208 protein-coding genes (1 of these 208 only partly in view) are annotated in these 224,828 nt (G+C 69.8%); 117 read left to right on the forward strand and 91 right to left on the reverse strand.

Going from position 1 to position 224,828, the window contains the following annotated elements:
• The 5 genes from ACFPZ3_RS22575 to ACFPZ3_RS22595 form a co-directional block, all read right to left on the reverse strand.
• Positions 1-379: NUDIX hydrolase (locus tag ACFPZ3_RS22575; RefSeq protein ID WP_379516180.1), on the reverse strand; the 379-nt coding region annotated here is incomplete at its 3' end.
• Complete coding sequence (locus tag ACFPZ3_RS22580; protein WP_379516181.1) at positions 376-879, reverse strand: GNAT family N-acetyltransferase; 504 nt, start codon at positions 877-879, stop codon at positions 376-378. The genes ACFPZ3_RS22575 and ACFPZ3_RS22580, both read right to left, overlap by 4 nt.
• Positions 880-902: 23 nt before the next feature.
• Entirely contained in the window at positions 903-1,505 is a 603-nt protein-coding gene (locus ACFPZ3_RS22585; protein ID WP_379516182.1) for a histidine phosphatase family protein, read from the reverse strand.
• A gap of 10 nt (positions 1,506-1,515) precedes the next feature.
• Positions 1,516-2,145 carry a tyrosine-type recombinase/integrase gene (locus tag ACFPZ3_RS22590; RefSeq protein ID WP_379516183.1) on the reverse strand — a complete coding sequence of 210 codons (630 nt, stop codon included), beginning with the start codon at positions 2,143-2,145 and terminating at the stop codon, positions 1,516-1,518.
• Between the two features lie 140 nt (positions 2,146-2,285).
• Complete coding sequence (locus ACFPZ3_RS22595) at positions 2,286-2,624, reverse strand: ArsR/SmtB family transcription factor (RefSeq protein ID WP_379516184.1); 339 nt, start codon at positions 2,622-2,624, stop codon at positions 2,286-2,288.
• Between the two features lie 55 nt (positions 2,625-2,679).
• Between ACFPZ3_RS22595 and ACFPZ3_RS22600 the strand changes: the two genes are divergently transcribed.
• Positions 2,680-3,438, forward strand: a complete 759-nt coding sequence (locus tag ACFPZ3_RS22600; RefSeq protein WP_379516185.1) for an SDR family NAD(P)-dependent oxidoreductase — start codon at positions 2,680-2,682, stop codon at positions 3,436-3,438.
• A gap of 105 nt (positions 3,439-3,543) precedes the next feature.
• Here ACFPZ3_RS22600 and ACFPZ3_RS22605 read toward each other — a convergent pair whose 3' ends face one another.
• A complete protein-coding gene (locus ACFPZ3_RS22605) occupies positions 3,544-4,056 on the reverse strand; it encodes a P-loop nucleotide/nucleoside kinase family protein (protein ID WP_379516186.1) in 513 nt (170 codons plus the stop codon).
• A 227-nt stretch (positions 4,057-4,283) separates the two neighbouring features.
• On the opposite strand from ACFPZ3_RS22605, the gene ACFPZ3_RS22610 reads away from it, so the two are divergent.
• Both ACFPZ3_RS22610 and ACFPZ3_RS22615 read left to right on the forward strand, forming a co-directional pair.
• Positions 4,284-4,742 (forward strand): hypothetical protein, encoded by a 459-nt coding sequence (locus tag ACFPZ3_RS22610; RefSeq protein WP_379516187.1) that lies wholly within the window; start codon positions 4,284-4,286, stop codon positions 4,740-4,742.
• Between the two features lie 2 nt (positions 4,743-4,744).
• Entirely contained in the window at positions 4,745-5,473 is a 729-nt protein-coding gene (locus ACFPZ3_RS22615) for an AAA family ATPase (protein ID WP_379516188.1), read from the forward strand.
• Positions 5,474-5,597: 124 nt separating this feature from the next.
• Here the strand turns inward: ACFPZ3_RS22615 and ACFPZ3_RS22620 are convergent, their stop codons facing one another.
• The 3 genes from ACFPZ3_RS22620 to ACFPZ3_RS22630 form a co-directional block, all read right to left on the reverse strand.
• Positions 5,598-6,974, reverse strand: a complete 1,377-nt coding sequence (locus ACFPZ3_RS22620; protein ID WP_379516189.1) for a hypothetical protein — start codon at positions 6,972-6,974, stop codon at positions 5,598-5,600.
• Positions 6,975-7,090: 116 nt separating this feature from the next.
• Positions 7,091-8,836 carry an acetyl/propionyl/methylcrotonyl-CoA carboxylase subunit alpha gene (locus tag ACFPZ3_RS22625; protein ID WP_379516190.1) on the reverse strand — a complete coding sequence of 582 codons (1,746 nt, stop codon included), beginning with the start codon at positions 8,834-8,836 and terminating at the stop codon, positions 7,091-7,093.
• Between the two features lie 25 nt (positions 8,837-8,861).
• Complete coding sequence (locus tag ACFPZ3_RS22630) at positions 8,862-9,581, reverse strand: SDR family NAD(P)-dependent oxidoreductase (RefSeq protein WP_379516191.1); 720 nt, start codon at positions 9,579-9,581, stop codon at positions 8,862-8,864.
• Between the two features lie 125 nt (positions 9,582-9,706).
• On the opposite strand from ACFPZ3_RS22630, the gene ACFPZ3_RS22635 reads away from it, so the two are divergent.
• From ACFPZ3_RS22635 to ACFPZ3_RS22645, 3 genes are all read left to right on the forward strand, one after another.
• Positions 9,707-9,979 carry a WXG100 family type VII secretion target gene (locus tag ACFPZ3_RS22635; RefSeq protein ID WP_379516192.1) on the forward strand — a complete coding sequence of 91 codons (273 nt, stop codon included), beginning with the start codon at positions 9,707-9,709 and terminating at the stop codon, positions 9,977-9,979.
• Positions 9,980-10,071: 92 nt separating this feature from the next.
• Positions 10,072-11,208, forward strand: a complete 1,137-nt coding sequence (locus tag ACFPZ3_RS22640; protein ID WP_379516193.1) for a S8 family serine peptidase — start codon at positions 10,072-10,074, stop codon at positions 11,206-11,208.
• Positions 11,209-11,332: 124 nt separating this feature from the next.
• Positions 11,333-13,429: a serine/threonine protein kinase gene (locus tag ACFPZ3_RS22645; RefSeq protein WP_379516194.1), complete on the forward strand. Its 2,097-nt coding sequence runs from the start codon at positions 11,333-11,335 to the stop codon at positions 13,427-13,429.
• Positions 13,430-13,483: 54 nt separating this feature from the next.
• Here the strand turns inward: ACFPZ3_RS22645 and ACFPZ3_RS22650 are convergent, their stop codons facing one another.
• The 3 genes from ACFPZ3_RS22650 to eccCa are packed head-to-tail and all read right to left on the reverse strand — an operon-like array spanning position 13,484 to position 18,880.
• Positions 13,484-14,572 (reverse strand): transglycosylase SLT domain-containing protein, encoded by a 1,089-nt coding sequence (locus ACFPZ3_RS22650; protein ID WP_379516195.1) that lies wholly within the window; start codon positions 14,570-14,572, stop codon positions 13,484-13,486.
• A complete protein-coding gene (locus tag ACFPZ3_RS22655) occupies positions 14,569-14,901 on the reverse strand; it encodes a hypothetical protein (RefSeq protein ID WP_379516196.1) in 333 nt (110 codons plus the stop codon). The genes ACFPZ3_RS22650 and ACFPZ3_RS22655 overlap by 4 nt, the downstream gene beginning before the upstream one ends.
• Positions 14,888-18,880 (reverse strand): type VII secretion protein EccCa, encoded by a 3,993-nt coding sequence (gene eccCa, locus ACFPZ3_RS22660; protein ID WP_379516197.1) that lies wholly within the window; start codon positions 18,878-18,880, stop codon positions 14,888-14,890. Before eccCa ends, ACFPZ3_RS22655 begins: the two co-directional genes overlap by 14 nt.
• 101 nt (positions 18,881-18,981) lie before the next feature.
• Here eccCa and eccD point away from each other — a divergent pair, with 101 nt between their 5' ends.
• Positions 18,982-20,442 carry a type VII secretion integral membrane protein EccD gene (gene eccD / locus ACFPZ3_RS22665; protein ID WP_379516198.1) on the forward strand — a complete coding sequence of 487 codons (1,461 nt, stop codon included), beginning with the start codon at positions 18,982-18,984 and terminating at the stop codon, positions 20,440-20,442.
• 15 nt (positions 20,443-20,457) lie between these two features.
• Here the strand turns inward: eccD and ACFPZ3_RS22670 are convergent, their stop codons facing one another.
• Positions 20,458-20,892, reverse strand: coding sequence for a YbaB/EbfC family nucleoid-associated protein (locus ACFPZ3_RS22670; RefSeq protein WP_379516199.1), 435 nt, complete (start codon positions 20,890-20,892; stop codon positions 20,458-20,460).
• A gap of 111 nt (positions 20,893-21,003) precedes the next feature.
• Here ACFPZ3_RS22670 and ACFPZ3_RS22675 point away from each other — a divergent pair, with 111 nt between their 5' ends.
• From ACFPZ3_RS22675 to ACFPZ3_RS22685, 3 genes are read left to right on the forward strand one after another with little or no spacing between them, the layout of a single operon-like run.
• The gene (locus tag ACFPZ3_RS22675) at positions 21,004-21,312 is read left to right on the forward strand and encodes a hypothetical protein (RefSeq protein WP_379516200.1); all 309 of its coding nucleotides are present in this window, start codon (positions 21,004-21,006) and stop codon (positions 21,310-21,312) included.
• A complete protein-coding gene (locus ACFPZ3_RS22680) occupies positions 21,312-22,277 on the forward strand; it encodes a hypothetical protein (RefSeq protein ID WP_379516201.1) in 966 nt (321 codons plus the stop codon). The genes ACFPZ3_RS22675 and ACFPZ3_RS22680 overlap by 1 nt, the downstream gene beginning before the upstream one ends.
• 42 nt (positions 22,278-22,319) lie before the next feature.
• Entirely contained in the window at positions 22,320-22,757 is a 438-nt protein-coding gene (locus ACFPZ3_RS22685) for a YbaB/EbfC family nucleoid-associated protein (RefSeq protein WP_379516202.1), read from the forward strand.
• Between the two features lie 13 nt (positions 22,758-22,770).
• Here ACFPZ3_RS22685 and ACFPZ3_RS22690 read toward each other — a convergent pair whose 3' ends face one another.
• Genes ACFPZ3_RS22690 through ACFPZ3_RS22715 form a run of 6 tightly spaced genes read right to left on the reverse strand, consistent with a single transcriptional unit; the run spans position 22,771 to position 27,016 of the window.
• Complete coding sequence (locus ACFPZ3_RS22690; protein ID WP_379516203.1) at positions 22,771-24,111, reverse strand: WXG100 family type VII secretion target; 1,341 nt, start codon at positions 24,109-24,111, stop codon at positions 22,771-22,773.
• Positions 24,112-24,130: 19 nt separating this feature from the next.
• Complete coding sequence (locus tag ACFPZ3_RS22695; protein ID WP_379516204.1) at positions 24,131-24,550, reverse strand: hypothetical protein; 420 nt, start codon at positions 24,548-24,550, stop codon at positions 24,131-24,133.
• A complete protein-coding gene (locus ACFPZ3_RS22700) occupies positions 24,547-25,935 on the reverse strand; it encodes a hypothetical protein (RefSeq protein ID WP_379516205.1) in 1,389 nt (462 codons plus the stop codon). Before ACFPZ3_RS22700 ends, ACFPZ3_RS22695 begins: the two co-directional genes overlap by 4 nt.
• Positions 25,935-26,297, reverse strand: coding sequence for a hypothetical protein (locus ACFPZ3_RS22705; protein ID WP_379516206.1), 363 nt, complete (start codon positions 26,295-26,297; stop codon positions 25,935-25,937). The genes ACFPZ3_RS22700 and ACFPZ3_RS22705 overlap by 1 nt, the downstream gene beginning before the upstream one ends.
• A gap of 47 nt (positions 26,298-26,344) precedes the next feature.
• Positions 26,345-26,656: a WXG100 family type VII secretion target gene (locus ACFPZ3_RS22710; protein WP_379516207.1), complete on the reverse strand. Its 312-nt coding sequence runs from the start codon at positions 26,654-26,656 to the stop codon at positions 26,345-26,347.
• A 21-nt stretch (positions 26,657-26,677) separates the two neighbouring features.
• On the reverse strand, positions 26,678-27,016 hold the full coding sequence (locus ACFPZ3_RS22715) for a WXG100 family type VII secretion target (RefSeq protein ID WP_379516208.1): 339 nt from the start codon (positions 27,014-27,016) through the stop codon (positions 26,678-26,680).
• Positions 27,017-27,241: 225 nt separating this feature from the next.
• Here ACFPZ3_RS22715 and ACFPZ3_RS22720 point away from each other — a divergent pair, with 225 nt between their 5' ends.
• Complete coding sequence (locus ACFPZ3_RS22720; RefSeq protein WP_379516209.1) at positions 27,242-28,297, forward strand: hypothetical protein; 1,056 nt, start codon at positions 27,242-27,244, stop codon at positions 28,295-28,297.
• Between the two features lie 3 nt (positions 28,298-28,300).
• Positions 28,301-29,110 carry a hypothetical protein gene (locus tag ACFPZ3_RS22725; protein ID WP_379516210.1) on the forward strand — a complete coding sequence of 270 codons (810 nt, stop codon included), beginning with the start codon at positions 28,301-28,303 and terminating at the stop codon, positions 29,108-29,110.
• A gap of 6 nt (positions 29,111-29,116) precedes the next feature.
• On the opposite strand, the gene eccB is transcribed toward ACFPZ3_RS22725, so the two are convergent.
• Positions 29,117-30,526, reverse strand: a complete 1,410-nt coding sequence (gene eccB / locus ACFPZ3_RS22730; RefSeq protein WP_379516211.1) for a type VII secretion protein EccB — start codon at positions 30,524-30,526, stop codon at positions 29,117-29,119.
• Between the two features lie 62 nt (positions 30,527-30,588).
• Positions 30,589-31,986, reverse strand: a complete 1,398-nt coding sequence (locus ACFPZ3_RS22735; RefSeq protein WP_379516212.1) for a prolyl oligopeptidase family serine peptidase — start codon at positions 31,984-31,986, stop codon at positions 30,589-30,591.
• Positions 31,987-32,048: 62 nt separating this feature from the next.
• On the opposite strand from ACFPZ3_RS22735, the gene ACFPZ3_RS22740 reads away from it, so the two are divergent.
• Positions 32,049-32,606, forward strand: a complete 558-nt coding sequence (locus tag ACFPZ3_RS22740; protein WP_379516213.1) for an ArsR/SmtB family transcription factor — start codon at positions 32,049-32,051, stop codon at positions 32,604-32,606.
• A 68-nt stretch (positions 32,607-32,674) separates the two neighbouring features.
• Here ACFPZ3_RS22740 and ACFPZ3_RS22745 read toward each other — a convergent pair whose 3' ends face one another.
• Complete coding sequence (locus ACFPZ3_RS22745) at positions 32,675-37,249, reverse strand: FtsK/SpoIIIE domain-containing protein (RefSeq protein ID WP_379516214.1); 4,575 nt, start codon at positions 37,247-37,249, stop codon at positions 32,675-32,677.
• A 345-nt stretch (positions 37,250-37,594) separates the two neighbouring features.
• On the opposite strand from ACFPZ3_RS22745, the gene ACFPZ3_RS22750 reads away from it, so the two are divergent.
• From ACFPZ3_RS22750 to ACFPZ3_RS22805, 12 genes are all read left to right on the forward strand, one after another.
• Positions 37,595-38,263 carry a hypothetical protein gene (locus tag ACFPZ3_RS22750; RefSeq protein WP_379516215.1) on the forward strand — a complete coding sequence of 223 codons (669 nt, stop codon included), beginning with the start codon at positions 37,595-37,597 and terminating at the stop codon, positions 38,261-38,263.
• 1 nt (position 38,264) lies between these two features.
• Positions 38,265-38,981, forward strand: a complete 717-nt coding sequence (locus tag ACFPZ3_RS22755; RefSeq protein ID WP_379516216.1) for a hypothetical protein — start codon at positions 38,265-38,267, stop codon at positions 38,979-38,981.
• Positions 38,978-40,273, forward strand: a complete 1,296-nt coding sequence (locus ACFPZ3_RS22760; protein ID WP_379516217.1) for a CpaF family protein — start codon at positions 38,978-38,980, stop codon at positions 40,271-40,273. Before ACFPZ3_RS22755 ends, ACFPZ3_RS22760 begins: the two co-directional genes overlap by 4 nt.
• A 2-nt stretch (positions 40,274-40,275) precedes the next feature.
• Complete coding sequence (locus tag ACFPZ3_RS22765) at positions 40,276-41,127, forward strand: type II secretion system F family protein (RefSeq protein WP_379516707.1); 852 nt, start codon at positions 40,276-40,278, stop codon at positions 41,125-41,127.
• Positions 41,120-42,040 carry a type II secretion system F family protein gene (locus ACFPZ3_RS22770; protein ID WP_379516218.1) on the forward strand — a complete coding sequence of 307 codons (921 nt, stop codon included), beginning with the start codon at positions 41,120-41,122 and terminating at the stop codon, positions 42,038-42,040. Before ACFPZ3_RS22765 ends, ACFPZ3_RS22770 begins: the two co-directional genes overlap by 8 nt.
• Complete coding sequence (locus tag ACFPZ3_RS22775) at positions 42,040-42,285, forward strand: hypothetical protein (RefSeq protein ID WP_379516219.1); 246 nt, start codon at positions 42,040-42,042, stop codon at positions 42,283-42,285. The genes ACFPZ3_RS22770 and ACFPZ3_RS22775 overlap by 1 nt, the downstream gene beginning before the upstream one ends.
• Positions 42,286-42,395: 110 nt before the next feature.
• Positions 42,396-42,788: a TadE/TadG family type IV pilus assembly protein gene (locus tag ACFPZ3_RS22780; protein WP_379516220.1), complete on the forward strand. Its 393-nt coding sequence runs from the start codon at positions 42,396-42,398 to the stop codon at positions 42,786-42,788.
• Entirely contained in the window at positions 42,785-43,171 is a 387-nt protein-coding gene (locus ACFPZ3_RS22785; RefSeq protein WP_379516221.1) for a TadE/TadG family type IV pilus assembly protein, read from the forward strand. Before ACFPZ3_RS22780 ends, ACFPZ3_RS22785 begins: the two co-directional genes overlap by 4 nt.
• Positions 43,172-43,191: 20 nt before the next feature.
• Positions 43,192-43,584, forward strand: a complete 393-nt coding sequence (locus ACFPZ3_RS22790; RefSeq protein ID WP_379516222.1) for a Tad domain-containing protein — start codon at positions 43,192-43,194, stop codon at positions 43,582-43,584.
• 70 nt (positions 43,585-43,654) lie between these two features.
• Positions 43,655-46,375, forward strand: a complete 2,721-nt coding sequence (locus ACFPZ3_RS22795) for a BTAD domain-containing putative transcriptional regulator (protein ID WP_379516223.1) — start codon at positions 43,655-43,657, stop codon at positions 46,373-46,375.
• A complete protein-coding gene (locus ACFPZ3_RS22800; protein ID WP_379516224.1) occupies positions 46,372-46,977 on the forward strand; it encodes a hypothetical protein in 606 nt (201 codons plus the stop codon). Before ACFPZ3_RS22795 ends, ACFPZ3_RS22800 begins: the two co-directional genes overlap by 4 nt.
• Before the next feature lie 221 nt (positions 46,978-47,198).
• A complete protein-coding gene (locus ACFPZ3_RS22805; protein ID WP_379516225.1) occupies positions 47,199-47,915 on the forward strand; it encodes a hypothetical protein in 717 nt (238 codons plus the stop codon).
• On the opposite strand, the gene ACFPZ3_RS22810 is transcribed toward ACFPZ3_RS22805, so the two are convergent.
• The gene (locus tag ACFPZ3_RS22810; protein ID WP_379516226.1) at positions 47,908-48,339 is read right to left on the reverse strand and encodes a MarR family winged helix-turn-helix transcriptional regulator; all 432 of its coding nucleotides are present in this window, start codon (positions 48,337-48,339) and stop codon (positions 47,908-47,910) included. The genes ACFPZ3_RS22805 and ACFPZ3_RS22810 overlap by 8 nt on opposite strands.
• Positions 48,340-48,429: 90 nt before the next feature.
• Here ACFPZ3_RS22810 and ACFPZ3_RS22815 point away from each other — a divergent pair, with 90 nt between their 5' ends.
• Positions 48,430-49,584: an MFS transporter gene (locus tag ACFPZ3_RS22815; protein WP_379516227.1), complete on the forward strand. Its 1,155-nt coding sequence runs from the start codon at positions 48,430-48,432 to the stop codon at positions 49,582-49,584.
• Between the two features lie 52 nt (positions 49,585-49,636).
• Here ACFPZ3_RS22815 and ACFPZ3_RS22820 read toward each other — a convergent pair whose 3' ends face one another.
• From ACFPZ3_RS22820 to ACFPZ3_RS22835, 4 genes are all read right to left on the reverse strand, one after another.
• A complete protein-coding gene (locus ACFPZ3_RS22820; RefSeq protein ID WP_379516228.1) occupies positions 49,637-50,599 on the reverse strand; it encodes a hypothetical protein in 963 nt (320 codons plus the stop codon).
• Positions 50,562-51,074: a methylated-DNA--[protein]-cysteine S-methyltransferase gene (locus ACFPZ3_RS22825; RefSeq protein ID WP_379516229.1), complete on the reverse strand. Its 513-nt coding sequence runs from the start codon at positions 51,072-51,074 to the stop codon at positions 50,562-50,564. Before ACFPZ3_RS22825 ends, ACFPZ3_RS22820 begins: the two co-directional genes overlap by 38 nt.
• The gene (locus ACFPZ3_RS22830; protein WP_379516230.1) at positions 51,071-52,471 is read right to left on the reverse strand and encodes an AlkA N-terminal domain-containing protein; all 1,401 of its coding nucleotides are present in this window, start codon (positions 52,469-52,471) and stop codon (positions 51,071-51,073) included. The genes ACFPZ3_RS22825 and ACFPZ3_RS22830 overlap by 4 nt, the downstream gene beginning before the upstream one ends.
• A 101-nt stretch (positions 52,472-52,572) precedes the next feature.
• Positions 52,573-53,856: an MFS transporter gene (locus ACFPZ3_RS22835; RefSeq protein WP_379516231.1), complete on the reverse strand. Its 1,284-nt coding sequence runs from the start codon at positions 53,854-53,856 to the stop codon at positions 52,573-52,575.
• 61 nt (positions 53,857-53,917) lie between these two features.
• Between ACFPZ3_RS22835 and ACFPZ3_RS22840 the strand changes: the two genes are divergently transcribed.
• Positions 53,918-54,922: an ArsR/SmtB family transcription factor gene (locus ACFPZ3_RS22840; RefSeq protein WP_379516232.1), complete on the forward strand. Its 1,005-nt coding sequence runs from the start codon at positions 53,918-53,920 to the stop codon at positions 54,920-54,922.
• On the opposite strand, the gene ACFPZ3_RS22845 is transcribed toward ACFPZ3_RS22840, so the two are convergent.
• The 3 genes from ACFPZ3_RS22845 to ACFPZ3_RS22855 all read right to left on the reverse strand — a co-directional run bounded on the left by ACFPZ3_RS22845 (position 54,880) and on the right by ACFPZ3_RS22855 (position 57,712).
• A complete protein-coding gene (locus tag ACFPZ3_RS22845; protein ID WP_379516233.1) occupies positions 54,880-55,821 on the reverse strand; it encodes an NYN domain-containing protein in 942 nt (313 codons plus the stop codon). The two genes, ACFPZ3_RS22840 and ACFPZ3_RS22845, sit on opposite strands and share 43 nt — an antisense overlap.
• A gap of 107 nt (positions 55,822-55,928) precedes the next feature.
• Positions 55,929-56,129, reverse strand: a complete 201-nt coding sequence (locus ACFPZ3_RS22850) for an acyl-CoA carboxylase subunit epsilon (RefSeq protein ID WP_379516234.1) — start codon at positions 56,127-56,129, stop codon at positions 55,929-55,931.
• Complete coding sequence (locus tag ACFPZ3_RS22855; RefSeq protein WP_379516235.1) at positions 56,126-57,712, reverse strand: acyl-CoA carboxylase subunit beta; 1,587 nt, start codon at positions 57,710-57,712, stop codon at positions 56,126-56,128. Before ACFPZ3_RS22855 ends, ACFPZ3_RS22850 begins: the two co-directional genes overlap by 4 nt.
• 36 nt (positions 57,713-57,748) lie before the next feature.
• Between ACFPZ3_RS22855 and ACFPZ3_RS22860 the strand changes: the two genes are divergently transcribed.
• From ACFPZ3_RS22860 to ACFPZ3_RS22870, 3 genes are all read left to right on the forward strand, one after another.
• Positions 57,749-58,519 (forward strand): ABC transporter ATP-binding protein, encoded by a 771-nt coding sequence (locus tag ACFPZ3_RS22860; RefSeq protein WP_379516236.1) that lies wholly within the window; start codon positions 57,749-57,751, stop codon positions 58,517-58,519.
• Complete coding sequence (locus ACFPZ3_RS22865) at positions 58,516-60,072, forward strand: hypothetical protein (RefSeq protein ID WP_379516237.1); 1,557 nt, start codon at positions 58,516-58,518, stop codon at positions 60,070-60,072. The genes ACFPZ3_RS22860 and ACFPZ3_RS22865 overlap by 4 nt, the downstream gene beginning before the upstream one ends.
• A 68-nt stretch (positions 60,073-60,140) precedes the next feature.
• A complete protein-coding gene (locus ACFPZ3_RS22870; RefSeq protein ID WP_379516238.1) occupies positions 60,141-62,762 on the forward strand; it encodes a phosphoenolpyruvate carboxylase in 2,622 nt (873 codons plus the stop codon).
• 1 nt (position 62,763) lies between these two features.
• Here ACFPZ3_RS22870 and ACFPZ3_RS22875 read toward each other — a convergent pair whose 3' ends face one another.
• Positions 62,764-63,834, reverse strand: coding sequence for an epoxide hydrolase family protein (locus ACFPZ3_RS22875; RefSeq protein WP_379516239.1), 1,071 nt, complete (start codon positions 63,832-63,834; stop codon positions 62,764-62,766).
• Positions 63,835-63,911: 77 nt separating this feature from the next.
• Positions 63,912-64,763, reverse strand: coding sequence for a formate dehydrogenase accessory sulfurtransferase FdhD (gene fdhD / locus ACFPZ3_RS22880; protein ID WP_379516240.1), 852 nt, complete (start codon positions 64,761-64,763; stop codon positions 63,912-63,914).
• A gap of 41 nt (positions 64,764-64,804) precedes the next feature.
• Here fdhD and ACFPZ3_RS22885 point away from each other — a divergent pair, with 41 nt between their 5' ends.
• From ACFPZ3_RS22885 to ACFPZ3_RS22925, 9 genes are all read left to right on the forward strand, one after another.
• Entirely contained in the window at positions 64,805-65,626 is an 822-nt protein-coding gene (locus ACFPZ3_RS22885) for a biotin--[acetyl-CoA-carboxylase] ligase (RefSeq protein WP_379516241.1), read from the forward strand.
• A 94-nt stretch (positions 65,627-65,720) separates the two neighbouring features.
• Positions 65,721-66,233 (forward strand): PH domain-containing protein, encoded by a 513-nt coding sequence (locus ACFPZ3_RS22890; RefSeq protein WP_379516242.1) that lies wholly within the window; start codon positions 65,721-65,723, stop codon positions 66,231-66,233.
• Between the two features lie 15 nt (positions 66,234-66,248).
• Entirely contained in the window at positions 66,249-67,214 is a 966-nt protein-coding gene (locus tag ACFPZ3_RS22895) for an adenylate/guanylate cyclase domain-containing protein (RefSeq protein ID WP_379516243.1), read from the forward strand.
• A 15-nt stretch (positions 67,215-67,229) separates the two neighbouring features.
• A complete protein-coding gene (locus tag ACFPZ3_RS22900) occupies positions 67,230-68,315 on the forward strand; it encodes an S-(hydroxymethyl)mycothiol dehydrogenase (protein WP_379516244.1) in 1,086 nt (361 codons plus the stop codon).
• A complete protein-coding gene (locus tag ACFPZ3_RS22905; protein ID WP_379516245.1) occupies positions 68,315-68,935 on the forward strand; it encodes an MBL fold metallo-hydrolase in 621 nt (206 codons plus the stop codon). Before ACFPZ3_RS22900 ends, ACFPZ3_RS22905 begins: the two co-directional genes overlap by 1 nt.
• Before the next feature lie 116 nt (positions 68,936-69,051).
• On the forward strand, positions 69,052-69,228 hold the full coding sequence (locus tag ACFPZ3_RS22910) for a (2Fe-2S)-binding protein (protein ID WP_379516708.1): 177 nt from the start codon (positions 69,052-69,054) through the stop codon (positions 69,226-69,228).
• Between the two features lie 28 nt (positions 69,229-69,256).
• The gene (gene bfr / locus ACFPZ3_RS22915; RefSeq protein WP_379516246.1) at positions 69,257-69,739 is read left to right on the forward strand and encodes a bacterioferritin; all 483 of its coding nucleotides are present in this window, start codon (positions 69,257-69,259) and stop codon (positions 69,737-69,739) included.
• A gap of 611 nt (positions 69,740-70,350) precedes the next feature.
• Positions 70,351-71,019, forward strand: coding sequence for a response regulator transcription factor (locus ACFPZ3_RS22920; RefSeq protein WP_043620820.1), 669 nt, complete (start codon positions 70,351-70,353; stop codon positions 71,017-71,019).
• A 3-nt stretch (positions 71,020-71,022) separates the two neighbouring features.
• Positions 71,023-72,303 carry an ATP-binding protein gene (locus tag ACFPZ3_RS22925; protein WP_379516247.1) on the forward strand — a complete coding sequence of 427 codons (1,281 nt, stop codon included), beginning with the start codon at positions 71,023-71,025 and terminating at the stop codon, positions 72,301-72,303.
• On the opposite strand, the gene ACFPZ3_RS22930 is transcribed toward ACFPZ3_RS22925, so the two are convergent.
• Complete coding sequence (locus ACFPZ3_RS22930) at positions 72,287-72,769, reverse strand: GtrA family protein (RefSeq protein ID WP_379516248.1); 483 nt, start codon at positions 72,767-72,769, stop codon at positions 72,287-72,289. The genes ACFPZ3_RS22925 and ACFPZ3_RS22930 overlap by 17 nt on opposite strands.
• Positions 72,770-73,096: 327 nt before the next feature.
• Here ACFPZ3_RS22930 and ACFPZ3_RS22935 point away from each other — a divergent pair, with 327 nt between their 5' ends.
• The 3 genes from ACFPZ3_RS22935 to ACFPZ3_RS22945 all read left to right on the forward strand — a co-directional run bounded on the left by ACFPZ3_RS22935 (position 73,097) and on the right by ACFPZ3_RS22945 (position 76,038).
• Positions 73,097-74,251 (forward strand): 5-(carboxyamino)imidazole ribonucleotide synthase, encoded by a 1,155-nt coding sequence (locus ACFPZ3_RS22935; protein ID WP_379516249.1) that lies wholly within the window; start codon positions 73,097-73,099, stop codon positions 74,249-74,251.
• Positions 74,248-74,757, forward strand: coding sequence for a 5-(carboxyamino)imidazole ribonucleotide mutase (gene purE, locus ACFPZ3_RS22940; protein ID WP_379516250.1), 510 nt, complete (start codon positions 74,248-74,250; stop codon positions 74,755-74,757). The genes ACFPZ3_RS22935 and purE overlap by 4 nt, the downstream gene beginning before the upstream one ends.
• A gap of 393 nt (positions 74,758-75,150) precedes the next feature.
• Complete coding sequence (locus tag ACFPZ3_RS22945; protein WP_379516251.1) at positions 75,151-76,038, forward strand: GNAT family N-acetyltransferase; 888 nt, start codon at positions 75,151-75,153, stop codon at positions 76,036-76,038.
• A gap of 180 nt (positions 76,039-76,218) precedes the next feature.
• Here the strand turns inward: ACFPZ3_RS22945 and ACFPZ3_RS22950 are convergent, their stop codons facing one another.
• A complete protein-coding gene (locus ACFPZ3_RS22950; RefSeq protein ID WP_379516252.1) occupies positions 76,219-77,532 on the reverse strand; it encodes a UDP-glucose dehydrogenase family protein in 1,314 nt (437 codons plus the stop codon).
• Between the two features lie 125 nt (positions 77,533-77,657).
• Here ACFPZ3_RS22950 and ACFPZ3_RS22955 point away from each other — a divergent pair, with 125 nt between their 5' ends.
• Positions 77,658-78,821: an acyl-CoA dehydrogenase family protein gene (locus ACFPZ3_RS22955; protein WP_379516253.1), complete on the forward strand. Its 1,164-nt coding sequence runs from the start codon at positions 77,658-77,660 to the stop codon at positions 78,819-78,821.
• A gap of 265 nt (positions 78,822-79,086) precedes the next feature.
• On the opposite strand, the gene ACFPZ3_RS22960 is transcribed toward ACFPZ3_RS22955, so the two are convergent.
• The 5 genes from ACFPZ3_RS22960 to ACFPZ3_RS22980 all read right to left on the reverse strand — a co-directional run bounded on the left by ACFPZ3_RS22960 (position 79,087) and on the right by ACFPZ3_RS22980 (position 84,642).
• Positions 79,087-79,314, reverse strand: coding sequence for a hypothetical protein (locus ACFPZ3_RS22960; protein WP_379516254.1), 228 nt, complete (start codon positions 79,312-79,314; stop codon positions 79,087-79,089).
• A 57-nt stretch (positions 79,315-79,371) separates the two neighbouring features.
• Positions 79,372-79,701 (reverse strand): helix-turn-helix domain-containing protein, encoded by a 330-nt coding sequence (locus ACFPZ3_RS22965; RefSeq protein ID WP_379516255.1) that lies wholly within the window; start codon positions 79,699-79,701, stop codon positions 79,372-79,374.
• Positions 79,702-79,928: 227 nt separating this feature from the next.
• The gene (locus tag ACFPZ3_RS22970) at positions 79,929-81,008 is read right to left on the reverse strand and encodes a serine hydrolase domain-containing protein (protein ID WP_379516256.1); all 1,080 of its coding nucleotides are present in this window, start codon (positions 81,006-81,008) and stop codon (positions 79,929-79,931) included.
• A 439-nt stretch (positions 81,009-81,447) separates the two neighbouring features.
• A complete protein-coding gene (locus ACFPZ3_RS22975; protein ID WP_379516257.1) occupies positions 81,448-83,187 on the reverse strand; it encodes an FG-GAP-like repeat-containing protein in 1,740 nt (579 codons plus the stop codon).
• 999 nt (positions 83,188-84,186) lie between these two features.
• The gene (locus ACFPZ3_RS22980; RefSeq protein ID WP_379516258.1) at positions 84,187-84,642 is read right to left on the reverse strand and encodes a hypothetical protein; all 456 of its coding nucleotides are present in this window, start codon (positions 84,640-84,642) and stop codon (positions 84,187-84,189) included.
• A 212-nt stretch (positions 84,643-84,854) separates the two neighbouring features.
• Between ACFPZ3_RS22980 and ACFPZ3_RS22985 the strand changes: the two genes are divergently transcribed.
• From ACFPZ3_RS22985 to ACFPZ3_RS23000, 4 genes are read left to right on the forward strand one after another with little or no spacing between them, the layout of a single operon-like run.
• Positions 84,855-85,556 carry a vWA domain-containing protein gene (locus tag ACFPZ3_RS22985; RefSeq protein WP_379516259.1) on the forward strand — a complete coding sequence of 234 codons (702 nt, stop codon included), beginning with the start codon at positions 84,855-84,857 and terminating at the stop codon, positions 85,554-85,556.
• Positions 85,557-85,570: 14 nt separating this feature from the next.
• Positions 85,571-86,623 carry a protein phosphatase 2C domain-containing protein gene (locus ACFPZ3_RS22990; protein ID WP_379516260.1) on the forward strand — a complete coding sequence of 351 codons (1,053 nt, stop codon included), beginning with the start codon at positions 85,571-85,573 and terminating at the stop codon, positions 86,621-86,623.
• Between the two features lie 21 nt (positions 86,624-86,644).
• Entirely contained in the window at positions 86,645-87,682 is a 1,038-nt protein-coding gene (locus ACFPZ3_RS22995) for a protein kinase family protein (protein ID WP_379516261.1), read from the forward strand.
• The gene (locus tag ACFPZ3_RS23000; RefSeq protein WP_379516262.1) at positions 87,683-88,879 is read left to right on the forward strand and encodes an FHA domain-containing serine/threonine-protein kinase; all 1,197 of its coding nucleotides are present in this window, start codon (positions 87,683-87,685) and stop codon (positions 88,877-88,879) included.
• Between the two features lie 21 nt (positions 88,880-88,900).
• Here ACFPZ3_RS23000 and ACFPZ3_RS23005 read toward each other — a convergent pair whose 3' ends face one another.
• The 3 genes from ACFPZ3_RS23005 to ACFPZ3_RS23015 all read right to left on the reverse strand — a co-directional run bounded on the left by ACFPZ3_RS23005 (position 88,901) and on the right by ACFPZ3_RS23015 (position 91,969).
• Positions 88,901-90,445 carry a type 1 periplasmic-binding domain-containing protein gene (locus ACFPZ3_RS23005; RefSeq protein ID WP_379516263.1) on the reverse strand — a complete coding sequence of 515 codons (1,545 nt, stop codon included), beginning with the start codon at positions 90,443-90,445 and terminating at the stop codon, positions 88,901-88,903.
• Positions 90,446-90,585: 140 nt separating this feature from the next.
• Complete coding sequence (locus ACFPZ3_RS23010) at positions 90,586-91,308, reverse strand: HAD family hydrolase (protein WP_379516264.1); 723 nt, start codon at positions 91,306-91,308, stop codon at positions 90,586-90,588.
• 28 nt (positions 91,309-91,336) lie between these two features.
• Positions 91,337-91,969, reverse strand: coding sequence for a TetR/AcrR family transcriptional regulator (locus ACFPZ3_RS23015; RefSeq protein WP_379516265.1), 633 nt, complete (start codon positions 91,967-91,969; stop codon positions 91,337-91,339).
• Positions 91,970-92,092: 123 nt separating this feature from the next.
• Here ACFPZ3_RS23015 and ACFPZ3_RS23020 point away from each other — a divergent pair, with 123 nt between their 5' ends.
• From ACFPZ3_RS23020 to ACFPZ3_RS23030, 3 genes are all read left to right on the forward strand, one after another.
• A complete protein-coding gene (locus ACFPZ3_RS23020) occupies positions 92,093-93,706 on the forward strand; it encodes an FAD-dependent oxidoreductase (RefSeq protein WP_379516266.1) in 1,614 nt (537 codons plus the stop codon).
• A 17-nt stretch (positions 93,707-93,723) separates the two neighbouring features.
• On the forward strand, positions 93,724-94,122 hold the full coding sequence (locus ACFPZ3_RS23025) for a VOC family protein (RefSeq protein WP_379516267.1): 399 nt from the start codon (positions 93,724-93,726) through the stop codon (positions 94,120-94,122).
• A 125-nt stretch (positions 94,123-94,247) separates the two neighbouring features.
• Entirely contained in the window at positions 94,248-95,378 is a 1,131-nt protein-coding gene (locus ACFPZ3_RS23030) for a hypothetical protein (RefSeq protein ID WP_379516268.1), read from the forward strand.
• Here ACFPZ3_RS23030 and ACFPZ3_RS23035 read toward each other — a convergent pair.
• A complete protein-coding gene (locus ACFPZ3_RS23035) occupies positions 95,375-95,542 on the reverse strand; it encodes a hypothetical protein (RefSeq protein WP_379516269.1) in 168 nt (55 codons plus the stop codon). The two genes, ACFPZ3_RS23030 and ACFPZ3_RS23035, sit on opposite strands and share 4 nt — an antisense overlap.
• Before the next feature lie 207 nt (positions 95,543-95,749).
• On the opposite strand from ACFPZ3_RS23035, the gene ACFPZ3_RS23040 reads away from it, so the two are divergent.
• The gene (locus ACFPZ3_RS23040) at positions 95,750-96,571 is read left to right on the forward strand and encodes a hypothetical protein (RefSeq protein WP_379516270.1); all 822 of its coding nucleotides are present in this window, start codon (positions 95,750-95,752) and stop codon (positions 96,569-96,571) included.
• A 92-nt stretch (positions 96,572-96,663) separates the two neighbouring features.
• Here ACFPZ3_RS23040 and ACFPZ3_RS23045 read toward each other — a convergent pair whose 3' ends face one another.
• The 5 genes from ACFPZ3_RS23045 to ACFPZ3_RS23065 all read right to left on the reverse strand — a co-directional run bounded on the left by ACFPZ3_RS23045 (position 96,664) and on the right by ACFPZ3_RS23065 (position 101,080).
• Complete coding sequence (locus tag ACFPZ3_RS23045) at positions 96,664-97,389, reverse strand: DUF4097 family beta strand repeat-containing protein (RefSeq protein WP_379516271.1); 726 nt, start codon at positions 97,387-97,389, stop codon at positions 96,664-96,666.
• Positions 97,390-97,472: 83 nt separating this feature from the next.
• Positions 97,473-98,315, reverse strand: a complete 843-nt coding sequence (locus ACFPZ3_RS23050; protein ID WP_379516272.1) for an LLM class flavin-dependent oxidoreductase — start codon at positions 98,313-98,315, stop codon at positions 97,473-97,475.
• Entirely contained in the window at positions 98,312-99,142 is an 831-nt protein-coding gene (locus tag ACFPZ3_RS23055) for a GNAT family N-acetyltransferase (RefSeq protein ID WP_379516273.1), read from the reverse strand. The genes ACFPZ3_RS23050 and ACFPZ3_RS23055 overlap by 4 nt, the downstream gene beginning before the upstream one ends.
• A gap of 116 nt (positions 99,143-99,258) precedes the next feature.
• Positions 99,259-99,606, reverse strand: coding sequence for an STAS domain-containing protein (locus ACFPZ3_RS23060; protein WP_379516274.1), 348 nt, complete (start codon positions 99,604-99,606; stop codon positions 99,259-99,261).
• A 34-nt stretch (positions 99,607-99,640) separates the two neighbouring features.
• Positions 99,641-101,080 (reverse strand): LCP family protein, encoded by a 1,440-nt coding sequence (locus tag ACFPZ3_RS23065; protein WP_379516275.1) that lies wholly within the window; start codon positions 101,078-101,080, stop codon positions 99,641-99,643.
• A gap of 80 nt (positions 101,081-101,160) precedes the next feature.
• On the opposite strand from ACFPZ3_RS23065, the gene ACFPZ3_RS23070 reads away from it, so the two are divergent.
• Positions 101,161-102,177 carry a glycosyltransferase family 2 protein gene (locus ACFPZ3_RS23070; protein WP_379516276.1) on the forward strand — a complete coding sequence of 339 codons (1,017 nt, stop codon included), beginning with the start codon at positions 101,161-101,163 and terminating at the stop codon, positions 102,175-102,177.
• 42 nt (positions 102,178-102,219) lie between these two features.
• Here ACFPZ3_RS23070 and ACFPZ3_RS23075 read toward each other — a convergent pair whose 3' ends face one another.
• Positions 102,220-103,953: a CDP-glycerol glycerophosphotransferase family protein gene (locus ACFPZ3_RS23075; protein WP_379516277.1), complete on the reverse strand. Its 1,734-nt coding sequence runs from the start codon at positions 103,951-103,953 to the stop codon at positions 102,220-102,222.
• Positions 103,954-103,979: 26 nt separating this feature from the next.
• Entirely contained in the window at positions 103,980-105,248 is a 1,269-nt protein-coding gene (locus ACFPZ3_RS23080) for an SDR family NAD(P)-dependent oxidoreductase (RefSeq protein ID WP_379516278.1), read from the reverse strand.
• Positions 105,249-105,359: 111 nt separating this feature from the next.
• On the opposite strand from ACFPZ3_RS23080, the gene ACFPZ3_RS23085 reads away from it, so the two are divergent.
• The 6 genes from ACFPZ3_RS23085 to ACFPZ3_RS23110 all read left to right on the forward strand — a co-directional run bounded on the left by ACFPZ3_RS23085 (position 105,360) and on the right by ACFPZ3_RS23110 (position 111,093).
• Positions 105,360-106,778 carry a CDP-alcohol phosphatidyltransferase family protein gene (locus ACFPZ3_RS23085; protein ID WP_379516279.1) on the forward strand — a complete coding sequence of 473 codons (1,419 nt, stop codon included), beginning with the start codon at positions 105,360-105,362 and terminating at the stop codon, positions 106,776-106,778.
• A gap of 11 nt (positions 106,779-106,789) precedes the next feature.
• The gene (locus tag ACFPZ3_RS23090) at positions 106,790-107,398 is read left to right on the forward strand and encodes a DUF5941 domain-containing protein (protein ID WP_379516280.1); all 609 of its coding nucleotides are present in this window, start codon (positions 106,790-106,792) and stop codon (positions 107,396-107,398) included.
• A gap of 77 nt (positions 107,399-107,475) precedes the next feature.
• Positions 107,476-108,210: a phosphocholine cytidylyltransferase family protein gene (locus tag ACFPZ3_RS23095; protein WP_379516281.1), complete on the forward strand. Its 735-nt coding sequence runs from the start codon at positions 107,476-107,478 to the stop codon at positions 108,208-108,210.
• A gap of 28 nt (positions 108,211-108,238) precedes the next feature.
• Entirely contained in the window at positions 108,239-109,279 is a 1,041-nt protein-coding gene (locus ACFPZ3_RS23100) for an iron-containing alcohol dehydrogenase family protein (protein ID WP_379516709.1), read from the forward strand.
• Entirely contained in the window at positions 109,257-110,024 is a 768-nt protein-coding gene (locus ACFPZ3_RS23105) for a CDP-alcohol phosphatidyltransferase family protein (protein ID WP_379516282.1), read from the forward strand. The genes ACFPZ3_RS23100 and ACFPZ3_RS23105 overlap by 23 nt, the downstream gene beginning before the upstream one ends.
• Before the next feature lie 184 nt (positions 110,025-110,208).
• Complete coding sequence (locus ACFPZ3_RS23110; RefSeq protein WP_379516283.1) at positions 110,209-111,093, forward strand: glycosyltransferase family 2 protein; 885 nt, start codon at positions 110,209-110,211, stop codon at positions 111,091-111,093.
• On the opposite strand, the gene ACFPZ3_RS23115 is transcribed toward ACFPZ3_RS23110, so the two are convergent.
• From ACFPZ3_RS23115 to ACFPZ3_RS23135, 5 genes are all read right to left on the reverse strand, one after another.
• Positions 111,090-111,803, reverse strand: a complete 714-nt coding sequence (locus tag ACFPZ3_RS23115; RefSeq protein ID WP_379516284.1) for an acetoacetate decarboxylase family protein — start codon at positions 111,801-111,803, stop codon at positions 111,090-111,092. The genes ACFPZ3_RS23110 and ACFPZ3_RS23115 overlap by 4 nt on opposite strands.
• Before the next feature lie 106 nt (positions 111,804-111,909).
• Positions 111,910-112,872, reverse strand: coding sequence for a glycosyltransferase (locus ACFPZ3_RS23120; RefSeq protein WP_379516285.1), 963 nt, complete (start codon positions 112,870-112,872; stop codon positions 111,910-111,912).
• Positions 112,873-112,928: 56 nt separating this feature from the next.
• On the reverse strand, positions 112,929-114,161 hold the full coding sequence (locus tag ACFPZ3_RS23125; protein ID WP_379516286.1) for an acyltransferase family protein: 1,233 nt from the start codon (positions 114,159-114,161) through the stop codon (positions 112,929-112,931).
• 157 nt (positions 114,162-114,318) lie between these two features.
• Positions 114,319-115,932, reverse strand: a complete 1,614-nt coding sequence (locus ACFPZ3_RS23130; RefSeq protein ID WP_379516287.1) for an LCP family protein — start codon at positions 115,930-115,932, stop codon at positions 114,319-114,321.
• A gap of 174 nt (positions 115,933-116,106) precedes the next feature.
• Positions 116,107-117,612, reverse strand: a complete 1,506-nt coding sequence (locus tag ACFPZ3_RS23135) for a hypothetical protein (protein WP_379516288.1) — start codon at positions 117,610-117,612, stop codon at positions 116,107-116,109.
• Between the two features lie 173 nt (positions 117,613-117,785).
• Here ACFPZ3_RS23135 and ACFPZ3_RS23140 point away from each other — a divergent pair, with 173 nt between their 5' ends.
• The 3 genes from ACFPZ3_RS23140 to ACFPZ3_RS23150 all read left to right on the forward strand — a co-directional run bounded on the left by ACFPZ3_RS23140 (position 117,786) and on the right by ACFPZ3_RS23150 (position 121,966).
• Complete coding sequence (locus ACFPZ3_RS23140; protein WP_379516289.1) at positions 117,786-119,852, forward strand: glycosyltransferase family 39 protein; 2,067 nt, start codon at positions 117,786-117,788, stop codon at positions 119,850-119,852.
• 120 nt (positions 119,853-119,972) lie between these two features.
• A complete protein-coding gene (locus tag ACFPZ3_RS23145; RefSeq protein WP_379516290.1) occupies positions 119,973-120,902 on the forward strand; it encodes a glycosyltransferase family 2 protein in 930 nt (309 codons plus the stop codon).
• Between the two features lie 2 nt (positions 120,903-120,904).
• The gene (locus ACFPZ3_RS23150) at positions 120,905-121,966 is read left to right on the forward strand and encodes a glycosyltransferase family 4 protein (protein WP_379516291.1); all 1,062 of its coding nucleotides are present in this window, start codon (positions 120,905-120,907) and stop codon (positions 121,964-121,966) included.
• Here the strand turns inward: ACFPZ3_RS23150 and ACFPZ3_RS23155 are convergent.
• The 3 genes from ACFPZ3_RS23155 to ACFPZ3_RS23165 are packed head-to-tail and all read right to left on the reverse strand — an operon-like array spanning position 121,867 to position 125,124.
• Positions 121,867-122,826: a lysylphosphatidylglycerol synthase transmembrane domain-containing protein gene (locus ACFPZ3_RS23155; protein ID WP_379516292.1), complete on the reverse strand. Its 960-nt coding sequence runs from the start codon at positions 122,824-122,826 to the stop codon at positions 121,867-121,869. The two genes, ACFPZ3_RS23150 and ACFPZ3_RS23155, sit on opposite strands and share 100 nt — an antisense overlap.
• Before the next feature lie 9 nt (positions 122,827-122,835).
• The gene (locus tag ACFPZ3_RS23160) at positions 122,836-123,915 is read right to left on the reverse strand and encodes a TFIIB-type zinc ribbon-containing protein (protein WP_379516293.1); all 1,080 of its coding nucleotides are present in this window, start codon (positions 123,913-123,915) and stop codon (positions 122,836-122,838) included.
• A gap of 36 nt (positions 123,916-123,951) precedes the next feature.
• Positions 123,952-125,124 (reverse strand): SPFH domain-containing protein, encoded by a 1,173-nt coding sequence (locus tag ACFPZ3_RS23165; RefSeq protein WP_379516294.1) that lies wholly within the window; start codon positions 125,122-125,124, stop codon positions 123,952-123,954.
• 94 nt (positions 125,125-125,218) lie between these two features.
• Here ACFPZ3_RS23165 and ACFPZ3_RS23170 point away from each other — a divergent pair, with 94 nt between their 5' ends.
• From ACFPZ3_RS23170 to manB, 4 genes are all read left to right on the forward strand, one after another.
• Positions 125,219-126,046 (forward strand): class I SAM-dependent methyltransferase, encoded by an 828-nt coding sequence (locus ACFPZ3_RS23170; RefSeq protein ID WP_379516295.1) that lies wholly within the window; start codon positions 125,219-125,221, stop codon positions 126,044-126,046.
• A complete protein-coding gene (locus ACFPZ3_RS23175; protein ID WP_379516296.1) occupies positions 126,043-127,101 on the forward strand; it encodes a lysylphosphatidylglycerol synthase transmembrane domain-containing protein in 1,059 nt (352 codons plus the stop codon). The genes ACFPZ3_RS23170 and ACFPZ3_RS23175 overlap by 4 nt, the downstream gene beginning before the upstream one ends.
• A 94-nt stretch (positions 127,102-127,195) precedes the next feature.
• Complete coding sequence (locus ACFPZ3_RS23180) at positions 127,196-128,311, forward strand: glycosyltransferase family 4 protein (protein ID WP_379516297.1); 1,116 nt, start codon at positions 127,196-127,198, stop codon at positions 128,309-128,311.
• A 32-nt stretch (positions 128,312-128,343) separates the two neighbouring features.
• The gene (gene manB, locus ACFPZ3_RS23185) at positions 128,344-129,423 is read left to right on the forward strand and encodes a mannose-1-phosphate guanylyltransferase (protein WP_465263565.1); all 1,080 of its coding nucleotides are present in this window, start codon (positions 128,344-128,346) and stop codon (positions 129,421-129,423) included.
• A 107-nt stretch (positions 129,424-129,530) separates the two neighbouring features.
• Here manB and ACFPZ3_RS23190 read toward each other — a convergent pair whose 3' ends face one another.
• Complete coding sequence (locus ACFPZ3_RS23190) at positions 129,531-130,304, reverse strand: glucose 1-dehydrogenase (RefSeq protein WP_379516299.1); 774 nt, start codon at positions 130,302-130,304, stop codon at positions 129,531-129,533.
• 337 nt (positions 130,305-130,641) lie between these two features.
• On the opposite strand from ACFPZ3_RS23190, the gene ACFPZ3_RS23195 reads away from it, so the two are divergent.
• From ACFPZ3_RS23195 to ACFPZ3_RS23230, 8 genes are all read left to right on the forward strand, one after another.
• The gene (locus ACFPZ3_RS23195) at positions 130,642-131,952 is read left to right on the forward strand and encodes an ATP-binding protein (protein ID WP_379516300.1); all 1,311 of its coding nucleotides are present in this window, start codon (positions 130,642-130,644) and stop codon (positions 131,950-131,952) included.
• A complete protein-coding gene (locus ACFPZ3_RS23200) occupies positions 131,949-132,365 on the forward strand; it encodes a roadblock/LC7 domain-containing protein (protein ID WP_379516301.1) in 417 nt (138 codons plus the stop codon). Before ACFPZ3_RS23195 ends, ACFPZ3_RS23200 begins: the two co-directional genes overlap by 4 nt.
• Positions 132,365-132,721 (forward strand): DUF742 domain-containing protein, encoded by a 357-nt coding sequence (locus ACFPZ3_RS23205; RefSeq protein WP_379516302.1) that lies wholly within the window; start codon positions 132,365-132,367, stop codon positions 132,719-132,721. Before ACFPZ3_RS23200 ends, ACFPZ3_RS23205 begins: the two co-directional genes overlap by 1 nt.
• Complete coding sequence (locus ACFPZ3_RS23210) at positions 132,702-133,310, forward strand: GTP-binding protein (protein ID WP_379516303.1); 609 nt, start codon at positions 132,702-132,704, stop codon at positions 133,308-133,310. The genes ACFPZ3_RS23205 and ACFPZ3_RS23210 overlap by 20 nt, the downstream gene beginning before the upstream one ends.
• Positions 133,307-134,581, forward strand: coding sequence for a cytochrome P450 (locus tag ACFPZ3_RS23215; RefSeq protein WP_379516304.1), 1,275 nt, complete (start codon positions 133,307-133,309; stop codon positions 134,579-134,581). The genes ACFPZ3_RS23210 and ACFPZ3_RS23215 overlap by 4 nt, the downstream gene beginning before the upstream one ends.
• Before the next feature lie 57 nt (positions 134,582-134,638).
• On the forward strand, positions 134,639-135,532 hold the full coding sequence (locus ACFPZ3_RS23220; protein WP_379516710.1) for a DNA-3-methyladenine glycosylase family protein: 894 nt from the start codon (positions 134,639-134,641) through the stop codon (positions 135,530-135,532).
• 49 nt (positions 135,533-135,581) lie between these two features.
• Complete coding sequence (locus ACFPZ3_RS23225) at positions 135,582-138,128, forward strand: bifunctional FO biosynthesis protein CofGH (RefSeq protein ID WP_379516305.1); 2,547 nt, start codon at positions 135,582-135,584, stop codon at positions 138,126-138,128.
• Positions 138,129-138,210: 82 nt separating this feature from the next.
• A complete protein-coding gene (locus ACFPZ3_RS23230) occupies positions 138,211-139,959 on the forward strand; it encodes a substrate-binding and VWA domain-containing protein (protein WP_379516306.1) in 1,749 nt (582 codons plus the stop codon).
• A gap of 151 nt (positions 139,960-140,110) precedes the next feature.
• Here ACFPZ3_RS23230 and ACFPZ3_RS23235 read toward each other — a convergent pair whose 3' ends face one another.
• The 3 genes from ACFPZ3_RS23235 to cofD form a co-directional block, all read right to left on the reverse strand.
• Positions 140,111-140,848, reverse strand: coding sequence for a lytic polysaccharide monooxygenase (locus tag ACFPZ3_RS23235; RefSeq protein ID WP_379516307.1), 738 nt, complete (start codon positions 140,846-140,848; stop codon positions 140,111-140,113).
• A 91-nt stretch (positions 140,849-140,939) separates the two neighbouring features.
• Positions 140,940-142,247 (reverse strand): coenzyme F420-0:L-glutamate ligase, encoded by a 1,308-nt coding sequence (locus ACFPZ3_RS23240; protein ID WP_379516308.1) that lies wholly within the window; start codon positions 142,245-142,247, stop codon positions 140,940-140,942.
• Entirely contained in the window at positions 142,244-143,182 is a 939-nt protein-coding gene (gene cofD, locus ACFPZ3_RS23245) for a 2-phospho-L-lactate transferase (RefSeq protein ID WP_379516309.1), read from the reverse strand. The genes ACFPZ3_RS23240 and cofD overlap by 4 nt, the downstream gene beginning before the upstream one ends.
• Positions 143,183-143,352: 170 nt before the next feature.
• Between cofD and ACFPZ3_RS23250 the strand changes: the two genes are divergently transcribed.
• From ACFPZ3_RS23250 to ACFPZ3_RS23270, 5 genes are all read left to right on the forward strand, one after another.
• The gene (locus ACFPZ3_RS23250) at positions 143,353-145,287 is read left to right on the forward strand and encodes a hypothetical protein (protein ID WP_379516310.1); all 1,935 of its coding nucleotides are present in this window, start codon (positions 143,353-143,355) and stop codon (positions 145,285-145,287) included.
• Between the two features lie 318 nt (positions 145,288-145,605).
• Positions 145,606-145,866: a WhiB family transcriptional regulator gene (locus ACFPZ3_RS23255; protein WP_020546325.1), complete on the forward strand. Its 261-nt coding sequence runs from the start codon at positions 145,606-145,608 to the stop codon at positions 145,864-145,866.
• Positions 145,867-145,989: 123 nt separating this feature from the next.
• A complete protein-coding gene (locus ACFPZ3_RS23260) occupies positions 145,990-149,274 on the forward strand; it encodes a glycosyltransferase (RefSeq protein WP_379516311.1) in 3,285 nt (1,094 codons plus the stop codon).
• A complete protein-coding gene (locus tag ACFPZ3_RS23265) occupies positions 149,271-150,563 on the forward strand; it encodes a DUF5719 family protein (RefSeq protein ID WP_379516312.1) in 1,293 nt (430 codons plus the stop codon). Before ACFPZ3_RS23260 ends, ACFPZ3_RS23265 begins: the two co-directional genes overlap by 4 nt.
• 124 nt (positions 150,564-150,687) lie before the next feature.
• Positions 150,688-151,287 carry a dihydrofolate reductase family protein gene (locus ACFPZ3_RS23270; protein WP_379516313.1) on the forward strand — a complete coding sequence of 200 codons (600 nt, stop codon included), beginning with the start codon at positions 150,688-150,690 and terminating at the stop codon, positions 151,285-151,287.
• Between the two features lie 916 nt (positions 151,288-152,203).
• Here the strand turns inward: ACFPZ3_RS23270 and ACFPZ3_RS23275 are convergent.
• Together ACFPZ3_RS23275 and ACFPZ3_RS23280 are read right to left on the reverse strand one after the other, a co-directional pair.
• The gene (locus ACFPZ3_RS23275; RefSeq protein WP_379516314.1) at positions 152,204-152,536 is read right to left on the reverse strand and encodes a hypothetical protein; all 333 of its coding nucleotides are present in this window, start codon (positions 152,534-152,536) and stop codon (positions 152,204-152,206) included.
• A 450-nt stretch (positions 152,537-152,986) separates the two neighbouring features.
• On the reverse strand, positions 152,987-153,427 hold the full coding sequence (locus tag ACFPZ3_RS23280; protein WP_379516315.1) for a metallopeptidase family protein: 441 nt from the start codon (positions 153,425-153,427) through the stop codon (positions 152,987-152,989).
• Positions 153,428-153,745: 318 nt separating this feature from the next.
• On the opposite strand from ACFPZ3_RS23280, the gene ACFPZ3_RS23285 reads away from it, so the two are divergent.
• Genes ACFPZ3_RS23285 through ACFPZ3_RS23305 form a run of 5 tightly spaced genes read left to right on the forward strand, consistent with a single transcriptional unit; the run spans position 153,746 to position 157,754 of the window.
• The gene (locus ACFPZ3_RS23285) at positions 153,746-154,114 is read left to right on the forward strand and encodes a DUF3499 domain-containing protein (protein ID WP_127939882.1); all 369 of its coding nucleotides are present in this window, start codon (positions 153,746-153,748) and stop codon (positions 154,112-154,114) included.
• Positions 154,115-154,155: 41 nt separating this feature from the next.
• Complete coding sequence (locus tag ACFPZ3_RS23290; RefSeq protein ID WP_379516316.1) at positions 154,156-155,505, forward strand: phosphomannomutase/phosphoglucomutase; 1,350 nt, start codon at positions 154,156-154,158, stop codon at positions 155,503-155,505.
• On the forward strand, positions 155,502-155,669 hold the full coding sequence (locus ACFPZ3_RS23295; RefSeq protein WP_379516317.1) for a Trm112 family protein: 168 nt from the start codon (positions 155,502-155,504) through the stop codon (positions 155,667-155,669). Before ACFPZ3_RS23290 ends, ACFPZ3_RS23295 begins: the two co-directional genes overlap by 4 nt.
• On the forward strand, positions 155,666-156,772 hold the full coding sequence (locus ACFPZ3_RS23300; RefSeq protein WP_379516318.1) for an SIS domain-containing protein: 1,107 nt from the start codon (positions 155,666-155,668) through the stop codon (positions 156,770-156,772). Before ACFPZ3_RS23295 ends, ACFPZ3_RS23300 begins: the two co-directional genes overlap by 4 nt.
• Positions 156,773-156,821: 49 nt before the next feature.
• The gene (locus ACFPZ3_RS23305) at positions 156,822-157,754 is read left to right on the forward strand and encodes a cation diffusion facilitator family transporter (RefSeq protein WP_379516319.1); all 933 of its coding nucleotides are present in this window, start codon (positions 156,822-156,824) and stop codon (positions 157,752-157,754) included.
• 8 nt (positions 157,755-157,762) lie between these two features.
• Here ACFPZ3_RS23305 and ACFPZ3_RS23310 read toward each other — a convergent pair whose 3' ends face one another.
• Positions 157,763-158,098: a MerR family DNA-binding transcriptional regulator gene (locus ACFPZ3_RS23310; protein WP_379516320.1), complete on the reverse strand. Its 336-nt coding sequence runs from the start codon at positions 158,096-158,098 to the stop codon at positions 157,763-157,765.
• 103 nt (positions 158,099-158,201) lie between these two features.
• On the opposite strand from ACFPZ3_RS23310, the gene ahcY reads away from it, so the two are divergent.
• Both ahcY and ACFPZ3_RS23320 read left to right on the forward strand, forming a co-directional pair.
• Positions 158,202-159,629 (forward strand): adenosylhomocysteinase, encoded by a 1,428-nt coding sequence (ahcY, locus tag ACFPZ3_RS23315; protein WP_379516321.1) that lies wholly within the window; start codon positions 158,202-158,204, stop codon positions 159,627-159,629.
• Positions 159,630-159,948: 319 nt separating this feature from the next.
• Complete coding sequence (locus tag ACFPZ3_RS23320; protein WP_379516322.1) at positions 159,949-161,184, forward strand: adenosylhomocysteinase; 1,236 nt, start codon at positions 159,949-159,951, stop codon at positions 161,182-161,184.
• Between the two features lie 57 nt (positions 161,185-161,241).
• On the opposite strand, the gene ACFPZ3_RS23325 is transcribed toward ACFPZ3_RS23320, so the two are convergent.
• Positions 161,242-161,877, reverse strand: a complete 636-nt coding sequence (locus ACFPZ3_RS23325; protein ID WP_379516323.1) for a DUF305 domain-containing protein — start codon at positions 161,875-161,877, stop codon at positions 161,242-161,244.
• 165 nt (positions 161,878-162,042) lie between these two features.
• On the opposite strand from ACFPZ3_RS23325, the gene ACFPZ3_RS23330 reads away from it, so the two are divergent.
• Together ACFPZ3_RS23330 and ACFPZ3_RS23335 are read left to right on the forward strand one after the other, a co-directional pair.
• Positions 162,043-163,443: an LVIVD repeat-containing protein gene (locus tag ACFPZ3_RS23330; protein ID WP_379516324.1), complete on the forward strand. Its 1,401-nt coding sequence runs from the start codon at positions 162,043-162,045 to the stop codon at positions 163,441-163,443.
• Positions 163,444-163,525: 82 nt separating this feature from the next.
• On the forward strand, positions 163,526-164,911 hold the full coding sequence (locus tag ACFPZ3_RS23335) for an LVIVD repeat-containing protein (protein WP_379516325.1): 1,386 nt from the start codon (positions 163,526-163,528) through the stop codon (positions 164,909-164,911).
• Positions 164,912-164,941: 30 nt separating this feature from the next.
• On the opposite strand, the gene ACFPZ3_RS23340 is transcribed toward ACFPZ3_RS23335, so the two are convergent.
• On the reverse strand, positions 164,942-165,886 hold the full coding sequence (locus ACFPZ3_RS23340) for an RDD family protein (protein WP_379516326.1): 945 nt from the start codon (positions 165,884-165,886) through the stop codon (positions 164,942-164,944).
• A gap of 51 nt (positions 165,887-165,937) precedes the next feature.
• On the opposite strand from ACFPZ3_RS23340, the gene ACFPZ3_RS23345 reads away from it, so the two are divergent.
• Positions 165,938-166,930, forward strand: a complete 993-nt coding sequence (locus ACFPZ3_RS23345) for a stage II sporulation protein M (RefSeq protein WP_379516327.1) — start codon at positions 165,938-165,940, stop codon at positions 166,928-166,930.
• An 8-nt stretch (positions 166,931-166,938) separates the two neighbouring features.
• Here the strand turns inward: ACFPZ3_RS23345 and ACFPZ3_RS23350 are convergent, their stop codons facing one another.
• The 5 genes from ACFPZ3_RS23350 to ACFPZ3_RS23370 form a co-directional block, all read right to left on the reverse strand.
• Positions 166,939-168,312, reverse strand: a complete 1,374-nt coding sequence (locus ACFPZ3_RS23350; RefSeq protein ID WP_379516328.1) for a DUF58 domain-containing protein — start codon at positions 168,310-168,312, stop codon at positions 166,939-166,941.
• Positions 168,313-168,457: 145 nt separating this feature from the next.
• Positions 168,458-169,438 (reverse strand): AAA family ATPase, encoded by a 981-nt coding sequence (locus tag ACFPZ3_RS23355; protein WP_379516329.1) that lies wholly within the window; start codon positions 169,436-169,438, stop codon positions 168,458-168,460.
• Positions 169,428-170,612 (reverse strand): DUF4350 domain-containing protein, encoded by a 1,185-nt coding sequence (locus ACFPZ3_RS23360; protein WP_379516330.1) that lies wholly within the window; start codon positions 170,610-170,612, stop codon positions 169,428-169,430. Before ACFPZ3_RS23360 ends, ACFPZ3_RS23355 begins: the two co-directional genes overlap by 11 nt.
• The gene (locus ACFPZ3_RS23365; protein ID WP_379516331.1) at positions 170,609-171,439 is read right to left on the reverse strand and encodes a DUF4129 domain-containing protein; all 831 of its coding nucleotides are present in this window, start codon (positions 171,437-171,439) and stop codon (positions 170,609-170,611) included. Before ACFPZ3_RS23365 ends, ACFPZ3_RS23360 begins: the two co-directional genes overlap by 4 nt.
• Positions 171,409-172,677, reverse strand: a complete 1,269-nt coding sequence (locus ACFPZ3_RS23370; protein WP_379516332.1) for a DUF7847 domain-containing protein — start codon at positions 172,675-172,677, stop codon at positions 171,409-171,411. Before ACFPZ3_RS23370 ends, ACFPZ3_RS23365 begins: the two co-directional genes overlap by 31 nt.
• Before the next feature lie 268 nt (positions 172,678-172,945).
• Here ACFPZ3_RS23370 and mtrA point away from each other — a divergent pair, with 268 nt between their 5' ends.
• The 6 genes from mtrA to ACFPZ3_RS23400 all read left to right on the forward strand — a co-directional run bounded on the left by mtrA (position 172,946) and on the right by ACFPZ3_RS23400 (position 180,494).
• Positions 172,946-173,623 carry an MtrAB system response regulator MtrA gene (gene mtrA, locus ACFPZ3_RS23375; RefSeq protein WP_043620615.1) on the forward strand — a complete coding sequence of 226 codons (678 nt, stop codon included), beginning with the start codon at positions 172,946-172,948 and terminating at the stop codon, positions 173,621-173,623.
• Between the two features lie 18 nt (positions 173,624-173,641).
• Entirely contained in the window at positions 173,642-175,384 is a 1,743-nt protein-coding gene (mtrB, locus tag ACFPZ3_RS23380) for an MtrAB system histidine kinase MtrB (RefSeq protein ID WP_379516333.1), read from the forward strand.
• Positions 175,371-177,092, forward strand: a complete 1,722-nt coding sequence (locus ACFPZ3_RS23385) for an LpqB family beta-propeller domain-containing protein (RefSeq protein WP_379516334.1) — start codon at positions 175,371-175,373, stop codon at positions 177,090-177,092. Before mtrB ends, ACFPZ3_RS23385 begins: the two co-directional genes overlap by 14 nt.
• A 361-nt stretch (positions 177,093-177,453) precedes the next feature.
• Positions 177,454-178,329 carry a ComF family protein gene (locus tag ACFPZ3_RS23390; protein ID WP_379516335.1) on the forward strand — a complete coding sequence of 292 codons (876 nt, stop codon included), beginning with the start codon at positions 177,454-177,456 and terminating at the stop codon, positions 178,327-178,329.
• A gap of 626 nt (positions 178,330-178,955) precedes the next feature.
• Positions 178,956-179,624 carry a ribosome hibernation-promoting factor, HPF/YfiA family gene (gene hpf / locus ACFPZ3_RS23395; RefSeq protein WP_379516336.1) on the forward strand — a complete coding sequence of 223 codons (669 nt, stop codon included), beginning with the start codon at positions 178,956-178,958 and terminating at the stop codon, positions 179,622-179,624.
• Between the two features lie 171 nt (positions 179,625-179,795).
• Complete coding sequence (locus tag ACFPZ3_RS23400; protein WP_379516337.1) at positions 179,796-180,494, forward strand: response regulator; 699 nt, start codon at positions 179,796-179,798, stop codon at positions 180,492-180,494.
• Positions 180,495-180,500: 6 nt separating this feature from the next.
• Here ACFPZ3_RS23400 and ACFPZ3_RS23405 read toward each other — a convergent pair whose 3' ends face one another.
• The 3 genes from ACFPZ3_RS23405 to ACFPZ3_RS23415 form a co-directional block, all read right to left on the reverse strand.
• Positions 180,501-181,109, reverse strand: coding sequence for a Uma2 family endonuclease (locus ACFPZ3_RS23405; protein ID WP_379516338.1), 609 nt, complete (start codon positions 181,107-181,109; stop codon positions 180,501-180,503).
• Positions 181,110-181,138: 29 nt separating this feature from the next.
• Positions 181,139-182,335: a winged helix-turn-helix domain-containing protein gene (locus tag ACFPZ3_RS23410; RefSeq protein ID WP_379516339.1), complete on the reverse strand. Its 1,197-nt coding sequence runs from the start codon at positions 182,333-182,335 to the stop codon at positions 181,139-181,141.
• 530 nt (positions 182,336-182,865) lie between these two features.
• Positions 182,866-183,126, reverse strand: coding sequence for an HGxxPAAW family protein (locus ACFPZ3_RS23415; protein ID WP_379516340.1), 261 nt, complete (start codon positions 183,124-183,126; stop codon positions 182,866-182,868).
• 225 nt (positions 183,127-183,351) lie between these two features.
• Between ACFPZ3_RS23415 and secA the strand changes: the two genes are divergently transcribed.
• Entirely contained in the window at positions 183,352-186,135 is a 2,784-nt protein-coding gene (gene secA / locus ACFPZ3_RS23420) for a preprotein translocase subunit SecA (RefSeq protein ID WP_379516341.1), read from the forward strand.
• Between the two features lie 66 nt (positions 186,136-186,201).
• On the opposite strand, the gene ACFPZ3_RS23425 is transcribed toward secA, so the two are convergent.
• The 4 genes from ACFPZ3_RS23425 to ACFPZ3_RS23440 all read right to left on the reverse strand — a co-directional run bounded on the left by ACFPZ3_RS23425 (position 186,202) and on the right by ACFPZ3_RS23440 (position 190,299).
• Positions 186,202-186,594, reverse strand: a complete 393-nt coding sequence (locus ACFPZ3_RS23425) for an Rv3235 family protein (RefSeq protein WP_379516342.1) — start codon at positions 186,592-186,594, stop codon at positions 186,202-186,204.
• A 231-nt stretch (positions 186,595-186,825) separates the two neighbouring features.
• Positions 186,826-188,094, reverse strand: a complete 1,269-nt coding sequence (locus tag ACFPZ3_RS23430) for a PTS transporter subunit EIIC (protein WP_379516343.1) — start codon at positions 188,092-188,094, stop codon at positions 186,826-186,828.
• Positions 188,095-188,154: 60 nt separating this feature from the next.
• Positions 188,155-189,468 carry a PTS transporter subunit EIIC gene (locus ACFPZ3_RS23435; RefSeq protein ID WP_379516344.1) on the reverse strand — a complete coding sequence of 438 codons (1,314 nt, stop codon included), beginning with the start codon at positions 189,466-189,468 and terminating at the stop codon, positions 188,155-188,157.
• A gap of 90 nt (positions 189,469-189,558) precedes the next feature.
• The gene (locus ACFPZ3_RS23440; protein WP_379516345.1) at positions 189,559-190,299 is read right to left on the reverse strand and encodes a GntR family transcriptional regulator; all 741 of its coding nucleotides are present in this window, start codon (positions 190,297-190,299) and stop codon (positions 189,559-189,561) included.
• Positions 190,300-190,423: 124 nt separating this feature from the next.
• On the opposite strand from ACFPZ3_RS23440, the gene ACFPZ3_RS23445 reads away from it, so the two are divergent.
• The 10 genes from ACFPZ3_RS23445 to ACFPZ3_RS23490 all read left to right on the forward strand — a co-directional run bounded on the left by ACFPZ3_RS23445 (position 190,424) and on the right by ACFPZ3_RS23490 (position 198,402).
• Positions 190,424-191,458, forward strand: a complete 1,035-nt coding sequence (locus ACFPZ3_RS23445) for an SIS domain-containing protein (RefSeq protein WP_379516346.1) — start codon at positions 190,424-190,426, stop codon at positions 191,456-191,458.
• A 38-nt stretch (positions 191,459-191,496) separates the two neighbouring features.
• Positions 191,497-191,733 (forward strand): PTS sugar transporter subunit IIB, encoded by a 237-nt coding sequence (locus ACFPZ3_RS23450; protein WP_379516347.1) that lies wholly within the window; start codon positions 191,497-191,499, stop codon positions 191,731-191,733.
• A 10-nt stretch (positions 191,734-191,743) separates the two neighbouring features.
• Complete coding sequence (locus ACFPZ3_RS23455) at positions 191,744-192,190, forward strand: PTS sugar transporter subunit IIA (RefSeq protein WP_379516348.1); 447 nt, start codon at positions 191,744-191,746, stop codon at positions 192,188-192,190.
• Between the two features lie 156 nt (positions 192,191-192,346).
• Positions 192,347-192,607: an HPr family phosphocarrier protein gene (locus ACFPZ3_RS23460; protein WP_379516349.1), complete on the forward strand. Its 261-nt coding sequence runs from the start codon at positions 192,347-192,349 to the stop codon at positions 192,605-192,607.
• Positions 192,604-194,271, forward strand: coding sequence for a phosphoenolpyruvate--protein phosphotransferase (gene ptsP, locus ACFPZ3_RS23465; protein ID WP_379516350.1), 1,668 nt, complete (start codon positions 192,604-192,606; stop codon positions 194,269-194,271). Before ACFPZ3_RS23460 ends, ptsP begins: the two co-directional genes overlap by 4 nt.
• 50 nt (positions 194,272-194,321) lie before the next feature.
• Complete coding sequence (gene nagZ / locus ACFPZ3_RS23470) at positions 194,322-195,599, forward strand: beta-N-acetylhexosaminidase (protein ID WP_379516351.1); 1,278 nt, start codon at positions 194,322-194,324, stop codon at positions 195,597-195,599.
• 125 nt (positions 195,600-195,724) lie between these two features.
• Positions 195,725-196,402 (forward strand): HAD family hydrolase, encoded by a 678-nt coding sequence (locus ACFPZ3_RS23475; protein ID WP_379516352.1) that lies wholly within the window; start codon positions 195,725-195,727, stop codon positions 196,400-196,402.
• A 42-nt stretch (positions 196,403-196,444) separates the two neighbouring features.
• Positions 196,445-196,945 carry a DUF6912 family protein gene (locus tag ACFPZ3_RS23480; RefSeq protein WP_379516353.1) on the forward strand — a complete coding sequence of 167 codons (501 nt, stop codon included), beginning with the start codon at positions 196,445-196,447 and terminating at the stop codon, positions 196,943-196,945.
• A 51-nt stretch (positions 196,946-196,996) separates the two neighbouring features.
• Positions 196,997-197,623 (forward strand): HAD family hydrolase, encoded by a 627-nt coding sequence (locus tag ACFPZ3_RS23485; protein ID WP_379516354.1) that lies wholly within the window; start codon positions 196,997-196,999, stop codon positions 197,621-197,623.
• Positions 197,624-197,694: 71 nt separating this feature from the next.
• Positions 197,695-198,402, forward strand: coding sequence for an HAD family hydrolase (locus ACFPZ3_RS23490; RefSeq protein ID WP_379516355.1), 708 nt, complete (start codon positions 197,695-197,697; stop codon positions 198,400-198,402).
• A gap of 86 nt (positions 198,403-198,488) precedes the next feature.
• On the opposite strand, the gene ACFPZ3_RS23495 is transcribed toward ACFPZ3_RS23490, so the two are convergent.
• Positions 198,489-200,075 (reverse strand): penicillin-binding transpeptidase domain-containing protein, encoded by a 1,587-nt coding sequence (locus ACFPZ3_RS23495; protein WP_379516356.1) that lies wholly within the window; start codon positions 200,073-200,075, stop codon positions 198,489-198,491.
• Between the two features lie 87 nt (positions 200,076-200,162).
• Here ACFPZ3_RS23495 and ACFPZ3_RS23500 point away from each other — a divergent pair, with 87 nt between their 5' ends.
• The 3 genes from ACFPZ3_RS23500 to ACFPZ3_RS23510 are packed head-to-tail and all read left to right on the forward strand — an operon-like array spanning position 200,163 to position 203,951.
• Positions 200,163-201,080: a LysR family transcriptional regulator gene (locus ACFPZ3_RS23500; protein WP_379516357.1), complete on the forward strand. Its 918-nt coding sequence runs from the start codon at positions 200,163-200,165 to the stop codon at positions 201,078-201,080.
• Positions 201,077-201,934 carry a serine hydrolase gene (locus ACFPZ3_RS23505; protein WP_379516358.1) on the forward strand — a complete coding sequence of 286 codons (858 nt, stop codon included), beginning with the start codon at positions 201,077-201,079 and terminating at the stop codon, positions 201,932-201,934. The genes ACFPZ3_RS23500 and ACFPZ3_RS23505 overlap by 4 nt, the downstream gene beginning before the upstream one ends.
• A 58-nt stretch (positions 201,935-201,992) precedes the next feature.
• Positions 201,993-203,951: an acetoacetate--CoA ligase gene (locus tag ACFPZ3_RS23510; protein ID WP_379516359.1), complete on the forward strand. Its 1,959-nt coding sequence runs from the start codon at positions 201,993-201,995 to the stop codon at positions 203,949-203,951.
• A gap of 34 nt (positions 203,952-203,985) precedes the next feature.
• Here ACFPZ3_RS23510 and ACFPZ3_RS23515 read toward each other — a convergent pair whose 3' ends face one another.
• Both ACFPZ3_RS23515 and ACFPZ3_RS23520 read right to left on the reverse strand, forming a co-directional pair.
• On the reverse strand, positions 203,986-204,339 hold the full coding sequence (locus ACFPZ3_RS23515) for a response regulator transcription factor (protein WP_379516360.1): 354 nt from the start codon (positions 204,337-204,339) through the stop codon (positions 203,986-203,988).
• A gap of 92 nt (positions 204,340-204,431) precedes the next feature.
• A complete protein-coding gene (locus tag ACFPZ3_RS23520; protein WP_379516361.1) occupies positions 204,432-205,067 on the reverse strand; it encodes a GNAT family N-acetyltransferase in 636 nt (211 codons plus the stop codon).
• Positions 205,068-205,219: 152 nt separating this feature from the next.
• Here ACFPZ3_RS23520 and ACFPZ3_RS23525 point away from each other — a divergent pair, with 152 nt between their 5' ends.
• Positions 205,220-205,951 carry a L,D-transpeptidase family protein gene (locus ACFPZ3_RS23525; protein WP_379516362.1) on the forward strand — a complete coding sequence of 244 codons (732 nt, stop codon included), beginning with the start codon at positions 205,220-205,222 and terminating at the stop codon, positions 205,949-205,951.
• Position 205,952: 1 nt separating this feature from the next.
• Here ACFPZ3_RS23525 and ACFPZ3_RS23530 read toward each other — a convergent pair whose 3' ends face one another.
• The 5 genes from ACFPZ3_RS23530 to ACFPZ3_RS23550 all read right to left on the reverse strand — a co-directional run bounded on the left by ACFPZ3_RS23530 (position 205,953) and on the right by ACFPZ3_RS23550 (position 212,215).
• A complete protein-coding gene (locus ACFPZ3_RS23530; protein ID WP_379516363.1) occupies positions 205,953-207,368 on the reverse strand; it encodes an FAD-binding oxidoreductase in 1,416 nt (471 codons plus the stop codon).
• Positions 207,369-207,449: 81 nt separating this feature from the next.
• Entirely contained in the window at positions 207,450-209,039 is a 1,590-nt protein-coding gene (locus ACFPZ3_RS23535) for an NADH-ubiquinone oxidoreductase-F iron-sulfur binding region domain-containing protein (protein WP_379516364.1), read from the reverse strand.
• Between the two features lie 178 nt (positions 209,040-209,217).
• Positions 209,218-210,039, reverse strand: coding sequence for a hypothetical protein (locus ACFPZ3_RS23540; RefSeq protein ID WP_379516365.1), 822 nt, complete (start codon positions 210,037-210,039; stop codon positions 209,218-209,220).
• 56 nt (positions 210,040-210,095) lie between these two features.
• The gene (locus ACFPZ3_RS23545; protein WP_379516366.1) at positions 210,096-211,574 is read right to left on the reverse strand and encodes a DUF1996 domain-containing protein; all 1,479 of its coding nucleotides are present in this window, start codon (positions 211,572-211,574) and stop codon (positions 210,096-210,098) included.
• The gene (locus tag ACFPZ3_RS23550) at positions 211,571-212,215 is read right to left on the reverse strand and encodes a DUF4142 domain-containing protein (RefSeq protein ID WP_379516367.1); all 645 of its coding nucleotides are present in this window, start codon (positions 212,213-212,215) and stop codon (positions 211,571-211,573) included. Before ACFPZ3_RS23550 ends, ACFPZ3_RS23545 begins: the two co-directional genes overlap by 4 nt.
• A gap of 108 nt (positions 212,216-212,323) precedes the next feature.
• Here ACFPZ3_RS23550 and ACFPZ3_RS23555 point away from each other — a divergent pair, with 108 nt between their 5' ends.
• From ACFPZ3_RS23555 to ACFPZ3_RS23565, 3 genes are all read left to right on the forward strand, one after another.
• On the forward strand, positions 212,324-212,878 hold the full coding sequence (locus ACFPZ3_RS23555) for a sigma-70 family RNA polymerase sigma factor (protein ID WP_379516368.1): 555 nt from the start codon (positions 212,324-212,326) through the stop codon (positions 212,876-212,878).
• Positions 212,878-213,078, forward strand: a complete 201-nt coding sequence (locus ACFPZ3_RS23560; RefSeq protein WP_379516369.1) for an anti-sigma factor family protein — start codon at positions 212,878-212,880, stop codon at positions 213,076-213,078. Before ACFPZ3_RS23555 ends, ACFPZ3_RS23560 begins: the two co-directional genes overlap by 1 nt.
• A 441-nt stretch (positions 213,079-213,519) precedes the next feature.
• Positions 213,520-218,394: an NAD-glutamate dehydrogenase gene (locus ACFPZ3_RS23565; protein WP_379516370.1), complete on the forward strand. Its 4,875-nt coding sequence runs from the start codon at positions 213,520-213,522 to the stop codon at positions 218,392-218,394.
• A 191-nt stretch (positions 218,395-218,585) separates the two neighbouring features.
• Here ACFPZ3_RS23565 and ACFPZ3_RS23570 read toward each other — a convergent pair whose 3' ends face one another.
• From ACFPZ3_RS23570 to ACFPZ3_RS23580, 3 genes are read right to left on the reverse strand one after another with little or no spacing between them, the layout of a single operon-like run.
• Positions 218,586-219,068: a Clp protease N-terminal domain-containing protein gene (locus ACFPZ3_RS23570; protein ID WP_379516371.1), complete on the reverse strand. Its 483-nt coding sequence runs from the start codon at positions 219,066-219,068 to the stop codon at positions 218,586-218,588.
• Positions 219,065-219,313: a hypothetical protein gene (locus tag ACFPZ3_RS23575; RefSeq protein WP_379516372.1), complete on the reverse strand. Its 249-nt coding sequence runs from the start codon at positions 219,311-219,313 to the stop codon at positions 219,065-219,067. Before ACFPZ3_RS23575 ends, ACFPZ3_RS23570 begins: the two co-directional genes overlap by 4 nt.
• Before the next feature lie 40 nt (positions 219,314-219,353).
• Complete coding sequence (locus tag ACFPZ3_RS23580) at positions 219,354-220,370, reverse strand: DUF8094 domain-containing protein (protein WP_379516373.1); 1,017 nt, start codon at positions 220,368-220,370, stop codon at positions 219,354-219,356.
• Between the two features lie 47 nt (positions 220,371-220,417).
• Between ACFPZ3_RS23580 and prfB the strand changes: the two genes are divergently transcribed.
• Complete coding sequence (prfB, locus tag ACFPZ3_RS23585; protein ID WP_379516374.1) at positions 220,418-221,533, forward strand: peptide chain release factor 2; 1,116 nt, start codon at positions 220,418-220,420, stop codon at positions 221,531-221,533.
• Here prfB and ACFPZ3_RS23590 read toward each other — a convergent pair.
• Positions 221,519-221,710 carry a hypothetical protein gene (locus ACFPZ3_RS23590; protein ID WP_379516375.1) on the reverse strand — a complete coding sequence of 64 codons (192 nt, stop codon included), beginning with the start codon at positions 221,708-221,710 and terminating at the stop codon, positions 221,519-221,521. The genes prfB and ACFPZ3_RS23590 overlap by 15 nt on opposite strands.
• Positions 221,711-221,912: 202 nt before the next feature.
• On the opposite strand from ACFPZ3_RS23590, the gene ftsE reads away from it, so the two are divergent.
• The 4 genes in view from ftsE to ACFPZ3_RS23610 are tightly spaced (at most 47 nt apart) and all read left to right on the forward strand, a layout consistent with a single transcriptional unit that may run on beyond the window.
• Complete coding sequence (gene ftsE / locus ACFPZ3_RS23595; protein WP_379516376.1) at positions 221,913-222,602, forward strand: cell division ATP-binding protein FtsE; 690 nt, start codon at positions 221,913-221,915, stop codon at positions 222,600-222,602.
• A 20-nt stretch (positions 222,603-222,622) separates the two neighbouring features.
• Positions 222,623-223,531, forward strand: a complete 909-nt coding sequence (gene ftsX / locus ACFPZ3_RS23600) for a permease-like cell division protein FtsX (protein ID WP_379516377.1) — start codon at positions 222,623-222,625, stop codon at positions 223,529-223,531.
• 47 nt (positions 223,532-223,578) lie between these two features.
• The gene (gene smpB, locus ACFPZ3_RS23605; protein WP_379516378.1) at positions 223,579-224,046 is read left to right on the forward strand and encodes an SsrA-binding protein SmpB; all 468 of its coding nucleotides are present in this window, start codon (positions 223,579-223,581) and stop codon (positions 224,044-224,046) included.
• 19 nt (positions 224,047-224,065) lie between these two features.
• Positions 224,066-224,828 carry the start of a penicillin-binding transpeptidase domain-containing protein gene (locus ACFPZ3_RS23610; RefSeq protein ID WP_379516379.1) on the forward strand. 1,094 nt of this gene lie beyond the right edge of the window, so the window shows 763 of its 1,857 coding nt (coding positions 1-763); the start codon lies at positions 224,066-224,068; the stop codon falls past the right edge of the window.

The raw sequence follows: 224,828 nt of genomic DNA on the forward strand, positions 1-224,828 counted from the left end.
TCCACCACTCGAAGCGGTCGGTCACCTCGCGCTCCTCCGCGTCCATGCCGGACATGTCCACCTCCAGCCCATCCTCCACCCGCAACAGAAAGTAGGAGTCGCGGGAGAAGTACCGCCGCCCGCCCAGAGCCCACCCGCCCTCACTGGTCGCGACCACGGGGCCGAGCGCGTCGGGGCTGACGGCGTGCCCGAGCTCCTCCCGCAGTTCCCTGGCGGCGGCCTGCTGGGCGCTCTCGCCGGGATCGACGCCGCCACCAGGGGTGAACCAGGCGTACGGCGGGTTCTCGACCTGCAGCAGCCGCCCTCGATAGAGCAGGATCCGGTCGGCGCGGTCGATCAGCAGCACCCGGGCCGTCGCCCGCGAGATCACCCCGCTCACGTCATCTCCACGGTGATGGCCCAGCGCTCGTGGTCCCGCCAAGCGCCGGCGATGAACTGGAAGTTGGGCGAGAACCCTTCGCGCTGGAAACCGACGCGCTTGATCAGGCTCAGGGAGGCGCTGTTGGACGGCTGGATGTTGGCCTCCAGCCGGTGCAGCCGCATGTCGCCGAACGCGTGCCCGACCAGCAGTTCCAGCCCTTCGGTCAGGTATCCGCGGCCGGTGGTGGAGGCGTAGGCGGAGTAGCCGATGGTCGCGCTCTGGTGGGTGCCCCTGATGATGTTGTTGACGTTGACCCGGCCCACGATCGCGTCGGTGTCACGCAGGCAGATGACGAACCCTTCGTTCGCGGGCCCGTCGAACCTGGTCAGGTAGCTCTCGAAGTGCTCGTACGTGAGGATCGGGGCGCCGGGCAACCACTGGGCGAGCATCTCGGCGCTCTGCTCGTTGAGGGCCGACAGCTCCTCGAAGTCCTGGAGGCAGATGTAGCGGATGGCCACTCGCGCCCCTCGGGCAAGATACATCACACCGGACATTCTCCCGGCCAAGCCGCACAATGCCATGATCGTCCATCCCACTCGACGAGGAACGGCACCGCGTACGGCAGCGGCGCCCCCCAGACACGCCCGCCGAGCCCGCACAACGAGCTGAGTCCGGTGGTCAGGCTCGCGACGTGCCCGACCACGGCGACCGTCCGCCCAGGGTTGGCCACGGCGATCGCGCTGAGGGAGCCGGCGACGCGACCGGTGACGGCATGCCCGTCCTCACCGTCGCCCACCGCCTGGCCCAGCTCGCCGTCCACGACCCACGAACGCAGGACTTCAGCCGTACGCGTCCGCACCGACGCGTCCTTCGCCCCCTCGAACCGCCCGATGCCCACCTCGACCAGCCCGGAAAGGACCGCGACGTCGCCGAGTCCGAGCGCACGCGCGATGATCTCGCCGGTCTGCCGGGCCCGGACCGCGCTGCTGGCGTACACGCGGCTGATTCCCCGCAGCCCAGGCGCCGCCGACGCCGCCTGCGCCCGCCCCCGCTCGGTCAGCTCCGCGCTCGGCAACGCGCCGGAGGCCCCGGCCACCACGTTCTCGGACTCGCCGTGGCGCAGGCAAAGCAGACGAACGCTCATGATCCCGACCCTACGAGAGGCCGGCGCAGATGGCCGTCGTGACCGGGAAACGGTGCCCGACCTGTTGCTGTACGAACGACAGGTCGGCGCCGTCCGTCAGCAGATGTGCCACGTACGCGCTGCGCAGGGAGTGCGGCGTCAGCCGCCGGTCCAGGCCGAGGGCGTCGCGGTAGGTCGCGAAGCGGTTCTCGATCTCCCTGCGCCGCACCCGGCCGGCCCGCTCGGTGGGCCACAACGCCGGCTGGAGACTGGAACCGTAGCGAGGGCGCACCTCGGCCAGATAGTCCCGAAGCGCCCGCACGGCCCACGGCACCACGCTGACGACCGTCCGCTGTTGTGGCGGGAGTCCGCCGATCCGTCTGCCCGCCCTCACGTACAGGGAGCCGAACCTCCCCAGGCCGGGAGCATCCGGGTGAGAACGGAAGTCGGTGACGTCCAGCGCGGACACCTCCGAGCCGCGCAACCCCCAGCCGTAGATCGCCTTGAACAGGGCGGCGTCCCGGTCGCGGGCCAGGGCGCCCTTGTGGCCCTGCCGCAGGGCCTTCGCCGCCTGCTCGTCGGCGTGGTCGAGGAAGAGCCGGACCTCCTCGCGCGTCATCGGCCGCCGCCCGGCGTCCCCAGTAGTGACCTCGCCGTACACGATCCGTCCCCTCGGTGCTCAGCTCGGGCTGTACGCGGCTCCCAGCGGCGCACCGGCCGCTGGCTACGGTGACCGAGCCTGCCACGGATGAACAGCCACAATCATGACCGTTTCCTGCCCTCTCGTTGTCCACCCGGGACTCATTCGACGACGCTGACCTCGCTGCCCACCTGGTCGGCCTCCGCCACGGACAACACGGCGGCCAGCAGGCCGGGGAAGCGGGCGTCCAGGTCGGCCCGCCTCAGCCGTACATAACAACGGGTGCCCTCCTGCCGGGTTTGGGTCAGCCCGGCATCGCGCAGGACCTTGAGGTGGTGGCTGAGGGTGGACTTGGCGACGGGTGCGCGCAGGTCACCCCACCCGCGTTCGCGATCGTCGGCCAGCAGCCGGACCACTCCGAGCCGGATGGGGTCGCTGACGGCGCTCAGCACGCGGGGGAGGGTCATCTCGGCCGGGGCGGGGTGGTGCGGCTGCTTCACACTGCCATGCTAACGTCATTCGTTGTTCGTAGAACTTCGAACAAAGGAGTCCGTAATGTCTATGAGCAGCGACTTCACCGATCAGGTGGTGATCGTGACCGGAGCAGGATCCGGCATCGGTCAGGCGACGGCGATCGCGTTCGCCCAGGCCGGAGCCCGGGTGCTGGGGGTGGGGCGGCGAGCCGAGGCCCTCGCTCTCACCGAGGCACGCCACGCGGAGATCACCTGCCTGTCCATCGACGTCCGGGCGGACGACGCCGCCCAGCGGATCGTCCAGACGGCGATCGACCGCTGGGGCCGCCTGGACGTGATCGTCAACAACGCCGGCGTCACCGCGATGATGCCGCTCGCGGACGTCACCGCCGAGCGCGTCAACGACATGCTGGCGACCAACGTCACGGCCCCCAGCCTGCTGGCCGCGGCCGCGCTCGACCACCTCCGCCGATCACGCGGGGCGATCGTCAACGTCTCCAGCACCTTCGGCCACCGCCCCCTGGCGGGCGCCGCACATTACGCCGCCTCCAAGGCCGCCGTGGAGCAGCTCACCCGCAGCTGGGCACTCGAACTGGCCCCCGACGGCATCCGGGTCAACGCCGTCGCGCCAGGCCCCACGGAGAGCGAGGCCCTGGCGGCGGCCGGCCTGCCGGAGGCCGCGATAGCCGAGATCAAGGACGCGGAGGCGGCCCGCATCCCGCTCGGCCGCCGCGGCGACCCGTCCGAGGTGGCCACCTGGATCCTCCGCCTGGCCGACGCCCACACGGCCTGGCTCACGGGCCAGATCCTGACGGTCGACGGGGGCTACGAACTCACCTGACCCAGGCTCCCCTCCGTCCGGCCGGGTCGGCACCGGCGAGCCGCGTCAGCCCTCGTCCGGCACCGGCGAGCCGCGTCAGCCCTCGTCCGGCACCGGCGAGCCGCGTCAGCCCTCGTCCGGCCGTACCGCGACCCGACCAAGCTCTTCGAGGCACTCCTCCGGCGACCGCCCCGCAGTGTCGACGACGACGTGATCACGATCCCAAGGCTCGTACTCCCGCTCGACGACCTCCTGCCAGTCAGGCGGCCGCAGATCCGGGATGTCAAGGGAGCGCGTGGTCACCCGACGCCGGTGCTCATCCGGATCAGAGCAGACCACCTCCACCTCGACGACCGGCACGCCCACCTTCACCCCCACCTCCCGCCAGGCATCACGCGTGATCCGCAAGGGATTCACCGACTCCGCGATCACCGTGAGCCCTTGGCGAAGATGGTCCTCGGTCAACGCGTAACCGACCATGTAACCGGCGGGCCCCAGAGGCTGGCGGGCCAGGCCGGAACGGACGATCGCCTGTTCGATGGTGTCGATCCGTACGTGAACCGCACCCAGCCGGCCGGCCAGCAGACGGGAGAGCGTCGTCTTCCCCGAGGCGGGCAGACCGCCGATGACGATGAGCATGCCCCTCATCCTGCCCGGTACGGGGTTGCGATCCGCCGTGGCAGCCTTGAAGAGACACGCTGGCATCCAGAGGAGAGGCGTCATAGGCTTGTTCATGCATATTCCACGCACCAAAACGCAGATGAGCCTCCCGTATCCATATACGTGGAACTGCTGACCTACGTACCCGCTACGCCTTGTGCCACCTCTCCTGAACTGACCGAACCCTTGGCATTGACCTCTTCCTGGTGGCAGCACCTGCGCTCCGCAGTGATGTGCTTGCCGAGCATTCCACTTCCCGAGGCGAGCATGATCCGTGGGCGCTGGTCCGGCGCGTCGAAGCGTTCTACGGCCGACCGCTCGATTTGCCCGAGGCCCCGACCCTGCGTACCGAACACACCGATCTACACTGGTCCAACTTGACCTATCCGCGCCTGTGGCTGCTGGATTGGGAACACTGGGGCAAGGCCCCAACCGGATACGGTGCGGCTGTCCTCTACCTGCACAGCTTCATGGTCCCCGATACGGCTGCCCATGTACACGAGGTGTTCGCTGATGTGCTCGACACCCCTACCGGCCGTCTTGCGCAACTCTCTGCTGCGGCACATATCCTCGACCGCGCCACCCGGAGCGATGACTACACGACCCTTGCCGATCCAGTACGCGCCCACGCCACCCGGCTGATCCAGCCCGCAGGAAGACACTAGCCATGCTGCTCACCCATCTGACCGCCCGCCGGCTTCCGACAGGCTGGCCCGCCGCTCTGGCGCCCATAAGCCAGCTGGCAGAGCAACGCCTTGAGCTGACTGCCCCCGTCGTCTTCTTCGTCGGAGAGAACGGCTCGGGCAAGTCCACCATTATGGAAGCGATTGCGGACGTGGCCGGTATCAACTCCGCTGGCGGCAAGGCCGGTACCAAGTATTCCAGCGCCGGACCCATGACCTCGCTGGGGGAGGTTCTTGATGTCGAACTCACCGCGACAGGGCTGCGTCTGCTGCACGGCCCTCGCCTCAAGCGGCGCGCCTTCTTCTTCCGCGCCGAAACACTGTTCAACCTTGGGCAGAACGTGTCAGGCAGGCACGGATTCTGGGAAGATGATCTAACTGAGCAGTCCCATGGTGAGGGATTCTTCACGGTTCTTGAGCGCATGGTGCACGGGCCGGGGCTCTACCTGATGGACGAGCCCGAAGCCGCGCTGTCGTTCCTGTCGTGCGTGCGCCTCGTCGGCTTGATGAATCGCGTTGCAGGCGAAGGCGGGCAGATCATTTGCGCCACCCATTCACCGATCCTTGCTAGTCTGCCGGGCGCGCAGATCATCGAACTCGGCGAACACGGCATGCGTACGACCGATTGGGAAGACCTCCAGTTGGTTGATCATTGGAGGCGGTTCCTGTCCAAGCCTGATTTCTACCTGCGATACGCGTTGGATGGCGGCTGAGGCGAAGAAGACCGTCATCAAGTGCCATGGGCCGAACAGCGAAAAGCCCCAGACCGTGGTTTCGATCTGGGGCTTCGCTTCGTCTATCGCGGAACCCGGTCAAGGCCAGGGGCCCGGGGGCCCCTTACCAGTCGCCGCCGCCGAAGTCGCCGCCGCCGAAGTCGCCTCCGCCTCCGAAGTCGCCCCAGCCGCCGCCGTCTCCGCCGCCGCCACCGAAGTCGCCACCGCCGCCGAAGTCGCCGCCCGCGCCGGCGTCACCGTAGCCGCCGCCGTAGCCGCCGAAGCCGCCGCCCAGCATGCTGCCCATCATGGTGCCGATGAACATGCCGGTCATGACGTCGCCGAAGCCGCCGTAGTAGCCGTAGGCGTAGGGCTGGTAGGCCGGGCCCGCGTCGTAGTAGGGACGGCGCTGGCCGTCGACCATGACCTCGCGCATCTGCGGGTCGAAGCCGCGCTCCACGGCCTCCGCGTCCATCTTGCAGGCGGGCACGTCGCGCACCGCGCCACCGGGCGGGGCCCAGCGGACGTCACGAATGGACGGGCCGTGCTGCGGGTTGAAGAAGCAGGGGGCGCGCCGCTCGGGCACCGGCTCCTTGTTGACCTTGGCCTTCACCACGGCCAGCGCGTAACGACCGTCCTCGAGGGTCTGCGTGACCTCGCGCACCTGGTCGGCCCGCTGCACGTTGGCGAGTTGCGTCTTGGCCTTCTCGTAGGAGTCGAGAGCCGTCTGCCATTCGTCGATGTGGCCGCCGCCCTCGCCGGTCAGCGTGACGTCGGTGTCGAGCGTGGTGATCTCCTCGCCCAGCTTGGTGACGTCCTCCTCCACGGTCTGCTTGACCGCGGCCAGGTCCTTGGCGTCCTGGATGGCCCGCTTCTTCTTCCTGTTGCTGGAGTAGAGGAAGTAGCCACCGCCGCCGACCACGACCAGCGCGCCCAGGGCGATCAGCGCGGCCGTGCCGCCGGCGCCGGGGTTGGCCTGGCTGCCGGAGTCGAGCGCCGAACGGTCGCCCTTCGCGGCCATGTCGATGCGGTTGGCGAAGTCCTTCATGCCGGCCACGATGTCACCGGAGTTGGCGTTGACCGCACGCTCGGACAGGTCGCCGGCCAGGCCCTTCTGGCGCAGCTCGCTCGAAGCGGCGAAGAGTGTCCCGCCGTCGATGACGGCGACCGTCGCCTTGGGGCGGCCCGCCGCGGTCAGCTCCGTGCCGAGCTGGTTGATGTAGGGCCCGACGGTGGTCTGGTCCAGGGTGCCGTCGGGGAGCGCCACAGCGTAGATCTTGGTGGTGGCGCCCTTCAGCGCGTCATTGATCTCACTCTGCTGGTCCGACGACAACGACGTGCCGGACACCGCGTAGAGCGGGTCCTTCTTCCAATTGGCCACCACCGACTTGGCATCTGGTGGAGCCGCCGCGTTGGCGGCAGGGGACAGCGCAAGAACGACGAATAGACCGGCGATCAGAGCCGCGATCGCGGCCCCTGCTCGGCGCAGCGAATGAGTCATGGCAGCAAGCCTCCTTCGCCCTTCAGGACGAACGGGCGGTTGGCAAAGTTCCTCACTGGGCACGCTACCTGTCCGCAGGCGATCAGGCGCACATCGTGGCCGAGGATCCGTGAGACTCAGGTGTCCTTGATCTCGCAGATCGTGGCGCCCGAGGTGACCGTCTGCCCGACCGCCGCCGTCAGCCCCGTGATGGTGCCCGACTTGTGCGCGGTCAGCGGCTGCTCCATCTTCATGGCCTCCAGGACGACGACGGTGTCGCCCTCGGTCACCGTGTCTCCGTCGGAGGCCACGATCTTGACGATCGTCCCCTGCATCGGGCTGATGAGCGAGTCTCCGCCGGCCATGGACTTCCTGGCGCCGCCGCCCCCGCGCCTGGGGGCCTTGTTCGCGGCGGGCGCGGGGGCGGCGGCGCCCAGGCCCGCGGGCAGGACGACCTCCATGCGCTTGCCGCCGACCTCGACCGTGACCGTCTCCCGTGCGCCCGCCGCGCCCGTCTCCACGTCCCCGTCGTACGGCTCCACCGGGTTGTCCCACTCCGTCTCGATCCACCGCGTGTGCACCGAGAACGGCGACGACGTGAACGCGGGATCGGACACGACGGCCCGGTGGAACGGCAGCACGGTCGGCATGCCCGTGATCTCGAACTCCGCCAGCGCCCGCCGCGAGCGCTCCAGCGCCTCCTGCCGCGTGCGCCCGGTCACGACGAGCTTGGCCACCAGCGAGTCGAACGTCCCCGGCACCGTCATCCCGGCCTCGTAGCCGGCGTCGAGCCGGACCCCGGGCCCGGCGGGCGGGCGCATGGTGCTCAGCGTGCCGGGGGCGGGCAGGAAGTTGCGCCCGGCGTCCTCGGCGTTGATCCGGAACTCGATGGAGTGCCCGCGCAGCTCGGGGTCGCCGTAGCCGAGGGTCTCGCCGTCGGCGATCCTGAACATCTCGCGTACGAGGTCGATCCCCGAGACCTCCTCGGTGACCGGGTGCTCGACCTGCAGCCGGGTGTTGACCTCCAGGAAGGAGATCGTCCCGTCCTGCCCGACGAGGAACTCGCACGTCCCGGCCCCGACGTAGCCGGCCTCCTTCAGGATGGCCTTGGAGCTGGTGTAGAGGACCGCGATCTGCTCCTCGTTCATGAACGGCGCCGGCGCCTCCTCCACGAGCTTCTGGTGGCGGCGCTGGAGCGAGCAGTCGCGGGTGCTGACCACGACCACGTTGCCCTCGTGGTCGGCCAGGCACTGCGTCTCGACGTGGCGGGGCCGGTCGAGGTAGCGCTCGACGAAGCACTCGCCCCGCCCGAACGCGGCCACGGCCTCGCGCACGGCGGATTCGTACAGCTCGGGGACCTCTTCCAGGGTGCGGGCGACCTTGATGCCGCGCCCGCCCCCGCCGTACGCGGCCTTGATCGCGATGGGCAGCCCGTGCTCCTCCGCGAACGCCACGACCTCGGAGACGCCGCTCACCGGGTCCTTGGTGCCCGCGACCAGCGGCGCGCCGACCTTCTGTGCGATGTGCCTGGCCTTGACCTTGTCGCCGAGCGCGGCGATCGCGGCGGGCGGCGGACCGATCCAGACGAGGCCCGCGTCGATGACGGCCTCGGCGAAGGAGGCGTTCTCGGCCAGGAAGCCGTAGCCGGGGTGCACGGCGTCCGCGCCGGAGCGGCGGGCGACGTCGAGCAGCTTGCCGATGTCGAGGTAGGTCTCGGCAGGGGATTGGCCGCCCAGCGCGTACGCCTCGTCGGCGACCCTGGCGTGCAGGGCGTCGAGGTCCTGGTCGGCGTAGACCGCCACGCTGCCGATCCCGGCGTCCTGGCACGCCCGGGCCACCCGAACCGCGATCTCGCCGCGGTTGGCGATCAGAACCTTCCGCACTGGCCTTCGTCCTTCCTCTGACAGTTCAGCGACCCAGGTACGCGCCGCCGTTCACGTGAAGCACCTGCCCCGTGACATGCCTGGCTCCCTCGGAGGCCAGGAAGAGAACGGTATCGGCCACGTCGGCGGGGGTGCCAGGGCGGCCGTTGCGCGTGTTCTCGACGCGGGCTCTGATGCCCTGCTCGGTCAGGCGGCCACGGAAGAACTCCGTGTCCAGGACGAGGCCAGGGGAGACGATGTTCGCGGTGATGCCCCGGGGGCCGAGTTCGGCGGCCAGGTCGGCGGTCCAGGACTCCAGGGCCGCCTTGGCGGCGCCGTAGGAGCCGGAGCCCGTGCCCCTGGCGGCGATCGAGCCGATCGAGACGATCCGGCCGCCCTCGCTCATGCGCGGCGCCAGCGCGGTCGTGACGAGCACGGCGGACATGAGGTTGGCGTTGAGGTTGGCCTGCCACGCCGCGGCCACGTCCGTCAGCTCGACGGACTGCCTGCGGTCCAGGTTGGTGTTGCCGCCGGCGTTGTTGACCAGGACGTCCACCCGCTCGGGCAGGCTGCGGAGCGCCTCGCGCACGGCGGTGGGGCTGCCGGCGTCGAACGCCGCGTACGCCGCCCCGAGGCTCGTCGCGGCCTGCTTCAGCACCTGCTCGCGGCGGCCCGTGATGGTGACGCGGTCGCCGAGAGAGACGAACGCGGCGGCGATCGCGTGGCCGATGCCGGTCCCGCCACCGGTCACCACTATCTCCCGCATGAACCGACATCTCCCGATATCCGAACAATCCTCGGGTAGACCATAGCCGCTCGGCATAACTCCGGCGACGGCCTGTAGCCCTTCCTTAGGGTGAGGGCGCTTTCACAGGATCCCAGGAGGTATGCATGGGCCAGTCAATGCTCGGCGGCGACCCCGCGGAAATGCAGCAGATGTCCACGCAGTTCACGCAGCAGGCGGAGGCGGTCCGCACCACGATGACCGCGCTCGACCGCGAGGCCGCCAAGATCGGCACCGCGTGGACGGGTCCGGGGGCGCAACGCTTCCAACAGTCGTGGCAGAACTACCGCACGGCATTTCAGCGCATGACGGAAGAACTCGCGGAGGCCTCGCGAATGATCGGCACCTACCGGCAGAACATCGAGTCCGCCACGAAATGAGCAACGAAGGGGGCCCTGGCGACGAAGCTGGGGCTTCTTTCCGTCGGACCTGAAGGTCCGTGGATCCGGCGGGCGGGATACGCTCGTTCGCCATGATTGGTCGCGCCCTCATGGCCAGCGCGCTCGCCCTGCACCTGCCGCTGGTGCCGGCGGTCGCCCGCGCGGCCTGTGATCCGCCCAGAGGCACCATGCAGGTCGGCGAGTCGTGGGCGCAGAAACGGCTCGACCCCAAGCGCGTCTGGCCGTTGTCCACCGGCGCCGGCGTCCGGGTGGCGATCGTCGACAGCGGCGTCGATCTGCAACATCCGCAGATCCGCCTGGCCGGCAAGGCCGACCTCACCGGCACCGGCTACCAGGACTGTGTGGGGCACGGGACCGCGGTGGCGGGCATCATCGGCGCCCAGTACACGCAGGGGGTGCTCTTCTACGGGATGGCGCCGGGGGCGCTGCTGCTGTCGTACAAGCAGACGGAATCCGAGACGAACGGTGACCCGAAGCTGCTGGTCAGCGCCATCAAGGCGGCCGCGGATCAGGGCGCGAAGGTCATCAACGTGTCGATCTCGACGACCGACCAGCCCGCGCTGCGGGCGGCCGTGGAGTACGCGCTCGCCAAGGACGCGGTCGTGGTCGCGGCGGCGGGCAACGTCAAGAAGGAGGACGGCACCCCCGTCCCCGCCTATCCCGCGGCCTACGACGGTGTGGTCGCGGTGGGCGCCGCGGGGCCGAACGGGGCCCTGGCGGAGTTCTCCAACAACAAGACGCCGGTCGCCGTGCTCGGGCCCGGCCAGGACATCACCTCCACGTGGCCGGGGCGGGCCTACTTCAAGGAGCTCGACGGCACGAGCTACGCGGCTCCGTACGTGGCGGGGGTGGCGGCGCTCATCCGGGCCCGTTTCCCCAAGCTCGACCAGGCCCAGGTACGCCAGCGCATCATCGCCACCGCCGACGGCGCCTCGACCGGCAAGGGGGCCGGGATGGTCAACCCGCTGCTCGCGGTCAGCGCGATCCTCCCGTACGAGCCGGCCGACGCCCCCGTGGTCGCGCCCCCGCCGCCCAGCCCGCTGCCCGCGGGCGCCGTGGCCAAGGCCCCGCCCGTGGACCAGAACGCGATCGACCTGGCGCTGATCATCGCCGGGTCCGCGCTCGGCCTCGCGCTGCTGGTCGCGGTCTCCCGCGTCGTGGTCCCGATGGGGCGGCGCAGGGGCTGGCGGCCGGGCCGTACCGAATGATCTCACTGAGGCTGCAAGGAAAAGGGACAGTGAATTGTTCGATCCGGTCCGAAACTACTGATGCGTAAGTGACAGATCTGGTTGAATGTCCTCCGATCATGCTTTGCTGGTGAAAGGTTTGGGCATGCACCCTTTGCGCCCTAGTGATCCAGAGCGGATCGGCGCGTTCAGCGTGGTCGGGCTGCTCGGTGAGGGCCCGCGGGGAGAGGTGTTCCTCGGGCGCGAATCCGACGACGCTCCCGCGGTCGCCATCAAGTTGCTTCCGCCTGAGCCGGATCCGGGCCCTGACGCGCTGGCCAAGTTCCTCGGCGCCAAGCGGGTTTCGAGCTCGTACGTGGCCAGAGTGCTGGACGCCGGATTCCTGGAAGACCGCCCCTACATCGTGCGCGAGCACGTCGAGGGCAAGAGCCTGGCCGAGCTCGTCGCCGACGGCGAGCCGCTGAGCGGGGACGCGCTGGAGCGGGTGGCCGTGGGGGTGCTGACCGCGCTGTCGGCCATCCACCTGGCCGGCCTGTCGCACCGGTCGCTCACCCCGCACAACGTGATCATGGGCGCCGAGGGGCCGCGGGTGACCGACGCGGCGATCGGCGAACCCGTGGGCGAGGTCGTCTACCAGGCGCCCGAGCAGCTCGAAGGGCTCCAGTACGGTCCCTACGCGGACGTGTTCGCCTGGGCCGCGACGGTCGTGTTCGCGGGCACGGGCAAGGCCCCGTTCGCCGATCGGGAGGCGGTGCTGAACGCCGAGCCCGAGGTGGACATCGAGGGCGAGCCGATGCACAAGGTGCTCGTCTCCGCGCTGGCCAGGGAGGTCGGACGGCGGCCCACCACCTACAGCGCGCTCATGCAGGTGCTCGGCGAGGCGAACGGCCCCAAGCCGCCAGCCGCCCCGCAGCCCGCCATCGAGGGAATCCCCCTCCAGGGGATCGCGATCCCCGGAGTGCCGCCCCTGGGCCCGCCGCCCGTGCAAGGCCCGCCGCTGATGCAGGGCCCGCCCGTGCAGGGCCCCCCGCTGATGCACGGCCCGCCGATGCAGGGGCCGCCCCCCATGCAGGGTCCGCCGATGCAGGGGCCGCCGCCGATGCAGGGCCCGCTCGTGCAGGGCCCGCCGCCCATGCAGGGCCTGCCGGTGCCGCAGCGGGCGCAGGCGCCCATGTGGGGGCCGCAGGAGGCCGAGCAGCCGCCGCCGCACCAGATCAGGCTTGAGGCGATGTCCGGCGGCAGGAACGCCGCTCAGACGCCGCGCAGGGGCTTCCCTGTGATGGTGGTGGCCGGCATCGCCGCGGTCGCGGTCATCTCGGTCCTCGGCCTGTGGGGCGCCAACAGGTACGTCAAGCTGCAGCAGGTCAACCCGGCGGCCGCGGCCGAGGCCGGCGCCCAGGAGACCTCGGTGGCCGCCAGCGCCTCCTACCCGGCGATCCCGCAGGGCACCAACCCGGTCGGTGTGGACCCGCAGCAGACGGCGCCCGAGGCCACCGTTCCCTGGGGCACCACGTCGGCCGCCCCGGACGATTCCGGCATCGGCCCGCTCGTGCTGCCCTCCGAGTGGGCGTCGGACTCGCCCACGGTGCCCGAGCTGACCACCGCGCCCACCACGCCGGCCCCGATTCCGACGCAGCCGGTGCCGGTGCCCACGCAGACGGCGGCGGCGCAGACCACCGCGCAGGCGACGCCCACCAAGACCAGGCACTCGCCCACGGCGACCGTGACCAAGACGGTGGAGCCGACCAAGACCCCGACGCCGACGCCGACTCCCACCAAGGAGCCGGAGCCGACCGAGGAGCCGGAGCCGACCCCGACCAAGACGACCGCGAAGCCGACCCCCACGAAGACGACCGCGAAGCCGACGCCGACGAAGACGACGGCCAAGCCGACGCCGACGAAGACGGCCGCGCCGGTCAAGCAGAAGTACACGGCCACCGGGGTGTGCGGCTCGGGCTTCACCGTCCAGCGTCAGAGCGCGTTCTCCGGCGGCGTGACCTACCAGCTCTGGAACAACAGCAAGGGCCAGAACTGCGCCGTCACCCTCAAGACCACCGACGTGGGCAAGGCCAGCTCGGTCGGCGTCACGCTGGAGGCGCAGGGCGGCGGCAGCAAGTCGGACAGCGGCAGCTTCGAGTGGTACGCGGGCCCGGTCTACCTGTCCGCTTCGGGCAAGTGCGTCCGCATCAGCGGCAGCGCGGGCGGGGGCAACACCAGCACCGGCTGGGCCAACTGCGGCTGATTCCTCCGGCCCCGGGCCTGGGCCGCGTCGGTCGACAACCGACGCGGCCCAGGGTCAGTAACCGACGTAACCCAGGCCGTGCTTGCTGTTGACGACGCCGGGCACGTTCGAGACCGAGCCGTAGCGGGAGATCGCGTACCGGACGCCCGCGATGATGTTGTCCACCGGGTCGTAGATGTTGCCGTGCCCCGACAGCTTGTAGCTGTTGAACGTCGGGTCGATGGTCTGCATCAGGCCCTTGGACGGCGTGCCGTTGACCGCGTTGGAGTCCCAGTTGTTGATCGCGCTGGGGTTCCCGCCGGACTCGTGCTGGATGATCATCCAGATGTCGCTGGCGTTCATCTTCGAGGCCGGGACGCCCTTCGCCTCCAGGATCTTGACGGCCTCCTCGATCCACTCCTTGACCTGCCCGGTCGGCGCGGGTCCGCCGCCCGGCGGCGGCATGGGGCCGGTCGGGTGGTTGCCGTTGCCGCCCCCCGTGGTGTACAGGGCGCCGTCGTGGCTCTGCAGCTGCGTATGGCGCTTGTTGCTCTCCTGGTAGGAGGGGTCGCGCTCCCAGTCTATTTTCCTGCCCGGTGCCGGCGTGAACTCCTGGGTGGTGACCTCGGGGATGCCGTGGAAGGTCTGCCCGCGTTCGTCCAGGAACCGGTTGATGTCGTCCTTGGCCTTGGTCACCGCGCGGTCCGCCGAGTCCACCCACTTCTGGGCGTCCTCCTTGGCCTGCTTGACCATCGCGGTCAGTTTCGACTTCACCTCCTCGTCCGTGGCGTCGGCGTGCTGGGTCTTGTAGGTGGAGGCGTTGGTGGTCAGGTCGCTGATGATGCTGCCGATCTCCGTGTGCGACTCGCGCAGCGCGGCGGCGGCGCCGTCCAGCGAGCCCGCGCACTTCGACAGGGCCGACTTCAGGCCGGACGCCGCGGTGCCGTACTTGCGCATGTACGTGTCGAACTGGTCGGCCGAGCGGCCCTTCCAGGCGTCGTCCACCCCCTGGACCGCGGCCGACAGCCCGCCGGCGAACTCTTTGACGTTTCCCGACTCCGTCCGCCAGGACTTCGCGAGAGTGTCGATCGTGCCGGGCTCGCCGGTCACCTTCCGCAACATCGCGTCCAGCGCCTCGCCGCCAGGCAGGTCGGAGACGCTCATGAGGTCGCCTTGTTCGACTTGCGGATGTTCTCCTCCACTGAGCTGAGCCCCCGTTCCGTCGCGGCCAGCTTCCTGTGGGCCTCGTCCATCTCGCCGATGAGCGCGCCCCAGACGTCGTTGGCGGCCGTGGCCAGCGTGCCGGAGTCGTCCAGGTGGCCGAAGGTGTCGGCGCTGACGGGGGTGCGGTTGTTGCGCACCTCTCCGCCGTCGGTGTAGGTGACTTTGCCGGGGTTGCGGGTGGTCAGGGTGTCCTCGTACTGGCCCGCGGCGGTGTGGATGGCCGTGCGGCACGCGTCCAGCGCCGAGAGGTGAATGTCAAGATCTGCCATTTCGGGCTCCCTTGTCCGCGCCCAGGAACGCGGTCTGCATCAGGCGTGCGCCGTGGCGTCTGTCCACGAGGTGGCCGCGTCCTGGTGGCAGCGGCTGAGGTCGTACGTTGCCGAACAGGTAACCCTCGTCCTTGTTGCCCGACATGATCAGGGCCGGGCTCGCCATGTCCTTCATGCGCTGGATGAGCGGGTCGAACATGGCCCGGCTCGCGCCGCCCATCTGGCGTGACAACACCACGTGCAGGCCGATGTCGCGGGCCTGCGGCAGCAGGTCCACCAGCGGCAGCAGCGGGTTGGACGAGGTCGCCACGAGATCGTAGTCGTCGACGAAGATGTACAGGTCGGAGCCCTGCCACCAGCTCCGGTCACGGAGTTGCTCCGGTGTCAGGTTCGCCGGGGGAAGACGGTTCAGCAGGGCTCCCTTGGCGTCGTTGATCAGCTCGGACGCGGCCGCGCTGGAGGCGGCGTAACCGATGCGGTGGTCGGTCACCGCCGAGTCCAGCAGCGCCCTGCGGTAGTCGATCACGATCATCATCGCCTCGGCCGGCGTCTTCCTGCGCACCAGCCCCTCGGCGATGAGCCGCAGCAGGTTGGACTTGCCGCTCTCGTTCTCGCCGAACACCACGAAGTGCGGGTCGGCGTCGAAGTCGAGCGCCACCGGCGCCAGCGTGGCCTCGTCGATGCCGATCGGGATGCGATCCGGGTCCTCGGGCAGCGCCGAGGCGGGCAGCACCGCGGGCAGCAGCCTGACCGGGGGCGCCGGAGGGCCCTGCCAGGACTCCCGTACGGCCTGCACCAGCCCCCGCCCACCCGTCGCCAGATCGGAGGAGTTCTGCACCCCGTCGATCCTGGGCAGCGCGGACATGAAGTGGAACCCGTCCTTGGTCAGCCCGCGCCCCGGCGCCCCCTCGGGCACCGCCAGCGCCTGCTTCCTGCTGACCTCCGACTCGTACGCGTCGCCCAGCTTGAGCTCGATCTTGGTGCCGAGCAGGTCGCGGATGCTCGGCCGGAACTCCGACCACTTGTTGGAGGCCGCCACGAGGTGGATGCCGTAGCCCAGCCCGCGCGCCGCGATGTCGGTGATGACCGGCTCCAGCGAGTCGTACTCCTGCCTGAGCGTCAGCCAGCCGTCCACCACCAGGAACACATCGCCCCAGCCGTCGCCCTGGATCGTGCCCTCCTGGCACATCCGCCGGTAGGAGGCCATCGACTCGACGCCGAGTTCGCCGAAGTCGCGCTCGCGCCGCTCCAGGATCCCGCCGATCTCGGCCACCGTACGGCGGACGCGGTCGGAGTCCAGGCGGGTGGCCACGCCGCCCACGTGCGGCAGCCCGTCCAGCGAGGCCAGCGCGCCACCACCGAAGTCGAGGCAGTAGAACTGCACCTCAAGCGGCGTGTGCATGAGCGCCATGCCCGCCACCAGGGTCCGCACCGCCGTGCTCTTGCCGCTCTGCGTGCCGCCCACCACGCCCACGTGCCCCGCCGCGCCGGACATGTCCAGCCAGAACGGGTCCCGGCGCTGCTCGAAGGGCTTGTCGATGATGCCGACGACCGCGTGCAGCCGGCCCCTGCCCTGCCAGCCGGTCGTGGTCAGGCCGTGCTCGGGGGTGACCGACAGCGGCGGCAGCAGGTGCGCCAGCGTGGGGGGCTCCGACAGCGGCGGCAGCCAGATGCGGTGCGCGGCGGGACCGTGCCCGGCCAGCCGGCCCACGACGACGTCCAGCAGGCTGCGCTGGTTGGCGGAGGCCGGCTCGTCGTCCTGATCCTCCACCGTCTGGACCGGGCCGGTGATCTCGGGCAGTGGCATGTACGCGGGTCCGTACTCGACGACCTCCGGCACCACCGCCCGGCCGTCGGGCGCCACCGCCTGGGTGGGGTCGCCGTGGTGGGCGGCCGACACGTACGCCGCCTTGAACCGGGTCATCCCGGTCGTGTCGAACTTCAGGAAGCCGTTGCCCGGCGCGGACGGCAGCTCGTACGCGTCCGCCACCCCCAGCACGACCCGGCTCTCCATGGCCGAGAACGTCCGCAGGCCGATCCGGTAGGACAGGTGCGTGTCCAGCCCGCGCAGCCGCCCCTCCTCCAGCCGCTGCGAGGCCAGCAGCAGGTGGACGCCGAGCGAGCGCCCCAGACGGCCGATCATCACGAACAGGTCGATGAACTCGGGCTTGGCCGCCAGCAACTCGCTGAACTCGTCCAGCACGATGAACAACGTCGGCATCGGCCGCAGGTCGGCCCCCTGCTCACGGGCCCGCTCGTAGTCGCGCAACGAGGCGAAGTTCCCGGCGGAGCGCAGCAGCTCCTGCCTGCGTACCATCTCGCCGTGCAGCGCGTCGTGCATGCGGTCGACCAGCGGCAGCTCGTCCTCAAGGTTGGTGATGACGGCTGAGACGTGCGTGAGCGTGTCCAGCCCCAGGAACGTCGCGCCGCCCTTGAAGTCGACGAGCACGAAGTTGAGGATCTCCGAGGAGTGCGTGATCGCCAGGCCCAGCACCAGCGTGCGCAGCAGCTCCGACTTGCCGGAGCCGGTCGCGCCGATGACCAGCCCGTGCGGCCCCATGCCGCCCTGCGCCGACTCCTTGATGTCCAGCTCGACCACCCGGCCGTCGCCGCCCAGGCCGATCGGCACCCGCAGCCGGTTGCGGCCCGCCCTCGGCTGCCAGGTGATCCCGGGCTGCAGCAGGGCCGGGTCGCCCACGCCGAGCAGGTCCGTCAGCGTGGTGTTGGTGCCCAGCACGTCGTGGGCCTCCCCGGTGGACGCCGAGGCCCGCAGCGGCGCGAGCTGCCTGGACAACCCCTCGGCCCGCGCGTAGTCCAGCGTGTCGGGATCGCCCAGCCGGGTCGTGGACCGCTTGCCCGCATGATCGATCTTGACCATGTGGAACCCGTCGGACTCGATCTCCAGCCGCAATGTGCTGGCCTCCTCGACCGGCGCCGTCACCTCCGACAGGTCGATCACCGTGACGCCCTGGATCGCGTCCGTGCCGAGCTGGGAGTCGCCCGGCACGTGCCCGCCGTCCACGATCACCACGTGGTACGGCAGCGCGTCCGCCGCGTTCCCCGGCCGGAACCTGGCCCGCTCCTTCAGCTCGTCGCCCACCAGCTGGTCGAGCTGCGTCATGCTCTCGCCCATGAGCCGCACGGGCCCGGCCGCGTCCACCTCGTCGGGATGCAGCGCGTGCGGCAGCCACTTCACCCAGTCCCAGTGCGGCATCGACTCCCTGTTGGCGCACACCAGGACCCGCATGTCGTCGGGGGAGTGGAACGTGGCCAGCTGCGAGATCATCGCCCTGACCAGGCCGCGCACGGCCCGCCGATCACCGCTGAGCCGGATCCTGGCGAACGAGTTCAGCGCCACCGCCACGGGCAGCCCGGCCACGGTCGAATGCGTCCTGACGAACCTGCGCAGCGCGCCCGCCGTCAGCGCGTCGAGATCCTCGACCGGCTTGGAGTCGGGCGGGATGAGCTGCACGGCCAGCTTCTGCACGCCCGTGCCCAGCCGTACCGTGCCGAAGTCGTCGTCGCGCGGCCTGCGCTCCCACAGGCGCGGCCCCATGGCCACCCACCAGAGCGTGTCGGGGGCCGGGCCGCTCCACTCCAGGGCCTCGCGCTGCTGGATCGCGGCCTTGCGGACGCGCTTGCGGATCTGGCCCAGGTAGCGGAAGTAGTCGCGGCGCAGGCCGTTGAGCCGGTTCTTGCGCTCGCCGGCGTTGCGGCCGAACTGGCCGACGGTCATGCCGAGCATGGAGACGGCGAACAGGCCGCTGGCGACGTACATGATGGGGTTGGAGTTGCCGCCGGCCGTGAACATCAGGCCCATGGCGGCGCCGCCCGCCAGCATCGGGACGTACATGAGGACGCCGGTGAGCCCGGCCGGCTGAACCTCGGGGATCTCCGGCGGCGACTCCAGGAGGATCTCTCCTCGTGGGGGCTTGGGGCTGGGACGGCGCTCTGGTCGCCGTACGACAACGATGCTCACTTGACGGGAAAACCCTCCTGACACCTGGGACACTTTCTTACCAGACATGCCGTCCCTATATGTTCGGCATGTCGGATTTTGCCGTCAGACCTGGAGTGGCCGTGACCTCGCTCGCCCACCAGCCGATGCAGCCGATGCAGCCGATCCCGCCCATGCCACCGGGCGGACAGCCGCAGCTGCGCCCGCCGCTGGCCCCGCTGTGCCATGTGACGATCGTCGCTCCGCGCCGCAGGGTCGATCTGGCGCTGCCCGCCGACGTCCCGTTGCCGCATGTCCTTCCCGGGCTGCTGCGGGCGGTCGGCGAGGCCGGGGGTGACGCCGCCGGCGCGCCCGGCTGGGTGCTGCAGCGGCTCGGCGGCACGCCGTTCGACCTCGGCCAGACGCTGGCGTCCCTGGGGGTGCTCGACGGCGAGATCCTCTACCTGCGGCCGCGCGAGTTCACGCTGCCGCCGGCGCTCTACGACGACGTGGCCGACGTGGTGGCCAGCGGTGTGAAGGAGAGCACCGGCAAGTGGGAGAGCCGCCACACCAAGGCGCTGGGCTCCGGCGCGGCGGCCGTCCTGCTCGCGCTCGGTGCGCCCGCGCTGGTCCTGTCAGGGAGCGAGCCACTGGGCGTGACCGTGGTCGCGGGCATGCTCGCGGTGCTGCTCATCGGCGTCAGCGCCGCCCTGTCCAGGGCCGTCGGCGACTCCTCGGCGGGCGCGATGATCGGCTACGCCGCGCTGCCGTACGCCTTCCTCGCCGGTCTGTACGGCCTGGCCAGCGGCTCCACCCTTTCAGGACTCGGCGCGCCCCACCTGCTGGCCGCACTGACCTGTACCGCGCTGGTGGCCACCATCGGCGGGGCGGTGGTCGCCGACGGGGTGGCGGGCTTCCTCGGCACCGCCATCGCGACCGTGGCGGGGGCGATCGCCGCGGCCGTGGTGATGGTGTTCGGCGTGCCCGCGGCCGGCACCGCGGCCATGACCGTGACCGTGCTGATCGCGCTCAGCCCGCTGATCCCCACCCTGTCGTTCAGGATCGCCAGGGTGCCGCTGCCCGCCCTGCCCACCAGCGCGGAGGAGCTGCGCGCCGACAACCAGCGGCTCGAAAGCGACGGCATCTTCGCCCGCACCGCCCAGGCCAGCCGGTACGCCACCGGCATGGTCACCGGCATCGCCCTGACCGCCATCGGGGCCCTGGTCTTCCTGGTCGCCACCCCGGGCTGGATGGCCGCCTCCATGGCCATCGTGCTCTGCCTCGTGCTGCTGCTGCGGGCCCGCGTGTTCGGTGGGCTCGGGCAGCGGCTCTGGCTCCTGTGCTCCGGCCTCGCCGGGCTCGCCTCCATGGCCATCGGCATGAGCGCCGGCGCCGGGACCGTGGGGGCGGCGGCCGTGGTGATGGGGCTGCTCTGGATGGCCATGCTGGTCGTCGGGCTCGGCCTGTGGCTGCCCTCGGGGCGGCTGTCGCCGTTCTGGGGGCGGGCGGGGGAGGTCGTGGACGTCATCCTGACGATCGCGCTCTTTCCGCTGGCGCTCGGCGTGCTCGACGTCTACACCTGGATCCGCGGCCTGTCCGGCTGACGCCCCGGGTGGGGTTCAGCGGTCGCGGGGGTCCTCGGAGCCCAGGCGGCGCAGGCGGTCGTTGCGGGAGGAGGTCTCCTCGGCGAAGCTCCGGTGGAGCTCCTCGAACTGGCGGTGGATCTCCTCCAGCCCGACCACCTGCGAGTCCGGTACGGCCAGGAGCTCGCGGGCCTGCCGATCCTGGTCCTCCTGGGCCTGCCTGACCGCCTGGACGACCTCCTCGGCCAGCCCGGCGACGTCCAGGCGCAGGACCCGGGCCGAGAAGGCCACGCTCCGCAGGCGCCCGCCCGCGTCCACGACGGCGGTGGTCAGCCCGCTGCGGCTCTCGCCCTTGCCGCTGATCTCGCGCAGCCCGGCCGCGGCCTCGGCGAGGCGGCGGAGCTCGTTCTCATTCTCCCGCAGCAGTTCGTCCACATCGTGCTCGCTGTACTCCATGGCACGCCACGCCATCGGCGACCGGTTAACCGGAGGCGAGCCGGGGCTGGCCGGTCGCTGAACCCACCATGAAGATCACGACAAGCAACTGCCCGAATAGGCATTTATCAACAAAAATCAGGTGCCGTGGCCAGTAACCAGGACATCTATGTCACCTCCTCCACCATCGCCCACACGCGTACCCGGGTGGAGGAGGAAATGTTGCCGTCGATCGAGTTCGTCCACGGGCTCGTGCCCATGACCGCCGTGGACGGTCTCGGGTTCGGGGCGATCGGCGGCCTGATGATCGGCGGCGCGTACGAGGGCTTCAGGACCTGGGCCGACACGACCATGACCGACGCCGAGAACGCGATCAAGGGCTGGACCGAGGCACTGGAGCGGGCCAGGCGCAACTGGCGGGCGGCCGAGGAGGCCAGCATCGCGAGATACCGCTGATGAGCACTCCCGACCCGTGGGCGCACACCCGGCCCGTACCGAACCAGCCGCTGCCGGGCAACCCCTACGCCACGCCCGCGGGCACCCCGACCACGCCGCCCACGTCGGGCGGGTTCGGGCCACCGAGGTACCCGGCCTCGGGGTTCGGGGCGCCCCAGGCGGGGCCGTACAACACGCCTGCGCCCCAGCAGGCGGTCTCCGCCATGCGCGGCAACCCGTACGCCACCTCACTGGGTGAGAAGGCGCTCAACGCCTTCAAGCGGGTCGGCAGGATCGCCCTGGGCCTGTCGCCGGCCATCGCCATCGCGGCCGGCATGCTGGCCAACGAGCCCGGCATGGCGCAGGCCGTCTCCACCTGGGACAGCGGCATGGCCGCGCGGCTCGACGACGGCATCAAGCAGTTGATCCCGCAGATTCTCAACACCTCAAGAGACGGCTGGATCGCCGCGGACCGCGACGAGTTCGAGCGCGTGTTGTGGACCTTCCACCGGGAGATCGGCGCGCTGCGCAACGTGCTCGGCAAGGGCGCGAGCATGCTGGACGAGGTGGCGGCGTCGTATCGCAGCTTCTGGACCTGGGTGCTGCGCATGTCGCTGGCCGCGCTCGGCCTGGTGATCATCGCCAAGCGGCTGCAGCGGGTGCCCAACACCTCGGTGTGGGGGCTGATGCTGGAGAGGTACATCACCGCCGAGGTCAACATCGCCACGTTGTTCATCGCCACCTCCCTGGCCACCACGCTGAAGGAGGGCGGCGAGGTGCTGTCGACCATGGTGAAGAAGAACCACCAGTTCGGCTACATCACGCCGGGCGGCGACGCCGCGATCGACTTCAAGACCATCACGATCGACTCCAGCAAGTACCCCTCGTTCCTGGAGCCCGCCACGAACGGCGGCCCGCCCCCGCGCTACCAGGACTTCGACTGGGTCGAGCCGAAGAGGGATGTTCCCGCCCCGGCCACTCCGTGAGGATAGGGTTGCCACCAAAAGCGTGATTTGTGAGGTGCGGGGATGATCGACCGGGAATTCGGCGCGCTGGATTTCGACAAGATCCTCAAGAACGCCGACCAGCAGATGTCGCGCGTCGCCGAGATGCACACCTTCGTCTCCCAGCTGATCGGCCGGGCCGAGGACGAGGACGGCCTCGTCACCGCGGAGTTCGCCGGCGGCGGGCTCAAGGAGCTCATCCTGCATCCCAAGGCCATGCGCCTGACCTCGGGCGAGCTGGCCGAGCGCATCAAGGACACCGTCGCCGAGGCCGCCGCCGACCTGCGGCGGCAGATGAACGAGGGGATGGAGGAGGCCTTCGGGGAGGACAACCCGATGCGCCTGGGCAACGACCCGGAGGGTGCCATGCAGCAGGTACGCCAGGCGGAGGCGGCCTACAACAGGACCTTCGAGGACCTCATGGGCCAGCTCGACCGCATCCGCAACCGCATGGAGGGCTGACCCCCCGAGGGGGTCAGCCGATCTTCTCCGGGCTCGTGTCGTGCGAGACAGACCAGACGCTGGGCTCCGGGTCGTAGATCTCCCGGGTACGCTCTTCGCCCTCGTTGCCCGCCCCCGCTCCGGCGCCCATGCCCATGCCGGGCGGGTAGGCCATGAGGCCGGAACCCGACGCGGCCCCGCCCCTGAGTACGGCGGGAGCGGCTGACGCGGCCGACCCGCCGCCCGAGCCGTACCACATGTTCGACCCCGGGCCGGGCGTGAAGGGGTTCGGGGTGGTGGCCGTCGGCGTCTGGGTGGGGATGACCGTGCTCTGGTACGGGTTCGTGTTCGCGGTCGTGCCCGGCTGTGTCGTCGTCGTGGGGTTCGTGGTGGCGTCCGCGAGCTGGGTCTGGGTGTCCGCCCAGATGACCGGGGGCACGTCCTGCTGCTGCTGCTGCTCGCTCTGGTCCTGGTCCTGCTGGTCGGCGGGCTGGTCCTGGTCGCCCGGCTGCTCCGGCGTGGCCGGGTCGTCCTGCGGGTCGGTGTCCGGATCGTCCTGCCCCTGCTCGGGGTCCGTCGGGGTCGTGTCCTGCGGCTTCGTGGTCTCAGGGGTGGTGGTGTCCGAGTCGCTCCCGGTGCTGCTCGAGCCGGTCGTGCCGTCGTCCGAGCCGCTGCCGTTCCAGTACGTCGTCTTGCCCGTGGGCGTGTCGGACCCGCTGCCGGGATCGAGCTTGTCCTGCTTGGTCAGCTCCACCTCGATGGGGCTGATGTCGGGCATCTGGAAGGAGAGCCCCTCGGCCAACCGGCGGTTCAGCAGGTCGATCTTGGTGTTGAGCTCCTCCATGTCCAGCCTGGCCCGCAGGTTCGCCTCGATCGTCGAGGTCAGGGAGTTGCCGGAGCCGGAGTCGGTGAGCAACGGCGGGGTGTACGGGCTCTGGAGCGTCCCGTCGCCGCCGAAGTTGCCGCCGTTGTTGTACCGGTTCAGCAGCGGGAGGCCGCCGGTGGCTCCGGCGATCTTCTCGCGGGTGCTCTTGACCTCACCGGCGTACTCGGTCATCGGCTTGCCGGTGTCGTGCATGGCGTCGGCGAGCGCGCCCGCGCTGGCGTGCAGCAGCCGCAACGCCTTGAGCGCCGTGGTGGCGCTGTCGCCCCGCCACACGCTCGCCAGGTCCTTGGCCACCCTCATGATGGCGCTCTGGATGCCGTCCTTGCCCCTGATCAGGTCGGCGGCGTACACGTAGCTCTCGCCCGCGGAACTGACCGAGTCCGGGTCGGTAGCGTTCAGCCAGGCGAGGATCTGCTGCCTGGTGGTGTCGGCGCCGGGTGAGGTCGTGGGGACCTCATAGACCCTGATCGGCTCCCAGTGATCGGCCATCGCTCATCCCCGCCGCTTCTCAGGCACTGCTGTCCCGCTGGAATTTCTCGTAGTTGACGATGGCCTTCTCGACCGCGTCGACCCATTTCTCGACGTTGTCGACGAGCACTCCGTAGCTGTCGTTGAACACGGTGTGAGCCTGGGTGAGGTTGTCGCCGAAGGCGGTGGCCGCCTCCCACTTGCCGGTCTCCGCCGGCCCGACGTTGCCTCGATAGGACACCTCGTTGACCGTGCCGGCTCCCGACCAGGTGGCGCTCATGCCACTGGGCGCCGCTCCGCGCAGCGAGCCGAGGTTCTCGCGCAGGCTGGAGACGATGCTCTTGACCCTGCTGTGCTCGATGTACGGGCCGCCGCCGTCATCCCCGGTCAGACCGGGGAAGTCGCTGGGCAGGTGCAGCTCCGGCGGTGGGCTGCCGCCGGGGTCCGATGGGCGACTCATGCCTTGCCTTTCGTGTCACCGCGGAGATAGGGGTTCGTGGTCGCCTCGTCGCTCCTGAAGTAGTCCTCGTCTTCGAGCAACCACGTGGTCCTGGACGACTCCTGGCTCTCCTGCGTGTTGCCGCGCCCGCCGGGCGGGACCATCATCGGGGATCCGGCGCCGCCCAGTCCGCGCAGGGCTGAGGCCGCGTTCCCGGTGCCGGTCATCCCGTTGCCCGCGCCCCCGCCGCCGTACGGGTTGCCGATGCCTGAGGTGGTGTTCGGCAGGCTGGTGCTGGGCGACGGGGTGTTCAGGGACGACGAAGGGTCGGGCAGGCCCGCCAGAGAGGTGTTGGGGGCGTTGAGGCTGGTGTTGGGGAGGTTCGTGTTCGTGGAGGGGGTGTTGCCGAGGCCCGGCGCGTCGGGCAGCTTGCCGGCGCCGCTCAGGTCCGACCCCGGGACGTCGCCCACGCCGCTGTCCAGGCCGGAGCCGTCGGGCAGCGTGCCGTTCCCCGGATCGGTGTCGCCGAGGCCGGGGATCTGGTGCAGGTTCGGGTCCCGCAGGCCGTCCTGGTTCGGGTAGCCCAGGCCGTCCAGATTGGCGTTCGGGGAGGTGATGGACTGGTTGAGCCCGGCCGGCACCGTGCCGTCGGTCCTGTCGCCGCCGGGGAAGGGCACCTTGGGGATCCTCGGGTCGAGCGTGTCGAACTGCGGGATGTCCGTACGGAGATCCGCCGGGAACGCCCGGTTGTTCTGCTCGGTCGCCTCGGTGAGCAGTTTGATGTGCTCCTTGGCCGCCTTCCTGTTCTTCTCCTCCTTGGAGTCGCCGACGATGTTGCCGAAGGGCCCGTCGGTGAACAGCGCGGTGACGCCTCCGGCCAGCGTGCCCACGACGGCGCCGACGACCATTCCCGGTGGGCCCGCGAGCGAGCCTCCGATGGTCCCGGCCACGCCGCCCTGGAAGGCGCCTTCCAGGACGCTGACGTCCCGGTTCTCCGACTCCGGCACGCTCTTGCCGCTCAGCGCCGACAACGTGTGGGCCTGCTGGATGAGCGCGGGCGCGACGCCGGAGGGGTTGGCGAGGCACTGCTTGGCGTCCGCGTCGATCGTCTGCTCGCTGATCGTGGTGGACACGTCGGCGGTGGAGCTCCGCAGCCTGCTCAGCGAGGTCTTGACCGTCTTGGCGTCCTCGCCCACGGTCCAGTGCTTGTCCAGCGCGGTCAGATGCCGGTCGATCACGCTCACCAGGCTGTCCAGGCGCCGCTTGGCGGTGAGCAGTTCCGAGGCCGCGTCGCGCAGCAACTCGGGCTTGTTGTTCTTCAGGTCTTCCCGCAGCATGTCGAGGTTGGCGTCATCGACCTCTTTGGTGTCGATCGCCGTCCTGATCGGCTGCGTCTCCTGGGCCATCAGACCCGCACCTGCCCGGAGCGGTCCTCGCTGCCCACCTCGACGCCGTCGTAGTTGCGCAGCGCCTGGTCGAACAGCTGGATCAGGGTCTGCAACTGCAGGACGATGTTGCTGTAGGAGGAGCTCACGGCCCTGATGCCGTTGCTCGCGCTCTGGTGGAAGTTCATGGCGGCGGGCCAGTAGAAGCCGATGGCCGAGAAGTCGGAGGACAGCGAGGCCGCCTTGCCCTCCGGGGTGAGGACGGGCGTGGCGGTGCCGCCGTTCTCCTTGTCAGGGCTCAGGAGCGCGAGCGCCTCCGCCAGGTCGGTCCTGGCGGCCTTGATCGCTCGCCTGCTGAGGTCAACTCCACGATCGGTGCCCATGCTCCCCCTACGCTGTCAGGGCTCTCGGCGATCTCGCCCGCCCTGCCCTACTTGCCGTCGAAGATCTGCGCGTTGACCCTCTCGACCTGCTGCATGTTCATGTTGGTGATGTTGATGTTCTTCTTCATCAGCTCGATGAACTGCGACATGTCGTTGGCCTCGCGCTTCCAGAGCTCCCTGACCTCGTCAAAGACGCCCTTGGCCTCGCCCTGCCAGATCGCGCTCTTGGCCAGCAGGTCCCGCTCCAGGGTGTCCAGAGTGGTGACCATGCCGTTGAAGGCCCTGGCGAAGGCGTCCTCACCCTCGCCGAGACCGGAGTAGTTGACCTTGGTGATATCGAAAGTGTCTTCAGCGGGCATCGCGGCCTCCTGTGCTGCTCGTTAGATCCGGGACTGCGGGGCGGCGTTGATCAGCGCGGCGATCTGATTGATCGCCTGCGTCCGCTCCTCGTTGAACGCGGCGTAGTTCATGTTGTTCGTCCCGATGTTCTGCGCCAGGCGCTGCAGGCTGCCCAGCACGACGTCCATCCGCTCGTGCCACTTCTTGTGCACGGCGTCGAACGCGGCTTCCGACTGGCCGACCCAGTGGGTCTTGAGCGTCACACCCGCGGTGTCGAGGTTCCTCTGGATCTCCCGCAGCTGTACCGCGGCGTCCTCGATGAGGGTGACGGCGGCCTTGAGATCGGATTCGCTTACTTGAGTCTGCGGTTGGGCTCCCACAGGGTCTCCCTCCCTTGCTGGTCGGCTTACTCAGGCCGACCGTGAAGAGTCGGCCCAAATGGCCACATTAGTGAACATCTGTCGCTAGCGTCGCACGTGATCGAGTTAATTTTCCATATCTCTGAGGCAGATTGCTGGTGTATCGCCAGATCGGCGGCCTTGATTCGGGTGCGTCCGTAATGTGAGCTGGCGTAGCGTATGTGACGTACGTGACAAGGGGGGCGCATGACCGACTCATCCTCATCGAGCACCGACCCGTTCGCCGCCGCGTACGGCAACCTCGGCGCGAGCATCGACCCGAAGAGCATCGACCCGAACTTCAAGATGCGTTACTCCAGCGTCAGGAAGATGGGCACGAACGTGGCCGGCTACGGCCAGGACCTGACGGCGATGAGCGACCAGACCAGGTCGATCGACATCCACCAGATGGCCTTCGGCGTGATCGGCGGCGGCATGAACGTGGCCCACCGCTCGGTGCGCGACAGCGCGGCCGACGCGCTGAAGCAGGCCAAGGACGTGCTCGACTCCTGGAAGGAAGCGCTCAACACCGCGGCCGACAACACCGAGGAAGCCGAGAAGGCCAGCAAGGCGAAGCCCAAGGGCCCCGGGACCCCCAAAGTGCCCACCGGCCCAGGGATGGGCAAGATGCCGGGCGCGGGCGACCTGGGCAAGATGCCGGACACGAGCGGCCTGGGCAATCCCAAAGGTATCGATCCGGGCGACCTGGACCCCGGCGACCTCGAAAAGCCGGAGATCCCCGTGACGGACCCGAGCGACATCGAGCAGCCCGACCTGACCACCCCGGACCCGAACGACATCAAGCAGCCGGACCTGACGACGCCCGATCCGAACGACCTCCAGCAGCCGGACCTGACCACCCCCAACGTCAGCACCCCGGACCTGAACGGCGTCGACAAGCCGAACACCGACCTGGCGAGCGTGAACCCGAACCCGAACCTGCCGACCTCCACCACGACCCCGCAGTTCCGCACCCCGGACACCACGGCCTTCAACCCGAACTCCGTCACGCCTCGCACGGGTGTCAGCTATCCGGAAGGCAACATGGGAGTCTCGCCGGGTGGCCCGGGGTCGCAGGGGAGCATCGCCCGCGCCCTGAACTCCGGGGTGCCGCCGATGTACCCCCCAGGCGGCATGGGCGGGGCGGGCGGGAACTCCAGCGACAACGACCGCGAGCGCGGCCCGCACCTGTCCGAGGAAGAGGGCGTCTGGGGAGCGGACGTGGACTACACGCCGGCCGTGCTCGGCAAGGAGGAGGAGTAGGTCATGGCGGAGGACTACTCGAATGACGTCAACGGGTTCCTGACCGCGGTGGCGATGGCGACCTCGGCGGCCGTGATCATGCCGTACGCCTGGCCGCTCGTGGGGCTCATGTCGATGCTGGCGGCGGACCCGCATGCGCAGAACGCGGGGGCCGAGGAGTGGCTCAACCCCAAGTCCGTCAACGTCGGGGCCTCCGGCGAAGCAGCGGAGGGGAAGGACAGCGGCAGCGACATCGCCGCCCTGCGCAGCGAGCTGAAGCGGATCGGCAAGCAGATCGGCGAGGACGGGGACTGGGAGGGCCGGGCCTACCAGTCGTTCAAGGACAAGATCGACGTGCTCGACGGGCACCTCGCCACGCTCGACGAGAGCAGGGTCGGCACCGGGAACACCCTGAAGGCCACCGCGCAGGGCTTCCACGTGCTGATGCAGATCTGCGTCATCGTCGGGGGTTTCCTGGAGGCGCTGGCGTTGTTCGTCATGACGGCGCGGATGACGGTGGCCGGCGCGGCTCCGGGCGAGGCGGCGGCGATGCGGGCGGTGATGGGGCTGCACCAGTCGGTGTCCACGATCTTCAAGAACCACTGGAAGCTCGTGTTGAAGGCCACCGTCATCCTGGGGATCGCGGGCGTCGCCTACAACCAGTTCTCCCATGACCTGCCGGGGCTGCAGGCCGCGTCGGCGAAGGCGCCGAACCTGATCGAGGCCAGCGCCATCTACGACCCCTCCAGCGTCGACATCGTGGACGACCCGCAGAGCCAGTTCGACACCAGCAAGATGGAGGACCCGTCGCTCATGCCCGACTTCGGGTTCTGACGGCCGCTACCTGACGCCCAGCGGGGCCCTGGCCGCCGCCGGGTCGAGGGCCGGGCCCAGGGGGATCGCCTTCATGAGGTTCGCGGGCACGGGAGTGACGTCCGCGGCGTCGTAGCCCAGCTTGCCGAGTACGTCGGCCGAGGGCACCGGATAGCTCACGCCCTGGTCGCTGATCAGCCAGAGCGACGTCGCCACCGCGTTGAGCTGCCCCTCGCCGGGCAGCAGCCCGGCCACGACCGCGCTGCCCGGCGGGAGCAGGACCTGGTCGAACCGGTCCTGCCCGGCCGTGCTCGACGGCGTCGGAATCGTCATCCTGCTGCCGACCGTCACCTTCGCCGCGACCGAGCCCGCCCGCGTGTTCGCATACACCGAGCAGAGCGGCGCCGAGGCGGGCACGTTGACCGCCTTGGGCATCGTGGCGGGCAGGGTGGAGTCCATGACGGTCTGCTTCGAGAGCGAGGCGTTGGCCGAGGCGGCGTCGATCCGCCGCTCCAGCACGGCCTTGCCGCCGTAGGCCTTCTTGCTGTTCGGGTCCTCCAGCAGCAACCTGGCCTGGACGGCGGAGACCTGCGCCAGGCCGTCGGAGAGCAGCACGTACCAGCGGGCGGGGGTGCCGGGCAGCGCCGGCACCGTGAACACCTGCCCGACCATCGCCGTGACCTTGCCGCCCGCCCGCATCTTCTTGCCGCGCTGGGGCACCTTCGGACCGGCGAAGTCGTGACCGGCGGGCAGGGCGTTCAGCCAGGCCGTGGGCACCTTCCTCGGCTGCGCGTTGAGCGCGCGCACGCCGTGCGCGGCCACGCGCATGCGGCGGTCGCCCCAGATCACCCAGTTCTGCTGCCCGTCGGAGACCACCATCGCGTCCCCGCCGACCGCCCGCCCGCCGACGTCGGTCCCGCCGATCAGCGTGGTGTACGGCTTGTTCCCGCCCAGGTTGTCCGGCCCCTCGACCACGCACACCGACCAGGGCGCCTTGACCAGCTTCTCCCTGGCGGGCAGCGAGTCGGGCGCCCCGGAGATCCCGATGAGCGGCCCCCTGGCGTACGCGGCCAGGGACGCTGTGTCCACGCTGCGGGTCGTGATCTGCGCGGCGTCCAGGACCAGCCGCGCCGACACGTAGTTCGCCACCGGCAACAACCGCCGCTGCTGCTCGCTGTAGACGAACTTGGCCCCGCTCGCCTCCTCCACGAGCAACTGCCCCGGTTCGGTGAGCTTGGTGGCGTTGCCAGGACTCACCAGGCCCCAGATCCCGAACACGGCCATCACCAGCACGCCGATCAGGATCCCGCCGAACGTGGCCACGTTCTGCCGCCGCATCGGGGATTCGGGCATGTCAGGCTCCGCCTGCAGCAGCGCCAGGCCGAGCCGTTGCTGCTGCAACCGGTGGGCTTGATAGAGGTCCTTCTTGGTCTGCACAGCCCCTCCCAGCGACAGAACCCGCGCATCAGCATAAACGCCCCCGCTGTCCCAGGAACCGCTCAGGGCAGCAACAGCCCCCAATACAACGCCCACGGCACGAACGCCACACCGCCCGCGACCAGCAGCCCGAGCCGCGCCCTGTCGCCGGTGGCCCGCCGCCACCGCACCCCCGTGATCACCGTGGCCACGACGGTCACGACCGCGAGCGCCTGGAGCACGAGCCAGACGAGGGGCCTGTCCGCGACCATGGGCCCGGGCACGGACAACTTCCCGCCCGTCATGACCAGGTAGAACAGGTACGAGAAGCCGCCCAGGACCACGACGAGCCCACCCGCGCTGACCAGCCGCGCCGCTTTCGACCCCGCGCCCGGCCGCCGCCTGATCCTGCGGACCAGCGCCACCACCGGATACCCGCCGAACGCGACCAGCATCAGCACCAGCGCCACGAGCTGCACGCCCGCCGACTCCCACCAGGCGGCCGGCGGCACCCCCACGGAGTCCTCCGCCTGCACCGGCGCCGGCCCTGACACCTGGGCCACGGGCGCCCGCCCGGAGATCGCCTGGCCCACCCAGCTCCCGACCAGCTCCGCGTAGCCGGGGGCCAGCTCGGGCAGCCGGGTGACCCCGCCGTCGGGCGTCACATGGGCGGCGTGGTCGGCTCCGGCGAAGTACCGGAACGTGTAGCTCCGGTTCCCGCCCTCCTCCAGAGCCTTGGCGAAGACCGGCGGCGTCTCCCTGGGCGGCGTCAGCAGGTCGTGCACCCCCCAGATGGCGAGCACGGGCTGACGCACCCGCGCGATGACCGGCGCCGGGTCGAAGTAGGGCTCAGGAAACATCCCGCCGTCCGCGATCACCCGGTAGAGCGTGGGCTCGGCCCGATCGACCAGCGACCCGCCGACACCCGCCTTCCGCAGCCCCGCGGCCACCGCCCAGGTCTGCTGGCGCAGCGGCTGCAGCGCGTTGCCGCCGACGACGATCACGAAGGCGATGTCCGCGGAGCGGGAGGCCGCCAGCGGCGCCACCCAGCCGCCCTCGCTGAGCCCCCAGATGCCCACCTTGCCCGGATCGACCCCGGGTCGCCGCCTGAGCGTTTCGACGGCCCCCAGCGCGTCGTCGGCCAGCGTCGAGTACGACCGCTCGAACAACGAGTACCCCTCCGACCGCTTGTCGTAGACCAGCACGGACAACCCCTGCCGCGCGAACGCCACGGCCTCACCCAGCAGCTTCTCCCGCGGCGTCCCGGTCCCCGCCCCGTGCACCAGCACGACCCCGGCGCCGCTCCCGCCCCGCGCCGGGCTGATCACGCTGCCGTGCAGCGTCAGGTTCCCGCCGCCGCGGAAGCTCACCTCGGTCGTCGTCAGATCACCCGGCACGACCGGCGCGGGCGCGGGCTCGGCGAGCGCCGGTCGGGCCAGCACGAATAACACGGCCACCATGGCCGCCAGGATTCTTCTCATATTGCCGACACTACTCTGCAGAGAAGTGTCGGTAATCCTTCCAGAGGACTACCCTGCTCCCCATGAAGGATGACGAGCCGTTCGTGCTCGACGACCCAGAGCGGCTCAAGGCCCTGGCGCACCCCATGCGCCGCCGCATGCTGACCCACCTCAACCTGCACGGCCCGGCCACCTCCACCACCCTCGGCGAGCTGCTCGGGGCCAAGACCGGCACCACCAGCTACCACCTGCGCCAACTGGAGAAGTACGGCTTCATCGAGGAGATCCCCGAACGTTCGACCGGCCGCGAACGCTGGTGGCGCAGGGCCGCGATCCCCCGTGACATGCGCCTGCCCACCCCCGACCAGCTCGCGCCGGGGGACCGGGCGGTGCTGGAGGAGTTCCACCGGGTCGGCTACGAGGAGGACCGCGTCCTGTTCGAGCGTTTCCCCGCCGCCTACCGGGCCGACCCGGACTGGGCGAAGGGCTCACGAGGGCTGGCCCGCATGACCAGGCAGGACCTGGACGCCTTCTACGAGGAGTACATCGCCCTGCTCCTCCGCTACAGCCGCCCGGCGGACGACGCCCCGCCGGACGCCCGCCCCGTCTACGTCCGCCTCTTCACCCTCCCCGCCGACTGACCCTCCCCGCCGACTGACCGTGCCCGCCGAACCCTGCCCGCCGACTGGCGCTGCCCGCCGGCTGACGCTCAGTCAGGCAGGGCCGCCTGGACGGGCGTGATGGTGCCGGTCGTGACGAGGAAACCGCGCCCAGGCGGGCCGCCCGTGGTCCCGCGCGGGAGCCGGATCGTGAACAGGTCGCCGTCGGTCTGCCCCTGCACGGCGAGGAGCAGCCCGGTACGCGACTTGCGCGCCTCCGCCACGAACCCCCGATACGCCACGGTCAGGTCACCCGTCGCCCCGGCCAGCAGCAACCCGTGGTCGCCGTCCCTGCCCGTCCTCAGCACCTCCTCCAGCGCCGTGCCCAGGGGCCCGTCCGCGTTGACCAGCTCGGCGTCGTCCACCAGCACCACGTAGTGCTCCTGGTCGGCCACCAGCTCAGGCAGGTTCGTCGCGTCGCCGGTCAGCACGGCCAGCGCCCCTTCCAGGTCCCGCAGCGGGCTGCGCCTGGGGGCCACGGCGACGACCGGAGTGCCGTGGGCGATCAGCGACTGGGCGGCCGCCATCAGCACCGAGGAACGGCCCGAGCGGGACGGCCCCGCGATCACCGCGCCCGGCCCGTGGGCCAGCAGGTCCAGGCCGAGCGGCGCCAGCGCGTCGCCACCCGCGCCGACCAGCCCCCACAGCGGCGATGGAGGCTCGAACCCGGGATCGAGCGCCAGCGTCTGTGAGACGGTGATCCGCATCGGCAGCGGGTCCACCCGCATGGGCGGCGCTCCTCCCCACCGCCGCCCATCCGCGCCCGTGGCGGCGCGGGCCAGGCTCTGCAACGCCGCCACCTGCGCGGGGCCGGCCGGGTCGGCGTCCAGCAGGGCGATGTGGTGCTCCACGATGCCGTGCTCGCCCATCGTCAGGGCCCGGCCCGGCGGCATGGACGCGGGCAGTCCCTTGAGCGGGAAGCCCGCCAGCCCGTAGTCCGCCGGGTCGGACAGGCGCAGGAGCAGCCGGTCGTCGAAGACCGTGGAGACCTGCCCGAGCAGCCCGGACCGATCACCGGAGACCACCGCCCTGAGCCCGACCGCCGGACCCTCCCGCAGGAGTTGGAGCAGCGCCTCGATCAGCCGCCCGTAGTCGTAGTTCTCGAAGGCGGCCACGAACCCTTCCCAGCGGTCCAGCATGAACACCAGCCAGGGCAGCCGATGCCCCGCCTGCCGGTACTCGGCCAGCGACGCGTGCCCGGCCTCGGCCAGCAACTGCTGACGGCGCCCCACCTCGCCCCTCAGCCGCGTCAGCAGCCGCTCCACCCGGTCGAGCTGGTCGCGGGTCACCACGGCGCCGCAGTGCGGCATGGCCATCAACGGCAGGAGCGCGCCCGAGCCGCAGTCCACGGCATGCAGGTGGACGTCCTCGGGCGAGGCGTGGGCCGCGATGGAGCCCGCGATCGTCCGCAACGCCGTCGACCTGCCGCTGCGCGCGGCTCCCGCGATGAGCAGGTGCCCCCCGTGCGCCACGTCGAGCGCCAGCGGATGCCGGTCCTGCGCCCATGGCCGGTCGGTGATCCCGAACGGCAGCGGCGCCACCTCCTCCGAGCCGGAGTCCCCCTCGGCCGGGAGGTCCAGGACGAGGCGGACCGGCAGGGGCTCCAGCCACGGGCTCGGCTGAATGGGCACGCCGGCCAGCTCGGCGGCCTCGATGAGGGCGTCGGCGACGAGCGTGAGATCCGTGGTCGCGGAGTCCTCCTCCGCGGACTGCGGTGGCGGGGGCAGCGGTTTGCCCAGGGCCCGCCAGTCCACGTCGAGCACCCGGACACTCCCACCGGCCGCCGGCCCGGGGGAGGAGGGCACCGGGCTGCGTCCACCGACCCTGGCCGTCTGCACGGCCACCGCCGCCCCCGCCCCCGACCGCACGTAGCACCGGCCGGGCGTGGACTTGGAGATGTGCGCGGCGTCCGGCTGGTCGATGACGTCGGCCGACTCGGCGGGCTCCGTCACCCGGAGCGCGATCCGCAACGAGGTGTTGGCCTGGATGTCGGCCGTCACCACCCCGGCGGGCCGCTGCGTGGCCAGGATCAGGTGAATGCCCAGCGACCGCCCTCTGCGCGCGATGTCCACCAGCCCCGTCACGAAGTCAGGCAGCTCGGCCACCAGGGCGGCGAACTCGTCGATGATCAGTATCAGCCGGGGCAGCCCGGGTCCCTCGTAGTCCTCGATGTCCTTGGCCCCGGCGGAGAGCAGCAACCGTTCCCTGCGCCGGAGCTCGGCCGCCAGTGAGTCGAGGGCCCGCTGGGTCAGGTGGCCGTCCAGGTCGCTCACCATGCCGACGGTGTGCGGCAGGCGTACACACTCCTTGAAGGCGGCCCCGCCCTTGTAGTCGATCAGCACGAACGTGAGCTGGTCGGGGCGGTTGGCCACCGCCAGCGAGCAGATCAGCGTCTGCAGCAGCTCCGACTTGCCCGCGCCCGTCGTGCCGGCGATCAGCCCGTGGGGGCCGTCGAGCGTGAGGTCCACCGAGAACGGCCCGTCGGGGCCGACGCCGATCAGCGCCTTGGTGCTGCCCCGCTCGCTCCACTGGGCGGCCAGCTCCTTGCCGGAGGGAACGGGCAGGTTCATCAGGTCGAGCAGGCGGACCGCGCCGGGGAGGTTGCCGCCTGGATCGTCCCTGCTCACGTCGCGGATCGGGGCCAGCGCCCTGGCCAGGCGGTCGCACCAGGTGGCGGAGACGAGGTCGGCCAGCACGGGGCCGATGACGTCGAGGCCGCCGCCGCGCAGGTGCACGAGCCCGTCGGGGCCGCACGCGGCCACCGTCTGGCACTCCTCGGGCAGCAGCCGCTGGTCCTCGTCGATGGCCAGCGTGTACACCCCGGATCGCGGTCCCTGGCGCAGCACCTGCGGCATGTTCGGCAGGCCGCGCAGGACCTGGGCGCCGTCGAGGATCACCAGCACGTCGTAGGGGCGCACGTCGTAGGAGGAGAACGTGGGCTTCTCGGGCCCGCCGAGGTCGTCCCAGCCGGAGGGGATCTTGCCCAGCTCGGGGATGGAGGTGTTCTGGCGCTCGTCGATGAGGGTGGCCAGCTCCGAGACCCGGCGGGCGGCCGAGTCGGGGTCGGTGCCCACCAGCGCCACGCACTCCTCACCGGCGCGCGGCGTACAGTGTGGCAACCAGCGCAGCCAGCCCCACCGCCGCTCGGCGTCGGGGTGCGCGGAGACCACCACGATGGCCAGGTCGCGCGGGCTGTGCAGGGTCGCGGCCTGGGCGATCAGCCAGCTCGCCAGGCTGGTCGCGGACGAGCGGGGCCCCGTCACGCCGGCCACGCCCAGCCGCCGCATGGGCAGCGCCACCGGTACGGAACGGCAGATCGGCGGGTCGATGCGCCCGGCCTGCTCCTCCGACAGGTCCAGGTCGGCGGGCAGGTCGGCGAGCCCGACGCGCAGCCTGAGGGCGTCGGTGTCGTGGATCCTGCGCTCCCACAGCCGCCTGCGCGGCCCCGTGGCCGTGAGCAGCACCTGCGCCGGGTCGGGCGCGTCGGACCTGCGGGCCGCCTCGTCGGCCGCCCTGGCCAGCTCCACGGCCTCGTCGTACGCCTGGACCTGCTCCCGGTACTCCTTGATCGCCTTCTTGTGCTGCTTCTTGCCGTGCCGCCGGTCGCTCCACCACTGGCCGATCATGATCACGGGCGTCATGAGGGCGACGAGCAGGTAGTACCACTGCTTGAGGGCGAAGGCCAGGGTCAGCCCGAGCACGGCGGGCAGGAACGCGGCCAGCAGTTGCAGCCGCAGCCCCTCGTTCCTGGAGGGCTCCTTGGGCTTGACGAACGTGCGCTCGGGCTCGGGCCGCCGCAGCCTGGGCGGGCGGTTGTAGGCCACGCCGCCCTCGCTCCTGGGCGCCAGGTGCGCGTCCTTCGGCTCGATCGAGGTCAGCACGAACACCGAGGACCCGCAGGTCAGCACGGCCTGGTCGGGCCACTCCACCGGCTCGGTGAGCGGCTTCCCGTCGAGTTCGGGCACCTCGCTGTATCCGGCGGCGTGCGCGGCTGCCGCCCGCTCCGCCGTACGCGCGGTGAGCTCGGCCACCTCGTCGGCCCAGCGGCCCTTGAGCTTGAGCCTGGGCGCGTCGCCGGCCGGCCGCCAGGTCCGCTCCACGGTGATGGCCTCCGGCGTCACCCGTACGGTCACCGCCTCCGGCGCCAGCGCCGGATCGTCGGCCGCCATCGCGCACATCGGGTCGGACCCGATGACGTGCACGCCCAGCCCCAGCCGGTGCACGGCCCCGGCCGCCGGCCCGCCCACCACCCGCACCTCGGCGACCCCGCCCGGCTCCTCGACGACGGTGGCGCGGGCGAGGTAGGGGTCGAGCGTGACCTTGTCGCCGTCGCGCAACACGGCGGCGGCCGGGGCGTGCGGGTCGAGCGGCCGGCCGTCGCGCCACAGGGCGGGCGGCCCCATGTCGGACCGCTCCGGCCGGCGCGGCTGCGGCACGTGCGCGCCCGCGCCGCCGGGCGCGGCCATGCCGTACGGCGCCCTGGCCTTGGCCAGCCGGACGACCGTCGCCAGCGGCCCTTCGTCGCTGAGCGCCTCGCTCAGCCTGGCCACGGTGGCGCCGTCGTCGGCGTCGATCACGACGTCACGGTCGCCCTGCCCGCCGATCACCGTGAGCATGATCCGCATGGTGCCGTCTCCTTGATCGACTTCGCTGCCAGAGGTTTCGGCCGCCAAGGTAGCGCCGGGAACGTGGCCGGGCGCGCGGGTTGACGGCAATGGCATGAGGGCAGCCGGATACGGCGGACAAATCTCGAAAAATCTGTGTCCCGTGTGACAAGAGTTGTTGAAGTGGCGACTAGCCGGATAAATGTGCATCCGTCAACTTGATAGAAACAATAGGCATCGATTATTTCCGCTTGACATCATGTCACCTGCGAAACAAGCATGGGTCCTTGAATTCAGCCTCCGCCGCTGTGCCTGCCTGCACATAATGGCGTGAATTCCGCAATTCACTTCGGGAGCCCCCCACCCATGAGGACCAGTGAAAAGCCTGCCGTCAACGCGGCGGCGGGGTTGTCCGGCCCTGCCTCGCGCAAGCTCCCCGTGCCACCCCGCGAACGCAAACCGGCCCTGGCCGCGCTGGCCGTCCTGCTCATCCTCGGCGGCGCGCTGGCCACGACCCTGCTCGTCCTGCAAAGTGGCAATCGTATCTCCGCCATCCGCGTCACCCAGCAGATCGGCGCGGGCCAGAGGTTCAGCGCGCCGGCGATCGAGGAAGTGAAGATCGCCGACACGGGCATCGCGTTCGTCTCGTGGTCGCAGCGCCAGCAGGTGCTCGACAGCTTCGCGGCCGTCACGATCCTTCCTGGCACGCTGCTGACCAATCAGATGGGCGTGCGGGCCAGCAGCGAACTGGGGGAGGGAAAGGCCACCGTCGGGCTGTCCCTGAAACCGGGGCAAATGCCGGCGGGTGTGCAACAAGGTGACCGCGTACAGGTGATATTCGTGCCCAGCCGGTCGAGTCAGGGAGAAAGCCGCGTACTCGCCGCCAGCGCGCTCGTCTTCGCCGTCGGCGACAAGTCCAGAACGGGAAATTCCGGCCAGATCACCGTGGTCGTGGACGCGCCCGCGGCGCCCGAAATAGTGGCGTCGGCCTCCAGCGGGGAAATCGCGGTGGCCGAGCTTCCGGGGGCACGCTGACGTGGCGCTGATCGTACTGGCGGCCGACAAAGGCGCGCCGGGGGTGACCACCGCTGCCACGGCGCTGGCGGCGGTGTGGCCGCGTCCCGTGCTGCTGGCCGAATGTGACCCGGCCGGGGGCGACCTCGCCTACCGGCTGCCCGCCGCCGGCGGCGGTGTGCTCAACCCCGGCAGAGGGCTGCTCACGCTCGGGGCCACCGCGCGGCGCGGGCTCGAACCGGCACAACTCCACCAGCACACCCAGAAGATCATCGGCGGTCTCGACGTGCTGGTGGGGCTCACGCACGGCGAGCAGGCCGCCGGGCTCACCTGGTTGTGGGGCCCGCTGGGCCGGTCACTGGCCGGCGTGCCGGACGCCGACGTGATCGCCGACTGCGGCCGCCTGGGCGCCCACCCGCAGATCGCCGACCTGATCGCCGAGGCCGAGCAGGTCGTGCTGCTCACCAGGGCCACCCTCGACCACGTGGCCCACCTGCGCGAGCGGCTGCAGGTCACCAAGGCCCACGGCGTGGCCGTGATCGCCGACCCGCGCAACTACCGGGGCTCGATCGAGGACGTACGCAGGATCGTCGGCCCGAGCGTGCAGTTCGTGCACGGCCTGGCGTACGACCCCAAGGGCGCCGAACTCCTGCGCGGCCAATGGGGCGGCCGCCTGGACCGCTCGCTCCTCATCCGTACGGCAAGAGACCTGGCGGCAAGGCTGGTGAGCCACCGATGATGGACCACGCACTCGTCAAACGTTTCCGCCAGGAGGTCGGCGACCGCCTGGCCCACCAGCGACGGCTCGACCAGGCCAGCGGCCTGCCCCCGATGACCGGGGAGGACGAGCGCCAGTTCGCCAGGGCGCTGATCTCCCAGGTGCTGGAGGAGCACGCCCGCAGCGAGATCGGCCTCGGCCGCACCCCTCCCACCGTGGAGGAGGAGGAGGCGCTCGCGGCGGGCATCCACGCGGCGCTGTTCGGGGTGGGCCGGCTGCAGCCGCTGCTGGACGACGCCCAGGTCGAGAACATCGACATCAACGGCTGCGACAAGGTGTTCGTGAGCTACGCCGACGGCCAGGAGCTCATGCGGGAGCCGGTCGCCGAGTCCGACGACGAGCTGGTCGAGCTGATCCAGATCCTCGCGGCGTACTCGGGGTTGTCGAGCAGGCCGTTCGACACCGCCAACCCGCAGCTCGACCTGCGGCTGCCGGACGGCTCCCGGCTGAGCGCGGTCATGGACGTCACGGTCAGGCCGGCCGTGTCGATCCGCCGCGCCCGCCTGGGCAAGGTGTTCATGGCCGACTTGGTCGGCAACGGCACGATAAGTCCGGACGTAGGGCGGTTCTTGACCGCGGCGGTCACCGCCCGCAAGAACATCATGATCGCCGGGTCCACCAACGCCGGCAAGACCACCCTGCTGCGCGCCCTGGCCAACGAGATCCCGTCCGTCGAACGCCTCATCACCGTCGAACGCGCCCTCGAACTCGGCCTCGACCAGTTCCCCGAGCTCCACCCCAACGTGGTCGCCTTCGAGCAGCGCCTGCCCAACTCCGAGGGCCAGGGCGAGATCTCCATGGCCGAGCTCGTACGGCGCTCCCTGCGCATGAACCCCAGCCGCGTCATCGTCGGCGAGGTGCTCGGCGACGAGATCGTCACCATGCTCAACGCGATGACCCAGGGCAACGACGGCTCCCTGTCGACCATCCACGCCAACTCCAGCATGGAGGTCTTCAACCGCATCTCCACCTACGCCCTGCAGGCCAGCGAACGCCTGCCCATCGACGCCACCCACATGCTCATCGCGGGCGCCATCGACTTCGTCGTCTTCATCGAGAAGCGCAACGACTACCACGTCGGCGGCAAACTGCGCCGCTACGTCTCCAGCATCCGCGAGGTCAACGGCTGCGACGGCCGCGTCCTGTCCAGCGAGGTGTTCGTGCCCGGCCCCGACGGCACCGCCCTCCCGCACGCCCCGCTCTCCTGCCTGGAGGAACTCGCCGCCCACGGCTACAACCCGGGGGGCTGGTGACGATGCCGTTCACGTTCGACCCGCTGGCGCTGCTGGCCGGCGCGGTGGCAGGCGGCGGCCTGTTCCTGTTCGTCCTCGCCCTGTACGGCCTGCGCCGCCGCCCGACCCGCCCCAAGCGCCACCTGGTCAAGATGCTGACCACCCGCGCCGCCGTGGCGGCCGTCGCCGCCACCCTGGTGCTGATCGTCACCGGCTGGCCGGTCGTGGCGGTGGGCACGGTGCTGCTCGTCTTCGCCTGGCGCGGCCTGGCCGGCGGCGCCGCCGAGGAACGCGCGGCCATGCACCGCCTGGAGGGCCTGGCCGCCTGGACCGAGTCGCTGCGTGACACGATCGCCGGCGCCGCCGGCCTCGAACAGGCCATCCCGTCCTCCATCAGGGCCGCCTCGCCCACGCTCAGGCCGCACCTGCGCGCCATGATCGACCGGCTGCACACCAGGATGGCGCTGCCGGAGGCGCTGGCCCGCTTCGCCGACGAGCTCGACGACCCCTCGGCCGACCTCGTGGTGGCCGCGCTCATCCTCAACTCCAGACTGCGCGGCCCCGGCCTGCGCGACGTGCTGGGCGCGCTGGCCGTCTCGGCCCGCGAGGAGCTCGACATGCGCCGCCGCGTCGAGGCCGAACGCCGCTCCACCAGGCGCAGCGTGCAGATCGTGGTGGGCACCGCGCTCGCCTTCGCGGCGCTGCTCGTCGTGTTCAACCCCGAATACGTCGAGGAGTACTCGGGGCCGCTCGGCCAGGCCGTGCTGGTGGTCGTGGCGGGGCTGTTCGGGGCGGGGTTCGCCTGGATGCGGCGGCTGGCCAGATTCGACAAGCCCACGCGGCTGCTCATGGGAGGAGGCGGCGGCGATGGTTGAGGGTGCGCTCGCCGGTGCGGCGCTCGGGCTGGGGTTGTTCGTCCTGCTTCGGGCGCTCTTCCCGGCCCGTCCGGGATTGGTGGCGCGGCTGCTCGCGCTCGACGCCGTGCGCGAGGACACCGGCGCCCCCCGTATCCAGCTCCTGCACCCCGACGAGGAGGTCAGCGCGTTCCGCCGCGGCCTCGGCGCCCGCCTGGCCCACCTGTACGGCGCCCGCGGCTGGGAGGCCAGATCGGCCAAGGCGGACCTGGCCCTGGTGGGCCGCTCGTTCGAGGCGTTCCTGGCCACCAAGGTCCTGCTGGCGGCCGGTGGCCTGCTGGCCTTCCCGCTGCTGCTGGCCTGGCTGGTGCTCATGGAGTGGGGCACCTCGCTCGCCATCCCGTTCTGGGCCGCCGTACTCGCCGCCGTCGTCTTCTTCTTCCTGCCGGACCTGCAGGTCAAGCGGGACGCGGCGGCCAAGCGGCGCGACTTCCGCCACGTCGTCGGGGCCTTCCTCGACCTCGTCTCCATGAACCTGGCCGGCGGCCGGGGCGTGCCCGAGGCCCTGATGATGGCCGTCTCGGTCAGCGGCGAGCAGCCCAACTGGGCGATGGGCCGCATCCGCGACGCCCTGAGCGGGGCCAGGATCGTCGGCATCACCCCGTGGCAGGCGCTCGGCCAGCTCGGCGAGGAGATCAACGTCGATGAGCTGCGCGACCTGTCCGCCGCGCTCGGCCTGGTCGCGGACGACGGCGCGAAGGTACGCGCCTCGCTGACGGCCAGGGCGGCCACGCTGCGCCGCAGGGAGCTGGCGGAGATCGAGGGGCGGGCGGGAGAACGTTCGCAGTCGATGCTCGTGGCTCAGCTCCTGCTCTGCGCCGGTTTCGTGATTTTTCTCAGTTTTCCCGCCGCTATGAAGATGTTGGGGGTCTGATGAACCATCCCTGGATCGTTTACCTCACCGCGTACCTGAGCGATCGGGTCCACCGCGCCCGCACGGCGCCCACCCGCGGCGCCTCGGCCGTCGAATGGGTGATCATCACCGCCATCATCGCCGCTGTCGCGCTGGGCCTGGCCACCTTGATCAGGAACCTGGTCGAGCAGCAGTCGGCCGACCTCGAACAGACCTTCGGGGGTGGCGGCGGCACCGGCGGTGATGGCGGTGGCGGCGCTCCGTGAGAGTCCGGCGGCGAGACTGCTTCGCGAGAGCCCGGCCGCGAGGCGTCGCGAGAGCCCGGCCGCGACGGGAGCGGCGGGAGCGGCGGCGGCGGGGCGAGCGCGGGGCGACCGTGATCGAGCTGGCTCTGCTCATGCCGGTGATCCTCGCGACCGCGCTGCTCATCGTGCAGGTCGCGCTCTGGTTCCACGCCCGTCAGGTCGCCGAGGCGGCGGCCAGGGAGGGCGCCAGGGTGGCCAGGTCGGCCCCGTTCGACTCCGGCGCCTGGCAGGGCGCGGCCACCGGCAAGGCCACCGAGATCATCCGCGCGGTGGGGCCCCGGCTGCTGCGCGAAGCCGCCGCCACGACCTCCGAGAAGGAGCCCGACGAGCGCTTCGTCACGGTGACCGGCAGCGCCGTTCAGGTGATCCCGCTGCTGCCCGACCTCGCCTTCACGATCACCGCCACCTCGGGTGGTCCCGTCGAGTGCTTCAGGCCCGACAACGGCGGCGAGGACTGCGAGTGAACGAGCGGGGTTCGATGGCGGTGGAGACGGTCATGCTGGCTCCGGTCTTCCTGCTGTTCCTGCTGTTCCTCGCCGGGGCGGGGGTGCTGGTGGAGTCGCAGGGACGGGTCAACGGGACGGCTCGCGACGCCGCCCGCGCGGCCTCCGTACAGCGCACGCTCGACGACGCCGAGGCGGCGGCCGAGGCCATCACCACGGGCGCGCTCAAGGAGCCCTGCCAGTCCGCCGCGGTCTCGCTCGACGGCTCCGAGTGGGAGCAGGGCGGCCAGGTCCAGGCCGAGGTGACGTGCGAGCTGGACCTCGGCTTCCTGGGCTTCGGCGCCACCAAGCAGCTGACGGGGACGGCCGTGGTGCCGCTGGAGCAGTTCAGGAGGGTCGAATGAGGGGCGGTGAGCGTGGGTCCATGTCGGTGTTCACCGTGCTGTTCTCCGTCGTCGTGTTCCTGCTGGCCGGGCTGCTGGTGGACGGCGGGTCGGCGATCAACGCCCGGCTGCGCGCCGCCGACGTGGCCGAGCAGGCCGCGCGGGCCGGCGCCGACCAGGTCGACGAGGACCACCTCCGCCGGACGGGCCAGATGCGGCTGCTCGGCGAGGACCAGGTGTGCGCCAGGGCCGACGAGATCGTCGATGCCCAGGGCGGCGACGACGTGAGCTCCGGGGAGTGCTCGGTCGGGCAGGGCCAGGCGCAGGTGACGGTCACCGTGTCGGTGGGGTGGAAGGCGTTCTTCCTGAGCGCGATCGGCTTCCCCGGCTCCGAGATGACCGGCGAGGCGACGGCCGCTCCCGAAGCGAGATAGACCGATTCCCGCCGGTCGATGGATCGCGGGACATACGAGGCACGACGCTGGAGCGGAGAAGGGAGAGGCGATGCCGACGCGAGAGCCCGCGCGTCCCCACGGACGTCACGTTCCCGTGCGCGTACCGGCCAGGCGCAGCTTCGGCGACGTGCTCGCCGGGATCGGGGCGCTGATCGTGCTGGTGGCGCTGGTGGGCGGTGTGCCGTACGCGCTGCTCACGTTCGTCGGGCCGCCCGTGACCTCCGATTTGCTCGACGTCGACGTGCTGGCCGGGAACATCGGCCCCACCACGATCATCGCCGTGCTCGTGCTGCTGGTGTGGCTGGCCTGGTTCCAACTCTTCCTCTGCGTGCTGGTCGAGGTGTACGCCGGGGTCCGCCGGGTCGGCATGCCCGCCCGCGTGCCGATGTCCGGCGGCATGCAGTTCCTCGCCAACAAGCTCGTCTCGGCCGTGTTGCTGCTGTTCACGGCGGGGGCGATGGTGATTCCGCTGGCCAAGCTGGCGCCCACGCCCGCCGCTCCGCCGGTGACGGCGGTCGCGTACTCGGCGCCGATCGTCGAGAAGAGCATGGAGACGCCCAAGACCAAGAAGGTGTACGTGGTGCAGCCTCCGCACGGGCGGCACCACGAGAGCCTGTGGGAGATCGCCGAGAAGTGCCTTGGAGACGGCCGCCGATATCCCGAAATTTACCGTCTTAATCAGGCGAAAGTGCAGCCGGACGGCACCCGGCTGAAGATGGCCGACCTGATCAGGCCCGGCTGGGTGCTGGACATGCCGGACGACGCCAGACACGTCCACATCGTCCCCTCCGGCCAGCCCCGCGAGCAGACGCTGCGCGACCACCCGGGCCGCGCCCACGTGGACTCCAAGGCGGACTCCAAAGAGCACAAGACCCCCGACAAGGGCGAGGCGAAGCACCGCCGCCCCGACCAGGAGCCGGAGCGCCAGGAACAGCAGAACAAGCAGCGGGACCAGCAGCCCACGGCCGTCCGGCAGAGCCAGGACACCGGCGAGCTGACCGACTACCTCGCCGCCGCCTCCCTGGCCGCCGCCGGCCTGCTGCTCGTCCTGGCCATCCGCCGCCGCGAACAACTCTGGCGCCGCGTCTTCGGCCGCAGGATCGTTCGCCCGCGCGACGACGCCGCCCAGGCCGAGGTCGCGCTCAGGCTGGGCGGCGACGCGCCGGGCGCCCGCGTCCTCGACGTGGGTCTCCGCGTGCTCGGCGCCGAACTGGCCGCCCAGCGCCGCACCCCGCCCATCGTGTACGGGGCCCACCTGTCGGCCCGCAACCTCGACCTGTGGATCCACCCGGCAGACGACGACCCGCCCGCCCCCTGGACGGTGGCCGACGGCGGCCAGGTCTGGCGACTGCCCGCCCACGAAGGCCGCCTGCTGCCCGAGGGACAGACCTCGGGCGGCGCGCCGTACCCGGGGCTAGTCTCCATCGGCACGGACGCCGGCGGGCGCGTGCTGATCGACCTGGAGGCCGCGCAGGGCCTGATCAACGTACGAGGCCCGCAGACCACCGCGGCGCTGGCCGCCCTCGCCGTCGAGCTGGCCACCAACCGCTGGTCCGACCGCATGCGCATCACCCTCGTCGGCTTCGGCGCGGAGCTGACCGCGATCGCGCCCGGCCGGATCAGGGCGGTCGGCAGCCTGGCCGAGGTGTTGCCCGAGCTGGAGGCCGCCGCCGCGCCGCGCAGGGAGGTGCTGACCGGCCGCATCACCGGCAGCCCGCGCGGCGCCCACTACCTGCTGTCCGCGGTGGCGCCCACGCACGAGGAGGCCCGCCGCCTGGCCCTGCTGGCCCGCCGCGACACCGCCGGATACGTGCTGGCGGGCGAGGTGCCGCACGCCACCTGGACCCTGGAGATCGGCGACGACGGCAAGGCCAGGCTCGCCGAGCTGGGCTTCGAGGTGGACGCCCAGCTCCTGCCACGCCGCCACTACCGCGCCCTGATCGACCTCTTCCGCACCGCCGACCGCCTCGACGGCGAGGCCATCCCAGAACCCGAGCCGCTGGGGGGCCTCCACCCGCCCGCCGTGGAGATCAGGATCCTCGGCCCCGTCGAGATCCTCGGCCTGCCCCCGCTGGAGGAGGGCCGGATGGAGCTGGCCACCGAGCTGCTGGTGTACCTGGCCACGCATGTGGGCGGCGTCCATCCGGTGGTGCTCGGCGGGGTGCTCTGGCCGCGCGGCGTGCAGGACATGGTCAGGGACGCCACGATCGCCAGGGTCGCGCAGTGGCTGGGCCCCGAGCACCTGCTCGCCGACGAGGCGGGCCGGCTCAGGCTGGGACCCGACGTCCGCACGGACTGGGCGCTCTTCCGCGAGCTCGTACGCCGCTCGCAGGGCGACCCCACGGCCAGGGCCATCCTCCTGGAGAAGGCACTCGGCCTGGTCAGAGGGCCCCTGCTGACCGCTCGCGGGCCCGGCAGGTACGCCTGGCTGGCGGCCGACGACCTGGAGTACGACGTGAGCGCCGCCATCGCCGACGCCGCCCACCAGCTCTGCGAACTCCGGCTCGCCCAGAACCAGCCCGACGCCGCCGTCGCCGCCGTCCGCGCCGCCCTGCTCCTGGCGCCCGACGACGAGGGCCTCTGGCGCGACCTCCTGCGCGCCACCCACGCCACCGAGGACCTCGTACGCCTGCGCGCCGTCGTCGAGGGCCTCACCCGCCGCGCCTCCTCCCACCCCTACGGGGGCGGGATGGCCCCGGAGACCGAGGCGCTGATCGAGGAACTGCTGCCCACGTGGCGCATCCATGTGGTGAGGGAGTCATCGGCATGAGACGTGCGGAGACAACACTGCTGATCCTGCTGCTCGTTGCGGGCTGCGGCGCGGCGGAACGGCCGTACCAGCCTCAGGAGGCCGCGCCGGCCCCCACACGAAGCACCCCGCGATCCCACCCCGCACAGGAAGAACCGCGGTCAGGACCCGAGACGGTAACGGTCGCCGAGGGTCTGCGGGCGCGCATCGAATGGCCCGCGGCCCCGGATCCGCTGCTGAAGGTCATGGTTGAGCAGTACGTCGGCACCCGCAGAGCAGTGGCCGAAGGGCAGCGCGTCTACAAACGCGGCCTTGAGCTGGACGCGGCCGTCCAGGCGAGCGAATGGGTGGAGGACTTCGCCGACGAGGGATGGTCGATGCGCGGGGTCGGGCGCCTCTACAACCTGCGCGTCAGCGCACGGGTGGGCAAGGGCGCTCAGATCGACGCGTGCGTCGACGAGTCGGGGGTCCGGATGGTCTCCTCCCGCACCGGGAAGGCCATCAGCCCCCAGCCCGAGTGGCTGCGCGCCCCCTACGGCCAGAGCGTGGCCGCTCGCCGCGGTGACGACGGGGTTTGGCGCATCAGGACCTACGTTCCCTCCAGAGAGAGATGCACCCGATGAAAGCTTGGCTCGCGGCATTGCTCGTAACACCGCTGCTCCTCGGCCCCATCCCTGGCCCCGGCGAGAACACGACCCAGGAGAAGGAGCAGTCAGGAAACACTGTTGGGTGGAGGGGAAAACACACCGGCGTCAGGGTCAGCGGCGACGTGAAGGGCGGCAGCGGCGACGGCTATCGCATCCCTAGTCCGTGTTGGTACGAGCCGGGACCCACCCCGGAGGAAATGCTCCGTCAGCGTAGCGAGGGCCGCGACGCGGCGAACCGGGCACGGATCGATGAGGAGAGCCACCAGGCGTTCATCCAGCAGTTCAAGGACAAGATCGGGCAAGATGGGCGCTGGTGGCTGCCCGCCCTGAACGAGGCCGACCCCAACGGTGTGGCCTGCTGGACCAACCTTGAGCAGTTCGTCTTCGTGCCCACCGGGAACACGCCGCCCTCCGGCATCACCCTGGAACAGCTGGCGCAGATCGCCCGGGCCGCGCTGACCGTGCCGGAGCCCACCATCAAGCTGAGCCCCGATGCCAAGAGCTTCGTCAACCTGCCCACCTGGGTCTGGCTCGAAGGCGTCGGCCAGCCCCGCAGGACCGTCACGGCGGAGCTTCCCGGAGTCATGAGCGTGACGCTGGTCGCGACCCTCAAGAGCATCGAGATCGACCCGGGTACGACGCCCGACCGCGCGGAGGTGACCGAGACCGGCTGCGGAGCGGTCGGCAAGCCGTACACCCGGGGCGGCGCGTTCTCCTGCGGCGTGCGTTATATGCGCGCGTCGATCGACCAGCCGCGCGAGAAGTACACGCTCACCGTCACCACCGTCTGGCCGGTCGACATTCAGAGCCAGGGCGGTGCGGTGCCGTTCCAGTTCGACCCCGTACAGCTGGAGGCCACGCGCGACGTGCCCGTGGGCGAGATCCAGAGCAACGTCACGCCCCCCGCTAACTGAGCACCCTGGCGAGCGGGGCGAGCTCCGGCTGCTCCGCCGCCTCGGCCAGCACCTCCTTCAGCACGGTGTCGTGCGTCGGCCCCGCCAGCTCCAGCAGCTCGCGCCCCGGGGGCGTGACCTCGGAGTAGATGCCGCGACGGTCGTCCTCGCACAGGTAGCGCCGCAGCAGCCCCCGGTTCTCCAGCCGCGTCACGAGCCGGGTGGTGGCGCTCTGGCTGAGCACCACGGCGCGGGCGAGTTGCTGCATGCGCATGTGCCACCCGTCCTGCCTGGCCAGCACGTCGAGCACCGTGTATTCGCTCACGCTGAGCTCGTGCTCCTTCTGCAGCGCCTTCTCCAGCCGGTCCTCGATCTTCCCGTGCAGCGCGGCGAGGGTGCGCCAGCCCTGGGCGCGCGCTTCGACGGCGTCATCGGCTATCGCCATGTGACAGCCTCCTCGACATAGTTGTATGGTCAGTTAGTCGGCGTGTGCAAATAATGTCTACGCCTTCTAACGTCGTCTGGGGAGTATTCTATGCCTCTCGCCCTGTTCGCCCTCGCGATCAGCGCCTTCGGCATCGGGACCACGGAGTTCATCATCAACGGACTCCTGCCCGAACTGGCCATGGACTTCGGTGTGACCATCCCGGTCGCCGGCCTGCTGGTCTCCGGTTACGCCCTTGGCGTGGCCGTCGGCGGACCGCCGCTGACCATGCTCGGCGGCCGGTTGTCGCGCAAGACCGTGTTGTTGTGGCTGATGGTGCTGTTCGTGGTGGGCAACCTGTTGTCGGCGCTGGCCCCCTCGTACGGCGTGCTCATGGTCGGCCGCTTCCTGGCGGCCTTCGCGCACGGCGCGTACTTCGGGGTCGGCTCGGTGGTCGCCGCCGACCTCGTGGCGCCGCAGAAGCGGGCCAGCGCCATCGCCCTGATGTTCACCGGCCTGACCCTCGCCAACGTGCTCGGGGTTCCCCTGGGTACGTGGATCGGGCAGGCGTTCGGCTGGCGGGCCACGTTCTGGTTCGTGGTGGCCATCGGCGTCGTCGGCTTCCTCGGCGTCCTGGCCCTCGTACCCCATCAGCCCCGCCCCACCGGTGGCGGCCTGCTGAGTGAGCTGGCCACGTTCCGCAAGGCCGGGGTCTGGCTGGCGCTCGCCATGACCGTCTTCGGCTTCGCCCCCGTCTTCGCCGTCATCACGTTCATCGCCCCGATCATGACCGGCGTCGGAGGCTTCTCCCCGGGCGCGGTGCCCGTGGTGATGGCCGTGTTCGGCGTCGGGCTCGTGGTGGGCAACCTGATCGGCGGCAAGCTCGCGGACCGGGCCGTCATGCCCAGCATCTACGGCTCGGTCGCCCTGCTCACGCTCCTGGCCGTGGTGGTCGCCCTGGTCTCGGGCAACCAGGTTGCCTTCGTCATCACGATCGCCCTGTTCGGCGTGGCCGCCTTCGCCACGGTCCCGCCCCTGCAGACCCGCGTCCTGGACGCCGCCACCGGCGCCCCGACCCTGGCCTCGGCCGCCAACATCGGCGCCTTCAACCTGGGCAACGCCATCGGCTCCTTCGCCGCCGGCCTCACCATCGACGCGGGCCTCGGCTACACGGCTCCCGCCTGGACCGCCGCCCTGCTCGGGTTGGCAGGACTGGCTGTGGCGGGTGTCGCGGGCGTGCAGACTCGGCGGCTGGTGCCTGCTTGATCGAGGTCGGGGCTGGTACGGCGGGAGCGCCGTGCCAGCCCTGCGGGGTTGATCAGGCGAACAGCTCGTCGACGTTGGTGGCTGTGGTGGCCCTGTCGATCCAGGTTTCCAGGGTTTCCTGGTCGGTGCAGGTAAGGATGCGCTCCTGGGCTTCGTGTGAGACGTGAACGCCACGGCTGCTCAGGAACCTGAGGATGGCCTTGGCCTCACCCTTGGCCTCACCTCTGGCTTCACCCCTGGCCTCGCCGAGTTCGACCCACTCGAGGGCGAATGGGAGGTGCTGGAGGTCTTCGACACGTACGTTCACCGTGAGCTCCTCGTACAACTTCGTGGCGACGGACCTGGGCAGCAGCATGAGAACAAGCCCAGTGTAGTCTTTCCGGTTCTTTGATCCCTGGAAGTAGGCCTCGACGAAAGTGGCCAGGACCTTGGCTGTCACCTCGGACTGGAGGTTGCCGTGCACGATCGTTGAGAGGGCCATGAGTTCGGGTTCGGCGATGGCTCGCGTGACGTCGGTGATCGCGGGCACATTCTCTGGCCCTAGGACGATTGGCAGGAGCACCCATTCGGGATGCCCCATGTCGATGGCCTTGGCGCACCTCCTGGCCGTTGCCGCCTTCTGGCAGAAGACCAGGAGCAGCACCGGACACTTGTGACGTGCCCGCAACGTGCTCAGATAGACCGGCCATGACCACTGCTTGTCGGGGTCGAACTCTCGCTGGACCTCCAGCACCACCGCCCACGCGGGTGTCCCGTCCTTGGCCAGGATGACGACCGAGTCGGCGCGGTATTCCGTGGGTCTGCATTCGGTGAAGTCGGTGTTGCCCAGCTCCGCCTCATCGAAGCTCGGCACGGCATAGCCCATCTCGGTCAGCAGGGACGTGACCAGAGATGGGCGATGTCGCACGAGCTCTATGAGGTATTCGTGCTCTGCGGTCACTGTCATGATGGAGACATTACCTAGAGCAGTGGATACGTTACCTAGGGTTAGCGATACCTCCACTTTCGTGGGCAAGGAGCCACTCTTTTACCGGTACGCCGTAGTAATAGCCGCCGTACCCCCCGCTACTGGGCAGCACCCGATGGCAGGGGACGAAAGGCGCGATGAGGTTCTGGGCGCAGGCCGAGCCCGCCGCCCGAGCGGCCGTCTTCGGCAGGCCCGCTCGTACGGCCAGTTCCCCGTACGACACGGTCGTCCCAGCCTTGACCTCCCGCAACGCCGCGTGGAGCCGCTTGCGGGTGGGGGTGCCGGGCTGGGAGACCGGGATGGCGTCCAGGGCGTCGAGGTCGCCGTCCAGGTAGGCGCGTACGGCCTCCATGGCAGATCCGAGGCCGTCCGCCACCTCCAGGCCCTCCGCCTGCAGGGCGGGGGTGAGCCGGACGAACATCTCCTTCGGCTCGGCGGTGAAGCCGGCCGCGACCAGCGTGCCCTCGCGGGACAGCAGGGCCAGCGGGCCCACCGGCGTCGGTACGAGCTGAGCTGCGATCATGAGGAACTCCAGAGGTGCAGGGCGGCGTACGCCCGCCACGGGCGCCACCGCTCGATGTGGTCTTCCGGAATGCCCAGGGCGGCCATGCGCTTGTCCAGCACCAGGTCGCCCGTGGGCCAGGCGTCGGGGTCGCGCAGCGCGCGCAGCGCGACGTAGCTGGCCGTCCACGGGCCGATGCCCCGGACCTCCAGCAGCGCCGCCACCGCCTCCGCCGGGTCCTGCCCGCCGTCCAGGTCGATCTGGCCCTCCGCGATGCGGGCGGCCAGGTCCTTGAGCGTGTCGATCCTGCGGTTGGTCAGGCCGAGCCCGGTCAGGTCGGTCTCCATGAGCTGGGCGGCGGTGGGGAAGAGCCCGCCGGGCGCGGCGGCCCTGGCGACGATGCGGCCGAGCAGCGTACGGGCCCCGGCCACCGAGATCTGCTGGCCCACGACCGCGCGCACGGCCAGCTCGAACCCGTCGAACGTGCCCGGCACCCGCAACCCCGGCCGCGCCTTGACGAGCGGGCCGAGCGAGGTCTGGCCGAGGACCTCGGAGATGGCCTCCGGGTCCGCGTCCAGGTCGAGGAGGCGGCGGCAGCGGGCCACGACCCGGGCGAGCTGCCGTGTGTCCTCGACCGCCACGTCCAGGGCTATGTGGTCTCGTTGGGGTGTGAGCGTGATCGTCCCGCCCGGTACGGCTCTGGCGTATGACGTTCGATCCGCCACCTCCAGCCCGGGAATCGCCCGGGAGGCCAGGAACGCGAACACCCCGTCCACGTCGTACGGCTCCCGCCGGTGCAACCGCAACCGCAACGTGGCCGGTCCGGCCGCGAGCTCGGCGGCCCTGGGCCCCGCCGTGGCGCGGAGTTCGCTGGGTGTGAAGCCGTACGTCTCGCGCATCGTCGCGTTGAACTGCCGCACGCTCCCGAACCCCGCCGCGAACGCCACCTCCGTCACCGGCAGCGCCGTCTCCGTCAGGAGTTGCTTGGCCAGCAGCAGCCGCTTCGTCCGTGCCACCGCCAGCGGCCCCACGCCCAGTTCGGCGACGAACAGCCGGTGCAGGTGGCGCTCGGTGATGTGCAGCCGCGTGGCCAGCCCGGCGACACCGTGATCGTCGGCCGACCCGTCGTCGATCAGCCGCAGCGCCCGTCCGACGAGGTCGCCGCGCAGGTCCCAGCCGGGATCGCCGGGGGACAGCTCGGGCCGGCACCGCTTGCACGGCCGGAACCCGGCCGCCTCCGCCGACGCCGCGTGCCGGTAGAAGCGCACGTTGCGGGACGAGGGAGTGCGGGCCGGGCAGATCGGACGGCAGTAGATGCGCGTCGTCGTCACCGCCGTGTAGAAACGACCGTCGAACCGGGAGTCCCTGGCGGAGACGGCCCGGTAACAGGAGTCGAAATCGAGCTCTAGTGGGGCCATGCCTCTGACAGTATGCGCTTCCCAAGGACGCTGACTGGCGGAAATCGGACCCCGACGTGGCATGGGCGGTAGCGGGAATCGGACGTGAACGGGGAGCTGGTTCAGGGCTGCGTACGCAGCGGGGAGCGCAGGTACGGCAGCCAGCTCAGCGCCATGATCCCGGCCCCCAGCCACAGCGCCGACCGCACGCCCCACAATTCGCCGAGCGCGCCCGCCAGCAGCCCGCCCAGGCCGAGCGCCCCCATCAGCAGCAGCCGCATCGTCGCCGTCATCCGGCCCAGCATGTCGTCCGGCGTCACGCGCTGCCGCAGGCTGACGAGCAGCACGTTGTTCACCCCCGTACGGAACGTCAGCACGAACCACGCCGCCGCCCCCGCCCACAACCACGGCCCGTGCCCCAGGAACGGGATCACGAGCGAAGCCGGCGCGGTCGCCAGGCTGACGAGCCACGCCGCCCGCCCCGTCCCGAACCGGCGCCCGATGAGGTACGCGGACGACGACCCCGCCAGCACCCCGAGCCCGCCGACCGCCAGGTAGGCGCCCAGCACCCACTCCGGATAGCCGAGCTGCTCGACGAAGAGCACGGGCAGCAGGACCGAGCACAGCGGGAACGCCAGGTTCGCCATCGCCCCCTGCATCAGGGAGGCGACGAGGATCGGGTCGCCGAACAGGAACCGAACCCCGGCCCCGATCTGCCGCCCGATCGGCTCACGCCCACCGGAAGCAGCCGAACCGCCCCCATCGGCGCCGCCAGCCGGACCGCTGGGCTCGCGCACCCCGGCAGCCGGACCGCCCGGCTCGCGTACCCCGCGCAACCACACCGCCGACCACAGGTAGCTCATCGCGTCCAGCAGAACGGCCACCGGCGCCCCCGCCACCTGCACCAGCACCCCCGCCACGCTCCGCCCCGCCACGTCCATCCCGGCCCCGGTCCCCACGAGCAGCGAGTTGGCCGCGGTGAGCCGCGCACGCCCCACCACTCCAGGCACCAGACTCAGCGACGCCACGTCGAACACCAAGGACCCCGCCCCCACCAGCACCGTCACCACGTACAGCTGCCCCATGGACAACCACCCGCCCCACCACGCCAGAGGCACCGACAACAACACGACCGCCCGCGCCACATCGGCGGTGATCATGACGGGCAGCCGCCGTACGCGGTCCATCCAGGCCCCGGCGGGCAGCCCGAGCAGCAGCACCGTGAGAGTCCCGAGCGAGGACAGCAGCCCCACCTCGCCCGCGCCCGCCCCGAGGACGGTCACGGCGAGCAGGGGCAGGGCGACGTAGCTGATCTGCGAGCCGAGCTGGCTCACCGCAGCGGCGACGAACAGGTTGCGAAACGCACGAAGACGCAGAAGCGGCTCTTCCACCGCAGTTGCCGACATGCCTGCCACGATGCTGAAATATCAACGAAAAGCGCTATCGATTAAGTGACGAGCGAATCCAATGACCCTCGACCTGACGTTCACGGCCCACGACATCGCCAACACCCGCTTCGCGATCTCCCCGCTGGGCGAGGCCGTGGCCAGCGTCCGCGTGGTGAAGGACCCGTCCGGGCACCCGCTGCTGCGCCCCTGGGCCGACCGGGTACGCCGCCGCCTCCAGGACGTCGACTGGCGCCTGCTGTCCGACCTGGTCCCGGTGCCCACGATCTCGATAGCGGGCTTCACCTGCACGCCGCCGTCCACGTCCATGCCCGACCTGGAGCTCGAACTCGCCACGATGCGGGGCGCGGCCGGACGGGTCCGCTCGGATCTGGACGTGACATCGGGTCCACGCTCGAAACGGGTCCAGGCCCTGTACGACGACCCGGAGCGGGGCCTGGAACGCCTGGCGGCGGAGGTGACGGACTACTGGCGGGCCGTGATGGCGCCGTACTGGCCGAGGATCCGCTCCCTGCTGGAGGGGGAGATCCTGCACCGCGCCAGGTTGCTGGCCGAGGGGGGCATCCAGCGCATGCTGGCCGACCTTGACGAGGCCGTCACCTGGCGGGAGGGCACGCTGAGCCTCCGGCACCGGTACGCGTCCGGCGCCCGGTCGCTGCGCGGGCTGGGGCTGCTGCTGGTGCCGTGCGTGTTCGCCTCGCCCAGGGTGTTCTCGGTGACCACGCCGCCGTACCAGCCGACGGTCCGCTACCCGCCGCGCGGCATCGCCACCCTCTGGGAGCGCCGCGAGCTGGAGCCGCCGCAGGCGCTGGCGGCCGTGCTGGGCCGCACGCGCGCCCGCCTGCTGGCCGAGCTCGACCAGCCCGCCTCCACCCGCGACCTGGCCCAGCGCGCCGGCCTGTCGGAGCCGGGCGCGAACCAGCACCTCACCGCACTACGCCGGGCGGGCCTCTGCACGGCCCACCGCACGGGCCGATACGTCCTGTACGCCCGCACGGCGACGGCCGAACAACTCCTGACGGGTCACTTGGACGAGACGCCGACTCCCAGATCGAACTCTCTGTAGACCCGCGCCCAGAACCCGTCACGCAACCACACCCGCGCCTCCGGGTAGGGCCGCAACGAGTGCCCGAGCTCCTTCTCCGCCTCGATCAGCAGCTCCGTGTCGATCACGGTGGGCAGGATCGGGCCGGGCAACAGGTCGCGGATGTTGTCGCGGCCACGGGTGAGGATCCACTTCTGCGCCACGTGCTCGCCCACGTCCTCCACGCGCGGCCGGCTCGGCCCGAGCTTGGCGACCTGGCCGGGCTTGGCGTGCGGTTTGACGGGCGTGCGCCCGGCGAAGACCTGGGCGGGCGAGGGAGCGGCGGCGGGCGGGGTGACCGGCACGGGTTGGGGAGCACGGCTGAAAAAGGGCCTTAGGAACTCAGCAGTGATCACTTCGACGGTGTCGGACTCCCAGACCAGGCGTTCGGCCTGGTTGGTGCCGTATGGAGGTTCGACACCCCACAAATGGATGCGCACGCCGTACGCCTGCGCCGCCTCTACCGCCGGAACCATGTCCTCATCTCCGGCCAGCAGGATCGTGTCAGTGACCGCATGATGCCTGGCCAGTGCCTCCAGATCACTCCGGATCTGCGCGTCCACACCCTTCTGCTGGCCACGGGCGTTCAGGTTGCCAAGTCGCACCTTGACCCACGGAAGCTGGGCGATCACACGCTGGTCGACGGTCGGCACGCGGTCACGGGCTGCGTCATACCAATAGATCCGCAGAAGTTCGCCGGAAATACGTTCCTCTGCATGTTTCTGTAGACTCTGGATGAGCTCATCGGCGGCCACCCGATATTCCTTGCGCTCCTTCGCACCGAGCAGCACTTCACCTGCCGCCGCGTACAGATAACCGACATCCACTAGGACGGCGTACTTGGCTGCCACAGGATGCGGCATGAGGTCTGGGATGGCCATGTCGTCCTCCAGGCCGCGGTGTTAGTTGATCGGCCGACTATATACGCCTACTTTCTCTAGATAGTCCCAACTCCCGGGGAACTTGACACCCGATTCGCAGGATCTATCTAGGGTAGAGCGCTCATCCGCCATGCCGACTTCCCTGGCACGACAGGGTTACGCATAGCCCTAGCCGGGTTTCGCCACGTTTGTCTTCGGGGAACGGGAGGAGCCTCCGGTTCGGCGTGCCGGGTCGAGAGTACAGCCACCAACGCCGCGATCTCCTCGGGTGTGGCATCGCCTCGGACAATACGCAGATGGGCCGTCATAGCGGGATGTTCCCATGCTTCTTGGGCGGGAGCGTGGCCCGCTTGTTCCGCAGCGCCCGCAGCGCCCTGACGACTTGGGGCCGGGTTTCGGCCGGCCGAATCACGGCGTCCACGTAGCCGCGCTCCGCCGCGATGTACGGGTTGGCCAGCGTGTCCTCGTACTCGGTGACGAGCCTGGCCCGCTCGGCCTCGGGATCGCCGGACGCGGCCAGCTCGCGCCGGTAGAGGATGTTGACCGCGCCCTGGGCGCCCATGACCGCGATCTGGGCGGTGGGCCAGGCCAGGTTCACGTCCGCGCCGAGGTGCTTGGAGCCCATGACGTCGTACGCGCCGCCGTACGCCTTGCGGGTGATCACCGTGATCAGCGGGACGGTGGCCTCGGCGTAGGCGTACAGGAGCTTGGCGCCGCGGCGGATGATTCCGTTCCATTCCTGATCGGTCCCGGGAAGGAATCCCGGTACATCAACAAAAGTCAGGATAGGAATATTAAACGCATCACATGTTCGAATAAATCTGGCAGCCTTCTCGGATGCGTTGATATCCAGACATCCCGCGAAATGCATGGGCTGGTTGGCCACGACGCCCACCGGCTGCCCGTCCACCCGGCCGTACCCGACCACGACGTTCGGCGCGAACAGCGCGTGGACCTCCAGGAACTCCCCGTCGTCCACCACGTGCTCGATCACCTGGTGCATGTCGTACGGCTGGTTGGCCGAGTCGGGGATCACCTCGTCGAGCTCGGGATCGGGCTCCAGGTCCACGGCGGCGGCGAAGACCGGCGGCTCGTCCAGGTTGTTCGAGGGCAGGTACGACAGCAGCGCCTTGACGTACTCGAGCGCGTCCTGCTCGTCGGAGGCCTGGTAGTGGGCCACGCCCGACTTCGTGTTGTGCGCGTGGGCCCCGCCGAGCTCCTCGAACGTCACCTCCTCGCCGGTCACCGTCTTGATCACGTCGGGCCCGGTGATGAACATGTGCGAGGTCTGGTCCACCATCACCACGAAGTCGGTCAGCGCGGGGGAGTAGACGTGCCCGCCGGCCGCGGCGCCCATGATGAGCGAGATCTGCGGGATGACGCCGGAGGCGTGCACGTTGCGCTTGAAGATCTCCGCGTACAGGCCGAGCGCGACCACGCCCTCCTGGATGCGCGCGCCGCCGCCCTCGTTGATGCCGATGATCGGGCAGCCGGTCTTGATCGCCAGGTCGACCACCTTGACGATCTTCTCGCCGTACACCTCGCCGAGCGAGCCGCCGAACACGGTCACGTCCTGCGAGAACACGCACACCTGCCGGCCGTCGATCGTGCCGTGCCCGGTGATGACGCCGTCCCCGTACGGCCGCCGTTTGTCCAGCCCGAACATCGAGGACCGGTGCCTGGCGAACTCGTCGAACTCCACGAACGAGCCCTCGTCCAGCAGCGCCAGCACCCGCTCCCTGGCCGTCATCTTGCCCTTGGCGTGCTGTTTGTCCACAGCCGCCGCGGAGCCGGCGTGCGCGGCCTCGTCGAGCCGTCGCTCCAGATCGGCGATCTTCCCTGAGGTGGTGTGTATATCCGGTTCGTCCGGCATTGCCTCGGCAGCGCTCATGCGCGCAAGGCTAGTCCCTCCTCCTAGAGTGGATCCATGACGGACGCGGTTCGCACGCAGGGCCTGTTCAAGCGCTACGGGCAGCAGATCGCCGTCGCGGGGGTGGATCTCATAGTCCCCGCCGGGAGCTTCGCCGGCCTGGTGGGCCCCAACGGCGCGGGCAAGACGACCACACTGAGCATGATCACCGGGCTCCTCCGGCCCGACGGCGGCTGGGCCGAGGTGGACGGGTTCCACGTCTGGCGCGACCCCGTGGAGGTCAAGGCGCGCATCGGCGTGCTGCCCGAGGGGCTGCGGCTGTTCGAGCGGCTGTCCGGGCGGGAGCTGCTCCTCTACAACGGCCGGCTGCGCGGCATCCCCAAGGCCGACGTCGAGCAGCGGGCGGGCGAACTGCTCGCCGTGATGGACCTCGCCGACGCCGCCGACAAGCTCGTCATCGACTACTCCACCGGCATGCGCAAGAAGATCGGCCTGGCCGCCGCGCTGCTGCACAACCCGTCGGTGCTCTTCCTCGACGAGCCCTTCGAGGGCGTCGACCCGGTCAGCGCCAACACGCTCACCGAGGTGCTCCAGCGCTACACCTCCTCTGGCTCCACCGTCATCTTCTCCAGCCACGTGATGGACCTGGTCGAGCGCCTGTGCGACTGGGTGTCGGTGATGAGCTCCGGACACATCGTGGCGCAGGGCCCATTAGCGGACGTACGCGGAGAGCGCACCCTCAACCAGGCGTTCCTGGAGCTCGTCGGCCGCTCGCCGAACGGCGGCGAGGGCGGCCTGAGCTGGCTCGGAGCAAGGCCCAAGTCATGACCACAGTGGCCCTGTTCGCGCAGCTCAAGCTGCGCCTGCTGGCCGGGAACCTGCGCGGAGACCTCCAGCGCAAGCTCGGCTTCATCTTCACCCTCGTCGCCGCCACCGGCCTGGCCGCGCTCGGCTTCTTCCTCTCCAGCCTGCTGCGCTTCGCCCCCGCCGACATCGCCTCGTCGCTGGTCACCGTGTTCTTCTCCGCCTTCCTCGTGAGCTGGATGATCGTGCCGCTGATGCTCTTCGGCCTCGACGACACGCTCGACCCGGCGAAGTTGTCGTTGTTCCCCCTGCGCACGCGCACGCTCGCGATCGGCCTGTTCACCGCGTCCGTGACCGGCGTCTGGCCCGCGGCGATGCTGATCGTCACGTTCGGCGCCCTGGTCGGGCTGGCTTCGAGCGCCGGCGGGTGGCTGCTCGGGATCGTGGCCGTGCTGCTGCAGTTCGCGCTCTGCGTGGTGACCTCCCGGCTGATCACCACGGCGCTGTCCAGCGCGCTGCGCACCCGGCGCGGCCGCGACGTGCTGGCCGTGGCCGCGCTGTTCGTCGTGCTGCTCTCGCAACTGCCCAACCTGCTGATGAACAGCGGCTTCGGCGACCCGGCCGCCATGCTGCACCAGATGGCCGCCGTGCTGAGGTGGACCCCGCCCGGCATGACGGCCCACGCGATCTCCGACGGCGGGCTGGTCGCGCTCGCCGAGCTGGCGTTCGTGGCGCTGCTCGTGGTGGTGCTGGCCTGGCTCTGGATCAAGGCGCTGAGCCGCGCCCTGGTCACGCCCGACGTCTCCACCCAGGCGGCCTCCGTACGCAGGGAGAGCGGCCTGGTCGACAGGTTCCTGCCCGACGGGCCGCTGGCGGCGGTGGTGACCAAGGAGCTGAAGTACATCAGGCGCGAGCCCCGGTTCCGCGTGGGCTGGTTCAGCGCCATCGTGGTCACGGTCGTGCTGTCGTTCTCGTTCACCCAGAACGGGAGCGCGCCGTGGACGCCCATCGTGCTGACCGTCGCGGGAGCACTGATGATCGGGCTGCAGTCGGGCAACGCGTTCGGCATCGACGGCCGTTCCCTGTGGATGAACGCCGTCGTCTTCGGCTCGGAACGCGGCGTGTCCACCGACCTGGGCGGGCGTCATCTGGCCAACGCGGTGATCGCCGTGCCGCTGCTCGCCGTGATCGCCCTGGCGACCGGGCTGTTCACCGGCCAGCCCGCCTCGATCCTGCCCGCGATGCTGGCCGGGTGGGGCGCGCTCGGGATCGGGCTCGGGGTGGGCTCGGTGACCAGCGTGGTGCTGCCGTACACGGTGCCCGACCGGATGAACGCCTTCACCGGCGCCGCTCCCGGGCAGGGCGGGCAGGCGTTCGCCTCCTCGATGGGCGCCATGGTGGGCATCGCGCTGCTCACGCTGCCGTTCGTGCTGCCGCTGGTGTTCGGGCTCTACTGGGTGTGCGTGTTCGCGCCGTTCTACGGGGTGCTGGCGGAGGCGCTCGGCAGGAAACTGGGAGCGAAGATCGGCTTCGCCCGCACGCCTGAACTGCTCACGGCGGTGTCGAAGGCCACATAGGAAGTGGTCTAGTCCAATTGATGAGACCGGTCTACGGCGTCACAAAACGACTCTGTACCCTTCGAAACATGATTGACCAGGGGCTCGAACATCGCAGTGCCGCCGTGACCGAGATGCCGGACGAGCTACGTCACGATGTGCGCCTGCTGGGCAAACTGCTCGGCCAGGTGCTCGCCGAGCAGGGGGGAGAGGACCTGCTGGCCGACGTCGAACGTCTGCGCAAGGCCGTCATCGCGGCGCGCAGAGGCGAGGTCTCGGCCGATGTGATCACCGAAATGGTCTCCGGATGGGAGATCGAGCGGGCCGTGGCCGTGGCCCGCGCGTTCACCTGCTACTTCCACCTGGCCAACCTGGCCGAGGAGCACTACCGCATCCGTACGCTGCGCGAACGCGACGCAGAGGGCAGGGTGCAGCGCGAGTCGCTGGCGCAGGCCGTACACGAGCTGGGCCATGAGCGCGTCACCGAGCTGCTCCCGGGCCTGGAGCTGCACCCGGTGCTGACCGCGCACCCCACGGAGGCGCGCAGGCGCGCCGTCGTCACCGCCATCCAGCGGGTCAGCGGCCAGCTCACCGAGTACAACACCCCGGGCAGAGGAGCCTCCGAGCGCGCCGAGAACAAGCGGCGCATGCTGGAGGAGATCGACCTGCTGTGGCGCACGGCCCAGCTCCGCTCGACCAAGCTCGACCCGCTCGACGAGGTACGCACGGCGATGGCCGCCTTCGACGAGACGCTCTTCCGCATGGTGCCGCAGGTCTACCGCGCACTCGACGCGGCGCTCGACGAGCGCACCGGCACCCGGCCGCCGCAGGCCACGCCCTTCATCCGGTACGGGAGCTGGATCGGCGGCGACCGCGACGGCAACCCGAACGTCACCGCCAAGGTCACCAGGGAGACCATCCAGATCCAGTCCGAGCATGTGCTGACCGCCCTGGAGACGGCCTGCACGCGCATCGCCCGCACGCTCACCGCCTCCGGCCAGTTCGCGCCCTGCTCGCCCGAGCTCAGGGCCGCACTGGCGGCGGCCGTGGACGCCAGCCCCGAGGTGGTCTCCGAGCTGGCCACCCGCTCACCGCGCGAGCCGCACCGGCAGTGGCTGTTGTTCGCGGCCACGCGCATCGCCGCCACCCGCCGCCGCGACCTCGACCTGGCCTACCGCTCGCCCGACGAGCTGCTGGCCGACCTGCGGCTGGCCCAGGAGTCGTTGTCCGGCTCGGCGCCGCGGCAGGCGTACGGGGAGCTGCAGCACCTCATCTGGCAGGTGGAGACGTTCGGCTTCCACCTGGCCGAGCTGGAGGTGCGCCAGCACTCCCAGGTGCACGCGGCGGCCCTGGAGGAGCTGCGGGCCGGCGGCGAGCTGTCGGAGCGCACGGAAGAGGTCCTGGCCACGATCCGGGTGATCGGCTGGATCCAGGAGCGCTTCGGCGTCACGGCCTGCTCCCGCTACGTGGTCTCCTTCACCCGCTCCGCCGAGGACATCGCGGCCGTGTACGAGCTGGCCGGCCACGCCCTCGGCGACCGCGCGCCGGTGCTCGACGTGGTGCCCCTGTTCGAGTCCGGCCAGGACCTGGCCAACTCGCCCGGCGTCCTGACGGGCATGCTCGACATCCCGCAGGTGCGGCAGCGCCTGGCCGACACGGGCCGGCGCATGGAGATCATGCTCGGCTACTCCGACTCGGCCAAGGAGCTCGGCCCGGCCGCCGCCACGCTCCGGCTGTACGAGGCCCAGGAGGAGCTGACCGCCTGGGCCGCGGAACACGACGTCAAGCTGCGCATGTTCCACGGTCGCGGCGGCGCGCTCGGCCGCGGTGGCGGCCCCGCCAACCGCGCGGTGCTGGCCCAGGCCCCCGGCTCGGTCGCGGGCCGCTTCAAGGTCACCGAGCAGGGCGAGGTCATCTTCGCCCGCTACGGCCACATCGCCATCGCCCGCCGCCACCTGGAGCAGGTGGCCAACGCCGTCCTGCTCGCCTCCTCGCCCACCGTCGGAACCCGCACCGCCACCGCCGCGGAACGGTTCCGCGGCCTGGCCGAGCAGGTGGCCGTGTCCTCGGAGCAGGCCTACCGCGCCCTCACCGAGGCGCCCGGCTTCCCCGAGTGGTTCGGCCTGGTCAGCCCGCTGGAGGAGATCGGCTCCCTCCGCCTCGGCTCCCGCCCGGCCCGCCGCGGCCTGGGCGCCCCCCGCTCACTCGACGACCTGCGCGCCATCCCGTGGGTGTTCGCCTGGGCCCAGACCCGCGTCAACCTCCCCGGCTGGTACGGCCTCGGCACCGGCCTGGCCTCGGTCGGCTCCCTGGACGAGCTGCGGGCCGCCTACCAGGAGTGGCCGCTGTTCAACGCGATGCTCGACAACGCGGAGATGTCCCTGGCCAAGACCGACCGCTCGATCGCCAAGCGCTACCTGGCGCTGGGCGGCAGGGAGGACTTCGCCCAGCAGGTCATGGAGGAGTACGACACGACCCGCGACCTGGTCCTCCGCGTCACGGGCCACACCCGGCTCCTGGAGAACCGCAAGGTGCTCTCCCGCGCCGTCCAGCTCCGCGACCCGTACGTGGACGCCCTGTCCCACCTGCAGCTCAGGGCCCTGCGCGCCCTGCGCACGGAGAACCCGTCCGACCAGGAGCGCGACCGCCTGTCCACGCTCCTGCTGCTGTCGGTCAACGGGGTGGCGGCGGGCCTGCAGAACACCGGCTGAGCTACCGGCTCAGGAAGAAAGCGGTGATGTCGGAGGTGAGCGCCTCCGTGGCGGTGTGTGCCGTGTAGTGGCCGTGGGCCGGGGCCGGGAGGGTCTTCCAGGAGACGATGTTCGCGTGGTCGCGGTCGGCGAAGCGGCGCATGGAGCCGAAGTCGCCCTCGGCCATGGCCAGCGCGGTCGGCGCGGTCGTGGGCTCCTTCGGCTGCTCCGCCCGCGCGTTCTCCCAGTACAGCCGCAGCGCCGACCCCGCCGTGCCGGTGAACCAGTAGATGGCCGCGTTGGTCAGCACGAAGTCGTCGTCGAGGTCCTCGTCGAAGAGCTGGGCGAGCCAGCCCACGAGCCCGGCGGGGGAGTCGGCGACGGCGTGCGCGAGCGTCTGCGGCTGCTGCGACTGCAGCACGTTGAACGCCCCCTTCTCCTTCCAGAACCAGTCGAGCACGGCCAGCCCGGCCCGCTCCTCCTCGCTCAGTTCGGCGAACTCGGCCGGGTCGCCCGACGGGAACGAGAACAGCTGCGTGACGTGCACGCCCACGACGTGCTCCGCGTCGATCCTGCCGAGCTCGGGGGAGATCATCGAGCCGGCGTCGTTGCCGACCGCGCCGTAGCGCTCGTAGCCGAGCCGGGACATCAGCTCGGCCCACGCCCTGGCGATGCGCTGGTTGTTCCAGCCCAGCTCGCGCGTCGGCCCGGAGAAGCCGTATCCGGGCAGCGACGGGATGACCAGGTGGAAGTGGCGTGACAGGGGTCCGACGGCGTCGAGGTATTCGGCGATCGAGCCGGGCCAGCCGTGGGTGAGGATCAGGGGGAGCGCGTCGGGGTTGTCGGAGCGTACGTGGAGGAAGTGGATGTTCTGGCCGTCGATCTCGGTGGTGAACTGCGGGTAGGCGTTGAGCCTGGCCTCCTGCGCCCGCCAGTCGAACCCGTCGCGCCAGTGGGCGACCAGCCGCTTGACCCGCTCGACGCCGACGCCCTGGTCGGCGCCGGGGATCTCGTCGGTGAAGCGGGTGAGGGCGAGGCGGGCCTGGAGGTCGTCGAGGTCGGCCTGGGAGATCTCGATGCGGAAGGGGTTCATGTCGTCCTCCAATGGATCGGAACGCTCTGTTCTGTTTCCAGAATAGCAGAACGGAATACTTTATTCCACTGTTGGGATCAGGAGATGCGCTCGGCGCCCGAGTAGACGTTGCAGCGCTCCCCGCGCAGGAACCCCACCAGCGTGATGCCGAACTCCCTGGCCAGCTCGACCGCCAGCGACGACGGCGCCGACACCGCGCACACGACCGCGATCCCCGACGCCAGCGCCTTCTGCATGATCTCGTAGCTGGTCCGCCCGCTGACCATGAGCACGTGCTCCGACAGCGGCAACCGCCCGGACAGCGCCGCCCAGCCGGCCAGCTTGTCCACCGCGTTGTGCCGCCCCACGTCCTCCCGCAGCGCCACCAGCGTCCCCTCGGCCGAGAACAGCCCGGCCGCGTGCAGCCCGCCCGTCTTGCCGAACACCCCCTGGGCCGCCCGCAGGGCGTCGGGGAGCGCGTACAGGAACTCTGGGGTCAGCTTCAGCGACCCGCGAGGGACCGGCCGGCAGCGGTCGTGCAGCGCGTCGAGGCTGGCCGAGCCGCAGACGCCGCAGGCGCTGGAGGTGAGGAAGTGCCGGTCGAGGGCGGGCAGGTCGGGGATGGGGACGTGCAGGCGGACCGTCACCGTGTTGTAGCGGGCCTCGGGCGGGAGGTCCTCATCCGTGCAGTACGCGATCGTCGCGATGTCCCCGGCCCCCACCAGCCCCTCCCCGTGCAGGAACCCGGCCGCCAGCTCGAAGTCGTGCCCCGGCGTGCGCATGGTGATCGCCACCGTCCTGCGGGTCCCGTCGGGCGCGGTGAGCCGGATCTCCAGGGGTTCCTCCGTGGCCAGGTCGTCGCGCCGGTCCCTGGCCGTCGCCCCGGTCAACTCCTTGATCCGGATACGTGTGACAGGTCCAGGACGCGCGGGGTTCAGCGGCTTGCTCACCCCACCATCTTCCCCCGCCCGCGATCAGCCAAGATAGAGGGATGCCCGACTCGCGCTACTCCGACCTCGACCGCCCGCCCCTGTCGGCGGCGGCACTCAACCGCGCCCTGGTCCGCCCGGGCTCGTTGTGGACCGGCATCACCGTCGTCGACAGCACCGGCTCCACCAACGCCGACCTGGCCAGGTCCGCGAAGGAGGGAGCCCCCGAGGGGACGGTGCTGGTCGCGGAGGCGCAGGAGGCCGGCCGGGGCCGGCTGGGCCGCGTCTGGTCGGCGCCGCCCCGCTCGGGCCTGACGTTCTCGGTCCTGCTCAGGCCGGACGTGCCGATCGCCGCCCAGGGCTGGTTCTCCCTCCTGTACGGCGTCGCCGCCGCCTCGGCCGTACGCCGCCTGGCGGAGGTGGACGTACGCCTCAAATGGCCCAACGACCTGCTGATCGGCGAGCGCAAGCTGGCCGGGGTCCTGGCCGAGCGGGTGGACGACGCCATCGTCATCGGCATGGGCATGAACGTGACGCTCAGGACGGAGGAGCTGCCCGTAGAGACCGCCACGTCGCTGGGCATCGAGGAGGCGGCCTGCATCGACCGCGACCCGCTGCTGCGGGCCGTGCTCAGGGAGCTGGAGAGCCACTACCGGGACTGGACGGAGGCCAAGGGCGACGCGGAGGCGTCCGGGCTGCGCTCGGCGTACCTGGCCGCCAGCGCCACGATCGGGCAGCGGGTCAGGGTGGAGCTGCCGGGGCAGCAGGCGGTGACCGGGCAGGCGACGGGCGTGGACCACTACGGCCACCTGCAGGTGGAGGCCGACGGCGAGCGCTACACCCTGAGCGCGGGCGACGTCGTCCACGTACGGCCGGCCGGCTGACGCTGTTTCGTCAGTCGTCCACGTGCGGCCGGCCGGCTGATCCTGTTTCGTCACCGGCATGGCCGCCGGGCGGCGATGGTGGCACCATTTGCCCATGACGATTCCCGACCATCATCTGACGCAGGGTGAGCGGCGCGTGCGGTCCTTCCATCCCCACTGGAAGCGGCTCGTCGTCCCCTTCATCGCGCTGGTCCTCATCGCCGCGGCCACCGGCGCGGCTCTGTACTTCATCCCGGCTGACTTCGCGTACGTCTCCTACGCCAGGATCGCCGTCGTGGTCATCGGGCTCATCCTGCTGACGATCTGGTCGTTCGTGCCGTACCTGAGGTGGAAGAACACCGGCTACGTGCTGACCACGCACCGCTTCACGATCAGCACCGGCGTGCTCAACAAGTCGACCGACGAGATCCCGATCGCCAAGGTCAACACGGTGAGCTCCGACCAGACGTTCGCCGAGCGCATGTTCGGCTGCGGCACGCTGACCGTCGAGTCCGCCGGGGAGCGGGGTGAGATCGTGCTGCGTGACATCCCGAAGATCCAGGATGTCCGCACTGACCTGTTCAGGCTCGTCGAGGACGCCTCGGACGGCGAGGCCGACGGGCGCTGAAGTAGCCTCCATCGCGTGAGCGCACCCCACCATGGCCGCCCGACCGCCGAGGAGATCGAGCGGCTGCTCCTCGGCCTGCCGCCCCGCTTCACGCGGAAAGAGGTCGCCGCCGAGAGCGGCGTGCCCGGTGAGCTGGCCGAGCGGATCTGGCGCGCGCTCGGCTTCGCGCAGCGGGCCGACGACGCCGTGGCGTTCACCGACGCCGACGTCAACGCGCTGCGCCGGGTACGCAACATGCTCGACAGCGGCCTGATCGACGAGCAGACGGTGATCCGCATGGCCCGCGCGCTCGGGCAGACCACGGCCAGGCTGGCGCAGTGGCAGGCCGAGATCATGATCGGCACGCTGCTGCCCGCCGAGCCGTCGGAGGAGGACCTGGCCTCGGTGCTCGACACGGCGCAGGGCCTGGTGCCCGACTTCGAGCACGTGCTGATCCACGTCTGGCGGGCCCAGCTCGCCGCCGCCGGCACCCGCCTGCTGGCCCTCGCCGACGACAACGACGAGCTGGTGCCGACGCGGGTGCCGATGGCGGTGGGGTTCGCGGATCTGGTCTCGTTCACCCGGCGCAGCCGCGAGCTGGGCGAGAAGGAGCTGGCCGACCTGGTCGAGGGCTTCGAGTCGCGGGCCTCCGACGTGGTGGCCTCCCACGGCGCCCGGCTGGTCAAGACGCTGGGCGACGAGGTGCTGTTCACCGCCCAGACCCCGAAGCAGGCCGCGGACATCGCGCTCGACCTGGTGGAGACCGAGGAGCTGCGCATCGGGCTGGCGTACGGCCCTGTGGTGCCCATGATGGGCGACGTCTTCGGCACGACCGTCAACCTGGCCGCCCGGCTCACCGCCATCGCCAGGGCCGGCACCATCCTCGTGGACGCGGAGCTGGCCGGAGGGCTCGACGGGTACGCGCTGCACAAGATCAGGCGCCGTCCCGCCCGTGGGCTCGGCGTGGTCCAGCCCTATGTCTTGCGGAGATCATCCTCCTGACACAAGATGGCTGGCATGCCGTACGAAGTGCAGGGCGTCATCGCCCGGGGCAAGGGTCAGGAAGTTTCGCTCGAGCCGGTGATCGTGCCGGATCCGGGTCCGGGCGAGGCGGTGGTGAACGTGCAGGCGTGCGGCGTCTGCCATACCGACCTGCATTACCGGGAGGGCGGGATCAACGACGACTTCCCGTTCCTGCTGGGGCACGAGGCGGCGGGCGTGGTCGAGGCCGTCGGCCCCGGCGTCACCGAGGTGGCGCCCGGCGACTTCGTGATCCTCAACTGGCGCGCGGTCTGCGGCCAGTGCCGCGCCTGCCTGCGCGGCCGCCCGTGGTACTGCTTCGCCACCCACAACGCCACGCAGAAGATGACGCTCAAGGACGGCACCGAGCTGTCGCCCGCGCTCGGGATCGGCGCGTTCCAGGAGAAGACGCTCGTCGCCGCCGGTCAGTGCACGAAGGTCTCGGCGCAGGCTTCTGCCGAGGTCGCGGGCCTGCTCGGGTGCGGTGTCATGGCGGGCATCGGCGCCGCGATCAACACCGGCGGGGTCACCCGCGGCGACAGCGTGGCGGTCATCGGCTGCGGCGGCGTCGGCGACGCGGCGATCCTGGGCGCCTCCCTGGCGGGCGCCTCGAAGGTCATCGCGGTCGACGTGGACGATCGCAAGCTGGGGTGGGCCCGCGAGTTCGGCGCCACCCACACGGTCAACTCCCGTTCAGGCGACCCGGTCGAGGCGATCAAGGACCTCACCGGCGGCTTCGGCGCGGACGTGGTCATCGAGGCGGTGGGCCGGCCGGAGACGTACGAGCAGGCGTTCTACGCCCGTGACCTGGCCGGGACGGTCGTGCTGGTCGGCGTGCCGACCCCCGACATGCGGATCGACCTGCCGCTGCTCGACGTGTTCGGCCGCGGCGGCGCACTCAAGTCCTCCTGGTACGGCGACTGCCTGCCCAGCCGCGACTTCCCCATGCTGATCGACCTGTTCCTGCAGAACCGGCTGCCGCTGGACAAGTTCGTGTCCGAGACGATCGCGCTCGACCAGGTCGAGGAGGCGTTCGCGAAGATGCAGCGCGGCGAGGTCCTGCGTTCGGTGGTGGTCCTCTAATGATCGACAGGGTCATCACGTCGGGCACGTTCTCGCTGGACGGCGGCACCTGGGACGTCGACAACAACGTCTGGCTCGTCGGTGACGCCCGCGAGGTCGTGGTCATCGACGCCGCCCACGACGCCGCGCCGATCGCCGAGCGGGTGGGCGGGCGCACGGTCAGGGCCATCCTCTGCACGCACGCGCACAACGACCACATCAACGCCGCCCGCGACCTGGCCGCGCTGACCGGGGCGCCCATCCGGCTGCACCCGGCCGACCAGGTGTTGTGGGAGCAGGTGTATGGGCCGGAGGTGGCCTACGAACCGCTGGAGGACGGCGAGAAGCTGGCGGTCGGCGGGGTCACGCTGGAGATCCTGCACACGCCCGGCCACTCGCCGGGCGCGGTCTGCGCGTACGCTCCCGACATGGGCGCGCTGTTCAGCGGCGACACCCTGTTCAAGGGCGGCCCGGGAGCGACCGGCCGCTCCCACAGCTCGTTCGAGACCATCATCGGCTCGATCAGGGACCGGCTCCTGACCCTCCCGCCCGAGACGGTCGTGCACACCGGGCACGGCGACTCGACCTCGATCGCCGCGGAGGCCCCCCACCTGGAGGAATGGATCGCCCGGGGGCACTGAGAGCAGGGGATAGGCAAGTGTGACCCACCCAACGTAGGCAAGCCTTACCAAAGTGGGTTATCTTAGGTGTGCCTAACCTTAAGGCTGCCACCCCTTCGCGAGAGGCCTATCCCTGGATGTACGTATGCGTTTGTCGTGCTGTGACCGAGAATGAGGTCCACGACTGCATCGCCTCCGGGGCCACGAGTGCGAAGCAGATTCGCGACACCACAGGTGCTGGTGGTGACTGTGCCCGTTGTGTACGGAAGATCTGTGCGATCCTGAAACGGTCTGACGAACTGACGACCGCATAAGCCGGATAGCGATGAGGGGCCCGTTTCCATGCAGGGCGACAAGCAGATCATCGAGTTGCTCAACGAACAGCTGACCGCGGAGCTCACCGCGATCAACCAGTACTTCCTGCACGCCAAGATGCAGGAGAACTGGGGCTACACCAAGCTCGCCGAGCACACCCGCGCAGAGTCGATCGACGAGATGCGCCATGCGGAGCGCCTCACCGATCGCATCCTCTTCCTGGAGGGGCTGCCCAACTACCAGCGCCTGGGCACCCTGCACATCGGCCAGACCGTCGAGGAGCAGCTCCGGGCCGACCTGGAAGTCGAGAAGTCGGTGGTGGAGCGGCTGCGGCCGGCGATCACCCTCATGCGCGAGAAGGGCGACATCACCTCCGCGCGCATCTTCGAGGAGATCCTTGAGGATGAGGAGGAGCACATCGACTACCTGGAGACGGAGCTGGGGCTGATCCGCAGCCTGGGCGAGCAGCTCTACCTCGCCCGCTACGCCAAGCCGCACTCCGACGACTGACGGCGGGCGCGGGCGCTCACATCATCCGCCCAGCCGGAGGCTGATCCGGCCGCTGTGTTCCGCGGTCAGACGCCGAGCCGGAGGCTGATCCGGCCGCTGTGTTCCGCGGTCAGAAGCCGACCTGAAGGCTGATCCGGCCGCGGCGCTTCGCGGTCAGCCCAGCTGAAGGCTGATCTGGTTGCCGTGCTCGCGGAACCCGAGCGCCCGCGTGACCCGCTGCGACGCCTCGACCCGTGCCCGCCACTGCGGCACGACGGCCGGGGTCGCCACGTCCAGCGTCAGGACCCCCGCCCCCTGGCGGGCACATCCACGACACGCACGCCGCCCCGTTCGGGGAAGGTGACGGGCACCCGCGCGAGCCGCGCCCACATTTCTCGCTCACGATTCACGGCATCTAACGACATTTCCCAATGGTCTCATTCGCGCGCCGGGATTGAGCTCCGCACAGCCGGGCATGATCGTCCGATGAATTCCCGCCGGAAAACGGCGGTGTTTTAATCACGACCTACCGTATTTTAGCTGTGTTTGCCCAGGTCAATGGATAGGTCAACGACGAGTCAAACCGCGCGCTGTGCCCGGGAAACGATCGCCTAAGGTCCTACGATCGCTTTATGACCTGCGTACTTCTCGCCGAGGATGACACCTCGATATCAGAGCCGCTCGCGCGTGCATTGCGCCGCGAGGGCTATCAGGTTGAGGTGAGCCCCGACGGCCCGCAGGCCCTGGAGCGGGCCTTGTCGGGCGGCATCGACCTCATCGTTCTTGACCTTGGCCTGCCAGAAATGGACGGACTAGAGGTCGCCCGCCGGATCCGGGCCGAAGGCCACGGAACTCCGGTCCTGATACTCACCGCCCGCGTCGACGAGGTGGACACCGTCGTCGGCCTCGACGCCGGCGCCGACGACTACGTGACCAAGCCGTTCCGGCTGGCCGAACTCCTCGCCCGCGTACGCGCGCTGCTGCGTCGCGGCACTTCCGAGACCCCGGTCGTCCAGGGCGTGCGCATCGACGCCGACTCCCGCCGAGCCTGGATGGGGGAGAAGGAGCTGCACTTGACGACCAAGGAGTTCGACCTGCTGCGTGTCCTGGTCCGCGACGCCGGCAAGGTCGTCACCCGCGAGCAGATCATGCGCGAGGTCTGGGACACCAACTGGTGGGGTTCGACCAAGACACTCGACATGCACATCTCCTGGCTACGCCGCAAGCTCGGCGACGACGCGGCCAAGCCGCGCTACATCACGACAGTCCGGGGGGTCGGCTTCCGGTTCGAGCGCGAGTAGGAGATGCGCCGCCGACTGCTCTCCTCCACCCTGGTCGTCGCGGTCATCGCGGTCCTGCTGCTGGGGGTCCCCCTGGGCGTCGTCGTCAGCCGCCTGATCGTCGATGAGGCGGCTCAGGAGCTCGGGGCGGAGGCCAAGCGTCTCGTGGGAGAAGTGGAGTACGCCCGCGTACAGGAGACACCACTCGACCCCCAGCAACTGGAGCAAAAGTACCCGGGTAGGTTCATCCAGATCTGGGAACGCGGAACCCCCCTGAGGGTGACCGTCGTCGGCGACCCCCCGCCGTCCGGTCACCTGATGACCGAGGACGCCCAGACCAACACCGGCGTGTACGTACGGATCAGCCGCGACCGCGATCAGGTCGAGCAGGACGTACGCGCCCGCCTGCTGCTCATCGTGGCCCTGGCCGTCGCCGCCCTGGCGGTGGCGGTGAGCCTGGCCGTGGTGCAGTCACGCCGGCTGACGCTGCCCCTGCAGGACCTGGCCAAGATCGCCGACCGGCTTGGCTCAGGGGACGCGCGGCCGAGCAAACACCGCTACGGCATTCCCGAACTCGACCGGGTGGCCCAGGTGCTCGACCGCAGCGCCACCCGCATCTCCGACCTGCTCACGCGCGAACGCGAGTTCGCCACCGACGCCTCCCACCAGCTCCGCACCCCCTTGACCGGGCTCACCATGCGCCTGGAGGAGATCGTGGCCGCCTCCAGCGAACCTGAGGTCGTACGCGAGGAGGGGGAGGCGGCGATCGTGCAGGCGGAGCGGCTCACCGCCGTGATCGACGAACTGCTGGCCGCCGCCCGCCGCCAGCGGCACGCCCAGGCCGAGCCGGTCGCGATCGACGAGGTGCTGGTCCAGCAGATCACCGAGTGGGAGCCGGTCTTCCGTGACGCGGGCCGTACGCTGCAGCTCGAAGGCTCACGCGGCCTGAAGGCGATGGCCACCACGGGCGGCTTCGGCCAGGTGATCGCCTCGCTGCTGGAGAACTCCTTGCGGCACGGCGGCGGCGCCGTCACCGTCACCACCACCAGTGGTGACAACTACGTGGTCGTCGAGGTCGCGGACGAGGGCCCCGGCATCGCCGACGAGATCGCACCCAAGATCTTCGACAGGAACGTGAGCGGCGGCGGGGGCACCGGCCTCGGCCTGACGCTCGCCCGAGCGCTGGCCGCCGCCGACGGTGGGCGGCTGGAGCTGGTGCGCCGCAGGCCGGCGACGTTCGCCATCTTCCTGCGTCACGCCGAGGACGACGGCAGGGACAACAGAGTGGTCAGCGGTCCTGCCTGACCCCACCGTCGGGCAACTCCACCGGGATGGGATCGGTGGCCTCCAGGAAGACCCATTTCTTGTACGACCAGTATCGGAACAACGTGCCGAACCCCACGCCCACGATGTTGGCGATGTTGAAGCTGAGGCTGTCGTGCAGGTTGAGCGTGTAGGTGGTGAAACCGATCGTCAGCATGCCGAACAGCAGTGCGATGCCGTTGAGCAGGAAGAACAGGAAATATTCGCGGCGCAGGCCGCTCTGCTCGCGCTCCCGGAAGGTCCAGAACCGGTTACCGAGGTAGGCGAACGTGGTGGAGATCGTCGTCGCGACGACCTTCGACGTCAGCGGCCCGAAGTCGAGCACGACGTTGCAGAAGTTGAGCAGCCCCGTGTCGAGGAGGAACGCTACGGCGCCGATGCTGCCGAACTTGGCCAGCTCGTGCACCAGGGACGAGAATCGCTCGTATAGGCGTTTGGCGAAGTCCACGTCCCCGATCTGTCCCTTCTCTCGCGATCGTGACGCCCTCAGCGTACCGGGCACGATGTTGCACGGACGTCAGACCGATGAACATACCGCGCAAACAGCGTCTCTAGAAATATCGTCCTATGACCGGCATACCCGTTACGGGGGCGTTACGCTGCGGAAGCACGGGCGGATCTCGTCCAGGGGCCTGTGGGGGATCTGAAGCCTGGGCGGTCGTGCCCATCGGGCGACCCGGAACGGCCGTCCAGCCCCACCGCGCGACGGACGGTCCGGCGGATGGTTCCAGGTCACGTCAGGGAAAGTCGTACCGTCCAGGTAAGCTCACCTGGCGTGAGTTCCTACAGCCCCATCGGACCGGTCGTCGGCATCGTCGGCGCCGGTCAACTGGCCAGGATGTCGCAGCAGCCCGCCATCGCGCTGGGCGTCGAGCTGCGGGTGCTGGCCAACAACCCTGAGGAGAGCGCGGCCAGGGTCATCGTCGACACGCGCATCGGAGATTACCGCGATCTTGGTGACCTCCGCGACTTCGCCAGGGGTTGCGACGCGATCACGTTCGACCATGAGCACGTGCCCACCGAGCACATCAGGTCCCTGGCCGCCAACGGTTACATCGTGCACCCGAGTGCCGACGCCCTCCTGCACGCCCAGGACAAAGCCGTCATGCGCGAGCGCCTGACCGCGATCGGCGCGCCCTGCCCCGCGTGGGCGCGCGTGTCGTCGGTCGAGGACGTCGTGCGCTTCGCCGACTCGGGCGAGAACGGCTGGCCGGTCGTGCTGAAGGCGGTGCGCGGCGGCTACGACGGGCGCGGCGTGTGGGTGTGCCGGTCGGTCGAGGAGGCCGCCGAGGCGTTCACGGGCGGGGTCGAGCTCATGGTGGAGGCTTTCGTACCGTTCGAGCGGGAGCTGGCCGTGCTGGTGGCCCGCTCGCCGCACGGGCAGGGCGTGAGCTACCCGGTCGTCGAGACGGTCCAGCAGGACGGCATCTGCGTCGAGGTCATCGCGCCCGCGCCCGGGCTCGACGCGGAGGAGTCCGCGCAGGCCCAGCGCATCGGCCTGAAGATCGCCAACGAGCTCGGGGTGACCGGGCTGCTGGCCGTGGAGCTGTTCCAGACCGCTGACGGCCTGGTGGTCAACGAACTGGCCATGCGCCCGCACAACAGCGGCCACTGGACCATCGAGGGCTCGACGACGTCGCAGTTCGAGCAGCACCTGAGGGCCGTGCTCGACCTGCCGCTCGGCACGCCCAAGATGACCGCCCAGGTCGTCGTCATGGCCAACCTGCTCGGGGGCGACGATCCCGACCTGTTCAAGCGGTACGAGCACGTCCTGGCCCACGACCCCGGCATCAAGCTGCACTTCTACGGCAAGGAAGTGCGCCCTGGCCGCAAGATCGGCCACGTCACGGCCCTCGGCTCCAACCTCGACGAGGTCCGCGCCCGCGCCCGCCACGCCGCCGTCCACCTCATGACCGGGGAGTACACATGACGTCCACCGCGCCGGCGATCGGCATCGTCATGGGGAGCGACTCCGACTGGCCGGTCATGAAGGCCGCGGCCGAGGCGGTCGCCGAGTTCGGGGTGCCGTTCGAGGCCGACGTGGTGTCGGCGCACCGCATGCCGGCCGAGATGATCGACTACGGCCGCCAGGCGGCTTCCCGCGGCCTCCAGGTGATCATCGCCGGTGCCGGCGGGGCCGCGCATCTGCCCGGCATGCTGGCCTCGGTCACGCCGCTGCCGGTGATCGGGGTGCCGGTGCCGCTGAAGTACCTCGACGGGATGGACTCTCTGCTCTCCATCGTGCAGATGCCGGCCGGGGTGCCGGTCGCCACTGTGGCGGTCGGTGGTGCTCGTAACGCTGGGCTGCTGGCTGTACGGATCCTCGCGGCGTCTGATGTCGGGTTGCGGGAGCGGATGGAGGAGTTTCAGGGGCGGTTGAAGGAGCAGGCGTACGCCAAGGGCGAGAAGTTGCGCGCCGAGGCTGCCGAGCTCTGAGCCCTTCTGCCACGTACGGCCTCGCTGCTTTCGCCGGGAGGCGGGTCGGCTTCTGAAGGCCTTTGCCGTGAAGCCGACCGGTTTTGCCGTGAAGTCCTGAGCATTCGACGCCCTCTTGGCCGCACAACCGCACAGCTACTTGCCCGCTAGGCCGTCTGGCCGTACAGCTGCCTGCCCGCACGGCCGCACGGTCGTCTGGCCGCACGGCTGCGTGCCCGCACGGCCGCCTGCCCGCACGGCCGCCTGCCCGCACGGCCGCCTGCCCGCACAGCCGTCTGGCCGCATGGCCCCTATGCCCATTGCGCCCATGGCGTCCCTGTGCGTCCTGGGCGAGGAGGTGGGCGCTTCGCAAAGCCCTTTTTTCCTTAAATTTCCGGCGGATATGGTGCCGCCATGAACGACTTGATCCGAGATCACGCGGCCCGAGTACGGTCCGCGGACCCGCTTATCGCCGGCCAGGAGGAACTGCCCGCCAAAGGGGACCTGCTCCAAGTCCCCAACGCCGTCGGGCGCGTGCTGGTGGACCGGCTGGACCCGGGCGGTTTGCACGCCTCCTGGTCCCCGCTGATCGTGCATCGCCTTGAGGCCCGCGTCGCCAGTGCCGCCCCGTCGGCCGCGTTCGGCGCGCTCCTCGACCGCTGGCTGTCCCGCCGCCGCTCCGACGAGCCCGGACAGGCGCTGAGCGTGTCATGGCCGAGCCGAGACACCGTCCCCGTCAGGGCGCTGGCCCTGCGCGGCTTCGCCCCCATCACCGTGGTAGCCGTCCGCCGGGTAGGGCCCGGCACGGTGACCGCCTCGCCCACCGATTTCACCATCCGCCCCGCCGTCGCGGACGATCTGGAGGCGATGACGACGATGTACCAGCGGTTGGTGGCCTACGACTCGCAGTTCGGCTGGGTGACGGTGCGGGCGTTCACCGGCGAGCTCCTGCGGCAGTCGCTGGCCGAGGAGGCGCTGCCACTGGAATGGTGCTGGCTGGCCGAACAGAACGGCCGGACTCTGGGGTGCGTCATCGTGCAGCCGCCGGCGCGGTCGCGCTGGATCGATCGGGTGGTGAACGACGCGCCGGTTGCGTACCTGGGCGCCATGTACGTCGAGCCGTGGGCGCGTGGCATGGGCGTGGGCGCGGCGCTGACCGAGGTGGCTCATGGCCGGGCGGCGGCTGAGGGCGTGTCCACGATGGTGCTGCACCACGCACTCCCGAACCCGCTCTCGACCCCGTTCTGGGCCCGCCGCGGCTACCGCCCGATGATCACCCAGTGGGTCCGCCACCTGCGGTGAGGGGACCGTGGGCGAGCCCTCGGGGGTTACGGCAAGCCTCGCACGGAGAGGCTACGGCGAGTCGTCGGCGGAGGAGCGGCCTTGTCTGGAGGGTCTACGGCGAGTCCTCGGCGGGGAAGCGGCCTTGTCCGGAGGGTCTACGGCGAGTCGTCGGCGGAGGAGCGGCCCTGTCCGGAGGGGCTACGGGCGGCCGAGGGCGCGGTAGTGCCATCCCGCGGACCGCCACATCTCGGCATTGAGGGCATTACGCCCGTCCACGATGCGCCGAGTAGCCACCACCTGTCCCAGCTCGTCAGGATCGAGCTGAACGAACTCCTGCCACTCCGTGAGCAGCAACACCACATGCGCCCCACGAACCGCCTCAATGGCCGACTCGCCGTAGTTCAGCTCAGGGTGAGCCTTACGGGCGTTGTCGAGCGCGATCGGGTCGTACACGGTGACCTGACCGCCCTGGTGCCCGATGGTCACCGCGACGTCGAGCGCGGGGGAGTCGCGGATGTCGTCGGAGTTCGGCTTGAACGCGGCCCCCAGCACGCCCACCGTGCACCCGTGGAAGGAACCTCCGGCCAGTTCCCTGGCCAGGTCCACCATGCGGGCCCGCCGCCGCATGTTGATCGCGTCCACCTCGCGCAGGAACGTCAGCGCCTGGTCCGCCCCCAGCTCGCCGGCCCGCGCCATGAAGGCCCTGATGTCCTTGGGCAGGCAACCGCCGCCGAAGCCGAGCCCGGCGTTGAGGTAACGGCCGCCGATGCGGTCGTCGTACGAGAGCGCCTCGGACAGCAGCCCGACGTCGGCGTGCGCGGCTTCGCAGACCTCGGCCATGGCGTTGATGAAAGAGATCTTGGTGGCCAGAAAGGCGTTGGCGGCGGTCTTGACCAGCTCGGCGGTGGCGAAATCGGTCACCACGATCGGTACGTCGCCCAGCGGCTCGTACACCTCACGCAGCACCTTCTCCGCACGTTCCGTGCGTACGCCCAGGACGATGCGATCGGGGTTCATCGTGTCCTGGACGGCGAACCCCTCCCGCAGAAACTCGGGGTTCCAGGCCAGCACGGCCTCGCCACCGGCGGGCGCGAGCCGGGTCAGCTTGTCGGACAGCCGCTCGGCGGTGCCGACCGGAACGGTGGACTTGCCGACGACCAGGCACTCGCGATCGAGGAGCGGGGCGAGGGACTCGATGGCTTTGTCCATATAAGTAACGTCTGCGCTGTACTCGCCGCGTTTCTGCGGAGTGCCCACGCAGACGAAGTGCACGTCGCCGAAGTCGGCGATCTCCTCGTACGAGGTGGTGAAGCGGAGTCGTCCGGAATCGAGACCGCGGCGGAGGACCGGTTCGAGGCCGGGTTCGTGGATGGGGAGCTCGCCCGCGTTCAGTTGGCGGATCTTGTCGGCGTCGATATCGAGGCCCAGAACGTCGTACCCGAGATCCGCCATGCAGGCCGCATGGGTGATACCCAGATATCCGGTCCCGATCACCGTGAGGCGGTATGGCACGAGTGAGCTCCTTTCGACCGCGCAGGCATGTTACCGGCCCTCGCTACCTCCTACGTGCCACCTGCACCTCTTCGCAAACCGTACCGACTGGTAACAAGATGGTCGGACGTCCTAGTATATGACCCATGAGCTTCCCTCTTTACGCGCCCGCCGAAGAGCACGACATGCTCAGGGAGACGGTCCGGGCCCTGGCCGACGAGAAAATCGCGCCGCACGCCGCCGAGATCGACGAGACCGAGGAGTTCTCCTGGGATGTCTACAAGGCGCTCGTGGCGGCGGATGTGCACGCCGTACACGTGCCTGAGCAGTACGGGGGCGCCGGGGCGGACGCTCTTGCCACCGTGATCGTCATCGAGGAGGTGGCCCGCGCCTGCGCGTCGTCCTCCCTCATCCCCGCCGTCAACAAACTCGGCACGGTCCCGCTCCTGCTCTCGGCCTCGGAGCAGCTCAAGTCCCGCTACCTGAAGCCGGTGGCGAGGGGGGAGGCGATGTTCTCGTACGCGCTGTCGGAGCCGGAGGCGGGCTCGGACGCGGCGGCCATGAAGACACGCGCGGTGGCCGATGGGGACGCGTACATCCTCAACGGCACCAAAATGTGGATCACCAACGCCGGCGTCTCGGAGTACTACACCCTGATGGCCGTAACGGACCCCTCGGCCGGCGCCCGTGGCATCTCCGCCTTCGTCGTGGAAAAGTCCGACGAGGGCGTCTCTTTCGGCCCAAAGGAGAAGAAGCTCGGCATCAAGGGCTCTCCGACTCGCCAGGTCATCCTCGACAACGTCCACATCCCAGCGGACCGCATGATCGGCGCCCCTGGCACAGGCTTCAAAACCGCCCTGGCCACGCTGGACCACACCCGCATCACCATCGCCGCCCAGGCCCTGGGCATCGCTCAAGGGGCTCTGGACTTCGCGATCGGCTACGTCAAGCAACGCAAGCAGTTCGGCCGCCCGGTGGCCGACTTCCAGGGCCTCCAGTTCATGATCGCCGACATGGCCATGAAGCTTGAGGCGGCACGGCAACTCACGTACCACGCGGCAGCGAAGTCGGACCGCGCAATGAACGGCCACCCCCAGAAGGACCTCACGTTCCTGTCAAGCGCCGCAAAGTGCGCAGCCTCGGACGCAGCCATGGAAATCACCACAGACGCTGTGCAACTGCTGGGCGGCTACGGCTACACAAAGGACTTCCCAGTAGAACGCATGATGCGCGACGCCAAGATCACCCAAATCTACGAGGGCACCAACCAGATCCAGAGAGTGGTCATGGCCAGGCAACTCCTCAAGTAGGCAGGGGGAACACCAGGGGCTCCGGGGAGAAACGCATGGTCTTCCCAGATCGGCGCTTCGCGCAGGGGGCTCAGTCTGTGACATTGGGGGGTGCGACCCCCCAAACCCCCAGCTCCAAAGGCAAGGTCCTCACAGTGGGGGCGCTTCGCGCATAGGGGCTTGGGCTGTGACATTGGGGGGTGCAACCCCCCAAACCCCCACTCAAAGCCGCTCCGCCCATTCGTCGACCAATTACGCCTGGAACTGAGCGCCGATCGGAGACCCTCTAACATCCCACCCGGTCAGCAAGCTCGCGAAGCTCAGCCGAGGCGGGGATCTGCATCGACAGCAGGTCGGAGACGAGTTGACGGACGACCCGATGGTTACGAATCTGCTCGGGCGTTGTGTTCTCGGCCTCCAAGAGGCGAGCTACCGCTTCCTCGACCTGACGGCGCTGAGCGCGCGCGAGCGAGATGTTGTAGTCGTTGCGCCCCTCGCCAACCCGCGCCGCCACCTCACCGGCTCGTGAGAGATGGTCGTAGGCGATGCCGATCGACGGTCGGGTTCATGGTCAAGCGACCCGTACCGAGTGAGGTCCGACGCTGATCGTCACATCGACGTGGCCACCGAGAGCAGCTGCGTAGGCGCGGATGGTCTCGAGTTCCATCGAGTCCAGATCACCGTTCTCGATCTGAGAGACGCGTGCTTGTGAGATCCCAAGCGCAGCCGCCACCTCGGACTGTGTCTTGCCGACAGACTTGCGCAGCTCCTTCAGATGGTGGCCGGCGACGTAGGCGTCCAGGTGCGCATCGGCGACAGCCTGCCGCTGCGGGTCGGCCAGTTCTGGGTACAACCGGTGCGCTTCCGCTTTGACCTCACGCCAGTTGCGTCCTGGGCTCATCGCTTGTCCCCCCTCTTCGTCTCAGCCGACTTCGCGGCGCGGTACTCGGCGTAGCGTGCTTTGGCGTCCTCTAGACCTTCCCGGCCAAGGTAATGGCGGTGGTAACCGGTGGTCCCCGCAACCGGACCAGGCTGCGGGGCTGAATTAACGCGGTCCCCTCGGCCATCCTGGACCTGGCTGTCTAGCTGCGGGTTGAACGGAAGCGGTCCGCCTCGGCCGACGCAGGGTCAGCGGTCGCACATCGCGGTGACGAAGGCGTCGATCAGGTGCTGTCGCTTCTCGGGGACGCCCGTGACGTAGACCGTGGCCGCGCGCCCGGCCCGGTCACGGCCGCTGAACGCCGCGGCCCCCGGCATGTCGCCGGCGGCGAAGTAGGTGTAGCCGCAGCTCGACTTCATCCGGGCCACGCCGTAGCCGTAGCGGGCGCCTTCGGGCCAGCCTTCCTGCTTGACCGGCACCGTGCTGGCCATCATCTTGCCCAGCGGGGCCTTACGCCAGAACCGGTTGAGGTCCTCCGGGGTGGAGACCAGACCTCCACTGGGACCGAACTCGTACGTGGGCAGCTGGTCGGTGAGATCCACCTCGCCGTCCTGCGGGCGGCCCGGGTGCACGCCGTAGGTGTGGGCGTGCGGGCCTCGGATACCGTAGTCGCCCTTGGCCGGCCAGTACGTGTCGCGCATCCCGTACGGCTTGAGGATCAGCTCCCGGCTCGCCTGCCGGAAGTCCTTGCCGGTCACCTTGGTCACGATCATGCCGAGGACCAGGTAGTTGGTGTTGGCGTAGGCGAACGAGCCGCGGGGCGTGGGCTTGAGCGCCAGCGCCACCCGCAGGAAGTCCGGGAACGGCTCCTTCCACTCGATCGCGTTGAGGAATTCGGGCAGGCCGCTGGTCTGCTGCAGCAACATCTGGACGGTGATCTTCCGCCCGTCGATCGCGGCGCCGTCACCCTTGCCGTGCAGCACGCCGGGCAGGTAGCGCTCCACCGGCGCGGCCAGGTCGATCTTCTTCTGGTCGGCCAGTCGCAGCACGGTGGCGGCGATGATCGGCTTGCTTCCGCTGGCGATCCTGAACCGCCCCTCGGGGCCGATCATCGGCCGGCCGGTGTCCCGCTCCGCGGTGCCGGAGCGCAGGGTCACGGTCGCGCCGCCCGGGGTTCGCACCTGGCTCAACGCGCCCGCCATGCCGTCCTCGGTGGTCAGCTGGTCAAGGCGGGACTGCGGCGAGGGCGTCGCGGTGTCGGCAAAGGCGGGCGCTACAGGAGCCATGACCAGACAGCCGGCGACAGCGGCGGCGAGCAATTTCGTCATGCCTCCACTCTGGTGAGAAGCTCACTCATGATCAGTCACGCCTACCTGCCTGTTGAGGTGGGGTCTTCCCTACCTCTGTCCACCCTGGCGTGCTGGTCGGTGCTGCCACTCCGGGGATGGAGGCTTCCCCATCTCTGTCCACCCTGGCGTGCCGGTCGGCGCTGCCACTCCGGGGATGGCGACTTCCCCACCTCTGTCCACCCCGGCGGGCCGGCGCCACCCCTTGTCCGCTCTTGAAAGGAAACTCCGCGATTCGGAAATGACAGGAGATGGTCATAATCGCGAACCAGGCCTCGGTGGGGCGTCAAGATGCTCGGCATGGATTCGTCGTACCTACTGCAGACTCGCCGCGACCACCACCGACACGACTCGCCGCCCAGCCGCCGGACCGAGTCGGCTGGCGCCGCATGGAACGGGAAAGCCCTGCGCTGAGATCGGGTCAGAAGTACGGCGTCCAGCCGGGGCTGAGGGCCGTTCTGCCGGCGAACTGGTTGCCGCCCCGGCCGTTCCAGAGGTGCAGCGTGTCGTTGGCGACGGCCGCGATGTCGGTGTGGCCGTCCCGATTGACGTCGCCGAGGGACATCAGCGTGTCCGCGTACGGTGTCCAGCCGGGCCCAAGCCTCTGCGCGGTGCCGAACTCGTTGCCGCCTTCGCCGTTCCAGACGTAGAGGTATCCGGTGGCCTTCTGCACCGCGACCAGGTCGCCGATGGCGTCACCGTTGAAGTCGCCGCCGATCGGCCGGCTGTAGTTGTTCCAGCCGGTGCCGATGGTGGTCCTGCCGGCGAACTGGTTGCCGCCCTTGCCGTTCCAGACGTAGAGGGTGCCGTCGGAGATGGCCGCGATGTCGTTGTGGCCGTCCTGGTCGATGTCGCCCACGGACGTCAGCGTGTCCGCGTACGGTGTCCAGCCGGCTCCGAGCTTCTCCGCGGTGCCGAACTCGTTGCCGCCTTCGCCGTTCCAGACGTGCAGCAGGCCAGTGCTCTTCTCGACGGTGATCAGGTCGGTGCGCCCGTCGTCGTTGAAGTCGCCCGCGATCGGCCGGGTGAAGCCGTCCCAGCCGTCTCCGACGTGGGTTCTGCCCCAGAAGTCGTTGGCCCCCTTGCCGGTCCAGAGGTTCAGCGATCCGGTCTTGGCCGAGAAGATGTCGCCCACGCCGTCGCCGTTGAAGTCCGGCGTGTTGGCCGCGGTCATCGCGGCGTAGTGTGTCGCGAGCTCCTTGTTCGTGAGCGCGCGGTTGTAGATCGCGAACTTTCCGACGGCGCCCTTGAACCAGGACGCCTTGCTGCGGGTCCCGACCCGGACGGGGGCCGATCCGGGCTTGGGCTTGACGATGACCTCGTCAGGCTGGCCAGGGCGGAAGACCAGGTTCGAGGAGCTCTTGAGTACGCCGTTGCGGTAGATGCGCACCTTGCCGTACTCGCCTTCGGCTGTGTCGAAGGTGAAGGCGATGTGCATCCACTCGTTGACCTTCACGGTCTCCTGGATGCCCGCACCGGCGCCGTAGCCGCCGTCGAGGTTCCAGGCGTACCCGGAGATCCGGTTGGGGCGGTTGTCGTCCGTGACCTTGGAGTACATCCGGCCCGCCCACTCCTGGTCGCCGCCGCTGCCCGACTTCGTGCCCTTGCCCACGAAGTAGACGTAGCCGGTCTGCTCCTCGTTGGGGAACTGCAGGGTGTGCGGCCTGATCCAGGCCTCCACGGTGAACTTGCCGGTCGTGGAGATGTGGAACTTGTTGGCGTTGGGGACCTCGAAGTATCCGGATGATCCGTTGAAGACCGAGGCGCCGTCCCGGTTGGGAAGCTGAACCGAGCTGGTGACGTCGTGGAAGGTGCCCTGGTACCCGTTGCCGGTGCGGTCGGTCTCCGTACCTGCGGACGGGTGGGACAGCCGCCAGAAGGCGGCAGGCTGGTGTGACAGGACCAGCTTGTCGTAGGCGCTCAGACCTCCGGACTGAGCAGCCACGGATTGCTGGACGTTCGCGACCGCCGCCGCGGGTCCGTGCACGTTCGCGACCGCCGCCGCGGGTCCGTGCACGTTCGCGACCGCCGCCGTGGGTCCGTGCACGTTCGCGACCGCCGCCGTGGGTCCGTGGACGTTCGCGACCGCCGCCACCAGCACGGCGGCGCTCATTCCCACCACGAGGGTACGCCGGTGCGCCTTGCTGAGCCGTCTCCGCATGACTTGAGTGCCTCGCCCTTCCTAAGCCCTGTGCTAGAACGCCCAAAGCTAGGAGATGGCGGTATATCGGCGGTATGTACGGGTTCGGGGTGCAACCGGTGCGCTTCCGCCTTGACCTCACGCCAGTTGCGTCCTGGGCTCATCGCCTGTCTCCAACGGGCTATCGATCAGATGGGCAGAGTGGCGACACCCGAGCCGAAGGCGGAGTGGCCATCCGCCAGAGATCTATCCTGATGATTACGCGTTTCGGAACCCGCCAACAGTGACACGAAGACGCCGACCAGCTATCACGGCCTTGACCTGCGATTCCAGATGGAATGGATTCAGCAGTCTCGGTAGCCTGAAGGCGAGACAGCTTGGAGGTCGATGATGTCCACCCCGCGTCAAGACAGCGAGGCACTGATCCCTCGCCCACCGCTGACCACCGCTGCCCTCAGGGCAGCAGTTGCCCAGATAGCTCCCGCCTACCTTAGCCAGTTTGTCGATCACCTCGACCAAGCGACGGAGCAGGCTGCTCGGCAAAGCACCGTGGCACCTCTGCGGAACTTCTTGCAGCAGTGGGGTGAGTTCGTAGCGATTCAGCGTTATCCCGCCCGAGCGGCCCGACTGCATGCCTTGGAGACAGAAGTCGCCAGCGCGACCGACAGGGTCGGGCTGAACGCAGCCTTGGCCGAAATCAACGAGATCACGGCGTCCGCGTGTAGAGAGGCACTCGGTGAGTGACGCCTGGACCTGGGAGTACAACCCCGACTCCGAGCATGTCATCGCCGGCCTCTACCAACTGTCATCCTTGAGGTTGAGCGGCTTGCCGAACAACTTGCAGTTCTCGGGGAGACGCGGGCCGCGCTGGTAGAGGCCAGTTGCACGGGGGCGGTCTCCGGACGCTCGATTTGTTCGGCGGTCGCGGGTTCCTCAACTTCATCGTCGCGGAACATCTGCGCCTTGTGCTGATCGTTCGCGTCACCTGGATAGATTGACGCATTCGCCCTTCCCAGCGGATCAGAGGATGCCTGATTGGCTGCCCGGCTCGTCTCGGCTCCAAATCTGAGTACATCGAGGGAGGTCTTTGATGCTGCCTCCTTCGGGGATCATGCCCCAGAGGAAGGGGACAAGATATTGAGGCGGTTCGCCCAGGAGCACGGTTAGTTCGTCCTCGGTGACGGTGAGGGTGAGGCGAGCCTGGTTCTCCGGGTTCCAGCCTTGTTCGATTGCCCGCCGGATGCACCTGCTGACAAGGACGGGACGGATCGCGATCGTTCGTTGTCCTCGCCAGTTGTCCGGCCGGGCGCAGGGGAGTGACACCACGAGAACGCTCCTCGGCTCCTCGGCTCGCTCGACGGCGAAGGTGAGAGGGATCCAGGTGTCGTCTTGGTGGCTCGGCTTATGGCTGACCCGCCAGCGGTAGACGGTGTCGTCAACGGTGACGAGCCGCGAGCTCTTCTTCGGCATCGCCACAGCTGCCTCCAAGCTCTTCCGTGGGAGAAGCGGGACGCCGGCAAGCGTAGCCGGTGCTCATCAAGGTGATCGAGTCGATTTCCAGGTGACTTCCTGAGCGCCGGTCCGAGGATGAAGATGGCAATACAGGCTGTTAGCCGCGAACCCGTTGAAGTCACCATTCTGTTCGCAACCTTGCCAAGACCGATAATCCCCATCAGGATGAAAAGCCGATGAGATCGGCCAACGGGCGCCCTCGCGCCTTCCCCTTTTACATCGTGTGCGATGTATCGCACTCGATGCACACCGCCCGCGAGGATGGACGACCCACCCCCTTCGAGGTTCTCTCCAACTGTGTGGGGGAGCTGCTCTTCGAGCTGGAGGCGGGAGATCCGGGCGTCAGTGAGGCCGCGCATGTCGCCGTGGTGTCCTTTTCCGACAAGGTCGAGCTGGTGCTTCCGCTGACCAGGCCGTGCGACGCGATCAGGGTTCCGGCCCTGAGGCCCGGCAGGCAGACGGATTACCTGGCGGTCTTCAGCGAGCTCGTGAAGATCATCGAGAAGGATCGCAGGAAGCTGTCCAAGCAGTTCGACGTGCGGGCGCCGGTGGTCTTCTTCATCACCGACGGCGAGCCGTACGTCGGCGAGAACCATCAGGACGTCGAGATCTGGGGCCCCGCGCGCGACCGGCTGGCGAGCCTCCACCCGGCGCCGTACATCGTGGCGCTCGGATTCGGGACGGTGCGGGAGGACACCCTGCGGCGGGTCGCCACCACCCTCAGGGGTGAGGTGCTGGCCTTCGCGGGCGAGATCGCGACAGGAGCGGCCACCGTGCTGCACGGCATCGCGCAGGCCGTCTCGGACAGCATCAGCGCCTCGGTCAACAGGAACACGGCCGTTCTGCGCGGACCCGACGGGATGCGGCAGCTGAGATGATCAGGGCGACGCTGTTGGGATTACTCCTGCTCATCGGAGCCGGCCAGGTGGAGGCGGAGCCTGGTCCGTCGCAGGAGCCGACCGCGGTGGTGCCCAGTTCGCGGCAGAGCGGCGGTGGGACGGCGTCGGGGTGGCCGTGGTGGATCCTGTCCGGCGTCGCCGGTGGCGGCGCCGTACTTCTCGGGCAGTTACTGCTCGGCCGCAGGACCCGCACCGCGGCCGACGGCGGAACGCCACTCGGTCCGCTGCCCCAGCCGCTGCCCGTCCTGCTGGCGGGCGGCGCGGACTCGCGCGCCCCGGGCGTCGCACTCGACGGCGGCATGCTCGCGCAGACCACGGTCCGCGCCGTGAGCATCCGCGGCCGGCGCCATCGATACCGCGGCGAACCCCTGCAGGACGCCTACGCCGTACGGCTGAGCGCGGACGGACGATGGGTCATCGCGGCCGTTGCCGACGGGCTGGGCAGCACGTTGCACGCAGAACACGCCGCCGCGGTGGCCGTGCGCGCCGCCACGAACCTGTCCCTGACCCCCGACCTCGGCTGGCACGCGGCCTTCGCCACGGTCGCAGGGGAGGTCATGCGCGCCACCGCCCGGCTCGGCCGCCGGCCCACGGGCAGACACGGCGCCGGAGCCTCGGATCCGCCCGCCACGACGCTGACGATCGGCGTGGTCCCCGCGGACGGCAGGCGCGGGATCGCCGCCTGCGCGGCCATCGGGGACTCGCCGGCGCTGTGGCTCCATGACGGGACGTGGACCGAGATCTTCCCGCCTGAGGGGCAGCGGCCGGGGAACGTCACCTCCGCTCTGCCGGAGGACCTCGGTGAGCTGCGGGAACGGCAGATCGATTGGGGGCCTGGTGATGTGCTCGTCCTGTGCAGTGACGGCTTCGGGACGGCCATGGGCGGCGGCGGCAGCGCGCTCGCCCAGCGGCTCGTCACCTCGTGGAATTCGCCGCCCGCGCTGCGCAGCTTCCTGCGCGATGTGGACTTCCAGCTGTCGACGTACGACGACGACCGGACCGTGCTGGCGTTGTGGACGGGCCGTCACGACACGGCCGTCCTGTGACAGAAGTGCGGCGGCAGCGGTATGAATCCCCCAGACGCGGTCGAGGAAGCGGATCTGACGCCCCCCACGGACGCCGACGCCTACTACCTGCGGCCTGGCGGTCAGGCCCGTAGCCTGGTGCCGTGCGAGGTCAGCGGCGTCCCTGGTTGGTTCCTGTTCAAACGGTACGACGAGGAGACGCTGGCGGGGCTGGACGAGGACGCTCTGCTCGCCATGGTGCGCTGGCGGCGTGAACTTCCCCGGCAGGAGCGCGCGGCCCTCGATCGGTGTTGCGCGTGGCCGGTCGCGGCGGTCAGGAACGACCGGATCACCGGCATCCTGATCAGACCCGCTCCCGAGCAGATGTTCGTCGAACTCGGCACCCGCCTGGCGCCGCGGCACCTGGATGAGCTCACGCGCTCGCCCGAGCGGGCGAGCGCCCTTCGCGACCACTACGGCACGCGCTACTACGAGCCGCCCTACAAGCTGGCCGTGCTCGGCCAGTTGCTCATGACGGTGCAGTGGCTGCACGAGCAGGGATATGTGGTGGGCGATCTGCAACTGCGCAACGCCGTCTTCACCATCGACCCGGCACCCGCGGTATACCTGCTGGACTGCGACTCCTGCCTGCCGGTCGGAGGTCGCGGCGCCTTGCCGGAGGTCGATCCCGAGCAGTGGAAACTCCCCCAGGAAGGCGGATTCACCCCGGAGTCGGACTACTACAAGTTCGCCTGGGCCGTCGTGCGGTGCCTCCAGGAGAGCGCTGAGGCGTGGTCGCTCGACGATGCCGCGCTCGCCAGGGTCCTGCCGTTGCGGCATCGCCGCCTGATCAGGCAGTGTCTGGACGGCGCGCCGGACTCGGTGGACACCGAGCGGTGGCGGGCGGCGAGCGAGTCGTGGCGCTGGCTCGTCACTCCCGAACGCATTTACGTCGAGACCGACTCCAACCTGCGCGAGGCGTGGCGGCGGGGGAAATCGGCGGTCGGGAACGGCTCGCACGGCCGCCACGGGGGCATCATGGTGCTGATCGTCGTCCTGGCGGCGATCGCCATCGTCGTCGCGGTCACGTTGGGAGCCTGAATGGACACCGGTGACCCCCGGCGCATCGGGCCCTACGAGGTGCTCGGCCGCCTGGGCATCGGCGGTCAGGGTACGGTCTACCTCGCGCGGGGCGAGGCCGGCCGGGTCGCGATCAAGGTGATCCACGCGCAGGGGGCGGCCGATCCGAGGGCGCGCAGGCGGTTCGCGGACGAGGTGGCCATCGCGTCGCGGGTGCCCAGGGCGTACACGGCGATGATCATCGACGCCGCCATCGACCGGGACCAGCCGTACATCGTGAGCGAATACGTGGAAGGCCCGTCCCTGCAGGAGCTCGTCGACACGCACGGGCCGCTGACGGGGTCCGCGCTCGAACGCCTGGCGACCTATATGGCCACCGCCTTGGCGGCGATCCATGGCGCGGGAGTCATCCACCGGGATCTCAAGCCCGCCAACGTCATCGTCGGGCCGGACGGGCCACGTGTCGTGGACTTCGGAGTCGCACGGGCCCTGGAGGCGAGCGCCGCGGTCACCACGACCGTGGGAACCCCCGGCTATCTCGCACCGGAGCAGGTGGGAGGGGGCGACGACGCCGAGGTGGGTCCCCCCGCCGACGTGCATGCTTGGGCGGGCACCGTATATTTCGCCGCCACCGGCAAGGCGCCGTTCGCGGGGAACAACGTGGCCGTCATCATCAACCGCGTCCTGACCGTCACCCCCGACGTGGGGGCGATCTCCGAGCCGCTGCGTTCCCTGATCGCCGACTGCCTCGCCAAGAATCCGGCGCGGCGGCCCAGCACCATGGAACTGCTCGGCCGCCTCGTGGGGCTTCGAACGGACACCGCGCAGGCGACGGTGTTACGTACCGCGAGCTTGCCGGCCACCCTCGGAACGCTGAAGGAGACCACCACGCTGGGCAGCGGGCCCGCGGCCGACATCGTGATCCACGGGGAGGGGATCGCCCCGGCGCACGCCACCGTCCGCAAGGTGAGCGCGGGCTACCGGCTGCACGACCACAGCGGCGGCCTGGGCACGTTCATCGACGGTCGTCCCGTTCTCTACGCGACCCTGCGATCGGGTGATCGGTTCACCATCGGCACGGCGGTGCTCCGCCTCACCGAGGCGGGGGAGTTGGAGCGTGTACGGCTCGGCCGCAGGCCCGCCGTGCGCTGGTGGCTGCTGCTCCTCCTGGTCGCGGCAGTGGTGCTGACGGTGATCGTCGTGGTTACGGGCCAGTAGTCACGGGCGTGGGAGTCGTGGTTACGGGATGGTCACGGGCGTGGGAATGGTGATGTTCACTCGCTCCCCGGTCCTGGAGTCGAGAGTGAAGGCGCCGCTGGCGCCGCGGATGACGTTGGTGCCGGTGAACAGGTAGAGCTGCCCGCGGACCGCCGCGGCGGAGGGCAGGCTCAGCTGGGACGGGTCGGCGCCGATGGCGGCCTTCTGGATCGCGGTGACCGCGGCGGTCACCGCGTCATACGACAGGATCGCCAACCCGGTGCCGAGATGCGCAGCGGGGAAGGTCGCGCCATGGTGGGGCGCCACGAACTCGTTACGGAAGTCCTGGTAGAGCTGGCGGTTCGGATTGGCCTCGTTGTCGAGCCGCTTGGGATCGGCGAGCGGCACGAACAGCACCTTGATGGGTGCTTCAGGGTCGTGCAGCGACGGATCGTTCGGATCTTGGTCCTGGGCGTCGTCCCCGGTGACCACGGTGATGGGCGTGGACCGGCAGGGCCGGCTCCGCAGCAGCTTGAGGAAGGTGGGCATGAACGCCTGGCGGCCGGCATAGAAGATCATGTCGGTCTTCGCCCCGCAGATCGTGTCGCTGATGGTCCGCAGGAGCGAGGGACCGCCACGCGGGTCGAAGGGAAAACTGAGTCCGGTCCTGTCGAGATACGGCTTGAGCCCGAGTTTCGGGTCGAGGAAGGCATCCTTCAACGAGCGGGCGTAAAGGTCCTTGGTTCCCTGCGGGGTCACGTCGGCCCACATCAGGGCCGCGTTTCCGCCGACCTTCTTCTTCTTGAACTCTTCGGAGATGGCCTCAAGCTGGGCCGAGGTGCTGACCGCGGTGCGGGTGAGACCGGGAATGGGTCCGGCGTCGTCGATCTCGCCGGTGGTGTTGAACCCGGCCGCGGTGATGAAGTCGGCGACCATCGGGATTCCGGGATCCTTGGCCAGGGCACGTGCGGCGTCGATGCTTTCCTGCTGGCTCGGGCCCATTCCGGTGACCGCGACGATCTGTCCGGGGCTCGCCGTCGCACCCGTCGCGGCATTGCTCCGCAGCGCCTGCACGGTCGTCCGCCACTTCGAGCCGTCGTGGCCGGTGTTGGCCAGCAGGAGCCGGATCTTGGGGAAGGTCTCCGCACGGTTGGCGCGGTACTGGCCGATGAACGCCCCTTCGAGCTGGTGGAGGGCGCGCTCGCCGACCAGCCCGCGCGGGCCCGCTCCCATCGGGGCCATGAGCGCGATCGTGCTGTAGTCATCGCCCTTGGTGACCTCACGGTTCTCCGCCGCGATGCCCTCCAGGATCTGGCGGTACTGCTGGCCCAGGACCATCGTCCCGTCTGCTGGGTCCATCAGCCCGACGCATTCGTCCTCGATGGCGACGACGTCCGCGCTGGTCGTCTCACAACCGCCCCACGGCCACCACGCCTGGGTGTAGCTCACGAGCACCACGGTGGAGATCAGGACGGCGACGACGATGACGATCACCACCATGCGCCGCCGGAAAAGCGTACCTACCTGGCGTAACAGGCTCCAGGCGCGCGCGGCGAGGGAAGGTGGCGGTGCCGGTTCGTCATACATCTGGACTCCAAGCCGTCACTCATCCCATGACCGTGCAGACGCGCATTCTCGAATATCGATCGCACGCTTTCCCATCCCTGGGCCGGCGGCCGCCTAAACTCACCGTCATTAAAGCGTGATCAATGGCAGCCGGACAACAGTCAGCCGGTGAAGGCGGCCGGGAGCTGGTCGAGTGAGTGGATGACGCGGATGCCGTTGCCGAGGGCCGTTCCGGCTCCGGTGTTCGCTCGGTCGAGCCAGTAGGCGTGCAGTCCCGCGTCGTGGGCGCCCACCGCGTCCAGCGCGTACTTGTCTCCGACATAGGCCACTTCGTGCGGCTTGAGACCGAGGGAAGCGCAGCCGGCGACGAAGATGCTCGACGCGGGCTTGGCCGCGCCGTGCTGGTCAGAGCAGACGAGCGTGTCGCCGAAGTAGGGCAGCAGGCCGATGACGTCGAGCTTGTGACGCTGGTGGGTGGCGGATGAGTTGGAGACGACGCCGAGGCGGTAGTCGGGCGCGAGCTTCCTGAGGACGGGCTCGGCGTCGGGGAACGCCGCCCAGGCGGCATGGTGGTGGGCCTGGTATCCGGCGAACCAGGCGGAGGCTTCCTGGTCCGACAGGCCGGCGTGCGGGGTCTGCCCGATGTGGGAGAGGAATTCGCGGGTGCGTTCGTGCCGCTGTTCCGCGAAGGTGAGCTCGCCGTTCAGGAAGCGGGCGTAGTGCCTGTCCATGATGGTTCGCCAGAGCGCGAGCGCCGTGGCGGGGTCGGGGAACCTCTCCAGCAGTCCTTCGGCCCGCAGGTGGGCGAGCACACCGGTTTCTTCCGAGGTGGAGTAGTCGAACAGGGTGTCGTCCACGTCGAAGAGCACACCCTGGATCGGCATGCGGTCGTCCCTTCTGGTCCTGGTGGCGTCAGGCGGGTTCCAGGCCGAGGAGCCGGGCGACGATGGCGACCTGGCCGGCGTAGTGGTGGAGGAACTCGGGGGAGTGGGGATCGACCTGGCAGATGCCCTCGATGACGTGCGGAAGCGTGGTGGTCGCCATGGCCGCGGACATCAGCATGATCACCAGGCAGGCCGGGTCCACCTCGGCGGGTAGCCGCCCTGCCGCCTGCAGGTCGCGGATCTCATCGACGCTTCCCTGCAACCGCCCGGAACGGGCCGTGTGATCGGGGTCGGACTCAGGGCCGGCGTACTCCAGGCCGCCCCACGCCATCAGCCGCACACCGTCGGGGTTGCTCAGGGCCTCCAGCGCGTATCGGCGGATCTGCTCGGGGAGCGGCGTGCCGGGCTCGATCAGCTCGCTCTCGTGCTGCCGCCACTCTTCCGACAGTGCCCGGTAGAGGCCCTCCTTGCCGTCGAAATAGTACGAGATCAGCTGCTGGTTGACCCCCGCCCTGGAGGCGATCGCGGCGATGCGGCCGCCCGCGAACCCGTGCGCGGCGAACTCGGCCGCCGCCGCTTCCAGGATGAGTTTGCGGGTGCGTTCCGGGTCGCGCTGTCGTTCGTGCGGCTTGGGTGAGCGGCGCGGTTTCGGCGTGGGCACGGCCCGATCATACATCCACCTGACTGTCCCACCTGGCATGTGCAGCTAATCAAGTGAACGGTTGACAGAGTGATGTAGGCGATTGATTATGAGCACGCAACGACTGACAGGAGTGTGGGAACGATGAATGATCACAAGACCGCGGTTCTCATCGTGGGAGGAGGTGTCACCGGCCTGTCCACGGCACTCTTCCTCGCACGCCGGGGAATCCGCCCGATCCTGGTCGAACGGCACCCGTCCACGGCGATCACGCCTCAGGCGCGGGCGTTCAACCCGCGCTCGATCGAGATCTTCCGCGCCCTCGGCCTGGAGGAGGAGATCCGCGGCCACACGTCGTTGCTGGTCGACTTCCCCGAGATGATCGGCGCTGACACGCTGGCCGGCGAGGAGCGCTTCCGCTACGACATCCTCGCCCAGTTGCGGCCGCCGGAGAGCCTCAGCCCTGCCGACTGGGTCATGATCGACCAGGACGAGCTGGAGCGGATCCTGCACGTCAGCGCCGAAGCCGACGGCGCCGACGTGCGGTTCGGCACCGAGCTGATCTCTCTCGACCCGGGCGCCGACGGTGTGACGGCCGTCGTGCGCGACCTCGGCAGCGGAGAGGAGCACACCATCCGCGCCGACTACCTGGTCGCGGCGGACGGCCACCGCGCGGGCATCCGCAACCGGCTCGGCATCGGCGTCGACCAGACCGGCGCCCTGGGCCATGTCGTCTACTTCGTCTTCGACGCCGACCTCACCGCCGCGCTGCGCGGGCGCCGGTTCCTGCTGGCCTACCTCGACCGGCCGACGACGGGCACGGTGCTGGTGCCGCTGAAGATGTTCGGGCGGTGGATGCTCGGGTCGCCCTACCACCCGGAGCGGGGCGACAGTCCCGACGACTTCACCGAGGAGCGCTGCGTGGAACTCGCGCGCGTCGCGGTCGGGGATCCCGACCTCGAACTCACCCTTGTGCCGTCGGTTCCCGGGTGGTCACAGAAGATCTCGCACAGTACGGGCGGCGCGTGGGTCGCGCGGCAGTACCGGGCGGGCCGGGTGTTCTTCGCCGGTGACGCGGCCCACGTCGTGCCACCGTCGGGGTCGTACGGCGCGAACACCGGCATCGCCGACGCGCACAACCTGGCATGGAAGCTCGCCGCCGTGATCGAGGGCGGGGCCGGGGACGCGCTCCTGGACACCTACGAGGACGAGCGTCGTCCCGTCGCGCAGGTCACCTTGCGAACGGCGGTGCAGCTACTCCACAACCGCCAGAAGGGCGACGGCGAGGAGAGCGAGGAGATCGACGACACCACGATGATCTTCGGATACCGGTACGCGTCGGAAGCCGTCCTCACCGAGCAGTCCACCCCTGACGGGCCGGTCGAAGACCCGCGTGAGCCCAGCGGGCGTCCTGGCCTGCGCGCGCCGCACGTCTGGCTGGACCGGGCGGGGGCCAGACTGTCCACCCTCGACCTGTTCACCGGCGCCTTCACCCTGCTCGTCGGCCCGAACGGCGCGGACTGGGCGGCGGCGGCCAGGAAGGTGACACCTGAGATCGAGCTGGACGTGCACCACATCGGCGTCGAACTCCACGACCCCGAAGCCCGGTTCCTGGAGGCATACGGCATCGCGAGCACGGGCGCGACCCTCGTACGACCGGACGGATTCGTCGCATGGCGCGCCAGCGACCTGCCTCAGGAGCCGGAACACGAGCTACGGCAGGTGCTGACGCACCTCCTCGCGAAGGCGGCCGGCTAGCGTCGTAGGGTTCCACCATGACCCCTGCCGGATCGTTGCACCATGTCGAGATCTGGGTCCCTGACCTGGGGCGGGCCGTCGCCGGGTGGGGGTGGTTGCTCGAAGCGCTCGGTTACACGCTCCACCAGGAGTGGAAGGACGGCCGTAGCTGGCGGCTGGGGGCTACGTACCTGGTGTTCGAGCAGTCCCCCGCCCTCAGCGCCGACCACCACGACCGGCTCCGCCCGGGGCTGAACCACCTGGCCTTTCACGTGGCGAGCCGGGAGCGGGTGGAGGAACTGGCAGGGCAGGCGCCGGCGTACGGGTGGAGGCTGATGTTCCCGGACCGGCACCCGTACGCGGGCGGCGAGCAGCACTATGCCGCCTACCTGGAGGACCAGGACGGGTTCGAGGTGGAGCTGGTGGCTGCCGCCTGAGTGCCGACGAGTAGTAGTTCGCGGGTGCTTCACCGCATGTTCAGTTAAATGTCAGAAATCATCATTAGTGCGGTATACCGTCTCGATTTGATCTATCACCGCTTAACGAAGACGGGTACCGCACCATGCGCAAGGTCCTGACCCTCACCCTCGCCGCAACCTCAGCCCTCGCCCTCCACATCGCCCCGGCCGCCGCCGCCGCCGACCGTCCCAGGGAGCTCCCGGCGGTCATCGACGGTGGCGCCTGGACCGAAGGTCACGTCCAGGGCATGGCCATCGACCAGCGCAAGGGGTTCATGTACTTCTCCTTCACCAACGTCCTGGTCAAGACCGACCTGAAGGGCAAGCTGATCGGCACGGTGACGGGCTTCACCGGCCACCTCGGCGACATGGACTTCAACACCCAGGACGGCCGGGTGTACGGGTCGCTGGAGTACAAGGAGCAGGAGTCCTTCTACATCGCGATCTTCGACGTCGACCGCATCACCGCCCCCGGCATGAACCCGGCCGACGTGATGAAGACGGTCTACCTCAAGGAGGTCGTGGCCGACTACACCGCCGACATGAACGGGGACGGCACCTTCGACGGCAACATCGGCAACACCCCCGACCACCGCTACGGCTGCAGCGGCATCGACGGCGTCTCCTTCGGCCCCGAGTTCGGCAAGAAGCACGGCAAGCAGAAGCTGACCGTCGCCTACGGCATCTACGCCAACACCACGAGGCAGGACAACGACCACCAGGTCGTGCTTCAGTACGACATCCAGCAGTGGAAGAAGTACGAGCAGCCCCTCACCGAGAGCGCCCCGCACAAGAGCGGCCCCGAGCAGCCGGATGGCAAGTACTTCGCCTACACCGGCAACACCACGTACGGCGTGCAGAACCTCCAGTACGACGAGCACACCGGCAACTGGATGATGGCCGTGTACAAGGGCACCAAGCCGCAGTTCCCCAACTACCCCTTCTTCATGGTGGACGGGAGCAAGCGGCCCATGACCGGCGAGATCGCCGGCCAGCCGCAGGCCGAGCGCGGCAAGCTCCTCACCCTCGCGCAGGGCGGGCTCCAGGACGACGCCACGGGCGTCAGGGGATGGCAGTTCAACGGCGAGTACGGGCTGGTCTCGCTCGGCGGCGGCCGCTACTACGTCGCCAAGGCCGGCAAGGTCACCGAGGACGGCGTCTCCAAGAACACCGGGCAGGCCCAGCTCTACCGCTGGACCGGCCAGTCGCCGACGCCCTTCGAGCAGGCCGGCTAGACGTCCGCCTCGGGGCAGGGGTCGGACTGCGGGGTCCGCACGACCGTGCTGTCCTGCTGCACGCCGCCGCCCACCTGCTCGGCCTGGGCGGCGGGCACCGTGGTCAGGGCGAAGGTCGTGAGAATGACCGCCGCCGAGGCGGCCACACGCCGGATGGGCTTCATGGGTCCTCCATGAGGGGCGCTCGACTGAGACCCATCCTGTGCGCTGTCGCGAAGGATGTCCAGACAATGCCCCCAGCCGCCAGGCCTTGGAGGAGAGTGAATCCTGCAGCGCCTGAGAGGCGGACAGGCCGCCTGCGGACGACCGGTAATGGCTGTTATGGTCGTCCCTTATCTCTGAAGACGTAAATTTTCCTGCATGGGAGGGTCATGCGGACCTCAAAGAAGATCGCGCTCGTCACGTCCGTGCTGGCCGCGGCCGCCGCCCCGATGGCGGCGATGGCGCCGGCGGCCGGTGCGCAGGCCGCACCGGCCTGGTACGCCTACCACGGTTTGAGCGCGCAGCAGAGCATCGCCAAGGTCAACCAGCTCAAGGACCAGGGCTATCACCCGATCACGGTGAACGTGTCCGACGGTGAGCGGTACGCGGGCGTGTGGGTCAAGGGCGGCTCTGGTGACTGGGGCATCTGGCAGGGCATGTCGGCCAGTGGGTTCCAGAAGCGGTTCGACGCCGCGATGAAGGAAGGCGCCCAGCCGACCTCCGTGTCGGCCACCGGGCCGGCCGACTCGCCCGTGTTCACCGCGATCTTCGAGAAGAAGAGCAGTGCGTTCCTCACGAAGTCGAACCTGACGCCTGCCGCCTTCGGCACCGTCAACAAGCAGGCCGCCGCCAAGGGGCTCGCGCTGGCCTCCGTCGACGCGTACGGCACCCCGGGCGACATCCGCTACGTCGGTGTGTGGACCGCCAACTCCGGCGGCAGCTGGTACTACACCTACGGCAAGAGCAAGCAGCAGCACGAGGCCGAGTTCAACGCCAGGAGGGCCAAGGGCTACCGGCCGGTCAAGGTGTCCGTGGCGCCCGACGGCACCTACTCGGCCGTGTGGCGCAAGGACGGGGTCAAGTCCTGGGCCCACTACGTGGACATGAACGCCTCTGGTTACCAGAAGCGCTTCAACGACCTCAAGGCCAAGGGGCTCTACCCCGTGCAGGTCAACGCCGAGAACGGCACGTACGCCGCCATCTGGCAGTAACCCGGCACCCGGGTGCGGTGCACTGCCGCACCGCACCCCCACGTCGCACCCCGCCGCACCCCGCCACGCCCCCCGCCGCACCCCGCCACGTTCTAACGCTTCAAGATCCGTACCTCGCCCGTCGTGCTGCGGGCCACGATCTTGCTGGTGCTCTTGGCGTCGTCGCCGACCTCGGAGCGCTCGCGGCCCTCCTTGCTCCTGGCCGTCACCGCGTACGTGCCCGACGGCACCCGCGCGGTCACCCTGCCGTCACGGGACTGCAGGTCGAGGGTGGTGGGCCGGCCGGCGAACGCCACGTCGATGGCGCCGTCCGAGGTGCGGGCCCTGACGTAGGCGGACTTCAGCCCCTCAGCTGCGATCGACCCCTCGCTGCGCAGCCGCAGCCGCCCCGAGGCCCCCGTGACCTGGATGCGGTCGCGGCTGGTCGCGTCCACGTCCTGGGTGAGGCCGTTGAGGATGACGCCGTCCGCCGCGTCCACCGACAGCCGCACGCCGGGCGGGACCTTGACGTGGTAGCGGGCGCCGCAGTCGCCGAAGACGATGGTGCAGTTCGCGCTGAGACGCAGGGTGCCGTCGCGCAGCGACCACGCGGGCTCTGCGGTGGCCGCCTTGCCGCGTAGCCAGCGTTCCACCTGTACGGCGGCGCCCGTGCCCTGGAGAACGCGTACCCCGCCCAGGGAGGAGCTGATCTTCAGGGTCGTCCCGGTGAAGGGGAACGACTGGGCGGCGCGGACCTCTTCGGCCTCCAGCTCCACGCCGCAACCACTCGCAACGGCCAGGAGCGCCGCGCCTGCCGCTAATGCCGCGATCTTCCTCATGAACACGATCGTGGCGGGGATCGGCGGGACGGCCATCGGTCATCCGGCCGAACGACCATCGACCATTCGGCCAGATCCGTCTCTCAGAGGGCCGAGAGCAGCGCCGTCACCTGGTCCAGCGGGTCGGAGCCGATCGGGCGCACCGCGACCGTCTCGGCCCCGGCCGCCCACACGCTCTTGACCCAGGCCGCCGCCTCCTGCGGGGTCCCGTCCGCCATCGCCAGCTCCTCCGGCGCGACCCCCAGGAACCCGGACTGCCCCGCCACCATGTCCCTGGCCGCCTGATCGACCTCGGAGGAGCCCAGACGCAGGAACGCGAACACCACCAGCTCGTGGTCCTCGTCCCCGCCGATCTGCTCGACGATGCCCGGCACCTGGGCGGGCCCGATGCCCTCGGGCACGATCGTGCCGTTGGCCACGCGGCCCGACAGTGCCAGCGAGCGCGGGCCCTTCACCCCGGCCAGCACGGGCGGCGGCTGCGCGGGCGGGTGCACCAGCGACACCCCATCCAGGTGGACCGACTTACCGTCAAGGGTGACCGTCTGGCCCTGCAGCAGGGCGCGTACGGAGGTGATCGTCTCCTCCAGGAGGGAGAGCGGCGACGGCACGGCGGCGCCCACCTGCCGCATCCAGCCCTCCACGCCGTGCCCGATGCCGGCCGCCAGCCGCCCGGGGTGCAGGCGCTCCAGGTTCGCCAGCTCCATCGCCAGCACCATCGGGTTGCGCAGCGGCGCCGGGGTGATGCCGATGCCGACGCGCAGCCGGGAGGTGACCGCGAGCGCCGTGGCCGCCGCCGAGATGCCGCCGGTCCAGCCCAGGTCCTCCACCACCCACAGATCGTCGACGGACGTCTCGTCGAGCGCCCTGGCGAACGGGATGAGCTGCTCGGGCGGCAACCCCCGGTCGAACATGACTCCGAGTCTCACGATGTCCTCCAGTAATAGCGGAACAACCGGCCGGTCTCCGAGTATCCAGCACGCAGGAACGCGGCGGCGGTCGGAACGTTCCCGATGTCCGTGGCGGCGACGATGCGCTGCAGACCGGCCTCGGCGAGGCTACGGGTGCCCCTGGCCAGGAGGTCGTTGACGTAGCCGCGGCCGCGGTGTTCCGGCGTCACGCCGATGTAGGCGATCGAGTGGTCGTCGGGGGCCACCAGCCCGACGGGGTGGTCACCGAGGTAGCCGACGACGAACCAGCTGGGTTTGGCCTTGCGGTTCATCAGGTCGTCGTACATCCATCGGGCCTCCTTCTCCGCGCCCGACGTGGCGATCTCGATCCGGGTGTCGTAGTCGAGAGAGCCCTCGGAGATGCGTACGAGGAGGGCGATCACCTCCGCCGGGTCCATGCGGCGCGCGGCCCGGTACGTCAGCCTGCCCGGATCGTCCGGGATGTCGCTGCCGGCCACCCATTCGAGCAGCAGCCGCTCCACCTCCATGGCGAAGCCCGCCTCGATGAGGGCCTCGTGCTCGACGGCGCGGTCGACGACAGGGGTGAGTCCGGGCTGGAGGGAGATGTCATGGATTATCTTGGTCAGCCCCATCTCGTCCAGACTGCGGCGCAGCAGCCCGGCGGCGGCGATGGGGTCGGGCCCGGGATCGAACTGCCAGACGATCACCGGCTCCGAGCCGGGGAAGGACGCCCAGTACGCCAGGCGGGCCTGCCCGTCCGCGAAGCACCACTCAGGACGCGTCCTGCCCTCGTCGAAGGCGGACCTGAGCTGGGAGCGCGCGGGCTCGGGGAACTGGTCGAACAACGTGAAAGCCTCCGCACGTGAGAGGGCTCTCCCGCGACTGCTGATACGTCGTGGTGAGGTCTGCCCGCGATGACAATGACCATGTTCTCGCAAACATCGCGGAGGTAGAGCCCGTCTCAGGCGGCGTTGTCCAGCGCCTCACGTGCTTCGCTGACGGATTCGCTCGTCTCGAAATGGCGGTCGAGATTGGTGATCGTCAGCAGGTGCCGGATCATTCCCGGCGCGAGCACCAGAATCAGGCGCCCGTTCATGTGCTGTACGTGGTTGAGCGCGGCCACCAGTACCCCGAGCCCGACGGAGTCACAGAAGGGCACCTCGGTCAGGTCGATGACCACGTTGAGCGGATCGGCGGCGGCCAGCGCCTGCTCCATCTCCGCCCGCAGCCGTGGAGCGCCTGCCACGTCCAGATCGCCTACGACGCGCACGAACGTACAGGGGTCCTCCTGCCAGCACCTGACCACCATGGGCCTCACCTGCCCGGAACGCAGATTGTTATGCCTATTTCTTACATATGTTCTCCATTGCCGTTTTAGTCGTTGGTGTAACACTCGGCTTGGCAGATGGGGTGCCGGTGGACTTTTGTTGCTGGATTTTCGGCTGGTCGCTGCCCAGGATGATCTCGATGCCCTCGATATCCACCTTGCGAAGCTCCGCGTCGGGAATGGCGGCGGCCACGACCTTCGCCGAAGCCTCCTTTGCCGCCCCATAACGGATGATCGTCTTCTTGTAGTCCTTCTTGCTCGTGTTGCCGGGTTCGCCGGGCACCTTGAACCCGTAGTCGGTCAGTGCCGTCTTGGCGCGCGCGGCCAGGCCCGTGATGAGCGTGCCGTTCTTGACCTTGATCGAGATCTGCCCCGGCGGGATCGCCGTCGGCTTGCTCGACGGCTTGGGGGAGGCCGACGGCGTGGGCTTGGCCGGGTCGCGGTCGGCGTCGATCTGGGTGAACATGGCGCGGGCCGCCTGCTTGTCCCACAACACCGCCGACTCGCCGGTGGGCGCCTTGAAGTCCACGTTGGACAGCGGCACCTCGGCGAACTTCACATCCTCCAGCGAGACGTCCCTGAGCTGCGTGGCCAGACCGAGCAGCCCGTCGTCGGGGTCGACCTTGACCGTGCTGAGCGTCGAGTTGACGAACGAGGCCAGCTTGCCCGGGTTGGCCAGCGTGTCGGCGCTGAGCGCCCGGTTGAGCAGGGCCGAGATCACCTGCTGCTGCCGGTCGATGCGGTCGAGGTCGGCGCGGCCGGTGGCGCGCGTGCGGGCGTAGCCGAGCGCCTGGACGCCGCCGAGCTGGTGGGTGCCGGCCGGCAGGTTGAGCGCGATCTTGGTGTCGTTGATCGGCACCGGCGTGCAGACGGTGACCCCGCCGAGGGAGTCGACCACGTCGATGAAGCCCAGGATGTTGACCTCGATGTAGCGGTTGATCTGCAGCCCGGTGACCGCCTCGACGGTCTGCTTGGCCAGCTTGGGCCCGCCGTAGTGGTACGCCGAATTGATCTTGTGGTCGCCCTTGCCCGGGATCGTCGTCCAGGTGTCGCGCGGCAGGCTCACCACGGTCACCTTCTTGTGGTCCTCCGACAGGTGGATGACCATCATGGTGTCGGTGCGCTCACCGGACTCGCGGCCGAGCTTGAGCTGGTTCTGCTTCTGGCGGGTGAGGTCGTCGCGCTTGTCCACACCGACCAGCAGGATGTTCTCGGCGCCCTTGGACGACGCCGTCACGCCCGCGTCCACGGTGCCGATCTGGCGCGGGGTCGCCCACACCACCCCGGTCGTGACCAGCACGCCCGTGGACAGGAAACCGGCGATCAGCACGTTGCGGCGGCGGGCCCTGGCGCTCCTGCGCGGCGGCTTCCGGGTGCGGACGGGTGCGAGCTTGACGCCTCCGTAGGCGTCCCCGCCCACGAGCACACCGCCGTCCTCCTCGCCCGGATCGCCCATCCGTCCCCCTAGTGTCACCCCGGAGGATCGGGCTTTCGATTGCCCTCCTCCCCTGGTCGTACAGTAGCGTGAGCCCCGCCATGAAGCAGTTCCCCGACTCGCCGCACGCGCCCACGGAGACGCGCGGCTGGCCCCCCATCTCCGTCGTCATGCCGGTCCTCAACGAGGAGCGGCACCTCCGCGAGGCCGTCGACCAGGTCCTCGCCCAGAGCTACCCCGGTGAGATCGAGGTCGTCCTCGCCGTGGGTCCGTCCCAGGACCGCACCCAGGAGGTCGCCGACGCCATCGCGGCGGCCGACAAACGGGTGACGGTCGTGCCCAACCCCACCGGGCGCACCCCCAACGCGCTCAACGCGGCCATCGCGGCCTCCCGCAACGGCATCATCGCCAGGGTCGACGGGCACGCCATGCTGCCCTCCGACTACCTGCGCGTCGCGGTCGAGACGTTGTCGGAGACCGGTGCCGACAACGTGGGCGGCATCATGGCGGCCGAAGGGATCACCCCCTTCGAGCAGGCCGTCGCCTGCGCCATGACCTCCAAGATCGGGGTGGGCGCCGCCGCCTTCCACGTCGGGGGCACGGCCGGTCCCGCCGACACCGTCTACCTCGGCGTCTTCCGCCGCTCGGCGCTCGACCGGGTGGGCGGCTACGACGAGCACTTCCAGCGCGCCCAGGACTGGGAGATGAACCACCGCATCCGCCAGAGCGGTGGCCTGGTCTGGTTCCAGCCGCGCATGCGGGTCTCCTACCGGCCACGGCCCAACGCCAAGGCGCTGGCCAAGCAGTACTTCCACTACGGCCGGTGGCGGCGCGTGGTCTCGCGCACCCACGAGGGCACGATCAACCTGCGCTACCTCGCCCCGCCGGTCGCCGTGCTGGCGATGCTGCTCGGGCTGGTCGTCTCGCCGTTCTTCCCGCTCGCCCTGATCGTCCCCGGCGGCTACGTGGTGGCCATCGCGGCCGGCTCGGCCCTGACCGGCGGCGGCCTGTCGGCGGGCGCGAAGCTGCGGCTGCCGATCGTGTACGCGACCATGCACTGCTCCTGGGGCTGGGGATTCCTCACCAGCCCGAAGAAACTGTCCCGCCAACCCCGCTGACCTGTTCGCCCCGGCCGGGGCCCTTGGGAAAGGGCCCCGGCATCACGTCGAGAAGACGCGTTCGACGGCGGCGTTGAAGCGGGCCAGCGCGTCCGGATACTCAGGGCCGAGCAGATAGCTCCTGAGCTTGACCCGGGCCCTGGCCAGCGTGTCCTCCCCGTCCAGGAAATCGGCGAGCCCGGAGAGGTCCTCGCCGAGCAGCACACCCGCCTCCGTGCTCGGGTACCTCTCGTGGAAGGCGCCCTCGGGCAGCCCGGGGACGTTCGTCACCGCGAACGGCTTCTCGCTGGCCAGGAAGTCGGCCACCACGCTGGAGATGTCGCTGATCAGCAGGTCGCACTGGTTGAAGCAGTCGTACAGGTGCGGCTCGGCCCCGTCGACGATCAGGTGCTGGATGCGCGGCCCCGCGCCGGCGGCCCGCGACGGGTGCCGGGCCTTCGACTTGGCCAGTTCCCTCGCCTCGATCATGGTGACGATCTTGCGATGCGCCCGGGCCGCGCGCTTGTCGCGGTGCCCGGTGAGCGGGTGCGGCTTGTAGATCACGCGCAGCGGCGGCCGGTGGTCCAGCAGGGCCCGCACGATGCGCGGTCCCATGGTGATCAGCGAGGTGTGGAACAGGTCGTCGTTCCAGCCCTCCCAGGTGGGGGCGTACAGAACGGTCCGGTACGGGAGCCCCGGCCCCTCCGTCGAGATGCCTTCGAGCTGCGGCCGCCCGACCTCGTGGATGTTCTCGTCCCTGACGCCCACCTTGGCCCGCCGGTAGCGGTCGCGCCCCGCGGGCCCGGCCACCCACACCTCGTCGTACACCCGCGAGAACGGGTTGAACGAGGCCTCCTTGTCGCTGTCGCCGTGGTTGAGGAACGCGCTGCGCAGGGTCGGGATGCGCAGCATGTGGACGTTCCTGCCGACGTTGGACACGTACAGGCAGAGCTTGGCTCCCGTCAGCGCGCGGAAGCTCATCAGGTCGGCCGAGGACGGGATGCACACCATGGGCAGGCCCGTGGACTCCAGGTGGGCGGCCATGCCGCGCTCGCGCAGGACGACGATGGTCCGGCGGGAGATGCGTTCGAGCGTGGGCAGCCACATCCTGGCCTGGTAGGCGGCCGCGGTGGCGCCGGAGAAGTACAGGATGACCTCGGGGCCGTACCGCTCGATCTGCTCGCCCACGACGGCCAGGACCCGGTCGCGGTCGGTGAGGGGGGTGGCGCGGTGTACGTACGGGATGAGCGCGAGCGCCCCCGTCAGGCCCGCCGCGAGCGCCAGCCCGGCCCCCAGGGTCGCGGGGACGGCGCCGAGTACCGCGCCGAGCACCGGCAGCGCGTCCAGGTAGAGGAAGGGCACGCTGCGGGAGTCGCGCAGCGTTCTCGGCGGCAGCTTCGGGATGCGCAGCGCGGAGACGTCGATGTTGCGGGTGGTCACCGGCATCCTGGCGAGCGTCTGCCGCAGCCGCATGGCCAGCCCCGTGTGCAGGGCCCGCACCGCGTGGATCGCGAGCACGCCGGCCGCCAGCGCCACGAACCACGGTGAGTCGGCCCCCGTCGTCCGCGCGACCAGCAGCAACGCCATCGTCTCCCGGGCGGCGAAGCGCAGCGTGATCCCGAGGTGCACCTTGCCGAGCAGTTCTGGCAGGGGTCTGGCGGCGCGCGGGGCGATGTACTCGATCACGTACGAGGCCACGGCGGCCACCCCGAACACCACCGGCGCCGGCCAGAGCGCCGACACCAGCAGGACCGGGTAGCAGCCGAGCAGCGCCGCGATCACGATGAGTCTCCTCATGCGATCGCACGGTAACAACCCTCAGGTCAAGGGCCGTCCACGCGCACGTCTATGACTTGCCCTGATAGGTCGGAGATGAGGATGTCCAGCGATGTCTGAGCGACCAGCAGCGCAGACGCGCCGGTATTGACGCAGTTGACCCGGATGCCGTCGGCGGCCCATTCGCGGGCCAGCGCCCTGGTCAGCGCCGCCACCGCCGCCGCGCTCGACGAGTGCAGGGCGCCGGAGCCGGGCGGCACCTGCAGCAGCAGGCTCCCGCGCAGGTGCGGCCGGGCGGCGCGGGCCACGTTGAGCGGACCCAGGTGACCTGCGCCGACCGCGTCGAAGACGCTCTCGCCGCTCGCCCGCGCCAGGTCGCCCGTGCGGCTCGCGCCCGCCGCGAGCACCACGTGATCCACCGGGCCCACGTCGTCGAGCGCCTTGGACACGGAGTCGAAGTCCTCGACGCGCACCCCGTCGGCCCTGGTCAGCACGTGTACGCGGGCCCCGCGGGCCGGCCCCGCCGGCCCCGGCTCGCCCAGCACGACCACGACCTGCCCGGCCAGCGCGTCCGGCCCGCCCGGCGGCACGGGGGAGGGGAGCTGGAAGAGCAGCTCCGCGATGCGCAGGTCGGCCGGGTGGGTGACCTTGATGTTGTGCTCGCTGCCCTGGACCAGGTGGATCGGCACCTCGGGCAGGTAGCGCAGCACCACGCCGCAGTCGTCGGTGGCGGGCAGGTCGCCGAAGGCCGGGTCGGCCATCGCCCGCTCGTAGGCCCGCCGGATCACCGAGAGCCGGAAACACTGCGGCGTCTGGCTGCGCCGGAGCCGCGACCGGTCCAGCACCTCACCGATCACCTCGCCGCCGGCCCCGGGGACCGCCACGAAGACCGTGTCGGAGCTCGGGATCGCCACGTTGACGGCCTCGTGGATCTCCAGCGCCCTGACACACTCCGTGATGATCCGGGGCTCCAGAAGGGGGCGTACAGCGTCGTGCAGCAGCACATTGCACTCATCGGTGCCCAGCGCGGCAAGAGCCCGCCACGTGCTCTCCGTACGGCTCGCGCCCCCGTCCACCACCTGGGTGACCTTGCGGTAGCCGCCCGCGGCCACGATCTCCCGCATCCGGCCGGCGTATCCGGGCGTCATCAGCACCACGACCTCGTCGATCTCCGGCGCGCCCTCGAACACCGCCAGCGAATGCTCGATGATCGTCCTGCCCGCCACCTCGATGAGCTGCTTGGGCGTGGCGAGCCCGACCCGCTGCCCCACGCCGCCCGCGAGGAGCACCCCTACCGACCGCAGCCGTGAATCCATACCGGCAGCGTAACGGTGCTGTTCCGTGATATCGCGAGGACCGGTCGCTACGCTGTGTCTACGCACCCCCCAAGTCCACGCGCTCCACCCCGGCCGGGAGGAGACCTGGCTTTGCCCGACTCACTGACCCGCGAGAGCACGACCACATCGGTGGTGCTGCTCGCCACGACACCCGCGTGCAGGCTCTCCAGCGGCGACGGCACGCTGCTCGACCGTCTCCACGACCAGCTCGCGACGCTGTCCGTCCGCGAGGTCATGGTGGTGAGCGCGGGCGGCGGCCTCGGAGCCGACCTGCGCGGCGTCGCCAAGATCGCGCGCACCACGACGGGCGCCGTCGTGGTGCTGCCCGCCGACCTCGTGGCCCACACGGAGGCGCTCGCGCTCCTCCTGGAGCACCCCGCCCGCGGCACCGGGGCGCTGGTCGCGCACGACGCCTCCGCCTCGCCCATGCGGCCACCCGTACGCGTCGAGGGCGGCAGGATCGTCGCGGCCGGCAGCTCGTTCCACCTCGTGCCCGAGGCGAATGCCACGTTCAGGGGAGTGCTGCAGGCCGGCGAGGCTGACCTGGGCTCGCTGGCCGACGTCGCGGAGGAGCTGGCCGAGCTGGCCGACGCGGGCAGGCTCGGCCCCGTCACCCCGGTCGAGGCGGTCGACCTGCTGCTGGTCGGGCTGGTCAGGTCGGGGGTGGCGGTGCGGGCGGCGGGGCTCGGGTCGCTGCACGCCGACCGGGTGACCGGCCAGAACGCCGCCGACGCCGCCGTCGTCAAGCTGGCCGAGGTCGACGAGGCCAGGGTCAAGCTCGACACCTCGGTCAAGCAGGACGACGGCTTCTTCGCCACCTTCTTCGTCTCCACCTGGACCCGCCACCTGGTCAAGCCCGCCGTGCGGCTCAAGCTCGCGCCCAACACCGTCACCGGCATCTCGGCCGGGCTGGCCCTGCTGGCCGCCGTCTGGTTCTCGGCCGGCACCGAGGCCGGCCGGCTGGCCGGGGCGGTGCTGGTCTACCTGTCGTTCGCGCTCGACTGCCTCGACGGGCAGCTCGCCCGCTACACCCGCACCTTCTCCCCGATCGGCGCCTGGGCCGACGGCATGTCCGACCGGCTCAAGGAATACGCCGTCTACATCGGCCTGGCCTTCGGCTTCGGCGGCACCGACATCTGGTACCTCGCCGTCGCCGCCATGATCGCGCAGGTCGTCAGGCACGCCATCGACTACACCTACGAGGCCGCCGTCGCCGACGCCGCCCGCATCGGCGCCATGTGGGGCAGGCCCGCGCGCTCGCTCCTGGAGTCGCACGACGCCACGCGCTCCCCGGGCGGCGTGCTCAAGTTCGCCCAGCGGCTCGAACGTGACACGATCGCGCGCTGGCTGAAGAAGATCATCGTGCTGCCCATCGGCGAGCGGATGGCGCTGATCGCCGTCACCGCCGCCGTCTGGAACGCCCGCGTCACGTTCCTGTCGCTGCTCTGCTGGGGCGGCGTGGCGGCCCTTTACCAGCTCGCCGGACGGATCGCGAGGTCGGCAAGGTGATTTCGGTTCACATGACACCCGTTCCCAACAGCACGGTCGTGGCCTACCGCGACGACGGGCCGCTCTCGCGCGCCATGGGCCTGCTCGTCGCCGGGCAGCTCCCGCCGCTGCCCCCGGTGATCGCCGGGACGTTCGTGACGGGCGTGCTGCTGGTGATCGGCGTGGCGGGCTCCGACGGGCTGGCCGTGTTCGCGCCCGCCGTGACGCTGCTGCTGGCCGGGCCGGGCAGCACGCATCCGCACGACGGCCGCTTCGACTGGCTCGTGCCGCCGATCCTGCGGCTCATCGAATACACCTTCATCGCCGCGTGCGGGTTCGCGCACCAGCTCCACCCCGTGTTGATCTTCCTGCTCCTGGGCGCGCTAGGCTTTCACCATTACGATCTGGTCTACCGGTTGCGCCAGCACGTCTACCCGCCCCCATGGCTGGCCACGCTCGGCCTCGGCTGGGACGGGCGGATGATGGTGGTCTCGCTGGCCGCCCTGTCCGGCTGGCTGACCGGCGGTTACGTGGTGCTCGCGGTCTACCTGTGGGGGCTGTTCGGCTGGGAGAGCCTCACCTGCTGGCTCGCTGCGCCCCGATCTGGGGTGGAAGCGGCTGATATGGGAACGCAAGACTAACGCCGGATTACCCGCACGGGGTCCAAAGACGAATACTCTTTGGGCCACGGAAGTCATGCTCGACTGAGGAGTGCACGTTGCTGGGAATGGTGCTGGCCGCTGGGGCCGGACGACGCCTGCGGCCGTACACCGACACGCTGCCCAAGGCGCTCGTGCCGGTTGACGGCGAAACCACGATCATGGACATCTCGCTGCGTAATCTCGCCGAGGTGGACCTGCGGGAGGTCGTGGTCGTCGTCGGTTACGCGGCGCAGGCCGTCCACGATCGTAAGGAGGACCTGGAGAGGCGACACGGCGTCAAGCTCACCCTCGTGCACAACGACAAGGCCGAGGAGTGGAACAACGCCTACTCCCTGTGGTGCGCCCGCGACTACTTCGCCCAGGGCGCGCTGCTGGTCAACGGCGACACCGTGCACCCCGTCTCGATCGAGAAGACGCTGCTGTCGGCCCCCGAGACCAGTGACATCCTGCTGGCCGTCGACAACGTCAAGACGCTCGCCGACGAGGAGATGAAGGTCACGCTCTCCCCCGAGGGCTCGCTGCGCCGCATCACCAAGCTCATGGACCCCGCCGAAGCTTATGGCGAGTACATCGGCGCCACCCTGATCCGGCCCGGCGCGGCCGATCGGCTGGCCGACGCGCTCAAGGCCACGTTCGAGCGCGACCCCCAGCTCTACTACGAGGACGGCTACCAGGAGATGGTCGAGCGCGGCGAGTTGATCCACGCGGCGCCCATCGGCGAGGTCGACTGGGTCGAGGTGGACAACCACGACGACCTGGCCAAGGCCCGCACCATAGCCGTTCGTTACTGAGGGGGCGCGCATGCCGCTTCTCGCGAGAATGTTGCCGGCGCCCCTGACCATGGACGTCAGGCGGGGCGCGGTGGCACAGCTCGGCGCTCTGCTGGCCGACAGCCGGGTGGCGACCTCCGGCCGGGTGGCCGTGGCCGTCGGCCCCGGCCAGGGCGACCACATCGAGAGCCTGATCGCGCCCACGCTGGGCGAGGCAGAGGTGTTCAGGGTGGCCGACGGGACGGTCGACGCGGCCGTCTCGCTCGGCGCCGACCTGCGCAAGGGCGCCTACGAGGTCGTGGTGGGCGTCGGCGGCGGCAAGACGATCGACGCGACCAAATACGCCGCGTCGCTCGCCGGCATCCCCATGGTCGCCGTGGCCACCAACCTCTCCCACGACGGCATCTGCTCGCCCACCGCCTCCCTCGTGTACGAGGGCGGCAAGGGCACCTTCGGGGTGCCGATGCCGCTGGCCATCCTGGTGGACCTCGACTTCGTGCACAACGCGCCCAAGTCGCTGGTCAGGGCGGGCGTGGGCGACGTGGTGAGCAACCTGTCGGCCATCGAGGACTGGCAGCTCGGCAACGTCGAGCGCGGCGAGCCCATCGACGGGCTGGCCAGCTCGATGTCCCGCACGGCCGCCGAGGCGCTCATCGGCCGTACCGACTCCATCGAGTCCGACGCGTTCCTGACCGTGCTGGCCGAATCGCTGATTCTGTCGGGCATGTCGATGGTGGTCGCGGGCTCGTCCCGGCCCGCGAGCGGTGGAGACCATGAGATCCTTCATGCCGTGGATCAGCTCTTCCCCGGCACCTCCAACCACGGCGAGCTCGCCGGGATCGGTGCCGCCTTCTGCTTCTTCCTCAGGGAGGACGACGCCCGCGTCAAGCAGGTCGTCGACTGCCTGCGCCGGCACGAGTTGCCCGTCGTCCCGGCCGACATCGGGCTGAGCGCCGAGCAGTTCCGCGAGGTCGTCGCGCTGGCCCCGGCCACCCGCCCCGGCCGTTACACGATCCTGGAGCATCTGCGCATGCAGGACTCGGAGATCCGCGATCGGGTGGGGGACTATGTCCGGGCCTTCGGTAGCTGAGCTGCGGCAGGTGGCCCAGCCGCCGGGCCACCTGGAGCGCAGGAACGGCGAGCACTGGGCGGGCGTGCTCTACATGCGCCGCCTGTCCATCTATGTCACGTGGCTGATGGCCAAGACGTCCGTCACGCCCAACCAGCTCACCTGGGTGATGACGGTGGTCGGCATCGCGGCCGGGCCCGTGCTGGCCCTGCCGGGGCTCTGGGCGGCCGTGCTGGCCGCCCTGCTCATCCAGGTCTACCTCCTGCTCGACTGCTCCGACGGCGAGCTGGCCCGCTGGAGCGGCAAGACCTCGCTGGCCGGCGTCTACCTCGACCGGGTCGGCGCCTACTTCGCCGAGGCGGCGGTGCTGGCCGGGCTGGGCTGGCGCGCCTCGGCCGAGCTGCCCGACTGGTACACCGTGTTCGGCTTCGCCGGGGCGCTCGGCGCCATCCTCATCAAGGCGGAGAGCGATCTGGTGGAGGTGGCCAGGGCGAAGGGCGGGCTGGGAGCCGCGACGGAGGCGTCCGCGGTGCAGTTCAGGTCGGGGTTGCTGGGGCTGGGCCGGCGCCTGCTGGCGGCGACGAAGTTCCACCGGATCGTGCAGCCGATCGAGCTGTCGCTGCTCGCGCTGGCGACCGCGGTGATCGACGCGGTGACCGGTGAGATGACGGCGACCCGGGTGCTCGTCGTGGCCTGTCTGATCGCCGCGGCGGTGCAGACGGTCCTGCATCTGATCAGCATCATGGCATCGAGGCGACTTGCTTGATCCCAAGCCGGAACCGGAGAAGCTCCCCGTCCGTCGTATTGATCGGACGTCCGCCGTTCGGTGGGGGTTCACTGTCGGTTCCGATACGCTTAGCTTCACCATCCAGGACTATGCAGACCAGCAGACTCGGTGATCATGAAAGAATGCTCCGCCCGTGCTCTCAACGCGTCAGGACGATGATTCGTTGAAGATCTCGTGCGTCATCCTCACCATGGGTAACCGGGTCGCGGAGCTGAACCGGGCGGTCGAGTCCGCGCTCAACCAGGTCGACGGCGACGTCGAGGTGGTGATCGTGGGCAACGGTGCCGACGTGCCCGCGGTGTCGGCGACGCCACCCGAGGGGTCGGCCGCGGTCGTGAAAGCGATCCGGCTCGACCAGAACACGGGCATCCCCGCCGGCCGTAACCGCGGCGTCGAGGAGTGCTCGGGAGACGTCGTACTGTTTCTCGACGACGACGGCTGGTATGCCAGCCAGAAGGTCGTCGCGCACGTGCGCGACCGTTTCGCCACCGAGCCGGACCTGGCGGTGATCTCCTTCCGGGTCATGGACCCGGACGGCGGCATCGGCCAGCGGCGGCACGTTCCGCGCCTGCGCGCCGGCGACCCGCAGCGATCCTCCCCGGTCACCACGTTCCTGGGCGGCGCCTCGGCGATCAGGCGTTCGGCCTTCCTCCAGGTGGGCGGCCTGCCCGAGAAGTTCTTCTACGCCCACGAGGAGACCGACCTGGCCTGGCGGCTGCTGGGCGAGGGCTACCGGATCGAATACGACGCCGAGACGGTGATGTACCACCCGCAGGTGCCGCCGACCCGCCACACCGAGTTCTACCGGCTCAACGCCCGTAACCGGGTCTGGCTGGCCCGCCGCAACCTGCCGTGGCCGCTGGCCGTCCTCTACCTCACCAACTGGGTCGTGCTCACCCTGGTGCGCGAGCGCTCCTCCTCCGGCGCGCTCAAGGCGTGGTTCTCCGGCTTCTTCGAGGGGTTGCGCAGCCCGGCAGGCGAGCGCCGGCCGATGGCCTGGCGCACCGCCTGGCGGATGGTCAAGCTCGGCCGCCCGCCGATCGTCTAGGCCTGCGCCGCCTCTCCGAAGCTCATCGCGGCGTGCGCGATCGTCGTGCTGAACATGGCCCGCTTGGGCAGCCCCAGCTCGCTCAGCTCCTTGGCGATGGGATGGTTGCCCAGGCGGATCAGCGCGCCGCCCGGACGAATCCTGGCGCCGCGGGCCCGCACGGACCAGGGCACGCGCCGCGTGACCCCGTCGCGGTGGGTGTAGGCCGCCATCGGCGCCATCGCGGTGGCGCCGAGCACGGGGACACCCGGCTTGATCAGCATGTCCAGCACGAGCCGGCCGTCCTTGCGCAACACACACCTCTTGTACGGCGACCCCAGCCGCAACTCGATGTCGGCCAGCTCCTTGGGGAACCCCCACAACGTCCGCCCGGCCTCCAGCGTGAACCGCTGGTCCACCGGCAGCCAGTGCACGAACACCCCGGCCTGCCGCAGATCTCCCAGCCCCGTGGAGCCTGTGGAGCCCGGAGGGCGCACCAGGAAGGCCATGCCGAACTCGTGGTAGGCGTCGAGGTCACCGTCGCGGTAGTCCACGAACAGCAGCACGCAGACGGCCTTGCCGGGCAGGACCTCGGCCACGTCTAGGCCGGAGTACGCGATCACCGCCCTGGCGGCGTCGGCACGCACCGGGTAGAAGGCGCTGCACACTTCTGCGTCCCTCACCCGTACAGGCATGCCCACCGTCCGGCCCTGGATCAGATGCGATGCCATGGACCCAGTACATCAACCCCCAAGCCGTGTGACCATTCCCGGCCCGGTGGCGTCTAGGTGTCATGTGAATTCTGAGGGCGCCCGTCGCCTTCGGCCTCGGCCGTTCTCAGACGGCCAGCGCGTGGGTGGTGACGCCGGCCCACGACTCGGCGCGGCGGACGAAGGCGGCGGCGTGGTCCGGCCAGTGGTGGCGCATTCGCGCCTCCACGTGTCCCAGCTCGCCCAGCTTCGCCCGTCGTACCGGGTCCTCCTTCAGGTCCAGTACGGCGTTCAGCACCGCGTCCACCTCCAGCGGCACCACGAGCCCGCACCCGGCGCCCTCGACCAGCGAGGCGCCCTGCGGGGTCGTGATCACCGGGAGCCCGCGGCCCATGTAGTCCATGATCTTCGTGGGCACGTACCGGACGGTGTCGTCGGCCAGCGAGAGGCCGGCCAGGGCGCCCTCGGCCATGCGCAGGGCGTGCCGGTTGGGCACGTACCCGAACCAGTCGAGCAGGCCCACCCGCTGCGCGTCCCGCAGCAGCGGGCGGATCTCGCGGGCGGCCGAGCCGATCAGGTCCAGCCGGACGCCGTGCGGGACCAGGCGCTCGGCCAGCCCGATCAGCTCCGTCACGCCGCGCTCGGCCGACAGGCGGCCGATGTGCACGACCCTGGTGTCGCCGGGAGGAGGCGGGCTGGACGACACCAGGGTCGCTTCCGGGACCACGGCGGGGGTGATCACCTGGTGGCGGCGCCCGGCGCGGGCGATCTGCCGTGGGGAGACCTGCTCGCGTACGTCCCAGACGACCGGAGGGCGCCGGTGGGGCAGCGCGCGCAGCAGCCGGTGGTCGTGCACGATCAGCAGGTCGGCGCCCCGTACGCCGCGTCTGAGCGCGCCGCGGGCCCGGCCGGGCGAGGCGTGGCGGGCCACGTCCACCGCGGTGAGCCCCATGGCCGGGGTCACGTTGAAGTAGGTGAACGGCGCGACGTAGGTCACCTCGTGGCCCGCGTCGAGCAGCGCCCGGATCTGCCTGTGCATGATCCGGGCGTCCTCGGGATGATGGACGGTGGTGGCGACACATGCGCGCATGTGTCGATGCTCCGCGCCTACCAGGTCAAAGGCGTTAATGCAGGCGGAACGGTCGCTTAACTTCGGGAGGGCCGGCGATAGAGCCAGGTCAGCCGAGGCTCCAGCACCCACTTGAAGACCGTACGGGTCTCCGGCAGGCACAGGATGATGGCCAGCGCGAAGCAGGTCGAACTGATCGCCAGCACGCCGAGCGGCCCGTACAGCCACGGGAACTCCAGCCAGCCCATCTCCTTGGCGATCAGCACGGGAATGCCGTGGAGCAGGTAGCAGTAGAGCGTGCGGGTGCCGAGATCGGTGAACCACGTCTCGCGTCTGGGCACCAGCGCCAGCACGGCCAGGCACATGGCCAGCGCGCACACCAGCAGGCCGGTGCGCACGCCGAGCCCCATCCACCACGACAGGTGGAGGTCCTTGTAGCTGCTCTTGAAGTAGAACGGGCTGAGCTTCGCCATGGGCGCGAGATAGATCGCCACCGCCGCCGCGCAGGCGATCGTGACCCCTGAGAGGATCTTGATCCAGCGGCGGTTGAGCATCTCGAAGTGTTCGGGCTGCATCACCAGGCCGATGACGAAGAACGGCAGCAGGCCGAAGAACCGGTCCATGCTGAAGTCACCAGAGATCTGCGACAACCCGGCGAACAGGTAGATCGCGATCGCCACCGGCACGGGGTATTTCATCCGCTTCCACACCGGTGTGGACAACCGCCAGAACAGCAGCGCCAGCAGATACCAGTTGAGCCACGACGGATCGATGATCGTCAGGCTCCACTTCTGGCCCACGGAGAAGCGCAGCGCGGCGTAGCCGACCTCGACGATCACGTACGGGATCAGGAACGTGTCGACCAGTTTGTTGGTCTTGGCGTTGGAGTTCCAGAAGTTCCTGGACAGGTAGCCGCTGACCAGCACGAACAGCGGCATGTGGAAGGTGTAGATGAAGATGTAGACCGCCCGCGCCGAGTCGGCGGACAGCGTCGGCACCAGCGAGTGCCCGATCGGCACCAGCGCGATCAGCACGAACTTGACGTTGTCGAGGAACGGGTCGCGCTTGCGCTTGGGCTTGTCCTGCTGCGGCTGCGGCTCGGGCTGCTCCTGACGCCCCTCCCCGGACTCCGGGGCCTGCGCCACCGCCGCCTGCGGCTGGGGCTCGCCGGGGACGATCCCGTGCGGATCGGTGGACTCGCTCCAGAAATTCTCTTCCGGCAGCGGCCACCGGGCTCCCGTGTCGGCGGGCCCCTCCTGGTCAGGACTCCGAGGGGTCGTGGCCGGTTTGGAGGATCTGATCTCAGACACAGGGGGAGTCGCTCAGCTTCGCTCGGGGCCGGGGGACACGACGACCACAACCCTTGTGTCGCGCTGCGTCGCCGACCCGGAACACACTATCCCGCCTTCGAGGGTCCTGTCTCTCGCAGTGGTCCAGAACGCCCGGTTACACAGGGAACTTGGAGCCTCAGGTGCAGACGTTCTTCTGGTCGGAGGCGGTGATGGTGCTGTTGTTGACGCTGTCGGGCAGCTTCGTCACCTTGATCGAATCGAAGTCCTCGCCGACCACGAGCTGCATCACCGGAGTGCCCTTCAGCCCGGCTCCCGCCGTGGCGCCGGCCGTGGTCGTGTACGGCTGCGCCCCGACAGCCGGCACCTTGCCCGCCGCGGACGTCGGCTTGGGCAGGACGGAGCCGGCCAGCGCGCCCGCGTGGTCGGGTGCCGAGGCGACCGTCTTGGCGTAGTGGATCTCCGTCTTCGCCACGCTCGCCCCGCCGGCCGCCTGGTAGTTGCCCACCTCGACGACGTTGAAGCCCTGCTTGGCCAGCTCGTCGGCGACCTCGCGGGCCTTGCCGAAGGTCTTGGTGCCGTTGAGCACCTGGACCTTCACCTGCTCCGGCTTGAGGGCGACCTTGGGCTTGGCGCTCGCGCTGGCACTCGGCGACGGGGTCGTGACCTCGGTGTCGGTCTTGATCGAGGTGAACAGCTCGGTGGCGTCCGGTTCCTTCCAGACCACCCGGTTCTTGTCCACAGGGTCGGGTCCCCACGGGATCGTGGTGAACTTGACCCCGCTGGCCGTCATCTCCTTCGCGCTCGTCGCGATCTGGAGGAGTTGTTCGGTGTCGTTGGCCAGCTCCGGGTCCATGGTGACCGAGCCGGCCGCGGCGGCGATGAAGTCCCTCAGGCGGCCCACGTCGGTGAGCAGTTCGCTGCTGGTGGCCTTGGCGACGACCTTGCTCAGGAAGATCTGCTGGCGCTTGATGCGCTGGATGTCGCTGCCGTCGCCGTATTTGCGCAGGCGTACGTAGCCGAGCGCCTTCTCGCCGTTGAGCAGGCTCTTGCCGGGCGGCAGCACCAGCTTGGAGGCCTTGTCGTTGACGCCGGACTGCAGGCAGATCTCGATGCCGCCGAGCGCGTCCACGATGTTCTTGAAGCCGCTGAAGTCGACCTCGACGAAGTGGTTGACGCGGATGTTGGTGAGGGTCTCGATGGTGGAGATCGTGCAGGCGATGCCGCCGGAGTTGTAGGCTGAGTTGATCATGTCCCGGCGCGGGGGCATCTCCTGCTTGGTGGCCTCGTTCTTGCACTTCGGGATCTGCACCATGGAGTCGCGCGGGAAGCTGATCAGACGAGCCTGGTCCCGGTTGGGCGACAGATGCAGGAGAATGATCGTGTCCGTGCGCTTGCCGCCGGCGTCCGCCTCCCTGGCCAGTTTCTGGCCATATCTGGCGTTGCCGTCTCCGGCCCGCGTGTCCGAGCCCACGAGCAGCACGTTGAGCGCGCCCGTGTCCGGGGGGCGCGGGTTGATGATGTCCTCCTTGACGCTCTTCTCCTTGATGTTGCCGAAGGCGTCGCGGTAGAGCACATAACCGGTCAGCGCGCCCCCGACCATCACCGCGGTGAGACCGATGCTGACCCAGGCCAGCACGCGCATCTTGGTCTGGCCGCCGCCCCCTTCCGAGCGGTGGCCGCGCGGGGGGCGGTCGTCGGGCGGTGGTGGCGGCGGTGGTGGGGCCGCGGCGGCCTGCCTGCGGGCCATCCTGCTGCCGGGCTGTGTGGGAGCACTTCGGTGATCCTGCATGGAATCGACTACCGGCACGCCTCTGTAGTCACTCATACGCCCCCCAGTCTCACTCCAGGCGCCGTCGGCTCGGTTGCTCCGCGCCACGAGACCAGGTCGCGTACGGCGTGGCCCGAGTCGTGATCGTGGGGAACGGTCGTGACCCGGGCGTGATGTTTTCGCGGCACAGCATACTCAGAGCCGGACATTGGGTGGAATATCATCGCCAAACTCTTTCCTGCCACCGGACTGTGCTTGCACGTCAGGCCTGATGCAGAGAGCCGCCGCCAAACAGGCCAGGGGTACGGCCGGCAGCACATACCGGTAGTCGAACTCGGCGGCCGCGGCCGGTGTGATCAGCAGCACTATGGCCGCCGACCAGGGCACCAGCCAGGCCGGATCCGCCGTCAGGCGCCTTCCGTTACGCCTGCGGGCGATCGCCGCCACCGGTGGCACGAGCAGGACCCCCAAGAGCACCAGGCCGGGCAGCCGGGCCATGCTCTGATAGGCCCGCAGCCATCCGGCGTAAGGCTCGACGATCTCCGTGCCGATCGCACCCTGCTCGTAGAGCTTGGCATACTCGGCGCCGACCTGCGCGGGATAGCGCCCAGGTGGTCCAGGCTCGGTCGTCGGGAACTGGTAATAGCCGTAGACCTCGGGATCCGGGTAGACCGGGCGATCCCAGCTGAAGCTGCGCACCAGTTCTGTCAGCACCGAGGAGGCGTAGTCGAGCGGCTGGCTGGTCACCGCCAGCATCGCGAACCTCGCCGCCAGGTCGTCGTTCTCCTTCGAGAACGTGATGTCCGGCAGCAGCACCAAGGGGGAGTCCCTGGCCCAGATGTACTCCTGCGACGGGGGCCGCCGCTCCGGGGGGCGCGGGTCGCACAGGACCTTGAGGTCGGGCGGGGGGTCCATCTTGGCGCAGTCGGCGAAGGACATCGTGCGGGCGTACAGGAAGACGCCGTTCGCGCCGACCAGGCCGACACGCTGGTAGGTGGCATAGAACCACGCGCCGTACGCGATGATCGGCACCAGCGCGGCGGCCACCAGCACGCCCGCCAGCCTGATCCGGCCGCGCAGCACGAACCAGGCCGCCAGGACGACGATGAGCGGCTGACCCACGGTCCTGGTGAGGGTGGCGGCGGCCAGCAGCAGGCCGATGCCCGCGACGGTCGCACCGCGCCGCGTCTCGCACAGGGCCACGGCGGCGACGACCAGGAACATGAACAGCGCGTCGGAGACGAGCAGATGCTCCAGCTCCACCTGGTACGCGTCCAGCAGCACCGGAACCGTGGCCAGCGTCGCCACCCACCTCGGCGCCCTGCGCGCGGCCCGGTAGATCAGGACGCCGGTGGCCAGGCCCAGCAGGTGCTGCGCCACCGTGACCGCGCCGAAGGCGTGCAGTGGCTCCAGCAGCTTGAGGAACATGGAGTAGCCGGCCGGGCGTACCAGGTCGGGGCGGGGTTTGAAGACGGTGACGATGTAGGTGTAGGTGTCGGGGAACCAGAGGGCGGGGCGGTATCCGGCCATGGCCAGGGCCCGCAGGGCTGTGCCCACGGCCAGCACGGCCAGGAACCACGCGTGCCGCCGCAACCAGGGCTTCGGGTCGCGCGGCAGGCGGCGTCGGCCGCGGCCGGTCTTGGCGGGCTCCTCCTGGCGAGCCTCCGACATCAACCGCACGCCCTCCCACTTCTCCGGCACGGCCCCCCGTAGGTGCGTATTCCGCTACCTGCGGCGCCCCGCTGAACGCGGGTCACCGTACGCTACCCGCGCTCGCGCGTTCGCCGTGCCGTGCTCCAGCGCGGGTGGGGACACGCGTGTGCGGACCGGGGCGGGGACGGTGGGTGTGGGAGGTTGGGTACGCTCGCTCGACGATGGAACTTGATCGACCCGGCCGAGCGCTCGCCGTGATATCCGTTCTGCCCGCGCTGGCCGTGGCGGGCTGGCTGCTGGTGGGCCTGCCGCTTCTCCTGCTCGGCCGGTACGCCCCCCTGCCCGCCACGCTGCTCGGGCTGCCCGCGGTAGCGCTGCTGTGCTGGGCGGGCACGCGGCGACTGGGCGGGAGCGGCCTGCGGGCCAGGGCCGCGTCGCGTGCGGCCGGGGCCGTCTCGGCGGACAGTACGGGCGCGACCTCGACCGGCACGGCCGCCGTGTGGCACGTCGCCGGGGTGGTGGCGGTGGCGGTCGCGTCGGGGGTGTTCAACGCGATCATGCACAGCGAGCAGGTCGCCATCAGACGAGACCCGGCGACGTACGCGCAGTACGCCGCCTGGATCGCCGGTCACGGCTCGCTGCCGATCCCCGCCCAGGCCGAGGCGTTCGGCGGCGCCGACGGGCTGGCCTTCGCGAGCGTCGGGTCCTACGCCGTGGACGGGTCGGTGGTGCCGCAGTTCATGCCGGGCCCGCCGATGATGTTCGCGATCGGCAACTGGCTCGGCGCGCCGTTCATGATCCCGGCCGTGCTGGGCGCGCTGGCCGTGCTCACGGTGGCCGGGGTGGTGGCGCGGCTGGCGGGGGCGCGATGGGCGGTGGTGGCCGCGCTGGCATTCGCGGTGAGCATGCCGATCCTGTACACCTCGCGCACCACGTTCAGCGAGATCCCGTCGCTCATCCTGCTGTTCGGCGGCCTGGCCCTCGCCTACGACGCGCTCGAACGGCCGACGTGGGGAAGGGGGCTGCTGGCGGGCCTGGTGTCCGGGCTGGCCGTGCTGGTCAGGATCGACGGACTGCGTGACGTGCTGCCGGTGCTGGCGTTCGCGGGCCTGCTGATCGCGATGCGGCGCTTGGGCAGGCCGCAGGGGATGCTGGGGCTGCCGCTGCTGGCCGGGCTGGTGGCCGGGGCGGGAATCGGGATGTCGGCGGCGTACCTGCTGGCTCGTCCCTACCTTGACTATCTGTCCGCTTCGGTGAAGCCGCTGCTGCTCATCTGCGCCGCCGTCCTCGTGGTCATCCTCATCGGTACGGCCGCCGCCCCCGCCCTGGCCAGGATCCGGCTGCCGAAATGGGCCCCTAGGGCGGGCGGCGCGCTGGTCGTGCTGCTGATGGCGGCCCTGTACGCCCGCCCGTGGTTCCAGACCGTGACCCGCGTCCCGAGCAACTCGGACGACTACCGCACGTTCGAGATGATCAAGCAGATCCAGCGCGCCAACGGCCTGCCCATCGACGGCACCCGGCTCTACTTCGAGAACTCCCTGCACTGGGTCGCCTGGTACGTCGGACTCCCCACCGTCGTGCTGGCCACGCTCGCCGCCGCTCTGCTCGTCCGCCGGTTGCTGCGCGACGGCGCGCCGTTCGAGTGGCTGCTGCCTCTGGCGGTCGTGGGCTGGACGACGGTGTCGACGCTCATCCGGCCCGAGATCACACCCGACCACCCGTGGGCCGCCCGCCGCCTGGTCCCGATCGTGATCCCGGGGATGATCCTGCTGGCCGCGTACGGACTGGCCCGGCTGCGCAGCCTGTTCGACCGGCACGGGCCGCACGTCAGGAAGTGGGGGACGGCGCTGGCCGTCGCGCTGGTGCTCGTGCCGCCGGTCGTGACCTCGATCGGGACCGCGTTCACGCCGGTCGAGCGGGGCGAGGCGGCGGCGGTCGAGGCGATGTGCGCGCGGATCCCGGCCGACGCCTCGGTGCTGATCGTGGAGCGGGTCACGGCCGACCGCTTCACCCAGGTCATACGTGGCATGTGCGGCAAACCGGCGGCCTTTGTGGACCGGGAGGGCCACGAGACCGCCCCCGAGGACAACGTCCGCCGCCAGATCGACCGGGTGCGCGCGGCGGGCCGCGTCCCCGTCGTGCTGGGCGCCGAGCAGGGGCAGGTCTCCATGTACGGGACGACGTCGCAAGTGGTGGAACTGGTCACCCGCCAGGACGAACGCTCGCTCACCGAGGCCCCCAACGGCACGTGGTCCCTGCGGATGAACGTGTGGATGGCGGTCGCCTGACCGGCGCTGGAAAAGCCACGCGTCAAATGGGCCAAACTAGGAGAAGAACCCCCGAATCGGGAGCTCCCGCTGGGCCGATGTGCACCCGTCTGCCAGTTGGGCAGAGTAACCTCGACCCCCGTGAGCACGCTTGAGACCCCCAAGAGTGGAATTGCCGTGGAAGAAGCGCCGTACGTCACGATCGTCCTGCCCTGCTACAACGAGCAGGATCACGTCATCGACGAGGTGGAGCGCATCACCAAGGCGATGGACTCGAGCGGCTACACCTACGAGCTCGTCGCCGTGGACGACTGTTCGACCGACTCCACGCTGGCCAAGTTGCAGGAGGCCGCGCCCGGCTTCCCCAACCTGCGCATCCGCGCCTTCCACCGCAACGGCGGCGCCGGCACCGTGCGGCGGATCGGCTCGCAGGAGGCCAAGGGCGAGATCGTCGTCTGGACCGACGCCGACATGTCCTACGCCAACGAGCGCATCCCCGAGCTGGTGCAGATCCTGGAGAAGGACGCGACGGTCGACATGGTCGTCGGCGCGCGCACCAGCGAGGAGGGCTCGCACAAGCTGCTGCGGGTGCCCGCCAAGTGGGTGATCCGCAAGGTGGCGGAGAAGCTGGCCGGGCAGAAGATCCCCGACCTCAACTCCGGGCTGCGCGCCTTCCGCAAGTCGGTGGCCCGCCCCTACCTGCGGCTGCTGCCCCCCGGGTTCTCCTGCGTCACCACGATCACCCTGTCGTTCCTGTCCAACCAGCACGACGTCCACTACCTGCCGACCGAGTACGCCAAGCGGGCCGGGAAGTCGAAGTTCAGCTTCGTCTCCGACGCCTACCGCTACATCCTGCAGGTGTTGCGGATGATCATGTACTTCAACCCGCTCAAGGTGCTCATGCCGCCGGCGTTGTGGCTGGTGGTCATCGGGTTCGTGAAGGGCATCTGGGACATGATCCAGCACCCGTTCTACTTCCCGGCCAACACCGTCATGATCTTCCTGTCCGGGATGCTGATCGGGTCCGTGGCTCTGCTCGCCGACCTGATCGTGCGCTCGCGGGGAGAGTGACGTTGCGGATCGCGATCGTCGGCCCGACCTATCCGTACAAGGGGGGCGGGGCGCAGCACACCACCGAGCTGGCGCACCGCCTGACGGCGCTCGGCCACGACGTGGTGATCGAGTCGTGGCGGGCGCAATACCCGTCGTTCCTCTATCCGGGACAGCAGACGATCTCCGCGCCCGAGGGCACGCCCTACCCGAAGACCGCGCGGCGGCTCGACTGGCGGCGGCCCGACGGCTGGGTGGCGGCCGGACGGCGCTCGCGCTCGGCCGACCTGGTGGTGCTGGCGGTCCTGAGCCCGGTGCAGGTTCCCCCCTACCTGGGCATTCTGTACGGGACGGGGAAGAAGACCCATACGGTCGCGCTCTGCCATAACGTGCTGCCGCACGAGCCGAAACCCTACGATCAGCCCCTGATGAAGGCCCTGCTCAAGCGGGTCGACGGCGTGCTGACCCACTCCGAGCAGCAGGCGGAGCTGGCGCGCGGGCTCACGGGCAGGCCGGTCACCGTGGCGGGGATGCCGCCGCACCTGCCCTCGACGACCGCGGAGCGCTCCACGCGGGTGCACCGCAGGTTGCTCTTCTTCGGCATGGTGCGACCGTACAAGGGGCTGGACCTGCTGCTGCGGGCGTTGCCCGACGGGGTCTCCCTGACGGTCGCCGGCGAGTTCTGGGGCGGGCTGGAGGAGACGAAGGCGCTGGTCGGCGAGTTGGGCCTCGGGGACCGGGTGGAGCTGCGGCCCGGCTACGTGGCGGCCGAGGACGTGCCGAAGTTGTTCGCCGCGGCCGACGCGCTCGTGTTGCCGTACCGGAATGCCACGGCCAGCCAGAACGTCTGGCTCGGGCACGAGCACGGCGTGCCGGTGATCGCCACCCGCGTCGGCGCGCTGGCCGAGCACATCACCGACGGCGTGGACGGGCTGCTGGTCGAGCCGGGCGACGCCGGCGCGCTGCGGCAGGTGCTCGAGCGGTTCTACGCCTCCGGCGAGCCCGAGAGGTTGCGGTCGGGCGTCAAGGCGGTCGATCCCGAGCCGTTCTGGTCGGCGTACGCGGGGGCGCTGCTCGGCGCCTGACGGCCCAGCAGGAACGCGATGCCCGCGGCCGCCGCGTCGGCCAGTGTGAACGCCAGCCGCGACACGATCGCCACCGCCAGCGCGGCGGGCGTGCCGAGGATCGGCCCGAGCACCAGCACCAGGGCGCCCTCCCTGACCCCGACGCCGGCCGGCACCACGACGGTCAGGATCCCGGTCGCCCAGGCGAAGGCGTAGGCCCCGGTCGCGATGACGTAGAGGTCGGCGCGGCCCGCGACGAGCCAGATGTGCACGCCGTACACGAGCCAGCCGAGCGCCGTCCACGCCACCGCCACGACCACGGTCCTGCCGGGCAGCGCGCTCTCCAGCGGCTCCCTGCGGGCGATGCGCAGCGCCAGGTTGAGCCCCCAGGTGAGCACCTTGGGATGCAGGCACACGATGATCACCGGCACGAGCAGCACCAGGTACCAGGCTTCGCGCACCGCCTCCAGCGAGCCCAGCGTGGCCGCGGCGATCGAGATCGCCACCCCGAGGTTGATCACCAGCCCCAGCGAGATCGTCGCGAACGTACGCCGCGGCGGGCTCCCGTGATCGCGGCCGAGCTCCATCATCGCCGCGTACGCCCACACAGCCCCGGGAATGTACTTCCCGAGCTGCCCCACGAACATGATCCGCCCCGCGATCCGCACCGGCACCCGCGTGCCGAGCCCCGCCAGGATCTCCCGCCAGGCCAGCAGCATGAAGAACTGGCCGAGCAACACGGCGGCGAACGCCCCGAGCACCGACCACGCCGACATCGCGCCGACGGCGGTCGTGGTCTCGTCCCAGTTCGTGGCCAGCCCGTAGCCCAGGAAACCGATCGCGACCAGGGCGAGGAGGATGCGCAACAGGCGGCGGAGCATTGGCTCAGGTTACGCGCGGTTCTCCAGGTAAAGCCAGAACCCGAGGCCCGCGAGAACCACCACCGCGGCCAGCACCGCCATCGTGATCTTCAGCACGCTGTACGGCCGATCGCCCTGGACCTCCCCGTTCACCCCGTTGATCAGCACCTGGAACGTCTCACCGCCGAACAGATAGTTCCCGATCCACACCGGCAGCAGCGCCAGCTTGAACGTGACGTCCGAGTAATGCGTGTCGACCGAGGACACCCGCTGCACGTCGCCCCCGATGTGCCGGCGGCAGTCACCGTGGATGACCTGCGCCATGACGCCCTTCGCCCGGTCCATGCCCGCCTGCGGCTCGACGTCGTACCGCAGGCTGTGGTGCCCGGTCACGTAGAGCGGGTCGAACGGGAGCGCGTGCTCCAGCGGCCACGGCTGCAGCGCGTCCAGTCGTTCCGCCGAGACCCGCTGCGTGGCGGCGACCAGCACGTCGTTGAAGCCGCGCGCCACCCTGCCGCTGGCCGGGTACCAGCGGGTGCGCCGCTCGCGGCGGGTCTTCCTGTTGCCGTTCGAGTCGGTGTGGCTCGTGGTGACGTAGTAGTGCACGCCGCGCTGGCCGACATAGTCGGAGACGGTCCGGGCGTCGTACGTCCAGTGCGGTAGGTACGTGCTCTTCATCGTCTCCGCCTCGGTGACCTTCTTGAGGCGGTTCGGGGCGAACCAGCGGGACTTCACCCAGCCGCGCAGCGCCTGCCTGGCGCCGTTCCTGTCCAGGGCGAACGGGAGCACGGCCTCGGGCGCGATCTGGCTGTCGTTCGCCAGGTCGGCGACCAGCGGGGTGCCGCAGAACTGGCAGGCCCTGGACAGCGCGTCGCTCGCGGTCCTGGCGCCGCAGCCCGGGCAGGCGAACTGGTGCGGGGCCAGGTTCCGGACGCGCGGCTTGGCCAGGAAGGCGTCGTAGGAGAACTCGCGGATCTGGCGAACCGGCGGGGCGATCTGCTGTTCGAGGCCGCAGTAGGGGCAGCGCAGGGCGGCGGTGCCGGGGGCGAACGCCACACTCGCGCCGCAGCCTTGACAGGGGTGGGCGGGGGTCTGGGTGGGGGAGGTCATCTCGGGTCCTGTCCTCCTGGGATCAGGGCGGGGCTTTCACGCGGTGGTCAGGCGGGGGGGCAGCGGGGGTGGGGTTCCGCCCAGGAGGGTGATCAGTTCGGGCACGTCGCGGGCCGGCGCCCATTGCGGCATTCCGGGCCTCCACACCAGCGCGTCCGGGGTGAGCCCGGCGGCGGGCAGGTCCGGCTCCGCGAACGGGCCGCGCTGCTCGCCGTTCACGCCGAGGAACCAGCGGCCGGGCTGAGGGAGAGGCGGCGGCCCCTCCTGCGGTTGCCGCTGCGGGTGCTGGGGTTGGGTGGGCTGGGGTTGGGTGGGCTGGGGTTGGGTGGGCTGGGGTTGGGCGGGCTGGGCGTGGGTGGGCTGAGGTTGTGGGGTGAGGGCGGCGGCCATGTGCTGGCCGGCGGCGATGCCCATGCCCAGGCCCATGCCCTCACCGGCCCCGCCCGCGTTCTCCAGCGCGTTGGCCGCCTGGAAGCGCGCGTAGTCCCCGAGGTCGCCGACGATCCCCATCTGGGAGCGCTTGTCCAGCGCCTGCTCCACCTCGGGCGGCAGCGAGATGTTCTCGATCGTGAAGGTCGGGATCGCGATCCCCACCCCGGCCAGGTCCGCCGTCAGGGCCCGCGCCAGCCGCTGCCCCATCTCGTGCTGGTTCGCGGCCAGGTCGAGCAGCGGCACGCCGGCCGTGCCGAGGGCGTGCGCGAGCCGTCCCACGACGAGCTGGCGCAGGTAGCCCTCCACTTCCTCGGTACGGAACTGCGTATCCGTCCCCGCCAGCTCCCGCAGCAGCGCGGGGGCGTCGGTCACCCTGGCCGCGTACGCGCCGAACGCCCGCAGCCGCACCGGCCCGAACTCCGGGTCGCGCACCATGACCGGGTTCTGCGTGCCCCACTTGAAGTCGGCGAACTGGCGGGTGCCGACGAAATACACCTCGGCCTTGAACGGCGACTGGAAGCCGTACTTCCAGCCCTTCAACGTGGACAACACCGGCAGGTTCCGCGTCTCCAGCGTGTACGTCCCCGGCGCGAACGCGTCGGCGATCTGGCCCTCGTTGACGAAGACCGCGACCTGCGACTCGCGCACCACGAGCTGGGCGCCCATCTTGATCTCGTTCTCGTGACGGGGGAAGCGCCAGACAAGGGTGTCGCGGCTGTCGTCGAGCCATTCGACGATGTCGATGAACTCGCCCCGGATCTTGTCGAAAAGCGCCACGTCGTCCCCGTCCGTCCATATATCGCCAGGTCGGCCACCGTACCAAAGGCCGTTTGACACCGGATTGGCGTAGAGGTCGGTACGGTGGGGAACCGTGGTGAAGCAACGGGTCGCGCAGCTCGAATACTCAGAGTTCCAGTCCGCCATGCTCGACGAGGAGAAGCGCAGGCGGAAGGCGGCGAAGATCATCGCTGTCCTGGAGCACTTCCACGGGCCGCTCGGCGGGCTGACCGTGGGTGACGTGGGCTGCTCGGCCGGGTTCATCGCCGACGAGCTGGCCGAGGCGGGGGCCAGGCACACGCTGGGCATCGACATCGACGTGCCGGGGCTGCGCAAGGCGGCCGACCGGTTCGGCGAGCGGGTCGCGTTCGTGTGCGGTGACGGCACGGCGCTGCCGTTCCCCGACGGGTCGATCGACGTGCTGGTGTTCAACCACATCTACGAGCACGTGGTCGACCCCGACGGGGTGGTGGCCGAGATGCGCCGGGTGTTGTCCGATGACGGGGTGCTCTATCTCGGGCTCGGCAACCGGCTCGGGGTCGTGGAGCCGCACTACAAACTCCCGTTCCTGTCATACCTGCCGCCCGCCCTGGCCGACCGCTACGTACGCGCGTTCGGGAAGGCCGACCACTACTACGAGCGGTTCAGGACGCGGCGCGGGCTGCGCAAGATGCTCAGGGCCTTCCACGTGTGGGACTACACGTTCCCGGTGCTGGCCACGCCGACGAAGTTCGCGGGGGGCGAGTTGTTCCCCGGCGTGCTGGGGAAGGTGGTCAAGGCCGTGTTGTCGCGGGCGCCGCGCGAGGTGCTCAGGCTGCTGCTGCCGGTCGTGCCGACGTACCTGTGGGTGGCCACCAAGACGCCACGACGGCCGGTGGGCGTGGCGCTGCCGCAGCCGCCCGAGCGGGTGCGCCCGCTGTGACCACGAGAAAAGCCGCCGAGGAGGCCGCCGTGGACGGCGACGACGTCTCTGAGGCGGCCACCGCAGACGGGGCAGCCGCTTCCGGCACGCCGGAGACCGCGAATGGTGCCGCCACGTCAGGCACGCCGGAGATCGCGGAGGGTGTCGTCGACGACGGTGTGCCGGAGGCGGTGGTCAGGGTCAGGCGGCGGTCGCCGGTTCGGCGGTTGGTCAGGTTCGGCTTCCTGGCCGTCGCGCTCGGCTTCGGCGGGTGGGCGGTGGCCAGGGAGTGGGACGCCGTGGTGGCCGGGTTCGCCAGGATGTCCCTGCCCGCGCTGGCCGGCTCGCTCGTCGCCGTGGTCGCCGCGCTGCTCGGGGCCATGCTCACCTGGCGCACGCTGCTGTCCGACCTCGGCTCGCCGCTGCCCCCGCGCCCCGCCGCCAAGGTGTTCTTCGTGGGCCAGCTCGGCAAGTACATCCCGGGCACCATCTGGCCGATGCTCGCCCAGATGGAGATGGGCCGCGAGCTCGGCGTGCCGCGCTCGCGCAGCGCGGCGGCGTTCTTCCTGATGATGCCGATCCAGATCGCCACCGGCCTGCTGGTCACGCTCGTCACGCTCGGCTGGGACCGCTTCGGCTGGTTGCTGCTGTTCATCCCGTTGTTCGTCGTCCTGCTCGAGCCCAAGGTCATCAACAGCGTGATCGGGTACGCCCTGCGCCGGCTCAAGCGCGAGCCCCTCGAACGCCCGCTCACCCGGCGCGGCATGCTGACCGCGCTCGGCTGGGCGCTGGCCGGCTGGATGGCCTACGGCGTGCACCTCTATTTCGTGGCGCCCCAGGGCGGTCTGATCTTCGCGATCGGGGCCTTCGCGATGTCGTGGTGCCTGGGCATCGTGACCTTCGTCGTACCGGCGGGCGCGGGGGTGCGGGAAGCGGCCATGGTCGCGGTGCTGGCACCCCAGCTTGACCGAGGCTCCGCAATTGCGATTGCCCTTTCCTCCCGCATTGTCATCATCGTGGGGGATCTGATCTGCGCAGGCTTGGCGGGAATTGCGGCGCGTCGCGACTCGGTGTGATTTGGACCACGATTTAGGGGAGGCTGGTCATAAGCTGAACCTGAGAGGGGGACGCCCAGTCCCACGTTGATCTTGAGGGGAGAAGATCTACGTAATGCCTCGAGTGCTCGTCGATGCGGCGGCGGTCCCCGCGGACCGTGGCGCGTTGATCAGATATGTGGACGGGCTCGTGGCCGCGCTCGATAGAGCCGGCGCGGATCTGGCCGTGGTCTGCCAGCGAGCCGAAGCTGAACGATACCGGCGCCTCGCGCCGACCGCCCAGGTGATTCCCGGGCCTGTCGCGATCACCAACAGGGCCGCCAGACTGGCCTGGGAGCAGACGGGACTTCCGCTGCTCGCCCGCCAGGCCGGGGCCGACGTGATCCACGCTCCCTACTACTCCATCCCGCTCAGCTCGGGCCTGCCGACCGTCGTGACGGTGCACGACGCGACCTGGTTCACCGAGCCCGACCAGCACAGCGCGCGCGCCTCGTTCTTCCGCTCGGCCACCCGCACCGCCGTACGCCATGCCCAGCGGGTGATCGTGCCGTCCAAGGCGACCAGGGACGAGCTCGTCCGCGTGTTGTCCGCCGATCCCACCCGCATCGACGTCGCCTATCACGGCGTCGATCTGGCGCAGTTCCACCCGCCGAGCGAGGACGAGATCCGCCGGGCCGCCATGAGATGCGGGCTGCACGGACAGCCTTATGTGGCCTTCCTGGGAGCGCTCGACCCGCGCAAGAACGTGCCCAACCTCATCCGCGGCTTCGCCTCCGCCGTCAAGCGCCTGGACAAGCCGCCGGCGCTGGTGATCGGAGGGGGCGTGCACGAGGACGACGTGGACGCCGCCTGCCGGGAGGTCCAGGCCACCGTCAGGGTCATCAGGCCCGGCTACCTGCGCGCGCCCGACCTGCCGGGTTTCCTCGGCGGGGCGCTCGTGGTGGCCTTCCCCTCGCGCGGCGAGGGGTTCGGGCTGCCGGTGCTGGAGGCGATGGCCTGCGGCGCGCCCGTCCTGACGACACACCGCACCTCGCTTCCCGAAGTGGGCGGCGACGCGGTGGCCTACACCGAGCCTGACGCCGACAGCATCGCCACGGCGCTCGGTCAACTGCTGGCCTCTTCCCAGCGTAGAGGGCAGATGCAGGAGGCCGGGCTGGCGAGGGCGAGGGAATTCACCTGGGACGCCTCCGCGGAGGCGCATCTCAGCTCCTATCAACGCGCGATCGAATAGTTCGGTAACCTCACGGAGTGATGGAGAGCTCTTTGCCAGACCTCGAGGCGATCCTCCTGGTCGGGGGGCAGGGCACCCGCCTGCGTCCGCTGACACTGGGCACGCCCAAGCCGCTGCTGCCGACCGCCGGAGTGCCGTTCCTGGCCCACCAGCTGGCCCAGGCGCGATCCTTCGGCGTACGCCGAATCGTGTTCGCGACCTCGTACAAGGCGTCGATGTTCGAGCCTGCCTTCGGCGACGGGGCGGCGTTCGGGCTCACGCTGGAGTACATGACGGAGGAAACCCCGCTGGGCACGGGCGGTGCGATTCGCAACGCCGCCGAGGCGCTCACGTCGGGTCCCGACGACCCCGTCCTCATCTTGAACGGCGACATCCTGTCCGGCCACGACATAGGCGAGCAAGTCCGCCTGCACCGTGACCGGCAGGCCGATGTAACGCTCCATTTAACGGAAGTGGACGATCCCACCCGATTCGGGTGCGTGCCGACCGATGAGGCGGGGCGCGTGACCGCGTTTCTGGAGAAGACGCCCAATCCGGTCACCAACCGAATCAACGCCGGCTGCTACGTCTTCACCCGGTCGGTGATCGACTCGATCCCGCTTGGCGAGGTCGTGTCGGTCGAGCGGGAGACCTTCCCCGGGCTGATCGAGTCGGGCCGGCTCGTGCTGGGCTACAACGACGGCACCTACTGGCTCGACGTCGGCACGCCTGCCGCGCTCGTCCAGGGCTCGCGCGACCTGGTGCTGGGCCGGCTGGCCTCGCCCGCGCTGCCCGGTCCCACGGGCGAGTACCTTGCGCTCGAAGGGGCCACGGTCTCGCCCGAGGCCAAGGTGCAGGGCGGCACGGCGGTCGGCGCGCGCGCCGTCGTCGAGGCCGGGGCCACGGTGGTGGGGTCGGTGCTGGGCGACGACTGCGTGGTGGAGGCGGGGGCCTCCGTGACGGACTCGGTGGTGGGCCGGGGGGCTCGCGTCTGCTCGGGTACGGTGGTGCGCGACGCGGTGATCGGCGACGGCGCCATCGTGGGGCCGGGCAACGAGCTCCAGAACGGGGTCCGCATCTGGCCGGGGATCGAGCTGCCAGAACGCGCCATGCGCTACTCCAGCGACGTCTGACCAAGTCTGACCACGTCGGCCACCCGCCGGGAACGCCCGCTGACAGCGACGCTGCTCAGCAGGGCTCGGTCGGCCGAAGGGGATCCGCGGCCGCCCTGTCAGGACTGCTAGCGGGCTGTCATGGCGCCGTCCACGGCCATCGGCAGCCCGTTCACGAACGACGCCGCGTCCGAGCTGAGCCAGGCGATCGCCTCGCCGATCTCCGGCGGGTTGGCGTACCTGCCGACGGGGTGGTAGGCCGCCGTCTGCTCCAGCGTCATGATCCCCTGGTCGATCAGATCGTCGACCATCTTCGTACGCACGGCGCCGGGGCACACGGCGTTCACCCGGACCCCCGTGGTCGCGTACTCCAGGGCGGCCGCCTTGGTCAGTCCCACCACCCCGTGCTTCGCGGCGACGTACGGGGAGACGAAGGGCGCCTCGATGCCGACCAGGCCGGCCACCGACGCCACGTTGACGATCGAGCCCGAGCCCTGCGCCAGCATGTAGGTGAGCTCGTGCTTCATGCACCACCAGACGCCCTTGAGGTTGACCCCGATGGAGGCGTCCCAGGCTTCCTCGGGCACCTCGTGCAGCCGGCCGTCGCCCGCGGTGTCCACTCCGGCGTTGTTGACCGCGCAGTCCAGGCGGCCGAACCGCTCGACCGTGAAGTCGACCATCTCCTTGACGGCCCCGCCCCGCCGTACGTCCACCCACGCGAAGGCGGCCTCGCCGCCCGCCGCGGTCACGTCGGCGACGGTGCGCCTGCCGCCGTCCTCGTCGATGTCGGCGACCATGACCTTGGCGCCGTACCCGGCGAACACCAGCGCCGTCGCGGCGCCGATGCCTGATCCCGCGCCCGTGATCAATGCGACTTTACCGCCGAGAAGTGAACCTGCCATCTGGAGCCGACTCCCAAGAACTGCGACGAACGGATAGAGGTGTCGCACCGTACTGGAGAGGCGATCAACGTGTCGAGATCGGCAAGCCAGCTTTCCCGACGTGCTGACTATATTCGGCAAATGTCGTAAGATCCCGTGTTGCTCGCCCGCGATCATGGATATCGGCCAGGACAGGTCCGTGCGCCGCGCGTACGGACTGAATGTTTCGCATTCGGCTCTGTCACGTTCGCGGTGACCGTGCTCCACCTGCCGATGAGGACCATAGATGTCAGTACAGGTACGCACTCGACACCGTGCGGCGCGCCCGGAGTTGCGTGACGCGCTGGTCATTTTGACGATGACGGTCGCTCTGACGGGGGTCGCGTCGCTGCTGGCTGTGCTCGTCGCGCCCGCTTCGACGCGGACGTTCCTCGCCTGGACCCTCGGCGTCGCGGCGGCTCTGGTGTGCTGCTCGGTCGCGTTCGCGGTGTACGGGAAGCAGGAGAGCCGGCGGCTGCGTAAGAGGCTGGCCGTCGGGGACGCGGAGCTGGCCCGGATGGCCAGTGAGGTCATGCCGGATACGGTGAAGCGGATCCGGAGCGGCTCGTCGGCGGAGTCGGTGCTCATGGGGATCTCGCGGCCCGCGAGCCGGGCCCACCGGCAGATCCTGCGGATCTTCGTCAACGAGGTCAGCAGGGAGGAGCGGATCCGCGCCGCCACCACCTCCGCGTGCGCGAGTGCCGCCGGCCGGGTTCAGGCGCTGGCCACCAGCATGCTGGCCGACCTGCGCGACATGGAGGACCGGCACGACCGGGTCAGCCTCGGCGACCTGCTGACGCTGGACCACACGACCGCGCAGGCCGGTCGGCTCGCCGACAGCATCGCCGTGCTGACCGGGGCACGGTCGGGGCGGCGCTGGACCAAGCCGATCGTCATGGAGAGCATTCTGCGTGGCGCGATCGGCAGGATCAGCGCCTACCAGCGGGTCCGTGTGCACTCGGTGTCCACGTTCGCGATCGCCGGGCATGCCGCGGAGGGCGTCATGCACGCTCTCGCCGAGCTGATGGACAACGCCACCAGCTTCTCCCCGCCCACCGAAGAGGTGCACGTGTACGTGGAGGAGGTCAGCGCGGGGATCGTGGTCACGATCGAGGACTGCGGCCTGGTGATGAGCCCCGCCGCGCTGGCCCGTGCCGAACGCGCCGTCTCCCCGGAGCCGCTGGACTTCACCAAGTTGTCCGGGTCCCGCCTCGGGCTGGCGGTCGTCGGCTGCCTGGCCCGCAAGCATGGGCTGACCGTTTCCTTCCGGCCGTCCTCGCGCGGCGGCACCGGCGTGGTGGTCATGATCCCGCAGCAGATCATCAGCCAGAACGTCCAGGTGCCGCAGGCGACGCAGCCCCCTCCGCCGCCTGTCCCGCGCACCCGGCAGGCCGCCGTGCCGCAGCAGGCGGCCCCCGAGTCGGACAGGGAGCCGGACAGGGAGCCGCACGGCCTGCCGCGGCGCCGGAAAGGGCAGACGCTCGCCGCCGCCTCGTCCGCGCACACGCCGTCGCGGCCGGCCGGCCAGGAGCCCAGGTCCTCGCGGCCGTTTTCCGAACCCGGAGCCAAGTTCTCTGCCTTCTACAAGGCGGGCAGGGCACGACAGATTGGTGAGGACGAATCCCAATGAGAACCTCAGATCAGGAACTCGCCTGGTTGCTCGAGAGCCTCCTGGAGAGGACTCCGCAGACCAGGCACGCGGTGGTGCTGTCCAGGGACGGCCTGCGGCTCTCCCACACGGGCGCGCTCTCCGTGGATCGCGCCGACCAACTCGCCGCGATCGCCTCCGGGATCCAGAGCCTGTCGTACGGCGCCTCCATCGAGTTCGGCGACGGCACGGGGGGCCTGCGCCAGTCCATGACCGAGTTCCACGGCGGGCTGCTGTTCATCGTGGAGGCGGGAGAGGGCGCGCACCTCGCCGTGGTGGCCAGCGACGAGGCCGACCCGGGCCTCATCGGCCACAACATGAACGAACTCGTGGAACAGATCGGTGAGTATCTGACCGCGCCACCCCGTGCCCCCCAGCAGAGCAGCCGACTCTGATGTCGCCGCGCCTGGAGGATGAGAATCCGGACCGCCTCTACATGGTGACCGGCGGGCGCAGCAACGTGGCCGACGACGGTTTCGACCTGGTCACACTGATCGTGAGCGAGGGCGATCCCACCCCGGGCATGCAGTCGGAGCATGCCCGGATCCTGCGGCTCTGCCAGGGACCGACCGCTGTCGTGGAGGTCGCCGCGGAGTTGCGGATGCCGGTCAGCGTCGTGCGCATCCTGCTGTGCGACCTGCTCGACATGGGACGCATCACCGCCAGGAACCCGCGCCCGGCGCCTGCCGAGGCGCGTCTGCCCGACCCCGATTTCTTGAAGCAGGTGCTTGTTGGACTCGAGAAGCTCTGAACCGGCCGTCCGCACTCCGCTGCCGAGCTCCGCGAACACCGGGCTGAAAATCGTGATCGTCGGCGGGTTCGGCGTAGGCAAGACGACCATGGTCAGGTCGGTCAGCGAGATCCGTCCGCTGAGCACCGAGGAGACCCTGTCGCAGGCGGGAGTCGGGATCGACGACGCGCGGGGCGTGGCGGGGAAGTCGACCACCACGGTGGCGTTCGACTTCGGCCGGATCAGCCTGAGCGCGGAAATGGTGCTCTACCTGTTCGGCGCGCCCGGGCAGGAGCGGTTCTGGTTCCTGTGGGACCGCCTGTTCACCGGGACGCTCGGCGCCGTCGTCCTGGTCGACACGCGCCGCCTGGCCGACTCGTGGTACGCCATCGACCGGCTCGAACACCACGGAACGCCGTTCGTCGTGGCCCACAACCAGTTCGGCGAGTCCACGTATTCGCTCGACCAGATACGCGACGCGCTCGACCTCGGTGGCGACGTGCCGCTGATCGCGTGCGACGCGCGGCAGCGGGAATCCAGCAAGTCCGTGCTGATCAAGCTCGTCGACCACCTCCACGCTCTGTCCTCCGCCCGGCAGGTGACCTCATGACCGACTACACGCATTCCACCGAAGCCACCTCCTGGTTCGCCGCCCGGCAGGAGGAGCCTGAGCGCAACGCGTTCGACGGCGCTTTCCCGATGTACGGCAGGGCGTACCACCAAGATCCCGCCCGGGCCTTCGAGGAGATGCGGCGGCACGGTCCCGTGGTGCCGGTCGTGCTGGAGGGGGACGTACCGGGCTGGCTGGTGCTCGGCTACCGCGAGCTGCGGTACGTGCTCAGCAATCCCAAGCTGTTCGTCCGCGACTCGCGCCAGTGGAACCAGTGGGACAACATCCCGGCCGACTGGCCGCTCATGGCGTACGTCGGCTACCAGCCGTCGATGTTGTTCGAGGTGGGCGCGGCTCACGAGCGCCGGGCGGGAGCGATGAGCGACGCGCTGTCCCAGGCCGACCAGTTCGAGTTGCGCACCCACTGCGAGCGGGTCTCCGAGGGGCTGGTCAACACGTTCATCGGCTCCGGACGGGCGGACCTGATGGCGCAGTTCGCCAACCCGATCCCGCTGCTCGTCCTCGGCTCCATGCTGGGCCTGCCGGACGCGGACACCCGCGCGCTGGTCGGCGAGGTGGCCACGACGCTGAACGGCGGCCCCGCCGCGATGGAGGCGTACGGGCGGGTGCAGACCATCATGGCCGGGCTGCTGGAGCTGAAGCGGAAGCACCCGGGGCCCGACCTGCCCTCCCGGCTGCTCGCCCATCCTGCCAGGCTCACCGACGAGGAGCTCACCCAGGACCTGCTGCTGACCATGACCGCGGGCCACGACCCGACGGCCACCTGGATCGGCAACACGTTGCAGCTCATGCTGACCGACGACCGGTTCGCCATGACGCTGTCGGGCGGCCGGCGCAGCATCGGCCAGGCGCTGAACGAGGTGTTGTGGAAGGAGGCGCCCGGGCAGATCAGCATCGGGCGGTGGCCGGTCATCGACACCCAGCTCGGCGGCCGCCGCATCCGCGCCGGTGACCTGCTCGTCTGCGGCCTGGCCGCCGCCAACCTCGACCCGCAGGTACGGCCCGACTTCTACGGCGGCTCGGTCGGCAACCACGCGCACATGTCGTTCGGGTACGGCGCGCACGGCTGCCCGCATCCCGCGCCGGAGCTCGCCGAGGTCATCGCGCACATCGCGGTGGAGACGCTGCTCGACCGGCTGCCGGACGTGGTGCTCGCGGTGCCGCCCGAGTCGCTGGAGTGGCGGATGTCGATCCAGATGCGCAGCCTGGAATCGCTGCCTGTCGAGTTCACGCCGGGCTATCCGTCCTGATGCCCCCGCCCTCGCGGTGTCCGGGCCGGTGGACGGCCAGGGCACACTGTACGGGTGATGGAGCGCAGGTGGGAGCCCGAGGGGCCGCTGGACGTGGGGATGGCCCTGGCGCCCCACAAGCGCGGCACCGGCGATCCCACGTGGCGTCAGAGCGCCGACGGCTCCGTGTGGCGCACCTCAAGGACGCCTGACGGCCCCTGCACGCTCAGGGTGACCACCGAGGCCGGGTCCGTGCACGGGCAGGCGTGGGGGCCTGGGGCGGGGTGGGCGTTGGAGGGTATGCCCGCGCTGGTGGGGGCGTACGACGATATTTCGGGATTCAGCGTCAAGCATGACGTGCTGGCGGAGGCCGCCAGGAGATATCCGGGGCTGCGGCTCGGGCGGTCGGGCCGGGTGATGGAGGCGCTCGTACCGGCGGTGCTGGAGCAGAAGGTCGTCGGGCGGGAGGCGTGGCGGGCCTGGCGGTGGTTGCTCGGACACTACGGCGAGCCCGCTCCAGGACCGGCCCCCGAGGGGATGCGGGTGGTGCCCGAGCCCTCCGTGTGGCGGCAGGTCCCGAGCTGGCACTGGCATCTCGCGGGCGCCGAGGCCGTCCGCGCCAGGACGATCGCCAACGCCGCCTGGCACGCCGGCAAGCTGGAGGCGGCCGCCACCTCACAGGAGCTCGACCGGCTGCTGCGCGCGCTGCCCGGGATCGGGGTGTGGACGTCGGCCGAGATACGCCAGCGCGTCTTCGGCGACCCCGACGCCGTCAGCGTCGGCGACTTCCATCTGGCCAAGCTCGTCGGTTACGCGCTGACCGGGGAGAAGACGGACGATCAAGGAATGATGCGGCTGCTGGAGCCGTACGCGGGGCATCGGCACCGCGCCACGGTGCTCGTCTGGCTCACCGGCCTGCGCCCGCCCGCGCGGGGGCCCCGGATGGCGGCACGCGACTACCGATCGTTCTGACCCCGCCCTGAGTGCGTACGGCGAACTCAGGCCGTCGTACTGTGCCTTTATGAGTTCTGACTCCGCGCTCCGCCGTGCCCTCGCCCGCGCGAGGGACGGCAAGACCCTTGACATCACCGAGGCGACCGTCCTCCTGCACGCCCGGGACGAGCACCTCGGCCCGCTGCTCGACCACGCCTCCCGCGTGCGCGACGCCGGGCTGCGGGCCGCCGGCCGCGAGGGGATCATCACCTACAGCAGGAAGGTGTTCATCCCGTTGACCCGGCTCTGCCGGGACCGTTGTGGTTATTGCACGTTCGCTACCGCGCCGAACAAGCTGCCTGCGCCCTTCCTGAGCCCCGACGAGGTGCTGGAGATCGCCCGGCAGGGGGCGGCGATGGGCTGCAAGGAGGCGCTGTTCACGCTGGGCGACCGGCCTGAGGACCGCTGGCACCAGGCCAGGGAGTGGCTCGACGCGCACGGTTACGACGACACGTTGTCCTACGTGCGAGCCATGGCGATCAGGGTGCTGGAGGAGACCGGGCTGTTGCCGCACCTGAACCCGGGGGTGCTGAGCTGGCGGGACTTCCAGCGGCTCAAGCCGGTCGCGCCGTCGATGGGGATGATGCTGGAGACGACGTCGCGGCGGTTGTTCGAGGAGAAGGGGCAGGCCCACTACGGCTCCCCGGACAAGGATCCGGCCGTGCGGCTGCGGGTGCTGGAGGACGCGGGCCGGACGAACGTGCCGTTCACCACGGGCATCCTGATCGGCATCGGCGAGACCGTCGAGGACCGGGCCGAGTCGATCTTCGCGATCCGGAAGGTGGCCAGGGAGTACGGCGGCATCCAGGAGGTCATCGTCCAGAACTTCCGCGCCAAGCCCGACACGGCCATGCGCGGCCTGCCCGACGCCGACCTGCAGGAGCTGGCCGCCACGATCGCGGTCTCCCGGCTCGTGCTCGGCCCCCGCGTACGCCTCCAGGCCCCGCCCAACCTCGTGGACGCCGAGTACGAGCTGATGATCCGGGCCGGGATCGACGACTGGGGCGGGGTGTCGCCGCTGACCCCCGACCACGTCAACCCCGAACGCCCGTGGCCGCAGATCGACGACCTCGCGGCCCGTACGAAGGAGGCCGGGTTCCAGCTCCGGGAGCGTTTGACGATATATCCGGAATATGTGCGGGCTGGGGAGCCCTGGCTGGACCCCCGCGTGATCGCCCACGTCGAAGCCCTGGCGGACCCGGCCACCGGGCTGGCCCGCGAGGACGCCGTACTCGAAGGCCGTCCCTGGCAGGAGCCCGACGGCGGGTTCGCCGCGTCGGGACGGGTGGACCTGCACGTCGAGGTGGACACCACGGGCCGCACGAACGACCGCCGCGACGACTTCGACCACGTCTACGGCGACTGGGACGCCCTGCGCGAACGCCTCGGCACGGTGGCCGCCGCCACCCCGAGCGACGTGCGCCAGGCGCTCAGGCGGGCCGAGGCCGACCCCGCCGGGCTGACCGACGACGAGGCCGTGGCCCTGCTCGGAGCCGAGGGGCAGGCCCTGGACGAGCTGGCCGGGATCGCCGACGCCCTGCGCAAGGAGGCCGTGGGCGACGAGGTCACCTATGTCGTGAACCGGAACATCAACTTCACCAACGTCTGTTACACCGGCTGCCGCTTCTGCGCTTTCGCCCAGCGCCGTACCGACGCCGACGCCTACACCCTCAGCCTCGACCAGGTCGCGGACCGGGCGGAGGAGGCGTGGGCGGCGGGCGCGACCGAAGTGTGCATGCAGGGCGGCATCCATCCGGATCTGCCGGGAACCGCGTACTTCGAGATCGCCCAGGCGGTCAAGGCGAGGACGCCCGATATGCACGTGCACGCGTTCTCCCCGATGGAGGTCATCAACGGAGCCTCCCGCACGAACCTGTCCATTCGCGACTGGCTGGAGACGGCCAAGGAGGCCGGCGTGGACTCGCTGCCGGGCACGGCGGCCGAGATCCTCGACGACGACGTGCGCTGGGTGCTGACCAAGGGCAAGCTGCCGGCCAAGGAGTGGATCGAGGTCATCACCACGGCCCACAAGGTCGGCATCCCCACCACCTCCACGATGATGTACGGGCACGTGGACAACCACCTGCACTGGGTCAGGCACATCAAGCTCATCAGGCGGCTGCAGGAGGAGACGGGCGGCTTCTCCGAGTTCGTGCTGCTGCCGTTCGTGCACACCAGCGCGCCCATCTACCTGGCGGGAGTGGCCAGGCCGGGGCCGACCGCGCAGGAGAACCGGGCCGTGCACGCCCTGTCCAGGATCCTGCTGCACGGCGCGATCAAGAACATCCAGTGCTCCTGGGTCAAGCTCCAGGATGACCTGTGCCACCAGGTGCTCCAGGGTGGCGTCAACGACCTCGGCGGCACGCTGATGGAGGAGACGATCAGCAGGATGGCCGGGTCGGAGAACGGCTCGTACAAGACGATCAGTGAGCTGCGCGAGATGGTCGAGGTCACGGGCAGGCCGGTCAGGCAGCGCACCACCGAGTACGGCCACCCGAGCGAGGAGCGGCTGTCGGCCTCGGCGGCCAGCGACGGCGTCTGCCAGAGCGTCAGAAGGGTCCTGCCGCTGGCCTAGTTGTAACATGTTCTAACAAGCTCTTGCGTTCGCCATGTGAAGCGCTGGGAGAATCGTCACTCCCCTGGGAGAGAGGTTCACCGTGCGGTTGGGTCGACACCGCGCCGCGCTGCCCCCCGAGCAGCGGCGTAGGAAGGCGTTCCAGCGCGGCATGCTGGCGGGGCTGACGGCCGTGGCCATCGTCGCGGCCGGCCTCGTCGTGATCTTCGGCGGCGGCGGCGTGCTGTGCACCACACGAGAGCCTGTTCTGGTCAATGTGGCGGCGGCCGTGGACGTGGCTCCCGCGGTCATGGAGGCCGCGGACCGGTTCAACGGGACGAAGACGGCCGTGGGCGGCCGGTGCGTGCTGGTCCAGGTGACCGAGCAACCACCGGCCACCGTCTTACGCACGCTGATCGGCGACCGGGCCGGCGTGCTGAGCGAGCGGCCCGACGGGTGGATCTCCGACTCCTCCGCCTGGATCAGGCTGGCCCGCCAGCAGGGCGCGAGCGCGTTGCCCGCGGGGGAGAGCGTGGTGGCGACCTCGCCGCTGGTGTTCGCCACCCGGTCGTCGCTGGCGCAGCGCTTCTCGGTCGGCCGGACCGAGATGAACTGGCGGATGGTCTTCCCCTCGACCGTACGCGGACGGCTGACGCCCACCGACAACGAGCCCGACGTCGTACGCGTGCCGGACCCCTCGCTGGCCGGGGCGGGCATCGCCACCGTGGCCGCCGCCAGGGACGTCGTCGGCACGGGGCCGGAGGCGGACAAGGCGCTGACCGCGTTCGTACGGTGGGCTCAGGCAGGCTCGGCGCCCGACTACCGCAGCATGCTCGCCGCCGTGGACGACCGCACGTTCTGGCGGCGTCCCGTCGTCATCGTCCCCGAGCAGTCGGTCTGGAACCACAACCTGCGGCCCTCCGCCGACCCCGTCGTGGCCCTGAACCCGCGCGAGGGCACGATCAACCTCGACTACCCGTACGTCGTCACCGCGACCGATCCCGACGTCGCCGACGCCTCCACCGTCTTCGCCGGCTGGCTGACGCGGCCACAGGCGCAGGAGATCGTGCGGCGGGCCGGGTTCAGGTCGGGCGACGGCTCCCAGGGGCCGATCTCGCCCGGGCCGCGGATCCCCTCCGGGGCGCCGCGTACCAGGACCTCGGTCTCCTCGCAGGACATCGACGAGGCCCTGCGCGCCTGGAGCCGGCTGGCCCCGCCGACCAACATCCTCGTGCTGGCCGACACCTCCAAGCACATGGCCGAGCCGATGAACGGCTCCACCCGGGTCAGCGTGGCGCTCCAGGCCGCCAAGATCGGCCTGCAGCTCTTCCCCGACTCCACCCACATGGGGTTGTGGGAGTTCGCGGACTCGCTGGACCACATCAGGGGCTACCGGGAACGTGTCGGCCTCGGGCCGATCAGCGAGCCGGAGACCGGGCAGGTGATCCGCCGCAGCCGTCTGGACGAGCTGACCAGCTCGATCACCGCGCATCCCAAGCTCGACAGCTCCCTGTACGACTCGATACTCAGCGGGTTCCGCAAGGTCAGCGGGGAGTATCGCGAGGAGATGAACAACACGCTCCTGGTGATCACGGCCGGGCGGGACGATGGCAAGGGGGTGGACCTTCCCAAGCTGCTCGACGTGTTGCGGCACGAGTGGAACCCGGACAAGCCCGTTCAGATCATCGTGATCGCGTTCGGGAAGGGAGTGGATCGGGCCAGCCTGTCGCAGATCACGGCCACCACGAACGGCTCCCTGCACGAGGCCCAGGAACCGGCCGAGATCATCGACGTCTTCCTCGCCGCGCTGGCCCGCCGCCTGTGCCACCCCACCTGCAAACCCACAACCTGACCAGCCGCACCTCGGGGGGATGGGACCGGCCACCGTGCGGTCCCATCCCCCCGAGGTGCGGCCGGCGGGAGAGGGCCGCCCTGCGTCTCAAAGGGGAAGGGGACGCTCCCGGAGAGCGCCCCCTTCCGGTTCGGGGTGTCCGGTGGAGCGGTTACACGCGCTGCCAGAGCGCCGGAACGTTCGGCGGCTCCCACCCGGCGAGGGCGGTGTGCGCCTGGAGGCATCGGTAGGTGACGCCGTTGTAGGTCACGGTGTTGCCGATGGCGTACGCCGTACCGGCTCTCCACGTGCCGGAAGGCGTGGTCGGGGTCACCGTCGGCGTCGGGGTGGGCGTGGGCGTGACCGTCGGGGTGGGCGTCGGGGTCGGGTTGCCACCGCCGCCACCGATGTTCAGGTCGATGCAGGAGTAGAAGGCGTTGGTGGTGTCGGAGATGTTCCAGATGGCCAGCACCCTCTGCCGGCCCGAGTAGCCGGAGAAGTTGACCGTGTGCGAGAGCGTCGCCGGCGGCTGCTGGCCGTTGCCGCTGAACACGGCCACCCGCGTGTTGCCGATGTAGTACTCGTAGTTGAGCGTCGAGTGCCTGGCGGTGAAGGTCCAGGTGAAGGTCACCGTGCTGCCCACCGAGGCGGCGGGCCACCCCTTGCTCTCGTCGCTGAGCTGCGCGAACTGGCCCAGGTTGGCGTGGCAGTTACGCAGCCCCTTCGGGCCCTCGACGCTCTGCGGCTCGTAGATGATGTTGCCGCAGTTGGAGACCTTGCCCTGGGCGCAGTTCGCCTGGCGGCTGGGCGGTGTGAGCACATAGCCGTGCGCGAAGGCCGGGGTGGTGTTGAACACCGTGGTGGCGACCGCGATCACCACCACGGCGACTAACGTGAGAGTCCTTCTCATGAAGTGGCTCCTTTACATGGGGGGATGGCCCCAATGTAAAGGAAAGTTTCCTAACGGTAAACGGTCTGGCTGACCGCTGTCCGAAACCCGGTCAACGCGTGACGATGAAGTCACCCGCGTCACGCGGCGCCCGATCCCGCGGCGGCGCGGCGGCGTGCCCGATGGCCACGCAGCCCATCGGGTCCCACGAATCGGGCAGATCCAGCACCTCGCGTACGGCAGGACGGCAGAACATCGTGGACGACACCCACGCCGAGCCGAGCCCCTCGACGGCGAGCTGGATCAGGAAGTTCTCCACCCCGGCGCCGGTCGCCACGATGAACATCTCCCGCTCGGAGGCATTGCGCCGATCATCGCGGTAGGTGTGCGACCCCTCCATCACCAGGCACGGCACCACCAGATAGGGCGCCTCGCGCAGCACGTCGCCGCGCCTGATCCGCTTGGCGATCGACTCCTCGGAGAACCCGTCGCCGCGCAGGTCCGCGACCCACGCCTCCCGCATGGCGTCGAGCAGCTTCGTCCTGGTCTCCGGCGACTCCAGCAGCACGAACCGCCACGGCGTCGTGTGGTGCGGCGCGGGCGCCGCGATGCCCGCCGCGACCGCCCTGCGCACCGCCTCGGGATCGACGGGCCGCTCGGAGAACTGCCTGATCGTACGGCGGGCGAACACGACGTCCCGCGACCCGAAGCGGAACAGGTCGTCGTCGGCCGCCCGCACCAGCGGCCTGACCCCCGGCCCGTCGTCCTCGGTCACCAAGTGGGACAGCCCCCGCACGATCGCCACGGGAACCCCGTCGAGCTTGCCCTTGACCAGCTCGGCCGCGCTCGCGATCTCGTCGGCCAGCGCCGTGACCGTGGCGTTGAGCTGGTTGCCGTAGGAGTCGGAGGCGCCGCGGAAGTCGTCGAGGGGCCGCACGCCGGCCGCCCCGATGGCCACGTCGGTCAGCCCGTTGCGCCACGGCCGCCCGAAGGTGTCGGACACGATCACTCCGACCCGCCCGCCCAGCCCCGCCCTGATGCGCCTGGCGGAGGCGTCGGAGTCGTCGGGGAGCAGCAGCACGGTGCCCGGCTCGGTGTTGGAGGCGTCGACCCCGGCGGCGGCCATCACGAAACCGTGCCTGGTCTGGGAGATCACGGTGTCACCGCGCCTGGCGACCACCCGCTCGGTCTCCTCCAGGATGGCCTTCGTGCGGTCGGGGGCGTGCCGCACCCGGCCCTCGGCCTTGCTCACGATCTTGGACGTGACCACGACGATGTCGCCGTCGCGCAGCTCGGCGCCGGCCAGCAGCGCCGCCACGTCATCTCCCGGCCGCACCTCGCCGAGGCCGGTCACGGCGATCACTTCGATCCGCTCGGGGGTGGCGCCCGCCGGGCGGCCGGGGTGTTGCGTGCTGGTCATCGGGCGAGCTCCTGGGCCAGGTCGAGGGCGGTACGGGCGATGTCGGCCGAGGCGTCGGCGTCGTGCATGAGGATCGGCCGGGCGAGCACGCGCACGCCGTCGAGCGCGACCCCGGCGTCCTCCTCGGCCACCAGCCAGCCGTCGATCAGCTCGGAGCCGTAGAGCTCCAGCACGGCCTGCGCGGTCGTCTCCACCCCGATGGCCGTCAGGCAGGCGTCGGCCATGCCCCTGACCGGCGCGCCGCCGATGATCGGCGAGACCCCGACGACGGTCTTGGACAGCAGGGCGTCGCGAATGCCGGGAACCTGAAGGATCGTGCCGATGCTCACCACCGGGTTGGACGGCGGCAGGACGATCACGTCGGCCTGCTCGATGGCTTCGAGCACGCCGGGGGCCGGCTTCGCGGTCTCCGCCCCCACCAGCGCGAACGACCGCGCGGGGACGGAGGCGCGCAGGCGCACCCACCACTCCTGGAAGTGGATCGCCCGCTTGCCGCGCTCGTCCTCGATCACGACGTGGGTCTCGCAACGGTCGTCGGACATGGGCAGCAGCCGCACCCCCGGCTGCCAGCGCGCGCAGAGCGCCTGCGTGATCTCCGAGAGCGGGTATCCGGCCTCCAGCATCTGCGAGCGCACGATGTGGGTGGCGAAGTCGCGGTCGCCGAGCCCGAACCACTGCGGCTCCACGCCGTACGCGGCCAGCTCCTCCTTGACGACATGGGACTCCTTGGCCCGGCCCCAGCCCTGCTCCTCGTCGATGCCGCTGCCCAGGGTGTACATCACGGTGTCGAGGTCGGGGCAGACCCGCAGGCCGAACAGGGTGATGTCGTCACCCGTGTTGCCGATGACGGTGATCGAGGCGTCGGGTGCGGTGGCGCGCAGGCCGCGAAGGAATCGGGCGCCGCCGATGCCGCCGGCGAGTGACACGATGTGCATGCCGTCCAGTCTTTCACCGGGCTCTGACAACCCTGTCCCGGGACTGGTTTTCCCCCGCGTACTTCCTGGTGCCGGGCGTGTTGATGTTGACGAGCTTCCTTGGACTCCCGGCAGGTGAGTCGGCGATGTGGCAAACTCCCTTCGGGCTAAAGGGTCCTATGGGGGTACTTATGAGCAAATTTGACGTCGCCCGGCTGAAGGAGCCGGCTGCCTGGATCATGGTCGTCACCGGATTGATGAACGTGGTGCTGGCGATCGGCCACATCCTGATCGGCTCGTCCGAATACTCGTCGTCCTTCACGGAACGCTCGATGTCGAACTTCTCGAGCGTGACGAGCCCGGTCGCGACGGCGCTGTTGCTCGGTGCCGTGTTGCTGGTCACCAAGGTCGGCGACCCGTCGCCCAAGGCCAAGCCGATCTCGTACGGCGCCGCCGCCGGGCTGCTCCTGGCCGCGATCTTCGGCATGGTCTCGCTCGTGCTCGGCCTGTTCGCCGGCGCCGGAGCCAGGGCCACGATCGAGTACGTGCTCGTCGGCGTGCCCTCGCTCGCCCTGACCGCCATCGCGCTGGTGTACCTGCTGCCGCAGGTGCTGCCCGAGCGGCAGGCCGCGCAGGTCTACCACGGCCAGTTCGGCCAGCAGCCCGGGTTCTTCGACGGGCAGCCCGGCCAGCCCGGCTTCGGCCAGCCCGGCCAGCCCCAGCCCGGCTACGGCCAGCCCGGCTACGGTCAGCAGCCCACCCCCGGGCAGCCCCAGCCCGGTCAGCCGCAGCCCGGTCAGCCGCAGCCCGGCTTCGGTGGCCCGCAGGAACAGCCCGCCGCGTACGCCCAGCAGCCGCCCTCCGGCCAGCAGCAGCCCGGCCAGCCCGGCTACGGCCAGCAGCCCATGCAGGGCTTCGGCGGCCCCCAGGATCAGCAGCAGCCCGCCGCCTACGGCCAGCAGCCCGCATACGGTCAGCAGCCCAGCTACGGCCAGCAGCCCCCGTCGGGCCAGCAGCCCGGCTACGGCCAGCAGCCTCCGTCCGGTCAGCAGCCTGACTACGGTCAGCAGCCTCCCTCGGGTCAGCAGCCCGGCTACGGTCAGCAGCCCCCGTCGGGTCAGCAGCCTGACTACGGTCAGCAGCCTCCCTCGGCTCCGGGTTACAGCCAGCAGCCCGCCACCCCCGGTTACGGTCAGCAGGCCTCCGCCCCCGGCTACGGCCAGCAGCCGCCGAGCTTCGGTGGGCAGCCGGAGCAGCCCGAGCCCCAGGCGGCCTACACCCCGCCGCAGCCCGAGCCGTACCCGCACATCAGGGGCGCGCTGACGGCCGGCCCCTCCGACCAGCGCCAGCCGGAGCAGCCCTTCGCCCCGGAGGGCTTCGGCCAGTACGCCCCGGCCGACACGGCCCCCGCGGGCCAGGAGTACGCGACGCCGCCCGCGGGCGAGTTCGCCCCGCCCGCCGGCGAGTACACCCCGGCCCCGTACGTCCCCGCGGACAGCCAGCCGCACATCTACGGACAACCCAGCCCGAACCCGTACGCGCCGCCCGCGAACGACCAGCCCAACCCGTACGCCCCGCCCGCGGACCAGCAGGGCAACCCGTACGCACCCCCGGCCGAGCCCGCATACCCCGGGGGCGAGACGACGCCGAACGTGCAGTACCCGCCGGCCGAGCAGCAGTCGTACTTCGGTCAGAGCGCGTTCGACCAGCAGCAGCAGTCGCAGGGTGGCCAGCCTTTCACGGGCTACTCGGGCCAGGAGTACGCCACGCCGGCCGCGTACCAGGAGCCGGACCCGCCGGTGGACCCGCGCTCGCAGCAGCTCATGGACGCCTACCAGCAGGCGGACACCTACCAGTCGAACTCCGGCGCCCAGCCCTATGACGACCCGTTCGGCCACCCGCAGCAGCAGCCGCCCCAGCAGCACGGTGGCTACGAGCCCCAGCAGGGCCAGTACCAGCCCACCCACGGGGGCCAGCCGGGCTGGCAGGAGCATCAGGGCGAGTCGACGATGCGGCTCGACCCCGCCTCGCTCGGAGGAAACGCCTTCGGCGGCGACCAGCGCCGTCCCGGAGACGACCCGATCGACCCAACAGCCATATACACCCCCAATGAGCCACGCAGGTAACGGACCGGCAATGAACGGCTAGAGAGAAGGTGGGCCACGGGCGGGCGTCTACCCCGCCCTGGTACGGTTCCGACCGCTGACAGCTTTGAACGACCCAGGCTGATGCCATGCGCGTGAGGCGTCGGTCCGGTGCGAACATCACATGCAGAGCACACCGGGGCGAGATCTGGTCTTTCCCCGGATACCCGCATGCCGCTTGACGCCACGTACGACACGCGCGTGTAATTACAACCATGTTGTTACGCCTTCCCGTGGGTGGGTACTAAGGAAGGCGTCCATGGGGGGCTCCATTGCGGGCGGGCGGCAGGGAGGTGTGCAGTGACCGATCCGGTCATCGCACAGGATCAGCTTGACGCTGAAGAACTCGGCTGGCAGGAGCGTGCGTTGTGCGCGCAGACGGATCCGGAGGCGTTCTTCCCGGAGAAGGGCGGCTCCACCCGAGAGGCCAAGAAGGTCTGCCGATCGTGCGAGGTCCGTGCAGAGTGCCTGGAATACGCACTCGAGCACGATGAGCGGTTCGGCATCTGGGGTGGGCTGTCCGAGCGGGAGCGCAGACGGATCAAGCGCCAGGCCGTTTAGGGATAAAGGGGGGAAGGGGTCACACGGACAGCCGTGTGACCCTTTTCGCATCTCCTGATCGGGCTTGCGCTGTATGGTGGGCCCGCCTGATCATCCCCCAGGCCCCTCAGGAGTCACCCGCTCATGTCCCGTCCCTACGTCACCGTGATCGTCGTCGCTCATGACGGCGCGCGCTGGCTCGGGGAGACACTGCGCGCGCTGATCAACCAGAGCCGCAGGCCGGACCGGGTCGCGGGCGTCGACAACGGCAGCAGGGACGGCTCGGCCGACCTGCTCGCCCAGGCGCTCGGCCGCGGCAACCTGATCTCCCTGCCGCGCACCACCGGCTTCGGTGAGTCGGTCGCCCAGGCGCTGGCCAAGCTGCCGTCCGCCGGGCCCGAGGAGTGGATCTGGCTGCTCCATGACGACTGCGCCCCCGACAGGCGCGCGCTGGAGGCGCTGCTCGCCGCGGCCGAGCAGGATCCCAAGGCCGCCGTGCTCGGTCCCAAGCTGCGCGACTGGCTCGACCGCAGGCTGCTGCTGGAGCTGGGCGTGACCGTGGGCCGTACCGGGCGCAGGGACACGGGGCTGGAGCCGCGCGAGTTCGACCAGGGGCAGCACGACGGGACCAGGGACGTGCTGTCGGTGTCCACGGCCGGGATGCTGGTCCGGCGCGAGGTGTGGGAGCAGGTCGGCGGGCTCGATCCGTTCTTCCCGCTGTTCCGCGACGACCTCGACCTGTGCTGGCGGGTCCGTTACGCCGGCCACAAGGTCCTGAACGTGACCTCCGCCGTGGCCTGGCACGCCGAGGCGGCGGCCCGCAGGCGGCGGCGCATCGCGGTCAGCGGCGACCATCCGCGCCGCCTCGACCGGCGCAACGCGATCTTCGTGGTCATGGCGAACCTGCCGTTCTGGGCGATGTGGTGGGCCCTGCTCAGGAACATGATCGGCTCCGCCTTCCGCACACTGCTGTTCATCGTGAGCAAGCAGCCCGCGAACGCGCTGGACGAGGTGGTGGCCATGGCCTCGATCCTGGTGCACCCGCTCCGGCTGTTACGGGCCCGCCGGAGGCGCCGCCACGGCCGCAAGAGGGGATATATCCGCATAAAGCGGCTTATGACCCCGCGGGGCGCCGCCTACCGGCGCGTCACCGACATGATCCAGAGCTTCCTCGCCGGCGAGGTCCCCGTCGACTCCGCCGGCCGCCACCACGTCGTCTCCGACGGGGACCAGGAAGTCGTCCCGCCGCCCGACACCGGCGCCGTCAAGCGCTTCATCGGCCGCCCCGGCGTCATCCTCATGTTCGCGCTCACCATCGTCTCCCTGACAGCCGAGCGGTCTCTCCTCGGCGGCGAACGGCTCGGCGGGGGCGCACTGGTCCCGGTGACGGGCGGCGCGAGCGACCTGTGGGCCTTCTACACCGAGGGCTTCCACGACATCGGGCTCGGCTCCTCCGCCTGGACGCCGCCGTACGTGGCCGTGCTCGCCGCCCTGTCCACGCTCGCCCTCGACAAGACGTGGGTGGCGGTGTCCGTCCTGCTGCTGGGGTCGGTGCCGCTCGCCGGGGCCACGGCGTACCTGGCCACGCGGCACGTCATCCCGTCGGTCCCGGCCCGGGCGTGGGCGGCGGGGACGTACGCGCTCCTGCCCGTCGCCACCGGCGCCATCGCGGCGGGGCGCCTGGGCACGGCGGTGGTGTTCGTCCTGTTACCCGTGTACGCCTCCCTCGTCACGACCCTCCTGTCCGCCGAACGCCGCCGTGCCCGCCGGGCCGCCTGGGGGCTGGGGTTGTCGCTGGCGGTGGGGACGGCGTTCGTTCCGCTCGTGTATCCGCTGTTCGCGGTGCTGGGCGTGCTGGGAGCCCTCGCCTTCGGACGCGCCACCGCCACCCGGATCGCCGCCTCCACCCCGAGCACCGCCCCCACCTCCGCCCTCACCTCCACCCCCGCCTCCGCCCTCACCTCCACCCCCGCCTCCGCCCTCACCTCCGCCCCGAGCGTCGCGCCCGCTTCCAGCACCCTGTTCGCCCCGCTTGCGGCCCCCGTGCCCGGCGCCGCTCATTCCGACGGCCTCCGTGGTGAGGGCGGTGTTTCGGGTCGAGGTGGCGTACGTGGCGAAGGTGGCGCCCAGGCCGGGGAACGCCGCCGGCATGCGGGCGGCGGACGAGGCAGAGACGGGGGCGGTGGCGTGAGGGGCCGTGGTCGAGGACGTGCGGACGGACGCGCCGACGCCACCGTCGACGGACGTGCGGAGGGACGCGTCGCCGGACGCGGCGGCGGACGCGCGGACGGACGCGGCGGCGGTGGCGGCGGACGCGGGGACGGACGCGGGGACGGACGCGGCGGCGGTGGCGGCGCGGGGGTGAAGCTGGGGGATCGCGGTGGGGTCGTGGTGTCCATGGTCATCGCCCTCGCCGTGCCTCTGGTCCTCCTGCTGCCCTGGTTGATCGACCTGGTCACGACGGACCCCGGCAAGCTCCTGCTGGAGGCCGGTCTGCACGACCCCGCCGCGGCGCTCACCTCCGAGTCGTTGCTGACGCTCAGCCCGGGAGGGCCCGGTCTGCCGCCGTTCTGGGTGACGGCGGGGCTGGTGGCGGCGGCGCTGGCCGCACTGCTCATGCGCCGCCAGCGGATGATCGTCGCCATCGGCTGGGGCGTTGCACTCTACGGGGTGATGGCGGGCATCCTGATCAGCCGGATCACGGTCGAGGGGGCGCGGGTGTGGCCGGGGGTGCCGCTGGCGTTCGCGGGGACCGGGCTGGTCGTGCTCGTGGGCCTGACCGCTCACCGGCTGACCGAGTTACGCGCCGGGGGCGGGTTGCGGCGGCTGGGGGCGATGGCGGTGGCGGCGGTGGCGTTCAGCACGCCGTTGCTGGCCGCCGGTCACTGGATGGTCAACGGGGTACGCGGGCCGCTCGTCGGTGACGCGCCGGATGTGATGCCCGCGCTGGCGGCGTTCCGTACCACCGATGGGGAACGGACGTTGGTGATCAAGGGGTCGGCGTTCACGGTGCTGCACGGGCGTACACCGCTCATCGGCGAATCGGAGCTGCCCATCGCGTCCGAGGCCCGCGCCCGGGTGGGCGCGGCGGCGCAGGGCCTGGTCGGCGGGCGCGGCGGCGACGCGGCCACGCTGGCACGGCAGGGGATCGCGATGGTGGCCGTGGCGCCGCCCGTCTCGCCCCAACTGGCCAGGGCGCTGGACTCGCAGCCGTCCCTGGAACGCCTCAGCCTGTCGGAATGGGGCGGTTTGTGGCGCCTGGCCGAGCCGGTCACCCGCGTACCCGACCAGCCCGTCAACGTGGTGCACACCCCGTGGTTGTGGACGCAGGGGGCTCTGGTGCTCCTGGTGGCCCTCCTGGCGGCGCCAGGGCGACGCCCGCAGGAAGGCACGGAGACGGCCGCCGTGGCGCTGGCGGGGGCGTCATGAGAGCGTTCGTGGAGAACAGGTTCGGCCTGCTGGCGCTGGTCATCGTGTCCTTGATCGCCATGTACGGCATCGCGTACGTCACAGAACCCACCCCCATCCCACCCCCGCACGCCGGCCCGAAGAGGGTCGCGGTGGAGTCGGTCACCGCGGTGTGCCCGGGGGCGAAGGGGGAGCAGGTCAACGTGTACCTGCCGGGAGCCCTGAACGGGGAGACCATGGAGGACGCGAAGCCGTTCGTGACCAACGGCCCCGGCGGCCTGGAGGCCGGCTACCTCACCCGCACCGCCAAGGGCCTGGCCGGGATCCGCTGTACCGAGCCCACCCCCGCCACCTGGCTGGTGGGACCGGGGCCGGCGAACGCCGACGTACGCCTGCACCTCACGAACGCCGACAAGGCCCCCGCGCAGGCGGACGTCCAGGTGTACGCCGCGGAGGGCCCCATCTCGGGCGACGCCGGCATCGGCCTGGAGATCGCGCCCGGGGAGCACAAGGAGATCGACCTCAAGACGCTGGCCCCATCGGCCGACGTGATGTCCCTCAGCGTCACCACCGTCGTCGGCCGCGTGGCCGTGGCGGCCAGGACCACGCTGGAGGGAGGCGGCGTGGACTGGCTCCCGGCGGCGGCGCCACCGTCCACGCGCGTGGTCGTACCCGGCATTCCCGGCGGCGGCGGCCTGCGGCGCCTCCTGGTCGCGGCTCCCGGCGAGACGGACGCCACCGTGCAGATCAAGGCGGTGAGCGAGGACGCGGAGTACGCGATGAAGGGGCGGGAGTCGCTGGACGTGCCGGCGGGCAGCGTGGTCGCCCTGGACGTCACCACCGGCGTCGCCGGCTCCGCGGCCGCCCTGGTGCTCACCTCTCCCACCCCGATCGTCGCCGGACTGATCATCACCGGCATGGGCGAGCGCACCGACGTCGCCTTCACCGCCGGAACGCCGTCCCTGGAACTGGGCAGCGCGGTGGCCCGCAACAGCGCCGGCTCACAACTCCTGCTGACGGCGCTCGGCGGGGCCGGCAAGGTGCGGGTGCAGGTGGTGCCTGCCAAGGGCGAGCCGGGGGCGCCGTACGAGGTGGAGGTGGAGGCGGGGCGGACACGGGAGGTGAAGCTGAAGGCGAAGGGGGACTTCGCGGTGGTGGTCACGCCCGTGTCGGGGGAGGTGTACGGGGCGCGGGTCGTGGAAGAGCGGCAGAAGTCGGGCGTCCTGATCACCGCTCAGCCTTTGGCTCCGGCTCGCATGTGGACACTGCTCCCGCCGCTGACGGACACGCCCGACGTCGTCCTGCCTTGAGGCTTCCTACCTGCGGCATCGTCTCCGATCATCGGGAGTCTCGAAAAGATTCCGGCGGCATGTAGAGAACCGGCGAACGGCACCGACCTCCTCGTGAAAGCGCAGACGACCGGAGGTACTGAAAATGAGCAAGGTCACTTGTGACATGGCGATGTCCGTCGACGGCTTCACGGCCGGACCGCACCAGAGCCTGGACCAGCCGTTCGGCGAGGGCGCGGTCGACCGCCTGACCCAGTGGATGTTCAGCGAGCCCGAGCAGCACGCCGCCGTGATCGAGAACATCACCGCGGCAGGGGCGTTCATCATGGGCCGCAACATGTTCAGCCCCGGGCGCGGCGCCTGGGACCTGGACTGGAACGGCTGGTGGGGCGAGGAGCCGCCGTACCACGCGCCGGTCTTCGTCCTCACCCACCACCCGCGTGAGCAGCTGACGATGAAGGGCGGCACGACGTTCACCTTCGTCACCGACGGGATCGAGGCGGCCATGTCCCAGGCCCGCGAGGCCGCCGGCGACCGCGACGTGGCCATCGCCGGCGGCGCCGAGACGGTGAACCAGTACCTGGCGGCGGGCCTCATCGACGAACTGCGCCTGCACGTGGCGCCCGTGATCCTGGGGAGGGGGGAGCGGCTGATGGACAAGATCGGCGACACCACCCTCGAACCCGTCGGCGACCCCTCGGGCACCAGCCTCGTCACCCACCTGACGTACCGGGTGGTCCGATAACAGGCTCTTCGGGAGCCCGGGAGCCCGGGAGCCCGGGAGCCCGCAGGGGTCCGGGGGTTCCAGGGGTTCAGGGGGGTCCGGGGGGTCCGGGGGGTCCGGGCGGAACTGCATGGTCCTCCCAATAAGCCGCGCTACGCGCGAAGGGAGCTCGGGCTGCGTCCTGTGGGGGCCAGCCCCCACACCCCCGGGCGGGGACCTGCCGGTCCCCGCACCCCTCGGACGCGACCCCGACTACCGATGGGTGGACACGCTGCACCGGTGGCGTCCGCACGTCCCACATTGCTCGTGTCTGCAGGTGGTCGCGGTTTCCTGCTGCGATGAGTACCAGTTCTGCTCCGAAGGTGGTCATTACTTCGTCCTCCGCCCTGCCGGGGATGGGTACGAGGTGATCGGCAGGGGTGTTCACATCAGGGCACTCAGGGTGTGGGAAACCGTCATCGCCAGCCATCGCCATCATGAGCGGGACGGATCATGACTGTCCTGGCTCAACGGTTCGGCGGCGCAGGAATGGAAGCTCGGCTCATGCGGGGATCAAAGGCGAAGCGTGAGTCGGAAATGGCTACCGTCTGCGATGCTGGAGACATGTTGCGTCACGGGCGTAGGAAGAGCGGGGAGCCGAGCTTCTACTTCAAGGCGAGCCGCAGGTGGTGGTGGCAAAGGCCGGAGCCCTTCGACGACTTTGAAGACCTTCGATCGTCGAAGGGCGAAGAGCGGCTATGGCGCGTTGCCTGGTGGCAAAGAGGGTGGGGGGTGTGGCCGGGGGACGCCGACCCCATCACTGCCCAACCCGTGTACACCACTGTGAACATCCCTCAGGTGGATTCGGAAGCGGCCATGTGTTGGGCGGCCGGTGTCGTGCCGCCGAATCCACGTAACCACCTCAGCTGCTCATATCGGGGAGATCCGAGCGCACCTTTTAGGTGATCGATTCAGCGCGTTCGCAGTCCACGGAGGCGCTACTCGTCTCCTCTGTGACCTGGAAGCCTTCCCCGTTGATGAAGTGGCCAGATATGGAAGCCCTCGCGCGGTAGGTCCCATCCCGGCAGATTTTGACCAGCAGCGTGTAGGAGTTGGCTAGATCTGGCGGTTCGAAGTAGGAGTCGTGCGCCACTTCGTACCAGTCCGCGAAGAGGCCGTCCTTGTGCTCGATGGAGATCCTTGCCATGAAGGCGGCGATGACCTTCCGGTCGCACGTGATGTGAAGAGTAGCCCGGACCTTCGGTGCCGCAGGACCGAATCGCACGGCCACGGGCGGACCCCAAGAATTGGTGCATCCGTGCTTGCCTTCGGGGTGGGTGGTGGTGCTGCCGGGGGCGGAGCATCCGGCAGGGACAGTGGCCAGGCTGACAGCCAGCGCTGAGGTAGTGGCCAACGAGATCCACATATAGGGACCTTCCTATGGGGGGGATCAACGCCCATAGGCTAAAGTGTTCGAGTACTCTCTGTACTCGATAGATCACTTTTCGTGACAAGGTGGACTGGCGGGCTGTCCGTGCGGTAAATGGGGTCGCGTCCGGGGAGCGCGAGGGGCCGGCAGGCCCTTCGCCGGGGGTGTGGGGGCTCGCCCCCACAGGACGCAGCCCGAGTCCCCATCGCGCGTAGCGCGGCTTAATGGGAGGACCATGCAGTTTCCCCCGGACCTCAGGCGTCCACCGGGAGCCCCTGGCGTACCCCCGTAAAGCCTCCGAAGCCTCCGGGGTTAGCGGCGGTCGTCGTAGCCCGGGTCGACCGTTTCGGGGGACAGGCCCAGCAGGGTAGCGACCTGTTCCACCACCGTGTCGTGGACCATCGCGCCCAGCATGTCCCTGTCTCTCGCCCTGGCCTCCAGCGGACGCCGATACACCACGACGGCGGCCGGCGACTTCCCGCTGGCGGTGTCCGCGCGGCCGAAGGGGATGGGGTCGGAGTTGAGGCGGGGCCCGTCCCCGAGCTCGCTCAACGGCGGCACTTCCTCCACCGCGAACTCCACCGCCGCCAGTTGTTTCTCCCAGCGGGGCCTGAGCCGGTCGACCGCGTCGAGCACCAGGTCGTCGAAGCGTTCGCTGCGGGCCTTGGCCATGGGGACGTGGGCGGGGGCGAGCGGGCCGCGGAGGCCGCGACCGTGGCGATCGCGCCGTCTGGGACCGCGCTTCTGAGTCACGGGAGCAAGTGTACGGGGCCGGTCCCTCCATCCTCGGAAGCGGTGGGAGCGCGGCTTTGTGGTGAAGGTCATGGGGAGGGGATGTCGGGGGTTTTGGTCGGGAAAGGGGGGCGGGGATTCGCGGGGAAGATCGTGGGGCGGGGGATGATTGGGCAGGTGGTGGGGTGGGGAAGCCGGGGAGGGAAACGCGGGGGGAGGGGTGGAAAGTGTGGGGCATGTGGGTGGAAAGGCTGCGACAGGTGTCCGAATTGTGGCGACACGCTCGTTAAGAGTGCTCAGGTAGTGGCGCCTCGCACTCTTAGCAGATACGGTCCCTCCGTGAGCCCCGTCCGCCGCTGTTCCCGCACCGCCTGCAGCCAGCCTGCAGTCTTCACGCTCACGTACGTATACGCCGACTCGACCGCTGTTCTAGGCCCCCTGGCGACGTACGCGGAGCCACATTGTTATGACCTGTGCGCCGAACATGCCGAGCGGCTGACCGCTCCCCGCGGCTGGGAGGTGGTACGGCTGCCGACGGACGGCGCCTCACCCAGTTCCGACGATCTCGAAGCGCTGGCCAACGCGGTCAGGGAGGCCGCGCGGCCCACGTCGTCCGGTGGAGGTGAGCCGGTGGGGCAGGGCGTCGAGGTCGGCCGTCGCGGGCACCTGCGCGTTCTGAGGTCGGCCCAGCAGCACCGTGACCGGTAGGCTCGTTCACACGGAGGAGACGACCTAAGGGCGGAGCTGGAGTGGGCGACCTCGCCAAGATCTTCAAAGCGTACGACGTTCGCGGAGTGGTGCCCGACGAGTTCGACGAGCCGATCGCCGAGGCGGTGGGGGCGGCCTTCGTCGAGGTGACAGGGGCGGCGTCGGTCGTGGTCGCGCATGACATGCGTGAGTCGTCGCCGGTGCTGGCCGAGGCGTTCATCCGCGGGGCCCGTTCGCGCAGTGCCGATGTCGTGCACGCGGGGCTGGGCTCGACCGATCTGCTCTACTACGCCAGCGGCAGCCTCGGGCTGCCGGGCGTGATGTTCACCGCCAGCCACAACCCCGCGCGGTACAACGGCATGAAGATGTGCCGGTCCGGCGCGGTGCCGATCGGTGGCGACACGGGGCTGATCGAGATCCGCGACAGGGCGGCCGAGCTGGTCGGGACGATCGCGGCGCCGGGCGGGTCGCTGATCGAGAAAGACCTGCTCACGGGATACGCCGACTACCTGCGCACGCTGGTCGACCTGCGGGGGATCAGGCCGCTGAAGGTGGTCGTCGACGCGGGTAACGGGATGGGCGGCTACACGGTTCCCGCCGTGTTCGACGGGCTGCCGATCGAGCTCACCCCGCTCTACTTCGAGCTCGACGGGAATTTCCCCAACCACGACGCCAACCCGCTGGAGCCGCAGAATCTGGTCGATCTGCAGCGCGCCGTGATCGAGACCGGCGCGGACCTGGGGCTGGCCTTCGACGGTGACGCCGACCGGTGCTGGGTGATCGATGAGCGGGGGCGGTCGGTCCCGCCGTCCGCCGTCACGGCGCTGGTGGCGGTGCGGGAGCTGGCGAAATACTCCGGGGCGACGATCATTCACAATCTGATCACGTCGCTCGGCGTGCCGGAGATCGTGCGGGAGCACGGCGGTGTCCCGGTGCGCACACGGGTGGGGCACTCGTTCATCAAGGCCGAGATGGCGCGGACGGGGGCCGTGTTCGGCGGTGAGCACTCCGCCCACTACTACTTCAGGGACTTCTGGTTCGCCGACTCCGGGATGCTGGCCGCCATGCACGTGCTGGCCGCGCTCGGGGAGCAGGAGCAGGTGCTGTCGGAGGTGGTGTCGGCCTACTCGCGTTACCACGCCTCAGGAGAGGTCAACAGCGCCGTCTCCGACCAGGCGCGGGCGGTGCGGCAGGTGAAGGACGCGTTCGCGGGGCGCGGCGAGTTCGACGAGCTCGACGGGCTGACCGTGAGCGGGTCGGGCTGGTGGTTCAACCTGCGGGCCTCCAACACCGAGCCGCTGCTCAGGCTGAACGCCGAGGCCGGCGACGAGGGCAAGATGACGGCGATCAGGGACGAGGTCCTCGCCATTGTGGGAAAGGTGTCAGAGTGAAGATCGACGACTGGCTGCTGGAGATCCTGGCCTGCCCGGCGTGCAAGGCTCCGCTGCGGGCCGAGACCGAGTCCGAGGAGCTGGTCTGCACCGGGTGCGGCCTGATCTACCCGGTCAGGGATGACATTCCCGTTCTGCTCGTCGATGAGGCCAGGAAGCCGTGACCTGGGAGCCGGAGCGGCTCGAAGACCAGCGTCACCTGAGTGAGGGCGACCCCGGCGGCATGTTGCCTGCGGTCGCCGCCTCCGCGGCCCACGTGCGCACCGGCTACCGCAACGCCGTCGAAGCCCGCCTCGATCGCCTCGGCGATCATGGGCGTCCGCGCGCCATCGTGGTCGTGGGGATGGGCGCCTCGGGCATCGCCGGCGACATCCTGGCGGCCGTCGTCGGCAACGGCGCGCCGCTGCCGATCGTGACCGTGCGCTCCTACCAGCTCCCCGGCTGGGTGGGGGCCACCGACCTGGTCATCGCCGTCTCCGGCTCGGGTGACACCGAGGAGACGCTGTCCGTCACCACCCAGGCCGTGCGGCGCGGTTGCACGGTGCTCGGTGTGGGCGCCCCCGGTTCTCCGCTGGAGTCCATCGCCACCCAGGCGTCGGCCCTCTACGTGCCGGTGCCGATCAGCGGTCAGTCGAGGGCGAACCTGTGGTTGCTGGCCGTGCCGCTCATCGTGGCGGCCGCCGCGCTGCGGCTGGTGCAGGCGGACGCGGAGCTGTTCGAGCGGGTGGCCGGGTCGCTGGAGGACATGGCGAACCGGTGCCGGCCGTCCAGCGACTCGTTCATCAACCCGGGCAAGTCACTGGCGACGGATCTGGCCGAGTCCGTGCCGATGATCTGGGGATCCTCGGCGGTCGCGTCCGTGGCCGCGTACCGGCTGGTCTGCCAGCTCAACGCGAACGCGAAATATCCCGCCATCCACGGCGAGCTGCCCGAGGCCGACCACCACCAGGTGGCGGTCTTCGACGGGCCGATGGCCGAACGTGACATCTTCGCCGACACCGCCGCCCGCACGATCAGGCTCGTCGTCCTGCGGGACGTGGACGAGCACCCCCAGGTGACGCGGCGGCGCGAGGCGTCGTTGCGGCTGGCGCGCGAGCGCGACGTGCCGGTCACCGAGCTCGCGGCGGTAGGCGCGCATCCGCTGGAGCGGATCGCGAGTCTGGTCGGGCTCGGCGACTACGCCAGCACCTATCTCGCGCTGGGGTATGGCGTCGATCCCACCTCTGTGTCGGCGATCACTGAGGTAAAGGCCAGGATTTCCCAATAGGATCCCCTTTCAGGCCTTTGTAGTTGATCTTTATGAGTGGAGCAGACCGGTGAGCGCGAGCGGCGGAACTAAGGCAATCATTGCGGCATTGTCCGCGAACTTGGCGATCGCCGTGGCCAAGTTCGTGGCGGCGTTCTTCACCGGGTCCTCCTCGATGCTGGCGGAGGGCATCCACTCGGTCGCCGACTCGGGCAACCAGGTGCTGCTGCTGGTGGGCGGCAAGCGGGCGGCCAGGGCCAGCACCAAGGAGCACCCGTTCGGCTACGGTCGCGAGCGTTACTTCTACGCCTTCGTGGTGGCCGTGGTGCTGTTCACGATCGGCGCGGCGTTCTCGGTTTACGAGGGCGTCCACAAGCTCTCCGATCCGCACCCGGTGGAGGCGCCGATCTGGGCGTTCGCGGTGCTGATCTTCGCGATCATCGCGGAGGGATTCTCGTTCCGTACGGCGATCAAGGAATCGAATCACGTACGCGGTAAGCAGTCGTGGGTCGCCTTCATCCGCCGCTCCAAGTCCCCCGAACTGCCCGTCATCCTGCTGGAGGACCTGGGCGCGCTGCTCGGCCTGATCTTCGCGCTGTTCGGCGTGACGATGGCGGTCCTGACCGGCGACGGCGTCTGGGACGGTATCGGCACCCTGATGATCGGTGTGCTGCTGGCGGTGATCGCGGTCGTGCTGGCCATCGAGACCAAGTCGCTGCTCGTGGGCGAGGGTGCGTCGCCTGAGGTGGAGGAGCAGATCCGCGTCGCGCTGGAGGGCGCGCCCGAGGTGGCTCGGGTCATCCACATGAGGACGCTGCACCTCGGGCCCGAGGAGCTGCTGGTGGCCGCGAAGATCGCGGTCGAGCACAACGACACGGCCACCGAGGTCGCGCACGGGATCGACGAGGCCGAGCGGCGCATTCGCGCGGCGGTGCCGATCGCCCGCGTCATCTACCTGGAGCCCGACCTCGACCGTCTCCGCAGCACCTCCGCCTCCACCTGACACGGAGGTCAGCGAGGACGATTGAGGAGGCGCAGGGCCTTCTCCTTCTCGAAGTCGAGGGCCCTGCGGGGTATCTGGATGCGCCCGATCCGTACCCCCAGGTCCCGCACGGCGGCCGCCACGGCCGGTTCGCTGAGCGCCCGGAGCGCGAAGGCCAGCTCGGCCGGCGACACGTCGAACTGCTTCTCCAGCTCCACCCCCTGAGCGACGGCGGCCAGCTCGTCGGGGCCGAAGCGCCGGTGCGCACCCTGCTCCCGCACCGGCGGCAGGAGGCCGAGAGCCTCCCGGTATCGGAGCATTCGTGCAGACATGCCGAGCCGCTTCGCTGCTTCCGTGATGCGCATTCTTACATTCTTACGTCAGATTCACCGTCTGCGAGATGCATCCTCGTACGGACCCCGCCTAGACTCATCCGCGACAACCATCCGTGATGCGAGGGGAAACCCGATGGACTTCAAGGTCGCAGACCTTTCACTTGCCGACTTCGGCCGCAAGGAGATCCGGCTCGCCGAGCATGAGATGCCCGGCCTCATGGCGGTTCGCAAGGAATACGCGGCCTCCCAGCCCCTCCGTGGCGCGAAGGTCATGGGCTCCCTGCACATGACGATCCAGACCGCCGTTCTCATCGAGACGCTGGTGGCGCTGGGCGCCGACGTGCGCTGGGTGAGCTGCAACATCTTCTCCACGCAGGACCACGCCGCCGCCGCGGTGGTCGTCGGCGCCGACGGCACTGTGGACGACCCGAAGGGCGTGCCGGTGTTCGCCTGGAAGGGCGAGACGCTGGAGGAATACTGGTGGTGCACCGAGCAGGCGCTGAGCTGGCCTGACGGAAGCGCCCCCAACATGATCCTCGATGACGGCGGCGACGCCACGCTGCTGGTCCACAAGGGCGCCGAATACGAGAAGGCCGGAGCCGTGCCCCCCGCCACCGCCGACGACCCGGAGGAGTGGCACGTCATCATCGACGTGCTCACCCGCACGGTCGGCGCGGACAAGAAGTGGTCCAAGGTCGCCGAGAGCATCAAGGGCGTCACCGAGGAGACCACCACCGGCGTGCACCGCCTCTACGAGATGCACAAGAACGGCCAGCTGCTCTTCCCGGCGATCAACGTCAACGACTCGGTCACCAAGTCGAAGTTCGACAACAAGTACGGCTGCCGCCACTCCGTCATCGACGGCCTCAACCGCGCCACCGACGTGCTGATCGGCGGCAAGGTGGCCGTGGTCTGCGGCTACGGCGACGTCGGCAAGGGCTGCGCCGACGCGCTGCGCGGCCAGGGCGCCCGCGTGATCGTCACCGAGATCGACCCGATCTGCGCGCTCCAGGCGGCCATGGACGGCTTCCAGGTGACCACGCTCGAGGACGTCGTCGGCATCGCGGACATCTTCGTGACCTGCACCGGCAACTTCAACATCATCACCGCCGCGGACATGGCGAAGATGAAGCACCAGGCGATCGTCTCCAACATCGGCCACTTCGACAACGAGATCGACATGGCGGGGCTGGCCAAGCTGCCCGGCATCGTGCGGAACAACATCAAGCCGCAGGTCGACGAGTGGATCTTCGCCGACGGGCACTCGATCCTCGTGCTGGCCGAGGGCCGCCTGATGAACCTGGGCTGCGCGACCGGCCACCCGAGCTTCGTGATGTCCAACTCGTTCACCAACCAGGTGATCGCGCAGATCGAGCTGTTCACGAAGACGTCCGAGTACCCGATCGGGGTCTACACGCTGCCCAAGCACCTCGACGAGAAGGTCGCCCGCCTGCACCTGAGCGCCCTCGGCGTGAAGCTCACCGAGCTGAGCAAGGACCAGGCCGCCTACATCGGCGTCCACATCGAGGGCCCCTACAAGCCCGACCACTACCGGTACTAAACCTTCTGCTCCATGCGGATCAGCTCCGGAGGGTGGCTTCTCGCCTTCCGGAGCTCTCCCATACCGACGGTGGGTTCTCGCCTTTGGCGCTCTCCCATACCGGAGGGTGGGTTCTCGCCTTTCGGCGCTCTCCCATACCGGAGGGTGAATTCTCACCTTCCGGAGCTCTCCCATACCCCCATCCATCCCTTACGGCAGGCCAAGCAACCCGCACGCGCCGCACCCCCTTCCCGCCCGTCATGGCCGGTCGTGAAGGCTCACGGGCAGGGCGCCGTGACGAGCGTCCTCTTGGCCGCGTTCTTCGGCAAAAGGCAGCTCCATGGATCTCAGTGAAAGCGGAGAGCGGCAGATCTCCTGGGCCGCTCGTTCGATGCCGGTGTTGACCGCGATCGGTGAGCGGTTCGCGCTCGAACGGCCGCTCGACGGGCTGAAGATCGCTGCCTGCCTGCACGTCACCGCCGAGACGGCCGTGCTCCTGGGGGCGCTGAAGGCGGGGGGCGCGGAGATCGCCCTGGCCGCCTCCAACCCGTTGTCCACGCAGGACGACGTGGCCGAGGCTCTGCGGAGCTATGGGATTCAGGTGTATGCCCGCGCCGGGGTAGATCGCACGGCCTACTACCGGCACATCCACCAGGCGCTCGACCTCGGGCCCGACCTCGTGCTGGACGACGGCTGCGACCTGGTCAACATCCTGCACACCGAGCGCACCGACCTGCTCGACGGGGTGAGCGGGGGGTGTGAGGAGACCACGACCGGGATCATCCGGTTGCGGCAGATGGCGGCCGAGGAGGCGTTGCGGTTTCCCGTCGTGGCCGTGAACGACACCCGTACGAAGCGCATGTTCGACAACCGGTACGGGACGGGACAGTCCACGCTGGACGGGATCATGCGGGCCACCAACACCATGCTGGCGGGGCGGACCGTGGTCGTGGCGGGGTTCGGGTACTGCGGGCGGGGGGTGGCCGAGCGGGCCAAGGGGTTCGGCGCGCGGGTGATCGTGACCGAGATCGACGCCGTGAAGGCGCTCGACGCGACCCTGCAGGGTTACGAGGTGCGGCCGATGGCGCAGGCGGCCATGACCGGGGACCTGTTCGTCACCGTGACCGGCAACCGTGACGTGATCAGGGCCGAGCACCTGGCCGTGATGAAGGACGGCGCGATCCTGGCCAACGCGGGGCACTTCGACGTGGAGATCGACGTGCGGGCGCTGGACGAGCTGGCCCAGGAGGTGCACAGGGGGGTGCGGCCCAACACCGACGAGTACGTCATGCCCGACGGGCGCCGGCTCCTGCTGCTCGCCGAAGGCCGCCTGGTCAACCTCACCGCCGCCGAGGGGCATCCGGCGGCCGTCATGGACATGTCGTTCTCCGCGCAGGCCCTCGCCGTGGCCTGGCTGGCGGGTGAGCGCGCCAACCTCGCGCCCGGGGTCTATGACGTGCCAGAGGAGATCGATCACGAGGTGGCCAGGCTCAAGCTGGCGGCCACCGGAATCGGCATCGACGTCCTCACCGCCGAGCAGGAGGACTACCTCCACTCCTGGCGCGTCGGCTCCTGACCTCAACCGGCACCCGGCCGAGCGCAGCGGCCTGGACGGTGCGCGTGGCCCGAGATGCTACTGGGCTGCCTGCATCTCCTGCATGCGGCGGATCTCGGCCGTCTGCTCCACGCTGATCTCGTTGGCCAGTTCCTCGATCCTGATGTGGGAGCCGCCGGTCAGCACCTGCTCCGACATCTTGATCGCCCCCAGATGGTGGTTGATCATGAGCTGCAGGAACATCCGGTCGAAGTCCTTGCCCTTGGCCGCCTTCAGTGCCTCGATCTGTTCCGGTGTGGCCATCCCCGGCATGCCGTCATGGGCCGCGTGATGGTCGGGCACCTGCTGCTCCTGCTCCCGCAGCCACGTGGTCATGAACTGGATCTCCGGGCCCTGCGCGGCCTGGATGCGATCCGCGAGGCTCTTCAGCTTGGCCGAGTCGGCCCGGCTGGGGGCGAGGAGCGACATGTCCATGGCCTGCCGGTGGTGGACGACCATGTTCTGGGCGTAGGTGATGTCGGCGGCGTTGGCCGTCGGGGAGGGCACGGCGGTGGCGGCCTCGGCGGGGGAGAGGGTCTTGGCCTGCTCGCCCGGCCGGCCCGGTGCGATCACGGGCGCCGTGGAGTCGGCTCGCGGGGTCTGCGGGGGCGTACTGGAGCTGCAGCCGGAGAGGACGACGACCAGGCTCACGATGCCGACGAGCGCAGCGCGCACTCAACCTCCTGACTGGTTTGGTCCAGAATGCGCACTCTAGGCGATAAGTGGACAAATTTAAAGAGGTCGAATCGCAATAAAATTTGACATGTTGGACGCTGGCATGGAAGGCCGAGAAGGGTGAGGATGGCGTAGATTTATGCCCTCTTTATCGGAGGTTCCCGAGTGTTAACCCCCCGCAGAGCCCTCACCCTGGTCGCGGCGCTGGTCGCGCTGGCGGGCGTCGTAGCGCCGGCCCAGGCTGCGGACATCCCGGCTCCCGGTCAGATCGTCATGAGCCCCAACATCAGGCACGTCACCAACGTGCCCAAGCCCGAGGCCCTGGCTGACATCCACACGGACATGGCCTTCCAGGGCGACTACGCCTACGTCGGCAACTACTACGGCTTCTCCATCTACGACATCAGGAACCCGAAGCGCACGTCGGTGGTCAGCTCCGTGGTCTGCCCCGGCGGCCAGATGGACGTGTCCGTCTACGGCAACCTGCTGTTCGGGTCCGTCGACTCCTCCCGCAACAACGACTCCTGCAGCAGCGCCTCGCAGAGCGCCACGGTCAAGGAGTCGTGGGAGGGCATCCGCATTTTCGACGTCTCGGACAAGGCCAGCCCGAAGTATGTCAAGTCGGTCGAGACGAACTGCGGCTCGCACACGCACACGCTGGTGCCCGACCGCAGCGGCAGGAACGTCTACCTCTACATCTCCTCCTACGGGCCGAACGACACGTTCCCCGACTGCAAGACGCCGCATGACCTGATCTCGATCGTCAAGGTGCCGGTGAAGAACCCGGCGGCCGCGACGGTCATCGCCACGCCCAACCTGTTCCCCGACGGCGGGTTCCCGGGCGTGCCGGGGTCGTACCCGAACGGCCACTCCGCCACCACCGGCTGCCACGACATCACGGCCTACCCGGAGAAGGGCATCGCCGCCGGCGCCTGCATGGGCGAGGGCGTCCTGCTCGACATCCGCAACCCCGAGCAGCCCAGGGTCACCGCGACCGCGAGGGACGAGGTGAACTTCGCCTTCTGGCACTCGGCCACGTTCAACAACGACGGCACGAAGGTCATCTTCACCGACGAGCTCGGTGGCGGCACCAGGGCGACCTGCAACGAGGCCATCGGCCCTGACAAGGGCGCGAACGCGTACTACGACATCGTCCGCGGGCAGCTCCAGTACAGGAGCCACTTCAAGATCTCCCGGCACCAGGCCGACACCGAGAACTGCGTGGCGCACAACGGCTCGCTGATCCCGGTCAAGGGCCGCGACATCATGGTGCAGGCGTGGTACCAGGGCGGGATCTCGGTGGTCGACTTCACCGACTCCGCGCACCCGCAGGAGATCGCCTACTTCGAGCGCGGGCCCGACAGCACGGCCCCCGCGCTGAGCGGCGGCTTCTGGTCCGCCTACTACTACAACGGCTACATCTACGGCTCCGACTTCAACCTGGGCCTCGATGTGCTGAAGATCAACGACTGGCGTACGAACAAGGCCGACGGGGTCAAGATGCGCTCGCTGAACGCGCAGACGCAGGCGTCGTACCCCGAACGAGGGCACGGCCACGACCACTGATCACCAGGACGGCGGGGGCCTCGACCGGGTCCCCGCCTCTCCTGTTCTCCACGTGTTCCCACAGGTTCAAGGAGGCTCCCGAGTGACCCGATCGCGCCGCTCACTCGTCGTGGCGGCGGCCGCCGCCGTCTTAGCGCTGGCAGGCGTGCCCGCCCTGGCCGCAGACATCCCGCCGCCCGACGCGGTGGTCACCAGCCCGAACGTGACCCACGTTCTGAACATCCCCAAACCCGCCGCCATCGCCGCCACCATCAACACCGACATCGCCTTCCAGGGCGACTACGCCTACGTCGGCAACTACGGCGGCTTCTCGATCTACGACATCAGGAACCCCAAGAAGGCCAAGGCCGTCAGCTCCGTCGTCTGCCCCGGCTCCCAGATGGACGTCAGCGTCTACGACAACCTGCTGTTCACCGCCGTGGACTCCTCCCGCAGCGACGACTCGTGCAACAGCACGAGCCTGGGCGCCGACCAGAAGGCGGCCTGGGAAGGCGTCCGCATCTTCGACGTCTCGGACAAGGCCAACCCGAGATACGTCAAGTCCGTCGAGACCAACTGCGGCTCCCACACCCTGACCCTGGTGCCGGGCAAGGGCCGCGACCGGAACAAGAACGTCTACGTCTACGTGTCGTCGTACTCTCCGGCCGCGAACTTCCCCGACTGCTCGCCGCCGCACGACAAGATCTCGATCATCAAGGTGCCGCTGCGTGACCCGGCCTCGGCCGCGGTCGCCTCCACACCGGTCGTCTTCCCCGACGGCGGCAACGAGACCCAGCCCGGGCTGCTCGTACCGACCAGCGGCTGCCACGACATCACCACCTACGCCGAGAAGGACATCGCGGCGGGCGCGTGCATGGGTGACGGCGTGTTGTTCGACATCTCCGACCGGCTGAACCCGAAGGTCACCGCCAGGACCACCGACCCGAACTTCGCGTTCTGGCACTCGGCCACCTTCAGCAACGACGCCAGGAAGGTCGTCTTCACCGACGAGCTCGGCGGCGGCGGAGCGGCCACCTGCAACGAGGCCACCGGGCCGAACCGCGGGGCGGACGCCATCTACGAGATCGTCCGCGGGCAGCTCGTGTTCAAGAGCTACTACAAGATCCCGCGCTACCAGGACAACAGCGAGAACTGCGTGGCCCACAACGGCTCGCTGATCCCCGTCAAGGGCCGCGACATCATGGTCCAGGCCTGGTACATGGGCGGGCTGTCGGTATGGGACTTCACCGACACCGCCAACCCGAGGGAGATCGGCTACTTCGAGCGCGGTCCCCGCTCGGTCGGCGGTGGCGGCGGCATCTGGTCCGCCTACTACTACAACGGCTACATCTACGCCGCCGACTTCCACGAGGGACTCGACGTCATCAAGATCGACGATCGGCTCACGAACAGCGCCAAGGACGTTCGTACCGACCGGTTGAACACGCAGACGCAGGAGTCGTACCGCACTGGAGGTCACCACTGGTGAGGTGACGACTCGCGCGCCCTCTGACCGCGCTCACTGAGGCGGCGCGAACCCGCCCGGAGTCGCCTTCGGCGGCTCCGGCGCGGGTGCCGGGGGCCGCTGAGGTTGTGGATATGTGGGCGGCTGCTGGGGATACGGCCTCGGCTGCTGCTGAGGGTACGAGGGCTGAGGCGTGTACGGAGCCGGTGGCTGCGGCGGTCCGTACGGACCCGGTTGCGGGGCGCCGTTGCCCATCCGCCGCGCGAAACGGGCCTGCTCCCGCCGCCGGCGCTCGGCCAGGACGGCGCTCAGGTACGCGTGCGGCGGCACCCCCGCCGGAGCCGCGGGCGAGACGTAGGCCGCCGTCTGGGTCGCGATGCGCACCCCCATCTCGTGCTGGACCTGCGGCGACAGGTCGTGCCAGCGCGACAGGTACTGCCTGGCCGCCTGCGCCACCTGGTCGGGCAGCTGGGAGAGCTCCAGCGTGGTCGCCCAGTGCGCCAGTTGCGGCGGCATCACGATGAGCTGGCCCGAGTTGCGCGGCGCCCGATCGGAGATCACGATCGTGCCCGCGAAGACGTCACCGAGCCGCTTGCCCCGCTGCGAGACCAGCGACGCGATCAGTGCCGGCGCCCCCGACAACACCCAGAACTCCACCACCCCGGCCAGCCCACGGAACAGGGCCTGCCGGAACCGCTCGGGGCTGCCGTCGTCGCTGACGACCCGGAGCCCGAGCGCCAGCTTGCCGAGGCTGCGCCCCCTGGTGAGAGTCTCGAAGAGCACCGGGTAGCCGACCATCACCAGCACCATCAGCACGATCATCACGGCGGCGAACATGGCGAAGTCCGTGACGCCCGCGAACGCGCCTAACAGCGCATAGGCGAGGATCAGGACGGTGAACTGCACGGCCATGTCGATGATGATCGCCAGCGCTCGGGAAGGCATCTGGGCCACCCGTACTTCGACCACGACGGCGTCGCCGGTCACAACCTCTGACATATGTGGAGCCTAACGGCTATGTCGCGGTGATTGAGCGGCCAGAATGTTCGGGTGGACATCGATGCGTTCGTCGCAGCACACCGCCCCGTGTGGGACAGGCTCGACTACCTGGTCAAGAACCGCTCGTCGCTGAACGGCGCCGAGGTGGACGAACTGGTGGAGCTCTATCAGCGGGTGGCCACGCATCTGTCCATCGTGCGCTCCTCCGCCAAGGATCCGATGGTGGTCGGGCGGCTGTCCGCGCTGGTGGCCAGGGCCAGGTCGGCGGTGACCGGCGCGCACACCCCGGCCTGGCGGGAGCTGGCGCGCTTCTTCACCGTGTCGTTCCCCGTGGTGGCCTACCGGGCGCGGTGGTGGTGGCTGGGCAGTTCGCTGGCGTTCCTGGTGGTCGGGGTGGTGATGGGCACCTGGGTGGCGGTCAACCCGGACGTGCAGGCGTCGATCGCCAGCCCCGACACGATCACCCAGCTCGTCGACCACGACTTCGCCGACTACTACTCCGAGCACCCGGCCGCCTCCTTCGCCAGCCAGGTGTGGATCAACAACGCGTGGGTCTCGGCCCAGATGATCATCTACTCGGTGGTGATGGGGCTGCCGATTCCGTACGCGCTGTACGCCAACGCCGAGAACGTCGCCGTCTCCGCCGGCCTCATGGCCTCCAGGGGCAAGCTGGACATCTTCTTCGGCCTGATCCTGCCGCACGGGCTGCTGGAGCTGACCGCCGTCTTCCTGGCGGCGGCCGTGGGCATGCGCCTGGGCTGGACCGTCATCGATCCAGGACCGCGCAGGCGGGTCGAGGCGCTGGCCGAGCAGGGGCGGGCGGTGATGAGCGTGGCGCTGGGGCTGGTCGCGGTGCTGTTCGTGTCGGGGCTGATCGAGGCGTTCGTGACGCCGTCGGGGCTGCCCACGTGGGCGCGCGTGAGCATCGGGGTGCTCGCCGAGGCGGTCTTCCTCACGTACGTGATCGTCTTCGGCCGCCGGGCGCTGCGCCGGAACGAGACCGGCGACATCGAACGCGCCCCCGACGTCGCTCCCACAGCCTGACCTGAAAGCTAGAGACGTCCGGCGGCCTTCAACGCCAGGTACGTGTCCGCCAGCGCCGGTGCGATCTCCTCCGGCGGCGCGTCCACGACCTCCACCCCGTGCCGCCGCAGCCTGGCCGTGATCCGCCTGCGCCCGAGTTGCGCCTGTTCGGCCGCCGCCGCGTCGTACACCTCCTCGATCGACCCCCGGCGCCCCGCCATGGACGCCACGCGCGGGTCGGACACGCCGGCCACCAGCACCAGGTGCCGGGAGGAGAGCTGCGGCAGCACCGGCATGAGGCCCTCGTCCATGGCGGCCGAGTTCAGGTCCGTGAGCAGCACGACCAGGCAGCGCCGCTTGGCGCGCGACAGGATGGAGGCCACCATGCCCTGCGAGTCGGCCTCGATCAGCTCCGCCTCGATCGGCGCCATCACGTTGACCAGCGAAGACAGCAGCTCGGTGCGCGAAGCCCCGCCCACCCAGGCGCGTACGGTCCGGTCGTAGGCCAGGAAGTCCACCTGGTCGCCCGCCCTGGCGGCCAGCGCGGCCAGCAGCAGCGCCGCGTCCATCGACCAGTCCAGCCGCGGCCAGCCGGGCGCGGGCCGGGAATCGGGCCGGACGAGCAGCCCGCCGCCGCTCGGCGCGGCGCCCGCCATGGGGATCGGCGCGTCGCCCACCCGCCCCGCCGAGGTGCGGCCGGTGTCGAGCACGATCAGCACGCGGCGGTCGCGTTCCGGACGCCAGGTGCGCACGACGACGTCGTGGCGGCGCGCGGTGGCCCGCCAGTCGATGGAACGCACGTCGTCGCCCACCACGTATTCGCGCAGGGAGTCGAACTCGGTGCCCTGCCCGCGTACCAGCGCGGGATGTTGCCCGTCCAGCTCGCGCAGCCTGGCCAGCCTGGACGGCAGGTGCTTGCGCGACAGGAACGGCGGCAGCACGCGCACCGTCCACGGCGCCTGGTGGGTGCCCTGGCGCGCGGCCAGCCCCAGCGGACCGAGCGAGCGCACGGTCACCGCCACGGAGGAGCGGTCGCCGCGCCTGGTCGGGGTGAGCGTGACGGTGATCCTGCGGCGCTCCCCGGACAACACCTCCAGCTTCGCCACCCGCGGGTCCACGCCCGCCGACGGCGGCCAGGCGTCCCTGATCAGGCCGTGTACGCGCCTGCCGCCCGGATTCTCGACCACCAGCTCCACCACGGCCCGCTGACCGAGCCGGATCAGCGTGTCACCGGCGCGGTGGAAGCGCAGCGGCCGCACGGCACCGGCGAACGCCAGGTCCACCACGATCGCGGCAGCCAGCAGCAGACAGACCCCGGCCAGCGCCGGCCCGGGCTGCGGCGCGAACATGACCAGCACGATCCCGATCGCCGCGACCAGCCCGGCACGTCCCGTCAGAGCCATCGGCACACCCGCCCTGTGAGTTCCGTCCCGGGCATCGGCGCGCGCCGAGGAGCCAGCGCCCCGCGATCCGTCCGGGGGATCGGCGCGCGCCGGGGGACCAGTGCCCCGCGATCCGTCGCGCGCCCGTCCGTCTGTCGTGTGACCATCAGCGCGGGACCTGGACGGAGGACAGGATGCCGTCGAGCAGGCCGTCGGCGGTCGCCCCCTCCAGCTCGGCCTCGGGCCGCAACTGCACCCGGTGCCGCAACGCCGGCCTGGCCAGCGCCTTCACATCGTCGGGGGTGACGTAGGTCCGCCCGGACAACCACGCCCACGCCCGCGCGGCGGCCAGCAGCGCCGTCGCGCCACGGGGGGAGACGCCGAGCTGCAACGACGGGGAGTTCCTGGTGGCGCGGGCCACGTCCACGATGTACCCGAGCACTTCGGGCGCCACGTGCACCTTCGAGACGCCTTCCCGTCCCGCGGCCAGGTCCTCGGCCGAGGCGACGGGCTTGACGTCCGACAGGTCGCGCGGGTCGAAGCCGCGGGCGTGCCGGTCGAGCACCGTGATCTCCTGCTCGCGGGGCGGCAGAGGCACGGTCAGCTTGAGCAGGAACCGGTCGAGCTGGGCCTCGGGGAGCTGGTAGGTGCCTTCGTACTCGACGGGGTTCTGCGTCGCGCACACCACGAACGGGTCAGGCAGCGGCCTGGCCGAGCCCTCCACGCTGACCTGCCGCTCCTCCATCGCCTCGAGCAGCGCCGCCTGCGTCTTCGGCGGGGTGCGGTTGATCTCGTCGGCGAGCAGCAGGTTCGTGAACACCGGCCCCTCGCGGAACTCGAACTCCGCCGTCTTCGTGTCATAGATCAGCGACCCGGTCACGTCACCCGGCATCAGGTCCGGCGTGAACTGCACCCGCTTGAAGTCCAGCGACAGGGCGGCGGACAACGTACGGACCATCAGCGTCTTGGCCACGCCCGGCACGCCTTCGAGCAGCACGTGTCCCTTGCACAACAACGCGATGACCATCCCCGTCACCACCGCGTCCTGCCCGACGACGGCCTTGGACACCTCGGCCCGCAGCGCGCCCAGCGCATCTCTGGCCGGGTCGCCCGAGTTCGTCGCGCGGAAAGTCTCCTCAGAGTTCACGGACCTGCCTTTCGATGTAGTCCAGATATCCGGCCAGCCCCACGAGCCCCGCGTCGTCGGCCGGCGGCGGGCCGTACAGTGCGGCGCCGACCTGGTGGGAGTCCTGGCCCGTGCGGGCGGCGAGCGCCGCGACGATCTCGCGCTGCCCGGCGCCGGAAGCCAGGCCCAGCCTGGGGGCCAGGCGGTCGATCGTGCCCGCGCGCAGCGCGTCGGCGGCGCGTTCCCTGGCGCGCCTGGCCCGGTAGAGCCGGCCGCGCCCCTCGACCGTCTCGGCCGCCCTGACGACGACCGGCAGCTTCTCCGTCACGACCGGGCCCAGGCGCCTGCCCCGCCAGAACGCGGTGACGGCGATGGCGATGATCGCCATGTAGATGGTCCAGCGGACGCTGTCGGGCATGAGGTCGTACATCGACTTGCCGTTCTCGCCGGGGAGGCTGACGGCGGGCGGGTTGTCGGGGCGTACGAGCCAGGTGACGGGTCGGCCGGTGCCGATCAGGTTGAGCGCGAGCGCGGCGTTGCCGTCCTCGGCCAGGCGCTGGTTGGTCATGAAACCGGCGTCGCCGACGACCGTGGTGGTGCCGCCTCCGTACGGGAAGGTGACCAGGGCGTACCCCTTGTCCACCGGGTAGCAGCCGGTCGCGCCCGACGGGCCGCGCAGGATGGTGCCGCCCATGTAGGCGCTGCCTGCCGCCGTCGCGGCGGGGAGCCCGCATTCCGGCTCGCGGGAGCGGGTACGGCCCTGGCCCGGTTCGATCCGGAGCCCGGGGGCCAGGGTCTCCAGACCCGCGACGGTGCCGGCGATCAGGCGGTCGCCCGGGATCCTGGTCAGGTCGTACTCGTCGAAGTACGTGGTGTCCGTGATCAGCAGCAGCCGGTTGCCGGTCGTGGCCTTGTCGGCGGCGGCCTGGACCGAGTCCACCCTGTCCACGGTGACGCCCCGGTCGCGCAGCAGCTCGGCCAGGGCCTTGGAGCCGTTGAGCGAGGTGTCGGCGGGGTCGAGCGGACGCGACGGCTTCCCGCCGGACCCGAACATGACGCCCAGGATGGCAGCGATGACGATGATGGCGCCCAGCAGCACGAACAGGCGGCCGGCGCGCCAGGTGGAGCGGGCGGTGGGGGACGTGGAGTACGACTCCCCGGGCCCGGCCTCCGGCGGCGTGACGACAGCGGTCATACCCCCACCCCTCCGCCCGGCCCGCCCTGCGGCGGCCCACTCTGCGGCGGCACGCCCGGCGGCGGCCCGCCTGGCATCGGCCCGTTCTGCGGCGGTCCGCTGGGCATCGGTCCGACTGGCATCGGCCCGTTCTGCGGCGGTCCGACTGGCAGCGAGGCGGCGCTCGCCGGGCTTCCGGCCGCGACGCCGGCGGTCACGAGGGGGACCGGGCGGGCCTGGCGGAGGCGGTCGTCGAGGCTCGACATCTTCTCGTACGCCTCCCGCGTCCCCGCCATCCCGCCATATGTCACGTCATCGAACGACCGGGCGGCGGCCGTAAGTTCCTCCGCGAACGACGGCAGCGACACCGCCGCCTCCACCGCCAGTTCGTGGGCCGTCCGCCCCGGCATGCCGTCCACGAGCGCCCGTTCCTCCAGGTCGCGCGCGATGGCCCGGAGCCGCTCCTGGACGGCCTCCGTCCAGTGGCCCTCGGCGGCGAGTTGCGTGGCGAGCTGCCGGTGCCCGTCGGCGGTCATCGCCCGCTCCCCGAAGATCCCGCCCACGCCGAGCGCCTTCCTGCGGGCCGTCCTGCGCAGTTGCCACGCGATGAGCACGATCAGCCCGAGGATGATGGCCACGATCACCACGGTCGCGATGATGCTGCCCGCCGAGCCGCCGCCGGTGGCCGCGTCCACGAGGTCGCCGAGGAACTGCATGACCCGCCGGTAGATCAGGTCGAACAACGATTCCTTGGCGTAGTCAGGGTTGAGGAGCTCTTCCGCGGCTTTGCGCGCGGCCTCCTCCCTGTCGATCGGGCTCACGACCTGGCCGAGTTGGACGGATGCCACAACTCATCGGCCGTGGCGTGCACCCAGCCCTGGCGCTGCTGCTCGATGGCCGCCGTCTGCAGCACGAGGTCGAACGCCTCGCTGCGCATGCGGCGGTCGGCGTACAGGAGTCCGGCGACGCCGGCCTCGAACGGGTAGGTGAACATCGACCCGAGCGTGCCGCCGACCGCGATCAGCACGGCGGACACGACGGTCGTGGCGGCCGAGCCCGCGCCGAACATGCCGAACATCGTGCCCGCCAGCGTGAACGGCACGGTCAGGATGCTCGCCACGAGGCCGACGAGCAGGGAGGTGAGCAGCAGAATGCCCAGCACCCGCCAGAAGTCGCCGGTCACCAGATGCCAGGAGCGGCGCATGGCGTCGAGCGGGCCCCGGCCCTCCAGGACCACGGCCGACGGGGCGAAGGCGAAGCGCGTCCTGAAGAACAGGTAATAGGCGATGTAGACGATGATGAACAGGATCGTCAGCGCGGCGATCCAGCCGAGGTCGCCAGAGGAGGCGTTCATCGCGATCGCGATCATGAGCAGGGCGAAGACGATCAGCGGTACGAGCATGATGACGGCCATCAACGCCACCACGCCGAACAGCGCGGGCACCCGGCCCTTGACGAGTTGCCAGGCCTGGCCGGCGCTGAGGTTGCCGCCGAAGACGGCCCGGCCGAGTATGCGGGTCAGTACGCCGGTCAGCAGCGTGACCACGACGAACTGGACCGCGTAGGAGACGAGGGTGCCGCCGTATTCGCCGAGGATGCCGTAGACGCTGTTGAGCTCGCTCTCGGCGGTGCCCAGGCTGCCCGGGTCGGTGAACGCGCTGCCCATCGTGTTGAGCACGAACGCCTGGCCGATGGCCAGAGGCACGGCGACGATCAAGGCCGCGATGGCGGAGAGCCCGAGCACGGCCTTGGGGTTGGACCGGATCAGCTTGATCGTGCCGTCGAGGATGTCGCCGAGGCCGAGCGGCCGCAGCGGAATGATGCCCGGCCGGAGCGGCGCGGGGTGCGGGGTGTAGCCGTAGACGGGCGGTTGTTGTTGATAAGGCGGATATGGTGTTTGGGGCCCAGGCCCGTATGGCGCTTGTTGTGGCGGGGGCTGGCCGTATGGCTGCCCGTAGGGCACCTGCTGCTCTTGCTCCGAGCCAGGCGCGGTCCACGGGGAGGCCGGCGGGGCGCTGTAGGGCGGGGGCTGTTCGGCCGACCAGCCTGATGGCGTCTCGGGCGTGGGACCGTGACCGTCTGACATATCCCAATCCTGGCACGCTGAACGGGGCATTGGTGTCACAGAGAGGATTCGCCGCCTCATCTTGCTCGCATTCGCGGAGGAATCCGGGCAAGGTTCGCGCCAGGGATGGCCGAAAGTTGCTCTGTTACCGCAGACTGAGATTGCGGTCGCGGGGGCGGACCTAAAATTCGCCTTTTGTAGGGCTCACGTCACACTCATGGGCCCACCAAGGGTAACCTTCAGCGATCGTGCGGGTATGTCCCACAATGCGTAGAACGAATGAGGGGCCATGAAAGGTCGCGTGCTGGTCGTCGACGACGACGCCGCTCTCGCCGAGATGCTGGGGATCGTGCTGCGAGGGGAAGGCTTCGAGCCGTCATTTGTCTCCGATGGTGACAAGGCCCTCGACGCGTTCCGGGATACACGCCCGGACCTGGTGCTGCTCGACCTGATGTTGCCGGGGGCCGACGGCATCGACGTCGCGCGCAGGATCAGGGCCGAGTCGGGGGTGCCGATCGTCATGCTCACGGCCAAGAGCGACACGATCGACGTCGTGCTCGGGCTGGAGTCGGGCGCCGACGACTACATCGTCAAGCCGTTCAAGCCGAAGGAGCTGGTGGCCAGGGTGCGCGCGCGGCTGCGCCGTACCGACGAGCCCACTCCCGAGATCCTGCAGATCGGCGACATCACCATCGACGTGGCCGGGCACTCGGTCAAGCGCGGTGAAGAGACCATCAACCTCACGCCGCTGGAGTTCGACCTGCTGGTGGCGCTGGCCCGCAAGCCGCGGCAGGTGTTCACCCGCGAGGTCCTGCTGGAGCAGGTGTGGGGCTACCGGCACGCGGCCGACACGCGGCTGGTCAACGTGCACGTGCAGCGGCTCAGGGCGAAGATCGAGAAGGACCCGGAGCACCCGGAGATCGTCGTGACGGTACGCGGCGTGGGTTACAAAGCCGGCCCCGCCTAAACCTCGCCTCTCCCCGCCATGCCCCCGACGAAGAAGAAGAGAGTCCGTCGACGGACATTCCGCCAGATTCTCGGCGGCATCCGCCGGCGGCTTCGTCGCGTGGCGGGCAGGACGCGCAGCGTGTGGCGGCGCTCGCTCCAGCTCCAGGTGGTCACCAGCACGCTCGTGATCTCGGTGATCGTGGTGGTGGTGCTGGGCACGTTCCTCTTCGGCCAGATCAACAAGTCGGTCGTGGACAGCAGCCAGAGCACCTCCGCCAGCGAGGCGGTCGCCGACCGCCTGCGGATCGCCGACGCGCTGGCCCCCGAGGCCGACCCGGCCAAGACCGCCGGCGCCGACAAGGGCTCGGCCAACCCGCTCGACGAGGTGATGGACACCATCGCGGGCTCGGGTGACGACGGCTCGGAGAAGCGTTACGACGTGCTGGTGCTCAACCTGACGAGCCCCGGCAAGTCGCGGGCGTCGGGCAGCGTGGTGCCCGCCAACGTGCCGTCGGGGCTCAGGCTGGGGCTGCAGCGCAACATCCGGGAGGGCGAGTACGACAGGACCATCGTGTCCACGCAGTCGATCAAGTTCGCCGGCGAGACCCAGGCCCGGCTGACGTTCGTGGTCGGGGCCGTCGTCAACGTGCCCACCAGCGGCGAGAACTACGAGGTCTACCACTTCTTCCCGTTCAACGAGGAAGAGGAGCTGCTGTCCAACGTCAGGCTCGCCATCGTCGTGGTGGGCCTCGGGCTCGTGCTGCTGCTGGCCGCCATCGCCTACCTCGTCGCCCGTCAGGTCGTCACTCCCGTACGCCTCGCGCGCCAGGCCGCCGAGCGCCTGGCCTCCGGCGAGCTGAACGAACGGCTCAAAGTACGCGGTGAGGACGACCTGGCCCGGCTGGCGAACTCGTTCAACGAGATGGCCGCCAACCTCGCGCTCAAGATCCACCAGCTGGAGGAGCTGTCGCAGGTCCAGCGGCAGTTCGTCTCGGACGTGTCCCACGAGCTGCGCACGCCGCTGACGACCGTGCGCATGGCCGCCGACCTGCTGTACGACGCCCGCGAGGACTTCGACCCCATGGCCTCCCGCTCGGCCGAGCTCATGCAGGCGCAGCTGGAGCGGTTCGAGTCGATGCTGGCCGACCTGCTGGAGATCAGCCGGTACGACGCCGGCGCCGCCACGCTCGACCTCGACCCCGTGGACATCCGCGACGTGGTCCTGCGGGCGATCGCCGACTCAGAGGCGCTGGCCGAGCGGCACGCCACCCGCTTCGAGCTGAGGCTGCCCAACGAGCCCTGCATGGCCGACGTCGACAACCGGCGGGTCGAGCGGATCCTGCGCAACCTGCTGTTCAACGCCATCGAGCACGGGGAGGGCAGGGACATCGTGGTCACCGTGGGCGCCGACAGGGACGCGGTGGCCGTCGCCGTACGCGACCACGGCATCGGGCTCAAGACCGGGGAGGACACGATGGTGTTCGACCGGTTCTGGCGGGCCGACCCGTCGCGGGCCAGGACCATCGGCGGCACCGGCCTCGGCCTGGCGATCTCCCGCGAGGACGCCACGCTGCACGGCGGCTGGCTGCAGGCGTGGGGGCAGCCCGGCGAGGGCACGCAGTTCAGGCTCACCCTGCCCAGAGCCGCCGGGTCCGACCTCAAGGGCTCGCCGCTGTCGCTGGTGCCGCCCGAGATCGAGATGCGCCGTACGTGGCGCACCTCCATGACGCCCGTGCTGCTGCCGGCGTCGGGGGACGGGGCCGGGCATGATGAGGACTAGCCGGCTGGCCGCCATCGTGGCCGCCGTGGTCCTGTCGGGCTCCGGCTGCACCGTCATCCCCGTGAGCGGCCCGTACACCGTGAAGGACGAAGGCCCCGGCGACCCGCTCAGCAAGTCGTTCCAGCGCATGATCCCCATCCCGCCCCAGAAGACGTGGGGTCCCGACGAGACGATCAGGGGCATGCAGGCCGCCATGGCCGCCTACCCCGACGACCCGTCGATCCTGCCCCTCTACCTGACCCCCGAGGCCAGGTCCAAGTGGAGCCCCGCAGGCCCCGTGACGGTGATCCAGGACGCGTACGAGGTCGTGCCGGCACCTTCGCGCGACGGCACGGAGACCGTTCAGAAGATCACGATCAACGGCCGGTACGTGGCCGTCATCGCGGAGGACGACTCCTACACGCCCATGGCGGGGGCGTGGGACAAGCCCTATGACCTGGTCAAGGACCCTCAGGGTGGGTACCGGGTCAACAGCCTGCCGTCGGGGCTGCTGCTCACCGACTCCGACGTGAGGCGTGCCTACCGGCCGACGAACCTCTACTACCTCAACCGCAACACCCAGGACAGGCTGGTCGTCGATCGTGTACGCCTGCGGCTGAAGACCACGGAGACCTTCGCGCAGACCGTGCTCGAACGCCTGCTGAAGCCGCCGAGCACGGCCCTGGAGGGCGCGGTGGCGACGAGCTTCCCGCCCGGCACCACGATCGAGTCGGTCAGGTCGGGCGAGGAACGTGTGGTGATCAACCTCTCCGGCGCGATCGACCCTCTCGACCTGAGCACCGAGGACGGCCTCAGGGCCCAGATCAGGTACAGCCTCAACAAGAACGAGGTCGCCAAGGGCCGCATCATCGAGATCCAGGTGGACGGGGAGCCGTACTACACCGACCGGCCCAACTCCGACGAGCACTGGCTGGACGACAGCGGCGGCAGCGGCTACTACGTCGCCAAGGGCGCGGTCCACTACCTGGCCAAGGACGGCCCCGGAGGCGTCGTGGCGGGGGCCGCCGGGGAGGCGCGCGATGGGTACTCCGAGTTCGCCGTCTCCAAGGGCGGCACCCCGACCGTCGCGGCCATGACCTCGACCGGCATCTCGGTGGCCGGGCTCACGGCCGAGGGGAAGTGGCAGGAGGTGATCCAGGGGACCGCTCTCACGCCGCCCACCTGGAACCGGGACGGGTCCCTATGGACCTACGACCGCAAGAACTCCGTGTTGCTGCGCTACGACCCGTCGAACGGGCGGGGGCCTGAGCGGGTCGCCGCGCCCAAGCTGGCCGGGCTGGACGTCACCCGGCTGCGGATCGCCAGGGACGGGGTCCGGGTGGCGGTGACCACGGGGAAGAACACCGTCCAGACCTGCGCGCTGACCGGCGAGGGGGCGGGGACGATGCTGGGCAACCTCCAGGCGCTGACCACGACCGAGGCCGGCAAGGGGATCACCGACATCGCCTGGGCGGATGACGAGCATCTGCTGGTGCTGGTGGAGAGCGAGGCTGGGCAGATACTCAACGAGATCAACGTGGGGGACGGGGAGAGTACCGGGGTGCCGTTGAAGGATCGGCTGGAGTCGGTGGCGGCGCTGGGGGATCGGGTGCTGGCCGAGGTTCAGACAAAGGGTGTGAGCAAGCTGCTGGAGCTGAACCAGGATCGGCAGACGTGGACCACCAAGATCGACCCTGACGCAGGCGCACCACTCTTCCCCCTGGGCTGACCCCAGCCCCTCGCCGACTCACCGGCGACCCTTCCCCAGCCCATCCCCGGCCAGCCATCCCCGGCCAGCCCATCCCCGGCCATCTCGGCCCCCGGCCCTCGGCCATCTCGGCCCCCGGCCATCTCGGCCCCCGGCCATCTCGGCCTTCGGCCCCCGGCCATCCCGGCCCCGGCCACCGGCCCACGGGCCCACCGGCCCACCGGCCGTCCCTGGCCCGGCTACGAGCCCTCCCCGGCCACCAGCCGTCCCCGGCCGCCGGCCTTCCCCGTCCCAGCCCGTCCCTGGCGGTCCCCGGCCCTTCGTTGGCCTTTCGCTGTCTTGAGGGTCGGAACTGTCGGTGGCGGTGGACATGCTGGATCGCGTGTTGAGCGCCGTACTGGATCTGGTCCTTCCCCCATCGTGCGTCGGCTGTGGCGTCAAGGGGGCGTCGTGCTGTCCGCGTTGCCTGGCCGCGCTGACCGCGGCCCCGGCCAGGCGCATGCCCACCCCGGCCCCGGCCGGGCTGCCCGACTGCTGGTCGGCGGCTCCTTACGAGGGCGTGGTGCGCAGGACGATCGTGGCGTACAAGGAGCGGGGCGCCGTCGCACTCGCGGGCGTGCTGGCGGAGGCGGTGGCACGGACGGTCCTGATCGCCATCGGCCACATGGGCGGACGACTCGCCATCGGTGACGTGAGTGAGCGGATCGCAGCCGGCCACGCGGGCGGGGGGTCCGCCCTCGGCCATGTGGTCGGGCGGCTCGCCGTCGGTCATATGAGTGAGCAGATCGGTCACATGAGTGAGCAGATCGGTCACGTAAGTGAGCAGATTGGCCATGCGCGGCAGATCGTTCATGCGGGGCAGATCGGTCATGTGGGCACGGGGTTCGCCGTCGTGCCGGTGCCGAGCACGCGGCGGAGCGGGCGCGACCGGGGACATGACGCCGTGGGGAGGCTGGCCGTGCTGGTGGCCCGGCGGCTGCGAGCTTGCGGGCTGGGGGCGGAGGTGTGGCCCGTGCTGGGGCAGGCCAGGCGGGTGGCCGACCAGGCGGGCCTGAGCTGCGCTGAGAGGGTCTCCAACCTCGCGGGGTCACTCCAGGTCCTACCGACGGCGAAAGGGCCTCCAGGGGCCTGTGCGCTGCTCGTGGACGACATCGTCACGACCGGCGCCACCCTGGCCGAAGCGGCCAGAGCGCTCCGGTCGGCGGGAGTCGAGGTGCCGCTGGCGGCGACCGTCGGCGCGACACGCCGAAGATCTTGAAAGTCGTTACGTAACGGTGGGTAAAGAAAGATCCAAATCAAGACCCTAGCCTGGAGGTCACATGTCTCTTTCCCTGGATCGGCGGTCCGGCTGCTCAACGGGCGGGAGGCCCATACGCATAAGGGTTGCCGATCGGTTAAACAGGGCACTGGGAGGCGCTTTCCAGGGCGCTAAACCTCACGGATAGTGATCCTTTGGCCGATACTCCGGCTGACATTCGTGCTGGATGCGGATAGCGTTCTGACATGGCACCCGTTCGGGTCCGTGGTTGCGCAGGGTCGGGGTTCCCGGCTCTGCTAGCCGATGCCAGCCGCAGGCAAAACGGTCCACGTAAGGCGACTCTTTGTCGACCGATCACGGTGCGGCTTAGGGATAAGTCCTGCCTTCCCGGGGGTCCAGATGTCCCCCGTCAGGAGAGAAGGGCAGTAGTGGCAACAGAGCCGCGAAATCCTCAGCAGGCGGATGTGGGGTCGAAGACCAGGTCGGCCGGGCGGGTGCCACCTGAGTTCCCGGTGACGCCGAGACGGAAGAGGGTAACGGTGACAGGAAGTCCGACTGAAGACCCCGTCCGGCACGCAGATCGTCGGGCGCTCTTGCTCAGTCGTTAGACCGAAGGGGGCTGTTGCATGGACATCATCGTCAAGGGCCGGCACACAGGAGTGAGCGATCGGTTCCGAGACCAAGTGACGACCAAGCTGGCCAGGATCGAACGTCTGGACAACAAACTCATCAGAGTCGATGTGGAGGTGTCGAAAGAACGCAATCCGCGCCTCGCCGACCAGCGGGAGCGGGTCGAGCTCACCATTCACTCGCGAGGACCGGCCATTCGCGCCGAGGCCTCGGCCGACGACCGATTCGCAGCCCTCGACATGGCCCTCGACAAGCTGGAAGGCCGCCTCAGGCGACTGGCCGACCGGCGCAAGGTTCATCACGGCAACCACTGCCCGCCCTCGGTGGCGGAGATCACCGCGACTCTCCCCGATGCCGCCGACCTGGCAACGCGCACGCAGACGGCCGTCCCCAAGCCGGCCGAGCCCGACGAGGACGAGCTGCAGCAGAAGCGCGACCAGCTCTACGACGACATCGTCCCGATCGAGATGGACGGCGACGGGCCGCTCATCATACGGGAGAAGTTCCACCGGGCCGAACCCATGACCATCGACCAGGCCCTCCTCGAGATGGAGCTGGTCGGACACGATTTCTATCTGTTCCGTGACAAGGAAAGCGGCCAACCGTGCGTGGTTTACAACAGGCGTGGCTATAACTATGGCGTACTGCGGCTCGTAGAGCCCTGATCGCGCGCTAAAAGATCTTCTCGACCACCCGAGAACCGCGGGTACATGCCATCATGGCGGTTCAACGGCTCTGGCCCCCCGACGAGGAGGAGACGTGAGCGAGCTCAGTCAGGCAGAGATGAGCGAGCGAAGCGAGGGAAAGGCGGACGCGACGCGGACCGAGGTGGCCCTGTGACGGAGTCCGGCGAGTCCGGCGCGCCGGTGAGCGAGCCGATTCGCGTGCTGATCGTTGACGATCACGAGCTGATCAGGCGGAGCCTGGCACTGGCGTTGGCCGCCGAGCCCGACATCGAGGTGGTCGGTGAGGCGAGCGACGGGCAGGAGGCGGTCGAGCTGGCCGATCGCCTCATGCCTGACGTCGCTCTCATGGATGTGCGCATGCCCCGGCAGGACGGGATCGAGGCGACCAAGGGCATCAAGGCCTCGGTCCCGAGCACCCGCATCATCATGCTGACGGTGAGCGACGAGGAAGAGGACCTCTTCGAGGCCATCAAGGCCGGAGCCACCGGCTACCTGCTCAAGGACGTGCAGATCAACGACGTCCCGGCCGCGGTGCGGGGGGTGCACGAGGGCCAGTCCTTAATCAACCCGGCGATGGCGGCCAAGCTGATCAGCGAGTTCGCCAACATGAGCCGCAAAGAGGCCGAGCGCCCGCCTCAGCTCCCCGTTCCCCGGCTGACCGAGCGGGAGATGGAGGTCCTGCGGCTGGTGGCCAAGGGCATGAACAACCGCGAGATCGCCAAGCAGTTGTTCATCTCGGAGAACACCGTGAAGAACCACGTACGCAACATCCTCGACAAACTCCAACTGCACTCGCGGATGGAGGCCGTGGTGTACGCGGTGCGGGAGCGCATGCTCGAGATCACCTAGCGGCGCTCAGAAGCGGAGCCGATCCCAGTCGAGGCGGACGCGGATCGGCCCTTTGGCCTGCGTCGCCGATCCCGGTTCGAGTACGGAGACGAGCCGATAGCCACCGATCCCGTGGTCCAGCGCGAGGATCTCGATGTTGGATACACCTTGGTCATCCAACCTGACGATCCAGTACCACGGGATTCCAGCCGCCGCGTATTCAGCGCGTTTGTCTACCGTGTCCACCCTTCCGGTGCCGGAGACGACCTCGGCGACGAGCAGGGCAAGATGCGCCGGCAGGGGTTTCTCGTCTTCGGGCGCGCATCGGAACAGCGCGGCGTCCGGCCGTCGGATGTGAGCACGCGGCAGCTCCCACAGGATCACGTCGAAGTCCATGTCGGCGTCGAGACTGTCTTGGGTTCGAACTCCGTGGCGCTGGACGGCACGCTCCAGCATGTTGGCCAGATGCCGCGCCACCTTTTGGTGCAGTCTGGAAGGTGACTCGCAACGCACCGCTTGGCCATCGATCACCTCGACCTGGCGGCAGAACTCCTCCGGGAGCTGTTTCCAGACGTCCAGTGTGATCGGTTCCGGCTGCACTCCCGCCTTCTGCACCCAGTCGTAGATGTCGGACATGGCGACTCTTCGGAACTCGGGGACCGTGCTCAGAGCCTACTGGCGGAGTTCAGGATCGGGATGAGTTCTGGTGGGTCGGCGCGGTCGACGCGTACGGAGTCGCAGCCCACCCATTCGGCGGCCGACCACAGGGCCTCTCCCAAGGCGTCGGCCCACTTGGCGGCCGAGAAGCCCGGTTCCAGGCTCAGCTGCCTGGCCACCAGCGTGGAGCCCTCGCGGGCCGGGTCGACGCGGCCGATCAGGCGGCCGCCGGCCAGCACCGGCATCGTGAAGTAGCCGTGCACCCGCTTGTGCTTGGGTACGTAGAGCTCCAGCGTGTACTTGAAGCCGAACACCCGCTCCGTGCGACCCCGGTGCCAGATGAGGGAGTCGAACGGCGACACCAGCGTCGTGCGATGGCGGCCGCGCGGCTCCGACTCCAGGGCCGCAGGGTCCGCCCACGCGTTGCCCAGGCCCTTCCTGCCCGGCCAGCCCGTCACACTCACGGGCACCAGGCCCGCCGCACCGCTGAGCAGGACCTCGTCGAGGATCTCCGCGTAGCGGCCCCTGAGGCGCAGGAAGTCGATGAGGTCGACGCGGTTGGCCACGCCCAGCGAGCGGCCCGCGATGGCCGCCAGGCGTACGACACACTCCTCGTCGGTGAGGTCGTCGGCCAGGAGGTCGGCGGGGACCGCGCGCTCGGCCAGGTCATAGACGCGGCGCCAGCCGACGCGGCGGGTGCAGACCAGCTCGCCGATGTCGAGCAGCCACTCAAGGCCGATCTTGGAGTCGGACCAGTCCCACCAGGGGCCGCCGTTCTTCGCGCCGCCCACGTCTGAGGTGGTCAGCGGGCCCGACTCGCGTACTTGGTCGAGGAGCTTGTCCACCCCGTCGGGCACCTCGTGCCAGCGATAACGCCTGTTGCGGTAGGCCCGGCGGCGGAAGGAGTAGAGCGGCCAGTGCTCGATGGGCAGGATGCAGGCGGCGTGGCACCAGTATTCGAAGCTCTGGGCGGGGTTGTGCCAGTAGGCGCGCTCGACCTTGGGGCGGCTCACCGAGCCCAGCCGGGCGTACGCGACCAGCTCGTGCGAGCGGGCCAGGACCGAGATCGTGTCGAGCTGTACGGCGCCCAGGCGGCGCAACATGGCATGCGGCCCGCCCTTGCGCGCGTTGGCCCCGATGAAGCCCTGCGAGCGCAGGATGATCCGGCGTGCCTCGTCGGCGGTGAGGTCGGTCACACCGGTCATGACTGCGAATCCGTACGGCGATGCATGCGAGCAATGTAGCGGCGGGCACCGACAGAATCGCACGGGGCTGTCACGCGAACCTGGCACCGGGGGAAGGAGATGGCCCGTCGCCAACGGCGGACGGCTGGGCAACGGCGGCGGCCGGGGTTCAGCGGCGGGCGGTTGGGGTTCAGCGGCGGGTGGCCGGGGGGCCGATGGTGTGCGTGGCGTGTCGCAGCGAGGGCGCCGGCATGGTGTGTGTGGCGCGGTGGCGCGGCGTGGTGTGTGGAACTTGGCCTGGACGGAAGCGCGCCAGGCCGGCGCCCCATCAGTGCCTGGCGGGCTCTGGGTGTGGCGGGCCACGCAGGGGTGGCGGGCCCAAGACGGGGCAGGTTCTGAGCGTCGGTGGGCGCTGGTGTGGCGGGTCCTCGGCGTCGGCAGGCCTCAAGGTGTGGTGGGTTCTGGGTGTTGGTAGGGCTCAAGGTGTGGTGGGTTCTGGGGATGGAAACGGCGGGCGCCCGGGGTGGGGGCCCGCCGATTGAAGATCTGGGTCAGCGGTGGTCTTCGGCGTGCATGCCGACGCGCGGCGCGTCGATCACGACGTCGGTGAAGATATCGAAGACGAGGGCGAGGATTCCGCCGACGACGAACGCCCCGGCGCCGATCCAGACGAGCGTCCAGTTGGTGGCCGTCAGCCCGAAGCCGGCCACGACGGTTCCCACCAGCATCACCGTCACCGCGAGCCACGAAGATGCCCGCCCGCCGTGGCTGCCGAGATTCTCCGTATGCTCCGACTTCTTCCCCTCAACCATGACTAAATCCTTCCTTTGCCGGATATCCCGCTTGATGGTGCGAGCCGGCTCTCAACCGGCATACCCTCTGCCTTGCACCATTCTCCCAGACGCGTTCTGCGCCCTCGCCGCCACGGTGGCTGTGTCTGGTTGCGGAACCGCCTACGATGACAAGTGGGGAAGTTTGTCTCGGCCTCTCCTCCTGGCGGCGGCGCCGGGGTAGACCTGCGAGGAGCTTTACATAAAGTGGCAGCCATTCTCGACAAGATCCTACGTGCCGGCGAAGGCAAGATCCTGCGCAAGCTCAAGCGGATCGCAGACCAGGTCAACTCCATCGAGGACGACTTCACGAGCCTGTCCGACGCGGAGTTGCGCGCCATGACGGACGAATTCAAACAACGCTATACGGACGGCGAGTCCCTCGACGATCTGCTTCCCGAAGCGTTCGCGACCGTGCGCGAGGCGGCCCGCCGCGTGCTCGGCCAGCGGCCCTTCGACGTGCAGATCATGGGTGGGGCCGCCCTCCACATGGGCAACATCTCGGAGATGAAGACCGGTGAGGGCAAGACCCTGACCTGCACGCTGCCCGCCTATCTCAACGCGCTCGCGGGCAAGGGCGTCCACGTCATCACCGTCAACGACTACCTGGTCAAGGTCGGCGCCGAGAACATGGGCCGCATCTACCGCTTCCTCGGCCTCGACGTCGGCATGATCCTGTCCGGCCAGCAGCCCGACGAGCGCCGCAAGCAGTACCAGGCGGACATCACCTACGGCACCAACAACGAGTTCGGCTTCGACTACCTTCGCGACAACATGGCCTGGTCGCTGGAGGAGTGCGTGCAGCGCGGCCACAACTACGCGATCGTGGACGAGGTCGACTCCATCCTGATCGACGAGGCCCGCACGCCGCTGATCATCTCCGGTCCCGGCGAGCAGTCGGGCAAGTGGTACAGCGAGTTCGCGAAGATCGTGCCCCGCCTGCGCAGGGGCGTCGAGGCGAAGAACCCGGGCGAGGAAAGCACCGGCGACTACATCGTCGACGAGAAGAAGCGCACGGTCGGCATCCTGGAGTCCGGCGTCGAGAAGGTCGAGGACTGGCTCGGCATCGACAACCTCTACAAGCCGGAGCACACCCACCTCGTCGGCTTCCTGAACAACGCGCTCAAGGCCAAGGAGCTGTTCAAGAAGGACAAGGACTACATCGTCGCCGACGGCGAGGTCCTGATCGTCGATGAGTTCACCGGTCGCATCCTGCACGGGCGCCGCTACAACGAGGGCATGCACCAGGCCATCGAGGCCAAGGAGAGCGTGAAGATCAAGGACGAGAACCAGACTCTCGCCACGGTCACCCTGCAGAACTACTTCCGCCTCTACGAGAAGCTGGCCGGCATGACCGGCACCGCCGTCACCGAGGCCAACGAGTTCCACCAGACGTACAAGCTGGGCGTCGTCCCGGTCCCCACCAACCGGCCGATGATCCGCAAGGACCAGGCCGACGTGGTCTACAAGACCGAGGACGCCAAGTTCGACGCGGTGGTCGACGACATCAAGGAGCGCTACGAGGCCGGCCAGCCGGTGCTCGTCGGCACCACCTCGGTGGCGAAGTCGGAGCGGCTGTCCAAGGCGCTCAAGCGCCGCGGAGTGCCGCACGAGGTGCTCAACGCGAAGAACCACGCGCGTGAGGCGTCGATCATCGCCGAGGCGGGCCGCAAGGGCGCCGTCACCGTCGCCACCAACATGGCCGGTCGAGGCACCGACATCATGCTCGGCGGCAACTCCGAGTTCCGCGCCGACCTGGAGCTGCGCCAGCGCGGGCTCGACCCGGTCGAGACGCCCGAGGAATACGAGAAGGCCTATCCGGAGGCGCTGGAGAAGGCCAGGGCGGCGGTCAAGGCCGAGCACGACGAGGTCACCTCACTCGGCGGCCTCTACGTCCTGGGCACCGAGCGGCACGAGTCGCGCCGCATCGACAACCAGCTCCGCGGCCGTTCCGGCCGTCAGGGCGACCCCGGCGAGTCGCGCTTCTACCTGTCGCTCGGCGACGACCTGATGCGCCTGTTCAACTCGGCCCGCGTCGAGATGATCATGACCAGGCTCCAGATCCCCGACGACCAGCCGATCGAGTCCGGCATCGTCTCCAAGGCCATCGCCTCCGCCCAGCACCAGGTCGAGCAGCAGAACTTCGAGATCCGCAAGGAAGTTCTGAAGTACGACGAGGTGATGAACCGCCAGCGCAAGGTCATCTACGCCGAGCGCCACCGCGTGCTGGAGGGCGCCGACCTGCACGAGCAGGTGACCGGCTTCATCGGCGAGGTGATCGAGGGCTACGTCCAGGGCGCCACGGCCGAGGGCTTCGCCGAGGAGTGGGACCTCGACAAGCTGTGGAAGGCGTTCGGGGAGCTCTACCCGGTCACGGTCACGATCGAGAACCTCGTGGAGGAGGCCGGCGGGCGCGAAGACCTGTCCGCCGAGCTCATCAGCGAGAAGATCAAGGCCGACGCGCTGGCCGCCTACGGCCGGCGTGAGGAGGAGTTCGGCGCGGAGACGACGCGCGACCTGGAGCGGCGCGTGATCCTCTCGGTTCTCGACCGCAAGTGGCGCGAGCACCTCTACGAGATGGACTACCTGCGCGAGGGCATCGGCATGCGGGCCTACGCGCAGAAGGACCCGCAGATCGAGTACCAGCGCGAGGGCTTCGAGATGTTCGCCGCGATGCTGGAAGGCATCAAGGAGGACTCCGTCGGCTTCCTGTTCAACCTCGAGGTGGAGGTGCAGGAGAACCCGATCGTCGAGGAAGAGGACGCGGTGCTGGCGGAGACCCGCTCGATCATCGCGCGCGGGCTGCGGGGGCCGGAGCGGCCGGCCGAGCTCGAATACTCGGCGCCCGGCGAGCAGGGCGACGTCGAGCACACGAGGGTCCGTCAGGAGGAGCGGGCGGCCTACGGGAACGTCGAGCGTAACGCGCCCTGTCCGTGCGGGTCGGGCAAGAAGTACAAGCGCTGCCACGGAGACCCGAAGAACGCGGCCTGACCTGGTTGCACGAAAGACCCCCACGTCCCGGCCGAGGGAGGTGGGGGTCTTTCGTTCGCGGGGTTTCTACGCTGTTTCGAATTCGGTGCACAGCCATTGGTGTCCTTGTCTTTCCAGGCGTGCGGCGAGGACGTGGTTGCGATCGCCGCAGTGTACGAGGACGCACATTTCGATGGCGCCGTCCCGTGGTTCCTTCATGTGCACGCTTCCGGCGAACGGCGGGCGGTCGGCGTGGATCATCTGGCCCGCTCGCACGAGGTCGCGGTAGGCGCGGTCGGTGAGCTTGTCGGCCAGGGTCTCCGGCGGGCGGCGACCGGCCAGGACCTCGGCCATCGCCTGGGCCAGGTGGCGTAGTTTGCGCTCGTCGGGGGCGGCGCCCGGTGGGCCCCACACCAGGGGGTTGAGGGCCAGGGCGCCCTGGGTCGGCGGGATGTACGGTCGGCGGGGGGCTCGGGACACGTGTTCCTCCAATTCTTGAGCCGGAAGAAAGAATCGATATAAGGAGTTTTCGGTTCGGCCCAGGAATACAGAACGCGCCAGCTTCCACGATCAGCGCCGAGGTTTGTCCCTTTTGCAGGTGAAGTTTTTGGCAAGTTGGATTGCCCTTTTCCGGGGTGCCTGAGGATTGCGGGCACGCTGGAGCTGGATGAGGGCCGACTCAAACTGTTTCAGCCAGGCTGAAATATGGATTCAGGTCGGTTCGCGGCCGGGAGTGGGCAGGTCGAGGGCGCGGATGAGGAGGGTGAAGAGGGCGTAGTAGAGGACCAGGTACACCAGGCCGAACGCGATGATCAGGCCCAGGCCGTGGGTGTTGGACTTGCCGGCGTTCAGGAGCAGGTCGATGGCGCCGCCCGAGAAGGTGAAGCCGAGGCGGGCGCCGAACTCCGCCATCAGCGCCATGGACAGGCCCGTCAGCAGGGCGTGGGCGACGAAGAGGGCGGGGGCGACGAAGATGAAGGCGAACTCCAGAGGCTCCGTGATGCCGGTGATGAAGGCCGTCAGGCCGGCGGAGAGCAGGATGCCGCCGACCGAGGCGCGGCGATCCGGCGGGGCGGCGCGCCACATCGCGATGGCGGCGCCCAGCAGGCCGAACATCATGACGGGGAAGAAGCCCGTCATGAACAGGCCGGCGCCTTGTTCGCCGGCGAAATAGCAGTTCAGGTCGCCTGCCGCGTCCCTCGTGGCGCCGTTCACGCCCGCGTGGCACTCCGGGAGGGTGAACCAGACGATGGTGTTGAGGAAGTGGTGCAGGCCCACGGGGATGAGCAGGCGGTTGACCACGCCGTAGATGCCCGTGCCCGCCGTGCCGTGGGCCGAGAGCCAGTCGCCGACCTCCGTCAGCCAGTCGCCTATCGGGCGCCAGAGGAGGCCGAAGACGACGCCGAGGAGCAGGGCGGCGACGGCGGTGAAGATCGGCACCGAGCGGCGGCCGCCGAAGAAGGCCAGCCAGGCGGGGGGTTTGAGGCGGTAGAAGCGTTGCCAGAGGAGGGCGGCGGTGATGCCGATGAGGATGCCGCCCAGGACGCCTGTCGGGTTCTGGGCGCCCAGATCGAGCGTGGGGGTGCCGTTCTGGAGGGTGGCGGTGACCTTGGTGAAGACCGCGCCGTGACCGGCCTCGAAGAAGAGGGTCTTGGTGACGCGGTCGAAGACGAGGTAGCCGACCAGGGCGGCCAGTGCCGTCGAGCCGTCGGACTTGCGGGCGAAGCCGATCGCCACGCCCACCGCGAACAGCAGCGGGAGGTTGTCGAACAGGGCGCCGCCGGCCGCGGCCATGATCCTGGCCAGGGGGAGGAGCCAGGGCAGGGTGCCGCCCAGGCCGTCCTTGCCCAGCATGTCGTCCTGGCCGAAGCGGAAGAGCAGACCGGCGGCGGGGAGCACCGCGATGGGCATCATGAGCGAGCGGCCGATGCGTTGCAGCACGGCGAAGGCCGACGACGACCAGGCCGGGAGCATGCTCATCCCCCGTTCGTGTGGCGGGGGATGGGGGGTTACTACCCCGTGGTGGATCTCAGGGAACGGCTAGGTCTCGCCTGAGTCGACGTCGGGTTCGGGTTCTCGTCCGGGCGTCATGATGTTGAGCTTGCGGATCAGGAACGTGAACACGACGTAGTACAGCACGCCGTAGATCACGCCCAGGATCAGGATGCCGGTTAAGTTCTGGGTGTTCGACTTGCTGGCGTTCAGGAGCATGTCGAGCAGGCCCGCGGAGAAGCCGAAGCCGAGCTGGCCGCCGATCAGCGTGGTCAGGGCCATCGCCAGGCCGGTCAGGATCGCGTGGACGACCAGGAGCAGCGGCGCCACGAAGATGAAGGCGAACTCGATCGGCTCCGTGATCCCCGTGACGAACGAGGCCAGCCCTGCCGACAACATGATGCCGCCCACGGTGGCCCGCCGGTGTTTGGGGGCCGCGCGCCACATGGCCAGGGCGGCGGCCGGCAGGGCGAACATCATGACGGGGAAGAAGCCGGCCATGAACTGGCCGGAGTGCGCGGCGCCGCCGAAGTAGCAGTTCCAGTCCCCGCCCAGCACCCGGCCGCCCACGTCGCACTGCGGCACCACGTACCAGACGACCGAGTTGACGAAGTGGTGCAGGCCGAGGGGGATGAGCAGGCGGTTGATCAGGCCGTAGATGCCGGTGCCGATCGGGCCGATGGCGGCCAGGGCCTCGCCGGCGTGCCGGATCCACTCGCCGATCACCGGCCAGAGCCAGCCGAAGGCCACGCCGAGCAGCAGCGCCACGATGGAGGTGATGATCGGCACGAACCGCCGCCCGCCGAAGAACGCCAGCCACGACGGCAGCTTGATGCGGTAGAACCGTTGCCACAGGACCGCCGCGACCAGGCCGATGACGATGCCGCCGAGGACCTTGGTGGGGTTCTGCATGCCGTAGTTGATGATCTCCTTGACGCCCTGCTCCTGGACCTCCTTGATGACGACGGTGTCCCGGATGTCGGAGCCGAAGAACATCACCTTGCTCACCCGGTCGAAGACCAGGTAGCCGACCACGGCGGCGAGGGCGGTGGAGCCGTCGGCCTTGCGGGCGAAGCCGATCGCCACGCCCACGGCGAACAACAGGGGCAGGTTCTCCAGCAGTGCGCCACCGGCCGCCGCCAGCACCCCCGCCACCTGGTTCATCCAGGCGAAGCCGGCCACGTCCGCCAGCCCGCCCGGCTCCGCGCCGTTGGAGCCGAGCATGTCGGGCTGGCCGAAGCGCAGCAGCAGGGCGGCGGCGGGCAGCGCGGCGATGGGCAACATCAGGCAGCGGCCCAGGCGCTGGAGCACGGTCATCACGCGAGCGAACGGCGAAGGCCGGGCGGCGGTGGTCTCGTTCACCGGGCGTTCCTCCGGGGCGTGTGGGGACCGGGCTCTGTTCATTCTGGAGCGCCCGGAGGCTCCTGAGGTATCCGCTTGCGCGAAAGAGGCTCAGCCGCGCCGTGCGGGCGTTTCGAGCATGGTACGGAGCTGGTAGCGATCCGCCCGGTACGTGGACACGCCCAGCTCCGCGCAGACCCCGCCGGAGAACGACCTGCGCTGCAGCAGCAGTACGGCCCCGCCGGGCGGCAGTTTCAGCAGGTCCGCGTCGCTCGGATCGGCCAGGCCGCCGTCGATGGTGAGCTCCCCGGCGTCCATGACCAGGCCGTAGCGACTCTCCAACAGCTCATACAGTGATTTGTCGGACAAGTCGTGGTCGGCTAGGCCGGGGGCGAGCTTGACCGGGATGTGGGCCCGTTCGATGGACAGCGGCTCCCCGTCGGCCATGCGCAGGCGCTCGATGAAGTGCACCTCCTCGCCCGGCTGGATCCCCAGCTCCTTGGCCAGATGCGCGCTGGCCCGCACGATGCGGCGGTCGAGGTCGCGCGAGCCCGGGATCATGCCCCGCGCCCGCATGTCGTCGGTGAACGACGTGAGCTGCAGCGCCAGCTCGATCTTCGGCCGGGCGACGAACGTCCCCTTGCCGGGTACGCGGTGCAGGCGGCCCTCGGATACAAGGTGGTCCACGGCCTGCCGTACGGTCATCCTGGACAGGCCGAAGCGCTGGCAGAGCTCGCGCTCGGACGGGATCGCCGCGCCGATGCTGAGCTCGTCGCTGTCGATGAGGTCCAGCAGGATCTCGCGAAGCTGGAAATATTTGGGCACCGGGCTGTCCGGATCGATGTGCGCCACGGATCCTCCCCTCGTCACTACCTGGGCAATGGGCTATGGTTCGTACTGGTCTAGTCCGGACTAGACCACATGTCGCGAAAGACGGTCAAGTCTGAACCGCAATGATTTGAGGGATGAGCCCGAGATGACCACCAAGATGCGCAGCGAGATCGCCGAGCAGCCGACCGCCCTGCGGGCCACACTGGACTCCTTGCTCCCCAAGGTCGACGAGATCAAGGCCATAGGCGAGCAGACCCGCCAACTGCTGTTCATCGCACGTGGCACCTCCGACAACGCGGCGGTGTACGGGCGCTACCTGGTCGAATCGCACGCCGGCCGCCTGGGCTCGCTGGCCGCGCCGTCGATCGCGACGACGTACAAGCGCCGCCTGGACCTCGACGGGGTGCTGGCCGTCGCCATCTCGCAGTCGGGACGGACCGAGGAGATCGTCGAGACACTGGCCTGGGCGAAGGACTGCGGGGCCAGGACCGTCGGCGTCACCAACGGCGGCCAGGACAGCCCGCTGGCCCAGGAGGCCGACGTGGCCCTGTGCACGGTGGCGGGCGAGGAGAAGGCCGTTCCCGCGACGAAGACGTACACGACGCAACTCGCGGCGCTGGCCGTGCTGGCGATCGGGCTGGGCGCGGACGTGGACGCGGCGGAGTTGCGGCGGGTGCCCGAGGCGGTGGAGAAGCTCATCGCGGAGCCGGGCGATCTGGACGCCGTGGTCGAGGGGCTGCTGGACAAGCCGGGCGTGGTCGTGTCCGGGCGCGGGCTGGCGTTCTCGACGGCGCTGGAGACCGCGCTGAAGCTCAAGGAGGCCTGCTACCTGCACGCCATGGGCCTGTCGTACGCAGACCTGCTGCACGGCCCCATCGCCGTGGTCGACGCCGACACGCCGGCGCTGCTCGTGGCCGCCGAGAACAGCCCGACGCTGCAGGGCACCGTCGCGCTGGCCGAGCGGGTGGTGGCGGCGGGCGCGGCGGCGTACACGATCGGGGGCGGCACCGCGCTCGCGCAGGCCGGCACGGCCGCGCTGAACGGCCCCGACCTGCCCGAGTGGCTGGCCCCCATGGGCCTGATCGTGCCGGGGCAGCTGCTGACGGAGGCGCTGGCCCGCCGGCTCGGTATCGATCCCGACGCGCCGCGTGGCCTGAACAAGGTCACGCAGACCGACTGATCTAGCCTGGTCAGAGTGCGAACCCTAGGGAGGGCCGGATGGCGGCGGATGTGAACGCGATCATCGCCGCGCTGGGCGGCGCCGACAACATCATCGAGATAGAGCCCTGCATCACCCGTCTGCGTACGGAGGTGCACGACGCGTCCAGGGTGGACCAGGCGGCGCTCAGAGCGGCCGGCGCGCATGGCGTGATGGCCGCGGGGAACGTGGTCCAGGTCGTCGTGGGGCCGGAAGCGGACACGATCGCCAGCGACATCGAGGACATCATCGGCTAAGGGCGAGATCATGACGACTGTTCTCGCCCCGGTTGAGGGGGCAGCTGTGGGGTTGGCCGCCGTGCCCGATCCGGTGTTCTCCGCGGGCATGGTCGGGCCGGGAACGGCGATCGATCCACTCAGGGGGCCGGGCACGGCCGTGGCCCCCATCGCGGGAAAGATAATGAAACTGCATCCGCACGCCTACGTCATCGTCGGAGACGACGGCAAGGGCGTGCTGGTGCACCTGGGCATCGACACGGTCCAGCTCAAAGGAACGGGGTTCCGGCTGCTGGCGGCGGAGGGTGACAGGGTGAGCGCCGGGCAGCCGGTGGTGGCCTGGGACCCAGCGGTCATCGAGGCGGGCGGTCGCTCGCCGATGTGCCCGGTCGTCGCGTTGGACGCTCTTTCCGAGGCCCTGAGCGGGGTCGCCGAGGGGGCCGTGCAGGTGGGGGATGAGCTTTTCCGATGGGAATAGCGGTCACCCTGATCGGCTTGGACGATGCGCCGGTCGTCACAGCGCATCGGCTGGACCGTCACAATAGGCACGGCCACCCGATTTGAGGGTGATCGGCTGGTGTCGACGTACGTAGGTCCGGCTGGTCTGGACCGGCACAGAAGGAGGAGCGGCAAGATGGGTGAGCGGAAGGTCACCGTGGCGGCGGAGGTGGGGCTGCACGCCCGTCCCGCGGCGACGTTCGTCCAGCGGGCGAAGCAGGCCCCGATGGAGATCACGGTGGCGAAGTCCCACGGCGGTGACGTGGTCAACGGCAAGAGCATTCTTGCGATCATGGGCCTCGACGTCAGGCAGGGCGAGACCGTGGTGATCTCAGCGGACGGCGAGGGCTCGGAGGAGATCCTCGACGAACTGGCCTCGATAGCCAGTACGCCATGAACCTGCGGGGGGTGGGGGTCAGCCCGGGAATCGGGCACGGGCCCTCATATGTTCTGACCGTCTCCGTGCCCGAACCCCCCGAGGGCGCCACCTACACCGGTGAGGCGGAACAGGAGAAGGAGCGCGTGATGGTCGCGCTCACGCAGGTCGCGGGCGAGCTGGAGGCCCGCGGCAACCAGGCGGGCGGCAAGGCCGAGGAGATACTCAAGGCCCAGGCGCTGATGGCCGAGGACCCCGGCGTGGTCGTGAAGGTGAGATCACTGATCGACCGCGGGCTGGCCGCCCCCAGGGCGGTCTTCGAGGCTTTCTCGAAATATCGGGACGTGCTCGCGGGGTCCGGTGGATACCTGGGCGAGCGGGCCGCCGATCTGGGCGACATCAGGGATCGGGTGATCGCGCTGCTCAACGGGCAGGCCATGCCGGGGTTGCCGGCGGCGCCGGCGGAGCCGTACGTGCTGGTCGCCAGGGACCTCGCGCCCGCCGACACCGCGTTGTTGTCCAGGGACGACGTGGTCGCCTTCGTCACCGAGGAGGGTGGCCTGACCAGCCACACCGCGATCATGGCCAGGGCGATGGGCGTGCCCGCCGTCGTGGCCTGCCCGGGCGCGACCGCCATCCCGGCCGGCGTCCAGGTGATGGTGGACGGGACCTCCGGCGAGGTACGCGTGCAGCCCGCCGAGTCCGACGTGGCCGACGCGGTCGGCGCGGCCACGGCCCGGAAGGCCGCGCTCGCGTCGTGGACGGGCCCCGGCGGGACCGCCGACGGGCATCCCGTGCCGCTGCTGGCCAACATCGGCGGTCCGGTCGAGCTCGACGCCGCCGTGGCCGCGGGAGCCGAGGGCGTCGGGCTCTACCGCACCGAGTTCCTCTTCCTCGACCGGGCCGAGGCGCCCTCCGCCGAGGAGCAGCGGCGCGCGTACCAGGCGGCCGTGGAGGCGTTCCCGGGCGGGAAAGTGGTGGTGCGCACGCTGGACGGCGGCGCCGACAAGCCGCTGCCGTTCCTGCCCATGCCCGCCGAGCCGAACCCGGCGCTGGGCGAGCGCGGGCTGCGCAGGTCCATGAAGGCGCCCGAGGTGATGGACACGCAGCTCGCCGCGCTGGCCGCGGTGAGCGGCGACGGGCTCCAGGTGATGGCGCCGATGGTGGCCACGGCCGAGGAGGCCACGTGGTTCGCCAGGGAGTGCGGGGACAAGGGCCTGACGGACATCGGCGTGATGATCGAGATCCCGTCCGCCGCGCTGCGGGCCGCGGACCTGCTCGCCATGGTGGACTTCGTCTCGATCGGGACCAACGACCTCAGCCAGTACGCCTTCGCCGCCGACCGGCAACTCGGCGCCCTGAGCGCGCTGCACGACCCGTGGCAGCCGGGGCTGCTCGACCTGGTCGCCATGACCGCTGACGCCGCCGCGCGGGTGGGCAAGCCGTGCGGGGTCTGCGGCGAGGTGGCCGCCGACCCGGCGCTGGCCTGCGTGCTGACCGGGCTCGGGGTGTCGTCGTTGTCGATGGCGCCGTCCGCGCTGGCCGCCGTACGCGCCGGGCTGGCCGCCCACACGCTGGAGCAGTGTCGTGCGGCGGCGCACGCGGCACGGGAACAACCTTCGGCGGCCGACGCGCGTGCGGCGGCCCGCGTTCACCTGCCGGGACTTGACAGACTGGGGTTGTAGTTCGGTAAGCGCGGGCCCCGGGCGGGTCGTCGGATGGATACCTTGAAGGCATGCTTCGACGGATCGGTACGACAGGGCTCCTGGTGATCGCGCTCACTGCGTGCGGCGGTGGTGGCGGCTCGGCGGGTGCCACGCCGACCGGAGGCAAGGCCGCCCCGCCCGCGCGGTCCACGCCGACGCGGACCGTGACGCCGAGCCAGGTGCAGCGGGTCCTGTCGAAGCTGAGCGTCGAGGAGAAGGTCGGGCAGCTCTTCATGCCCGTCCTGTACGGCACGTCGGCCGGCACCGTCTCCGGCGAGAACCAGGCCAGATACGCCGCCCAGACACCTGCCAAGGTGATCGGCGAATACCACCTGGGCGGCGTGATCCTCTTCCCGCAGAACGTCAGGAGCTCCGGCCAGGTCGTCGGCCTCACCAACGGCATGCAGAAGGCGGCCGGGAAGGTGCCGCTGCTGATCGGCACCGACCAGGAGAACGGCCTGGTGTCCAGGATGGCCGCCCTGATGACGAAATTCCCGAGCGCGTCCCAGATCGGCGCGACCAAGGACACCGGCCTGTCGCGCGAGGTGGCCAAGGCGACCGGCGAGGAGTTGCGCGCGCTCGGCGTCAACCTCGACTTCGCCCCCGTCGCCGATGTCAACATCAACCCGCGCAACCCCGTCATCGGCCCCCGCGCCTTCGGCGACGACCCGCAGCGGGTGGCGAAGATGGTGGCGGCGGCGGTCAAGGGGTTCGGCGACGCGAAGATCGCCGCCACCGCCAAGCACTTCCCCGGGCACGGTGACACCTCCGTCGACAGCCACACCGGGCTGCCGGTGATCAAGCACTCGAAGGCGGAGTGGGAGCGGATCGACGCGCCGCCGTTCAAGGCCGCGATCGAGGCCGGGGTGGACGCGGTGATGAGCGCCCACATCGTCTTCCCCAAGCTCGACCCGTCGGGCGACCCGGCGACGTTGTCCAAGCCCATCCTGACCGGCCTGCTCAGGGAGAAGCTCGGCTTCGACGGCGTGATCTCCACCGACGCGCTGAACATGGGCGGGGTGCGCAAGAAGTACAACGACGGGGAGATCGCGGTGCGGGCCGTGCTGGCCGGGGCCGACCTGCTGCTCATGCCGAACGACCTGCCGAGGGCGTACAAGGCGGTGCTGGCCGCGGTGAAGTCGGGCCGCATCTCCAAGCAGCGCCTCGACCAGTCGGTCACCAGGCTGCTGACGCTCAAGCAGAACGAGGGGCTGCTGGAGAAGGCGCCCGTGGCCTCGGAGCGGGAGGCAGCCGGTGTGCTGCGCTCGGCCGAGCACCGCAAGCTGGCCGCCCGCGTCGGGAACTAGGAGCGGGTTACGCTGGGAGATCGCCTTGACCGGATATTTCGGACATTCATTTTGCGGGGTTATTTCCGTAAAAACAGACGTGGGCCGGGGTAAAAGACGTTTCTGGGACGCTCTACCCTAGAACGATGGTTACGGGTGTGCTCATCGACTGGGGCGGGGTGCTGACGACCAGCCTCACCGACTCCATCGCGCGCTGGATCGCGGCCGACCGGATCGACGCCGACCGCTACTACACCGTGATGCGTGAGCTGATCGACCACGCCTACCAGGGCGGCGACGGCGAAAGCCTCGTCCACGCCCTCGAAAGGGGCGAGATCGACGGCCCCTCCTTCGAGCGCGACCTCGCCGCCCGCCTGCTCACCATGGACGGGGCGCCACCGGTGGCCGAAGGGCTGCTGGAGCGCATGTTCTCGGGCTTCGAACGGGTCGACGCCATGTACGACATGCTGCGCGACGTACGCCACAACGGCGTCAAGACCTGCCTGCTGTCCAACTCCTGGTCCCACACCTACCCCCGGGACGGCTGGGAGGAGATCTTCGACGCGGTCGTGATCTCCGGCGAGGTGGGCATGCGCAAGCCGGAAGAGCGCATCTACCGGCACGCGCTCGGCCAGATCGGGCTGGCCGGGGAGGAATGCGTGTTCATCGACGACATCGAGGCGAACATCGTCGCCGCCCGCGCCCTCGGCATCGCCGGCATCCACCACCGCGACGCCGACACGACCATCGCGGAACTGGAGACCGTCCTCCGTCTCACATTGCGCGGAAAAGACCGTCACCACGGTCTTGACCAGGCACTATAAGGACGCAGGAGTCCCCGCAGCAAAGCTTGGAAAGGTTTCGTCATGCGCGTCTACTTGCCGTGCACTCTTCCCGCCCTGACCTCGGCGGTCGAGGCGGGAGGGCTGGGCCCGGCCCCGCTGACCGGCTACGCGGTGACCCCCGCGCTGACCGAGTGGTACGCCTCGGGCGACACCGAGGAGCTCGAATACGTCGCGCTCACCGAGGCCGCCCGCGCCTCGCTGCGCCTGCTGGCCGCCGACGGCGCCGAGGCCGTGCCCCGGCGCGTGGTGCTCGCGGTCGAGGTGCCCGACGGGTCGGTCACCGTCGGCGTCGATCTGGAGGAGCGCGCCACGGTACGCCTCTCCGAGCCCGTCCCGATGACCAAGGTGGCCGCGGTGCACATCGACGACGAGTACGCGGTGGCCGACGTCGAGGCCGCCATCGCCGCGCTGCCCGCCTCCGACGGGGGCGACGACGACGCGCGGTTCACGGTGGACGGAGCGGAGGCCCACGAGCTCATGTGGTACGCGACCCAGGAGATTCCCGACCTGCTGCACCCATGAAGGGGCCCCGTTAACTGAAATGTCACGCCTGCCATTTAGGCTTGGAGTGACATGACAAAGCACATCATCTGGGATTGGAACGGCACGCTCTTCCACGACATCGACGCCGTGGTCGGAGCCACCAACGAGGTATTCAAGCCGTACAAACTGCCCATGCTGACCGCCGACGGCTTCCGCGCCGTCTACACCCGGCCCATCTGGGTCGCCTACGAACGCATGCTCGGCCGCCCGCTCAACGAGGGCGAGTGGGAGCTGCTCGACGACGGGTTCCACGAGCACTACTACCGGCTCGCCGACGTGTGCGGGCTGGCGGTGGGAGCCGAGCTGCTGCTCTCCGGCTGGGCGGGCAGCCAGTCGCTCTGCTCGATGGCGCCGCACACCCACCTGGTGCCCAAGGTCGACTCGTTCGGCATCACCCGGCACTTCACCAGGGTCGACGGCCTCCGTGGCGCGACCGGTGGCGAGAAGGCCGTCCACATGACCGCGCACATCGCGGCCATCGGCGTCGATCCCAGCGAGATCCTGGTGATCGGCGACAGCGTGGACGACGGGCTCGCGGCGCGGCACGTGGGGGCCAAGGCGGTGCTCTACACCGGTGGCATGACCACGCGGGCCGAGCTGGAGGGCACCGGGCTGCCGGTGGTCGACACGCTGGCCGAGGCGCTCGATCATGCCTGAAGTTCTCAGGCGGTAGCCCTGACTGCCGTACTCTTGCAGGGACCCCTCAGGAGGCAGCCATCAACCGCCTTGTGCTGTGGAACGTCGACCTGACTCTGGTCGACGTGGCCATCGTGACCAGAGATGCCTACGCCGAGGCGTTCCGCGTTGTGACCGGGCGTCCACTGGTCAAGCTCGTGCCACCGCTGGGGCGTCCTGACTCCGAGATCGTCTTCGAGACGCTCGCCGTCAACGGCATCGTGGCCGAGGACGGTCACCTGCCCCGGTTCCTGGCGGCCCTCGCCACGGCCTTCGCCGATCGGCGCGGGCGGCTGGCGAAGGAGGGGCGGATGATGCCGGGGGCCAAGGACGCGTTGAAGGCGCTGTCCAGGCTCGACGGTGTGGTGCAGACGGCGCTGACCGGCACGATCAAGAGCAACGCGGTGCACAAGCTGAAGGCGTTCGGGCTCGACAAGCACATCGACTTCGAGCTCGGGGGTTATGGGGAAGAGGTCTATCCCAAGGCGACGTTGTTGCAGGTGGCGCAGTCGCGGGCCAAGCAGCGGCTCGGCACGCCGTTCACCGCCGCCAACACCGTGGTCATCGGGGACTCCACGCGTGATGTGCAGGCGGCCAAGATCGGTGGTGCGGCGATGATCGGGGTCGCCTCCGGGCGGTCGATGGCGGGTGAGCTGCGTGAGGCGGGGGCCGATGTGGTGTTGCCCGATCTGTCCAATGCCTCCGAGGTGGTGGCGGCGGTCTCGGGGCTGACCTCGCCGCTCGACCGCAAGGCCGGTTAACCCCTTTCGGGTGGTCCGCGCCTCTCCCCGCCGTACTTCGGTGGAGCTCCTTTCGGGGAGAGAGGCGCGGGAGGTTCGCACTGGGGTCAGTGAACGGCCTGGAGGAAGCGGGAGGCGATGGGGGCCGCTACGGCGGAGCCGGCGCCTGCGCCCTCGACGATGACCGAGAAGGCCAGGTCGTCCCGGTAGCCGATGAACCAGGAGTGGGCCGGTGGTTGTCTGCCTGAGCCGTACTCCGCTGTGCCGGTCTTGCCTGCGGTGCCGGACGGGAACTGCACGTTGTGGGCGGTGCCGTCGGTGACGACGGCGGGCATGAGCGCGCGCAGCGCCTTGACCACCCCGTCCTCCAGCGGGCGCGGGTTGTCGGGTTGGCGGTCGGGGATGTGCTCGTCCTTGACCAGCGTGGGCGGGATCCAGGCGCCGGAGGCGATCGCGGCGGCCACGGAGGCCATGTTGAGCGGGCTCGCCAGCACGCGGCCCTGGCCGATCGCGGCGGAGGCCAGGTCGGTGGTGTCCTTGGGGTCGGGGAACTCGGCGCGTACGGCGGGCACGCCCGGTGTGATGGGGGTGTCGAAGCCGAACATCCTGGCGACCTCGGCGAGGCGGCCGTCGTTCAGACTGGCCACGCTCATCTCCCCGAACGTGGTGTTGCAGGAGTGCGCGAACGCGTCCTGGAACGACAGCGTGCCGAAGTCCTCGAAGCCCGCGTTGTGGAAGGGGAAGCCGCCGATGTTGCGCTCGGCCGGGCACATGACCTGCTGGTTCGGCTTGACGCCGCCCGCGACCAGCGCGGAGGCCGTGACGACCTTGAACGTCGAGCCCGGCGGGTACTTGCCCATCAGCGCCCGGTTGAACCCGCCCGGCGCGTTGACCACGGCCAGGATCTCGCCGGTCGAGGCCCGCAGCGCCACCAGGGAGACCGGCTTGTCCACGCCCTTGAGCGCCTGGGCCCCCGCCTGGTGCACCTTCAGGTCGATCGTGGTCTGGATGGGCCGGTTCCCGCCCGGCTTGACCACGGTCTGGACGAACTGGCCGCCCTGGTAGAGGTCGATCCTGGCGCGGTTCTGGGCCTTGAAGCGGTCGGGCAGGGTCTGCCGCATGCCTTCGACGAGCTGCTGCACCGATCCTGGCGCGGAGGAGTCGTTGATCACCGTGCCGTCGGCGGCGAGGACGCGTACCGGGTCGCCGTCCTGGGTGCTGACCCGCAGGGACAGGCCCTCTCTGAGCAGGGGGTGGATGGCGGCGGGTGTCCAGTCCACCTTCCAGGTGCCGTCGCGCTCGATGAGCTGGAGCTTTCCGCCGTAGTCCCAGTCCCGCCGTCCGGTCAGCGCCGCCTGGAAGGAGACGGCGCCGTCGTCGGAGGTGGCGGCGAAGACTCCGTTCGGGCGCGGACGGCGGAAGGTGGCCTGGGTGAGCTTGAGGTCCGTACGGAAGCGCCGGTGCCAGGTCTCGAAGTCGGCGGGCGGGTCCGCGACCAGGGCGCGCATGCCCGCGTAGTCCTGGTCGGTCCAGGCCGTGAGGTAGCGGTCGGCCGTCTCCTCGGGCGAGCCCTCCGTGCGCAGCGCCCAGACGACGCCTCCCGCCGCGACGATCGGGATCAGGATCCCCGCGACGATCCAGGGCCACCGTCTGCGGCGGCGCCTGCCATAGATTCTCCCCGTTTGTGGTGCCATGACCGGAAGGACAGCAGAGGCCAGGCTCGCGTGTCCAATATTGATATGAAGGTCGTCGGGATATAAATTCGGATATGGTTGCTGGTCATGGACCTTGTCCGGCATCTCCGTTACTTCACCGTGGTGGCGGAGGAACTCCACTTCGGCAACGCGGCGATCCGGCTCGGCATGGCCCAGCCGCCGCTCAGCCAGCGCATCAAACGGCTGGAGGAGGAGCTGGGGGTGCGGCTGTTCGACCGCTCGGCCCGCCAGGTGCGCCTCACAGAAGCGGGCCGGCTGCTGCTCGGCGAGGCCCGCGAGATCGTGACCAGGGTGGACCGGCTGCACGAGCTGGCCAGGCAGGGCGAGGGCACGGTGCTGAAGGTGGGTGTCCCGCCCGACCTGGCCGCCTCCGTGCTCGCCGCCCTGGTCGCGGGCTTCCGCCAGACCAACCCCGAGGTACGCCTCGCGCCCGCCGAGATCTGGACCGCCGACCAGGTGACGGCCCTGGGCGAGGGCACGATCGACGTCGGCCTCGTACGCCATCCGGTCACCGTGCCCGGCCTGCGCTTCGGCCAGATACTCCGGCAGACTCAGGGCGTGCTGCTGGCCGAGGGCGACCCGCTCACGGGCGTCGGCGAGGTGCACCTGGCGGACCTGGCGGGACGTGACCTGCTGATGCCCCCCAAGGAGGGCGAGCCGGGCTGGCACGCCGAGGTGCTGGCGGAGTGCCGCCGCCACGGGTACGTGCCCGCGCAGGTGCATCAGGGCGCCGGGCTGGGGCTGGTGCTGGCGGGGGCGGCGGTGGCGTTCGGGCCCAGGATGGAGCTGCCGGGGCTGGCCTGGCGCCCGCTGCTAGGCTCGCCGATCGCCACGCGGATCTCCACCGCCTGGCGCGTGGTGACGCTCGCGGCCACCGACTTCTCGGCCGTGGCCGTACGGACATTGAAGGAGAGCGCCGGGATGACGGACGAGGGCGCCGCACCCTCACGGCGGGTCAGCCGCAGGCCGGGGATGCTGGCATGAGCGCGCCCGACTTCGACGGCCTGTTCCGGGTGGCCGGTGTGACCGGACGGCTGCACGCGCAGGACATCGACACCGGGCACGAGGTCGGCCACGGCGCCGACGAGCCGCAGCCCATCGCCTCGATCTTCAAGGTGCCGCTGCTGGTGGAGCTCTGCCGGCAGGCCGATGCCGGGCTGCTCGACCTGACGAGCAGGGTGACCGTGCCGGCGGGCTACCGGGTGTCCGGGCCGACGGGGATCTCCGCGATGCTCGACGACGTGACGATCTCGCTGCGCGACCTGGCGTACCTGATGATCGCCGTCAGCGACAACACCTCGGCCGACACGCTCCTCGATCTGGTCGGGTGCGAGGCGGTCAACGCCATGCTGGAGTCGTTCGGGCTGAGGGAGACCCGGGTCGTGTACGGGTCGGGGGAGACCAACGCGAGCATGGGCAGGGACGCCGGGCACGCGTGGCCGTTCATGGATCCCGACGACATCGCCCGCCTCAGCGTGCTGGACCCCGCCAGGTCCAACAGCGGCACGGCGCGCGAGATGGCCCGGCTGTTCGGGCTGATCTGGCGCGACGAGGCCGCCTCCGCCGACTCGTGCGCGTGGATGCGGGCCGTGCTCAACGCCCAGGTCTGGCCGCACCGGCTGGCCTCCGGCTTCCCCTACGACGACGTGGCCGTCAGCGGCAAGACCGGCACGCTCCCGACCCTGCGCTGCGAGTCCGGCGTGGTCGAGTACCCCGACGGAGGCCGGTACGCCGTGTCGGTCTTCACCCGCTCCTTCAGCACGGCGCTCAACCAGCCGCGCGCCGACGCCGTGATCGGCACGGCCGCGCGTATGGCGGTGGACCACCTACGGAGGTAGCAAGTTATGGGGAAGGCCGGGTATGACTTTTCCCTGGACGGGCGACAGGATGGGGCACATGGTTGCTGAGGGCGAGCTTCTCTGGGAGCCGGGCGAAGAGGTCATCGAGTCGGCCAGGCTGACCCACTACCTGCGATGGCTGGGCCGCTCCGGCGACTACGAGGACGCGTGGCGGTGGTCCGTCGACCAGCCGGCGGAGTTCTGGACGTCGATCTGGGACTACTTCGACGTGATCGGAGACCGGGGCGACGGGCCCGTGGTGTCGGGGAAGATGCCCGATGTCACCTGGTTCGCCGGGAGTTCGCTCAACTACGCCGAGAACGCGCTGCGCCGTACCGAGGGAACCGCCCTGATCTTCGTCTCCGAGGACGGCGGGCGGCAGGAGCTGACCTGGGCCGAGCTGCGCGAGGAGGTGGCCAGGGTCAGGGCGGGGCTGGTCCGGCTGGGCGTCGGGCGCGGCGACCGGGTGGCCGCCTACCTGCCCAACATCCCGCAGGCCCTGATCGCGTGCCTGGCCACCGCGTCGCTGGGCGCGATCTGGTCGGCGGGCTCGCCCGACTTCGGGGTGCCGAGCATCGTCGACCGGTTCAGGCAGATCGAGCCCAAGGTGCTCATCGCCGTGGACGGCTACCTCTACAACGGCAAGCGGTACGACCGCTCGGGCGCGGTCGACGAGATCGCCGCCGAGCTGCCCTCGTTGCGGGCGACCGTGTGGATCCCGTACCTGGCGGCGGCGGCGGAGGGGCGCGCGCCGCAGCAGGCCGAACCGGCGCCCACGCATACCGGGGAGCTGCCGCACGGCGAGGTGATCGGCTGGGAGGGGCTGCGGGCCGAGAAGGGGCCGCTGGAGTTCGAGCGGGTCCCGTTCGGCCATCCGCTGTGGATCCTCTACTCCAGCGGCACGACCGGGCTGCCCAAGCCGATCGTGCACGGGCACGGCGGCGTCGTGCTGGAGCACCTCAAGTCGCTCGCCTTCCACCAGGACCTCGACGAGCGCGATGTGTTCTTCTGGTACACCACCACGGGCTGGATGATGTGGAACTACCTCATCGGCGCCCTCCTGGTGGGGGCCACGCCCGTGCTCTACGACGGCTCGGCCGCCTATCCCTCGCCGGCGGCGCTGTGGCGGATCGCCGACTCGGAGGACGTGACGTACTTCGGGGTGGGGGCGCCGTACATCATGGCCTCGCTGAAGGCGGGCGTCCGTCCCGAGGGGCTCGACAAGCTGCGCGGCGTCGGCTCGACCGGCTCGCCGCTGCCGCCCGAGGGGTTCGCCTGGTTGTCGGCCGAGCTGCCCGGGGTGCCGCTGGGGTCGTTCTCGGGCGGCACCGACGTGTGTACGGGGTTCGTCGGGGCCACCATGTTGCACCCGATCAGGGCCGGGATCATTCCGTGCCGGTCGCTGGGGGCGAAGGTGGAGTCGTACGACCCCCTGGGCCGGCCGGTGGTCGGCGAGGTGGGCGAGCTGGTGGTGACCGCGCCCATGCCGTCGATGCCGGTCATGTTCTGGAACGACCCCGGCGGCGAGCGCTATACCGAAAGCTACTTCGACGTCTACCCCGGCGTGTGGCGGCACGGCGACTGGATCAAGATCAACGAGGACGGGAGCTGCGTGATCTACGGGCGCTCCGACTCCACGCTCAACCGGGGCGGGGTGCGGATGGGCACCAGCGAGTTCTACCGGGTCGTCGAGCGGTTCGAGGAGATCGCCGACAGCCTCGTGATCGACACGGGGCAGCTCGGGCAGGAAGGGCGGCTGCTCCTGTACGTGACGCTCGCCGAAGGCGCCTCGCTCGGCGAGCCGCTGGAGCGGGCGCTGCGCGACGCCCTGCGCAAGGAGTTGTCGCCGCGTCACGTGCCCAACGAGATCCACGTCGTCCCGGGCATCCCGCGTACGCTCTCCGGCAAGAAACTCGAGGTCCCCGTACGCAAGATCCTGCTCGGCACCCCCGTCGAGCAGGCGGCCAACCCCGACGCCATGGCCAACCCGGAGGTGCTGCGCCACTTCACGCCGTGAGCTCTGGCCGCGCCCGTTCCGGGCTGCGGGGGTTTCACAAGGCTGTTGCCGCCCCGCCGGGGACGACCAGGCCCGTCTCGTACGCCATGACGACGGCCTGGGTCCTGTCCCGCAGGCCCAGCTTGTTCAGGACCCGGCTCACGTGTGTCTTGACCGTTTCCTCCGTGACGATCAGGCGGGCGCCGATCTCGGGGTTGGACAGGCCCTCGGCGACCAGCCTCAGGACCTGGGTCTCGCGTGGGGTGAGCGTGGACAGCGCTCCCGCGGCCGGGGCCCGCCTGGGGGTCATGCGGGCGAACTCGCTGATCAGGCGCCTGGTGACGGCCGGGGCCAGCAGCACCCTGGGCCCGCCGGGGGTGGTCAGCAGGATCAGGGTGCTGGCCGCCAAGGCGGGGCTGCTCGCCGGGCTGACACTGGCCGCCGGGACACTCTCCGTGCTCGGGGTGCTGTTGCGCTCACGTGACGCCTGACCCCGGTCGCTCAGCCCTTCAGCCCGAACAGCGGCAGGCACGTGTCCAGGTTGTGGATCTCGAAGCCCGGCGACTCCGCCCAGTCCTGCCTGGCCAGGCGGAAGCGCTGGGTGATGGCCGGCTCGCCCTGGCGGTCGTGCGTGGTGATGCCGTCCTCGCGGTAGCCGAGCTTCCTCGTCACCGCCAGCGAGGCGTGGTTGTCCTCGAACGCCTCCGTCACCGCCTGGTGCGCGTCCAGGCCCTCGAAGGCGAAGTGCAGCACGGCCCTGCGCATCTCGGTGCCGATGCCCTGGCCGTGGAAGCGCCGCCCAAGCCAGGAGCCGGTCTTGACCTCGCGGGTGACCAGGAAGTCCTTGGCCATGATGCCCTGGACGCCGACGATCTCGCCCTCGTGCACGACGACGAACTCGACCGACCAGTCGGCCGCGGTGAACTCGCCCCAGGAGCGGAAGTGGTACTGCACGGTCCTTCTGGCCCGCTCGGCCGGGTCGGTGTCGGTCCAGGGGAACAGGAACGGCATGAACCCCTGCTCGTGGACGCCCTCGGCGGCGCGGTCGCCGAGGGCGTCGAGGTCCTCCAGGGAGGGGTAGCGCAGCTCAAGGCGCGGGGTCGTGACGGAGAGCTCGAAGAGCGGCCAGTTACGCATACCACCGGATCTTCCCAGGCGATGCGGGGCGTTCGCGACCCATTTTTGGCGGTTGTCCGCGATAAAAGCACATTTAGCGTGACCCGGTTATTAGCCGGGACTTTTGCTGTACAAAACCATGAATTCTCGGCGGACTGGGTACTCGTCGATTTATGAGGATAAAGCTTCAGAGAATAGCCACTCTCGGCGTCGCCGCGGCGCTCGCCGTGCCGATTGCCGCGTTCCCGGCCGAGGCGAACACCGAGACGAACACCGAGACGGAAGCGGCGAAGGAACAGGTCGTGCTGCGGCCCGGACAGCGCGGGGAGGTCGTCAGAGAGCTGCAGAAGCGGCTGCACGCCGCGCACTACTACTTCGGCAGGTTCCACGGCGTCTACGACGAGCAGACCAAGTTCGCGGTGTGGGCGCTGCAGAAGAGCCACCGGCTCATGCCGAAGGGGGAGATCGGGCCCAAGGCGCTGGCCGCGCTCGGCAAGCAGCCGCACCGCAGGCCGCTGGTGCCGAACGGCGGCGCGGACCGGGTGGAGATCAGCCTGCGCGACCAGCTGCTCACCGTGTACCGCAAGCGCAAGCCCGTGCTGATCTCGCACATCTCCACCGGCGCCGAGATCCGCTACTGCGAGGACGGCCGCTGCGGCAACGCGATCACCCCGGTCGGCGACTTCCGCGTCATGAGCCGCGCGCCGGGCTGGACCACCGGGCATCTGGGCTCGATGTTCAACTCGTTGTACTTCACCGGCGCCATCGCCATGCACGGCTCGACGAAGGTGCCGCTGCAGCCGGCCTCGCACGGCTGTGTACGCGTCCCGATCGAGACCTCCAAGCGCCTGTTCGAGATCGTCAAGGTCGGCGAGCCCGTCTACGTCCGGGGTCAGATCGTGTGACCTATACGCCCTGCGGCAGCCGGAACAGCCGATCCGGGTCGTAGGTCGACTTCACCTCCGCCAGCCGCGCGGCGTTGGTCCCGTAATACGCATTCCGCCAATTTCTCAAATCCGGGTCGATGTAATTCACATACGCATGATCCCCGAAATATCGGGACATGTCATGATGCAATGCGCGCAACCAGCTCCGGCTCGTCCCTTCCTGGTAATACTGCACGCTGAAAAGCGCCGCCCGATGCGGAAACGCCGTCGCCGACGGCCGTACCCGCCCGATCGCGCCGCCCATGGCGTCCAGCAACACCGAGTGCCCCCCGCCGCGCGCCACGCCGTCCACCAGCGCCCGCACCCCGTCAGCAGGCAGCGTCCGGTACGCCAGGTGCGACTTGGCCGCGAACGCCTCTCGTGGCATCCGCCGGCACTGGGCCACCGACATCGAGGCGCAGCCTGCCATGGTCTTCATGGCGTCCAGGCGGGAGGTCGTGCGCACCGAACGTGACGAGGGTTTCCCGATCTTGGCGACGAGCGGGGCCAGCAGCCGCTCCAGCGCGGCCGCGCCCCCGACGTACGCGCCGCCGATCTGCACGTCCAGCCCGCTCTTCGAGCGCCTCAGGCGCAGCGTCGACCACAACTCCTCCGGCGCCGTCGGCGCCCACGACTGCCACGCCCGCACCGCGGCGCCCGCCTTCGCCCACGGCCAGTGCAGGAAGAACAGGGTCAGGTCGGTGGCCTGGTGGGTCCTGAACGTGAAGGACACCGCCACGCCGAAGTTGCCACCGCCGCCGCCCCTGCAGGCCCAGTAGAGGCCGGCGTTGTGCCCGGCGTCGCAGGTCAGCAGGCGGCCGTCGGCCGTGACCACGCGTACGGACTCCAGGACGTCGCACGTGAGCCCGTACTTCCTGGACACCACGCCGATGCCCCCGCCCAGCGTGAGCCCCGCGATGCCGACGGTGGGGCAGGAGCCCGCGGGGATGCTCACGCCGTGGCGGGAGAGCTTGTCGTAGACGTCGATGAGCTTGGCGCCCGCGCCGATCGTGGCCCGGCCGCCGGAGTAGGCGACCGAGCTCATCCTGGACACGTCGATCACCAGTCCGGTGCCGGTGGACCAGCCCGCGTAGGAGTGGCCGCCCGAGCGGCTGGTGATCGCCACGCCGTTGGCCCGCGCGAACGCCAGGCACGCCGAGACGTCCGCCGCGCTCGTGCAGTAGGCCACCGCCTGCGGCCTGATCCGGTCGTAGGCCGGGTTGTACAGGCGGCGGGCGGTGGCGTATCCGCCGTCGCCCGGCAACACGAGCGTGCCCGCCAGCCGTCCGCGCAGCCTGCCCCAGTCGGGCGGCGGCGCGGAGGACGCCAGCGGGACGAACGCGGACGACGCCAGCGGCGCGAACGCGGTGGCGTGCAGGAAGTCCCGGCGGTTCATGACCTCTCCCCGAATGATCGTGGTCGAACATCTGGGTGAGACGTCCGAAAGATCCGCCAGGTTCGTCATACATGTATGGTTTTAGGCTGTTCCTCCGACTCTGGTGATCCGTGGAGCGCCGCCGCCGTTCACGCGGGTGAGCCGCGGGATGCTCTCTCCGGCCTTCTTGAGCACGCCGTCCTTGACCAGTTGCAGCGGCGAGCCGACCGGCTTGGGGCCGTCGCCGGTGGTCTGGGCCAGCCGCAGAGCCAGCGCCGGGCACATGTCGACCGCCCGCCGCGCCTCCTTGGCCATCCAGCCAGGGATCTTGCTGAACGACGGGAACCCGTAGTCGTCCAGGTCCACGAACTCCGGCAGCAGGTGCGCGCACAGCCCGTGCCCCTGACAGCGGGACCAGTCGACCTCAAGCCGGAACTCGACCTCGGCCTCGCGCTCGGGCATCGGCAGCACGCCGCGTACCGGCCGGCCGCAGGAGCCGTGCTCCAGGTGGGTGGCGATCTCGGTCTCGAACGCGTCCAGCGCCGACAGCACGAACTTGGCCGTCCCGTCGGGGTGGAAACAGGCGCCGCGGCGCTCCACGACGCGTACGGAGCGGCGAACCGCGTCCACCGAGCCCGTGCCCTCGGCCAGGGCGCAGATCGCCTTGGCCACGTCCGGCAGGCCGAGGCGGCAGGGGCCGCACTGGCCCGCCGACTCCGCCGCCAGGAACGAGGCGACCCTGGCGGCCTCGCCCAGCGGGCACGTGGACTCGCCGAGGGGCACGATGATGCCGGCCCCCAGAGTGGCGCCGGCCAGCTTCATGCCCTCGCGCGAGATCACGGCCGACTGGGCTTCGTCCGCCGACAGCCACGCGCCGTGGTAGCCGCCGACGAGCACGCCGTCGCCGGCCTCCGCCTCGCACAGAGCGAGCACGTCGGCCAGCAGGGTGCCCGTGGGCGTCTCGATGACCGCGCCGTGGGCCGCGCCGCCGCTGACGGTGAGCAGGATCGTGCCCGGCTCCTTGGTGGTGCCCACGGAGGCGTACTTCTCGGGGCCGTATTCGGCCAGTAGCGCGAACTGCGCGTACGTCTCCGTGTTGGACAGCAGCGTCGGCAGCCCGTCCACGCCGCTCGTCGCGGCCCGCTTCTTCCTGCCCGGCGGGATGCCCTCCTCCCCGTTGACCGCGCGCACGAGCGCGCCGCCCTCGCCGGAGATGAACCGCTCCTTGATGCCGACCACCCTGATCGGCACGCGGCTCTCGGCGCCGCCGGAGATGTTGGCCGCCCTGCGCTCGGCCACGGCGGCGGCCACGGACGCCTCGGCGACCTCGCCGCCGGCCGTCGCGACGATCACCTCGCGGGCGCCCAGCGCCTCGGCCGCCAGCACCGCGCCGTCCAGCACCAGGTGCGGGTTGCGGGTGAGCAGCATGGCGTCCTTGGAGCTGGCGGGCTCGCCCTCGGCGCCGTTGACCAGCACGACGCTGTCGCCTGAGCCCGCCGCGTCGGCCACGGCCCGCAACTTGCGGGCGAACGGGAAGGCCGCCCCGCCCCTGCCGCGCATGTCCACCTCGTTGGCGTACGAGATGAGCTCGCCCAGCTCCCGCGGCTCCACGACGCCGTGGAGGGTGCGGTGGGCGGGCAGGTCGAGCCGTCGGCAGTGGTCGAGCCCGGCGGTCAGCCGGGCGGGACCCATGCGTAAAACCCGTGGCACTCGAGCCGGAATCACGCTTGCTCCTGGGGAACCGCGGGCAGGCTCATCCGGCCTCCCGATCTCTGGGAAACCACGGGCAGGCCAATGCGGCCTCCCGGCCTCTGGGAAACCACGGGCAGGCCAATGCGGCCTCCCGGCCTCTGGGGAACCGCGGGCCGGTTCATCCGGCCTCCCGGTACCTGCGCCGGGCATCGGCGAGGCTCACGGGTGCGTTGGCCGCCGCCGCTCCAGCCGCGACCGGAGCCTTGCGCTGACGTTCCACTGGTACGCCCACGGCGGCGGCTGCCGTCACCGCGGGTCCTTCGACCTTCTCGGCCATGATGGGCGGCCGGCGCAACGTGGCCAGCACGCGGACGATCAGCGCGCCGCCGACCGCCGCCATGCAGGCCACGTACGACCAGGCCACCCATCCGGCCGGCGCCCGGCCGGCCGTCAGCCCATGCATGATCCCGACGGGCCAGGCCAGGTACGCGGCGGAGTGCAAGATCCGCCACATCCACGGCCTGGTCCGCACCGCGAACCGCCCTCTGACCATTCCCGTCACCACGGCCAGGACCATCAGGTCGAAGGCCAGCGTGCCGAATCCCACGGGGATCCCGGCCACCGGCACGACCGCCGCTCCTATCGGCACGTGCCCCAGGCTGATCATGAGGGTGATGTGCGTGATCAGGTACGCCAGCCCGATGAGCGCCGTGGCCCGGTGCGCGAGCTGGGCCCTGACCCGGTTGGCCGGTGACAGGAAGACGCGTTCGGTGGTGAGCAGGCCGAGCGCGACGGTCGCGGTCAGCAGCACCAGGGCGAACACGCCAGCGTAGAACTCGAGGAAGCCGACCCCTTGGCCGAGCAGCGAGATCCCGCGTTCGGTCCTGGTCAGCGCGAATGCCGACAGGACGATGGCCGCGATCGAGGCGCTCGCCCCCAGCCGGACGCTCCTGGTGTCCAGCTTGGTGGGGGCGTGCATAGGGCTTCGTCTGTGGAGCATCTATTTCCCTCCAACGTCGGGTGAGGGTGCGACTCGGAAGGCTGGGTTGGATCAGATCAGCACCGGCGGCCGCGGTTGATGCAGGAGACGACTGTCTGCATCAGTCGGTCCGGCATCACGTTGGCGAAGTCGGCGTGGTCGGTGACCGGGTTGTGCTTCTGTTCGGGGAAGGCATCCACGGCGTATGACGCACCCTGCGGCACGGTGTACGTGAGGCTCATGCGGAGTTGCGGAATCGCCCTGGTGCCCTGCGGACAGGCACCGCCCTGGTCGGGGAAGACCACGTGCGTGCGGTGATTGGCGCTGTCGGTGTTCTGACCGTCCCAGCAGCTAGGGAAGTCCAGGATACGAACGACCTGGCTGCCGCGCGGGCAAAGCGTGTATTTATCGGGAGATATGCGATTTTGGAATCCCGTGCAGCTCCAGCCGGCCCTGGCGTTGGCGGTGCCGTTCGTCGCGGCCTTGGCGTCACCGGTGATGATCCTGATGAACTTCGGCATGGCGACGACCCTGGAGGAGGCGTTGCCGCGGAACTGGAGTGTCACGGAGCGTGCACGCAGCACCTGGCCGACGTTGCCGTCCGGGTCGTCGGCGTTCGCGTCCGACTTGCGGTCTCTGAGCACCGGCCAGAAGTACGTGGACAGGTCGCCCTGCCGGCAGGTCGTGCCCGCCGCCGCCAGGCTCTCGTCGGTGGAGAACCCGTCCGTCGAGAGGTTGCCCACGTAGTCGTGCAGGTGGTGCGCCCCGTTGCTCACGCCGGGGGCGACGATGAAGTTGTCAGGGTTGTTGTGGCCGTTGCGGTTCGTGCCGCACTGGGAGACGAACGTGCCGCGCGAGCCGTTCCTGCCGGTCCGCGCGTTGCCCTGCTGCGACGACGCGACCTGGCGGATGTCCACGAAGTCCTCGGGGAACGGGCCCAGGTCCAGGCACTCTTCCTCGTTGCCGCCGGTCGCGGTCGGGGAGGGCGAGGCCGATCCCGTGGGCGAGGCCGATCCCGTGGGGGAGGCGCTCTGCGACGGCTCCGCGGTGCCCTGGTCATCGGGGTTCTGGGTCTGGCTGGGGCTCGGGCTGGGGGAGCGGGTGGACTGGTTCCCGTTGCCGCGCCGGCGCGACTGCACCGTGGGGCTCTCCTCCGGCGCCGCCTCAGGGGCGTCGGCCTCGGGGGACTGGGCGGGATCGAGTGCGACGCCGCCGCCCTGGGGAGCCTGCTGGTCGTCGCCGGTCTGGTCCTGGCCCGTCTGGTCCTGGCCGCTCTGGTCGGCCCCGGCCTGGTCGTCGGTGGCCTGCGGGTCCGGCGCCTGCTCCTGGTCCTGCTGCTGTCCCTGCTGGTCCTGATCTTGCTGGTCCTGGTCCTGACCATTCCTGTTGCGCTGATTCTGCTGCGACTGGGTCGCCTGAGGTGAATGCGTGGCCTCTGCGGGGTCGCAGTGGTCGGCGAGGACCGGGCCTGCGCCTATGACGGCCGCGGACACCAGGCCGCCTGCCGCCATGGCCAAAGCGGACATGGCCGCAGCCATGCGTCTGGATCTCCTCATGTGTGTCTCCTCTTTTCAACCGCCATTGCGACGGGTGGAGCGGGTGAGGGAGTCGGGGGTTCCGGCAACTGGTTGTGGTCGACCAGGCCGGTGGATTCCAGGTACGCCATGTGACGCATCACGAAGTTCATGCCGTCCGCGGCGACCTTCCTGATCTCGGAGTTACGCGTGCCCGCCCGTACGGCCGCCACGACGGTGAAGACCTTCCCGTGCGCGGCACGCAGCAGGTTCACGAAGTCCTTGTCGAAGGCGGGCCCGCTCTCGGACGCGAGCTGGGCCATCCAGCGTTGCTGGTCGGCGTTGGGCTCGTCGGGCAGAGCCACGCCGAGCTTCTTGGCGGTCTGGCGGACGATCAGGTCGAGCTCCATGTGCTCTTTCATGATCAGACCGCCGACCTCCTTCACGCGCTGGGACTCGGCGCGGGTCTTGGCGTACTCGCCCGAAGGCATCTCCCACAGGCCCGCCTGGCGCACCTTGATCAGCAGATCCCGGTCGGCAGCCGAGAGCGGCCCCGATGACGTCTGGGTCCACTGTGCGGCCGCGGGATCGATCGCCGGCGGCATGACCAGCACGATCGTCACGGCGGCGGCTACGACGAAGCCGCCGAGCATGAACAACTCACCGCGCAAAAGCCTGTGCATGGTCGGAGGTACGTGGGTGTACCGGTCCGGGTTCACGTATGGCCGGAGATAGTTAGAAATGACTGGAGTTATCGGAGTGGCTACCGCTTGGATAACGAAGGTGTAAAGATGTGCCCCGTGCTAGGTCACCTCGACGGCAGGTTCGAGAGTGCGGATGCCGAGGCGGAGCACCGCATCGCGGTGCTTTACCAGGAGTTCGGCGGCCCTCTGCTGCGACACGTCCGCAAATCCACAGGTAACGACCTTCAGTGGGCCGAAGACGTGGTGCAGGAGACGCTCGTCCGGGCCTGGCGGAACTCGGCAAGACTGCAATGGGAACCAAGCCTCATATGGGCGTGGCTGCTGACAGTGGCCCGCCGCATTGTCATTGATGGTCGTCGGCGGAAGAGCGTCCGGCCGCAGGAGGTCGAGCCGCCTGAAGTCGACACGATGTCGGTGCCTGATGGATCGGAGCGAGCGTTATCGGCGATGGTCGTCGCGGACGCGCTCCGATCCCTGTCCCAAGAACACCGCGAAGTCATTGAGCAGACGTACCTCCGAGACCGTACGATAAGTGAAGCGGCGGAGATTCTGGGGATCCCGCCGGGCACGGTGAAGTCCCGGCTCTACTACGGGATCCGGGCTCTCCGCGAGCTGCTGCGGGACAAGGGGGTAGCCGGCTGATGCATGACGGGGTGGCCGCCTACGTCCTCGGCGTCCTCGATGAAGAGGAGCACGAGGCCTTCGAACGCCACCTCGACACGTGCGAGCAATGCCAGGCGGAGCTGATTGAGCTTGCCGAGCTGCCGGACCAGCTCGACGAGCTCAAGAACGATCCTTCCTCGACCTCCGGAGACGATCCCCCGATGTCAATGTCACGTTGACGTCTATGCCCTTTTCGGGTGGTATCAGTACGGCGAGGCTTCACGCCCGGTCCCGCGTGACCGGGCGGTCAGGGGGAGGTGTTCGGTGGGCATCGACGGTGATGCGCCCGTTCCCCCGCGGCGACGGTTCGGTGAGGAGAGTGGCCGCCCGTCGCACGGCGGCCGTTTCCGCGTGCCCGGGCCGCCTGACGAACCCGCGTTGTGGGATGCTGGTCCGACCGCCTCCTCCCAGCGTGGCCTGCCGGTCTCCCATGCCGAGACCATGGGCCCGCCGATGGCCGTGGCGAGAGACCGCCGGTCCCACGACGGCCTGTGGCGACTGGCCGCGAACCCCCGCCACCTGCGCGGTAGGACACGCCTGCACTATTTCCCACGGCCGTGGGAACGAAGGGCCTGGCTATGAACAGCTATGGCAAACCCTCACAAAGGAGTGAGAGCGAAATGCCGCTCGACGAGGCCAAGGATGAGCTGCTCCAGCGAGCCGCAGAGAGTTGCGCGGCGAGCAGCGAGCATGTGAGCACCGAAGAGGCTCTGTCCTTCCTGCGCTTCTACTATCGACATGTCGCGCCGGAGGACCTGCTCGACCGCAACCCCGTCGACGTGTACGGTCCCGCGATGTCCCAGAGACAGCTCGCCGAACTGCGCCCCCAGGGCAGGGCGGTGGTCCGGGCCTACACCCCGACGATCGAGGAGAACGGCTGGGACCCCGGCCACTCCGTGGTCGAGGTGGTCACCGACGACATGCCGTTCCTGGTCGACTCGGTCACGATGGAGCTCGACCGGCACGACCTGGGCATCCACCTGGTGGTCCATCCGCAGATGCGGGTGCGCCGCGACATGACGGGCCGGATGCTCGGCCGCGGCCAGGAGGACGTCACCGGCCAGATGCTGGTGGAGTCGTGGATCCACATCGAGATCGACCGCCAGGGCGACCCCGCGGTGCTCGAGCGTGTCGAGGCCGACCTGCAACGGGTGCTCACCGACGTGCGCCACGCGGTCGAGGACTTCAGGAAGATGCGGGCGCTGGCCGTACAGACCGCCGAAGACCTGAGCATGAACCCGCCGCCGCTGGAGCCCGCGGAGGTCGAGGACAGCCTCGACCTGCTGCGCTGGCTCGCCGACGGGCACTTCACCTTCCTCGGATATCGCGAATACCGCCTGGAGGACACCGACGAGGGCGAGACGCTGCGCGCGATGCCCGGGGCGGCGCTGGGCATCCTGCGTGATGACAAGGTCGGCTCGGAGAGCTTCGCCGCGCTGCCCGCCGAGGTGCGGGCCAAGGCGCGCGAGAAGCAGCTGATGATCATCACCAAGGCCAACTCCAGGGCCACCGTGCACCGGGCGACCTACCTGGACTACATCGGGGTCAAGCTGTTCTCGCCCGAGGGCGAGGTGATCGGGGAGCGGCGCTTCCTCGGCCTGTTCACGCACGTGGCCTACAACGAGTCGATCTCCAGGATCCCCGTGTTGCGGCGCAAGCTGGGGGGCCTGCTGGAGGCGGCCGGGCTGGCGCCCGACAGCCACGACGGCAAGGACCTCATCGAGATCCTGGAGACGTTCCCGCGCGACGAGCTGTTCCAGACCTCGGTCGACCAGCTCCTGCCGATCGCGCTGGGCGTGTTGCGGCTGCGTGAGCGCAAGCAGGTCAAGCTGTTCCTGCGGCGCGACGACTACGGCCGCTACATCTCCTGCCTGATCTACCTGCCCCGCGACCGCTACACCACCAAGGTGCGGCTGAAGATGCAGGAGGTGCTGCTCAAGGCCCTGGGCGGCCGCTCCCTCGACTACAGCGCCATGATCGGCGAGTCCGTGCTGGCCCGGCTGCACGTCGTCGTGCGGGGCGAGCGCGGCAGGCCGCTGCCGCCGCCGAGCGTGGACGTGGAGGAGCTGGAGGCGCGCCTGGCCGCCATCACCCGCTCCTGGGAGGACGACCTGGCCTCCGCGCTCGGGGAGATGACCACCGAGGAGGAGGCCCCCGCGCTCATCAGGCGGTACGCCTCCGCCTTCCCCGAGGGCTACAAGGCGGACTTCCCGCCCAAGGTGGCCGTGGTCGACCTCCGGCGGATGGAGCAACTCGTCGAGGCCGGCGACGGGGAGAAGGTCGGGATCAACCTCTACGAGCCGTACGACGCGGCCGAGGGGGAGCGGCGGCTCAAGATCTACAAGATCGGCTCGCCCATCTCGTTGTCCAAGGCGCTGCCGCTGATCCAGCGGCTCGGCGTGGAGGTCGTGGACGAGCGGCCTTACGAGGTCGATCGGGACAACGACCCCGGCACCAAGAACGCGTGGATCTACGACTTCGGGCTGCGGTACACGCCCTCCGAGGACGTGGACAGGAACGACTTCAAGCGGCTCTTCCAGGAAGGGCTCACCGCGCTGTGGCACGGGCGCGTGCAGGCCGACGACTTCAACGCGCTGATCCTTTCCGCCGGGCTGACCTGGGAGCAGGTCGAGATCCTGCGGGTCTACGCCAAGTATCTGCGCCAGGCCGGGAGCACGTTCTCGCAGCCTTACATGGAGCGGGTGCTCAGGGACAACGTGCGGGTGGCGCGGCTGCTCGTCCGGCTGTTCGAGGCCAAGCTCGATCCGCGGCGGGGCGAGGAGGTCCGGGTGGACCTCGTGGACGCGCTCAACGAGGAGATCCTCGGGGCGTTGGACGAGGTGGCCTCGCTGGATGAGGATCGTATTCTGCGGGCGTATCTGGAGATGGTCCAGGCGACATTGCGCACCAATTACTTCCAAAAGGTTGATGGAGCGCGCAAACCGTACATATCGCTTAAGTTCGATCCACAGGCGATCAGTGTGCTGCCGTTGCCGCGGCCGAAGTTCGAGATATTCGTGTACTCGCCGCGGGTCGAAGGCGTGCATCTTCGTTTCGGGAAGGTGGCGCGGGGCGGGTTGCGCTGGTCGGACCGGATGGAGGATTTCCGTACGGAGATTCTCGGCCTGGTGAAGGCGCAGATGGTGAAAAATACCGTTATTGTGCCGACTGGGTCTAAAGGTGGATTTGTCGTTAAGCAGCCGCCTAAGTCCGGAAAGCGGGAGGACCTGCTCGCCGAGGGCGTGGCCTGCTACCGGATGTTCATCTCCGGGCTGCTCGACATCACCGACAACCTCGTGGACGGCAAGGTCGTGCCTCCGCCCGACGTGGTCAGGCACGACGGCGACGACACCTACCTCGTGGTCGCCGCCGACAAGGGCACCGCGACCTTCTCCGACATCGCCAACAGCGTGGCCAAGGAGTACGGCTTCTGGCTGGGCGACGCCTTCGCCTCCGGCGGCTCGATCGGCTACGACCACAAGGCCATGGGCATCACCGCGCGTGGCGCCTGGGAGTCGGTCAGGTACCACTTCCGCACCACGGGCGTGGACGTGCAGAGCACCGACTTCACGGTGGCCGGGATCGGCGACATGTCCGGTGACGTGTTCGGCAACGGCATGTTGTTGTCACAGCACATCCGGCTGGTGGCCGCGTTCGACCACCGGCACATCTTCGTCGACCCCTCACCCGACGCCGCCCGCTCGTTCGCGGAGCGGCAGCGGCTGTTCGAGCTGCCGCGCAGCTCGTGGGAGGACTACGACACCACGCTGATCTCCGCCGGCGGCGGGATCTTCCCGCGCACGGCCAAGTCCATCCAGATCACCCCCCAGATCCGCGAGGCGCTGGACATCCCGGCAGGCGTCGTCTCGATGGCGCCGAACGACCTGATCAGCGCCATCCTGCGGGCCCCGGTGGACCTGCTGTGGAACGGCGGCATCGGCACCTACGTCAAGGCCAGCGCCGAGTCGAACGCCGACGTCGGCGACAAGGCCAACGACGGCCTGCGGGTCAACGCCTCCGACCTGCGCTGCAAGGTGATCGGGGAAGGCGGGAACCTGGGGTTCACGCAGCTCGCCAGGATCGAGTTCGCGCTCAACGGCGGGCTGGTCGACACGGACTTCATCGACAACTCCGCCGGAGTGGACACCTCCGACCACGAGGTGAACATCAAGATCCTGCTCGACCAGGTCGTGCGCGACGGGGAGCTGACCGACAAGCAGCGCAACCAGGTCTTCACCTCGATGACCGACGAAGTCGCCGACCTGGTGCTGCGGGACAACTACCAGCAGAACGTGGTCCTGTCCGCCGCCCGCGCGCAGGCCGTCGAGATGCTCCACATCCACGCCCGCTACCTGCGGAAACTGGAGCGGGACGGGCTGGTCAACCGGGAGCTGGAGTTCCTGCCGTCGGACAAGACGCTGGCCGAGCGGCGGCAGGCGCGGCTGGGGCTGACCGCTCCGGAGTTCTCCGTGCTGCTCGCCTACACCAAGCTGGTGGCCGACGCCGAACTGCTGGGCTCCGATCTGCCCGACGACCCCTATCTGGCGTCGTGGCTGGTGTCGTACTTCCCGTCGGACTTGCGGGAACGGTTTCGTACGTACATGGACGAGCACCCGCTGCGCCGGGAGATCATCACCACCTGCGTGGTGAACGAGCTGGTCAACTCGGCCGGGACGACGTTCATGTTCCGCTTCGGGGAGGAGACCGGCGCCTCGACGCCCGACATCGTGCGGGCGTACCTGGTGGCCAGGGAGGTCTTCGACCTGCCGAGCTTCTACCGCGCGGTGGAGGCGCTGGACAACCAGGTGGACACGAAGACCCAGATCGCCATGCTGCTGGAGGCCCGCAAGCTGGCCGAGCGCGGCGCCCGGTGGCTGCTGGTCAACCGGCGGCCGCCGCTGGACCTGGCCGGGTCCGTCAGCTTCTTCATGAAGAGCGTCAACAGCCTCATCGCCCACCTCCCGAAGCTCCTGACCGGGCCCGACGCGGCCGCCTACGAGGAGCGCCGCGACGCGTTCGCCGCCCGTGGGGTGCCGCTGGAGCTGGCCGAGCGGGCGGCCGCCATGGTGCCCGCGTACTCGACGCTGGACCTGGTGGAGGTGGCCTCGCTGACGGGGCGGCCGGTCAACGAGGTGGCGGAGGTGTACTTCGACCTCGCGGACCGGCTGCAGCTGGCCCGGCTGCGGGAGCGGATCATCTCGCTGCCGCGTGACAACCGGTGGAACTCGATCGCCCGCTCGGCGCTGCGCGACGACCTGTACGCCGCGCACGCGTCCCTGACCCGCGACGTGCTGGCCCACAGCAAGCCGGGGCTGCCGCCGGAGGAGCGCCTGGCCCGCTGGACCGAGGCGAACTCCGCCGCCGTCTCCAGGGCGCGCCAGACGCTGTCGGAGATCTGGGAGAGCGACAACTTCGACCTCGCCACGCTGTCCGTCGCGCTCCGCGCGATCCGGACGCTCGTCGCGGCCAGCAACCTTCCCCACACGGAGGCATAAGGGTCGTGCCGGGGCCGGCCGCCTCCGGCTCGCCTCCGTCCATGGCGTCAAGATGACCATTCTTTACGCGCTGCCAGGGCCGGCCACCCGCCGACCCTGGCTCGCCCCTGTCCAGGGAAACGCCCGCTGACCGGTCAGTGGCGCACCGCCGTCACGGAGCGCCCCGCCGGCCGATTTCCGTGGTCAATCGGTCACCACGCCGTGTTCGCCGCCGTCTCCTTGACCCGGCCCATCAGCTCTTCCCTGTCCACCCCCGCCAGCTGCAACGCCCTGGGAACCGTGCCGATCTCGGCCTCCAGGACGCCGAGCAGGAGGTGGGCCGGGCGGAGGTCCTTCTTGCGGGCCGCGTGGGCGAAGCCGCGTTCCAGGGCGAGTCTGGCCGACGCCCCCATCCCGAGGTGGCGGTCCGGGTCGAGGGCCGGACGGGGGAGGGAGTAGGCGGACGGTGAGACCCCTACCGTGCTCAGGCTGTGCTCGAACTCCCGGTCCAGCGCGCCCCGGATCGACTCGCGATCCAGCCCCGCCGCCACCAGGATCGCTCCAGGGGTCGTGTCCTCGTGATCGGCGATCCCGAGCAGCAGGTGGTGGGCCTCGATCGCGGCCGAGCCGTCCTCCTTGGCCGCCACCTCACCCCGTTGAATGATCGCGTTGATGTAGTGGTCGATCGCGCTCATTGCCTTCTCCTCAGGGTGACGCCGGCCGCGATGAGGCGTTTGGCGTGCTTCTTGTGGACCGCCTGGCGGGTGATGCCGAGCGCCTCGGCGACCTGGGGCCAGCCCCAGCCCGCCCGCATCGCCTGCTCGACCGCGGCGTCCTCCAGCTGGTCGGCCAGGCGGCGCAGCGCCACCACGGCCGCGAGCGCGTCAGCGGGCTCCGGGGGAGCGGGCTCCGGGGGAGCGGGAATGTCATCAGCGGGCATATAGGCAACTTTAGTTGACTAATGCCGGAAGGGTCAAAGACTACTCGCCGGAGGCCTTCGTGAGGGCGCCGTCATGGGCGATCACGGGCGCGGGGGCGGGGGTGGTGAGCGGGGGGACGGTCGAGGCGTACTGGTGGGTCTCGATCAGCTTGAGCGATCGCCGCAGCACCGGCGTGGTGATCGCCCACCGGGCCGACTCCGGCACCGGGATGTAGTCGTCCTCGGCCGTCTTCGTGGTCGTGGACGTCGTGCGCGACAACGAGTATTGGATCAGCGCCCCGCCGTCCTCGGTGCGCAGCGCGTAGACCGGGTAGTTGTCGGCGCTGAAGATCGAGTCGTAGCTGAACCCGTCGTTCTTGGCCTCCTCGCGGCGGGAGGCGATCTGCTCGGCCACGTCCGTCGTGTAGGGACCGGGCGCGAGCAGGCCCGCGGTGACCCCGGCGGTGCCCGTCTCGGCCACGCTGGCGTGCACCGGGCCCATGAACTGCGGGCTGATCGTGACGGTCTTGTCGTCGGCCGCCACCACCGTGGCGTAGCCGTCGGCGTCGAGCTCGACCTTCGGGGCCTCCTGGCCCGGCAGGAGCTCGGCCGCGGAGCTGAGCCGCCAGCGGTCGGACTTGGCGAACGTCAGCAGCGTCGGCCGCCCGTCGCGGGTCGCCAGCGCGCTGAACCAGGGCGCGCGCTCCGACGCGGGGAACCTGGGCACGAACAACGTCGGCGCCCCCCACCGGTAGCGCGGCGGCGCGTAGTCGGTGGACAGGTAGGCGGCCACGGCGAGTTGCGCCTGCCCGCCGGTCATGATGTCGAGCGCCAGTGCCAGTCGCCCCTGCAGGTCGCTCTGCACGCGCAGCGTGTCGTCGGTGGCGGTGACCTCCCCGAACGCCTCCGCGGCCTCGGCCCGGGTGACGGCCGGCTCGTCGGGAGAGGGCGAAGGGGTCGTGGAGGCGGCCACGGCCGACCTGGTGGGGGCCGGCTTGGCATCGCCGCTGCAGGCGGTCACCGCGGCGAGCACGCCAACGGCGAGCGCCAGCAGCCCACGCCGACCGTATGCACGCACCTCGCCATGTTATTCGTGCCCGCGAGGGTCGCGTACCCTTGGGAGACGTGGCAGGCATCGATCCGGCAGAAGAGATCAACGAGCTCGCGGGCACGCTCCGCAGCATCCAAGACGTCCTCGACCTCGACGCGATGCGCAAGCAGATCGAGGAGCTGGAGCAGCAGGTCGCCGTGCCCGACCTCTGGAACGACCCTGATCAGGCCCAGAAGGTCACCAGCAAGCTCTCCCATCTCCAAGGTGAGCTCAACCGCGTCGACGGCGTGGCACGCCGCCTCGACGACCTGACGGTCCTCTACGAGCTCGCGGCCGAGGAGAGTGACGACGACACGCGCGCCGAGGCCGACAAGGAGCTCGGGTCGCTGAAGTCCGACATCGGCGCTCTCGAAGTGCGCACGCTGCTCTCGGGCGAATACGACTCCCGCGAGGCGCTCGTCACGATCAACTCCCAGGCCGGCGGCGTCGACGCGGCCGACTGGGCGGAGATGCTGCTGCGGATGTATCTGCGGTATGCCGAGCGCAAGGGCTACGCGACCGAGGTCTACGACACCTCCTACGCGGAGGAGGCCGGCATCAAGTCGGCCACGTTCGCGATCAAGGCCCGCTACGCCTACGGCACGCTGCGCGGCGAGCACGGCACCCACCGGCTGGTGCGCATCAGCCCGTTCGACAACCAGGGGCGGCGGCAGACCTCGTTCGCCGGGGTGGACATCGTGCCGGTCGTCGAGCAGACCGACCACATCGACATCATCGAGGACGAGATCCGCGTCGACGTCTACCGCTCCAGCGGTCCCGGCGGCCAGGGCGTCAACACCACCGACTCGGCCGTGCGCATCACGCACCTGCCGAGCGGCATCGTGGTCTCCTGCCAGAACGAGCGCTCGCAGCTGCAAAACCGCGCCACCGCGATGAACGTGCTGCAGGCCAAGCTTCTTGAGCGCAAGCGGCAGGAAGAGGCGGAGAAGATGTCGGAGCTGCGGGGCGCGACCACCACGTCGTGGGGCACGCAGATCCGCAACTACGTGCTGCACCCGTACCAGATAGTCAAGGACCTGCGCACGGGCACCGAGGCGGGCAACCCGTCAGCCGTTCTCGACGGCGACATCGACGAGTTCATCGAGTCCGAGATCCGGTGGATGCGGCGGCAGGAGTCAGAGACCGCTTAGGTGCTTGATCGCCAGGCTCACGAAGAGCAGGACGATCAGCAGCAGCACGACGAGAGTGGGTGACAGCCCGGCGAAGCCGTGGTTGTGCATCCGCTCCCTGTTGGCGCGGCAGAGGGGGCAGCGCCCCTCGATCACGGGGTGGGCGCACTGCGCGCATACGAGGTGTTCGCAACTCATGACAGCCCCAAGTGTAGCCGCACAATCGTTTTGTTTCCGTTATGGACGTTCCATGCCAGTCTTCCCCCTAGACTGTCGTCTGGCCAATCGGAACGTCGATCATCAGTAAAGTCGGCGCCCCCGATCGGCCGGTGGCGGGAAGTGGGCATGTGCCACCCTCGCTTCCGTCCTGACCCCTAGACTGGCATGCCGTGATGCTCTCGTGATCCATTTCGATAATGTCACCAAGGTCTACCAGAACCAGAACCGGCCCGCCCTCGACCACGTATCTGTAGACGTGGACAAGGGTGAGTTCGTGTTCCTCGTCGGTCCCTCGGGATCAGGCAAGTCCACGTTCCTGCGTCTGGTCCTCAAGGAGGAGCGGCCCAACTCCGGTGCGATTCATGTCGCAGGCAAGGATCTGGCCCGCCTCACCAACTTCAAGGTGCCGCACCTGCGCCGCCGCATCGGCTGCGTCTTCCAGGACTTCAGGCTGCTCCCGAACAAGAACGTCTACGAGAACGTGGCGTTCGCCCTCGAGGTCATCGGTAAGCCCCGGCGGTTCATCCGCAAGGTGGTGCCCGAGGTCATCGAGCTGGTCGGCCTCGAAGGCAAGGCCCACCGTATGCCCGACGAATTGTCAGGCGGCGAGCAGCAACGCGTCGCCATGGCCCGCGCGTTCGTCAACAGGCCGATGATCCTGCTGGCCGACGAGCCCACGGGCAACATCGACCCCGCGACGAGCATCGGCATCATGAAGGTGCTCGACCGCATCAACAGGACTGGCACCACGGTCGTCATGGCCACGCACGACGCGGCCATCGTCGACTCCATGCGTAAGCGTGTCGTGGAGCTGGAGGACGGCAAGATCGTCCGTGACCAGTCGCGTGGCGTGTACGGCCAGGCGTACTGACAGGGAGCTGCAGACACAACATGCGGGCGAATTTCATCTTCTCCGAGGTCTGGATCGGCCTCCGTCGCAACCTGACCATGACGATCGCCGTGGTCATCACCGTGGCGGTCGGCATGGCGATGCTCGGCGTCGGCTTGATGATCAACAGCCAGGTCGGGCTGATGAAGGGCTACTGGGACGACAAGGTCGAGATCTCGGTCTTCCTCTGTAAAAAGGGAACGGCCATGCCTACCTGCAAAGGCAAGGCGATCACGCCCGCGCAGACTGCCGCGCTCCAGAAGCACATCGAGGGCACCCCTGGCGTCAAGCAGGTGTTCTTCGAGGACGAGGCGTCCGCGTACGCCAACTTCAAGGAGTCGTTCGCGAACAACAAGGCCCTCGTCGACGCCACCAAGGTCGAGGACCTGCCCCAGTCGTTCCGGATCAGCCTTAAAGACCCGGAGAACTATCAGAACGTCATCCAGGCCGTCACCGGGCAGACCGGTGTCGCACAGGTGATGGACCAGAAACAGCTCATCGCCCCGTTCTTCAATCTGCTGGACAAGCTGGCCTTCGCCGCGCTCACCGTGGCGATCATCCTGGTGCTGGCGGCGGCCCTGCTGATCGGTAACACGGTGCGATTGTCGGCGTTCAACCGGCGCCGAGAAACGGGCATCATGCGACTGGTCGGCGCCTCCAACCTCTACATCCAGCTACCGTTCGTCATGGAAGGCGTCATCGCCGGTCTCGTGGGCGGCGTTTTCGCGGCGGTCATCCTGATCGTGGCGAAGGTGTTCCTGTTCGACGAGATCGTCGGCTTCTTCGGTGACGTCACAGCCGTACTGGGCTGGAACGACGTGGCCCAGACCATCACGATCACCATGATCATCGGTGTCGTGATCTGTATCCTGGCCTCGTTCGTGACGCTGCGGCGCTACCTCAGGGTGTAGGCGTGCACATGGGACGCCCCCGTCCCTGTCGCCGGTAAAGTCGAAGCATGCCACGTGAGACCGGGCGGAAGGTCATCGCCCAGAACAAACGTGCTCGGCACGACTACCACGTCGAGGACACTTTCGAGGCGGGTCTCGTGCTGCAGGGCACAGAAGTGAAGTCGCTACGCGAGGGCCGCGCCTCGCTCGTCGACGGCTATGCCAGCATCGACGGCAACGAAGCGTGGCTGCTCAACGTCCACATCCCCGAATACACCCAGGGGACGTGGACCAACCACGCGGCGCGCCGCAAGCGCAAGCTGCTGCTGCACCGCAAGGAGATCGAAAAGCTCGCCGCCAAGACGAAGGAGGGCGGGCTCACGATCGTGCCGCTGTCCCTCTACTTCAAGGATGGAAAGGCGAAGGTCGAGATCGGCCTCGCCCGAGGCAAGAAGGATTGGGACAAGCGGCAGTCGCTGGCCGAGCAGCAGGCCAAGCGGGAGATGGCCCGCGCCGTGCGTTACCGCAACCGATGAGACGGCGGCACCCCCACCGATGAGACGCGCCCGCCGCACTCTGGCCGCGACCGTCACCCTGGCGGTCGCGAGTTCCATGCTGACCGGCTGCTTCGAGGAGGCCTCGCCGCACGACGCGGTGCGCGACTTCCTCGTGGGCTGGCAGACGGAAGACTACGACCTGGCCGCCGGCCGCACCGACGGCGACCTCGCGACGGTGCGCAAGGCGCTGTCCGACGCCAAGCTGGAGCTCGACGCGGCCTCGTTCCGCTTCAAGATCACAAAGATCGACATGACCGGCGAGGAGTCCAAGGCCGACTTCCACGCCGAGGTGGATCTGGGGGAGAACAACCCCCTGTGGAAATACGACGGGGTGCTGCCGCTGCATCTGGTCGACGGGTCGTGGAAGGTCCGCTGGTCACCCTCCGTGCTGCACCCGCAGCTCAAGGAGGGGCAGCGGTTCGCGGTCGACACCGAGCCCACGGCGCGTCAGCCGGTGGTCGACCGGGCCGGCGATCCGCTGCAGAGCGACACCGTCCTCTACGTCGCGGGCGTCTACCCGGCCAAGCTGGGCGACAACGCGGAAGAGGTGGTCGCGCAACTGTCCAAGGAGACCGGCTACGCCCAGGACCGGCTGCTGAGCAGGGTCAGGTCGTCGCCACCTGACAAGTTCGTGCCGCTGGTGACGTTCGGGCGCTCGCGCTACCAGGCGATTCAGACCAAGCTCGAAGCCATTGCGGGGATCAAGATCGAGCAGCAGGAGCAGCCGGTCAACCCCGACGCGCCCCGGCAGATCGTGGGCA

The organism is Nonomuraea insulae (assembly GCF_042656245.1).

What these genes read in the sequence shown, in the direction of transcription:
- ACFPZ3_RS22585 (WP_379516182.1), bottom strand. Translation starts at nt 1,505, where the DNA reads ATGAGCGTTCGTCTGCTTTGCCTGCGCCACGGCGAGTCCGAGAACGTG.
- ACFPZ3_RS22600 (WP_379516185.1), top strand. Translation starts at nt 2,680, where the DNA reads ATGTCTATGAGCAGCGACTTCACCGATCAGGTGGTGATCGTGACCGGA.
- ACFPZ3_RS22605 (WP_379516186.1), bottom strand. Translation starts at nt 4,056, where the DNA reads ATGCTCATCGTCATCGGCGGTCTGCCCGCCTCGGGGAAGACGACGCTC.
- ACFPZ3_RS22615 (WP_379516188.1), top strand. Translation starts at nt 4,745, where the DNA reads ATGCTGCTCACCCATCTGACCGCCCGCCGGCTTCCGACAGGCTGGCCC.
- ACFPZ3_RS22620 (WP_379516189.1), bottom strand. Translation starts at nt 6,974, where the DNA reads ATGACTCATTCGCTGCGCCGAGCAGGGGCCGCGATCGCGGCTCTGATC.
- ACFPZ3_RS22630 (WP_379516191.1), bottom strand. Translation starts at nt 9,581, where the DNA reads ATGCGGGAGATAGTGGTGACCGGTGGCGGGACCGGCATCGGCCACGCG.
- ACFPZ3_RS22635 (WP_379516192.1), top strand. Translation starts at nt 9,707, where the DNA reads ATGGGCCAGTCAATGCTCGGCGGCGACCCCGCGGAAATGCAGCAGATG.
- ACFPZ3_RS22640 (WP_379516193.1), top strand. Translation starts at nt 10,072, where the DNA reads ATGATTGGTCGCGCCCTCATGGCCAGCGCGCTCGCCCTGCACCTGCCG.
- ACFPZ3_RS22645 (WP_379516194.1), top strand. Translation starts at nt 11,333, where the DNA reads ATGCACCCTTTGCGCCCTAGTGATCCAGAGCGGATCGGCGCGTTCAGC.
- ACFPZ3_RS22650 (WP_379516195.1), bottom strand. Translation starts at nt 14,572, where the DNA reads ATGAGCGTCTCCGACCTGCCTGGCGGCGAGGCGCTGGACGCGATGTTG.
- ACFPZ3_RS22655 (WP_379516196.1), bottom strand. Translation starts at nt 14,901, where the DNA reads ATGGCAGATCTTGACATTCACCTCTCGGCGCTGGACGCGTGCCGCACG.
- ACFPZ3_RS22670 (WP_379516199.1), bottom strand. Translation starts at nt 20,892, where the DNA reads ATGGCGTGGCGTGCCATGGAGTACAGCGAGCACGATGTGGACGAACTG.
- ACFPZ3_RS22680 (WP_379516201.1), top strand. Translation starts at nt 21,312, where the DNA reads ATGAGCACTCCCGACCCGTGGGCGCACACCCGGCCCGTACCGAACCAG.
- ACFPZ3_RS22685 (WP_379516202.1), top strand. Translation starts at nt 22,320, where the DNA reads ATGATCGACCGGGAATTCGGCGCGCTGGATTTCGACAAGATCCTCAAG.
- ACFPZ3_RS22690 (WP_379516203.1), bottom strand. Translation starts at nt 24,111, where the DNA reads ATGGCCGATCACTGGGAGCCGATCAGGGTCTATGAGGTCCCCACGACC.
- ACFPZ3_RS22695 (WP_379516204.1), bottom strand. Translation starts at nt 24,550, where the DNA reads ATGAGTCGCCCATCGGACCCCGGCGGCAGCCCACCGCCGGAGCTGCAC.
- ACFPZ3_RS22700 (WP_379516205.1), bottom strand. Translation starts at nt 25,935, where the DNA reads ATGGCCCAGGAGACGCAGCCGATCAGGACGGCGATCGACACCAAAGAG.
- ACFPZ3_RS22705 (WP_379516206.1), bottom strand. Translation starts at nt 26,297, where the DNA reads ATGGGCACCGATCGTGGAGTTGACCTCAGCAGGCGAGCGATCAAGGCC.
- ACFPZ3_RS22710 (WP_379516207.1), bottom strand. Translation starts at nt 26,656, where the DNA reads ATGCCCGCTGAAGACACTTTCGATATCACCAAGGTCAACTACTCCGGT.
- ACFPZ3_RS22720 (WP_379516209.1), top strand. Translation starts at nt 27,242, where the DNA reads ATGACCGACTCATCCTCATCGAGCACCGACCCGTTCGCCGCCGCGTAC.
- ACFPZ3_RS22725 (WP_379516210.1), top strand. Translation starts at nt 28,301, where the DNA reads ATGGCGGAGGACTACTCGAATGACGTCAACGGGTTCCTGACCGCGGTG.
- ACFPZ3_RS22735 (WP_379516212.1), bottom strand. Translation starts at nt 31,986, where the DNA reads ATGAGAAGAATCCTGGCGGCCATGGTGGCCGTGTTATTCGTGCTGGCC.
- ACFPZ3_RS22740 (WP_379516213.1), top strand. Translation starts at nt 32,049, where the DNA reads ATGAAGGATGACGAGCCGTTCGTGCTCGACGACCCAGAGCGGCTCAAG.
- ACFPZ3_RS22745 (WP_379516214.1), bottom strand. Translation starts at nt 37,249, where the DNA reads ATGCGGATCATGCTCACGGTGATCGGCGGGCAGGGCGACCGTGACGTC.
- ACFPZ3_RS22750 (WP_379516215.1), top strand. Translation starts at nt 37,595, where the DNA reads ATGAGGACCAGTGAAAAGCCTGCCGTCAACGCGGCGGCGGGGTTGTCC.
- ACFPZ3_RS22760 (WP_379516217.1), top strand. Translation starts at nt 38,978, where the DNA reads ATGATGGACCACGCACTCGTCAAACGTTTCCGCCAGGAGGTCGGCGAC.
- ACFPZ3_RS22765 (WP_379516707.1), top strand. Translation starts at nt 40,276, where the DNA reads ATGCCGTTCACGTTCGACCCGCTGGCGCTGCTGGCCGGCGCGGTGGCA.
- ACFPZ3_RS22770 (WP_379516218.1), top strand. Translation starts at nt 41,120, where the DNA reads ATGGTTGAGGGTGCGCTCGCCGGTGCGGCGCTCGGGCTGGGGTTGTTC.
- ACFPZ3_RS22775 (WP_379516219.1), top strand. Translation starts at nt 42,040, where the DNA reads ATGAACCATCCCTGGATCGTTTACCTCACCGCGTACCTGAGCGATCGG.
- ACFPZ3_RS22790 (WP_379516222.1), top strand. Translation starts at nt 43,192, where the DNA reads ATGTCGGTGTTCACCGTGCTGTTCTCCGTCGTCGTGTTCCTGCTGGCC.
- ACFPZ3_RS22795 (WP_379516223.1), top strand. Translation starts at nt 43,655, where the DNA reads ATGCCGACGCGAGAGCCCGCGCGTCCCCACGGACGTCACGTTCCCGTG.
- ACFPZ3_RS22800 (WP_379516224.1), top strand. Translation starts at nt 46,372, where the DNA reads ATGAGACGTGCGGAGACAACACTGCTGATCCTGCTGCTCGTTGCGGGC.
- ACFPZ3_RS22805 (WP_379516225.1), top strand. Translation starts at nt 47,199, where the DNA reads ATGCTCCGTCAGCGTAGCGAGGGCCGCGACGCGGCGAACCGGGCACGG.
- ACFPZ3_RS22810 (WP_379516226.1), bottom strand. Translation starts at nt 48,339, where the DNA reads ATGGCGATAGCCGATGACGCCGTCGAAGCGCGCGCCCAGGGCTGGCGC.
- ACFPZ3_RS22815 (WP_379516227.1), top strand. Translation starts at nt 48,430, where the DNA reads ATGCCTCTCGCCCTGTTCGCCCTCGCGATCAGCGCCTTCGGCATCGGG.
- ACFPZ3_RS22825 (WP_379516229.1), bottom strand. Translation starts at nt 51,074, where the DNA reads ATGATCGCAGCTCAGCTCGTACCGACGCCGGTGGGCCCGCTGGCCCTG.
- ACFPZ3_RS22830 (WP_379516230.1), bottom strand. Translation starts at nt 52,471, where the DNA reads ATGGCCCCACTAGAGCTCGATTTCGACTCCTGTTACCGGGCCGTCTCC.
- ACFPZ3_RS22835 (WP_379516231.1), bottom strand. Translation starts at nt 53,856, where the DNA reads ATGTCGGCAACTGCGGTGGAAGAGCCGCTTCTGCGTCTTCGTGCGTTT.
- ACFPZ3_RS22840 (WP_379516232.1), top strand. Translation starts at nt 53,918, where the DNA reads ATGACCCTCGACCTGACGTTCACGGCCCACGACATCGCCAACACCCGC.
- ACFPZ3_RS22845 (WP_379516233.1), bottom strand. Translation starts at nt 55,821, where the DNA reads ATGGCCATCCCAGACCTCATGCCGCATCCTGTGGCAGCCAAGTACGCC.
- ACFPZ3_RS22850 (WP_379516234.1), bottom strand. Translation starts at nt 56,129, where the DNA reads ATGACGGCCCATCTGCGTATTGTCCGAGGCGATGCCACACCCGAGGAG.
- ACFPZ3_RS22855 (WP_379516235.1), bottom strand. Translation starts at nt 57,712, where the DNA reads ATGAGCGCTGCCGAGGCAATGCCGGACGAACCGGATATACACACCACC.
- ACFPZ3_RS22860 (WP_379516236.1), top strand. Translation starts at nt 57,749, where the DNA reads ATGACGGACGCGGTTCGCACGCAGGGCCTGTTCAAGCGCTACGGGCAG.
- ACFPZ3_RS22865 (WP_379516237.1), top strand. Translation starts at nt 58,516, where the DNA reads ATGACCACAGTGGCCCTGTTCGCGCAGCTCAAGCTGCGCCTGCTGGCC.
- ACFPZ3_RS22870 (WP_379516238.1), top strand. Translation starts at nt 60,141, where the DNA reads ATGATTGACCAGGGGCTCGAACATCGCAGTGCCGCCGTGACCGAGATG.
- ACFPZ3_RS22875 (WP_379516239.1), bottom strand. Translation starts at nt 63,834, where the DNA reads ATGAACCCCTTCCGCATCGAGATCTCCCAGGCCGACCTCGACGACCTC.
- ACFPZ3_RS22885 (WP_379516241.1), top strand. Translation starts at nt 64,805, where the DNA reads ATGCCCGACTCGCGCTACTCCGACCTCGACCGCCCGCCCCTGTCGGCG.
- ACFPZ3_RS22890 (WP_379516242.1), top strand. Translation starts at nt 65,721, where the DNA reads ATGACGATTCCCGACCATCATCTGACGCAGGGTGAGCGGCGCGTGCGG.
- ACFPZ3_RS22900 (WP_379516244.1), top strand. Translation starts at nt 67,230, where the DNA reads ATGCCGTACGAAGTGCAGGGCGTCATCGCCCGGGGCAAGGGTCAGGAA.
- ACFPZ3_RS22905 (WP_379516245.1), top strand. Translation starts at nt 68,315, where the DNA reads ATGATCGACAGGGTCATCACGTCGGGCACGTTCTCGCTGGACGGCGGC.
- ACFPZ3_RS22910 (WP_379516708.1), top strand. Translation starts at nt 69,052, where the DNA reads ATGTACGTATGCGTTTGTCGTGCTGTGACCGAGAATGAGGTCCACGAC.
- bfr (WP_379516246.1), top strand. Translation starts at nt 69,257, where the DNA reads ATGCAGGGCGACAAGCAGATCATCGAGTTGCTCAACGAACAGCTGACC.
- ACFPZ3_RS22920 (WP_043620820.1), top strand. Translation starts at nt 70,351, where the DNA reads ATGACCTGCGTACTTCTCGCCGAGGATGACACCTCGATATCAGAGCCG.
- ACFPZ3_RS22925 (WP_379516247.1), top strand. Translation starts at nt 71,023, where the DNA reads ATGCGCCGCCGACTGCTCTCCTCCACCCTGGTCGTCGCGGTCATCGCG.
- purE (WP_379516250.1), top strand. Translation starts at nt 74,248, where the DNA reads ATGACGTCCACCGCGCCGGCGATCGGCATCGTCATGGGGAGCGACTCC.
- ACFPZ3_RS22945 (WP_379516251.1), top strand. Translation starts at nt 75,151, where the DNA reads ATGAACGACTTGATCCGAGATCACGCGGCCCGAGTACGGTCCGCGGAC.
- ACFPZ3_RS22955 (WP_379516253.1), top strand. Translation starts at nt 77,658, where the DNA reads ATGAGCTTCCCTCTTTACGCGCCCGCCGAAGAGCACGACATGCTCAGG.
- ACFPZ3_RS22965 (WP_379516255.1), bottom strand. Translation starts at nt 79,701, where the DNA reads ATGAGCCCAGGACGCAACTGGCGTGAGGTCAAAGCGGAAGCGCACCGG.
- ACFPZ3_RS22970 (WP_379516256.1), bottom strand. Translation starts at nt 81,008, where the DNA reads ATGACGAAATTGCTCGCCGCCGCTGTCGCCGGCTGTCTGGTCATGGCT.
- ACFPZ3_RS22975 (WP_379516257.1), bottom strand. Translation starts at nt 83,187, where the DNA reads ATGCGGAGACGGCTCAGCAAGGCGCACCGGCGTACCCTCGTGGTGGGA.
- ACFPZ3_RS22985 (WP_379516259.1), top strand. Translation starts at nt 84,855, where the DNA reads ATGAGATCGGCCAACGGGCGCCCTCGCGCCTTCCCCTTTTACATCGTG.
- ACFPZ3_RS22995 (WP_379516261.1), top strand. Translation starts at nt 86,645, where the DNA reads ATGAATCCCCCAGACGCGGTCGAGGAAGCGGATCTGACGCCCCCCACG.
- ACFPZ3_RS23000 (WP_379516262.1), top strand. Translation starts at nt 87,683, where the DNA reads ATGGACACCGGTGACCCCCGGCGCATCGGGCCCTACGAGGTGCTCGGC.
- ACFPZ3_RS23005 (WP_379516263.1), bottom strand. Translation starts at nt 90,445, where the DNA reads ATGTATGACGAACCGGCACCGCCACCTTCCCTCGCCGCGCGCGCCTGG.
- ACFPZ3_RS23010 (WP_379516264.1), bottom strand. Translation starts at nt 91,308, where the DNA reads ATGCCGATCCAGGGTGTGCTCTTCGACGTGGACGACACCCTGTTCGAC.
- ACFPZ3_RS23020 (WP_379516266.1), top strand. Translation starts at nt 92,093, where the DNA reads ATGAATGATCACAAGACCGCGGTTCTCATCGTGGGAGGAGGTGTCACC.
- ACFPZ3_RS23025 (WP_379516267.1), top strand. Translation starts at nt 93,724, where the DNA reads ATGACCCCTGCCGGATCGTTGCACCATGTCGAGATCTGGGTCCCTGAC.
- ACFPZ3_RS23030 (WP_379516268.1), top strand. Translation starts at nt 94,248, where the DNA reads ATGCGCAAGGTCCTGACCCTCACCCTCGCCGCAACCTCAGCCCTCGCC.
- ACFPZ3_RS23035 (WP_379516269.1), bottom strand. Translation starts at nt 95,542, where the DNA reads ATGAAGCCCATCCGGCGTGTGGCCGCCTCGGCGGCGGTCATTCTCACG.
- ACFPZ3_RS23040 (WP_379516270.1), top strand. Translation starts at nt 95,750, where the DNA reads ATGCGGACCTCAAAGAAGATCGCGCTCGTCACGTCCGTGCTGGCCGCG.
- ACFPZ3_RS23045 (WP_379516271.1), bottom strand. Translation starts at nt 97,389, where the DNA reads ATGAGGAAGATCGCGGCATTAGCGGCAGGCGCGGCGCTCCTGGCCGTT.
- ACFPZ3_RS23060 (WP_379516274.1), bottom strand. Translation starts at nt 99,606, where the DNA reads ATGGTGGTCAGGTGCTGGCAGGAGGACCCCTGTACGTTCGTGCGCGTC.
- ACFPZ3_RS23065 (WP_379516275.1), bottom strand. Translation starts at nt 101,080, where the DNA reads ATGGGCGATCCGGGCGAGGAGGACGGCGGTGTGCTCGTGGGCGGGGAC.
- ACFPZ3_RS23070 (WP_379516276.1), top strand. Translation starts at nt 101,161, where the DNA reads ATGAAGCAGTTCCCCGACTCGCCGCACGCGCCCACGGAGACGCGCGGC.
- ACFPZ3_RS23075 (WP_379516277.1), bottom strand. Translation starts at nt 103,953, where the DNA reads ATGAGGAGACTCATCGTGATCGCGGCGCTGCTCGGCTGCTACCCGGTC.
- ACFPZ3_RS23080 (WP_379516278.1), bottom strand. Translation starts at nt 105,248, where the DNA reads ATGGATTCACGGCTGCGGTCGGTAGGGGTGCTCCTCGCGGGCGGCGTG.
- ACFPZ3_RS23090 (WP_379516280.1), top strand. Translation starts at nt 106,790, where the DNA reads ATGACACCCGTTCCCAACAGCACGGTCGTGGCCTACCGCGACGACGGG.
- ACFPZ3_RS23100 (WP_379516709.1), top strand. Translation starts at nt 108,239, where the DNA reads ATGTTGCCGGCGCCCCTGACCATGGACGTCAGGCGGGGCGCGGTGGCA.
- ACFPZ3_RS23105 (WP_379516282.1), top strand. Translation starts at nt 109,257, where the DNA reads ATGTCCGGGCCTTCGGTAGCTGAGCTGCGGCAGGTGGCCCAGCCGCCG.
- ACFPZ3_RS23115 (WP_379516284.1), bottom strand. Translation starts at nt 111,803, where the DNA reads ATGGCATCGCATCTGATCCAGGGCCGGACGGTGGGCATGCCTGTACGG.
- ACFPZ3_RS23120 (WP_379516285.1), bottom strand. Translation starts at nt 112,872, where the DNA reads ATGCGCGCATGTGTCGCCACCACCGTCCATCATCCCGAGGACGCCCGG.
- ACFPZ3_RS23130 (WP_379516287.1), bottom strand. Translation starts at nt 115,932, where the DNA reads ATGCAGGATCACCGAAGTGCTCCCACACAGCCCGGCAGCAGGATGGCC.
- ACFPZ3_RS23140 (WP_379516289.1), top strand. Translation starts at nt 117,786, where the DNA reads ATGGAACTTGATCGACCCGGCCGAGCGCTCGCCGTGATATCCGTTCTG.
- ACFPZ3_RS23155 (WP_379516292.1), bottom strand. Translation starts at nt 122,826, where the DNA reads ATGCTCCGCCGCCTGTTGCGCATCCTCCTCGCCCTGGTCGCGATCGGT.
- ACFPZ3_RS23160 (WP_379516293.1), bottom strand. Translation starts at nt 123,915, where the DNA reads ATGACCTCCCCCACCCAGACCCCCGCCCACCCCTGTCAAGGCTGCGGC.
- ACFPZ3_RS23180 (WP_379516297.1), top strand. Translation starts at nt 127,196, where the DNA reads ATGCCTCGAGTGCTCGTCGATGCGGCGGCGGTCCCCGCGGACCGTGGC.
- ACFPZ3_RS23190 (WP_379516299.1), bottom strand. Translation starts at nt 130,304, where the DNA reads ATGGCAGGTTCACTTCTCGGCGGTAAAGTCGCATTGATCACGGGCGCG.
- ACFPZ3_RS23195 (WP_379516300.1), top strand. Translation starts at nt 130,642, where the DNA reads ATGACGGTCGCTCTGACGGGGGTCGCGTCGCTGCTGGCTGTGCTCGTC.
- ACFPZ3_RS23200 (WP_379516301.1), top strand. Translation starts at nt 131,949, where the DNA reads ATGAGAACCTCAGATCAGGAACTCGCCTGGTTGCTCGAGAGCCTCCTG.
- ACFPZ3_RS23205 (WP_379516302.1), top strand. Translation starts at nt 132,365, where the DNA reads ATGTCGCCGCGCCTGGAGGATGAGAATCCGGACCGCCTCTACATGGTG.
- ACFPZ3_RS23215 (WP_379516304.1), top strand. Translation starts at nt 133,307, where the DNA reads ATGACCGACTACACGCATTCCACCGAAGCCACCTCCTGGTTCGCCGCC.
- ACFPZ3_RS23220 (WP_379516710.1), top strand. Translation starts at nt 134,639, where the DNA reads ATGGAGCGCAGGTGGGAGCCCGAGGGGCCGCTGGACGTGGGGATGGCC.
- ACFPZ3_RS23225 (WP_379516305.1), top strand. Translation starts at nt 135,582, where the DNA reads ATGAGTTCTGACTCCGCGCTCCGCCGTGCCCTCGCCCGCGCGAGGGAC.
- ACFPZ3_RS23235 (WP_379516307.1), bottom strand. Translation starts at nt 140,848, where the DNA reads ATGAGAAGGACTCTCACGTTAGTCGCCGTGGTGGTGATCGCGGTCGCC.
- ACFPZ3_RS23240 (WP_379516308.1), bottom strand. Translation starts at nt 142,247, where the DNA reads ATGACCAGCACGCAACACCCCGGCCGCCCGGCGGGCGCCACCCCCGAG.
- cofD (WP_379516309.1), bottom strand. Translation starts at nt 143,182, where the DNA reads ATGCACATCGTGTCACTCGCCGGCGGCATCGGCGGCGCCCGATTCCTT.
- ACFPZ3_RS23250 (WP_379516310.1), top strand. Translation starts at nt 143,353, where the DNA reads ATGAGCAAATTTGACGTCGCCCGGCTGAAGGAGCCGGCTGCCTGGATC.
- ACFPZ3_RS23260 (WP_379516311.1), top strand. Translation starts at nt 145,990, where the DNA reads ATGTCCCGTCCCTACGTCACCGTGATCGTCGTCGCTCATGACGGCGCG.
- ACFPZ3_RS23265 (WP_379516312.1), top strand. Translation starts at nt 149,271, where the DNA reads ATGAGAGCGTTCGTGGAGAACAGGTTCGGCCTGCTGGCGCTGGTCATC.
- ACFPZ3_RS23270 (WP_379516313.1), top strand. Translation starts at nt 150,688, where the DNA reads ATGAGCAAGGTCACTTGTGACATGGCGATGTCCGTCGACGGCTTCACG.
- ACFPZ3_RS23310 (WP_379516320.1), bottom strand. Translation starts at nt 158,098, where the DNA reads ATGCGCATCACGGAAGCAGCGAAGCGGCTCGGCATGTCTGCACGAATG.
- ahcY (WP_379516321.1), top strand. Translation starts at nt 158,202, where the DNA reads ATGGACTTCAAGGTCGCAGACCTTTCACTTGCCGACTTCGGCCGCAAG.
- ACFPZ3_RS23320 (WP_379516322.1), top strand. Translation starts at nt 159,949, where the DNA reads ATGGATCTCAGTGAAAGCGGAGAGCGGCAGATCTCCTGGGCCGCTCGT.
- ACFPZ3_RS23340 (WP_379516326.1), bottom strand. Translation starts at nt 165,886, where the DNA reads ATGTCAGAGGTTGTGACCGGCGACGCCGTCGTGGTCGAAGTACGGGTG.
- ACFPZ3_RS23350 (WP_379516328.1), bottom strand. Translation starts at nt 168,312, where the DNA reads ATGGCTCTGACGGGACGTGCCGGGCTGGTCGCGGCGATCGGGATCGTG.
- ACFPZ3_RS23360 (WP_379516330.1), bottom strand. Translation starts at nt 170,612, where the DNA reads ATGACCGCTGTCGTCACGCCGCCGGAGGCCGGGCCCGGGGAGTCGTAC.
- ACFPZ3_RS23370 (WP_379516332.1), bottom strand. Translation starts at nt 172,677, where the DNA reads ATGTCAGACGGTCACGGTCCCACGCCCGAGACGCCATCAGGCTGGTCG.
- mtrA (WP_043620615.1), top strand. Translation starts at nt 172,946, where the DNA reads ATGAAAGGTCGCGTGCTGGTCGTCGACGACGACGCCGCTCTCGCCGAG.
- mtrB (WP_379516333.1), top strand. Translation starts at nt 173,642, where the DNA reads ATGCCCCCGACGAAGAAGAAGAGAGTCCGTCGACGGACATTCCGCCAG.
- ACFPZ3_RS23385 (WP_379516334.1), top strand. Translation starts at nt 175,371, where the DNA reads ATGATGAGGACTAGCCGGCTGGCCGCCATCGTGGCCGCCGTGGTCCTG.
- hpf (WP_379516336.1), top strand. Translation starts at nt 178,956, where the DNA reads ATGGACATCATCGTCAAGGGCCGGCACACAGGAGTGAGCGATCGGTTC.
- ACFPZ3_RS23405 (WP_379516338.1), bottom strand. Translation starts at nt 181,109, where the DNA reads ATGTCCGACATCTACGACTGGGTGCAGAAGGCGGGAGTGCAGCCGGAA.
- ACFPZ3_RS23410 (WP_379516339.1), bottom strand. Translation starts at nt 182,335, where the DNA reads ATGACCGGTGTGACCGACCTCACCGCCGACGAGGCACGCCGGATCATC.
- ACFPZ3_RS23415 (WP_379516340.1), bottom strand. Translation starts at nt 183,126, where the DNA reads ATGGTTGAGGGGAAGAAGTCGGAGCATACGGAGAATCTCGGCAGCCAC.
- ACFPZ3_RS23430 (WP_379516343.1), bottom strand. Translation starts at nt 188,094, where the DNA reads ATGAGCATGCTCCCGGCCTGGTCGTCGTCGGCCTTCGCCGTGCTGCAA.
- ACFPZ3_RS23445 (WP_379516346.1), top strand. Translation starts at nt 190,424, where the DNA reads ATGACCACCAAGATGCGCAGCGAGATCGCCGAGCAGCCGACCGCCCTG.
- ACFPZ3_RS23450 (WP_379516347.1), top strand. Translation starts at nt 191,497, where the DNA reads ATGGCGGCGGATGTGAACGCGATCATCGCCGCGCTGGGCGGCGCCGAC.
- ACFPZ3_RS23455 (WP_379516348.1), top strand. Translation starts at nt 191,744, where the DNA reads ATGACGACTGTTCTCGCCCCGGTTGAGGGGGCAGCTGTGGGGTTGGCC.
- ACFPZ3_RS23460 (WP_379516349.1), top strand. Translation starts at nt 192,347, where the DNA reads ATGGGTGAGCGGAAGGTCACCGTGGCGGCGGAGGTGGGGCTGCACGCC.
- ptsP (WP_379516350.1), top strand. Translation starts at nt 192,604, where the DNA reads ATGAACCTGCGGGGGGTGGGGGTCAGCCCGGGAATCGGGCACGGGCCC.
- nagZ (WP_379516351.1), top strand. Translation starts at nt 194,322, where the DNA reads ATGCTTCGACGGATCGGTACGACAGGGCTCCTGGTGATCGCGCTCACT.
- ACFPZ3_RS23475 (WP_379516352.1), top strand. Translation starts at nt 195,725, where the DNA reads ATGGTTACGGGTGTGCTCATCGACTGGGGCGGGGTGCTGACGACCAGC.
- ACFPZ3_RS23480 (WP_379516353.1), top strand. Translation starts at nt 196,445, where the DNA reads ATGCGCGTCTACTTGCCGTGCACTCTTCCCGCCCTGACCTCGGCGGTC.
- ACFPZ3_RS23485 (WP_379516354.1), top strand. Translation starts at nt 196,997, where the DNA reads ATGACAAAGCACATCATCTGGGATTGGAACGGCACGCTCTTCCACGAC.
- ACFPZ3_RS23495 (WP_379516356.1), bottom strand. Translation starts at nt 200,075, where the DNA reads ATGGCACCACAAACGGGGAGAATCTATGGCAGGCGCCGCCGCAGACGG.
- ACFPZ3_RS23500 (WP_379516357.1), top strand. Translation starts at nt 200,163, where the DNA reads ATGGACCTTGTCCGGCATCTCCGTTACTTCACCGTGGTGGCGGAGGAA.
- ACFPZ3_RS23505 (WP_379516358.1), top strand. Translation starts at nt 201,077, where the DNA reads ATGAGCGCGCCCGACTTCGACGGCCTGTTCCGGGTGGCCGGTGTGACC.
- ACFPZ3_RS23510 (WP_379516359.1), top strand. Translation starts at nt 201,993, where the DNA reads ATGGTTGCTGAGGGCGAGCTTCTCTGGGAGCCGGGCGAAGAGGTCATC.
- ACFPZ3_RS23520 (WP_379516361.1), bottom strand. Translation starts at nt 205,067, where the DNA reads ATGCGTAACTGGCCGCTCTTCGAGCTCTCCGTCACGACCCCGCGCCTT.
- ACFPZ3_RS23525 (WP_379516362.1), top strand. Translation starts at nt 205,220, where the DNA reads ATGAGGATAAAGCTTCAGAGAATAGCCACTCTCGGCGTCGCCGCGGCG.
- ACFPZ3_RS23530 (WP_379516363.1), bottom strand. Translation starts at nt 207,368, where the DNA reads ATGAACCGCCGGGACTTCCTGCACGCCACCGCGTTCGCGCCGCTGGCG.
- ACFPZ3_RS23535 (WP_379516364.1), bottom strand. Translation starts at nt 209,039, where the DNA reads ATGGGTCCCGCCCGGCTGACCGCCGGGCTCGACCACTGCCGACGGCTC.
- ACFPZ3_RS23540 (WP_379516365.1), bottom strand. Translation starts at nt 210,039, where the DNA reads ATGCTCCACAGACGAAGCCCTATGCACGCCCCCACCAAGCTGGACACC.
- ACFPZ3_RS23545 (WP_379516366.1), bottom strand. Translation starts at nt 211,574, where the DNA reads ATGAGGAGATCCAGACGCATGGCTGCGGCCATGTCCGCTTTGGCCATG.
- ACFPZ3_RS23550 (WP_379516367.1), bottom strand. Translation starts at nt 212,215, where the DNA reads ATGCACAGGCTTTTGCGCGGTGAGTTGTTCATGCTCGGCGGCTTCGTC.
- ACFPZ3_RS23555 (WP_379516368.1), top strand. Translation starts at nt 212,324, where the DNA reads ATGTGCCCCGTGCTAGGTCACCTCGACGGCAGGTTCGAGAGTGCGGAT.
- ACFPZ3_RS23560 (WP_379516369.1), top strand. Translation starts at nt 212,878, where the DNA reads ATGCATGACGGGGTGGCCGCCTACGTCCTCGGCGTCCTCGATGAAGAG.
- ACFPZ3_RS23565 (WP_379516370.1), top strand. Translation starts at nt 213,520, where the DNA reads ATGCCGCTCGACGAGGCCAAGGATGAGCTGCTCCAGCGAGCCGCAGAG.
- ACFPZ3_RS23570 (WP_379516371.1), bottom strand. Translation starts at nt 219,068, where the DNA reads ATGAGCGCGATCGACCACTACATCAACGCGATCATTCAACGGGGTGAG.
- ACFPZ3_RS23575 (WP_379516372.1), bottom strand. Translation starts at nt 219,313, where the DNA reads ATGCCCGCTGATGACATTCCCGCTCCCCCGGAGCCCGCTCCCCCGGAG.
- ACFPZ3_RS23590 (WP_379516375.1), bottom strand. Translation starts at nt 221,710, where the DNA reads ATGAGTTGCGAACACCTCGTATGCGCGCAGTGCGCCCACCCCGTGATC.
- ftsX (WP_379516377.1), top strand. Translation starts at nt 222,623, where the DNA reads ATGCGGGCGAATTTCATCTTCTCCGAGGTCTGGATCGGCCTCCGTCGC.
- smpB (WP_379516378.1), top strand. Translation starts at nt 223,579, where the DNA reads ATGCCACGTGAGACCGGGCGGAAGGTCATCGCCCAGAACAAACGTGCT.